Here is a 220973-nt window from a genome sequence, read left to right on the forward strand (position 1 = left end):
CACGGGCTTCGGCACTGCTGTGGAAGGTAAAGGCTGATGACGACCACGGTTCCTCCCGAAGAGACGACGAGCGCCCCGCGCCCGACGACCCTTCCCCCTCGGCAGGCTGCGCTGCTCACTTCCTCGCGCATCGAGCAGAAGGGCAACGTCTTCGTCAAGTGGATCACCTCCACTGACCACAAGACGATCGGGTACATGTACCTGATCGCGTCGGTGATCTTCTTCTGCCTCGGCGGCGTCATGGCGCTGATCATCCGCGCCGAGCTCTTCGAGCCCGGCATGCAGATCGTGCCCACGAAAGAGCAGTACAACCAGCTCTTCACGATGCACGGCACGATCATGCTGCTCATGTTCGCGACCCCGCTGTTCGCGGGCTTCGCGAACGCGATCCTGCCGCTGCAGATCGGTGCGCCCGACGTGGCGTTCCCGCGTCTGAACTCCTTCGCCTTCTGGCTCTTCCTCTTCGGCTCGACCATTGCGGTCGCCGGCTTCCTCACCCCGGCCGGTGCTGCCGGCTTCGGGTGGTTCGCCTATCAACCGCTCGCGAACGCCAGCTTCTCGCCGGGCGTCGGAGGAAACCTCTGGATGCTCGGCCTTGGCATGAGCGGTTTCGGAACCATCCTCGGTGCGGTGAACTTCATCACCACGATCCTGACGATGCGTGCCCCCGGCATGACGATGTGGCGCATGCCGATCTTCACGTGGAACACGCTGATCACCAGCATCCTCATCCTGCTCGCGTTCCCCGTGCTCGCCGCCGCGATCTTCGCCGCCGCCGCCGACCGCGTTCTGGGTGCGCACATCTACGATCCGCAGAACGGCGGCGTGCTGCTCTGGCAGCACCTCTTCTGGTTCTTCGGGCACCCCGAGGTCTACATCATCGCGCTGCCGTTCTTCGGCATCGTGTCGGAGATCTTCCCGGTCTTCAGCCGCAAGCCGATCTTCGGATACAAGACGCTCGTCTACGCGACGATCGCGATCGCCGCGCTGTCGGTGGCCGTCTGGGCTCACCACATGTACGTGACGGGTGCGGTGCTGCTGCCGTTCTTCGCCCTCATGACGATGCTCATCGCCGTACCCACGGGCGTGAAGATCTTCAACTGGATCGGCACCATGTGGCGAGGCTCGGTGACCTTCGAGACGCCGATGGTCTTCGCACTCGGCTTCCTCCTCACGTTCGTCTTCGGTGGTCTGACCGGCGTCATCCTCGCCTCGCCGCCGCTGGACTTCCACCTCTCCGACTCGTACTTCGTCGTCGCCCACTTCCACTACGTGGTGTTCGGCACGGTCGTGTTCGCGATGTTCGCCGGCTTCTACTTCTGGTGGCCGAAGTGGACCGGCCGGATGCTGAACGAGCGCCTCGGCTTCGTGCACTTCTGGATGCTGTTCATCGGTTTCCACATGACCTTCCTCATCCAGCACTGGCTGGGCGTCGACGGCATGGTGCGTCGCTATGCCGACTACTCGGCCGCCGACGGCTGGACCTGGCAGAACCAGGTCTCGACGGTGGGTGCGATGATCCTCGGAGCATCGATGATCCCGTTCTTCCTGAACGTCTGGATCACCTCCCGCAAGGCGCCTCGGATCACGGTCAACGACCCGTGGGGCTACGGCGCATCGCTCGAGTGGGCCACGTCGTGCCCGCCGCCGCGCCACAACTTCACGTCCATCCCGCGCATCCGCAGCGAGCGGCCCGCGTTCGACCTGAACCACCCCGAGGCCGGAATCCCGGTCGGCGTGGGTCCGGCGAAGGACGCACCCGAAGCGCCGGTCGTCGATGCGGACCAGGGAAAGGTCAAGTAAGTGCGTACCAACGTCGGTCTCTGGTGGATGCTGTCCGCCTTCTTCCTCCTCCTCGCGGTCGTCTACACCGTCTGGTCGCTGCTCTACTACCAGGGTGAGTTCGTCAACCGCATCGAGTGGGTCGGCTCGACGGCGCTGCTGTTCACCTCGATCATGTCCGCCCTCATCGCGTACTACGTCCAGCACGTGCACCGGGCGCAGGGCGGCGAGCTGCCGGAAGACGTGCTCACCGCCGACATCGACGACGGAGACCCCGAACTTGGCGAGTTCAGCCCGTGGTCGTGGTGGCCGCTCGTGCTGGCCGGGTCGGCTGCGGTCGCGATCCTCGGTCTGGCCGTCGGCACGTTCCTGATGCCCATCGGGCTTGCTCTGTTCGCTGTCGCCATCGTCGGCTGGGTGTTCGAGTACTACCGCGGGTACTTCGCGCGCTGACCTCGTGCCCATCCGGCTGAGAGCGGCCGCCGTCTCCGATGTCGGCGTTCACCGCGAGACGAATCAGGATGCGGCGTTCACCGCACCCTGGGGAGCAGCGGTCGCCGACGGCGTCGGAGGCGGACCGTCAGGCGATCTCGCCTCGGCCGCCCTCGTGCACCGTCTGGTCGCCGAAGGGGCGATGATCCCCGACCCTGAGACCCTCGTGGTGCGCATCCGAGAGGCGAACTGGGACATCCGTGCCCACGTCGAGCGTGATCCCGCCCTGCGGGGCATGGCGACCACTTTCACCGGCCTCTTCCTCGGAGCCGCCGGTGACCTGTTGCTGGCGCACACCGGCGACTCACGCGCGTACCTGCTCCGAGACGGCTGGTTCACCCGGGAGACACGTGACGACTCGTACGTGCAGGCTCTGGTGGATCACGGGCTCCTCGCCCCCGAAGCCGCAGCCTCGCACCCGCGACGCAACATCATCACGGCGTCGCTCGGGGGCGGTGAGGACGACACGATCTCGGTGCTCGAACGTCAGCCGGTCGTCGGTGACCGCTGGCTGCTGTGCAGCGACGGACTGACCGACTACGTGCCCGAGCTCGACATCGTGGAGCTGCTGCGTTCGGCCGATACGGCCGTCGACGCGGCCGCCGACATCGTCGCCCTCGCGCTCGAGGCGGGCACGCGTGACAACGTGACCGCCGTCGTCTGCGACGTCGTCGACACCGAGGCGGGGGCGGAGCATCCCGTGTTCTACGGCTCCGCCGGTCGCTACTTCGCCGAGGACGTCGAGACCGCCTGAGCGTGGCGTTCGGCTGCGCGTCTGAGGACGGTGACGAGCGGGTCGAAGGTGCGGGGGAGCGGTCCGTCGTCGTTCTCGGTGGGCTGTCCTTCGCGTGCCCAGTACTCGTACCCGCCGATCATCTCTTTCACGGTGAACCCGAGTCGAGCGAACGCCAGAGCCCCGCGCACGCCGCCGTTGCACCCCGGGCTCCAGCAGTACACCACCACGGGGATCGCGAGGTCGAACTCGTCGAGCGCCCGCGAGGAGATCTCACCGTGGGGGAGGTGCAGGGCGCCGCTGATGCGCCCCTGGCGCCAGGCCTCGTCGTTGCGCACGTCGACCAGCACGAACTCGCGCCCGGCGCGCTGCTCGGCGTACACGTCGGCGGGATCGGTCTCGTGTGCGAGGCGAGCGGCGAAGTAGTCGGGGTTCGTCATGGTTCGACGTTAGGTCGCGGGCGGCGGCGGCACGAGCGTTCGAGGTGCCAGTCGGCGGAGGAATACGGACACCGCGGACCGCGGAGCGTAAAACGACGGACGCCCCGGTCCGTACCTCGTAAGAGGCAGGCCGGGGCATCCGATCAGCAGGGCTACTTCTCGTCGTCCTTCTGAGGATCCTTCTTCTCGGACGAGTTGGTCTCGTCGAGGATCTTCGGGGCGCGCATCTCCACGTCGGCCCGCTCGTCGTGCGGGGCCATCACGGGGCGGCCGTCTTCCGCTGCACGCTCGCGGGCTCCTTCGATCTCGAGCGCCTCTTCTTCGTCGAGGTGCTCGATCTCGTGGTGCTGGTGCGCTGCCGCCGCGTCGAGCTCTGCCTGCGACAGCGGAGCGAGACGGTCTTCGAAGAACCAGCGCGAGATGCCGGCGCGAAGGTTCTCGTGCCACGGGATGTGGCCCTTCGCGTTCGGGCGCACGACGAGCGGTTCGTAGCCGTCGTTCGCGACGAGCTTCCAGCGATCGAACTCGTCGACCGGCTGGTGGACCTCGATGTATTCGCCACCGGGGAGGCGGACAATGCGGCCCGACTCGTATCCGTGGAGGACGATCTCGCGGTCCTTCTTCTGCAGCGCGATGCAGATGCGCTTGGTGACGAAGTAGGCGATGATCGGGCCGAGGATCAGCAGGGCTTGCAGGGTGTGGATGACGCCCTCCATCGTGACCCAGAAGTGCGTCGCGATGATGTCGGACGATGCCGCCGCCCACAGCACGGCGTAGAAGGTCACGCCGGCGGCGCCGATCGCGGTGCGCGTCGCGGCGTTGCGCGGACGCTGAGCGATGTGGTGCTCGCGCTTGTCGCCGGTGACCCACGCCTCGATGAAGGGGTAGATCATGACGAGCACGATGAACAGGCCCAGGATGGCGAGCGGGAGGATGATGTTCCACGAGAAGGTGTGGTCGAACAGCACCGTCTCCAGGTGCGGCGGCACGAGACGCAGGGCGCCGTCGGCGAAGCCGATGTACCAGTCGGGCTGCGTACCCGCCGACACCGGTGACGGGTCGTAGGGCCCGTAGTTCCAGATCGGGTTGATCGTGAACAGCGCGGCGATCGTGACGATCACACCGAAGACGATGAAGAAGAATCCACCCATCTTCGACGCGTACACCGGGAGGATCGGGTAGCCCACGACGTTGCTGTTCGTGCGGGCGGGCCCGGCGAACTGCGTGTGCTTGTTGACGATCATGAGCATGAGGTGCACGGCCAGCAGCGCCACGAGGATCGCGGGGAGCAAGAGGATGTGCAGCGTGTAGAGTCGTCCGACGATCGCCGTTCCCGGGAACTCTCCACCGAAGAGCAGGAACGAGATCCAGGTGCCCACCAGCGGGATGCCCTTGACCATGCCGTCGATGATGCGCAGACCGTTACCGGAGAGCAGATCGTCGGGGAGCGAGTAGCCGGTGAAGCCCTCTGCCATCGCGAGGATGAAGAGGATGAAGCCGATCACCCAGTTGAGCTCGCGGGGCTTGCGGAACGCGCCCGTGAAGAAGACGCGCAGCATGTGCACGCCGATACCGGCGATGAACGTCAGTGCAGCCCAGTGGTGGATCTGCCGGACGAGCAGACCGCCGCGCATGTCGAACGAGATGCGCAGCGTCGAGTCCATCGCGGCCGACATGGCGATTCCGCGCATCGGCTCGTAGGCGCCGTCGTAGTGCGTCTCGACCATCGAGGCCTGGAAGAAGAACGTCAGGAACGTTCCCGAGAGCAGCACGACGACGAAGCTCCACAGAGCGACCTCGCCGAGCATGAACGACCAGTGGTCGGGGAAGATCTTGCGTCCGAGCTCCTTGACGAGGCCGGAGATGCTCGTGCGCTCGTCGAGGTAGTTGGCTGCGGCGCCGACGAATCGGCCGCCCAGCGGCTTGCCGTCGCGCCCGGCCTCGGGCTTCGGCGTCTCGGTCACCGCCGGTTCGAGGGTGACGTTATCGGTGGGGTGAGATCCGGTACTCAATGACGCTCCCAGAAGCTCGGTCCGACGGGTTCGGTGAAGTCGCTACGAGCGACGAGGTAGCCCTCGTCGTCGACGGTGATGGGCAGCTGCGGCAGCGGACGCGCGGCGGGCCCGAAGATGACCTTCGCGCCGTCGGCCACGTCGAACTGCGACTGGTGGCAGGGGCAGAGAAGGTGGTGGGTCTGCTGCTCGTAGAGGGCCACGGGGCAGCCGACGTGCGTGCAGACCTTGGAGTACGCGACGATGCCGTCGTACGACCAGTCCTTCTTGTCGTCGGCCTCGGTGAGCTGCTCGGGGAGCATGCGCATGAGCAGCACGATCGCCTTGGCCTTCTCTTCGAGGTAGCCCTCGTCGTGACCGAGGTCGGCGAGCTCTTCGGGGATGACGTGGAAGGCGGAGCCGAGGGTGACGTCCGCGGCGCGGATGCGACGGCCCGACGGGTCGTGGGCGAGGTGCGAGCCCTCTTTCCACATGGTGTGGCTCAGGAGGGCCACCGGGTTGCCCGCGATGGGGTTCTCGGGGGAGTTCTCCGGTGCGAGGCCACGGAAGAGTGTGATGCCGGGGATCACCGAGGCGACCAGGGCGGCGAAGAGGGAGTTCCGGATGACCTCGCGGCGCCCGAAGCCCGACTCCTCGTTCGCGTCGACGAAGACGTTGATCGCGCCTTCACGCGTCGCATCGCGACCGCGCGTCGCGTGACGCGGCTCGATGTACTCCTTGTCGGACATGACGGCCTTCGACCAGTGGATCGCGCCGATGCCGATGGCCAGCAGGGCGAAGCCGATGCCGAGTCCGATGAAGAGGTTGTTGTTGCGGATGTCGATCATCTCGCCCGACTCGATCGGGAAGATCATGTAGGCGATGCTGGCCCAGAGGCTGGCGGCGACCGACAGGTAGAACAGCGTGTAGACCGTGCGGACCGCTCGGCGCATGGCCTTCGGGTCCTGGTCGGTGACGCGGTGACGGTGGGGCGGCAGCTCCGGACCCTGCACGGGGTCGGGCACCACGACAGCGAGCCCGGAGGCGGGCTTCCATGAAGCCCTCTCGTGCTCGAGCGCGTCTTCCTCGTGTGCCATGTTGCTCCTCGTGCGTGTGATGTGTCGTGCGGGCGTCGGTCGAAACTAGTTCGACTTCGCCGTGATCCAGACGGTGAGGGCGATCAGCGAACCGATGCCGAACACCCAGATGAACAGGCCCTCGGAGACGGGGCCGAGCGAACCCAGCGTGAAGCCGCCGACCGACGGGCTCTCCTGGTTGTACATCAGGTAGGAGATGATGTCGCGCTTGTCTTCGACGGTCAGGTTCAGGTTGTTGAAGACGGGCATGTTCTGCGGGCCGGTGACCATGGCGGCGTACATGTTGACCGGGGTCGTGGTGTGCAGGTTGGGGGCGTACTTGCCCTCGGTCAGCGCACCGCCGGCGCCGGCGACGTTGTGGCACATCGCGCAGTTGATGCGGAACAGCTCGGCACCGTTGGCGAGGTCGCCTTCGCCGTCGAGGGTCTCGTCGTCGGGGAACGTCGGGCCGGGCGACGTCGACTGGACGTACTTGCCGATCGCGTCGATCTGCTCCTCGGTGAACTGGACGGGCTTCTGGGGAGCCTGCGGAGCCTGCGCCTGCAGCGGCATGCGTCCGGTGGAGACCTGGAAGTGCACCGACAGCTCGCCGGCGCCGTAGAGCGACGGCCCGGCCTCGGACCCCTGCAGATCCATGCCGTGGCAGGTCGCGCAGTTCGCCTGGAAGAGCTTCTGGCCGTCTTCGACGGTCAGCGTGGACGTCGTCGTGGAGTTGTCGTCGGTCGCGGCCATCGCGGCGGATGCACCGGCGTAGATGCCGCCGGTGAGGAGCAGGCCGATGCCGATGAGTGCGGCCGCTGCCAGGGGGCTTCGGCGGCCGTTGGAGCGGCGCTTCTTCTCTCGTGCCATGTCGGGGTGCAGCTCCGCTCTATTTCAGGAAGTAGATGACAGCGAACAGGGCGATCCAGACCACGTCGACGAAGTGCCAGTAGTACGACACGACGATGGCGGTGGTCATCTCTTTGCGCCCGAAGTTCTTCACGGCGTACGCACGACCGATCACGAGGAGGAAGGCGATGAGGCCACCCGTGACGTGGAGGGCGTGGAAGCCGGTGGTCAGGTAGAAGGCCGACGCATATGCGTTGGCGGTGATGGGCATGCCCTCGGCGACGAGCTGGGCGTACTCCCACACCTGTCCGGAGACGAAGATCGCGCCGAGCGCGAAGGTGAGGAAGAACCACTCGACCATGCCCCAGCCGAGCATTCCGCGCTTCTTGGTGGAGTAGGGCTGGTACCGCTCGGCGGCGAACACGCCCATCTGGCAGGTCACCGACGACAGCACGAGGATGATCGTGTTGCCCAGCGCGTACGGAACGTTCAGCAGCGCGCTCTCCTGCTCCCACAGACCGGAGGAGGTGCTGCGCAGCGTGAAGTAGATGGCGAACAGGCCGGCGAAGAACATGACCTCGCTGCCGAGCCAGACGATGGTGCCCACGGCAACCGGGTCCGGCCGCTTCACGGAGCGCAGAGCCTGGGAGTATGTCGCTGGGGTCGTCACCTGACCATTATGGACGATTTCGGCGTCGTAGTTTCGCACCGGCGGCCCAACAAACTGCTTCGTCTAACTAAGCAATGCCTAAGAATCGTCCGCGAGTTCACTGGATGCCGGGCCCGACGCGGGTGCGAGAACCGCACGGTCATGCGGGCGGCCCTCACTAGGATCGAATCATGGCGGAGCGGTATTCCTGGCCCGAAATTCTCACGATGCTCCTCGACGGGCGCGACCTCAGCGTGTCGGAGTCGACATGGGCGATGCAGCAGGTGATGGCGGGCGACGCCACGGCCTCGCAGTTGGCGGGCTTCCTCGTGGCGCTGCGCGCGAAGGGCGAGACGGTCGATGAGATCGTCGGCTTCCGAGACGCGATCCTGGAGGCGGCGGTCGGGCTGCCGGTCAAGGCCGACGTGCTCGACATCGTGGGCACCGGAGGCGACCGCCACCGCACGGTCAACGTGTCGACGATGTCGGCGATCGTCGCCGCCGCGGCGGGTATCCCGGTCGTCAAGCACGGCAACCGCGCGGCCAGTTCGGCCTCCGGCTCGTCCGACGTGCTGAGCGAACTCGGCATCGACCTGACTCTCTCGCCGGAGGCGGTCGCCGAGACGCTCGAGCGCACCGGCCTCACGTTCGCGTTCGCGGCGGCGTTCCACCCCGGATTCCGCCACGCCGGTCCGACGCGTGCCGAACTCGGCATACCGACGGTCTTCAACTTCCTCGGCCCCCTCTGCAACCCGGCGCGAGCAGAGGCGAATGCGGTGGGCGTGGCGCACCTCGATCGCGTCCCGCTGATCACGGGTGTCTTCCGCACGCGCGGCGCGACCGCGCTCGTCTTCCGCGGCGACGACGGGCTCGACGAGCTGACGACCACCGGCCACAGCCGCCTGTGGGAGGTCAGCCGGGGTGACGTGCACGAGCATGATCTCGACCCTCGCGACCTGGGCATCCGCTTCGCCGACCTCGACGACCTGCGCGGGGGGTCGCCCGCCGACAACGCCGCGGTCGTCCGGCGCGTGCTCGCCGGCGACAGCGGTGCGGTGCGCGATATCGTCCTTCTCAATACGGCGGCGGGCATCGTCGCCTTCCGGCTCTTCGAGGACCCGACGCAGGCCCAGCGCCCGATCGTCGAGCGATTGGCGGAGGGGATGGCTGCTGCCGCTCAGGCCATCGACGACGGCAGGGCGGCGGCGAAGCTCGACGAGTGGGTCGAGACGACCCGGTCTCTCGCGACGGCGTCGTAGAGTCCGAACCGACGAGGGTGGGGAGATCGACGTGGATCCGCTCGACGCACTGAACGAGATCGCGTACCTGCTCGAACGGGAGCGCTCCTCGCGCTACAAGTCGAAGGCGTTCCGCACGGCGGCGGAGGCCATCGCCGATCTCGACGACGCGGCCCGGCGCGAGCCGGGTCTGCGCCGCCGCAAGGGCATCGGCGACTCCACCTTCGCCGTGATCACCCAGGCGCTCGACGGGCGCGTACCCGACTATCTGGCGGACCTGAGGGAGAAGACCGGCGTCGCGGCCGGCTCCGAACTGCGGGGGCTGCTCCGGGGCGACCTCCACAGCCACAGCGAGTGGTCGGACGGTCTGACGCCGATCGAGCTCATGGTCGACGCGGGACGCCGCCTCGGGCACGAGTACCTGGCCTTGACCGACCACTCCCCGCGCCTACGCGTCGCGAACGGTCTGTCGCCCGAGAGGCTCCGCGACCAGATGGGGATCGTCGAAGGATTCCGCGGCGACGGCTTCACTCTTCTCACCGGCATCGAGGTCGACATCCTCGACGACGGCGCGCTCGATCAGGAAGACGACCTGCTCGACGCCCTGGACGTGGTCGTCGCATCCGCCCATTCCCAACTGCGAATGGAGAGCGCGCCGATGACGCGTCGGTTGATCGGCGCTGTCTCGAACCCGAGGGTCGACGTGCTCGGTCACGTCACAGGTCGCCTCGTCGAGGGGGCGCGCGGAACGCGACCCCCCTCGACGTTCGACCCGCACGCCGTCTTCGCGGCGGCGGCGGAGCACGGTGTGGCGGTGGAGATCAACTCGCGTCCCGAGCGTCAGGATCCTCCCGACGAGCTGATCGCGATCGCCCTCGAGGCGGGCTGCCTGTTCTCGATCGACTCCGACGCGCACGCACCGGGCCAGCTCTCGCTCATCGACTACGGCGCCGCGCGTGCGGAGCGGGCGGGCGTGCCCGCCGATCGGGTCGTCACCACCTGGCCGCTCGACCGCCTGCGGGAGTGGCTCGACCGCCGGCGCTGATCGCCGACCTTTCAGCCGGGCTGGGCGTTGGTGCGCAGCACCTCGAGCCGCGCGCGATACTCGGTCTCGTCGATGTCGCCCTTCGCGAACCGCTCGGCGAGGGTGGCCTCCGCCTGTTGCGCCGGACTGCGCCGACCGCCGGGTCCATAGCCGTTGGCTGCGGCGGCGCGTCGCCAGCGACGGCCGAAGACGGCGAAGAGCACGCCGATCAGCACGATCCAGAACAGGGGGATCAGCAAGAACCACCAGCCGAAGCCGGGGCCGCCGCCCCACCCTCCGGGATGATGGGCGGACAGGTGAGTGGCCGCCGCGGCCACCAGGGGTACGGACATGGAGTTCCTCTCCGTCGGGCCGCGGATGATCGCGACCGGATGCGTCGAGTCCACTCCCATCGCCGTCGTCGCGAATCCGCACGGGGGAGGCACTTCGCGTGCATCCGGCGGAGTAGCGTCGGTCGGCCTCTACTGCCACCCGGGCGCGACGAGCCCGGACTCGTACGCCAGCACGACCAGCTGAGCACGGTCGCGTGAGTGCGACTTCTGCAGGATGCGCGAGACGTGCGTCTTCGCCGTCAACGGCGACAGGACGAGCCGTTCGGCGATCTCGTCGTTCGTGAGACCCTGGGCGACCAGCCGCAGCACCTCGCGCTCACGGTCGGTGAGCGCGGCCAGCAGCACGGGGTCGGGGCTCGCGCGCAGTCCGCCGGCGGCACGCTCGAGCAACCGCCGTGTCACGCCCGGCGAGAGCAGCGCGTCCCCGGCGACGGCGACCCGCACGGCGCGGATCAGGTCGGCGGGCTCGGTGTCTTTGACGAGGAAGCCGCTCGCGCCGGCCCGGATCGCCCGGCCCACGTACTCGTCGAGTTCGAAGGTCGTGACGATCACGACGCGCACGTGCTCGAGTGCGGGGTCGACCGCGATCTGCTCGGTCGTCCACAGCCCGTCCCCGTCCGGCATGCGGATGTCGATCAGCACGACGTCGACCGGCGTCGTGCGCAGCATCCGGAGGAGTTCTTCGCCGCCCGACGCCTCGACGACGACGTCGATGTCGGGCTCGGAGTCGAGCAGCGCTCGAAACCCCGCGCGGACGAGCTGGTGGTCGTCGGCGAGGGCGACGCGGATCATGGGGCGCCGCGCCAGGGGAGGCGGGCGGCGATCACGGTGCCGTGTCGCGAGTCGGAGGAGATCACGAGCGTGCCGCCGGCGAGCTCCGCCCGTTCGCGCATGCCGCGGATACCGCCTCCTGCGACGTGGTCGGGGACCATGCCGGTGCCGTCGTCGCCGACCGTGGCGACGAGATCGTCGGCGTCGCGAGCGAGCGTCACCGTCGCGGTGGTCGCTCCCGAGTGGCGCACGACGTTCGTGAGCGCTTCCTGAACGATGCGATAGGCCGTCGTCTGCACGACGCTCGGCGGGGTGTCTCCGCGCAGTTCGTCGTCGAGCCTGACCTCGAGTCCGAGCCCTGACCGGTCGCGGGCGAGCAGCGACAGATCGGCGAGCTGCGGCTGCGGCGTCAACGGCGCCGTCGTGGGATACCGCTCGTCGCCGCGGAGGAACGACAGCACGCCGCGCACCTCGTCGAGACCCGTGGCGCTGAGGGCGCGGATGCTCGTGAGCGCCTCGCGGGCGCGTTCGGGGTCGCGGTCGAAGAGGTGCAGCCCGACGCCGGACTGCACCGAGATCTGGCTCAGCGAGTGCGCAAGCACGTCGTGCAGTTCGCGGGCGATGCGCGTGCGTTCGTCCTGTTCGGCGGTGCGGCGGCGCTCGCTCAGCTGCGCGCGGCGCTCGTCGACGGCCGCACGGCGGGCGCGGATCCCCTCGCCGATGGCGAAGCACACGCCGAGCCCGACCGTCACGAGCGCGACGCGGAACGGGTGCCACGACGTGTCGGCGAGGAGGCTCGCGATCGCGATGGCGGCCACCCAGCCGACACCGACCGCGCCGAGGGCCCAGAAGCGGGCGCCGCGCACGACGGCGCCGATGATCGCGAAGGCGAGGGCGAACATCGGAGGCCCCGCATCGGGGCGGAGGAAGAGCCCGGCGACGGTCAGGGCGGTGACGGCGACGACCGTCGGTCCGGGGAACCGGCGGGCGCCCAGCAGGGCGAGGGCGGAAGCGGTCGCGAGTGCGATCGTCAACGCTGCTGTCGGGCCCCACGAGCGCGCGGCGACCGTGACCACGATCGTTCCGGGCACCTGCAGCACGAAAGCGATGACGACGGGGACGTACAGGGTGACCCCGGGCGGCGGGCGGAAGCGGGGTGCGCCGTCGTCCCAGGTGGTGCTCGGCATGCGCTCGATGCTACGCCGCGCCGGCAGGCCGGGCGTCGGCCTCACGGACCGGGGCGGTGTACTCCCGGGGGAGTAGTCGGATGCTGCGCGCAAGCTCGTCAGCGGGCGAGCGCGGCGATCGCCCGACCGATCGGGCCGGTGAGGTTCCACCGCTCGGCGAGTGCGTCCGCGGCATCCTGCTTTTCGGCATCGAGCGGCACGATGGCCGTCGGGACCTCGGTGAGCGGCAGGTCGCGCACGACCTCGACCACCGTCGGTGCGACGGCGATGTAGTCGAGCGCGGCCAGGATCTTCGCCTGCTGCCCGGCGGGCATGCCTCCGCCGGCACGTGCCGCCGCGACGATGCCGTCGAGGTCGCCGTGCGCGGCCAGGAGCGAGGCGGCCGACTTGTCGCCGATGCCCTTCACGCCGGGAAGCCCGTCGGAGGAGTCGCCCCTCATCGAGGCGAAGTCGGCGTACTGCCGGGCGTGCACCCCGTACTTGGCGAACACGACGTCGTCGGTGACGACCTCGAGGTTGCTCATGCCGCGAGCGGTGTAGACGACACGGACGTCGCGGTCGTCGTCGACGAGCTGGAACAGGTCTCGGTCTCCCGTGACGATGTCGACGGGGACGTCGGCGGTCGTAGCCAGCGTGCCGATGACGTCGTCGGCTTCGTGCTCGGCCGCACCCACGATCGCGATGCCGAGGGCATCGAGGGTCTCGCGGATGATCGGCACCTGCAGCTCGAGCGGGTCGGGCACGACCTCGACATCGGGCGCGTCCTCGACCGGCTCGGCGACACGGTGGGTCTTGTAGCTCGGGATCAGGTCGACCCGCCACTGCGGGCGCCAGTCGTCGTCCCAGCAGGCGACGATGCGGGTCGGTTCGTATGTCGTGACGAGCTTCGCGATGATGTCGAGGAACCCGCGCACCGCGTTGACCGAGGTGCCGTCGGGCGCCTTGACGGTGTCGGGCACGCCGTAGAACGCACGGAAGTACAGCGAAGCCGAGTCGAGCAGGAGCAACTTCTCTGGTCGGGAGGACATATCGTCAGCGTAGCCACGGGGGGTCGTGAGCGAGTGGCGCCGCTCGGCGTCGTACTTCGGCAGGGTCTGGGCGCAGGAGATGGCGCCGGCGTAGGACGATTCGCGGCGATTCGTCCTACGCCTGCGCCATGTCCTACGCCGGAGACGGACGCAGCGATCCGCTCCGACTTGCGGATGCGACGGCGGACCGGTCAGCAGCCGGGGCCGGACGGGTTCTCGAAGCAGGTCTTGTCGACCAGTGCGGTGCGCGCCTCGAAGATCTCGACGCTCTGCCCGCCGCCGGTCGCGGTGACGACCCCGATCACCGGTCGCCAGCCGGTGCCGAAGTCGACGGCGGCGACGTACTCGACGGATACGGACGCGGCGTAGACGCCGCGCGAACCGTAGGCGTGGCTGGTCGGAGTGGCCGTGAACTGCGGTTGCCTCAGGGCGGTCCATGCGGCGCCGCCCGACGTGAATCGTGCCGACGAGCCGTCGCCGTAGGAGAAGACGTAGGCGGCTGGGCTGAAGCGCACGGTGACGGGCCTGTCGAAGAGCGTGCCGGCGAGGGTCTGCGTCGACGCGGAGGCGACGAAGTTGGTCGGCATGCCGACGATGCCGACACCGCCCGGCTCAGCCTCGAACGTCGGCCTGGCCGGCGCGAACGAGGCCAGATCGGAAGCGGTCACGTCGGGCAGCGACACCACACCGAATCCGCCGCCCCGGCACAAGACGTCGGCCGGTCCGCAGTTCTCCGGTGCCGGCGCTTGCGAACCGGGATCGGGGGAGACGCCGGTGCTCGGAGGCGCAGTGCCGTCGGTGGAGGCGTTCGAGCCGCCGGAGCCGACCGTGCCCCCGACGGTGACCTGTGAGCCGTCGGTCGAGGCAGAGCATGATCCTTGCCATCCTGACCAGTCGCACCGTGAGCTCGTCGCGCTTGAAACTCCGGCTGGTCCGATCGAAAGACCGGCGATGAGCAGCGCCGCAGCGATGACAGATCCGGTCAGCTCGCGCATTCCGGTCCCGAGTCTCTACCCGCGAATTGCTCAATCAGCCATTTGTGCGAGTCGTCTGCGCGCGTCACCGTGACCGCCATCGTTTGCGTGTCTGGCCTATCGGGGCTTACAACCGATAGTCCGGTCGAGTCGGTTAGCGCGACCTCGGAGACATCCAGACATACCGCCAGGACCACATTCTCAGTGTCACTCGAAGAGGGAAGCGGCTCGGCCACCGTGATTTGGCTCGATCCCGTCACAACCCAACCGTTTGCATGTCGCTCTGAGAGGGTCTGGCGTGCGCTGGCGTTCGCCTCGCCGGTGGTGAGGGCGAAGACGGGCTCGAAGGTCTCGGGGTCGCTCAGATCCACCTGGTTGAGCGCGTCGACGTAGGCACGATAGGTCTGCTCCGCGGCGGCGAAGGCCTCTTCTTCGGTGGCGAACGCCGGCGCGGTCTCTTGCGGTTCGGGGGTGACGGAGCATCCGCCCATCAGAAGAACCATCATGACGAGGGCGGCGGAGGAGACGTGGCGAGCGTTCACCCGATCAGGGTACGAGGTGGGCGCAGACCTCGCCCGGGTTCTCCACAGCGACGCTGTAACAAGCGGTTCACACGGATGGGCGAGGATGTGGGCATGACACTTGCGACCGGCTTCTCCGTCTCCCTTCCCGAATGGCTGCGCGGCGAGCTCGACCAGCTCCCCGACGCGCTCGAGACGGCGGAGGAGCGGATGGACCTCGTGAACGCGCTCGCCGACCGCAACTGGCGCGAGGGCAACGGCGGACCGTTCGCGGCGATCGTCGTGGAGGCCGCCACCGGTCGACTCGTGTCGGCGGGCGTCAACGTCGTGCTCAGCTCGGGCCTCAGCTCGCAGCACGCGGAGGTCACCGCCCTCGGGCTCGCCCAGACCGCCCTCGGCCGGTGGGACCTGGGTGCCGACGGCGCCGACCTCGAGCTCGTCGTCAACTGGCGTCCGTGCGTCATGTGCTACGGCTCGACCATGTGGAGCGGCGTGCGTTCGCTCGTGATCGCGGGCGACGGTCCGGAGCTCGAGGAGCTGAGCGGGTTCGACGAGGGACCGATGGTCTCCGACTGGGCGGAGCAGTTCGAGGCGCGCGGGATCCGCGTGCGGGTCGGGGTGCGCAACGCCGAGGCGATCGAGGTCTTCCGGGCCTACGGCGCGTCGGACGCCACCGTCTACAACGCTCGCGGCGCCGTCGACTGACGAGCGGCGCCGACGGCCAGCGCGCCGCGCGTCAGAGCGTGGCCGCTCCCCAGAACACGGTCTGCCCAGAGTCGAGGTCGAGGACGTAGTAGCCGGAGGCGACGGCATCGGGTGCGAGGTCGAAGACCTCGTAGAACGTGACCGTCTCGCCCGGCTCGATCACCTCGACGTCCCATGCGCTGGGATAGGACTCGATGTCGGAGAGGAACGTCAGTTCCGCCTCGCCACCGTCGGCGGTGAGGAAGCGGGTGTACGGCAGGTAGGCGTAGTCGACGGTCAGGTCGATCGTCTCGTCCGTCACGTTCGTCAGTTGCACGGGAACGCCGACGTAAGCGCCGAACGCGGGCTCGATATCGCCGGTCGCCGCAGCGGCCGCCGTCAGATCCTCGAAGGGGAGGACGGTCAGCTGCCACACGTCCTCCGACACGTTGTCGTCGGTGATCGTGATGGTCGAGCCCGGCACGAGCGGGGCGGAGACGGTGTTGCCGTCGGCGCCGAAGTCGGGGGTGCCGAGCATCGGATAGGAGTAGTACTCGTCGTCAGGCGCGGGGGAGGATTCCGACCCCGAACTCGATCCCGGGGAGAGGGCCGAACCGAAGACGCCGAAGGCGAACAGGATCACGGCCCAGACGATCGACAGCAGGAAACCCGCACCCGTGATGATGAGCGCGGCGATCGACATCCCCTTGCCGGGGGTCTTCTTCACCAGGGCGATGATGGCGAGGACGATCGCCGTCGCGAAGAGAGCCCAGGCGAGCACCGACCCGAAGAACGGGATGAAGGAGATCAGCGCGCCGAGAATCGATGCGACGAGCGCGAGCACCGCGAGCACCGACGAGCCGCCCTGCGGTGGACCGGGATTCCACGGTGCGCCGGGGGCGGGTCCCCCCGTCGGCGGACCCCACGTGGGCGGGGCGCCCGGGTAGTCCTGGCGCGGTGCGCCGTAGGCTCCGGGAGCGCCGGATGCAGCCTGCGCAGCGTAGGGCGGGAGGGGAGCGGCGTACGGCGACGGAGCAGCCTGCGGCGGTGGGGGCGGCGGCGCGGACTGCGGTCCTGCGGCGTACGGCGGCACGGGAGGCGACGCGGCGGTTCGCTCGTTCTCGTTCGGGCGGGTGCCGTCGGTCATGGCTGCTCCTGTTCGGTGGTCCGCCCATGCTACGGAAGATCGTCGACACCTCGGACGCCCTTGCGGGCGCGGCGGTACAGTGACGAGCGTGTCTTTCGGAGCCGCGTCCTCGCGAGGGGGATTCCCCCGGTTCGCGGCGGGCGACCCGTGCCCGTGCGGAGCCGGGCGGTACGACGGATGCTGCGGACCGATCCTCGCCGGTGAACCCGCGCCCACCGCGGAGAGGCTTATGCGCTCGCGATACACGGCGTTCGTCGTCGGTGACGCGGAGCATCTGCGGCGCACGTGGCATCCGCGCACCCGCCCGGCCGACGTCGACCCGGACCCCGCCACGGTATGGATCGGCCTCGAGGTGCTCGTCACCGAGGACGGCGGACCGGCCGACCTCGAGGGGGCGGTGGAGTTCTGCGCCCACTGGAGCGAAGCGGGAGCTCGCGGCGGCCTGCACGAGCGCAGCCGCTTCGCGCGCCGAGGCGGGCGATGGGTGTACGTCGACGGCGAGATCCTCTGACCAGACCCGCGCCGCGCGGAATACCGGCGCACGACGCATGGTTCTGGAGGCCGTGAGCACCACCACGCGCCGGGTCGACGTCGTCGTCATCGGCGCGGGTCAGGCGGGGCTCTCCACGGCCTACCACCTGCGTCGCCGCGGCTTCATCCCCGATGACGAGGCGCACGCATCCGATCGATCGTTCGTGGTGCTCGATGCCAACTCCGCCCCCGGCGGCGCGTGGCAGCATCGGTGGGCCTCGTTGCGCATGGCGACGGTGAACGGCATCCACGAGCTGCCGGGCTTCGATGTGCCGGCCGCCGACCCGACGGCGCGGGCGCGCGACGTGCTGCCCGCGTACTTCGCGGACTACGAGCGCGAGTTCGACCTCCGGGTGCGTCGGCCGGTCGCCGTGAAGGCGGTGCGTCGCGAGGCCGATGGGCTGCGCGTCGAGACCGACGCCGGCGAATGGGACGCGCGGTTCGTGGTCTCGGCCACAGGGACATGGACGCGTCCGTTCTGGCCGCGTTACCCCGGTCAGGAGCGGTTCCGCGGACGCCAGCTTCACACGGCCGACTACGTCTCGGCCGAGGAGCTCGCGGGTCGCCGGGTGCTGGTGGTCGGGGCAGGGGTGTCGGGTGTGCAGCTGCTGGAGGAGATCTCGCACGTCGCCACCGTCTTCTGGATGACGCGCCGCGAGCCCGACTGGATCGAGTCCGACTTCGATGTGCCCGCCCGGCTCGCTGCCATCGCCGGTGTCGAAGACCGCGTGCGCCGTGGCTTGCCGCCCGGCAGCGTCATCTCCGTCACCGGTATGCACTGGACGCCGTGGGCGCGCGCGGCGCGCGAGCGGGGCGTGCTCGAGCGGCTGCCGATGATGACCGGTATCGAGGAGGACGGCGTGCGCATGCCCGACGGGTCGCTCCTCGCGGTCGACGTGATCCTGTGGGCGACGGGGTTCCGTCCTGCCCTGGAGCACCTGGCGCCGCTGAGGCTCCGCACCCCGGAGGGCGGCTTCCGGGTGGACGACTCCAGATCGCTCGACGAGCCGCGCCTGTTCTTCGTCGGATACGGCCCCTCGGCGTCGACGGTCGGTGCCAACCGGGCCGGGCGCTCGGTCGCCGCCCGGATCACGAACGAGCTCGCGGGCGACTCTCCGGCGTCAAGCCCCGCCGGGCAGGTCGGGATCGGCGCGTAGCGTGGGAACCCGACGGAAGGAGTGCGCATGATCCCCGACGACCTGCGCGATCTGCTCGACGAACCGAATTACGGCGCACTGGGCACGGTACGACCCGACGGCTCGGTCCAGGTGAACCCGATGTGGTTCGAATACGACGGTGAGCACCTGCTGTTCACCCACACGACCAAGCGACAGAAGTTCCGCAACCTCGAGGCGAACCCGTCGATGAGCCTGATGGTCTTCGACCCCGAGAATCCCTACCGCTACATCGAGGTGCGCGGGCGTCTCGTCGAGGCGACACCCGACCCCGAGGGCGCGTTCTACGTGCGGCTCGGTCAGCGCTACGGCAACGCCGACCAGCAGCCGCCGCCCGACAGTGCCGACCGGGTCGTCCTCAGCATGTCCATCGAACACATCGGAAGGCACTGATTCATGAAGGTTCTCGTTCTCGGCGGTCACGGCAAGGTCGCCCTCCTGCTCGCACCGCTTCTTGCCGCACGCGGCGATGACGTCACATCGGTCATCCGCAACCCCGAGCACACGGGCGACGTGACCGCCGCCGGTGCCACGCCGCTCGTTCTCGACGTGGAGTCTGCCGACGAGGCCGCCCTGAGAGACGCCGTCGCCGGATACGACGCCGTGGTCTGGTCGGCGGGCGCCGGAGGCGGGAGCGCCGAGCGCACCTACGCGGTCGACCGCGATGCCGCGATCCGCACGATGGATGCTGCCGCCGCAGCCGGTGTGCGCCGGTTCGTGATGGTGTCGTGGATCGGCTCGACACCCGACCACGGCATCTCGCCCGACGACTCGTTCTTCGCCTACGCCGACGCGAAGCTCGCCGCGGACGACCACCTGCGCGCGACAGCGCTGGATTGGACGATCCTCGGTCCCGGCACCCTGACGCTCGGCGAACCGACCGGCGAGATCACGCTCGACCCCGAGGGCAAGGGCGAGGTGTCGCGCGCCGACGTCGCGGCCGTGATCGCGGCGTCGCTCGAGGACGACCGCACCGTGGGCCGTTTTATCCGCTTCGGGGGCGGGGATACGCCGATCGCCGAGGCGCTCGCCGCCTGAGAGCCGGCTAGTGCAGACCCGGGGCGGTCGCAAGGCCGGGACTGCGTGGCCGGTCGGCCCGTAACGTGTGGAGCATGAGCACCCAGATCGAAAAAGCCCAGAGCTTCGCGCAGCTGCACACCGCCCCCGAGATCCTCCGCGTCGTCAACGTGTGGGACGTCGTCTCGACGAAGGCGATCGCCGCCCTCCCCGAGACCAAGGCCATCGCCACGGCAGGACACTCCATCGCCGCCACCTTCGGCTACGAGGACGGCGAGAACATCCCGCTCGACGTGATGCTCGACATGGTGCGCCGCATCGCCGAGGCGGTCGATCTGCCCGTCACCGCCGACCTCGACGCGGGCTACGGCGACGCGGGGGAGACCGTACGGAAGGCCATCGGCGCCGGAGCGGTCGGTGCGAACATCGAAGACCGTCTGAAGCCGCTCGCCGAGTCGGTGGCCGTGGTCGAGGCTGCTATTGCGGCCGGGGAGGCGGAGGGTGTGCCGTTCGTGCTCAACGCTCGCACCGACGCGTTCATGCGCGGCGGCGACCGCCCCGCCTCCGAATCCATCGCCGACGCCATCGAGCGCGGCCGGGCGTTCCTCGAGGCCGGTGCGACCTCGGTCTTCGTGCCCGGTCTCCTCGACGCCGACACCACCCGGCAGCTCGTCGAGGGCATCGGTGACCGTCGCGTGAGTGTCATCGGCATCCCCGGGGCCCTGACCGCCGCGGAGTACGAAGCGCTCGGTGTGGCGCGCATCTCCTACGGACCCACGACGCAGCGCGTCGCTCTCACCGCTTTCCAGGACGTCGCGAAAGACCTCTACGCGAACGGCGTCATCCCCTCCAGCATCCGCGCCCTGAACTGACCCCGTCTACTCGAAGGGCTCCTCGTCGACACCGCGCACGGCGAGGAGCTCTTCGGCGGCGAGGGTCAGGTCGATGACCTCGCGGAGGAGGCCGCCCATGCTCGTCGCACCGAGCAGCGCGAGCTGGTCGATCGGCCCGAGCGGCGCGATCGCGGCGATCTGCCACGCCCGTGCGAGGGGCTCCTCGGCGAGCTCGATGTTCGGTTCCCATCGGGTGTCGCCGTACTCGCCGGCGCGCGCGAGCACGCGCCGAACGATTCTCTCGGCCTCCGACGAGAGGGGTGTAAGAGCGTCGTTCCACTCCAGATCGGCCAGCATCCGCACCCGTGCGCGCGGGTAGGGCGCATCGTCGAGCCACTCCTCCACCTCGAAGCGCGCCCCTCCGCGCGCGAGCACCGAGATGACGCCCTCCTGGGGCAGCACCCGCTCGAGTCGAGCGACGGCGCCCCGTGCGAACCGCTTCTCTCCGCCCCCGACCTCGTGCCCTCGTTCGATCAGCACCACGCCGAACTCCGCGGGCTGTTCGTCCAGCAGCATCCCGAGCATCTTGAGGTATCGCTCCTCGAAGATGCGGGCGGCGAGCGGCGTGTGGGGGAAGAGCACCATGCCCAGGGGGAACATCGCGAGCGTGCGGTCGGTCATGTGTTCGCCGTCTCTCCGAGAGCTTCGTGGATGCGGTGCAGGTCGACCAGCAGCGAGCCGACGAGCACCCAGTGGCCCTCCGACGGTTTGCCGATGTCGAGCGGTCGCGTGAGCGCGGGAGGTTCGAGCGGCGCGGATGCTGCGCCGTCGCTCGCGCGCGACGCCGAGGCCGCGTCGGGGGCCCGGTGCCGCAGCACCGCGAGATGCACGTCGTGCGAGGCGCGGCGCAGCTGCTCGGCGATCGCCCGTACCGACGGCTCGTCGACGATCGACGGGTCGTAGCGGTCGTAGGCGGCCCTGGTCATGCCGATCACCTGGGTGAGGATCGGGGTGAAGACGTCGAGCAACCGCTCGAGACGGGCGAGATCGTCGCGGTGACGGCGGCCGCGCGGATTGAGGGCGAGCGAGTCCCGTGCGTCGGACAGGGCCGTTTCCGCCGCGTCGCGCATGGGGCGCATCAGGCGCGCCTCGAGCAGGAGCTCCTCGAGGGAGGCGGGCGTCTGGGGAGTCGCGAGCGCATCGGCGAGGCGATCCAGGGCGGCCGACAGCTCGTCGCCGAGCGCCTCGATCCGCTGCCGGGCCGGGGCGACGGCGACCGGCGGCACGAGTGCCACGTTCACGATGAGGCCGACGAGCGCGCCGATGAGCGTCTCGATCACGCGATCGACGGCGTAGAGCGGCGTCGCGGTGCCGAGCGCGAGCACGAGGATCGCGCTGATCGCGACCTGATTCGCGGCCCCCGGGGTCAGCTTCAGCGCCCAGGCGGCGAGGAGCGCCACCGCCGCCGCGATGAGGATCACCCAGGTCGACGAGCCGAGCGCGATCCCGAGCGCGGAGGCGACGATCACCCCGGCGATGACCCCCACGCTGCGTTCGACCGCGCGCGTCAGCGACTGGTTCAAGCTGGGCTGCACGACGAGCAGCGCAGCGATCGCCGCGAACACCGGGAGCGGCCCGGGCACGAGCCACCCGGCGAGCAGCCACGCGGCGATCGTCGCGATCGCCGACTTCGAGACCTGGAGGAACGGGGTCCGGCGCGCGGAGCGGAAGGAGGCGGTCACACGCATGCTTCGAGAGTAGGCCCGCAGCATCCGCCCGCGGCTGTCACGTGCCGCGGTCAGGCGTCCTTGAGTCGGCGCAGAGCCGAACCCTTGTGCGCCGCGCGGTTGCCGCTCTTCTCCGACTCGACGACGAAGGCGGGTTCGTCCGACGAGGCGGTGAAGTGCTGCCCGGCGAGGGTGAAGTCGCTCGTCTTCTTCTCGACGATGCTGCCGCGGGTTCGACCCTGCGGGGTGTTCCAACTGACCCGGTCACCGGTCGAGAAATCCGTTGCCATGATCGGCTCCCTTGTTCGTATGAACCGATCGTGCCCGGACGACGGGCGCTCTTTCGCGGGATTGACAGTCAGGAGCGGACGAGGTGGAAGACGGCGATGAGCCGGTCGGTGCGCTTCTCATAGTCGGCGAAGCCGGGAGACGCCGCGAGAAAGCGCTGCCAGCCGGCATCGCGCTCGGCGCCGCGCAGTTCGACGGCTTTCGCGGCCACGGTGCCCTCGCCGGTCTCGACCTCGATGGACGGGTTCGCGCGGAGGTTGTGGGCCCACGCGGGCTCTTCGGGCGCACCGCCTTTCGACGCGGCGACGAGCCACCCCTCGTCGGTGGGGATGCCCATGAGCGGGCTGATGCGCGGGGCGCCCGACTTCGCGCCGGTCGTGTGCAGCAGGACGAGACGATCACCGAACCCGGCGGTGGCGACATGGCCGCCGTTGGCGCGGAACTCTTCGATGATCCGGGTGTTGAAATCGGTCACGACCTCACCCTACCCACGTCTGTCCGGGCGTAGCCTGGAGCGCCCATGACCATTGATCACGCCGCCGTCCTCAGCACGCTCCTGCGTGAGGCCGAACAGCGTCTCGCCCACCTCGACGACGACGAGCGCAGTCTTCTCCGCGACCGGGCCGACGCGACGGCGGACGACGAGCACGACCCCGAGGGATCGACGCTGTCGGGGGAGTGGAGTCGCGTGGACGCGCTGCGGCGCGGCGCCGAGCAGGACCGGGCGGATGCGGCGACGGCTCTCGCCCGCGTCGCCGACGGCACGTACGGTACGTGCGTCGTGTGCGGCGGCCCGATCGCCCCGGGGCGGCTGGAGGCGCGTCCGACGGCAGCCACCTGCATCGGCTGCGCCCGCTGAGGCTCCGGTTGTGCAGCATCCGTCACGGGCGTAGGACACGGCGCGGGCGTAGGACGCATCCGCGCTCATCGTCCTACGTCGACGCCATCTCCGACGTCCACGACCCTCGCGGGAACGACGCTTAGGCTCGGGGCGTGGAAACTCTGCTCGTCGTCCTGCTGTTCGTCAACGCCGCCTTCAACGTGATCGTCTGGCCGCGGTTCTACATGCGCGTCGCCAAAGACACCCGTGCGCGCGATGCCGCGGGCAAGCCGACCACCTTCCTCATCGTGCACGCGGTGCTCATCGCGCTGGCTCTCGTCATCGCGCTCGCGTCGGTGATCGCCGGCATCGCCGCGCTCACCACCTGACCCCTCTCAGACCGACATCCGTTGCGTGCCGAGCACACGGAGCAGCGCGAGCTTCTCCGCGTCCTCCGTGCCGGGGCGGGCGGTGAACACCAGCAGACGTTGATTCGTGTCGGTGTCCAGCAGCGTCTGACACTCGAGCGTCACTTCGCCGACGCCGTCGTGGGCGAACCGCTTGGAACGCGGATGCTTGTCCGCGACGTCATGGGCGGCCCACACGGTCGCGAACTCCGGACTGACGCGCAGCAGGTCTGCAACGATCGCTCCGGCCGCGGAGTCGCGCCCGAGGCGGGCGTAGGCCGTGCGCAGCTCCGCGGTGAAGATGCGGCCCCGCATCTCGTGGTCGTCGGCGGGGTAGATCCGACGCGACTCCGGTTCCGTGAACCAGCGGTGCACGGTGGAGCGCGACATCCCTTCTCTGCCGGTCAGCTCGCCGAGGAGGGCTCGGGCCGGTTCGGTCTGGAGCAGCACCTCGCCGAGCTCGGTGATCACCTGCGCCGGGGTGTCGTGGAGGCGGTCGACGATGCGGAGGAGACCGGGGGAGATGTGGTCGCTCGCACCGACCCTGTCGGGCGCCGGGTGTCCGGCGAGGCGGAAGAGATGATCGCGCTCGTCGAGGTCGAGGTGCAGCGCGCGAGCGATGGCGGCCAGCATCTGCACGGACGGCTGCGGACCCCGTTGCTGCTCGAGGCGGTTCAGATAATCCGTCGACATGCCCGCGAGCTGCGCCACCTCCTCGCGGCGAAGGCCCGGGGTGCGCCGCCGGGGTCCTCGCGAGAGACCGACGTCCTCGGGTTGCAACGCCTCGCGCCGGGTGCGGAGGAACTCGGCGAGCTGCGGGCGGTCCATGGGTCCATTCTGCGGGCGCGCGCGGGTCGCAACCAGGGAGTGCCGATCCTCCGATGAGCGCGCCCTGGCTGCCGTGAACGGGGTCGCCGAGAGTGGATCCCATGACGAATCCACGCATCATCCTCATCACCGGCGGCTCTCGTGGTCTCGGCCGCGCGTCCGCTCTCGCGCTCGCCGACGGCGGCGACGATCTCGTCGTCACCTATCGGAGCGAGCCCGCCGCCGCCGCATCCGTCGTCGCCGAGATCGAGGCCCGCGGACGACGCGCTGTGTCGATGCGGCTGGACACGACCGCCCCGGAGACCTTCCCGGCCTTCGCGCGCGATCTGAGTGAGGCACTGCGCGCGACGTGGGGGCGCGAAGACCTCGACGCCCTGGTCAACAACGCGGGCTACGCCGGAGACACTCCCTTCGGGGCGATCGAACGCGCCGAGATCGACAGGCTCGTCGCCGTGCACTTCACCGGTGTGGTGCTCCTCACGCAGGAGATCGCCCCGATGATCGCGGACGGCGGGCGCATCCTGAACGTCTCGACGGGGCTCACCCGCTTCGCCGTCGCCTCGGGGCAATCGGTGTACGCCTCGATGAAGGCCGCGATCGAGACGTGGACGATGTACCTGGCGAAGGACCTCGGTGCGCGCCGGATCGCCGTGAACGTCCTCGCCCCCGGCGCGACGGCGACGGACTTCGCCGGCGGCGGCATCCGCGACAGTGCGGACTACCGGGCCATGATCCTCCCCACCGTCGCCATGGGAAGGATCGGCGAACCGGATGACGTCGGGGCGGCGGTGGCCGGCATCCTCGATCCGCGCCTGGGCTGGGTCACCGCGCAGCGGATCGAGGCCTCCGGGGGTCAGCGGCTCTGATCGGACGCGAAAGGACCGCCGTCCCGAGGGTCGGCGGTCCTTTCGCGAGCAGGGAGATCAGTCGTCTGAGACGGTGACCGTGACGTCGATGTTGCCGCGGGTCGCGTTCGAGTAGGGGCAGACCTGGTGGGCGGCGTCGGCGAGCGCCTGCGCCTCGTCGTGCGGGAGGTTCGGGATGACGACCTCGAGCTCGACCGACAGCTGGAAGCCGCCCTCGCCGTTCGGGCCGATGTGCACGCGCGAACCGACGCTGGTGTCTTCGAGCTTGACCTTCTGGCCAATGGCGACCGCCTGGAGCGCGCCGTGGAAGCAGGCCGCGTAGCCGGCGGCGAACAGGGCCTCGGGGTTGAGGCCGCCGCCGGGGCCACCCATCTCCTTGGGGATGCGCAAGTCGGTGTCGAGCAGCCCGTCCTTCGTGGCGACGTGGCCGCCGCGTCCTTCGCCGGTCGCGAGTGCTTCTGCGGTGTAGATGACGTCCATGAGGATGTCCTTTCGGTTCAGGAGGCGGATGCCTCGGAGGAGGCCTGCACGCTGCGCGTGAGGGTGTGCAGCGAGTCGAGCAGTTCGCGGGCGGCGTCGATCTCGATGCCCATGCAGGTCGCGATCTGCGCCGAGACCCCGTTCATGCGTTCGCGCAGATCGAGCCCGAGCTCGGTGAGGGAGACCTCGACGACGCGCTCGTCATCGGAGCGGCGCGTGCGGCTCACGATGCCGGAACGCTCGAGTCGTCGAAGGAGGGGCGACAGCGTGCCGGAGTCGAGGTCGAGCGTGTGGCCGAGCTCGCCGACCGTGCGCGGGCCGTCGGTCCACAGGGTCACCAGCACGAGGTACTGCGGGTAGGTGAGGCCCCACGGCTCGAGCACGCGGCGGTACGCCTGGGTGGTGGCGCGGCTCGCCGAGTACAGGGCGAAGCACACCATGTGGTCGACTGCGGGCATGAATGAAGCATTGCACGCAATTGAATTGTGCGCAACCGAACATTTCGCCTCACGCGAGGTCGCGCAGTCGCGCGGCGATCCCTTCCCCCTCGCCGTCGCGGCGTTCGTAGGTGACCGCGATGATCAACAGCACCGCACCGACGACCGACAGCGTGATCCACCACGGCATCGATTCGATGCCGCGCCCGATCTGCACCATGAACGCGAGCACGTTCTCGACAGGGAGCACCACGATGCCGATGACGAACGGTGCGGCCACGCGTGCGCCCGCACCGACCAGGATGGCCGCCAGCGCCACCACGATCACGAGGATCGCGCGCCACGTGAGCGGGTCGGTGTACGTCGCAGCGATGGAGGCGCTGAGCATGACGAGCAGCCCCGGTGCGAGGAGCGCCCACGACCCGCGCCAACCGCGCGGCCAGTCGGAGAGTCGGGGACGCGCGGCCGCATCGCCGCCCGCGGCGCTCCCGGCCAGGGCGGTTGCGCCCGCGACGAGGAGGAACGCCCCGAGAGGAAGCGAGAACCACTCCACCCGTAGATCGCGCGGACTCCAGGCGACCACTGCCGTGGCGAAGGCGATCACGAAGAGGAACCACACCGGCGGCAGGCCCGTAGCCCTCGAGCGGTCACGAACGGCGACGACGAGCATGATGGCCAGGGCCGCCACCATCAGCGCCCACATCGTCCAGATCGTGAACCAGTCGCGATGGATCGCGGGCCACGCCGCGGCGGCGATGTACAGCACCGCCGGGGCGAGCAGCCATCGCGATGACGCCAGCGGCGAGCCGGCCGCGCCGCCGCGACGCAGCGCACGACCGGCGAGAGCGGCCGGAATCGCTCCGGCCGCGCCGAGAGCAAGGAAGAGGAGGACGTCAGGCGTCGCCGAGAGAGGAGCCGTGTCCAGGGCGAAGCCCCATCGAACGGCCTGCACCGCCCCGGCGGCCCCGGCGGCGACGGCGACGGCGAAGGTCGGCACGCGCAGTCCCCGCAGCCGCTCGGCGATCCGCGAATCGCCGCGGCCCAGCAGCATCCCGATGCCCGCGAGCGCCCACGCCGCGACGACGAGTCCGTACGTCCGCCCGGCGACCGGACCGCCGGAACCGCTGATCGCCAGCAGGACGGCGACCGGGACGACGGCGAGAACGAGTCCGGCGCAGTAGATAGCGCGCCCCTTGCCGCCGCGCGCGGTGAGGACCAGTCCGATGATGGCTGCGCCGAGGGTCGGAGGGAGGACGTACGGTTCGAACGCGTCGACGCCGGACAGAGCCCACGCGCACCAGAGCGCGCCGGTGAGGGCGGCGCCCGCGAGCCACCAGCCGTATCGGCGACGGCCCCACAGGGCGGCGGCGCCCGCGCCGACGCCGAGGATCGTCAGCACGACCAGCGTCGTCCCGAGGCCCGCCGACTCGCGGGCGAGCGATAGTGCTACGGCGATGGCCGCCGTCAGCAGAGTGGATGCTTCGATTCCGCGCTCGGCGGCAGCGGCTCCGGTTTCGCCCACGCGACCGACGAGAGCATCGCGGATGGTGGGCAGCGAGGGCAGGACGAGGGCGACGAGCGCCGCGATCACCGGCAGGACGACGGGCGATCCGCTGACCTCGAGGAACTGGGCACCGAGGCACACCGCGACCACCGCGAGCGCGGGCACGAGGACGGCGCCCGCGAGGGTGCGCAGCGCCGCGCCCAGGCCCGGTCGCCGGGTGTGCACGAGGGTCAGGGCGAGGGCGAAGATCACGGCGGTCGACAGCGCGGTCCATCCGCTCCGTTCGAACACCACCTGGGCGACGCCGATCGCGAACGGCACCGCGGTGACGACGAGGACGGCCCACCAGGCGCGGGGGCGCACGGCGGGGACGAAGGTCGCCACGATCGCTGCGATGCCCCCGACCGCGGTGGTCAGGCACAGCAGGGCGATCGACCCGAGGCCGAGCTGATGCAGGGCGGTGCCGAAGACGACGAGGGCGTACGCGTAGCCGACCCCCACATGCCAGAAGCGCGCGGCGGCGGGCAGGGTGCGGGCGAGCAGAGCGACGGTCGCGACGATCGCCGTCCCGGCCCACACGACGACCGCGTCGTCGCGCCAGGACAGGAGCCCGGCGAGGATCAGAGCCGCGTGCGCTCCGGCGATGAGCGGCAGCCTCGTTGCGGCAGAGCTCGAGAGCAGGCGCGGGAGCATCACGGCCAGACTCAGGCCGACGGCGTAGCTGAGGCCGAGTGCGACCCGGACCCAGAGGGGGAGCGAGGTAGAGGTCAAGGTGACGAGCGCCGCGGCCATTCCCGACCAGGCGCCGAGCTGCGCGACCCACCGACGGTTCTCGCCGCGACGTATCGACAGCAGCCCGAACGCGATCAACCCGATCGCGACGGAGGCGAGGCCCGTCGCAGTCGCCCCCGTCACGGCAGGGTCGAAGAGGTCGTCCTCACTGTCGACTCCCCAGACGGTGGCTGACCCCAGGAGGCCCGCGAACGAGGCGGGCGCCATCGACGCGAGCGCGATGGCCGCCAAGGCGCCGGCGTGGAAGGGCTCGCGGAGAACGGGGTGCGGGGTCGGCACGAGGGCGCCGACGGCGACCAGGCCGACGGCTGCCGCGGCGGGAACAGCCGCGAGACCGACCCACTCCGACGACGCGGTGCTTGTGGAGGCGACGGCCAGGGGGACCATCGCGGCGGCTGCGACCCCCGCGGATCCCGCGACGAAGCTCCAGAAGGCGCCGGCCGGATGTCTGGCCGAGAGGAGGGCGAGAACCGCCGCGGCGACGAGTGCTCCGGTGGTGACCCAGAGCCCGCTGGCGTCGTCGGGCACCCAGACGGGAGGCACGGCGATAGCGACGAAGGCGATCTGCACGACGGTCAGCGCGATCCGTTCGGCACGGAGGCGCCCGTCGAACCGGGCGCGTAGGCGGTCGGTCGCGCTCATGAGGGCGAACGCGGCACCGGCCGTGGCGAGGGCTCCCGCCGGGAGGCCCACGCCCGGTCCTGCCGCGACGCCGAACATGACCGGCACCAGCGAGACGCCCACGACCGCGGCCCACAGCCATACCCGCAGCCGCACGACCGCACCGAGTGCGCCCATGGCGGCCCCCGCGATGAGCGTGCCTACGGCGGCGAGCACCCAGGGGCTCTGGCCGGCCGGGGTCAGTTCGGCGACCGAGCTCACATCGAGTCCGACGAACACGATCCCGAGGGCGCCGACCGCTTCGGCGGAGAAGCGCAGACCGCGGCGCATCAGCACGCGCGCCCCGAGGAGGAACACGACGGTGATCGCGGCGACGATCGCTCCGCGGACGGCCCGGTCGGTGAGGTCGGGGTTGAAGAAGGTGAAGACGATCGCGGCAACGGCGACGAGTCCCGCGCCGGCGAGGGCGAGCACGGACTGCACGGTCGCGCTCGAGCCCGGTCGGGACGTCGGTGGCGTTGCCGCAGCGCGCGGCGCCGGCGCCGGGGCGACGCGGGGGCGCAGAGGAACGCGGTCCAGTACGCCCTGGCGCGCCTCGAGGGCGTCGGCGGCCGACTGCGACACCTGCCAGAGCTCGTCGCCGATCTCGGTGAAGTCGGCACCGCAGGCGCGGCAGAACCTGTCGGCCACCGCGTTCACCTCGCAGACCGGACACGCCGGCGACTCCCGGAGGGCCCGCAGAGCGTCGACGCTCCACCTCGGCGCGCGTCGCACGCCCGTGGTCGCGCTCACCGCTCGTCCCCGCGATCTCCGGGCGCAGCATCCGGGTCGTCGGGAACCCAGACGAGGATGTCGCCGGGCTGACAGTCCAGCACGCGGCAGATCGCGTCGAGGGTGGAGAACCTCACGGCCTTCGCGCGGCCGTTCTTGAGCACAGACACGTTCGCCGGGGTGATGTCGATCGCGGCGGCGAAGTCCTGCACCGACATCTTCTTCTTCGCAAGCTCCACGTCGAGGTTGATGATGATCGGCATCAGACGACCTCGGACAGGTCGTGCTCGAGCTGCGAGGCTTTGCGCAGCAGGCTCCGCATGACCACGATGAGCAGGGTCAGGCCGAGGCCGACCACGATCCCCAGCAGGCACAGGAGGTTGATCGACGCCGTCGACATGCCGGTCAGCAGGAAGGTCACCAGCGCCACCAGCACGAGCAGGGTCGCGAATCCGACCGCGCCGAGGCTCACATCGACGTCGACGAACGCCCGTTCGCTGAAGATCCCCTCCTCGCGCACGAGCGACAGCAGCCGCCAGACGCAGATCAGCACGACCTGCACGCAGACGAGGAACGCGACCCCCACGATGATGCCCGGTATCTGCAGGTAGGCGACGTCACCGTATCGGACCGCCGACTGCGCGGCGACGGCGGGGACCACCGCGATCTGACAGAACAGGAGCAGCGCGAGAAGGAGGAAGATGAGGATCTTCAGGACGAGGATCGTGTTGCGTTGCATGGCGCACCTATCGATATTCGAGGCATGAATATCGATAAACAATACACACCGGATGCTGCGTCACCACCGCCGGTGGCTGATGTGCCGCGTTCTGGGCGGTCAGGCGGCGCTGCGACCCCCGATCGCGGCACCTCGGCGACGGGTGTCGCTCAGGGGGTCGACGCCCGTGCGCGCATGACGAGACCTGCACTGACGGTGGCGATGAGCACGAGGGCGCTGAAGACGAGCAGCACCGTGGTCTGGGGGATGAAGAGGAGGAAGAGTCCCACCGCGAGCACGGGGAGAGCGAGGCCGCAGTAGGCGACGAGGAACACCAGTGCGAGGGTCTCGCCGCGTCGACCCGGGGCGGCCAGTCCCGATGCCGTCGCGATGGACGCGCGGAACAGCAACCCGACGCCGACGCCCGCGACGACGCCGCCGACGAGGAACACCGCGAGCTGGGGGAGCACCGCCCCCAGCGCCACACCGACGAGGCCCACGGCGCAGCAGGTGACGGCCACCGTCAGCTGCACGCGCAACCTCACACGGGCGAACACGACCTGCCCGGCGGCCGCCGCGGCGAACACGGAGAACGCCGTGGCGCCGGCGGCCAGATGATCGGGCTGATCGAACGTCCCCACGAGGAACGTCGGCGCGAGGGATGTGAAGAGTCCGAAGAGCGAGAACCCCGCGAAAGCCGCGAAACCGGCGGCGACGAACGCGCTCCGAGACGAGGGAGGCGCCGCCAGCCGCTGAGGCCGGTAGGCGGGGCGCTCCGCGGGCACGTCGACGGTCTCGGGAACGGCTGTCAGCACGAGGGCGGCGGCCAGCAGCAGCACGAGGAAGACAACGTGCGGGAGCACGAGCGGAGCGGGGAGGAACTCGGCGAACAGTCCGCCGATCAACGGGCCGAGCGCGAGCCCGCCGAGGTTCGCCGCACCCGATACGGACGCGGCGACGACCGCATTCTCGTTCGGGCGGGCCCGCGACCGCAGTTCGCCGAGGTGGGCGGTGGCGGTCGCGGTGAGTGCGCCGATGCTCACCCCGTTGACCAGACGCGCCAAGATCAGCCCCGGTACGGAGCTCCACACGAGGAAGAGCACGGCGGATAACGCGGAGACGAGCACGGCGATCACCAGCATCCGTCGTCGCCCCACCCCGTCGCTGAGGTGGCCGACGAAGAAGAGGCTGAAGACGACCCCCACCGCGTACGCGGCGAACACGACGGTCACGACCGACACCGGGAAGCCGTCCTGCTGCTGGTACAGCGGATAGAGCGGCGTCGGCACCGTCGAGTACGCCATGACGAGGGTGAAGCACACCGCGACGACCCAGAAGCCCGCGTCGTGCGAGATGCGTGATCGTGTCTCGGCCATCGTCGTTCCCGTCTCGCGGAGTTCGCCTGCTGGCACCGACGTTAGGGCCTCGAGGCCGCTCGCGGGGAGGAGGGCAAACCGGAGCCGGGTGCGGCTCCGAAGAGCACGAGACAAGGGAGGATGGTCGGATGCGTCGAATACTCGCCGTCACACTGGCGGCCGTCGGTCTCACCCTCGTGGGCTGCGCCCCGCAGCAGGCGGCACCGCCGGACGACGACGGTCGTCCGCTCGTGGCCTTCTACGGCGACTCGTACACGCTCGGGACGGGTGCCAGCTCCCCGGACGTGCGATGGTCGACCCGTCTCGCCGAAGACCGCGGATGGCGGGAGTACAACCCCAGCGTGAACGGACTCGGGTTCGTGAACAACCGCGATGCGCGCGGCGCCGACCTCCCCGGCGACATCATCGACTCCCAGCCCGACATCGTCGTCATCACGATGGGGCTCAACGACGCGTTCAGTTTCGATGCGCGCGGAACCGAGATCCGCGACCGCATCGCCGACGACTTCGACCGCCTGACCGGCGCGCTCCCCGACGCGCGCTTCGTGGTCGTCGAGCCGTTCTGGTACACCGCCGAGCGCACCGACGGCCTCGAGACCATCATCGGCTGGGTGAAGGACGCCGCGGAGCGCATCGACGCCGACTACATCCCGGGGGCCTCGTCCTGGATCCAGGGGCGCGACGGCGAGATGGCGAAAGACGGTCTGCACCCGAACGACGCCGGCTACGACGAGATCTATCGCCACATGGACGCGGCATTCGCTGACATCGGCCTCTGAGGCCGCGCGGCGGGGTCTGCCCTCACGACGGCCTGCGCGATACGCTGGCGCCCATGGCCACCCTCGTCCTGACCGTCGTCGGTGCCGACCGAGCGGGTCTCGTCGCGGCCGTCGCCGACGAGGTCGACGCCCACGGCGGCAACTGGGAGAACAGTCAGCTCGCCGAGCTCGCCGGAGCCTTCGCCGGCATCATCGAGGTGTCGGTCGCCGAGGCCCGCGTCGCGCCGCTGCGCGCCGCGCTGGCCCACATCCGCGGGCTCGTGACGGTGACACTGCCGACGACGGGATCATCGCGCGACTCCGCCGATCGACGATTCGCGGTCTCGGTGCTCGGCAACGACCGGCCGGGCATCGTCCGGGAGGTGTCGACGACGCTCAGCCTGCGCGGCTTCGGCATCGAGCGGATGACGACGGAGGTGCGGGACGCGCCGATGTCGGGCGGGCGCGTGTTCGAAGCGACGATCGTGGCGATCTCCGCCGCATCCGCCGATCCCGACGATCTCGCCGCCGGACTCGAGCAGCTCGCGAACGAACTGCAGGTCGACATCGCGGCCATCGACTGACGTCGTGGGACGGGGTCAGCCCGAGGGGTTCTCGACCGGTGTGCCGTCGTCTTCGGTCGTGTCGACGTCTTCGACGGCGCCGCCCGACGCCGTCGCGTCGTCGATGTCGGTGCTGTCGTCCTTCGGGTTTCTCTCGCTCACGGTCGTGTTCCCTCTCAGCTGTTCACGGCTTTGCGCGCGGCCTTCTCGGCCTTGCGGGCGGTCTTCTCGGCCGACTTGCGCGCCTTCTTGAGCTGCTTCGCGGCGCGCCGACGGATCTTCTTGACCTCCGGGTCGTTCCACAGGGCGACCAGCGCGGCGGCCAGCGCCCCGTACTTCGCCACGACGAGGCGGACGCCGACGAAGACACCGGCGGCGGCGCCGAGGACGAGAAGGAGCTTGGCGAATCGGTTCATGACAGGGTCCTCCGGGTATTCGGGTTCGAGTGCTGTCCCATCACACCGCGCACCGGTCGAGAAGCGCCCTCCCTTGCGCGGGGGCGCGGGGTGTGTCACGAACGGGTGGGCCGTGCACGCGCGAGGAGGAAGCCCGCGAGCAGGGCTCCGACACCTCCGACGGCCATGTCGCCGATCGTGTCACCGTAGGTGACGAAGATCTCATCGGTGACGAACGTCTTCCCGAGCCACTCGATCATCTCCCAGACGGCGCTCAGGGCGAGGCCGAACGCGGTGGCGAGCACGACCGCCGCGCGGCCGGTGAAGCCCGGCGTGCCCGGCGCCGCGACGATGCCGGCGGAGGCGCAGAGCACGTACACGAGGGCGGCGAGCACGCCCGTGCAGACGAGGTGGATGACGATGTCCCACCACGCGATACGGGTGTAGAGGTCGAAGACGTTGCTCCACGCCGCGACCAGGATCGTCACCGACGTCAGCAGGTCGAAAGCCGGACGCAGGCCGAGGAACCGGGGCGCCACCAGCGCCGGCAGTGTCAGCGCGACGATGCCGGCGTCGGTGGCGGTGAACCAGATCGCTGCCACGATCACGCTCAGCGCGCCGATCACCCGCACGGCGTCGGCGGCATAATCGCCGATCGTGCGAGGCGGCCGGAGGAAGTTCTCGATCATCGGGCCGCGCCGCCTTCATCGACGCGGACGACGGCGTGCACGGGGAGGTGATCCGACGGCCAACGACCGTCGACGGGTTCGCCGTCGATCGCGGCGCGGAGCACGCGTACGCCCTTCGTGACGACGATCCAGTCGATGCGGGGAGCGTCGGCGCGCGGCCGACGATAGTTCACGAAGGTGCCCCAGCCGGGGGTGAGGTGCGTTCGGGCGTTCGCCCACGCGTCGCGCAGGACTCCGCCGGACAACAGCACGCGCAGCGCGGGCGAAGACGCCGCGGCGTTGAGGTCGCCCATGACGATCACGGGCTCCGAGGCCTCTGCCGCCGCCCCTCTCACGATCTCACTCGAGCGCACGCGTGCGGCCGCGGAGAACGGATCGAAGTGCGTGTTCATGACACGGAAGCGGGCATCGGTCGCGCGGTCACGGAAGATGGCCGACACGACGATCCGCGGCACGACCGATCCCCATGATCGCGACCCGGGCTCGTCGGGTTGCGCCGACAGAGCGGTCTGCTCGGCCTCGATCAGCTCGAGCCGATCCGCGTCGTAGAACAGCGGACAGGCCTCACCGCGTCCATCGCGATTGCGGCCACGGCCGATCGAGCGATAGCGCGGCCCGAGCGCGGCGGCGACGAAGGCCGCCTGATCGGGCATCGCCTCCTGTACGCCGAGGATCGTGGGGAGCTCCGCGGCGAGCAGGGCGCGCAGGGGCTCCTGCCGTCGTGACCACCGGTCGGCCGGACGCGGATCGATGCCCAGGCGTCGGCGGATGTTGTAGGTCATGACATGCAGCTCGGGCGCGTCGACCCGTCCGATCACGCCGGTCATCGTGCTGACGACGACAGGGCACGACCGCGCCGGGCGCTGCGTCGGTGAATCGCGACCCGACGCCACCGGTGGGGCGGAAAATCGTGGGGCCAGTGCACGGTCACCGTGCGGAATCCCCTGTCGATCCGCCGCTTGAACCCCGAGAGGCTGGCGAAGGGCCGCATCGACATCCCCATCGCCGCCGAGGGGAGCCGCCCGATGCGGTGGCGCTCGCCGAGGTGGAACGCGAGATCGACGTCGTCGTGCAGCATCGCGTCGTGCCGGTGCACGGCCGAGCGCACGTCGATCCACGCCTCCCGGCGCAGCGCCACGTTCGAGCCGAAGAGGGGGAGGTGCCCGAGTGCCGGCGCCGTGACGAGGGTGTAGGCGAGGAGGTATGCGAAGGCCAGCGGACGGCGCAGCATCCGCGGTCCGTCGACGAAGCGCGCACCGCCGGTGAACGCCGCGACGTGCGGACGGCGGGTGAAGGCGGCGACGACCATCTCGATCCACGTCGCGTCGGGGACGCAGTCCGCGTCGAGGCGGAGGATGACCGCTCCGGTTGCGGCGTCGTAGCCGAGTGCGCTGGCCGCGGGTATGCCCGGGCGTGCGCACTCCACGACGCGCGCACCGGCACGGCGGGCGACGTCGGCCGAGGCGTCGACCGAGCCGTTGTCGACCACGATCGTCTCGTCGGCCAGCCGTGTCTGGCCCGCCAGGGCGGCGAGGCATCGCGCGAGCGCGACGGCGTCGTCCTTCACGGGGATCACCACCGAGACGGTCACGTAGGCGGACGACGCTCGGGGGCTGCGTCGTTCGGGGATGTTCGTCACGGCGTCTCCTCGGCGGGCTGACCAGCCACGCTACTGGCGTCCGGCGCCGGCTCCGGGCCGTTGACAGGCCGCACGGCGCGGGTTAGCCCGCGGTGCGATGATGGGCCGACCATGGCCGAAGACGAGAACGACCGCTGGCTGGTCATCGACGGGCGTCGATGGCGCCGCACGGATCCCTGCCTCCCCGACGATCTCGCCGCGGCGCTGCGCTCGCACCTCGGGAAGGGACGCTCGGGTGTCGGGGCGGCGAAGCGCGCGGGCGATGACGAGGCGGTCGCGGCGGCCCGGCGCCGCGTCGGACTCGCCAAGCACGGACTCGGAGAGCGTGGTCCGTACTGGTGGGACGAACCCGAGGACGACCGCATCGCACGGGCGCACGACGCGCTCGCCGAGCTCGACGCGCTCGATCGCGCGTCGAGAGGGTGATCGCGTCGCACCGTTCCCGTTCGGTGTCAACGGCGTGCGCCGGGGCTCGGAGAGGCGTTGCATAGGGGACACACCTCGACCCACCCCTGGAAAGGCCGCGTCATGACCGCAACCCCCTCCGAACTCGAGAAGCTCGCGAGTCTGCTCAAGGATTTCCGTTTCGCGATGCTGACCAGCCGCGATGAGGACGGCAAGCTCACCGCCCACCCGCTGACCGTGCAGGAGAGCGAGTTCGACGGCGACCTGTGGTTCATCATCGGCCGTCACGCCTCGGCCGTGGAGCACGTCTCCCGTGACGCGAACGTGGGCGTCTCCTTCAGCTCGAACGACTCCTGGCTGTCGCTGGCGGGCACCGCCAGCATCGTCGACGACGGCGCGAAGCTGCGCGAGCTGTGGAACCCGGCCGTCGAGGCTTGGTTCCCCGAGGGACCCGAAGACCCGAACGTCACGCTCCTCAAGGTCGACACCGTCAGCGGCGAGTACTGGGACAGCCCCGGAGGCAAGGTCGCCACGATCGTCGCCCTGGTGAAGCACAAGGTCACCGGCGAGAAGTACGAGGGCGACAACGAGAAGTTCGACCTCTGACGAGACGGCACCCACGGATTGGAGGGGGGCGCCGAGCCTGCGTACGCTTGCCCGGTGCCCTCCGTCCTGAACGTTTCGGCGTATCTGTTCACGCCGATCGATGATCCCGTGGTTCTGCGCCACCTGTTGCGTGCGCGCGCCGTCGATGCGGGGCTGAAGGGCACCATCCTCCTCGCCGAGGAGGGCATCAACCTCTTCCTCGCCGGAGAAGAGCAGGCGCTGCGGGGCTTCCTCTCCCAGGTGACCGCTGACGAACGCTTCTCCGCACTCACGGCGAAGGAGAGCTGGTCGGTCGATCAGCCGTTCCGCAAGATGCTCGTCAAGGTCAAGCGCGAGATCATCCGCATGGATCGTCCCGCCGTCCGCCCGGCGACCGGCCGCGCTCCAGCAGTGGATCCCGAGACGCTGCGTCGGTGGCTCGACCTCGGCCACGACGATCGAGGACGCGAGGTTGTTCTGCTCGACACGCGCAATGCGTTCGAAGTCGACTACGGCACGTTCGACGGCGCGCTGAACTGGGGGATCGAACGGTTCACGCAGTTTCCGGACGCAGCGGCCGCCCATCGTGACGACCTCTCCGGCAAGACGGTCGTGAGTTTCTGCACCGGCGGCATCCGCTGCGAGAAGGCGGCCATCCACCTCCGCGAAGAGGGCGTGGACGCCTACCAGCTCGACGGGGGGATCCTCGGCTACTTCGAACACGTCGGGCGCGCCCACTGGAGCGGCGACTGCTTCGTCTTCGACGAGCGCGAGGCGTTGACGCCCGGGCTCGCTCCGCGCGAGGTCGACGCGTGACGGATCGTGCACCCTCCGGCCGGGGAGGACAACGGCGGGCAGGCGGGGCGCTCGCACTCGATGCGGTGCTGGTGGTCGCCTTCGCCGCGACGGGGCGTGCGACGCACGACGGCGACGTCTGGAGCGGGCTCGCCATGACGGCGTGGCCGTTCCTCGCCGCTCTCGTGGTCGGCTGGCTCATCACGCGCGCGTGGCGGGCGCCCTCCGCGCCCGTCCGCGTCGGTATCGGCGTCTGGCTGACGACCGTCGTAGGCGGGATGCTGCTGCGGGCGCTGTCGGGTCAGGGCACGGCGATCGCCTTCGTCATCGTGGCGACGGCGACCCTGTTCGTGGCCCTCGTGGGCTGGCGGTTCGTCGCCGCACTCGTTCGGCGTTCGCGCGCGCGCTGACGGGCCGACCGCGAAGCGGCCGGCCCGTCGATCCGCGTTCACAGAGCGGCGATCGGCTCCGCGTCTGCACCGGTCGTCGAGGGGACGGCGCCGTCGGCGTCGGCGATCCGCACCCGCCGCCGGAACAGCAGGGCGGCGATGACGCCGCCGACGGCGAAGAAGCCCGCGCCCCACCCGTAGGCCGCGGCGTAGCCTGCGACGGCTGCGGACGCGGCCGTCTCGGCATCGGCCGGCAGACGCGAGGCGATGTAGTCGGCGGTCGCGGTCGCGGCGATCGTGTTGAGCAGCGCGGTGCCGATCGAACCGCCGACCTGCTGGCTCGTGTTCACCATCGCGGACGCGACACCGGCGAAGTGGCGGTCGACGCCCAGGGTGGCGGTCTGCATCGATGCGGGCATGATCGAGCCCATCGCCAAGCCCAGCACCATGAGGGCGGGAAGCACATCAACCGCGTAGACACTGTCGAGCTGCAGCCGCGTGAGCAGCAGCATCCCGACGGTTCCGAGCGCCATGCCGATCGGCACCATGACCTTCGCGCCCAGACGGGGCAGCAGGAAGTTCGTGGAGAGCTGAGCGGCGAGCACCAGCATCAACACCATCGGGAGGAACGAGAAGCCGGTCTGCATGGGGCTGAAGCCGAGGGAGGCCTGAAGGAAGTACGTGACGAACAGGAAGATCCCGAACATCCCCGCCCCGGCGATGAGGATCGACAGGTACGACGCGGCGCGGTTGCGATCGAGGACGATCGCCAGGGGGAGGAGCGGATGAGCGGCGCGCCGCTGCCAGAGGACGAACGCGACGAGCAGCACGAGGGCCGCGGCGAGCACTCCCCATGCGAGGGGAGAGTCCCACCCGTCGGTCTCGGCGTTCGCGAAGCCGAATACGATCCCGAACAGACCACCCGAGACCAGCAGCGTTCCGGGGACGTCGAGCTTCGGTCGCGGCCCGTCGGAGTCGACGTTGCCCACGAAGAGGAAGACGCCGATGATCGCGATGACGGCGATGAAGACGTTGATGTAGAGGTTCCACCGCCAGTCCAGCTGCTCGGTGAGGAAGCCCCCGAGGAGCAGCCCCACCGCGCCGCCCGCGCCGGCGATCGCGCCGAACACGCCGAAGGCGCGGGCGCGCTCCTTCGGGATCGTGAACGTGGTGGTGAGCACCGCGAGCGCGGTCGGGGCGAGGAGGGCGCCGAACACGCCCTGGAGTGCGCGGGCGGCGACGAGCACGCCGAAGTCGGGGGCCGCACCGCCGAGGGCCGATGCTGCGGCGAAGCCGATGAGCCCGATGACGAAGGTGCGCTTGCGGCCGATCAGGTCGGACAGGCGGCCGCCGAGGAGCAGCAGCGCGCCGAAGGCGAGGGAGTAGGCCGTGACGACCCACTGGCGGTCGCCATCGGAGAAGCCGAGGTCGGCTTGAGCGGAGGGGAGCGCGATGTTCACGACGGTCGCGTCGAGGACCACCATGAGCTGCGCGAGACCGACGGTGATGAGCGTCAGCCAGCGGCGGGAGGGCGCCGCCGTGTTCGTGAGGGAAGACATGTCGGTCAGCATATACGGAACTGTCAAGTTCCGGATATGAAGAGTTCCTGAACGATCGATCACCGTTAGTATGGGAGCACCCCCGACGAAAGGACGAGACTGCGATGACGCCGCTCGATCTCATCGACGACGCCGAGGTCGTCCCCCCGAAACTCGGCCGAAAGCGCGATCACAGTCGCGACCCCGAGATCCTCGACGCGGCGCTCGAGGTGCTCGCCGAAGAGGGCTACGACGGAATGACCATCGATATGGTGGCCGCCCGCGCGCGTGCGGGAAAGGCGACGCTCTACCGGCGGTGGCCGTCCAAGGCGGAGCTCGTGCTCGACGCCGTGGCGTGCATGAAGAAGGCCGACCTCGAACTCGAGGCGCTCCCCGATACGGGGACGCTGCGCGGTGACCTGATCGCCATGATCAAGGCTCCATCGCTGCGCGACGCGGCCAAGAAGCTGCAGATCATGGCGGGTGTGGTGTCGATGTTGTCGCGGGCACCCGAACTCGCGGAGGCCGCACGCGAGGCGATCGTCGAGCCCCGGGTCGCGGCCAACCGGTTCTTGATGAACCGCGCCGTCGAGCGGGGCGAGATCTCACGCGAGCACGACATCGACACCGTCGCGCTCGTGAGCCCGTCGATGGTGGCTTACCGCGTGCTGATGACGGGTGAGCCGGTCACACGCGAGTTCTTGATCTCGCTGATCGACGGGGTCGTGCTTCCGGCCCTCGGAGTCTCCGCAACGACGGAGTAGGCGTGAGGGCCGAGACCGACCGGCCGGACAGCTTGCGCTGCCCGGCCGGAGAAGTCTCAGAGGGGGCGAATGTTCGCAGCCTGCATACCCTTGGGTCCGCGCTCAGCGTCGAACTCCACCTTCTGGTTCTCCTGGAGCTCCTTGAAGCCGCTGCCGGCGATCGCGCTGAAGTGCGCGAACAGGTCGGCGGAGCCGTCATCGGGAGCGATGAAGCCGAAGCCCTTTTCGGAGTTGAACCATTTCACGGTGCCAGTGGCCATCGTGTTCTTCCTTTTTCTTTTCGGGCCGCAATCAGCGACCGTGTGTGCCGCTCCGACGTGTGCGGAGCGGACGGATGAGGCGCAACGAACGCGACCGGCGCGGGCTGACCCGGCGGGTGGCGATCGTTTCGCGAGCTTCTTCGACCGTGGTCTGCGCCAGTGCGGCAGAGGCGTGTCGGCCGAGGTCTTCTCCGACGGAGCCGTGCGCGTCGTAACCGTCGATGACGGTGGCGACGAAACCGGCGTACTCACCGGCATCGGTGGCGACGAGGATGTCTGCCCCGGCCTGGCGCCAGTGAACGGATGAAGCGGAGGAGAGGGGTGTGAAGGGAGGTACGGTGACGAGCGTCAAAACAAGCTTTCAGCAGGGCGGAGGAGGCAACACGGTGGTGCTCTCACTACGCAAAATCTAGGGGTTATATGAGCCGTCTCAGACGGGGAAGAACGTCGGGGTTGCTGTTCTCTACATTGAGGCAGAGGGTTTCGACGCGGGGTCCCGGATCGGGACACGAACAACGCTACCACGCCCTTTGACCGCACGGCTAGGGTCGGTCTCCGATCGCTCCCTCGCGGTCGGTCGCGACGATGGTGCGAGCGACCCGCTCTCCGGAGGCGAGGGCGCCCTGGATCGATGCGGTATCGCGATGGTCTCCCGTCACGAAGATCGACTCCGCCACGCGCGCGCGTCTCGTCGCGCGCAACGGCGCGGACTGCGCGGGGAGTGCGTCGGGGATGTCGTCGCGTCGCAGCAGGTGCCACGACTCCGCGCCGGTCTGCCAGATCTCGCCGAGTTGGCGGCGCACATCGGATTCGGTCGCCGCGTCGACGCGTTCGGGGCGCAGCAGGCATGTCGCCTGCACGAGGTGGCGTCCGCGGGGTGCGTACGACGGAACGGAGTTCGACATCACCGCCGTGTTCACGATCGGGCCGCGTCCGCGGGCGTCGACGCTGATCATGGCGGATGCCGCGGGGGCGCTGTCGGTGGCGAACCACCACGTCTGGAGGCCTCGCGTCGCCGGGCGGGGAAGGTCGACGAGGTCGGCGACCACGTCGGGTCCGACCGCCACGACGACGGCCGCAGCAGAGAGTGCCTCACCGCCGTCGACGTCGACCTCGGCACCCCTGGATGTCGACCGGAGACGCGAGACCCGCCGGTCGAGTCTGATGCCCACTCCCTCGGCGGTCGCGGTGAGCGCGAGCTGGGCGGGGAGCGCGCCGATTCCCCGTTCCGGGAGCCCGGGGCGTCCCAGTGCGAACATGCGCATGAGCAGACGGACGAACGCGTCGGAGGTGCGCTGCGAATCGTCGGCCAGCACCCCGGCGAGGAAGGGCGCGAGCACCTCGGTACGGAGCGTGCCGAAGAGCCCTGCTCGATCCCACCCCGCGCGGAGCGTTCGATCGGGGGCGGCCATCATCGTGCGAGGGCCCACGAGGGCGGGGGCCATCCAGCGGGCGAGGGCGACAGCATCCGCCCCGCTGATCAGACCGCTTCGCAGAGTGTCCGCAATGCGCGAGGGATGCCGCAGCGGGTGGGCGATCTCGGCGACGGTGCGCTCGCGGCGCACGCGCACCCCGACGGGAAAGCGCTGCAGGCGGAGGGCGGCGATGTCGACCCCGCGCTGCATCGCCGGATAGGCGGGGTTCAGAACGTGGAACCCCCGGTCGAGAAGGAAGCCGTCCATCTCGTCGGTGCGCTGGCGCCCGCCCACCGCCTTGGCGGCCTCGAGCACGACCACGTCGCGCCCGGCTCGGGCGAGGTCGGTCGCGCAGCGCAGACCGGCGAGGCCCGCGCCGATGACGATCACGTCGTGCGTCTGCATGCCGCGAGCCTAAGCGGCCCCTTCCGTTCGCGCCGAGGGCTTGCCGGTCGGCCCGGAAGGCGTCACCAGCCGCCGCGCGTCGGGGTGTGGCCCTCTCTCGCGTCGTCGGGCATGGCCATCTCGGCGCGGACGCCGAGCAGACGCACCGGGCGATCGGGGTCGATCTTCGCCACGAGCGCCATCGCCTCGGCGATCACGGCTCCGCGGTCGATCGTCGTCGATACGCGGCGCGTGAAGGTCTTCGTCACGAAGGGCGCGTAACGCACCTTCAGGCCCAGACCGACGACCGGGCGTTTCTCGGCGGCGACGTCGTCGAGCACCTGGTCGAGCATGGTGCGCACCGCTTGCTCGATGTCGGCACGGTCGACGAGGTCGATCTGGAATGTCGTCTCGCGACTGTGGCCTCGGGCCACCCAGGGGGTGTCGTCGACCGTGGTCGCGCCCTCGCCGCGACCCAGCTGCCGGTACCAGAGCCCCATCTTCGGTCCGAACTCGGCGGTGAGCAGGTTCGTATCGGCATCGGCGAGCTGCGAGACGGTGAGGATGCCGTGGGCGGAGAGTCTGCGCGAGATCTTCGAGCCGACGCCCCACAGATCCTTCGTCGGAAGGTCGCCCATCACCGACGTCCAGTTCTCGGCCGTGAGCCGGAAGACGCCCCGCGGCTTTCCGAAGTCGGTCGCGATCTTCGCTCGGACGAGGGTGTCGCCGATCCCGACGCTGCAGTGCAGGAGGGTGCGTTCGAGGACGGCGGCCTGGATCGCTCGTGCGTAACCCTCCGGATCGGCGGTCTCGACCCCGATGAACGCTTCGTCCCACCCCAGCACCTGCACGGTGGCACCCGGTTGCGCGCGCAGGGTCGCCATGACCTCCTCCGACGCGGCGGTGTAGGCGGGCGCGTCGACGGGGAGGAGGACGGCCTCCGGCGCCTTGCGCGCGGCGATCCGCAGGGGCATCCCCGAACCGACGCCGAACGCACGTGCCTCGTACGACGCCGTCGAGACGACGGCGCGTTCGGTCGGATCTCCTCGACCACCCACGATCACGGGCCTACCGGCAAGCTCCGGCCGCCGCAGCACCTCGACGGCGGCGATGAACTGGTCGAGGTCGACGTGCAGCACCCACGGCAGGGCGTCTTCGCTCATGAGGCCAGTGTGCTCCGCTCCGCCCACATCCGCATGCCGGAGACGACGAGAGCCGCGACCCCGACAGGGATCGCGGCTCTCGACGGAGCTCGGGTTACGCCGAGGCCTCGGCGCGCTTGGGCAGCACCCAGCCGGGCCGCACGAAGTGGCACGTGTAGCCGTGCGGGATGCGGATGAGGTAGTCCTGGTGCTCGGGCTCGGCCTCCCAGAACGGTCCGGCGGGCTCGATCGTGGTGACGGCCCTGTTCGGCCAGAGTCCGGAGGCGTCGACGTCGGCGATGGTGTCGCGTGCGACCTGCTCCTGCTCGGGGGAGAGCGGGAAGATCGCCGAGCGGTAGCTCGTGCCGACGTCGTTGCCCTGGCGGTTCAGGGTCGACGGGTCGTGGATCTGGAAGAAGAACGCCAGGATGTCGCGGTACGTGGTCTTCGTGGGGTCGAAGACGATCTCGACCGCCTCGGCATGGCCGTCGTGGTGGCGATACGTGGCGTGGTCGTTCGAGCCGCCGGTGTATCCGACGCGCGTGTCGAGCACCCCGGGCTGGCGGCGGATCAGATCCTCCACGCCCCAGAAGCATCCGCCGGCGAGGACCGCCGTCTCGGTGCCGGGGGTGCGGGTGATGGCTCCGGTATCGGTGGGTCCGCTGGTCATGATGCGATCTCCTTGTCGGTGAACAGTGTCAGGTAGGCGCCGTAGCCCTGCGCCTCGAGTTCGGCGACGGGCACGAACCGCAGTGCGGCCGAGTTCATGCAGTAGCGCAATCCTCCCGCATCACGCGGCCCGTCGTCGAAGAGGTGTCCGAGGTGGCTGTCGGCACCGGCCGATCGCACCTCGGTGCGCTTCATCCAGAGCGTGCGGTCGATCTTCTCGGTCACGACGGAGGGGTCGATGGGCCGGGTGAAGCTCGGCCATCCCGATCCGCTCTCGAACTTGTCGGTCGACGAGAAGAGCGGTTGGCCGGAGACGACATCGACGTAGATGCCGGCCTCGTGGTTGTCCCAGTACCGGTTGCGGAACGCCGGCTCGGTGGCGTCCTCCTGCGTGACGCGGTACTCGTTCGGGGTGAGGCGGCTCAGCGCCTCGGGAGTCTTTCGGTAGTCGGTGCTCACGGTTTCCTCCTCGGATCGCGCCGCTGGCTGCGGCGTCACTGAAGAGAACGGAGGCGACCGCGTTTTTGGTCCCTCGAACCTGGGAGCGGCGTGTGAGTTCGCATGGCGCGGCGCAAGATGGAGGCATGGGCGACTCGGGAACGCGGCCGGCGGGCAGCATCCATCTGATCGGTGGCGGACGCGACGCGGTGCGTCTCGCGCCGCTGTATGCGGCGTTCGTCGAAGAAGCGGCGGAGAGGAAGACGGATGCCGGGGCACGGCCGCGCGTTCATCTGCTGCTGGTCCGCGAACCCGGCGACGAGGAGATCACCGACCGCTTCGCGTCGCCGCTGCGATCCGCCGGAGCCGACGTCGTCGTCCGGGTGGTGGACGAGGGCGAGGCCTTCGCCGCGGACGCCCTCGACGGCGCGGACGGGATCGCCGTCGGCGGGGGACTGACCCCGGCCTATCGCGACGCCTGCGCGGCGCTCGCCGCATCCGTCCGCTCCCTCGTCGAGAGCGGCGTGCCGTATCTCGGGTTCTCGGCGGGTTCGGCGATCGCCGCCGGCCGTGCGCTGCTGGGCGGTTACCGACTCGATGGCGTCGAGGTCGGCGACGAGGGCGCATCGGAGGAGCTCGACGAGCTCACCGTGGCAGAAGGGATCGGGCTCGTGCCGTTCGCGATCGACGTGCACGCCGCGCAGTGGGGCACGCTCTCGCGGCTCGTCGCCGCCGTCGATGCCGACCTCGTGCCGGAGGGGTACGCGATCGACGAGCACACCGCCCTCGTCGTGCGCGGTGAGCAGGTCGAGGTCGCCGGTTCGGGCGCCGCCTGGCACGTGACGCGGGGCGTCACCGTGCGCCGGGTGCGTCCTCGCTCAGCGCGATGACGAGCTTCTGCGTCGAGGTGCCCGTGCGGAGCAGGTCGACAGCCGCCTGCAGATCGTCGAGTGAGTGGCCGACGATCCGTGCCGGGGGGAAGGCGACGTGCCGCCGATCGGCGAGCGCCGCGGGCAGGTAGTCGGTCCACAGCATCCGGCCCACCTCGTTGTCCATCAGACTGCTTCCCCAGACGAATCGGGCGCGCACGCCGCGGAGAGCGCATGTCGTCTGAAGGACGGCGTTGCGGATGACGAGGCGCCCGAGCAGACGCGCCCGTGCGGGCGACAATCCGCCGCGGCGCGGTTGGTCGTAGAACGATACGGACGGGCTCGCCAGGGCCACCCTCTTCGCGCCGGTCGCGACGGCGATGGCGACGCACGGTTCGGCCGACCCCGTCGCGATCGCCAGCACGCCGGCGACCACGGTTCCCCGAGACGCCGAGACCACCTTGTCGACCACGTCGGGGTCGCGATAGTCGATGACGTGCGACGCGCCGAGCTCGCGCAGGCGCGCGTGATTGCGCGGCGACGCCGTGGCGACGACGACGTATCCAGCGGCTCGCGCGAGTTGGATCGCATTCGCCCCGACGCTGGTGGCCCCGCCCCAGATCACGACCGTCTCTCGACGGCGGGGAGGATCGAGCTCGGGGTGGGCGAGCGAGAGGTTGTCGGCCTGGAACAGAGCGGATGCTGCCGTCGACACCGCCAGGGGGAGTACGACCGCGTCGGTGTCGGACATGTGCCCGGGAATCGGCGCCGTCAGGCGTTCCTCGACGGCGACGTACTGCTGGAACCCGCCCTCCGCGGTGTGGTCTCGCCCTTTCTCCATTCCGACGGCGTACGCGACGACCCGGTCGCCCACCCGGAACCGGGTCACCTGGCCCCCGACGGAGACGACGACGCCGGCGACGTCTTCGCCGAGGATGGCGGGGTAGGGCAACCAGCGGTACATGAGGCGCCCGTTCGACTGGGTGATCGCATCGAGCGGATTCACCGCGGCGGCCCGGACGCGCACGATGATCTGCGTCGGGGATGCCACGGGGTAGGGGGAGTCCCAAACGGTGAAGTCGGCGTAGGGGGCGTCGATCCAGGCGGCGGTGTTGGTGGGCATCTGCGGTCCTCTGATCGGCGATGACATTTCGTGTCATAGCAATGATGACACGAAATGTCGTAACCTGGGTGCATGAGTCGATGGGCACCGGACGCGGCACTGCGTCTCGAGAGCGCCGCCGTCGAGCTGTTCGAGGAGCAGGGGTACGGGCCGACGACCGTTCCGCAGATCGCGGCGCGTGCCGGGCTCACGACCCGCACGTTCTTCCGGCACTTCGCCGACAAGCGCGACGTGCTGTTCCTCCGCGACCGGGAGTTCCCCGACGTGGTCGGCGCCGCGCTCGCGGGCCTCCCCGACGCCCTCGGGCCGGGGGAGCTGGTAGAGCGAGGGCTTGCCGTCGCGGTGGCTCCGCTCGATCACTGGCGAGACAGCATCGGACGGCGCAGAGCACTCATCCAGACCGACGACCGTCTGAAGGAACGGGAACTGCTGAAATCGGCACGCCTCTCGGAGGCTGTGGCGAGTGCGCTGGGAACGCGCGGGCTCACCCCTCTCGACGCGCGGCTGCTCGCAGCGACGGCGGTCGCCGTCTTCGATGCCGCCCTCGATGAGTGGCTCGATTCCGCCGACGGCACGGCTCTCGCCGACCACCTGACAGCCGTGTGGGAGCGGATGCGCGCCGTCCGCGGCTGATCCCGGTTCGGGGCGCGTTCCTCGCTTCGGGGCGCGGGATTCCACGCCCCGAGGGGTGAAACCCGCCCCGAATCGACCGAGCCTCAGGTGAAGAGGCCGGCTCCGACGTAAGAACCCCGTGAGGCCCCGGGAGGCACGGCCCACAGGCCAGAGCCGACATGACGGATGTACTCGCGCATGGCGTCGGTCGACAGCGCCCGCTGCAGGGTGACGAACTGCTCCGGGCTGCGCTGGAACGAGAGGAAGAACAACCCCGCGTCGAGCCTGCCGAGATCGGTGTTGCCGTCGACGAAGTTGTATCCGCGGCGGAGGATGCGGATGCCGCCGTTGTTGTCGGGGTGCGCCAGATGCACGTGGCTGGTGCGGTCGATGCGCGGCGCGCCCGCAGCATCCGTCGCCGAGAAGTCGGGCTCGGTGAATTCGTCGCCACCCGACAGGGGTGCGCCGCGTCCCTTGTCACGCCCGACGATGCGGTCCTGTTCGCTCAGGCGCACGCGGTCCCAGGTCTCGATGATCATCGCGATCTTGCGTGCCACGAGGTACGAGCCGCCCGCCATCCAGGCGGGTTCGTCGCCCGCTGCGACCCACACGTTCTCGTCGAGGGCGGCCGTGTCGTCGGCGAGGATGTTCGCCGTGCCGTCCTTGTACCCGAAGAGGTTGCGCGGGGTAGCGGCCCCCGTGGTCGTCCGCGAGGTGCGGCCGTACCCGAGCTGCGACCAACGGATCCGCGCGCGTCCGAACGCGATGCGGCTCAGGTTGCGGATGGCGTGCACGGCCACCTGCGGGTCGTCGGCGCACACCTGGACGCAGAGGTCGCCGTCGGATGCTGCGGGGTCGAGATCGTCGCCGAGGAACGCGGGGAGGCGCTCGAGCGCCGTGGGGCGCGCGCCGGCCAGCCCGTACCGGTCGTCGAACAGCGAGGGCCCGAAGCCGAACGTGATCGTGAGGCCGTTCGCGGCGAGCCCCTGCGCTTCGCCGGTGTCGTCCGGTGGCGCTTCGGGGGATCCCCCGACCGCTCCGGTCGCGCTGACCTCGAGCCCCTGCGACATCCGCGCCGAGGCGTAGGTCCAGTCCTGCAGGAGCGAGATGAGGTCGTCGCGGTCGGTACGAGCCATCATGTCGAACGCGGCGAAGTGCAGGTGCTCCTGCACGGGGGTCGTGATCCCCGCCTGATGCGTGCCATAGAAGTCGTACGCCGTCGCGGCCGGATCCACCGAGGTCGCCGCGGCCGCCGTGCGCTGTGCCACGACGCCGCCGCCGGCGCCCATCACGAGACCCGCGGCGCCCGCCCCGACCGCCCAGCCGAACAGCCCGCGCCGGGAGACGCCGGTCGCGTGGTCGGGGGTCGGGGCGTCGTCGTCGGGCGTCTCGTCCAACTCGGTGGTCACATCACTCCAGGACGGTCACGGTGAGCTGCGAGAGCGGCTCGGCCAGCGCGTTGATGAGGTCGGTGAACTCGCGCTTGTCGGCGTCGGTCAGCTGCCCGTAGCCGACGAAACCGTCGGTGAGCGAACCGTGCGCGGCGAGCGACGCCTCGAGATCGGCGTAGCCGGCCTCGATCTCTTCGACGAGGGCGCCACCCTCGTCGCCCTTCGATGCGGCGAAGTCGGACACGAGCGAGAACGCCATCTTCGAGCCCTCGACGTTCGCGGCGAAGTCGTAGAGGTCGGTCCCCGACCACCAGTCCTCCTCGCCGCTGATCTTGCCCGTGGCGACCTCGTCGAGGAGCGCGATCGCGCCGTTCGAGATGCCCGCGACGCCCTGCGCGTCGAGAGCCGTCTGGAAGTCGGCGGAGTGCACGTAGTCGTACAGCTCCTGCACGTCGGTGATCAGCTGGTCGCCGTAGGAAGCGCGTTCCTCGGCCGTCGACGGCGCCCAGTCCTGCCAGGCGGGCGTCTCGCCGTCGGCGTTCAGGGCGTCCTGAGCCGGCACCCAGAGGTCTTTCTCGATGCGGTGGAATCCGGTCCAGTCGAGCCCCTCGGCGACGGCGTCGACCTCGCGGTAATCGATGCGGGGGTCGAGGTCGCCCAGCGCTTCGGCGACGGGCTCGATGCGCTCGTAGAACGCGCGCACCTGCGGGAACTGCGCCTGCGCCGCCGCATCGTCGCCCGATTCGTAGGCGGCGACGAACGCGTCGACGGCGGGTACGAGCTGGCCGACCTGGTCCTTGACGAACGCAGCGTAGAGGTCGACGGCCTGCTGCTTCTGCTCGGCGTCGGGTCCGTCGATCGCGACGGCATCGCCGCTGACGGCGAAGCCGGCCCTGCCGACCCCGTCGCCGATCATGCCGGGCTTGCAGAGGGTGTAGTAGTCGCCGGGCTGCGCGACGACCGTGAGCGTGCGCGAAGCGCCCGGCGCGATGTTCTCGACCTCGCCCACGATGCGCAGGCCATCGTCGGCGAGCAGATAGAACTCCGTCACCTCGTCGCCGCTGTTGGTGACGTCGAACGCGAGGGTGCCGCTCGTGGCGCTCGACCCCGACACCTCGCAGCCGTCGGCGGTGGAGGTAACGGTGAGGGCATCGGATGCGGCGACGTCGGCCTTCGCGACGCAACCGGCCAGAACGATGGTCACGACCCCGAGGGCCGCTGCCGCTCCGACGAGACGAGAGGTGTTCATGCTGCTCCTTGCTGTGTGGTGGACGCGCCGGCGGCGGGGACGCCGGCGCCGTTCGCGGGAACCTCGTTGCCGAGCGCGGAGGTCGTCGACGCCGCGGGGGCCGACGTCGCTCGTGCAGGGCGCCCCATCGCGCCGCGGACGAAGAAGAGGCCGACGACGGCGATGTACACGACCCACGCGATGACCTGCAGCCAGGTCATCCGCGGCATGAAGCCGATCGTGGCCTGCAGGATGGCGGCGAGCGGGCTGCCCGGGGGAACGGCGACGGAGACGTCGAAGGCCCACCCGAACGGCAGCGCCGCCCACCCGGTCGCCACGGCGCCGGTGGCAGCGTCGAGCGGTGCGGCGGCGGTGAAGGGGCCCGGAAGCGCGCCGGCCTCCTGCAGGTCGTGGATCGCGTAGGCGAGCACTCCGGCCGCGACGATGACGAGGAACGCGCCCGTCCAGGTGAAGAAGACGCGGAGGTTGAGCCGCAGCATCCCCCTTGCCACCGCCCACCCGAGCACGACCGCGCACGCCAGACCGAGCAGGGCTCCGAGGAGCGCGTCGGGGGCGTTGCCGAACGACTGCACCATCGACCACAGCAGCAGAGTGGTCTCGATCCCCTCGCGGGCGACCGAGACGAAGCCGATCGCGATGAGGGCCCAGACGCTCCCGGCGACGAGAGCCCGCTGCACTCCGCTCTCGAGGTCGTTCTTCAGCGTGCGAGCGGTGCGCTGCATCCAGAAGATCATCCAGGTCACCATCGCGACCGCGACGAGCGAGAGGAGTCCGCCGATGAGTTCCTGGGCCTCGAACGTGAGCGAGTACGCGCCGAACGTGAGGATCGCACCGATGCCGAGCGAGAGGATCACCGCCAGAGCGACACCGGCCCAGAGGCGGGGGAGCGCGTCGCGACGGCCGGCTCGCGAGAGGTAGGCGACGAGGATGCCGACGACGAGGGCAGCTTCCAGGCCTTCGCGCAGGCCGATGAGGAAGGTCGCGAACACGGGCGGACGTCCTTGCGGTGGGGAACGGGAACGAGGGGAGCCCATCGGGTCGGCCTCATGAGGTAAGGCTTGCCTCACCGATCCGAAACAGTACGCCCATCGAGGCCGTTCCGTCCACACGACGCATCGACGTCGAACGACGTCGCTCGACGAAGCCCCGTCGTTCCGCCGGGATCACACCCCCTCAGGGGATGAGACGCTCCGCACGGTAGCGGTCGAAGAGCGCAGTGAAAGAGTCGACGGTGCGGTGGTGCAGGGTGAATCCGGCCAGGCGCGACTTGCTCATGTCGGTGACGACCTCGATCTCCCGGCCGAGGTCGGCGTCGGTGTGCCACCACGAAGCGATCCGGGCGACGTCGGGCTCGGCGAGTCCGTGTGCCGCGACCAGGCGATCCCAGACCTGCTGCGCATCGGCCATCCGCTCCGCCAGCGGCTGGGGGGTCTCGACGGGGCCGACCGGGTCGACGCCGAAGTACGCGGCCAGCCGCGGCCACATCCAGCGCCAGCGGAAGACGTCGCCGTTCACGACGTTGAACGCCTCGTCGCGGCCGGCGTCGGATGTGGCCGCCCACACCATCTGCTCGGCCAGCACGGTCGCGTCGGTCATGTCGGTCAGCCCGTTCCACTGCGTGAGCGACCCCGGGAAGACGAAAGGTGCGCCGAGTTCGCGGCAGATCGACGCGTAGACCGCCAGGGTCAGGCCCATGTTCATCGCGTTGCCGACCGCGTGGCCGATCACCGTGTGCGAGCGGTGCACCGACCACGTGAACCCTCCGCGCGCGGCCGCGGCGAACAGCTCGTCCTCCTGCGCGTAGTAGAAGTTGGGGGCGTCCAGACGCGGTTCGTCCTCATGGAACGGTGTGTCGGGCATCGCTCCCTGGCCGTACGCCTCGAAGGGCCCGAGGTAGTGCTTCAGGCCGGTGACGAGCGCCACGTGCGCGACCGGTGCGGAGGAGAGCGCCGCGAGGAGATCGCGGACCATCCCGCCGTTGACAGCGATGTTTTCCTCCTCTGTGGCCTGACGCGACCAGGCCGTGAAGAACACGTGCGTGGGGCGTTCGTCCGCCAGCACTCGGGCGAGGTCGGCCGCCGATCGCAGATCCGCCGACAGCGCCCGCACGCCCGCGCGCGGTGCACCGGGGCGTCGGGAGAGCGCCGTCACCTCCCATCCGCGCTCGGCGAGCAGGTCGACCAGGGCCGACCCGCCGATCCCGGTCGCGCCGACGACGAGTGCGCGGCGATCCGGATCGAAGGGGGAGGAGGGGGTGTTCGCGGAGGAAGTCATCCCCCGGCCCAACGCGGGCGGGCGGGAGGCATTCCCGGTAGGGAGGGCGCGGTCCGCGCAACCCCCGGCGAACGCGAAGCATCCGCGCTTACGCTGACGCCACCCGCAATCGAGGAGGACCCGTGCCGCGCACCATCGTCATCACCGGAGCCAGCGACGGCATCGGCGCCGCATCCGCCCGTCAGCTCACCGACGCCGGCGAGCAGGTCGTGGTCGTCGGGCGCAATCCCGAGAAGACCGCCAAGGTCGCCCGGCAGCTGGGAGTGCCCTCGCACGTCGCCGACTACAGCGATCTCTCCCAGGTGCGAGACCTCGCCGCCGTGCTCCTGGAGACCTACCCCCGCATCGACGTGCTCGCCAACAACGCCGGAGGCGTCTTCGGCGAGCGCACCGTGACGAAGGACGGTTACGAGCTGACCTTCCAGGTCAACCACCTCGGCGGCTTCCTCCTCACCAACCTGCTGATGGATCGGCTGATCGAGAGCAGTGCGTCGATCGTGCAGACCTCGAGCTTCGCCGCTCGCGGCTTCTCCCGCTTCGACATCGACGACCTCCAGGGCGAGAACCGCTTCTCGGCGACGACGGCCTACGGCAACGGCAAGCTCGCCAACGTGCTGTTCACGAAGGAACTCAACCGCCGCTTCGGAGACGACGGGCTCAGCGCCGTCGCGTTCCACCCCGGCGCGATCGCGAGCGGGTTCGCCGCGGCGTCGACGGGCCCGTGGCGCTTCATGTACACCAACCCGCTCGCCGCGCGCCTGCTCACCTCGACCGAGGTCGGCGGCGCCCGCTTGACGTGGCTCGCGCTCGGCAAGCCCGGGGTCGACTGGGAGCCGGGCGAGTTCTACTCGAACAACCGGCCGTCGAAGACGAGCCGCATCGCCGACGACCCGCTCGTCGCCAAGCGCCTCTGGGACGAGAGCGCCGAGATGGTCGGGCTGTAACCGTGATGGCCGCGACGCCGCGGCAGACGAAACCGTGCGCGCACTGCGGGCGCCCGTTCGCCGACCGCAAGAGGTGGGCGGGGCGCGAGCAGTGGGACGAGGTGAAGTACTGCTCGCGCGGATGCCGCGCCGCAGCCGCTCGTGAGAGGCGTCGGGCGTGAAGGCGGCTCTCATCCTCGGCACGCAGCTTCTGGCGCGGCACCCGGCCTTCGACGATCCCGACATCGACGCGTTCTTCTTCGTCGAGTCGGCCTCACGGTTCGAGCGGCTGCCCTACCACCAGCACAAGATCGTGCTGGTGCTCGCGGCGATGCGGCACGCCGCAGCGCGACTCGAGTCCGACGGGCGGGCCGTGCACCGCGTAGCGCTGTCGGACGGGCTGTCGTTCGCGGAGGGGGTCGAGCGTCTCGTACGCGAGACCGATGCCGACGGGCTGGCGTGGATGAGCGCGACCGATCGCGGCGTCGACGAGCGCCTCGACCGGCTGTGCGCCCGCCTCGGACTGCGTACCCGCGTGTACCCCGACGACCTCTTCCTGACGCCCGCCGATCTCGTCGATGGCTGGTTCGCCGAGCATCCCACCCCGGTCATGGAGGACTTCTACCGGTGGCAGCGTCGCCGTACCGACGTGCTGATGGACGGCGAGAAGCCCGTCGGGCGTCGCTGGAACTTCGACGCCGACAATCGTGAACCGCTCCCCAAGGGCGGTCTGCCGATCCCCGCGTTGCCGGCCGTCGAGCGCGACCCGATCCTCGAGCGCACGATCGCCGAGGTCGCCGACCGATTCGCAGGCCATCCGGGCGATGCGACGCAGTTCTGGCTGCCCGTGACGCCCGAGGGCGCGCGCGGCTGGCTCGACACGTTCGTCGCCGAGCGGCTGCACGACTTCGGCCGCTACGAAGACGCGATGGCTCACGACGAGGCGTTCCTGTTCCATTCGGTGGTCTCGCCGATGCTCAACATCGGGCTCGTCTCGGTGCAGGAGGTGGCGGATGCGGCGCTCGCCGCCGTCGACGACGTGCCGCTCGCCTCGATCGAGGGGTTCTTGCGACAGGTGATCGGGTGGCGGGAGTACATGCGCGGGATGTATCGCGCTCACCCGGCGCTGGAGCGGACGAACTTCCTCGGCCAGGAGCGACGGCTCGAAGGCTGGTGGTACACGAACGAGGACGTCCCCGACGACCTGCCCGAGCCCGTCCGCGCGGTGCTGGCGCGGGTCCACCGGTGGGGATACGCCCATCACATCGAGCGACTCATGGTGCTGGGCAACTGGTTCCTGCTGCAGGGGTACGAGCCGCGCGAGGTCACGCGCTGGTTCTCCGCGCTCTTCGTCGACGCGTACGAGTGGGTCATGGTGCCGAACGTGATGGGCATGAGCCAGTACGCCGACGGCGGGCTCGTGGCGACCAAGCCCTATATCTCCGGCGGCGCCTATCTTCAGCGCATGGGGTCGTGGTGGTCGTCGGGCCGGGAGGCGAAGGAGTCCGCCTTCACCGACGCCTACTGGCGCTTCCTCGACGAGCACGAAGACCAGCTGACCGGCAACCACCGTCTGGCCCGGCCTCTCGCCCAGATGCGTTCGCGCCGGGAGGCCGCGGAGTAGCTCAGGCCTCGAGGGCGCGCGCGACCGCGACGAGCACGTGGTCGAGCTGCGGCACGCCGCTCGCGCGGAGCACTTCGCCGCCGGCGCTCGAGCGGACGATCACCGTCGGGGTGGCGTCGATGCGGTCGGCCTCGGCGAGATCGGGCACGAACGCCACGTCGTGCTCGGTCACGACGACGCCCGGAACGAGCTGCTGAACACGCTCCAGCACCGATCGCGTCTGCCGGCATGCTCCGCAGAACGACGACGAGAACAGCGTGAGCTCGATCGGCGCGGTCTGCATGGTGGCTGCAACCGCGACCGCCCTCGACGTATTTCTTCGGGTGGGGTCACGCCACGCGGCGGTACAGCACCTCGGGGCGGCCGCGCGCGCCGAAACGGTGGGAGACGGCGGCCTGCCCGGTGTCTGCGAGGTAGCCGAGGTAGCGGCGCACCGTGGCGCGCGAGGCGCCCGACGCCTCGGCGATCGCCTGCACGGTCGCGGGCGTCGTCGGATGCAGCGCCGCGAGGATCGTCTGCAGCGTGGAATCGGCGAGGCCTTTGGGCAGCGCGGCCGGGGTCGGAGGTGCGGCAGTCGCGGTGCGCGGCTCGACCAACCGGTCGATCTCGCCCTGGGCGAGCCCGATCGGCGTCTCAGCGGGGCGCGCACCGCGCTCGTCGCGGTACTCGGTGAGCCGGGCGACGAACGCCTCCTTCGTGAACGGCTTCACCAGATATCCGACGACGTGGGCCGCCAGTGCCTGGCGCACGGTGAACCCGTCGCGTGCAGAACTGATCACCATGACGTCCACACCCCACTCGCGCACCAACCGGAGCCGGTGCAGCACCTCGATACCGCTGAAGTCGGGCAGGTTCATGTCGAGCAGCACGAGATCGATGCTCGTGTCCGCCGCGAGGCGCGCCCCCTCGGTGCCGGTGCGCACGGCCGCGACGAGGTCGAACCCCTCGACGTCGCGCAGATAGGCCGAGTGCAGGCGCAGCACGGCCGGGTCGTCGTCGACGAGCAGCGTGCGGATGCGGGTGCCGCTCACCGCACGAGCCCCCGGGCCGTGATCGGCATCTCGACGGTGAAGCGCGCGCCGCCCCACGTCGAGCGTCCGACCGTGATGGTGCCGCCTCGCCCGGCGACCGCACGACGCACGAGGTCGAGACCGACCCCGCGCGCCTCGGGTCCGCCCTTCGACGAGACCCCGCGCTCGAAGATGCGGTCGATCAGGTCGGGCGCGATGCCCGGGCCGTCGTCGCTCACGTCGACGTGCACCCCGGTCGGGTCGGCGACGACGAGCACGCGAACGCGCTGCCCGCCCGCCTCGATCGCGTTGCGACAGAGGTTGCCGATCACGAGCAGGTCGGCGTCGTCGAGCAGCCCCGGCTCGACCGTGGTCAGCGGGTCGACCTCCAGACGCCCGCCCCGTGCGGCGAATTCGGCGGCGAGGGCATCCAGCAGCGTGCGCAGGGCCGGGTCGCCGACGGCGGCCGCCGCCGCGGTGCCGGTCGTCAGCGGCACGAGACGGTCGACGTAGTCCAGCGCGGCATCCGACTCGCCCTCGGCGACGAGGCCGCGGATCACGTGCAGACGGGTGCGGAACTCGTGCGTCTGGTCGCGCAGCGCCTCGGCGATCCGCCGCTGCGTCTCCGCATCGCGGGCGCGGTCTTCGAGACGGCGGATGCTGCGGCGCAGCACTCCGGTCAGCAGCGCGCTGACGAAGCATCCGATCACCACGGATCCGAGCACCCAGGGGAGGAGCCCCCCGACCGCCGCGTTCAGGTCGCTCGCGATGCGGCTCTCGAGGATGCCGACCGACGCGGTGCCCACGATCTCGTCGCCGTCGTAGACCGGCACCTTCGCGCGCAGCGTCGAGCCGATCGTGCCCGTCTCGGTGCCCACGAAGGTCTCGCCGTCGAGCACGGCCGACGGATCGGTCGAGACCGGAAGCCCGCGTTGGTCGGGCGTCGGGTGGGTGAGGCGGATGCCGGCGGCATCCGTGATGACGACGTAGTCGACGCCGGAGGCCTCCTGCAGGATGTCGGCGAGCGGCTGCAGCTCGGCCATGGCCGAGGCGGTGTCGTCCTGCACGGCGGTGCGCACCTGGTCGAGGTCGGCGAGGCTCCGCGACACGTCGAGCACGCGCTCGGTCGTGGCGACGCGGATGCTGCGGTCCTGCACCGCGAGAGCGACCAGGGTGGTGACGGCCACACAGGCGAGGACGACGACGCACTGCATGACGAGGATCGCGAGCGTGCGGGTCTTCGTGCTCGCACCCTGCGTGTTCGAGGTCATCGTCGACTCCTCCGCGGCGTGAGCATCAATGAGCGCAAATCCAGCCGAACGCGACGCGACACCCACGCGATGCCAGTCTACTCGGGCGGTCTGCAGCAACGACGAAGCAGACCCGGGAGGTGGATATGCGTCGACGCATCATCGGAACGATCGTGGGTGTCCTCGCCGGAGCGCTCTTCCTCGGCGCCGCCGTGCACGCGAGCGTCACCGGAGGAGGCTCCGCCAGCCCGCGCACGAAGATCACCCTCGTCGCGCCCGCCGCGCCCGGCGGTGGATGGGACGCCTTCGCCCGCGAAGGACAGCAGGTCATGCGCACTGAGGGCATCGCCGGGGGAGTGCAGGTCGTGAACATCCCCGGTGCGTCCGGAACGATCGGCCTCGGCCAGGTCGCAGAGATGGGCGACCGGCACGACATCATGCTCGTCACCGGCGGCGTGATGGTCGGCGGAACGATCATCAACAACTCCCAGGTCACCCTCGAAGACGTCACCCCGATCGCCCGGCTCGCCGACGACTTCAACGTGCTCGTGGTGCCGGCCGACTCGCCGTTCCAGACCCTCGACGACTTCGCCGCGGCGCTCGCCGCCGACCCGGGCGGCACGGCCATCGCCGGCGGATCGCTCGGCGGCATCGACCACCTCCTCGCCGGGCTCCTCGCCCAGGCCGTCGGAGCGAACCCGGCCTCCGTGAACTACCTCGCCTACCCCGGCGGCGGCGAAGTCGTGACCTCGGTGCTCTCGCACACGGCCGCGGCCGGCCTCTCGGGGTACAACGAGTTCCGCGACCAGATCGAATCGGGCAGCATGCGGGCTCTCGGCACCTCCGCTCCCGAGCCCGTCGAGGGCATCGACCTGCCGACCTTCCGCGAGGGCGGCCTCGACGTGTCGATGTCGAACTGGCGCGGGTACATCGCCCCGCCCGGGATCGACGACGAGACCCGCGAGGAGCTGATCGCCATGGTCACCGAACTGCGCGACACGGAGGCATGGGCCGAGGTGCTCGACCGCAACGGCTGGGTCGACAGCTTCATGACCGGAGACGAGTTCGGCGCGTTCATCGCCGAAGAGACCCGCCGCACCGAGCAGATCGTCGAGGAGCTGGGACTATGACGACCAACGATTCACATCCGATGACCACGGGGACCATCCGCGTCCAGCGGATGCCCCGGTGGTTCACCGGCCGCAGCGAGCTCTTCGTCGTGGCCGGCGTCCTCATCCTCGCGACGTGGATGCTCATCGGCACCGTCACGATGGAGGTGCCAGACGGCGCCGCCTTCCCCGGGCCGCAGTTCTTCCCGACCCTCGTCTGCGTCTTCCTCTACGCCGTGGGCATCGCCCTGGCGATCGAGGTGCTGCGCACGCCGCAGCGTCAGCACGTGGGCGATGACCCGGTGGAGATCTCCGACGAGATGCTCCGCGACCTCGGCTCGATCGACGCGACGAGCGAGATCCGGGTCGTCTCGCCCGAGGACTACGCGGCGACGCCGACGGATGCTGCGGGGAGCGCTGCATCCGGATCCGACCACAGGACGGTGCTGATCACGATCGCCGGTTTCGCGGGCTTCATCGTGATCCTGCCGTTCGTCGGCTGGCTCATCTCGGCCGCGGCGCTGTTCTGGGTCATCGCCTGGGCGTTCGGCAGCAAGCGGCCGCTGATGGACATCGCGATCGCCGTCATCATCTCGTCGGTCGTGCAACTGGCGTTCGGGGCCGGCCTCGGTCTGTCGCTGCCCGCCGGCTTCCTGGGAGGGATTCTCTGATGGATCAGCTCGGACACCTCATGGAGGGGTTCGCGGTCGCCTTCACGCCGCAGAACCTGCTCTTCCTCGTCATCGGGGCCGTGCTCGGCACCGCCGTCGGCGTGCTGCCGGGTCTCGGCTCGGCCATGGCCGTCGCCCTGCTGCTGCCGGTCACGTTCAGCCTCGACCCCACCGGCGCGTTCATCATGTTCGCGAGCATCTACTTCGGGGGCCTGTTCGGCGACTCGACCTCGGGCATCCTGCTGAACACCCCGGGCAACTCCTCGGCGATAGCCACGACCTTCGAGGGCCATCGGATGGCCAAAGACGGTCGAGCGGCCAAGGCGCTCGGAACGTCGGCGATCGGTGCCTTCATCGGCGGCACCATCGCCTGCATCCTCGTCGTCTTCTTCGCCCCCGCGATCGTGCAGCTCGCGACGATCTTCGGTCCGGCCGAGTACTTCGCGCTCGCCGTGTTCGCCTTCGTCGCCATCTCGGCCGTCGTCGCCGACTCGATCGTGCGCGGGCTCGTCTCGCTCGGTCTCGGCTTCGCGCTCGCCCTCGTCGGGATCGACGGCATGACCGGCACCGAACGCTTCACCGCCGGCAGCCCGGTGCTCTTCGACGGCATCTCGATCATCGTCATCACCGTCGGCCTCCTCGCGCTCGGCGAGGTGCTGCACGTCGGCTCGTACATCCGTCGATCGGGAGGCCCCGGCGCGGTCGTCGCGCCGAAGGGCTCGCCGATGCTGAACGCCCGCGAGTGGCGTCAGGCGCTGCCGGCCTTCCTGCGCGGCACCGCGTTCGGCGTGCCGTTCGGCGCGATCCCGGTCGGCGGCTCCGAGGTACCGACCTTCCTGGCCTACGGCACGGAGAAGCGACTGGCCAAGCGGCGCAACGACCCCGATTTCGGTACGCGCGGTGCGATCCAGGGTGTGGCCGGACCGGAGGCCGCGGGAAACGCGACAGCGGGCTCCGCGATGGGTGCGCTGCTCGGCCTCGGCATCCCGACGTCGGCCACGGCCGCGATGATGATCGCTGCGTTCCAGCAGTACGGCATGCAGCCCGGCCCGCTGCTCTTCGAGCGCAGCGGCGACCTCGTGTGGCCGCTGCTGGCGAGCCTCTTCCTCGGGCTCATCATCCTGCTGATCATCAACCTCCCCTTCGCCGCGGTATGGGCGAAGCTGCTGCTGATCCCGCGTCACTACCTCTACGCGGGCATCTCGGTCGTCGCGATGCTCGGCATCTACGCGATCGCGTCGCGCACCGTCGACCTCTGGATGGCGCTGGGGATCGGCGTCGTGGGATTGATCATGCGACGCTTCGCGCTTCCGCTCGCACCGGTGCTGATCGCCGCGATCCTCGGCCCGCTCGCCGAGACCCAGCTGCGCCGCGCGCTGGCCGTGTCGGAGGGCGATCCGACGATCCTCGTCTCCTCTCCCATCACGGTGGTGCTCTACCTGCTCCTCGCGGTCGTGGTCGGCGTGAGCGTGCTGCAGCACACCCGCCACACCGTCAGGCGCCGCAAGACCGACAAGGCCGACGCGCTCGTCCGCTGACCGGAACAGAAATGGCAGTTCGTGCCGCATCCGGATGGACGCTGCGGCACGAACTGCCATCTGTACGTCGAGGTGTCAGGCGGTCCACTCCCAGGTGGAGAAGACCGACTGCGCGAGCGCGGTGCGGTCGGCCTCGGCCACGTCGTCGTTGAAGGTGAAGGTCACGACGAAGGTCTGGCCCGCGTTGGTGGGGTAGTACTGGTCGACGCGGAACTCGCTGCCGCTCGAGGCGAGGAGCGCCGTCAGGTGCGACGACTCGACCCCGGCGACCGTGACGCGGTCGAGCACCTGCACGTCGGTGGCCCCACCGGTTTCGAGCTCCTGCACGCCGATGGTCTCGACCTGCTCGTTGGTGACCTCGCCGGCCGGGCTGAGCACGACGTTGATGTTGTCGGCGAAACCGTCGGTGTCGGTCACGTCGGCGACGGCCGTGTCGACGCCGTCGGGTACGGCCTGGCCCTCGGGGATGCCCCAGCCCTCGGGGGCGGTGAAGCTGTAGCCGCTTCCGTTGATGCGGTCGCCCGTGGTGGCTTCGACGGACTCCGACGGTGCGGATGAGCTCGAGGCGGCGGGGGTGTCGGTGTCGATCGTGGCGGGCGAGCACCCGGCGAGGGCCAGGGCGAGCACGACGGAGGCGGAGGCGAGGGGAAGGATTCGGCGCATGCCTTTCACCGTACGCGTGGCAGAGGGCGGCATCGACCGCCGATACACTCCGCCCCCGCGTGGTGTGTCGCATTCCTCGGTAACGTAAGAGCGTGAGCGCACCTGTCGACCCCACGTCCACGTCCGCCTGGAGCCAGCTGACCGCGGCCCGCGACACCTTCGAGCCCGATCTGCGCGGCTGGTTCGCGAACGATGCGGGCCGGGTGGAGCGATTGACCCACACCGTCGGCGATCTTCACGTCGACCTCTCGAAGAACCTGGTGACCGACGAGATCCTCGCGGCCCTGGTCGAGCTCGCCGCAGAGACCGGCGTCGCCGAGAGATACGCGGCGATGCTCGCCGGCGACCATCTGAACACCAGCGAAGACCGCGCGGTGCTGCACACCGCCCTCCGCCGGCCGGGCGGGGCGAGCCCCGAGCTCGTGGTCGACGGTCAGCACGTCGACGCCGACGTGCACGAGGTGCTCGACAACCTCTCGGCCTTCGCGGAGCGCGTTCGGTCGGGCGAATGGCGCGGCATCACCGGCAAGAAGGTCACCCACGTCGTCAACATCGGCATCGGCGGCTCCGACCTCGGCCCGGTCATGGTCTACGAGGCTCTGAGGCCCTATGCCGACGCCGGCATCGACGCGCTCTTCGTGTCGAACATCGACCCGACCGACGTCGCGCAGAAGACCGCCGGCCTCGACCCCGAGACCACCCTGTTCATCGTCGCGTCGAAGACGTTCACGACGCTCGAGACCCTCACGAACGCGCGCCTGGGTCGCGAATGGCTGTGGGCGGGTCTGACGGAGTCCGGCGCGATCGATGGCTCCGAAGCATCCCGCACGGATGCTGTCGCCCACCACTTCGTCGCGGTCTCCACCGCGCTCGACAAGGTCGCCGCCTTCGGCATCGACACGGCCAATGCGTTCGGGTTCTGGGACTGGGTGGGCGGTCGGTATTCGGTCGACTCGGCCATCGGCCTGTCGCTGGCGATCACCCTCGGCCCCGACCGCTTCCGCGAGCTGCTCGCCGGGTTCCACACCGTCGACGAGCACGTCGCGCACACGCCGCTAGCTCAGAACGTGCCCGTCCTCATGGGCCTGCTCAACGTCTGGTACAACAACTTCCTCGGGGCGCAGTCGCACGCGGTGCTGCCCTACGCCCAGCAGCTGCACCGCTTCCCGGCCTACCTGCAGCAGCTCACGATGGAGTCCAACGGCAAGTCCGTGCGCTGGGACGGCACGCCCGTCGTCACCGACACCGGCGAGATCTTCTGGGGCGAGCCCGGCACGAACGGACAGCACGCGTTCTACCAGCTGATCCACCAGGGCACCCGCCTCATCCCGGCCGATTTCATCGCCTTCGCGAACCCGGCGTACCCGCTCGAGGACGGCGGTCGCGACGTGCACGGGCTGTTCCTGGCCAACTTCCTCGCGCAGACGAAGGCCCTCGCCTTCGGCAAGACGGCCGAGGAGGTCGAGGCCGAGGGCACCACCGGGGCACTCGTCGCCGCCCGCACGTTCCCGGGCAACCGACCGACGACGTCGATCTTCGCGCCGTCGCTGACCCCGTCGGTTCTCGGACAGCTCATCGCGCTCTACGAGCACATCACCTTCACCCAGGGCACCATCTGGGGTATCAACTCGTTCGACCAGTGGGGGGTCGAGCTCGGCAAGCAGCTCGCCCTGCAGATCGCCCCGGCGATCGAGGGAGACGAAGATGCGCTCGAGGCGCAGGATGCGTCGACGAAGGCACTTCTGGCGTACTACCGGGCCCAGCGCCCCTGACCGGCCGAATGAGCGATTCCGCCGAGCATCCGCAGATCGGGCATCTCGACGTTCCGCAGGAAGTGATCGACGAGGTCGGCGTTGCGCTGGGCCGCTTGGCGGCGGAGTTCGGAGCGACGGTAGACGAGCGGGGGATCGAGGGCATCCCCACCGACGGCTGGCGGGTGCTCCAGCGCTGGGACACCGGGGCCGCCGTGGTCGGTGCTCCCGTCGACGCTTCGGGTCGGTCGTGGCGGATTGCGCAGCTGGGAGACGGGCGCCCCGAGGCGCCGAGCCGATCTGCGCGGGTGCAGTCAGAGACGATGCCGTTGCGTCCCAGTCGCGCGGACCGGTCGCGCGGTCTCGAGATGCGGTGGCCGGAGGCGACCCGCACGTCGATCGACGCAGCCCTCGACGGTGTCGGGTTCGCCATCGACATCGTCAACACCGGTGAGAGCATGTGGCGCCCCGACGGTGATCCCTTCCACGTCGTCGGCGTCATCATCCCGGCGGAGCAGAAGGACGTGGGATTCGGCTGGATGAGCGGGGGAGGGAACAACCGGGCCGTGCCGCTCGCTCCGGGTGAGTACGCGCGGCTTCCGGTCGACGTCGGGGACGGACAGTGGCGCGATCTGCAACCCGGCAGCTATGAGCTGCGCGCATTCCTGCCGGGCCTGGCCGTTCCTTCGCCTCCGCCCCTGCCGCTGGAGCTGACGGCCGAGGTGATCGAACGTCAGCGTCGTCCGAGGTTTGCCCGGCGAGCACCTGCGGATAGACGCGACCAGCTCGAGATGCAGATCCTCCAGGCGCGCGCTCAAGGGGTGGGGCGAGCGCGGCTCGAGGACGTCGCGAAAGCCGCTGCGAGCGCCGCGACCCGCGAGGCCGCCCGCACCGAGGTGCAGCGCATTCTGGGCTGCGATGTCGTCGTTGCGGACGCGGTGCTGAGTACGCGTCTCGTCGATTTCACTGACGAAGGAGTCCAGGTCTCCTTGCGTCTCATCGAGCACCTCTCGGGGCGGCTCGACGAGCTCCGTGCTCGCTAGCTGCGTCGCTAAAAGCTTCTGATCCGGCCTTTACCAAAAGGGCTCCTCTCACGTTCCGTCCAGGAAGTGCCGAGGGTTCGTCCAGACGGAGTGGTGCAGACTCGGGCACTTGTGTCTCACCCGAGGACGCGAAGCGCCGTTCTGGCGCCCACCAACCGAAGGACCCGGTTCATGCTCCACACCCAGAAATCGGCGCGCCCGCGCCGCCGTCTCCTCATCGCCGGCGCGTGCGCCGGTGTCGCCGTCAGCGTTCTGGCCTCCGCCGCCGCTGCGACGGCGAGTCCGATCGCGACTCCGGCCGCAGCATCCGCCACCCTCGCCCTGCAGATCACCGAGGCGGCACCCTTCCTCGTCGATTCCCCGGTCGTCGACGCCTTCACCACCAGCACGGGCGAGGCCCAGGCAGCGCTCGACAGCGCGCGGTCGGCCCAGGCGGAGGCCGCCACGGTCATGGCGTCGGTCGCCGAGTCGGGCCTGTCGTCGCGGATCGCCGAGCCGACGATCGACACGACCGACCTGCGCGCGTCGATCTCGAGCCTCGCGAAGGCGAGCATCGTGCCGGTGCTGCTCTACCCCGCCTTGGCCGACGACGCCGAGGCGCAGGCCGCCTCGGTGAGCGATGAGGTCGCCACGCTCCGCGCCGAGCTCGACGCCGCGCGTGAGCAGAAAGCGGCGGAGGACGCCGCCCAGGCCCAGCGCGAGGCCGAGGAAGCCGCCCAGGCCGCTGCCGCGGCTGCCGCTCAGGCCGCCGCCGATGCGCTCGCGGCGGCGAACACGCCCGATGGCGCGAAAGCGGTCGCCAGCTCGATGGCGGCAGAGCGGTACGGCTGGGGGAGCGATCAGTTCTCGTGCCTGTCGTCGCTCTGGCAGAAGGAGTCGAGCTGGAACTACCAGGCGTACAACGCCTCGAGCGGTGCCACCGGTATCCCGCAGGCTCTGCCCGGCAGCAAGATGGCCAGCGCGGGCTCCGATTGGCAGACCAACGCGGCGACGCAGATCGCCTGGGGGCTGCAGTACATCTCCGCCGCCTACGGAACCCCGTGCAGCGCATGGGGCCATTCGCAGGCCACGAACTGGTACTGAGCGCTTCTGCCGCGCCCGGTGGGGTCAGCCGGCCTCACCGGGTCGCGGCAGCCTGACGACCCAGCCGTAACGGGTCAAGGCGGCGTCGAGGCGCTGGGCCTGAACGGCGGCCGCCTCGAGCGACGCGTCGGAGCACACGTCGATGGCGAGCGGCGGCGGGTCGGCGAACCTCGGGATCTGCACCTCGGCCCACACGTTCGGAGCCAGCCCCACCCGCGGCCATGCCGTGCCCGCGTGCTCGACGACCGAGTCGGCGGCGAACGCGATCACGTCGAGGGCATCGAGCTTGGTGATCGGCAGGTCGACGACCAGCGTCACGACGAACGGACCGCTCGCGGTGTCTCGCATGTGCCCTCCGGTGCTCACTGCTCAGGCGGTGCTGTCTCGCCGGCGCTCGGGCGGTTCAGGCTGGCAGGAGGTGATGAGACCCAGATCGCCTCGGCACGCTCCGGGCCGATGTTCGTGATGGTGTGCGGCACGGACGAGCGGAAGTCGAGACTGTCGCCTTCTCTCAACTCGTAGTCCGAGCCGTCGAGACGGAAGCGGAACAGGCCCCGCACGACGATGAAGATCTCGCGCACATCGCCGTGGGTGTAGTCATCGCCGCCCACGACCGCCCCGGGCGGGTACTCCGTCGACGTGACCTCGACGTCGAGGAGCGGTGGCGGCGTGATGGCGGTCGTGAGCACGTCGCCGCCGTGAGAGAGCGAGGGGCGCTCCTCCCGTCGAAGCACGCGTCCCGACGTTCGGGGCCTCTCGAAGAGGTCGATGATCTGAAGCGACAGGACGTCGGCGAGGCGTCTCAGAACATTGAACCCGGCGTTGGCCGTTCCGTTCTCGATCTGGTGGATGTAGCTCGGGCTCACGCCGGCCGCGACGGCGAGGTCGCGCATCGACATGCGGCGGCTCTTGCGGAACATGCGCAGACGCGCACCGAAGACCTGCTGATCGGTCAGCTCCTCGGCCAGGCCGTCGTCGGTGGAGGTAGGCGCCATGTCTGCGGTTGCGGGGTCGGTGTGGTGCGCGTGCGTTTCGATCCTATTGTCGCGGGGCGGGCGGCGGGGGAAGGCCGCGGTGGTCATCCGACGAGCTGCCTCGATGCACTTCGCGGGCTTCCCATGGCGAGCCACTCGTCGCCGTCGACCTCGGGGTGTTCGAGCCAGTAGTCGCTGTAGTACTCCATGAGAGGGCCGTACACATCGAAGATGCGGCGGAGCTCGCGTATCGAGTCGGCTCCTTCCGGCGCGATGTCCACACGGATGTCGATACGCGGACGACGCTCTCCGCGCACGGTGGTGATGAGCGACGACGAGACGTGCGTGCGACCCTCTCCGCCCGCTGCGAGCCCGGCCTCGAGAGAACGCATCAGGCGCTCTTCGAAGGCGACGTCGACGAGCGACTCGAACGTCTCCGCGAGGGCGTCCAGCACGTCGGGGCCGACGATGCCGTTACCCAGCGCCGCGTACCCGGTGCCCACCCGGTGCCCGGCATACCGCTGTCCACCCTCGAAGTCGCCGGTGTGCGCCGCGACTCGGCCGTCGTCGAGCACGATCCCGAGCTGGCGGTAGGAGAACAGCGGGTCGGTCTCCGACAGCGCCGCGAGGATGAGGCGGGGGTCCATGCCGGAGCGCCCGAGTTCGAGCGCGCGCATGCCGAGCCGCCAATCGCTGTGCCACTGGCTCGTGACGGCCACGCCCCCCGAGAGCTGCGGACACCGTGAGGCGAGGGCGATCGAGCCCGTTCCCTGACAGACGCCCACGGCGCCGGTGAGCGGATCGGTGGCGATGATGCTGAAGGTCATGATTCTCCTGAGCGGTGCTGCGGATCGTGCGGTGAGAGTGGGTGCGGGCCTCTGTCGGCCCGCACCCACCCGGGGTCATTCGGTGATCGAGAGGTGCGCGTAGTCGATGGTGTTGTCGGTGCGCCACGCCCAACCGCTCACGCGGTCGGAGATGGCGACGCCCGGCTGCACCTGCGCGATCTGGATGAACGGCGCCTCTTCGAGCAGACGCTTCTCGGCGGCGTTCCACGACGCCCCCGCCTCAGCCGAGCCCTGGTCGATGACCGCTGCGCTCGCCGTGAGCGCGTCGTAGAACGTCTGGTCCTCCCAGTCCGACATGTTGTTCTGGGAGTCGACGCCGGTCTGCAGGTTGAGCGTGTAGATCGGGGTGATCGCCCACGGGGCCTGGACGGAGATCAAGGACTGCCAGATCTTCGCGTAGCGGCCGGTGTGGAAGTCGGCTCCGGGTACCGACTCGATCTGCACGTCGAAGCCCGCCGGACGCGCGGCCGTCTGGATCTGCACCGCGGTGGCTTGGGAGTCGGCGTCCGCCGCGCTGACGGTCAGGGTGAACGACAGCCCGTCGGGGTATCCCGCCTGCGCCAGGAGGGCCTTCGCGGCTTCGGGGTCGTACTCGTACTCGGGCAGCCCGCTGCCGTCGTATCCGGGGGTGTTGGTGAACACGATGCCCGATCCGTGACGCACCGCCCGCCCTTGGAAGACGTTGTCGATGATGTCGTCGAACGGGACGGCATGGGTCACCGCCTCCCGCACGACCGGATTGTCGAAGGGCGCCTTGTTGGTGACCAGGGAGAGGACCTGCGAGGTGTTGGGAGAGGCGACCGTGGGAACGACCAGACCGTCGGACGACGACAGGTCGGCTGCATCGGTCGGAGACAGGCCCTCGGCGATGTCGGCGTCGCCGCCTCGGATCGTGGTCGCACGCGTTCCCGCGTCGGGAACGACCTGCACGTTGACGACGTCGACGTCGGGCACGCCGAGCACCCAGTCCTCGCGTGCCTCGAAACGGGCGTGCGAGCCGACCTCCCAGTCCACGATCTCGTAGGGGCCGAAGCCGTAGTTCGGGTTCTCCTGCGCCCAGCCGATGGCGTACGGGTCGTCGGGAGTGGCGGCCTCCTGCATCACGGTGCTGTCGTAGACGAACGCCAGAGCGTCCGACAGCATCGACAGGAGCGTGGTGCCGAGGCCAGGGCTGGTGAGGGTGATCGATACGGTCTTGTCGTCGATCTTCTCGAACTGCGACGCCGGGTCGGTGATGACGGGGTTCATCGCGCCGCGGGCGGTCGACGTCTCGGCGCCGAACTTGAGCTCGAACGACCAGATGACGTCGTCGGCGGTGATCTCGTTGCCGGCAGCACTGATCGCGTCGGAGAGGTGGAACGTGTACACGAGGCCGTCGTCGGAGACCTCGTAACTGTCGGCGAGATACCCGTCGTACGTGTACGGGTCCTGCTCGAACACGCCCGCCACGTCGGTCTCCGTGTAGGGCTTGCGCAGGAGCGTTCCTTGCGTCGCGCCGAGGAACTCGGTGTTGTTCGGGCCGGCCTCTTTGATGAGGCCCATGCCGATGTCGGCTTGCAGGATCGTGACGCTCGTCTCCTCGACCGGTGTCGAGGAGTTCGCAGACGGCGAGCAGGCGGTCAAGAGGAGGGCGGATGCGGCGGCCAGCGCGAGCGGGACGAGCCGCCGGCGTCGCGAGGGGGAGCGGAAGGGCATGGAAGACCTTTCGAGAGGGTGCTGCGCGGGTGAGGGGTGGAGCGTCGGGGAGGCGGTGTTCAGTTCCTGGCGGAGAGGTAGCGGTGCGAAAGATTGCTCATGATCACGACCGTGACCGCGAGCGCGAGGCACGGGAAGAACGACGACCACCAGCGCCCGGCCGCCGCCGCGGTCGCGCCGTCGGCGATCATCGATCCCCATTCAGGTGTGGGCGGCGGCAGGCCGACGCCGAGGAACCCGAGGCCCGCGGCGACAGTGACGGCGATGCCGAAGATGTACGACGCGTTCTCGAGCGCCGGCCACACCGAATTGGGGAGCACGTGGCGCCAGAGCACGCCGAACGTCGATTCGCCCGCCAGACGTGCGGACTCCAGATACGCCTCGGTGCGGACGCGCAGGACCTCGGTGCGCACGACGCGTGCCTGAGTGGGGATCATCAGCAGCCCGCAGACGACCGCGAGGGTGAGCAGGTCGCGTCCGAAGAACGCGAGCAGCACCAGGCCGACGACGATCTGCGGCAGGGCATCGAAAAGATCGAGGCCGCGCGTCACTCCGCGTGCCAGACCGCCCGCGAATCCGCGTCTCGATTCGTTCGTTCCGGTGAACAGCCCGACGGCGATGCCGAGCGCGGTCGCGAGGAGGGCCGCGACGAGACCGACCGTGAGGTCGTTTCGCGTCGCGGCGATGACGCGCGAGAACACGTCGAGACCGTAGACGTCGGTGCCGAACCAGTGCTCGGTCGAGGGGGGCTGGTCGGGTCGGGCGACGACATCGATGGGGCTGTAGGGAACGAGCAGCGGGCCCACGATGGCGACGGCGACGAGTACCGCGGGCGGCGCGAGCAGGGAGAGCAGGGCCAGGCGCCGCCGCGGGAAGCTGCGGGTGCGTCCTCGCAGGTCGTTGTTCGTCGGTCTTCCGAGGAGGGAAACCATCTCATGCTCCCTTCGCGAGCACGCCGGGTCGACGGCGGGGATCGAGCACCATGTTCGTCAGGTCGACGAGGAGGAAGACGACGAGCACCGCGGCGGCGACGGTCAGGAGGAACGCCTGCAGGGCCAGGAAGTCGGTGCGGCCCACCGCCTGGATGGCGTATTGGCCCATGCCGGGGATCGAGAACAACTGCTCGATGATCACCGCGCCACCGAGGAGGAACCCGAACAGCTGCCCGCACATGGTGACCATCGCCGGCATCGATCGGCGCATGATGGAGGCGATCACGGCGCGCCGGGGAGCGCCCGATGCGATGCGGAACTGCGTCGCCTCGTCGGCGACGGCCCGTTCGATGGCCCGCTGCAGCACCTTCATGATCGTGGGCGCGCTGCCGACTACGAGCACGAGGACGGGCAGCCACAGATGGGCGGCCATCGACGCGAGCAGGATGCCGTCTGACGAGAGCGCCGCATCGAGCAGCGGGAACCCTGTCGCGCGCGGCGCGGGTCGCAAGCCGGCGTCGTAACGCCCGATCGGGGCCGGCGCCCACTGCAGCACGGTGTAGAAGATCAGGATGCCGGCGACGCCGAGGACGAAGTCGGGGATCGCCCCCGCAGACCGCGCGTAGAAGGTGACCCATCGCGCGAGCCAGTTCCTCGGCTTCATCATGGCGAAGATCGTGAGTGCGAACGTGGAGAGCACCGACAGCACCATGGCGATCACCGCGATCTCGACCGTTGCCGGGAGCCGCCAGGCGATCTGCTCCTGGACGTCGAGGCCGTCGATCGGCGATCGGCCGAGGTTCAGTGTGACGAGGCGCCCGAGGAAGGTCAGCAGCTGCTCCCACAGGGTTCCTCCGAGACCCAGGGTGTCCTGGATCTGCGCGTACTGCTCGGCCGAGATGTCGTCTCCGCCGGCGACGATCATCACGGGGTCGCCGGGGATGAGCCGCACGAGGAAGAACACCGCGATCGCGAACAGGAAGAGGTGCACGGGCAGCAGCGCGACGCGCTGGACCCACCAGACGTTGCGAAGCCAGAGACCGCGCATCAGGCGGCCTTCGATGCGTCGGCGGAGAGTGCGCGGTAGGCCTCGATGAGCCGGGCCGTGTACGGATGCTGGGGCGTCCACACGACGCGTGCGGTAGGGCCCAGCTCCACCATGTCGCCGCGGTTCATGACGGCCAGTTCGTCGCTGACGAAGGCGGTCGCGGGAACCCCGTGCGAGACGAAGACCAGGCCGGCTCCGGCCCGCTCGGTGTATCCCTTGATCTCGTTCAGCACCGCGCCCTGCACCGACACGTCGAGTGCCGACACCGACTCGTCGCACACGAGGATCTTGGGTTTCACGATGAGGGCGCGGGCGATGGCGAACCTCTGGCGCTGCCCTCCGGAGACCTGACCAGGCCGCCGCTCGGCCAGTGATCGATCGACGGCGAGTGATTCGAGGACGGCGTCGACCGCCGCATCCGCGTCGGCCTTCGACATCCCGAGCAGCTCGGTGGCGGGACGACGCACCGCGTCACGGAGCGTCCGCAGGGGGTCGAACGACGACGACGTGTCCTGGCTGACGAGCTGAACCTCGCGTCGGAAGGTGACGAGTTCGCTGCCGCGCAGCGTGGACACCTCCCTGCCCCGGAACCGCACGCTCCCCGTGGACGGCGCCTCGAGACCGAGGAGGAGCCTCACGAGCGTCGACTTGCCCGATCCCGACTCGCCGATGATCCCGATGCGCCGGTCGGTGTCGACCGTCAGGCTCACGCCGTTGAGCGCGGAGATGAGGGAACGATCGCGCCCGCGATAGCTCTTCGTCACGTCGGTCACTTCCAGCAGGGCGCTCATGCGCGGCCCACCATCGTGGGGAGGCGGTCCCAGTCCATGTGCGACAGCGAGGGCTGGCAGTCGAGCAGCGCCCGGGTGTACGGATCGGTCGGGTTCGAGGTGACGGCGTCGGTGGCACCCTGCTCGACGATCCGCCCGCGGTTCATGACCACGGTCCAGTCGGTGTAGGCGCGGCACAGGCCGATGTCGTGGCTGATCATGAGCAGCGTCGTGTCCAACTCGTCCGTCAGGGCGACGATGAGGTCGAGCAGGTCGCGCGAGAGCGTCATGTCGAGCGCGCTCGTCGGCTCGTCGGCGATGAGAAGACGCGGGGCGGAGCACAGTGCGATCGCGATCATCACGCGCTGGCGCATGCCCCCCGACAGCTCGTAGGGCCGCGCCTTCAGCACCCGCGGGATGTCGTGCAGGCCGACACGGGCGAGCCAGTCGGCCGCGGTGGCCTTCGCCGACGAGGCGGATGCTGCGGTGGTCCCTCGAATGACGGTGATCAGCTGGCTCTCGATGGTCCACACGGGGTCGAGCGCGTTCATGGCGTTCTGGAACACCACGCTCACCCCGGGGACCCGGTGCGGGATCGCCGTTCGCTTGCGTGCCGAGACGTCGGTACCGGCCACGTGCGCACGCGCCGCGTCGACACGGGCATCGGGCGGCAGGAGACCGGCCAGTGCCATGCATGCCGTGGTCTTCCCCGAGCCGGACTCTCCCACCACGGCGATCCGTTGCCCTGCCTCCGCGCGCAGAGAGAACTCCTCGACGGCCGTGAACCACGTGTCGCCGGTGCGGTAGTGCACTTCGAGCGCCTCGACGTCGAGCGTCGGCGCCGTCTCCGCGGGAGCGGGATCGTTCACGGTCACGGGTCCGGTCAGCAGTCGGCCGATCACGAGAGATCGTCTCGGAGGTTGTCGCGGAACCGTTCGTGCCGGTACGCCGTTCGTACAGCGCCGCGGCGTTGCAGAGCGGGGATCAGGCCGTCGACGACTTCGCTGACGTACCGGCGGGTCGGCATGCGGGTGGAGAGCAGGAACCCATCGGTGCCGATCAGCTCTGCCGCGTCCTGCATGCGCGCGGCGACGGTCTCGGGTCGTCCCACGAAACCGTTGTCCTCGTCCGCGAACGAATCACGGACGAGTTCGCGCAGCGATTTGCCGGATGCCACCATCCCGGCCAGCTGGCTCTGGTGCCCGTTCGTCGTGAGGTCCTTCGGCAGGGGCAGGTCGGGGTCGAACGCCGACAGGTCGGTCGTCGTGGTGCTCGACCAGTTGCTGAGGACGTACTCGAGGTCGTTCGCGTTGTCGTCGCGGATGCGCTTCGCCTTCTCGCGTGCCTCGGCGTCGGTTTCGCCGAGCACGGGGTCGATCAGGAAGAAGACCTTCACGGTGTCGGGGTCGCGTCCGGCCTCGACCGCCTTCGCGCGGACGTTGTCGCGGAGCCGCTTCATCGAAACCGGGTCGCTTCCACCGGCCAGCACGATCTCCGCGTGGTCCGCGGCGAACTGCTGTCCGCGGGGGGAGTTGCCCGCCTGCGACAGCACCGGCTCGCGTTGGGGACTGGGGAGGGTATTGAGCGGTCCGCGCGTGGCGAAGTGCGAGCCGCGGTAATCGATGGTGCGCACCTTCGACGCATCGATGTAGACGCCGGTCTCCTCATCGAGCACCACCGCGTCCTCGTCCCACGAGCCCCAGAGCGCCTTCACCGCTGCGACGAAGTCGTCGGCCATGTCGTAGCGGTCGTCGTGCTGTGGTTGGCCGTCCTTCCCGAAGTTCTGGGCGGCGCGATCATTGCTGGCCGTGACGATGTTCCATCCGATGCGGCCGTTCGAGAAATGGTCGAGCGTGCTCATCGTGCGTGCGAGGTGGAACGGCGTCGACTCCGTGGTCGCGACAGTGGGCACGATGCCGATGCGCGACGTCGACTTGCTCAGGATCGCGGCGAGAGCGAGCGGATCGTGCTTCGGGCCGCGGTGACCGTGCTTCAACGATGCCTCGTGGGAAGCGCCGTAGTCATCGGGGATGTAGTTCGAGTCCTCGATGAGCATGAAGTCGAAGCACCCGCGCTCGAGGTCTTTGGCGAGGTCGACGAACCATTCGCCGCTGGCCCAGTCGCGGGTGGAACGGCCGGACCACTCGCGGCCCCATGCCGGCGCGCGGAAACCCGCCTGGAACCAGCCGAGATGAAATGTCGCTCCGCTCATCGCCGCCCTTTCTGCGTCGTTCGACCGTTTCGCGCGGGTGCGCTCACGGCCTCATCGGTCAGTGAACGTTTGTCCACTGCTAGAGAACAAGTTATGAGTGAACTGTTTCTCGGGCGTGGCGCGGCGTTTCCCGCGCGTAACGAAACAGCGCTCGACGTTGCGATCTCGAGTCGGGGTGCTGTGTGGCGAACCACCACGGGTGCGCGACAATCGGTGGGTGCCTTCCGCCCCTCGCGCCCTCACCGAGATGCCCGACCCGCAGTTCGTGATGACCGGCGACGGCCTGCGCCTCGCGACGTACCTCTGGGGCGGGGTCGACGCCGACGAGCCCACGGTGCTCGCCGTGCACGGCTTCGGTTCGAGCGCACGCGACAACTGGGTGAACACCGGCTGGATCCGCGACCTGCAGGCGGCGGGGTTCCGTGTGCTCGCCGTCGACCAGCGCGGGCACGGGGCGAGCGAGAAGCCGCACGATGCCGCCGGGTACCTGATGACGACCCTGGTGGCAGACCTGCTCACCGTGCTCGACACCTACCTGCTCGACTCCGTGCGCTACGTCGGCTATTCGCTGGGCGCCCGCGTCGGGTGGGAGCTCGCCGTCACCTACCCCCATCACGTCGACCGCGCGGTGCTGGGCGGCATCCCCGACGGGCGCCCCCTGCGCCGCCTCGACGTCGCCCAGGCGCGCGCGTTCATCGAGGAAGGGACCCCGGTCGAGGACGCGACGACGCAGCGGTACGTCGGACTCGCGCAGCGCGTTGCCGGCAATGATCTGCGCGCGCTCGTGGCGATCGCCGAGGGTATGACGGTCGACGGCGGCGACCCGGATCCCGCCACACCACCGCTTCAGCCCGTGCTGTTCGCCACCGGCAGCGAGGACCCGATCCTGGAGCAGTCGCGGCAGCTCGCCGGATATGCACCGCGCGGAGAGTTCTTCGAGATCGAGGGTCGCAATCACGTGAACGGACCCGGGGCCCGGTCGTTCCGTGAGGCCGGTGTGAGCTTCCTCCAGCGCGAGGACTGACCCGGCGAAACGGCGAGATCGGATGCTGCGTGCCCGGTCGGCCCGGGAGGAGCGCAGCATCCGACCTCTCGATGCGATCAGCTCGCGGCGTAGTCGATCAGTTCAGGGTGCTCGGCGTACACGGCCTCGAGGAGGCTCATGTCGAACAGCTGGTCGGCGGTGACGGTGATGCCCGCCGTCGCAAGGGTCGTGACGGTCTCGGCCTGGAGGGTCTCGGAGGTGGTGAAGAGCCCGTTCTCGGCCGTCTCGTCGGTGACGACGAGCTGCGTGTTCGCGGCCTCGGCGCACAGCAGCTCGTTGGCGGGGTCGAGCCCGAGGTCGGTTCCGCTCTGCGACATCATCAGGTCGATGCCCTTCTGCGGGTTGCGCAACGCCTCTGCGTACCCGCGGATCTCTCCCTCGAGGAACGCCTTCAGCTTCTCGGGTTCGTTCGCGATCATCTCGTCGGTCGCGATGATCGCGTCCGCGACGAAGGGGAGCCCGTTGTCGGCGAAGGGCATGTCGACGGCGTCGTGTCCTTCGGCGCGCACGAGGATCGACTCGTTCGTGAGGAATGACATGTACCCGTCGATCTCTCCGAAGATGAGCGGGGAGGGGTCGTAGCTGACGGGGACGATCTCGACCTGGGTCTTGTCGATGCCGTTGGCCGCCAGCAGCGCGTCGAAGAGGATGACGTTGACGTCCTGCACGCCGATCTTCTTGCCGATCAGGTCCTGCGGTTCCTCGATCGGGTCGCCGTCGGCGAGCGACAGGATGCTGTAGGGGTTCTTCTGGTAGCCGCTGGCGATGATCTTGATCGGAGCGTTCTCGTTCGCGACGGTCGCGCCCAGCGTCATCGCGTCGACCATGCCGACATCCACGGTGCCGCTGAGCACCTCGCTGACGGACGACGACGGTCCGGGCACCAGGTTCACTCCCTCGAGCCCGGCGTCGGTGAAGTAGCCCTCGTCGATCGCGAGGTACTCGCCGATGAACTGCGAGTTGAGAATCCACGGCAGCTGCATGGTGATCGACCCCAGCGACTCATCCGCCGACGGGGACGATCCGGTGTCGCCGGCGGGCGTGGAGCAGCCCGCCAGGGCGGTGGTGGCGATCAGGGTGAGGGCGCCGAGGAGTCCGGCGGCGGTGCGGCGAGCGGTCATGGGTGTTCGTCCTTTCGAACGGCGGGTCCGGGTGCGGGTCGGCGGATGCCGGTGTCGGGTGGAGCGGGAGGAGGCGCGGGTGGGGCGGGTTCAGAAGTCCTCGGTGACGGCGGGGAGGCGGCCGAGGGATTGCACGAGGTCGGCGCTCTCGCCCAGGGCGCTCCGCCATTCGTCGCCTTCGGTCATGAGGGCTGCGACCGACACGATCTGCGCGCCGTGACGCGTGAGCAGGTCGAGGGCGGCGGCCGCGGAGCGTCCGGTCGAGATCACATCGTCGATGAACGCGACGCGCGCGCCGTCGATCGACGCGAGTCGGCGGGCATCGAGGGTGAGCCGTTGCGCGTCGATCGTGGTGACCGAGGTGACCTCCACCGACGGGCTGTCGCGGAGGTGCCACTTCCTGCTCTTCTGCAGGACGACGTACTCGTCGAGGCCGAGGTGGGGCGCGACCGCGATCGCGACCGGGATGCCGAGCGTCGCCGCGGTGACGATGATGTCGGGCTTGCGTTCCCGGACGAGGTCGGCGAGCTCGCGTCCGGCCTGCGCCAGCACCGACACGGGCAGGTCGATCGTCATGAGCAGGGCGGCCTGCTTCCCCGGGCCCAGGTCGACGATGGGCAACTCGATCTCCTGCGAGCCCATCCGGGCGAGGTAGGTGCGGTCCACGTCACACCGCCGATCCGGTGGGGATCGCGACCGACGCATCGAGCCATCCGCCGACACCGGCGAGCGGGACGACGTCGACCCGGAGTTCAGCGGCGATCTCGGGCGGCAGCCCGCTCGCCGTCCCCTCTACGAACGAGACCGGAGGGGGAGAGGGGTTCCACTTGGTCCATGCCAGCTCGGCGATCGTGCCGCAGCTGAGACCGATGGTGACCATGGCGTCCGACATCTCGCCGATCTGGTGGTGCTGCTCGTACCAGGTGAGCTCATCGCGGAGTTCGTGGCAGCGCACGCGCTGCAGCTCGATGGAGGGCATGGCGGCGGGCTCGCTGATCCCCGATGCGGGGGTCAGGCCGATCAGTCGGGTGCCGCCCGCGGCGAGGTAGCCGTCCATGGCCGAGACGGCCACGCCGCGATCGGGGACGACGATCATCGCCCACCCCCGGCGGGCGATCATGTCTCCCACCTGTTCGGCGGCGTCGATCAGGCGTGCGGGAGCGATGCCGGCCGCGGCGGCGACGCGCGCGATGTTCGAGGGGCCGAGCACGGCGACGATCGCAACGTCGGCGGCGGATGATGAGACGGGCTGCATGGTGCAAGGTTGCACCATGCGCGTTTCACCGGTGCTGGTGTTTCGTTACATCTAGATTTCGGCGGTGATCACTGCACGCCCTCGCCGCGCGCACCGTGACGCATAAGATCACCGGGTGGCCTCCTCTGCAGCGAAAGACAGCGCATCGCGCGATCGGGCGACGCTGCGCGACATCGCGCTCGACACCGGGCTGTCGATGAGCACCGTCTCGCAGGCGCTCCGCGGAGCCGGCCGCATCAGCGAGGCGACGCGGGCTCGCGTCGCCGAAGCATCCGCCCGGCTCGCCTACCGGGCGAACGTCAGTGCGCTGCACATGCGGGGCGCTCGCACCGGACTCGTGGGGCTCGTCGCCACCGTGCCCGACTCGACGTCGTGGAGCGTGGGCGATCTCGACTTCCTCGTGCGATGCGAGCGAGCGTTCTGCGATGTCGCACTCGGGAGCGATCGGTACCCGGTCATGCTGTCGGGTTCGTCGGTGTCGGGCGCGATCGGCGTGCTGCCGGTCGACGGTGTCGCGGTGATCGACCCGGGGCCGAACGACCCGCTGCTGCGCCTGCTCGAAGAACGGGGGGTGGCCTACGTGACCCTTGGTCGAGATGTGCTCAGCGACGCCTCCGACGAGTGGGTCGTCGACAACGACAAGCTGGGGATCACGCGGGTCGCGCTCGACGGTCTGTACCAGAGGGGCATGCGGCGATCGCTGCTGCTGACGGCCGACACCGGGCAGAACTATATGACGGATGTGGCGCAGGCCTACGACGCGTGGGGCGAAGCGCACCCCGACGTGACCACGACGACCGCCGTGCTGCCGCTGCCTTTCGACGCGGCGCAGGCCGCACGGGTGGTGTCGGACGCATGCCGCGACGGCGTGGACACGATCTACCTCGCCGTCGAGCCTGCCCTCACCGCGGTGCTCGATGCGGTGGCCGCCGAAGGGCTCAGCATTCCCGACGACGTGCAGCTGCTCGCCACGACCGACAGCACGCGGGCGCAGTCGCTCGTTCCCGCGATCTCGGCGGTCGATCTGCAGCCCGCGGCGCTGGGGGAGAGGCTCTTCGCACTGCTCGAGCAGCGCGTGAGCGGTGCGGTTCCCGATGCGGTCGAACGCCTCGTGGCCGCCGACGTGCGCTGGCGCGACAGCACGCGGGCGCTCGTCTGACCCGCTGGCACACACGACGTCCGCTGTCGACCCTCCTGCGTCCGGCCGTGCGCTCGTCATGCTGGATGCAGTCGAAAGGATCCCCGATGAGCGACAGCAGCAGCATCCGCCCTTCGTCCGACGGTGACGTCACGCAGGCCGACCTCGAGCACCTGGCCGGGGGTGAGCTCGAGAACCTGCCGCCCGCGCCCGACGGCACCCCCGACGAAGGGGGACAGCCGGATCCCGACGAGGTCTTCACCGCCCCCGAGGGATCAGGCCCCTACGCCGACCGCGATGCGGTCACCGACGAGCGGACGGGCTCGGCCGAGGTCTGAGCGCTACTCCCCGGAGTAGTCGCGGGCCCAGCTGACCTCGGGCTCGATGTAGAAGGCGGTCAATCCCGAGCGGATGTCGTACGGGGCGCCGGTGTACTTCTCCGATATCCGGTCGACGATCGGCAGTGCCTCGTCGCCGGTCACGCGTTCGACGACGCGCCCGCGGACGAACGCCGAATCGAGCGGGTTCGTCGGGTTGGTGACCGACACGGCGAGGCGCGGGTCGGTCTGCAGGTCGCGATCCTTGCGGGAGTCGGCCATCGTGAACATGGTGAGCCGGTCTCCCTCGACGCCGATCCACACCGGCACCGAGTGCGGCGCACCGTCGGGGAGCAGCGTTGCCACGTGCACGACCGTGTCGCGCTCGAAGTAGGGGCGGACGTCGTTCCAGCGCTTGGTCATTCGCTTCTCCTTCATCGGGGTCGTCTCTTCGACAACCGTGCCCCCTGGCGGGGTGTTCCCCTGGCCCGCGGCGGGCGCTGCGTCGAGCGTGCCCGTTTCCGCCAAGAGTGCTCGCTTTTCCGGGCACATCCGACGGAAACGGACACCCTGGGCGACGCCCCCGCTACGGTGGCGGCATGAACGCAACGGCGCATCAGACGGGGCGGCGGTGGCTGCTCCTGCACGGGACTCCGCTCGGTCCGGAGGTGTGGGCCGAGACCGCGCATGCCCTGGGGCACGATGCCGTGCTCACGCCCGACTGCCGGGCGGTGCCCGAGGGGGACGACCCGCAGCGCCGCCTCGCGCACGACCTGGCCGCGCGTTTCGACGGCGACCTCGACGTCGTCGGCCACTCGTTCGGCGGACAGGTCGCGCTGGAGTTCGCCCTGGCCGTGCCCGAGCGGGTGCGCTCGCTCACGATCCTGTGCAGCCGCGATACGCCGTTCCCCGCGTTCGGGGCGGTGGCGGATGCCGTCGCCTCGGGCACGGGCGTCCCCACGGTCGAGGCGAGTCTGGCGCGCTGGTTCTCCGCGGACGAGCTCGCCGGAGACGCGCACATCGTCGAGCTCGCGCGGAGCGAGCTGCGCGCAGCATCCCTCATCGACTGGTCTCGCGCGCTCGCGGCAATCGCGGTGTACGACAGCTCTGCCGAGACGCCGTCGTTGCGGATGCCGGTGAGCATCGTCGCCGCCGGACACGACGCCGTCTCGACGCCCGACGCGATGCGTGAGATGGCCGGGCGCATCCCTGGTGCGCAGTTCTCGGTGCACGACGACTGGTTCCACATGTCGCCGTTCGTCGATGCGCGGGCGCTCGCGCGGCTGCTGCAGGGCGGCCGCGACCGCAGCTGAGCTATGCGGCCGGATCAGCCCTCGCCGGCTTCGCGGGCCGCGATCTTCCGCTCGCGCATCGCCAGGAAGAGGGGGAAGGTGAAGGCGAACGCCGTCACCGCCGAGAGCACCACGTACAGCCACGCGCGTTTCATGCGGAGCCGACGGGCCTCGGCGAAGATCAGCACCACCCCGGCGATCGCGACCACGAGCAGGTCCACGCCGATCGACGACACGGCCGGACCGCCGCCGAACAGGTCGGCGAAGTAGTTCCGCCCCTCCACGACCGTCCAGGCGTTCAGCGTGAAGGTCCACACCAGGCCGACGATCGACAGTGCGAGGTAGATGAACGCGCGCGGCGTCCAGTGCTGCGTGATCGCTCGTTGGCTCATGCTCGCACCGTACTCCCGCAGGCGTGAGTTGCCGCAATGCGGGGTCTCGCGGTGCTCGGTGACCCCGAGTCGCGGCACCTCACGTGTGAAGCGTCGGGGGAGGGGTCCAAACGAAAAGATGAAAGCGCTCTCATGAAACCCGTCGACCCGCGCGCATACGCTGCCGCAACACCGCCGCGGGTGTACTCGTCCCGTCGGCCCACCCGAGGTCGGCGGAAAGGGCCGCTTCGATGACCGCTGCCACCACCCGCAGCATCCGCCTCCTCGCCGCCGCGCTCGCGGTCGGCGTGGTCGCTCTGCTCACACTCGCCCCGAGATCGCTCGTGTCGCCCGCCCGCGGGCTCTTCATGCGACTGATGGATGCTGCGCTCGCCCCGCTGTTCGATGCCATCCCTTACGGCGACGCCGAGCGCGTGCTCAACGCGCTCATGTTCGTGCCCCTCGGCGCGACCATCGCCCTCCTCCTGCACCGCCGCGCGTGGCCGCTCGCAATCGTGGCGGGCTTCGGCCTCTCGGCGGCGGTGGAGTATGCGCAGGCCTCGATCCCCGGGAGGGTCCCCGACCTGGATGACGTGGTCTGGAACACTCTCGGCGCTGTCGTCGGCGTGGCCGTCGTCACGGTGCCGCGCATCGCGGGAGCAGCCGTCGTCCGTCACCGGGCTCCTACCGACCGCCCGGCGCGGCGGTGATCGCATACATCATCGAGACCCGCCACCCCTGCGACCCGCCCAGGTCGGCGCGGTAGAACGGAGGAACCAGCCGCCACCGTCCCACCGAAAGGGCTCCGATGACGACCACCCCGTTCCGCGTACCCGTCCTCCGTCACGAGGTCGCGCGATGAGACTCACCGACACCAGCGATCTGTGGTGGAAGACCGCGGTCTTCTAAAACCTCGACGTCAAGACCTACCTCGACACCGACGACGATGGAGTCGGCGACCTGCGCGGCCTCGCGCAGCGGCTCGACCATCTCGCCGAGCTCGGGGTCACGTGTCTGTGGCTCGCGCCGTTCTACCCGTCGCCGCAGCGCGACAACGGCTACGACATCGAGGACTACTACGGGGTCGATCCTCGATACGGAACCCTCGGCGACATGGTGGAGGTGCTCCGTACCGCCCACGACCGCGGGATGCGGGTGATCGTCGACCTCGTCGTGAACCATACGTCCGACCAGCATCCGTGGTTCCAAGAGGCGCGCACGAGCCCTGACAGCCGCTACCGCCACTTCTACCAGTGGCGCGACGACGTGCCCGACGATGCACCCGCGAGCATGTTCCCCGACGTCGAGGACGGCGTGTGGCGCTTCGACGAGACGGCCGGGCAGTACTACAAGCACTCGTTCTACCGGCACCAGCCCGACCTCGCCACCGATCACCCCGAAGTGCGCGAAGAGATCGCGAAAGTGCTCGGCTTCTGGCTCGAGCTGGGCATCGACGGGTTCCGCGTCGACGCCGTGCCGTTCCTCATCGACGGTGACGGCGGGCCCGAGCACGAATTCCTCCGCACCCTTCGCGGCTACGTCTCCCGGCGGCGCGGAACGGCGATGCTGCTCGGCGAGGTCAATCTGCCCTACGACGAGCAGCTCGCCTTCTTCGGCGACTCAGACGGCGACGAGCTCACGATGCAGTTCGACTTCGTCGCGAACCAGCGGCTCTACCTGGCCCTGGCCAGACAGGATGCGGCGCCCCTACGCGATGCGTTGCTGTCCCGCCCCGCGATCGCGCTCGGCAACCAGTGGGGCAACTTCGTCCGCAATCACGACGAGCTCACCCTCGATCAGCTGAGTGAAGACGAGCGCGACGAGGTGTTCGAGGCGTTCGCCCCCGAGAAGGGGCAGCGCATCCATGACCGCGGCATCACCCGCCGCCTGCCGTCGATGCTCGAGGGCGATCCCCGGCGCATCCGCATGGTCTACAGCCTGATCTTCTCGCTGCCCGGAGCCCCCGTGCTCTACTACGGCGAAGAGATCGGCATGGGAGAGGACCCCCGCATCACGGGCAGCCGCGCGGCGGTGAGAACGCCGATGCAGTGGACGGACGCTGATGGAGCGGGCTTCTCGCACGCCGACGCCGACGACCTGGTCGCTCAGGTCGTCGCGGGCGGCTTCGCTCCGCAGCACATCAACGTCTCGCAGCAGCGGCACGACCCGGGGTCGTTCCTGCGGTTCGTGCAGGAGCTGATCCGCACGTATCGCGCGGCCCCCGAGATCGGCTGGGGCGAGCTGTCGATCCTCGACCAGCCGCACTCGTGCGTGCTCGCGCACTCCGTCACGAGCGAACTCGGAATGCTCGTCGCGGCGCACAACTTCGCGCCCGACGGACGCACGTTCCGCATCGACGTCGAGGGCGCCGACGAAGGCTGGCGCGTCGTCAGCCTGCTCGGCGACGACCCGGCGCCGGTCGCTCTGAACGGGGGCGGCTTTGACGTCGAGCTCGGCGGGTACGGTCACCAGTGGTGGCGCGTCATCCGGCCCGAGGAGCGGCGGATCGCGTGAACGTGTGCGCGGCGTCCCTCCGGACTGAAAGGATCAGCAGATGAACTGGCGCGCCCTCCTCTCCCGGATCCCGGCTCTGGTCAAGACGCTGTCACCTGTCGTCCTGGTCGTCGACATCGTGATCCGCGTCGTCGCCGTGATCGCCGTGCCGCGCAATCGGCGTCCCACGTCGGCCATGGCTTGGCTGATGGCGATCTTCATCGCCCCGATCCCGGGCAGCCTCCTGTTCGGCCTCTTCGGCAGCTCGAAGCTCCCGCGCGACCGGCGCAAACGCCAGCGCGAGATCAACGACCTGATCCTCGAGCACACGCAGGGGATCGACGAGGAGATCGCCGACGACCCGCGCCCGCCGTGGTTCGCATCCGTCGCGCAGTTGAACCGCACGCTGGGTGCGATGCCCCTCCTTGAGGGCAACGCCGCCCGACTGTTCCCGCACTACGAGGGCTCGATCGCGGCGATGACGGATGCTGTCGACGCGGCGCGCCGGTACGTGCACGTGGAGTTCTACATCCTTGCGCGCGACAAGACGACGATCGGCTTCTTCGACGCCCTGAAGCGCGCGAGGGAGCGGGGCGTGCAGGTGCGCGTCCTCTTCGACCACTGGGCGACGATCACGAACCCCGAGGGGCGTAACACCCGCCGCTGGCTGAAGGACAACAGCATCCGGTTCGAGGAGATGCTGCCCTTCCATCCGACGAAGGGCATGTGGCGCCGCCCCGATCTGCGCAACCACCGCAAGATCGTCGTGGTGGACGGCAAGATCGCCTTCACCGGTTCGCAGAACATGATCGACAGCAGCTACAACAAGAAGGGCAACATCCGCCGCGGTCTGCAGTGGGTCGACCTCATGGTGCGTCTGGAAGGGCCGGCGGCCATCGGCCTCGACGCCCTGTTCATCACCGACTGGTACAGCGAGACCGACGAGCTGCCCGACGTCACCGACGTCGACGAACTGACCGTGGACCACACCGACCCCGGCACGTTCGAGTGTCAGGTCGTGCCGAGCGGGCCGGGGTTCGACGGCGAGAACAACCTGAAGCTCTTCAACGCTCTGGTCTACTCGGCGCAGAAGAGGCTCATCATCGCAAGCCCGTACTTCGTCCCCGACGACTCGATGCTCTACGCCATCACGACCGCGGCCGAGCGTGGTGTTGACGTGCAGCTGTTCGCGTGCGAGGTGGCCGACCAGTTCCTCGTCTATCACGCGCAGCGGTCGTACTACGAGGCGCTGCTGCGAGCCGGCGTGCGGATCTTCCTCTACGAGAAGCCGATCGTGCTGCACTCCAAGCACTTCACCATCGACGACCAGGTCGCCGTCATCGGGTCGAGCAACATGGACATGCGCTCGTTCAGCCTGAACTTCGAGGTGTCGCTGCTCGTGCACGGCCGAGAGTTCGTCGACGACCTCCGCCAGATCGAGAACGACTACCGGTCGCGCTCGAAGGAGGTGCTGCTCGAGGACTGGTTGCAGCGCCGCGTGCCCGTGCAGGTGCTCGACAACGTCGCCCGCCTGACCGCCACCGTCCAGTAGGTCAGGCGCGGTCGTAGGTCACGACGCGCACGCCGCCCGCGAGCTCCTTCTCGCCGACCGCACGGAACGTGGTCGGCGAGAACGCGCCGGCGAAGAGCGGAATCCCCGCGCCGATGACCCACGGGTTCACCTTCAGCACCAGGCGGTCGATCTCGGGCAGCAGCGAGTGCGCCAGTGTGCCCCCGCCCACCAACCACAGGTCCAGGCCGTCTTGCGCCTTGAGCGCGCGCACCCGATCCAACGCGTTCTCGCGCACCACTTCGACGGCGGGACCGGGCGAATCGGACATGGAGGTCGAGAACACCAGATGCCGGAGGTGCGGGTAGGCGTCGGTGAGTCCGGCCGCCAGACCGATCTCGTACGACGCCCGTCCCTCCAGGACGGTGTCGAAGGCCCGACCGGGCCCGTCGATGCCCATCGCCGCTCGGGCGGGAGCCGGGAGCGTCTCGGGGTAGTTCTCGACGATGAACGCCACGAGGTCGGGCGTGACCGCGAAGTACGGCTCGCCCGAGGGGTCGCCGCCCCCGGGCGGGGCGATGAAACCGTCGATCGTCGTCGCGACGTAGTAGACGAGCTTGCGCATGGGAGGCCTCCGTCGGTTCTCACACTCTCAGCCGCGCCGGTCGGGAATCAAGCGGTGATGGCTGCGAGGGGTCAGCGGGGGAGCACGACGTGCACGAGCAGACCGCCTTCAGGTCGCGCCGTCACCTCGAGCGCCCCGTCGTGGGCGCGCACGATCGACGCCACGATCGCGAGACCGAGCCCCGCGCCCTGGTGCCCCGACTCGGTGCGCGTGCGTCCGGCGCCGCGCACGAACGGCTCGGTGAGCGTCGCGGCGACGGCGGGGTCGAGCACGGGGCCGCTGTTTTCGACGGTCAGCGCCGCCCATCGATCGCCCGGGGTCACGGTCAGTCGCACCCACCCGCCGGGCTCGTTGTGCACGATCGCGTTATGCAGCAGGTTGGCCGCGAGCTGCCCGATGAGGGCCCGGTTCGCCGTGACCTCCACGGACGGCAGCGACACCTGACCCCGGATGCTGCGCGCCTCCGCCTCCGCCTGCACATCCTCCAGCGCGACCGAGGCGAGCGCTGCGAGGTCGATCGCCTCGATCGAGAGTCCGCCCCGGCCCACACGGGCGAGGGTGAGGAGCGCTTCGGTCGTCGCGATCGCGCGGTCGTTGGTGGATCCGATGCGCTGCAGCAGCACGTCGACGTCGCGACCCGTCGGGTCGGCCTGACCGACCTCGACCATCGTGCGGATGATCGCGTGGGGCGTCCGCAGCTCGTGCGACGCGTTCGCGGCGAAGCGTCGTTCCTCGGCGATCGTGTGCTCGACGCGGTCGAGCATCGTGTCGAGGGCGTCGGCCAGGTCGGTGAGCTCGTCGCGCCGCCCGGGGAGGGCGACGCGCTGGTCGAATCGTCCGTCGCGCACGCGGCGCGCAGCATCCGCGATCCTCCCGAGCGGTCGCAGAACCAGCCCCGCGAGCACCCAGCCGCCGATCAGTCCGATGACGATGAGCCCGGCCATCGCCCACCACGCGTACTTCACGAAGACATCGATCAGGTCACCGCGGTTGGGCACGTACTCACCCGTCGGGCGGTAGAGGTTGCCGTCGGGTACATACCGCAGCAGCAGGAACCCGACGACGAACAGGGCAATGCCGGCGACGATGAGGAACCCCGCATAGCTGAGGGCGAGCTTCGCCTGCAGCGAGAGTCCCCTCTCGCGAGAGGGGGCCGCTCCGGTCACCGGCATGCGATCAGCCTAGGTCGACGACCGTATCGCCGACGTATGGCGATCAGATCCACCCGCGTTCCTGCGCCATCACGGTCGCCTGCTGACGCGTGGCCACCGACAGCTTGCCGAGCGCCGACGAGACGTGGTTGCGCACCGTTCCGGGGGAGAGGTGCAGGGTCGCGGCGATCTGCGCGATCGTCTCGCCGCGCCTGCCGGCTCGCAGCACGTCGAGTTCGCGGTCGGTGAGGGGGCTGCGCTCGTCGGCGAGGGCATCGGCCGCGATCTCGGGGTCGACGTAGCGGCGTCCGGACGCGACGCGCCGGATGATCTCGGCGACCTCCTCCGCGCGCCGCGATTTCGGCACGAACCCCTCGACCCCGGCCTGCAGTGCGCGCCGCAGCACACCGGGCCGGGCGTGCCGCGTCACCACGATGCACCGCGCGGAGCTCTTGCCGCGCAGTCGCTCCGCGACCTCCACGCCGTCGAGCCCGGGCATCTCGAGGTCGAGCAGGCACACGTCCGGTTCGACGCGCAGCGCCTCGGCGACCGCATCGGTTCCGTTGCGGCACTCGGCCACGATCTCGAGGTCGTCTTCGAGTCGCAGGAGAGACGCGAGCGCCGTGCGGATCATGTCCTCATCGTCGGCGATCAGTACCCGGATCATGCGAGCTCCTCCTGGTCGAGGGATGCGGCGCCGGCGGGCAGCGACACCGTGAGCGCGAACGTCGTGCCCTCTCGCGAAACGAGCACCTCGCCGCCGACCGCCTCGGCACGACTCGTCATCCCGTCGAGCCCCGACCCCCATCCGGTGTCGTCGTCGCCCGGGTCGTCGTTGGTGATCCGGTACACCCACCGATCGGCGTTCCGTGCGAGCGACAGCGACGCGTGGTGACCACCGCCGTGCTTGAGCACGTTCGTCACGCTCTCGCGCACGATCGGTCCGAGCGCGTCGATGCGTCCGACGTGCGTGTCGACGTCGGTCGTCACCTCGAGTCCTGCAGACCGCAGTAGGTCAGCGGCGTTCTCGAGCTCGTCGGGCAGCGGCACGCCGCGGAACTGCGATGCGAGGTCGCGCGTGCCCTGGCGTGCGTCGTCGACCGCGGCGCGTGCGCGCGCGATCTCGCGGGCCGCGCCTCCGGGGTCGTCGCGCTGCAACAGACGCTCGGCGAGTTCGAGTTGCAGGGCGATCACCTGCAGGTGGTGGCCCTGCAGATCGTGCACGTCGTTCGCGAGGCGCAGGCGCTCGCGCGTCGCGGCCAGTGCACTCTCGGCCTCCCGTGCCCGGTCGAGTTCGAGCACGATCTCCCACCACCACATCGACGAGGCGAATGTCACCGGCAGCAGGGTCGTGAACAGCGCGGGAACGTAGATGTCGAGCCGAGACCACAGCGTGGGCACCTCGACGATCCACAGGGCGATGAGCACGATGGTGACCCCGACCACGACGCGCCACCGGATGCCGCGGGGCCAGGAACGCGCGCTGAGAGCGGCGGCGACGACGCCCGCCCCGGCGAGCCACGAACCCGTGGCGGCACCCAGCACCGCTCCGGCGACGAGCATGGCCCCGAGGCCCACCACTTCGCCGGGGCGCGGGGTGCGACGTTCTTCGTCTCGCCGCGCGATCACACTCGGCCGGTACTCGCTCAGCAGCACGACGAGGCCGGCGACGCCGAGGAGCGTCGCGGCCAGACCGAGCCATACCCGCCCGACCGCGTCGTCGTAATGCACCGGGATCCACCCGACCCACGACAGGGGAGTGACGGCCCCGAAGAAGACGACCGCCGTCGCGGTGTACCACCAGGTCGCGGTGACACCCCGGCCGAGCGCCCGGTCGCCGATGCGCGGACCGCGGTAGGGAGCACTCGTCGGCGTCGTCATGCTTCCACGGTAACCAGCCGTGCACGCGCACGCGCCGCCCGGCCGGAGGGTCGTGACATTCGTCATGGGTCGGCCGCCGCATCCTCCCGGCCGGAGGTGACACGGCGACACTGCCGGCGACGGGGCATCGCGGATGGGATGGAATCACCGCCGCTTGCACATGGCATCCCCACCGAAAGGCTTCTCATGAACCCCGTCGCAGATCTCATCCTCGGATTCCAGAACCTCATCGCGCAGCTCCCGGAATGGGCGCAACCGCTCATCGTGTTCGTCGCCGGCGCGGTGCCCTTCATCGAGGGCGAGGGCGCAGCATCCATCGGCATCATCGGTGGCATCAACCCGGTCATCGCCGCCATCGCGGGTGCCCTCGGCAACTTCGTCGCCGTCGCCATCGTCGTGCTGCTGGGCGCCCAGATCCGGGCCGCGCTGACGAGATCGAAGCCTCGCAAACCCGCCTCGGCGCGCAAAGAGAAGTTTCAGAAGGCCTTCCACCGCTACGGCGTGGTCGGCGTGAGCCTGCTCGGACCCCTGCTGCTGCCGACCCACTTCACCGCCGCGGCGCTCGTCGGTACCGGCGTGCCGAAGGCGCGGGTGCTGCTCTGGCAGGGCGTCGCGATCGTCCTCTGGACGACGCTGCTCACCCTGATCATCACGGGTGTCATCGCCGTCGCGGTCTGACCCCTCCGACTCGGCGCCACCGCTCCTCTGTGGGGGTGGGCGGTGGCGTCGTCATGTCGTCATGCGGTAGCCGACACCGGGCACCGTCTCGATCACCCATGGCTCGCCGAGGCGCTTGCGCAGGGTCGAGATCGTGATGCGGACGGCGTTGGTGAACGGGTCGGCGTTCTCGTCCCACGCCCTTTCGAGAAGGTCCTCGGCGCTCACGACGCCGCCCCCCGCCGTCATGAGCACGTCGAGCACGGCGAACTGCTTGCGCGTGAGGTTGACGTAGTGGCCGTCTCGGAACACTTCGCGCCGGAAGCGGTCGAGCCGCACTCCCGAGATCTCGCTCACCGGGGGCGTGGATGCGGCGGGCCGCCGCCCGAGCGCACGGAGCCGGAGCACGAGCTCACGCAGGGCGAAGGGCTTGGTGAGATAGTCGTCGGCGCCGCTCTCGAACCCCGTCGCCTTGTCGTCGAGCCGGTCGGCCGCCGTCAGCATGAGCACACGGGGCGAGGCGGGTTCGGCGGCCAAGCGGCGTGCGATCTCGTCGCCGTTCGGCCCGGGGATGTCGCGGTCGAGCACGACCACGTCGTACGCGTTGACCGCCAGCTGTTCGAGTGCGGTGTCGCCGTCGCCGGCGATGTCGGCCGCTATGGCCTCGAGTCGCAGCCCGTCGCGGATCGCTTCGGCGAGGTAGAGCTCGTCCTCGACGATCAGCACGCGCATGGCTTCAGCGTAGAGCGGCGCGCGTATTGCGGGCGTATGCGCGAGATTGGCGGCTTTGCGGCGGTGTTCGGCGCGAATCGGCGGCCTCAGCGAGATCGGGCGTGAGCGGATCGTGGCATCGTTCTGCCAGGAGGATGAAGATGCGCGTAGTGGTGGTGCCGGGTATCGGCGGATCCGACGAGGACCACTGGCAGAGCCGGTGGGAGGCGGACTCGGTCGACATGGTGCGACTGGAACCTGTGTCATGGGATGCACCGGAGTTCGGCGACTGGAGCGCGGCGCTCGACCGGGCCACGGGAGGCGAGCGTGTCGTGATCGTCGCCCACAGCCTGGGCTGCCTGCTCGCCGTGCGGTGGGCTCGGGAGCACGAGGTCGCGGGGCTGTTCCTCGTCGCCGTCCCCGACCCCGGCGGTGCCGCCTTTCCCCGGGTGGCCGCGGATTTCGGAGACGACCTCGTCGACCCGCCCGGTGCGCCGACGCTGCTCATCGCGAGCGACGACGATCCGTACTGCTCGCCGGAGCGGTCTGCCGCGTTCGCCCGCGCATGGCAGGCGGACCTCGTCTCGGTCGGATCCCACGGACACCTCAATTCCGCGAGCAACCTCGGCCCATGGCACGAGGGGCGCGACCTCTTCGCGGGATTCATCGCTGCGGTCTCCGATCCGCAGCATCCGTCGACATAGCCGACGCATATCGCCGCCATATCCGTTCGCGCGTACGGCGCGACAACATCGGCTCGCGTGGGATGGGCATCATGCTCACGCTCGATGCTCCCGCCGCCCCTGCTCCCGTCCGACGCGCGTCTGCGCGGAGGCGGCGCGTCGTCTTCGTCGTCGCCGGGGTGATCGCGGCGACCCTCACCGCTGCCGTCATCGGTGTGGCGGTCACGGGTACGTTCTCGGAGGCCGTCGCGCCCTTCACGAAGCTCGTACCGTTCTCACCGACGGCAGAGGACGGACTCATCGCCGAGGGCGAGACCGTGACGGTCGACGACGAGGTGCCCGCGATCGCCCGCCTCAACCCCGACCTGCGCGATGCGATGCGCGCCGCCGAAGCCGAAGCGGCGTCGGACGGCCTCTCCTTCCGGGTGATGAGCGGATGGCGCAGCGTCGAGTACCAGGAATGGCTGCTCGAGGATGCGATCGAGCTCTACGCGAGCGAGGAGGTCGCTCGTCAATACGTCGCGAGCCCGGACCGCTCCACGCACGTCACCGGAGACGGCATCGACATCGGCCCCACCGACGCGCAGTTCTGGCTCATGACGAACGGCTCCCGCTACGGCATCTGCCAGACCTACGCGAACGAGCGATGGCACTACGAGCTCGCCACCGACCCGGGTGGGGTGTGTCCCGAGATGAAGTCGGATGCGGCGTCCTGAACGGGTGCGTTCCGCCACACCACCGAATAGCGCCACATCGGATGCCGCCGCCAGATCATTCCCGGAAGAACCTCGGCGGCGCAGACACGAACCTCCCGGTACGTGTGCGGAGGCGGCCAGATGGTCGGGGCGGAGTGCTCCCACAGGGTTCTCCGGCGCACGTACCACCGGTGCTGAAGCGCGCCGATGACCCCGAGCAGGTGGTCGCCGAGTGAGGACGGCCGGGCCAGCCCGATGACCACGAGCGCACCGCCCGGCGCCGTGAGGTCCCTCAGCCGCGACAGCCCCGCGGTCAGATCGGGAAGGTGGTGGATGGTCGCGACGGAGGCTACGACGTCGAAGGATCGTCCGAGATCGAGCCGCATGATGTCGCCCGGCACCCACGCGATGTCGGGGCGATCCATGGCCGCACGGGCGAGCACCTCGCCGTCGACGTCGACGGCGGTGACGTCGGGGACGGCGTTACGGAGCTCGCGCGCCAACAGACCGTCACCGGTGCCCACGTCGAGCGCTGACGTCGCGCCGTGGGGAACGGCGGCGGTCACGACTCCGTGCAGGTGGATGTTGTGGTTCCACGGCGCCCGCTGGTGAACGCGGCGAGATCGACGAGGGTTCACAGCGCGGCCAGGTAGCGACGCGTCATCCGCGACTGCACGAGGCGGGCGAGCGGGCCGCCCAGGCGGGTGAACCACCGGCCGGGTGCCGAGAACGCGGTGATCGTGAAGGTGACCTCACCGGAGGGTGCGAGGCGCACCTCGAAGCGTTCCTCTCCGCGCTCGGGGTGCCCGGGAAGGGTGCCGTACGCGAAGCCGGCCGCGGTCGCGGTCCGTTCTGCCCAGACGACGAGGCACGGTATGCGGAACGCGAGCGGACCGATGCTCACGAGCATGCGCACGCGCGTGCCCTCGCGGAGCGGCACGTCCGACAGCCGAATGCGTGCGCCCGCTCGTCGCTGCACGAGACCGGCGAACAGGTCGTCGGACGCCCGCTCGAAGCGCTCCCTGCCGTGGCCGATGACGCGCGTCGAGCGGACGTGGTGGTACCCCGCCGGCAGCTCGCCCGCGGTGGCGCCGACCTCGGCGTAGGTGACGGTGGCCATCCCGCCAGCCTATGCACCCACCCGCGTCGAGTGACGTCGGTGAAATCGGGCCGAACCGGTGCGCGTCATCGCACACACGCACCGAACTCGCCCGATTCCACCGATTCGGCGCCGCCGGGTCTCACGCTGCGCGGCCCGTCGATGCGCGGACGAGCAGCGAGGTGGGCAGCCGCTGGTGGCGGATCTCGGCGGGCTTGTCGGTCGCGATTGCCTCGACGAGGTACTCCGCCGCGAGGCGGCCCTTCGTCGCGATGGGTTGCCGCACCGTCGTGAGACTCGGCGCCGTCCAGCTCGCCTCGGCGAGGTCGTCGAATCCGGTCACCGAGAGCGCGCCGGGCACGTCGACACCCGCCGCGCGAGCGGCGTCGAGCACGCCGAAGGCGATGATGTCGCTGAACGCGACGATCGCGGTCGGCGGCTCGGGCTCGGCCCACAGGCGTCGGAACGCCTCCGTGCCACCGGCGCGGGTGCACGCCACCTCGAGCACCGTCATGCCCGGGTCATCGGTCGAGAGGCCCACCTCGCCGAGGCTTCGGCGCACGCCGTCCATCCGCCGGCGCACGGGCCCGCGCCACGCGCCGAACCCGCCCTCGACGCCGGTCTCGAATGCCACGAAGGCGATCCGGCGGTGGCCGAGGCCGAGCAGGTAGTCGACGACTTCGACGGTCCCCTGCCCGTCGTCGATCTCCACGCTCGGAACGTCGTCGTGCCACTCGCTGTCGACGAGCACGAACGGGATGCGGCGTTGCCTCAGCGCCGTCACCTCGCCCCGGTCGTACTCCAGCCCCGAGACGACGAAGCCGTCGACGGCGGCGTACGGGATGGCGCGCAGCATCGAGCCGCGCAGCGGGGGAGCGAGCAGAAGGGTGAAGCCCTCACGGTGACACGTCTGACCGATGCCCTGCAGGAACTGCGTGTAGTACGGGTTCTCCAGCACGTTGTCCAACTGCTGCGGCAGCAGGAGCGCGAGGCTGTCGGTGCGCCGCGTGCGCAGCATCCGTGCCGCCGGGTCCTGCGCGTATCCGAGTTCGCTCGACGCCGCGCGGATGTTCTGCAGCGTGGTGTCGGAGAGCTTGCGCGGATCGTTGAAGGCCAGCGAGACCGCCGACTTCGACACCCCGGCGAGGTCGGCGACCTCCTGCATGGTCACCCGTCGGCGTGTCACGCAGAGCTCCCGGGTGATGCCGCGGTCCCGAGCGAAGCCGTGCCGAGCGGCCCGAGCACGACGGTGTCCGCGTCGAGAGGAGCGAGCTCGGGAATGGAGGCGGTGTCGACGGTCGTCCCCTCGCCGCGGTGCACGATCACCGCCGCCCGCTCGTCCCCACCCGAGCGCACGATCGCGATCGTGTCGGCATCGAGGGCGACGGCGGTCTGTCGTCCCCGTCGCATCGCCGGTTGGTGCGCGCGGAATGCGGCGAAGGTGCGGATGCCGTCGAGCAGTCGGGTGTTCCATGACTCCTCGTTCCAGGGCATCGCGCCGCGACAACCGGGGTCGTTGTCGCCGGTGAGTCCGACCTCGTCGCCGTAGTAGACCATCGGTGCTCCCTCGAGTGAGAACAGCAGGGCATACGAGAGCAGGGCAGCCTCGACGTCGCCCGCGTGGCGGGTGAGTACGCGTTCGGTGTCATGGCTTCCGAGCAGGTTGAGCATGCCGCGGTGGAACCCGGCGGGGATCTCGGCGTGGAGCGCATTCAGGCCCGCGGCGAGCGCGAAGGCGTCGATGCCGCCGTCGGCGGTGAAGCCGAGGATGAGGTCGCGGGCGGTGTAGTTCATGGTGCCGTCGGCGGTGTCGCCCTGCAGCCATTCGACGGGTGAGCGCCATTCTTCGGCGACGATGTAGAGATCCTCGCTCTTGCCTTTCACCGTGGTACGGAACTCGCGCCAGAACGTGTGGTTGATGAAGTACGGCACATCGAGCCGCCACCCGTCGATGCCCTGTTCGATCCAGTACCGCGCGACGTCGAGATGGTGGTGCCGCACCTCGGGGTTGTACGCGTTCCACTTCGGCAGGTAGTAGCAGCCCGAACACGTGCGGTAGTTCGGCGTCGGGTGGGCGGTGACGGGGAATCCCTCGACCGAGAACCAGTTCACGTAGGCAGAGTCGGCCTCGTTCTCAACGACGTCTGAAAACGCCCAGTGGCCGTCGCCGCAGTGGTTGAGCACGGCGTCGAGCACGATGCGGATGCCTCGCGCACGGCACTCGGCCATCAGCGCGTGGAAGGTCTCGAGCGTGCCGAGACGGTGATCGATCGAGAAGTAGTCCTTGGCGTCGTAGCGGTGGTTCGTATCGGCCTCGAAGATCGGCGTCAGGTAGAGCGCGTTGGCCCCCAGCGCCACGATGTGGTCGAGGTGGTCGATGATGCCCTGCAGGTCACCGCCGAAGAAGTTGTCGGGTGTCGGCGTCGAGCCCCACGGCACGACGTTCTGGGGGTCGAGAGAGGGGTCCGCGTTCGCGAACCGCTCGGGGAAGATCTGGTAGAAGACGGCGTCGGCGAGCCAGTCGGGAGCGGTCACGGAATATCAGTCCTTCAGTCCGGAGGTGGTGATGCCGCGCACGAGGGCGCGTTGGAAGAAGAGGAAAACGAGGATGCTGGGAATCGTCGCCGTCAAAGTGCCTGCCATGAGGTAGTTCCAGCTCGTGCCGTACCGGCCCACGAACGACGACAACCCGATCTGGATCGTGCGCACCTCGTCGGTGTTCGTCACCAGCAGCGGCCAGAGGAAGTCGTTCCAGGCGAACAGGAAGCTGAAGATCGCGAGGGTCGCGAAGGCGGGGCGGGAGAGGGGCACGATGATGCGCAGGAAGGTCCCGATGCGGCTGCACCCGTCGATCCGCGCCGCGTCTTCGAGTTCCTGCGGGATCGACACGAAGAACTGCCGCAACAGGATGATGCCGAACACGTCGGCCATGCGCGGGACGATCAGCGCCGCATAGGTGTCGATCCAGCCGAGGTCGGCGACGATCGTATACGCCGGGATGATCGTGACGAAGGTCGGCACCATCAACGCGGCGAGCAGCACGACGAAGATCGTGTTGCGGAACGGGAACGTCAGTCGCGCGAACGCGTAGGCGGCCATCGCGTCGAAGACGAGGTGGCTCGAGACGATCCCGACCGCCATGACGACGCTGTTGAGGTAGTACTGGCCGAAGGGTGCGGCCTCCCACGCTGTCAGGTAGTTCTGCCAGTTCCACGACGTCGGGATGACCGACGTGTTCGTGTACGTCTCCGCGCGGCTCTGGAGCGAGGTCGTGAACATCCACAGGAACGGCACGATCACGACCGCCGCACCGGTGATCAGAAGGGCGTGGCGCCCGAGGCGCAGGGCGAGGGGCTGTCTCATCGGTCGCTCCGTCCTGACCCGCTGGCCCGCCATTGCACGAGGGTGACGCCGAGCACGAGAAGGAGCGTGACGAACGCGATCGCGGTTCCGTACCCGAAGTCGCCGAGGCGGAAAGCCGTGCGGTACATGAACATGCCGAGCACGTCGGTTCCGCCCCGCGGACCGCCCTCGGTCAGGACATAGACCAGATCGAACGCCTGGAAGCTCGTGATGAGCGCCTGCACGACGACGAAGAACGTCATCGGGGCGAGGAGGGGGATCGTCATGTGCCGCAGGCGTCGCCACGCGTTCGCGCCGTCGAGCTGCGCCGCCTCGTAGACGGCCGGAGGCAGCGCCTGGAGTGCCGTGAGATACAGCACGGCATTGAAGCCGACGTTCTTCCACACGGTCAATGCGGTCAGCGCACCGAGTGCGAGCCACCGTTCCTGCAGCCAGTCCGGGCCGATGATGCCGACCTGGGCGAGGAGGGCGTTCACGAACCCCGCCGGGTCGAGCATGTACTTCCACACGATGGCGGCTGCGACCGACGAGGTGACCGCCGGGAGGAAGTAGATGCTGCGGTAGAAGCCGCGCCCCCGCATGGGAGCGTCGAGCAGCAGCGCGACGGCGAGCCCCGTGGCGACCGACAGCACGCACACCCCGGTCGCGTAGACGACGGTGACGAGCAGACTGTTCCAGAACGCCGGGTCTTGCGCGAGCCGGACGTAGTTGTCGAGTCCGACGAACTCCTTGACGGGGTCGAAGCCGTTCCATGAGGTGAGGCTCGTGTAGCCGGCGTTGATGATCGGGTAGACGACGAAGACGCCGAGGATCGCGAGCGCCGGAACCAGGAACATCAGCGCCGTGATGACCTGATCGCGATCCCCTCTGCGGCGCCGCCGGGTGGGGGCGGACCCGCCCGACGCGGACTGCGCCGGGCGGATCCGGGTGGGTACCGATGTCACGATCGTCCGCTCAACCGTTCTTCAGCACGTCGTTGACCGCCCGCTCGGCGGCATCGAGCGCGTCGTCGACGGATGCTTCGCCGGCGAGCGCCTTCTCGATCTCCTGCGCGAAGGCCAGGGACACCGTCGGGTACAGGGGCGTGTTCGGGCGGGCGTGAGCGTCCGCCATCTGCTCGACATAGGGGAGAAGGCGGGGTTCGGTCGAATCCACCCACTCGAGGTACGCCGAGCCCGTCGCGACGGAGTCGAGCACCGGCAGCATCCCGGTCTCCTTGCTCCACTCGGTCACCTGGTCGGCCTCGAGGAACCACGACAGGAAGTCGGCCGCGGCGTCGGCCTCGGCATCGGAGTTCTCGAACACCATGGCCTGCTCGCCGCCGAGGTTCGTGGCCGGTTCGCCGTCGCTCGGGTAGGGCACCTGCGCGGTGCCGAACTCGAACGGCGGGTCGGCCGCCCAGATGCCGACCATCCACGAGCCTTCCTGAGCGGAACCGCCCTGCCCCTTCTCGAACTCGCCCCACTTCGCGTACGGGCTCACACCCGAGTCGATGAGGTCGACCCAGTACTGCAGGGCTTCCGCGCCCTCGGGGGTGTTGAAGGCCGCGGCGGAGTTGTCGGCGGTGAGGAAGTCGCCGCCCGCCTGCCAGAGGTTGACCTGGAAGTTCCAGGTCAGGCCCTCGCCGCTGTCACCGGCCTGCGTGTACAGGTCGTAGCCGGGCTTGCCGGTCTCGTCGAGGATCGTCTGACCGGCCGCCTTCAGCTCATCCCACGTGGTCGGGGGATTCTCGGGGTCGAGCCCTGCCTCGGCGAAGAGGGTCTTGTTGTACATGTAGCCCAGGTTGTTCGCGGAGACCGGTACCGAGACCTGCTTGCCGTCGATGGTGCCGAACGAGGTGAGCGCGTCGTTGACGTCGGTCAGGGTGTCATCGGGGATGCGGCCGTTCAAGTCGGCCAGCGTGCCGATCTCGGCGATCTGCGGCACCCACACGAGATCGCCGATGGCGATGTCGGGCAGAGTGTCGGACGTCGCCGAGGCTCGCAGCTTCGTGAGGAAGTCGGAGTTCGGCACGTTCGACGCGCTGATCCTCACGTCGGACTGCGACGCGTTATAGGTGTCGACCATCGCGTCGAACGCGTCGGCGTTCGTGCCGTCCCAGTAGTGCCAGACGGACACCTCGACGGGCCCGTCCCCGGTAGCGCCGTTCGCGGCGCATCCCGAGAGGACGAGCGCGCCGACGGCTCCGATGACGACGGCGGCGGTGGACGTGCGTTTCATGGTTTTCTCCTTGCTGTTCGGGTTCGAAGATATGAACGGGAATGTATACATGCTCAGGCTGCGACACCGCGCTGCAGCCTCGACCACACGGTCGTCTCCGGCGGCACGGTCGCGGATTCCGTCAGCGGCTGGGAGGCCAGGAGCGGCGAGAGTGCGCCCCAGGCGGACGGCGGCGTGAAGGGTGCGGAGCCGAAGTTCGTGACGACCACGACGTCCCCGCGTCGGAAGGCGAGCACCTCGGCATCTGCGGGGGACAGCCAGACGATCGGCTCCGTTCCGCTGAGGTGGGTGCGGCGCGTGGCGAGGAGATCGCGATGCAGCGAGAGCATCGAGTCGGGATCGGCCGCCTGCGTCGCCCGGGCGAACGCGCCGAACCACGCGGGCTGCGGGAGCCAGGTCGTGGCGGCTGCCGCCTCGCTGAATCCGAAGGTGCTGCCCTCCCGCGTCCAGGGGAGAGGGATGCGGCACCCGTCCCGGCCGAGCTCGGTGCCGTTCGAGCGGGTCCAGATCGGGTCTTGGCGCGCAGCATCCGGGAGATCCAGAACCTCGGGCAACCCGAGTTCTTCGCCCTGATAGAGGTACATCGACCCCGGGAGCGCGAGGGCGAGGGCGGCTGCCGCGCGCGCACGGCGAAGACCGCGATCGAGGTCGGCCGGGCCCCTGCGTCGCGCCGCGGCGATCATGTCGGTCGGCAGGGCTTCATACGACGGCTGCTCCTGGCCGTAGCGGGTGACCGCACGATGCACGTCATGGTTGGCCAGTGTCCAGGCCGGCCACCCGCGTCCGACGGCGAGTCCGGTCTCGATCGCCTTCCGGAACCGGTCGGCGTTCCACGGCTGCACGAGCAGATCGAACGAGAAGGCGTTGTGCAGCTCGTCGGGTCGCAGGTAGTCGGCCAGCCGGTCGGGGGAGGGGACCCAGATCTCGCCCACGAAGTACTTCTCGGGCTCGTAGGCATCGCCGAGCGCTCGCCACGAGCGGTAGAGGTCGTGCACCTCGGGCTGGTCCCACATGCCGTGGTTGTGGCCGGCGTCGGGCCCCCGGCCACCCGGGTGGTCGGGCAGGGCGGCGTCCTTGAAGTGGCCGTGCGCGACGTCGATGCGGAAGCCGTCGACTCCCCGCTCGAACCAGAACCGCAGCACGTTCTCGAAGTGCTCGGCCACCGCGGGGTGCCGCCAATCGAAGTCGGGCTGGCTCGTATCGAAGGAGTGGAGGTACCACTGCCCGGGGCGTCCGTCGCGCTCGGTGACGCGGGTCCAGGCGAACCCTCCGAACACGCTGTCCCAGTTGTTCGGCGGCAGTTCGCCATCGGGGCCGAGTCCGTCGCGAAAGATGAAGCGCGCCCGCTCGTCGCTGCCGGGCTCGGCGGCCAACGCCGCCTGGAACCAGGCGTGGTCGGACGAGCAGTGGTTCGCGACCATGTCCATCAGTACGCGCAGCCCGAGCTCGTGCGCTCGGCGAACCACCTCGTCGAACTCCTCGAGGGTGCCGTACGCCGGATCGATCGTCAGGTAGTCGGCGATGTCGTACCCGTGGTCGCGCTGGGGCGAGGCGTAGCAGGGGTTCAGCCAGATGGCGTCGCAGCCGAGTGCGGCGATCGCGTCGAGACCCTGGCTCAGGCCGCCGAGGTCGCCGATGCCGTCGCCGTTCGCGTCGCGGAACGACCGCAGGTAGACCTGGTAGACGACCGCGTCGCGCCAGGAGAAGGCGCGCCCCGCCGTGTCGAGGCGAGAGGGCCGTTCGATGGTGTGGCTCACAAGCATCCTTTCGGTGGAGTCCCGGGCGGCGTCCGCCATGTCGGCGCCGCCCGGGAGGGATGGGTTCAGAAGGTGGGATAGATGTCGATCACGTCGCCGCCCGTCCCGGTGAAGTTGCCGCCGGTCGACCAGGTGACGTCGTCGATCAGAGGCTTGAACTGGAAGGTCTCACCGTCGGGGATGCGCTCGACCTCGAACTCCCAGACGTCGGACGCGACGTTGCGCGCGCCTCGGCCGGAGGTCCAGGTGAACGGGTACTCGTCGCCGCGGATCGCGATGCTGTGCCCGAGGCCCACGTTGTAGTGCACGCGGATCTTCGTGGTGTTGCGCGCTTCGGGGCTGTATGCCGATACCGGGGTGCCGGGCGCATAGACCTTGCTCTCGTGCTCGCCGAGGGAGACGGTGATCTGCTTCCCCGTGACACCGCCGGCGGTCACGGTCACCGTGTCGCCCGTGTTCATGAGGTTCGTCAGCGTCGTACCGACCGTGATCGAGCTCTCGGCGCGCAGCGGCACCGTGCGCGTCTGCGTCGTCCACGAGTTCGACGAGAAGGTCATCGCCTCGGCACCCGTGCTGTCGACGCGTCGCGAGAACCCGTAGACGGAGGTGTCGGACCACATCTCGCGCTGTGTGCCGACCTGCAGAGCCGGGTAGGCGGCCTTGATCGCGGTCAACCGCTGGATGTGCTTGTAGAGGTTCGAGTTCTGATCGAAGCTCTCCATGTCCTTGCGGTTGTCCTTGTTCGCGATCGGTACCTCGTAGGGGTTGCCGTTGCCGTCGTCGGCCTGCTCGGTGCCGTAGTAGATCACGGGCACGCCCCGGGAGGTCAGGAGGAACGTCAGTCCTGAGCGCAGCCGCTGATAGTTGTCATCGGCCCAGGTAAGGAACCGCGCCCGATCGTGGTTGTCGAGGAACGTCTCGAGCCGGTTCGGGTTCGCGTACTTGCTGTCCTGGTCGAAGAGGTCGCCGAGCTTGTTCATGTCGGTATCGGCCGAGAACGCCTCGCGCACCGTGAAGAAGTAAGGGAAGTCGAGCACGCCCCACTCGTAGTCCTGGTACTCCGAGACGTAGTCGACATCGCCGACGAACACCTCGCCGAAGGTCGGCACACCCATCTCGGCTTCGAAGTCGGCGAGCCACGGCTTCGGCACCGAGCGCGCCGCATCGACCCGGATGCCGTCGAAACCCATGTCGACCCAGTCCTTGTACGTGTTCATCAGGTGCGACGAGACGACCGGGTTCGACTGATCGAGGTCGTCGAGCCCGCCGAGGTCGCAGTTCTCGATCTGGGTCTGCGTCTCGAGCCCGTTGAACAGGCAGTCGCCGGCGTGATGGAAGTACGACGCGTCATCGAGCGGACTCGCCGGCTTGTAGGTGCTCGGCGAGTAGGTCGTCGATGTGCCCGCGAGGTAGTCGGCCGTGTGGTTCGGCACGACGTCGAGGATCATCTTGAGTCCGAGATCGTGCGCCGTGTCGATCAGCTCCTGCAGCTCGGCTCGGTCGCCGAAATGCTCGTTCGGCGTCGCGAAGTCCCGAGTGAAGTAGCCGTGGTAGCTGGCCTCTAGCCCGTCGCGCGAGAGCGGCTGCTGCTCGGAGACGGGCGAGAGCCAGATCGCTGTCACACCCAGATCGGCGATGTAGTCGAGCCGGTCCGTCAGGCCCGCCCAGTCGCCGCCGTGGTAGAAACCGAGGTCGGACGGATCGTACTCTCCGTCGCCCTGGTCGTTGTTGGTGGGGTCGCCGTCTTCGAACCGGTCGACGAGCACCTGATAGATCACGTCGCCCTCGGCCAGCGGGCCGGGCGACGTGGTGGGGTCGGCGCTCGCGGGTGCGGGGCCGGTGCCCCAGGTGAGCGCGCCGGCCGCCAGCGCGACGGCTGCTCCCATCGCGAGGCCCGTACGCGCGGAGACGCGAGCGGTACGAACTGTCGTTCTCATGACTCTCTCCTGACTTCCTTGTCGGATGCGCATCGGTCCGCGAGCTGCACGGTTTACTGGATCGATGCAACATGTATAAATGCTTTTTGTCAAGTACTGACACCGGCCGTGCCCGTGAAAGTGATTCGACTCCCGTACTGCATGCGCATCAAGACCTCTCGCGGCAGGATGCTTCACTGCACGACGTGATCGCGGACCGTCAGGCCAGTGAAGACGCGTTCGAGCGATGTATACCTGCTCGAGGCGCGGAGAGAATTGGACGGCGAAGTTCGTCCAAATGCATGAGGTCCTGCCGAGATTCAGACGGTCGATGTTCGCGTGATTCCCGCCAAGAGGCGTGGCACGCGTGCCGAGCGACATCGGTGCATTCGGGGTGATCCGGTGCATCTCACCCCGAGAACGCACCGAAATCGACCGAATCCACCGACGTCGCGACGCGGCGAGTTCGTCGGGTGAGGCTGTCAAGCGGGCGGGATCGAACGATCGGAATTGTTAGCGTCCGAGGGTGAGTTCCTCCCGTACTTCCGCCGCATCCATCGACCGCATCGCTCGCGAGGTCTTCGGCTGGGAGACGCTCCTCCCGGGGCAGCGTGAAGCGATCGAAGCGTCGGTCGCCGGGCGAGACACCCTCGTCGTCCTCGCCACCGGCGGCGGCAAATCCGCGGTCTACCAGATCGCCGGCGCGAAGCGCGGCGGGGTCGTCGTCGTCGTGTCCCCGCTCGTCGCCCTGCAGGCCGATCAGCTCGCGTCGATCGAAGCCGCACCGGCGGCCCCCGCCGCGGTCGCGATCAATTCCTCCCAGGGTGCGGCTGCTGAGGCGCACGCGTGGGGTCGCGTCGATGAGGGCGGCCCGTTGTACGTGCTGCTCGCCCCCGAGCAACTGGCGAAAAGCGAGAACGTGGCCCGGCTCGCCGCCTCTGGCGTCTCGCTCCTCGTCGTCGACGAGGCGCACTGCGTCTCGTCGTGGGGTCACGATTTCCGGCCGGACTATCTGCGCCTGGCCGACGTGCGTCGCGAGCTCGGCGATCCGCCGGTGCTCGCGATGACGGCGACCGCTTCCGGGCCCGTGCGTGAGGAGATCGTCGAACGCCTCGGGATGGTCGATCCCGAGGTGCAGGTGCACGGCGTCGACCGCCCCGAGATCCGGCTCGTCGTGCACCGCCATGAGAGCGAGAGTGAGAAGCGCGCCGCCGTGGTGGAGGAAGCCCGCAGCTGGACGGCGCCCGGTCTCGTCTACGTCGCCACCCGCGCGGAGACCGAGCTGTACGCCACCGAGATCGCCGCGGAAGGGCGGCGGGTCGCCGCGTATCACGCGGGTCTGCGCGCTCCCGAGCGCCGCGCGGTGCAGGACCGTTGGCGAGAGGGGGAGCTCGACGTCGTGGTCGCGACCTCGGCGTTCGGGATGGGGATCGATCGTGCAGACGTGCGCTTCGTGCTGCACGCGACCACGACCGAATCGCTCGACGCCTACTACCAAGAGGTCGGGCGAGCGGGACGCGACGGCGAGCCTGCCACGGGCGCGCTGCACTATCGTGCGGACGACCTCGGACTGCGTCGGTTCTTCGCCAAGCGCTCTTTCGACAAGCCCTCGCTGCGCGCCATCTGGGCGGCGATCACGGCGACGCCGGGGAGCAGGATCGCTGAGCTCTCGAAGACGGTGGATCTGCCGTCACGCACCGTGTCGCGTCTCGTCAATGATCTCGTCGACGCCGGCCTGGTCGACACGGCGTCGGGGGTTCGGGCCACGACCGACCGCCGGGTCGATGCCGTCGTGCGCGCGGTGAAGGCGACGCTCGCGTCGCGAGAGCGCGTCGCTGAATCACGGCTGTCGATGATGCGCGCCTACGCCGAGACGTCGCACTGCCGCCGGCGGGTCCTGCTGGACTACTTCGGTGTCGAGGGCCCGCACTGGTGCGGAAACTGCGACGGGTGCGAGCGGCACGAGGCCCAGCGGATCGAGGCGGCCGACGAGGCGGTCGAGTCCCCGCTCGCCGTCGACGATGTGGTGCGCCACCGCGAGTGGGGCGAGGGCACGGTCATGAGCGTCGAGGCTGACCGGGCGACCGTGTTCTTCGAGTCGGAAGGCTACAAGGTGGTGTCTTACACGGCTCTCGAATCCGGTGTCCTCGAGCAACGCGAGTCCGCGTCGGTCTGATCGCGGGGACTCACCCGCTCGGGTGAGCGTCAGCCGTCGCTGTATCGCGAGTCACCGAGCGCGTCGAGTTCCCACGCGGTGACCTCGACGGTCGAGCCGGAGATGATGTCGAGCGACACCGCCGATCCGTTCCTCTGGTCGCCGGCGACCTGGGCGACGAGAACGGAGGAGGCGACGAGCGCGCCCGCCGTGGGGCTGGCGTCCCACCCGATGAAGGCGATGGCATAGCCGCCCGCCGGCACCTCGATCGGCTGGGCGCCGGCATCCGTCGCCATGAACGAGCTGCCGCGCTCGACTCTGACGTCGAGCGCGTGACCGTTCTGATCCGCGAAGGCGACGTCGGGATAGCCCTCGACGATGCAGGGCGTGTCGGAGAAATTCGTGAGTCGGATGCTGAGACCCCGGTGCCCGGTTGCGGCATCGTCGCCCCCGACGAACGCCGTCGCCTGTTCGGGGGTGCACCACGACGGATCACGAGGCGCCGAGGTCGGCGCGACGAGCTGCGGGGGAGTTCCGACGGCTCCCGGGTCGGGGACCGCTCCGAAGCCCGTGTACGGCTCGGCCGCGGCTTGTGTCTCGGCGTCGGCGCGGGCCTGCGCTTCGGCCACCGCGGTGCGGTCGGCGGTGCGACCCGCCGTCCCCGCGACGGCGAACGCGACCAGCACGACGACGGCGACGGCCCACGTCCACCGCGCATGCGTGCGCCGCGGCCCGTCGACGGATTCGCGCCCTCCGCGCGAGGCGACGAGCGCGGGGATCCGTCCCTGCACGAGGCCCCAATACGCGCCCACGACGGCGTACTCGACGCTCGCGAACGACAGTCCGCGCGCTCCGAAGCTCTGGATGGTGTCGAGAACTCCGATGCCGTCGATGAAGAGACCGACCACGGCTCCCGCGGCGACCGACGCGAGCCAGGCAGCCGCGAAGCCCGGCGATCCACGTCGGGCCACCCAGCCCATGACGACGAACACTACGGCGGCGACGCTCGCGCCGCCCAGCACGAGCGCGAGGAACGACCACGGGGCTGGCCATGCCCAGAACAGAAGGTTCATCGGCGACGGCACGAGCAGCCGCAGAGCCTGAGCGGCGTACGGGCTCGATGCGACGACGGCGTGGATCAGCCCGCTCGCCAGCCACAATGCTCCCGCCACGACGGCAGCGACCAGCATCCTCCTCGTGTGCGACTCCATGGCGACGTCCCTATGAGACGGTGCGCTCCGGAATCCGACGCGCCGCCGTCTCCGTCGTGGTGCACCTCACGGCCAGAACGGTACGGACCGTTCGGCGAGTTCGCCGAACGACGAGACGTCGAGGTACGTGCGGGTCTCGGGGACACCCAGCGCCGGCCATTGCAGGACGAGCTCGAGCGACCCCGGGGGAGGGAGGGGCCAGAGCCACAGCGCGTCGTTCGACGAGTACGAGTGCCCGTCGCCGCCCCCGCCTCCGCCGCTTCGCACGAGCGATGAACCCTTCGGCGGCGACATCGGGTCGCCCGCAAAGCCGAAGGCGCGATCGGAGATCACCTGTTCGCCGGTGCTCAGCACGACCCCGTATCGCAGCCGCCCCGCTGACGACTGACCGTGTCCGGCCCAGTGCTCCATGAACACGTTGTTCATGCGCTGCCACTCGTCGAGCGGCGCGTCGTTGCGCCGAAGCCTTCGCTCGATGCGGATCTCGGCACCGTCTGCGTAGACATCGACGCCGGCGAGTGCGATCGCCAGGTGCCCGGTGGTCACGAGGATCTCGCTCGCCGGATAGAGAACCGGGAGACGGTCGGTCGGGGCGGTCCACCACGGAGATCGCACCGCCGGGGCGTCGTCGAACGGGGGACTCTCGGGGTCGGGCGGGAAGAAGGACATGCCACCACCCGAGCACACCGCACGGGTCGACGCAACGATTCGGGACTCGGCTGCGCCGGATTTCCGTCGCGCGGGGGAGGTGCACGCCGCCGATCCCGTCAAGGCTCGAAGGGTGAAGATCTCGCCCCAGACCCTCCGCCCGCTCCGATCCCTGTCCGTCGCCCTCCTCGCCGCCGCCGCGCTCGTGATGACTGCGTGTGCCTCGCCCGCCGAATCCGCGTCGGAAGAGCCGTCCGAGCGGGTGGCCATTCCCTCGAACCCCGTCGGCACGCAGGCCTCGTGGGTGCTGACCGAGATCAACGGTGCGCCGAGCGAGCAGGCCGACTTCGAGGACCGGTTCGATCCGATCATGTTCGAGCAGATGGCCGTCTCCGATCTGCAGCAGGTCTTCGAGCAGCTGCGTGCGGCGGCGCCCTGGACGCCGATCGCCTACGAGGGCACCGAGACCCAGGCGCGCGTGACGATCGAGTCGCCGCAGGTCACCTACGACATGTCGGTGTCGGTCGGCGACGACGGCAGCATGAACGGCCTGTTCTTCGGCGAACCGCAGGGTCCGCGCACCCCGGCCGCCAGCTGGGACGAACTGGAGTCGCAGATCGCGGATGCGCCCTACGAGGTGTCGCTGCAGGTGACCGAGGCCGGCGCCGGTGAACCGGTGAGGCTGATGGGGGAGTCGTCCTCCTCGCCGATCGGCTCGGTGTTCAAGCTCTGGGTTCTCGGCGCGGTCGTCGACGCGATCGATGCCGGCACCCTCGCCTGGGACGACGCGCTGACCATCGACGCCGAGGTGCGGAGCCTTCCGAGCGGAGAGCTGCAGAACCTCCCCGACGGCTCGACCGTGACCGTGCTCGAAGCTGCGCAGAAGATGATCGCGATCAGCGACAACACCGGCACCGACGCTCTCATCCGAGCGGTGGGGCGCGACGCCGTCGAGGCGGCGCTCGTCGACATGGGCCACGAGTCGCCCGCGGTGAACACGCCGTTCCTGACGACCCGTGAGATGTTCTGGATGCTGTTCGACGATGCCGCTCTCCGAGAGCGCTGGGCGACCGGCGACCAGGCTGCGCGTGAGGCGGTGTTGGCTGAGATCCCGGCGGGTGTGCCGTCTCTTGCGAACGCCGCCGAGGTTCAGCCCGGCTGGCCCGAAGGCGTCGATTGGTTCGCGACGCATGACGACATCGCCCGTGCGCACGTCGCCCTCCAGGAGAAGGTGCAGTCCCCGGCGGGCGAGCCGCTGCGCGACCTGCTCTCCGCCAACCCCGGGCTGTCGTTCGGCGACGAGTGGACGTACGTCGCGTTCAAGGGCGGCAGCTCCGTGGGCGTGCTCGCCGGATCCTGGTACCTCGAGCGCGACGGGGGCGAGCCGATCGTGCTGACGGTGCTCGCCCGTGCCGACGACGCGCAGACGCTGACGACCAACCAGACCGCGGTGTTCGGATTCATCGAGGATGCTGCGGCACTGATCGTGGGGGAGTGACCGCGCGCCCGGCCGACGCGACGGAGGTCGCGGAGCGCGAGAGGTCGCGGCATCCGAGTCGCGGGGTGACGTCGACAGCGTCACCCCGCGCGGGCGTCGCGGTTTATCGCGCGCTGTACTCGGAGGCTGCCGCGACGACGTCGGTCGCGAACGAACCGGCGTAGATCGAGGTCGCGCCGCCGTCGACGGGGAGCACGATGCCGGTGACGAACGACGAGGCATCGCTGCCGAGCCAGAGGGCGGCCTCGGCGATTTCTTCGGGGAGGCCGAGCCTTCCGATCGGCTGACCCGCTCCGAGCTTGGTCTCGAGGAAGGCGCTGAACTCCTCGGCCTCGTCGAGCGGGATGCCGAACGATCGCGCCATGATCGGCGTCCGGATGATTCCCGGGGCGATCGCGTTGGAGCGGATGCCGTGGGCGCCGAACTCCGAAGCCGCCTGCCGCACGACGCCGACGATCGCGTGCTTCGCGATCGTGTAGCTCGGTGCGCTCCAGTTGCCCTGGAGGCCCGCTGCGCTCGCGGTGTTCACGATCGAGCCCGGTGTGCCCTGTGCGATGAACTGCCGAGCCGCGAATTTCGTGCCGAGCACGACGGAGCGTGTCAGCAGCGCCAGGGTCTTGTCGAAGCCGTCGGCAGTCAGTTCTGCGATCGGAGCGGGGTCTCCCTGGGCTCCCGCATTGTTGAACATGATGTCGAGCTTGCCGAACTCGCTGACGGCGCGCTCGACGACGGCTTCGATGTCGCTCTCGCTCGTCACGTCGGTGTGGACATAGACGAGGTTTCCTTCGTGGGCCCGCTGAAGCGCCGCGCCCTGTTCGTCGGAGATGTCGGCGGCGACGACCTTCGCGCCCTCGGCGACGAACAGCTCGGCGGTGGCCCTGCCGATGCCGCTCGCTGCGCCGGTGACGATGGCGACCTTGCCGTCAAGACGACCACTCATGGTGTGTCCTTTCCCTGGCCGCCGGGTTGATCCGTGGTCCCGCGGGCGGCCGCGCGGGAAGTGGAGAGGGCGGGGATGGCGAACGCGCGCAGAGCGCGTGCATGCACGGGGCGCGGGTCTGCGCCGGTGGCGATCATGTCTTCGAGGGCGATGCGCAGCGAGGCCGTCACGGCGGCAGCCGTGGCGCGCACCTGCGGATCCCCGACCGACAGATCGAGCCGTTCAGCGAGGGGGTCGACGATCCGGTGCTCGCCGTCGTGGATCGCGAAGAAGAACACCGACTGGGCGCTCGGATCGGCGAAGACGAGGGGGAACAGCCCGCGCGTGCGCGCTTCGCGCTCGCCCCACAGAACGTGGTCGAACGCTCGCTCGACGGTCTCGTGAAGCGGCCCGGGCGATGTGCGCAGCATCCGGGCGTATTCGTCCGTTCCCCAGTCGAAGACCGGGCGCAGCACCTGCTCTTTCGTCGCGAACCAGCGATAGAAGGTGCGGTGGGCGAGGCCCGAAGTGTCGGCGAGTTCGGCGACGCTGACACGCAGTGTTCCCCGTCGCAGGAAGAGGGCTATGGCCGCCTCGGATGCGGCGAGCACCGCTTCCTCGTCGCGCTCGCGTGGCATGCTCCCACCCTACGCCCGTTGTGGCAGTAACTGCCGGAATAGGCCCGAGTCGCATTTCAGAGGCGAGGGCGACGATTCGTTAGGGTGCCCTTAGTAAGTCTAGGCTTACTGGGTCTGCCCGGCTTCAGAAAGGCTGCTTCACCATGTCTTCTCGTCTCCACCGTCGACTGATCGCACTCGCGGCGACGACCGCCTCTGCCGCTCTTCTGCTCGCGGGGTGCGCGGCTCCGGCGCCCTCGACGGAGGCCGCGAACGCCGACACGGCGGCCACGCGCGAGGTGCAGCACGCGCGCGGCACCACGGAGGTGCCGGTCGAGCCGCAGCGCGTGGTGACCCTCGAGCCGCTCGAGCTCGACACCGCCGCCGCTGTCGGCGTCGTGCCCGTCGGCGCGGCTGTCGCGAGCAACGTCGTGGGCGTGCCGGCCTACCTGGGTCTCGACGGAGTGGAGGCCGTGGGCAGCGTGCCCGAGCCCGACCTGCAGGCCATCGCCGCCCTCAAGCCCGACCTCATCCTCGGCACCGAGGCCCGCCACTCGGCTCTGTACGCGCAGCTGTCGTCCATCGCGCCGACCGTCTTCATCGCGACGCAGGCCGATCCGTGGCGCGACAACGCCGCGCTCATCGGCGAGGCGCTCGGGCGCGAAGACGAGACGGCGGCGCTCCTCGAGAAGGTCGATGCCCGCTGCGGCGAGCTCGCCGACACCTACGGCGTCGACGGTGAGACCGTGCAGCTCATCCGTCCTCGCGACGAGACGACGCTGAGCCTGTACGGCCCGGTGTCGTTCGCCGGCAGTCTCCTGGAGTGCGTCGGATTCACCATCCCCGACCAGGACTGGGCAGACGGTCTGCAGGCCGACATCTCTCCCGAGAACATCCTCTCGGCCCAGGCCGACCACGTGTTCGTGACGACGGCCGACCCGTCGGACGACTCCACCATCCCGGCGGCGATTGTCCAGAACGCGGATGCTTTCCCCTCGGTCACGCTCGTCGACACCAGCTACTGGGTGTCGGGCGTCGGACCTCTCGGCGCACAGAAGGTGCTCGACGACATCGAGCAGTACCTCGAAGAGCGCTCTTGACGGCTCTCACCGGGGTCGAGTCGCCACCGGCTCGGCCCCCGGTGCGCCGCTCGCGGCGGGTCGCCGCCCTCTCGGTCGTCGTGGCGGCGCTCATCGTCGCCGTCGCGTTGTCGCTGATGATCGGGGCCAACCCGCTGTCGCCGCAGGTGGTCTGGGCGACGCTCCGCGGTGAGGGCAGTACCGAGACGACGTACATCGTGATCGGCCTGCGCATCCCGCGTACCGTCGCCGGCCTCGTCGCCGGTGCCGCGCTCGGCGTCGCCGGTGCCCTCACGCAGGCGTTCACCCGCAACCCGCTGGCAGACCCCGGCATCCTCGGGGTGAACGCCGGCGCCGCCCTCGCGGTCGCGCTCGGGGTCGCCCTGCTCGGACTCCGCGACATCTCCGCCCTGGTCTGGCTCGCCCTCGCCGGGGCGTTCGTCGTCACGATCGCGGTGTACCTCATCGGCTCGTCGGGCCGGGGCGCGGCCGATCCGCTGCGGCTTACCCTCGCCGGCGTCGCGTTGGGTGCGGTGTTCTCGGGCATCACGACCGGCATGACCCTGAGCAACCCCGACGCGTTCGACTCGATGCGCAGCTGGAACGCCGGGTCGCTGCTCGGTCGCGGCTTCGACGTGATCATGCCCGTGCTGCCGTTCATCGCGATCGGCCTCGCCCTCGCGTTACTCGTCGGTCCGGCGATGAATGCGCTCGCCCTCGGCGACGACGTCGCGCGGGCGCAGGGTGCAGACGTCCGCCGCATCCGTGTCGCGGTCATCGTGTCGACCACTCTGCTCGCGGGCGCAGCGACCGCCCTCGTCGGCCCGATCGCCTTCGTCGGGCTCATGATCCCCCACGTCGTGCGGTGGACCTTCGGTGTCGACCAGCGCACCATCATCGCCCTTTCGGCGCTGCTGGCCCCCGTTCTCGTGCTGCTCTCCGACGTGCTCGGCCGCGTGATCATCGCCCCCGCCGAGGTGCCGGTCGGCATCGTCACCGCCTTCGTCGGCGCGCCCGTGCTGATCGTGCTCGCGCGGCGCAAGAGGGCGAGCGCGCTGTGACCCTCACCGCGACCCCTGCGACGCGGCGCGTGCTCGTTCGTCTCGGGCCGCTCGCGGTTCCGCTGCGCGTGCGCAGCATCCTGGTCGCCTCCGTCGTCGTGGCGGTCATTCTCGTTCTGGGCATCGTCTCGCTCGGCGTCGGAACTTACGTCGTCGCACCCGACGCGGTCGTTCGCACCCTCCTCGGCGCCGGAGAGACGATGGACCGCGTCGTCATCGTCGAGTGGCGCCTGCCGCGCACCCTTGCGGCGATCACCCTCGGTGCGCTGCTCGCCGTCGCCGGCGCGCTGTTCCAGACCGTGACGCGCAATCCGCTGGCGAGCCCCGACATCCTCGGGCTGTCCAACGGCGCGTTCACCGGCATGCTCATCGCCCTCGTGCTGGTCTCGTCGAGCTGGCAGTCGCTGACGGTCGGGGCCCTCATCGGCGGTGTCGCCACGGCGGTCGTCATCTGGGTGCTGTCGTATCGCGGCGGCATCCAGGGCTTCCGACTGATCGTGATCGGCATCGGTGTGGCCGCGATGCTGGCGTCGTTCAACACGTGGATGCTGCTGCAGATCGAGCTCGAGACCGCCATGTTCGCCTCGGCGTGGGGCACGGGAACGCTCAACGCCGTCACCGCGGGGTCGCTGGGCGGAGCGCTCCTCTGCGCTGCGCCGTTCGTCCTGGTCGCGACGGTGCTCGGGCCGAGCCTGCGTCAGCTCGATCTGGGTGACGACGTGGCCGCAGCATCCGGTGCGCGTCCGAACCTCGTGCGCGGCATCGCCCTCGTCGTGGGGGTGGCGCTGGTCGCGGCCGCCACGAGCGTCGCGGGCCCGATCGCCTTCGTCTCGCTCGCAGCTCCTCAGGTCGCGCGGTTCGTCGCTCGCACGCCCCACCTCTCGCTGGGACTGTCCGCCGTGTTCGGGGCGGTGATCCTGCTCGCGTCCGACATGGTCGCGCAGCACCTGTTGCCCGTCGCTCTTCCCGTGGGTGTCGTGACCGTGTCGGTCGGCGGCGCCTATCTCGTCCTGATGATCGTCCTGGAGATCCGTCGCCGTGCCTGAAGACACTTCCGCCCGCCTCCTCGCCCAGGGGGTCACGCTCTCATACGACCGTGTCGAGGTCGTGAGCGATCTCACCGTGTCGATCCCGCCGGGGTCGTTCACCGTGATCGTCGGTCCGAACGCGTGCGGCAAGTCGACGCTCCTCAGAGGGCTCTCGCGGCTGCTCGCACCGACGAGCGGACGGATCGTGCTCGACGGCGCGGCCATCTCGTCGTATCCGGCGAAGGAGGTCGCGCGCCGGCTCGGACTCCTGCCGCAGAGCGCGATCGCCCCCGACGGCATCACCGTGGCCGATCTCGTGGGCAGAGGTCGTTACCCGCACCAGAACCTTCTGCGCCAGTGGTCGGATGCTGACGCGAAAGCCGTCGACGAGGCGATGGCCGCCACGGGCACCACCGATCTGAGGGATCGTCCCGTCGACGCGCTCTCCGGAGGCCAGCGTCAGCGTGTCTGGGTGGCGATGGCGCTCGCGCAGGAGACCGAGCTGCTGCTGCTCGACGAGCCCACGACGTACCTCGACATCGCGCACCAGGTCGAGCTGATGGAGCTGTTCGCCGAGCTCAACGCGCGCGGGCGCACGATCGTCGCCGTGCTGCACGACCTCAACCACGCAGCACGGTACGCCAGTCACATCGTCGCGATGCGCGACGGACGCATCGTCGCCGAGGGGGCGCCGGGCGACGTCATCACCAGTGAGCGGGTAGAAGAGGTGTTCGGGCTCGCGAACGTGGTGATCGAAGATCCGGTGACCGGGGGGCCGCTCGTCGTGCCGTTGCGGGGCTCCTCGAGCGCGGCGGCCAGCGCATGAACCGGCCCTGGGCATACAGCGCGTTCCGGGTGCAGGTGCGCTCGCGCGTGCTGCTGAGTCCGCGCTTCCTCCGTCTCACGCTGGCCGGCGACGAACTGCGCAACTTCGCGCCGTGGGGCGTCGACCAGCGCATCAAGGTCGTGCTGCCCTTCGCCGACGGCACGATCGCGGAATTCGGACTGCTCGACGACCCCACGCCGCATCCGTCGGACTGGTACAGCCGGTGGCGCGCGCTGCCCGAGGCCGAGCGCAACGTGCTGCGCACCTACACGCCCGCCGCGATCCGCCCCGAGGTCGGCGAGATCGACGTCGACTTCTTCCTGCACGAGCCGGCCGGGCCTGCGTCGGCGTGGGCGGCGGCAGCGCAGCCCGGCGACCGCCTGGTCGTGAACGGTCCTGATATCCGCATGGGGCGCACCGGGTACGGCATCCACTGGAACCCCGGCGATGCGCGACGCTTCCTGCTCGTGGCCGACGAGACCGCCTACCCGGCGGTGCGCAACATCGTCGGCACGCTCGGGCCCGATGCCGACGTCGAGGTGATCCTCGAAGCATCCGACCTCGCCGATGAGATCCTCAGCCGTGAGCTGCCCGTTCACGTTCGCGTTCGTGTGGTGCTGCGAGACGTCGGCGTGGAAGCGGCGGTGCGCGAGTGGGGTTCCGCGTTCGCTGGCGGTCCTGACTTCTACGCCTGGCTGGCGGGGGAGTCGGGCTCGACGACGAGTGTGCGGCGCTACCTCGCCGACGAACTCGCCATTCCGAAGGATCAGGTGTCGTTCCTCGGCTACTGGAAGCTGGGCGGCCCGCTCGTCGGGTGAGGCCGTCGCTGGGGTCAGTCGACCGTCGACTCGTTCGAGATCTCCGTCGCGGCCCGGCTGCCCACCCGGGCGCCGTACAGGACGAGCACCAGCATCGCCGCGGAACCGACGATGACGGCAGCACCGAGCACCGGCGCAGGCACAGGGAGGAGCGCGAAGAGTCCCGTCGCGACGGATGCGTATCCGGCGAACATCGTGACTCGCTTGGCGCGAACGTGCGCGGCCTGCCACGCTTCGTCGCTCGCCATCGTGCTCGGGATGCGGATGCCGGCGATCGAATTGCGCTTCAGTCGGCCCGAGGCGGTTGCGCGTGCCATCCAGATGAGCAGCACGCCCGAGCCCACCATGACGACGAGCAGGACGATTCTCACGGGCAGGTCGTTATCCACCATCACGACGTTAGCCGAGTGGGTCCTCGTGTCCCGGGTGCGCCGACGCTGCGGTGTTCTCTACGCGTCGCGCCGCACCCGCACCACCGCGTCCGTGAGCGTCACTGTTCCCTGATCGCGCCATTCGACCTCGCGGTCGACGGACTCGTTCGTTTCGACGACCCAGCCCTCGGGAAGGTCGAGAGAGGCGAGCACCTCGTCGGACGTCGGCAGGGGAGGAGCTTCGCGATCATGGTCGTGACTCGACCCCGGCGGGAACGCGCCGTGCCCGACGATGAGCAACCGCCCGCCGGGAGCGACCGCCGAGACGGCCCGCCGCAAGATCTCCTCCCGCGGCAGCTCCACGGGCGAATGGAGGAACGCCGCCGTCACGAGGTCGTACTCCGCCGACGGACGCCACGTGGCGAGATCGGTCTGCATCCACTCGACGCGGTCGGCGAGGCCGAGTTCGGCAGCCTTCGCCGCACCGACTGCGAGAGCGTTGGCCGAGATGTCGAGGGCGGTCACCGACCAGCCCTCTCCGGCGAGCCAGAGCGCGTCACCGCCCTCGCCGCTGCCGAGCTCGAGAGCGGTGCCGGGGGTCAGCCCCGAGACCTCTCGCTCGACGGCGGCGTTGACCCTGCCGCTCCACACCACACCGTTCTCACCTCGATGCGAGAGGTAGCGCGCCTCCCAGAACTCCGCCGGGTCGGTGAGCGCCTCGTCTGACGAATGTGCCATGGCCTCAGTGTCCTACCCCGGCAGCGACGCCCCGCCGCGCCGCCGCACGAGCGGATGCCGCGGCAACCTCCTCGGCGACCAACTCCCCGTTGATCGTCAGCGCCGCCATCGCGCCCGATCCCATCGCGATCGGCACGAGCGCGTTCGGAATCCCCGAGTTCCCCACGGCGAACACCCCGTCGACGCTGGTTCGGCCGAATCCGTCGACGGCGGTCCACGCGCCGATCGGCGTCTCGGTCTGCGTGACCCCGAGCTGCCGCAGCGGCTCGTCGAGCGCGGTCGGCGTCGGCTGTGCGAACACCACGTCCACAGGAGCGATCGTTCCATCGGCGAGCCCCAGCCCGGTGAGCGTGTCGCCGTCCGTGACCACGTGGGTGACGGCGCGGTCTTCGATGCGCATGCCGCGTTCCTCCAGCAGCATCCGCTCTTCGTCGGGAATCTGGCCCGCGAGCGACGTGAACAAGGTGATGTCGTCGGAGTACGCCCGCAGCATGTGGGCGACGTGCAGGCCCATCACCGAGCCTGCGAGAACGCCGATCGCGGTGCCGGATGCTTCGTAGCCATCGCAGTACGGGCACGCCACGACCCCGCGTCCCCACTGCTCGGCGAGTCCCGGAACATCGGGCAGTTGGTCGCGCGTGCCGGTTGCGACGATCAGCCGGCGCCCGGCGGCGCGGGCGCCGGAGTCGGTGACGACCTCGAATCCGTCCGCCGTCGCGCGCGTCTCCACGACCCGGGCGTTCTCGATGACGCCGTCGACGGCCCGAACCTCGCGGTATCCGTCGGAGACGAGGGCGAGCGGCGAGTACCCGTCGCGGCTCAGAACACCGTGCATGTGCGGCGCGAACCTGTTGCGCGGCTGGTGCGCGTCGAGCACGAGCACACGACGCCGGGCGCGGGCGAGGATCAGCGCCGCGCTGAGACCGGCAGCGCCGCCGCCGATGATGATGACGTCCCAGAGCTCGCCCGAGATGTCGGGGTTCTGGTCTGCGGACTGAGGGGCGGATGCTGCGGAGATCTGTTCGTCGTGCGTCATATCCCTCACGATGCTCGACTGATAGCGTGTCAGCAAATATCGATGCCGAATTGGCAAGAACGGAGCGGGATGCTCGACGACTCCCTCGCGCTCATCGGTGCGCGGCTGAAGAACTGGCGCGAGAAGCGCAGCATGACCCTCGCTGAGCTGTCGGAGACGACGGGCATCTCCTCGAGCACCCTCTCGCGACTCGAGTCGGGCAAGCGCGCGCCGAACCTCGAGCTGGTCGTGCCGATCGCGCGTGCACTGCGGCTCGAGTTGGACGACATCGTGCCGCGAGCGGCTCCCGATCCGCGCGTCAAGCGCACGACGAAGAGCATCGGCGGCACGCAGTACGAGACGCTCTCGCCCGAGTCGAGCCCGGTGCAGACGTACAAGGTGACCTTCCCGGCGCATCCGCCGGGCGTCGTCGCGGTTCCCGAGCCGAAGGTGCACGACGGGCAGGAGTGGCTCTACGTGCTGTCGGGTCGGCTGCGTCTGGTGATCGGCGAGCAAGACGTGACGCTGGGCCCGGGGGAGGCGGCGGAGTTCGACACGCGCATCCCGCACTGGCTCGCGGCGACCGGGGCGGGGCCGGCGGAGGTGCTGTCGATCTTCAGCAAAGAGGGGAAGCGGATTCACCTGCGGGCGCGGGGCGGGTGAAACCTGCCTGCGGGCGATGCGGCGGATCAGACGATCGGTACGGCCGTCCCGGTGACCGTGATGCCTCCGTGGGACGGCACGTCGACGAGCAGAAGGCTCGGTCTTCCCACGTGTCGCCCCTGGTGCACGATCACCCGCGCCGGGGGAGCGAGCAGTTGCAGTTCGCGAAGATACGCGCCGAGCGAGGCCGCTGCTGAGCCCGTGGCGGGGTCTTCGGTGATATCGCCGACGGGGAACAGATTGCGGGCCTCGACGACCGTGGGTCCTGAGCCGTGTGAGATCTGACGGCAGACGACGGTGACCGTGCCCGCCCACCCTTGCCGATCCATCAGCGTTCTCATCCCGGCCGGGTCGAAGCGGAATGCGTCGAAGACGGCCTGCTCGCGAACCGCGACGACGGGATGCCAGTTTCCGGCGTATGCCTCTCGCAGCGGCCAGCTGTCGTCGAGGTCAGATCGGCGGAGGCCGAGGAGCGACAGCAGCTGATCGGCGACATCGGAATCGAGATCACGGAGTGCGGGTTCGACGCTGGTGAACGACGCGGTCACGGGGCCGTCGGGCGCGCTCGCGGTGTCGCGAGACGTCTCGATCGACACGCGGCCGACGGGAGTGTCGATCACGAACGGACCGACCCCGCGACGCTCTGCCAGCGCGACCGCTGTCACGACGGTCGCATGCCCGCAGAAGGGCACCTCGGCGTCGGGCGAGAAATAGCGCAGGCGCACGGTGCGGTCGTTCGCGTCGTCGCCGGGATCGACGACGAACGCCGTCTCGGCGTAGCCCACTTCGGTCGCGATGCGCTGCATGTCAGCATCGGTCAGGTGCCCGGCATTCAACAAGACACCCGCGGGGTTACCGCCGCCGGGCTCATCGGCGAAGGCCGCGAGACGCAGAACCTGCTCGGGGCCCTTGGGCTCGGAATGGGGTGAGGATGCGGGACGCTCGGCCACCACACCACCCTGCCCCATTACACGACGGAACGGCCGTTCATTGCCGATCGAGCAGTGCGGTGCCGGTGGGTTGAGGTCGATCCGTGAATCTCGAGCCTTTCGCGCTGTTGGTGTTCTTGTCCGTGGAGATCGGTCTGCTCGCGGTCGTGCTGGCCCTGCTGGTGGCCTTCTACGTCATCCGCCCTCGTTTCGCGAAGAACCGCGGCGCGAAAGCGGCATCGATGCCCGCGGCACTCGCCGACACGCCCAGCGAAACCTGAGCGTCCACTCCCCGATCACCCACCGGCAGGGAGATCTGCAGAAGTACGGTCTCTCGCAGCGTCGCACTACTGCGCAGTGACCTTCGATGCGCTGTTGCGGAAGTCGGTGGGGGAGACGCCGGTCTCGCGTTTGAAGGCGGTGCTGAAGGCGTAGGCATTCGTGTACCCGACGGTCCGGCCGACGGCGGCGATCGTCTGGTTCGGGTCGTGCAGCAGATCGCGGGCGAGGGTGAGGCGCCAGTTCGTGAGGTAGGCCATCGGCGACTGCCCGACACCGGCGCGGAATCGTGAGGCGAGAGTCGCGCGCGAGACGGTGGCGTGGCGGGCGAGGGCTTCGATCGTCCAAGGTTCCTCCGGCCGGTCGTGCAGGCAGGCCAGCGCCGCGGTGACGATCGGGTCGTCGCAGGTGAGCCAGGAGTGGGCTCGGTCGTCTGAGCTTTCGGTCCATCGACGGATGGTGTTGACGGTGAGCACGTCGAGCAGGCGGTCGATCACGATCTGCCCTGCAGCGTCTTCGCGGGCGATCTCGTGCGCGAGCATGCTCACGGTGGGGTCCGTCCTTACGGTGCCGCGGACCACCAGGAGCCGGGGAAGTGCGTTCTCGACGAGCCCGGCGATATCGCGGGGGCGGTTGTAGGTGCCGATGAGCAGGGTGGTCTCGCCGTGGGCGGTGTTTCCCCACCGGCGGACGCCGGTTCTCATTTCGCTGCGCAGATCTCGGCCGTCCAGACTTCGGCACAGTTGGTCGCGACCGATCTCGATCGACGCTGCGCTGCCATCCACGTCGGTGACGAGGTAGGGGTTCGGGCCGCGAACCACGGCGATATCGCCGTCGTCGATGAGCGTTCCATCGATCCGGGCCGCGCCCCGCAGCACCGCGATGACGGTCAACGCTGCTTCGTCTTGCACGTCAATTCCCCAACTCCCCGCCATGTCGATGACGAGCGCGAATGCCCGCGACGCGCGGGGGCCGCCGAGGAAGTATCCGAGGGGATCCATGGCGTCAGGCTAGACGATCGCGAAGGAAATCTGGCGTTCAAACTATTCACAGTCTGCTTGAGACCGGATGGGATGGGTGCATGACAGCGATTCTTCTCGGCGGCGCTGGCCGCACCGGCTCCCGGATCCATGACCGTCTCCGTCGGGCGGGGCGACCGGTCTCGTATGCGTCGCGCCGCACCGGGTTCGATTGGGATGACCCGTCGACGTGGACGCCCGCCATCACGTCCGCCACGGCTCTCTACGTCTGTTATTCGCCCGACCTCGCTTGCCCCGGCGTCGCCGAGAAGATGGCCGCGCTGGGGCGGGCGGCGTTGTCGGCGGGTGTGGAGCGTCTGGTTCTGCTCTCGGGAAGAGGCGAGCAGGGCGCTCGTGCCAGCGAAGACGCACTGAGGGATGCCGGCGTGCCCACCGCCGTGCTGCGGTGCTCCTGGTTCCAGCAGAATTTCTCAGAGCACTTCCTCGCCGGGCCGGTTCGCCGCGGCCGGCTCCGGCTGCCCGCGCCCGACGTTCGCGAAGCGTTCGTCGACCTCGACGACGTCGCCGACGCCGCGGTCGTCGCCCTCACTGGTGAACGTCCCGATGACGCCACGTACGAACTCTCCGGCCCAGAACTCCTGACCTTCGCAGACGCGGCGGCAGTGCTGGCGTCAGCGATGGGTCGCCCCGTGACCTTCGAGCCCGCGACGGTGACGGACTTCGTCGCCGACCTGGCGCTCGACGGCATCCCCTCGGACGAAGCCGAACCTCTCGCGCACCTCTTCACCGAGATCCTCGACGGACGCAACGCGTCGATCACCGAGGGAGTCGAACGGATGCTGCAGCGGCCTCCCTCCACGTTCGCGGCGTACGCGCAGCGGGCGGCGGCGGCAGGCGCATGGGCGTGATCGTGGCGCTGGCGGCGATCGGTTCGTCGCTCCTCGCCGGTGTCTACGCATCGTTCGCAATGATCGTGATGCCCGCGTTACGACGGCGGGGCCCGGCGGAGGCGAGCGCAACCATGGTCGAGATCAACGCCCGGGCAGAGCGCGGACCGTTCATCGTGCTCTTCCTCGCTGTCACAGCGGTCGCCGCTGTCCTTGCTGTGAGTGCACTGGCGCGGCAGTCGGCAGGGGGCGCCATCGTCGCGGGCGCCGCCCTGGGCAGCAGCGCGATCACCGTCGCCGCGAACGTGCCTGCGAACCGTCGGCTCGCTCGCGAGGGGGAGGCCTTCTGGCCCACCTACCAAGCGCGCTGGAACAGGTGGAACGCCGTGCGCGCCGTCGTGGCCGCCGTGGCTCCGGTCGCCGCGGTCGTCGGCATCCGCGCCCTGTAGCCGATCAGTCGGGAACGATCACCACGCGTTCGATGAGGTCGCCGCGCAGGGTGAAGCGGAAAGGGCTCGTGCCGTTGAATCCGTTTCCTGTGACCTTCAGGTGCACCAGGTAGGTCTCGGGCTCGGTCTCGTCCACGATGTCGGTGAGCACGAAGTGCGATTGCTTGCCGATGTTGTCGGTGCGATCCCACTGCCGGATGCCCTCGCGGCCGTGGGCCACGCGGCCCCAGTCGTCGAGAGAGCCGTCCTCGGTGAACGCTGCGACGAAGGCTTCGGAGTCGCCCGCGTTCGTGGCCTCGATGAAGGTGGCGATGGGAGCGGGCGTATCGATCATGGTCTGATCCTGCGCGCTCGCCGACTCGCAGTCCAGGTCGGGTCGTCCCACCGACGGGCGCGACGGCTCAGGACCGTTCCACGGGCAGCCACAGCTCGCACGTGGCTGTGCTGAAGTCGTCGGCCCGGTCGAGCACGGCGACGATGGACGGCCCAGGGCGCAGCCGCCACGGGTGGGACGGAAACCAGTCCGTCGCCGTGGCCGCCCACGCCGACTGAAGGGCGTCGGGATGCTTCCCCTCCGTGCGGAAAACCGCCCACGTTCCCGCGGGCACCTCGATCGCGTCCAGGTCATCCGGCACAGGAGTCGCGTCATCGACGGCGACGCCGTGCAGATAGGTGAGTTCGCTTCCCTCTGTGTAATCGGGATCGACGTCGGCGGTCACCTGAAGGAGCCCCGCGGGTTCCGCGCCGCTGAGTTCTTTCAGTCGGGAGTGCTGTGCCGCGGGGAGCGAGGAGATGTGCTGCTGGATGTGCGGGTTGACGCCGTGATGGATGAGCGGCACGCGGGCGGCATGGCCGACGAGGCGGAAGGCCGACCGGTCTGCAAGGCGAGTGTCCATGGTGATGTTCCCTTCTACGGTCAGGCGGAACCTGAGCTGCGGTTGTGTGCGAAGGGGGCCGCCGTTGCGCCGAACGTCGCCGGGGCCGACGCCGTGCACCGACCGGAACGCCCGGGCGAAGGCCTCTGTCGACCCGTAGCCGTAGCGCGCCGCGATGGACAGCTGACCTTCGTCGTCGAGAACGTCTGCTGCGGCGACCGTCATTCGGCGGCGGCGAACGTACTCCGACAACGGCATACCGGCGAGCGACGAGAACATCCGTCGTAGGTGGTACTCCGTCGTGCCGAGCCCACGCGCCAGTTCCGCCACGTCGAGGTCGTCGGTCAGATGATCCTCGATCAGCTCTACCAGTCTGTTCAGCTCAGCGATCACGGCTCTCCCTTCGGCCTCCACACTTCCGGGCCGTCACGATCCGGACCCTACTATCGCGGTTCGATCGGGTCGCCTCCAGGATGCTGCGAGCAGCCGCCCTAGGCTGATCCGGTGCCCGCTCCCACCTCGCTCGCGTCGTGGCGCTTCACCGGCACACTGCGCCACTATCAAGCCGACGTCCTCGACCGCATCGACGTCGTCGCCCCGGGTCCGCTTCACATCGTCGCGCCGCCGGGCTCGGGCAAGACCCTGCTCGGACTGCTCCTCGCGCAACGCCGCGGCGCCCGCACTGTCGTGCTCGCCCCGACGACGACGATCCGCTCGCAGTGGGCGCGGCACGCGGCATCCCTCTCTCGTGACGCGGGCGCGCTGTCCGAAGATGCCGGGAACCCCGGCGACCTCACTGTGCTGACGTACCAGGCGCTCAGCGTGCTCGACTCGGCCAATCCGTTCGCCGACCTCGCGCGCCGACGCTGGCTCGGCGACCTCGAGCAGGACGGCAGAACTGCGGAAGCCGCCGAGCAGTGGCTCTCCGACCTCGAAGCCGGCAACCCGCAGCCCTATAAGCGCGGCATCGCGAGCCGCTCGCGCACCATCCGCCGGCAGCTCGCGAAGGAGAACCCCGAGACGCTCGTTCAGGCGCTGCATCCGAACGCGCTCGCGCTCATCGACCGGCTCGTCGCCCACGGGGTCGAGACGATCGTGCTCGACGAATGCCACCACCTGCTCGACCACTGGGCGCTCGTCGTCGCGACTCTCGCGGCGCGCATACGCGCCACTGGCGTAGAGCCGCTGCTCATCGGACTGACGGCCACCCTGCCGAGCCCCGACGACGCGAACGAGTACGACAACTACACGTCGCTGCTCGGCGACGTGGATTACGAGGTTCCGGTGCCGGCGGTCGTGCGGGAGGGCAACCTCGCGCCCTACCGCGACCTCGTGCGCTTCGCCGAGCCCACCCGCGACGAGCTCGCGTTCCTCGCCGCGCACGCCGACGGGCTCGCTGTGCTGCTGCGCACCACGTTCGCGCATCAGACCGGGCTCGCGTTCCTGATCCATAAGCTTCAACCTGAGCCTGAGACCCGCGACGAACTCGAGCCGCCAGCGCCGGGCGTCGACGAAGACCGACGCCTCGCGCGGGCGTTCGCCGACGACTTCGGTGGATCCGAAGCGGCAGCGGCGATGCTCGCGACGGCGTCGCCGCAGCATCCGCTCGTCTCGCTGCTTCCCGATGTCGCGCGTCGGCCGCCGACCACCGACGAGTCGCTGCGCCTGCTCGCGCGCTTCGCGCTCGACCGGCTGCTGCCGAACCCTGATGAAGAGGCGCGGTGGCGGCGTATCCGCCGCACGCTCGCCGACTTCGGATACTCCCTCACCGACCGGGGCGTGCGCCGCACGCGCGACCCCGTCGACACGATGCTCGCCTCGTCGCTCGCGAAAGACTTCGCGGCGTGCGACATCCTGCGGATCGAACGCGAGGCGCTCGGCGACGAACGACTGCGCGCGCTCGTCGTCACCGACTTCGCCGAGCACGGTAACGCCCACGGTGGGCTCGTCGGCACCGCCGGAGCGCTCCGCACTCTCGGCGTGGTCGTCGCCGACACCGCGACGCACACGCTACGGCCGATGCTCGTCACCGGCGGGCATACCCGCATCGCCGCGCGCGACGCCGACGTGCTCGTGCCGGCATTGGGCGAGCTGCTGGGCATACCGGTCGCGGCAGTTCCTCTGCTCGAAGACACCCAGGTGGCCGAGGTGCACGCGCCGGGTGTCGGTGCCGAGCGACTCGTGCGCGCAGCATCCGTTCTGCTCACCCGCGGCACGGTGCAGGTCGTCGTCGGCACGCGCGGACTCTTCGGCGAGGGCTGAGATTGCCCCGCCGTGAACACGCTGATCGACCTCACGACGGTCGCGACGGCCTCGGCCACCCAGCAGCTGCGCGGACGCACCCTGCGCCTCGACCCCGTGTGGCCCGAGAAGGTCGCCCACAACTGGACCGTCACCGCCCTGCTGCCGCCGAGCTTTCCCCTCGAGGCGCAGCCCGACGGGTCACGCCTGCGGCGCAAGCACGCTCGGCTGTGGGGGCTCGACTCCGACGGCCCCTCGCGTGTCGTGCGGGGGCTGTCGATCGCGCTTCCGTCAGCGGCGCAGGCGGGTGTGCGGGCGGTGACGGCGAAGGATGCCGACGCCTCGATCGATGCGTTGAACGAGATGCTCGTGCTGCCGCCACGAGAGAAGACCCGCGTCGACTGGCGCATCGGCGAGCCCTACGTCGACCGCGAGGGCGTCAGCGCGCTCGTGGCGCGGCGGGCGACGGCGCCGGTGTTCCGCACGAGCGTGCGGGGCTCCCGCGCGCTCGGTGGGGCGCTCGGCGGTGCGACGTCGCTGGCGGTCGGCGGCAGCATCCTGTCGCTCGCGACCCTCGAAGACGCGGGAGTCATCGTCAGCTTCGCGCTGATCGCCGCCGCTGTCTGGCTGGGCATCCCGCTGGCGAAGGCGTGGAGTCGAGAGCGGGCGCAGGTCTCGCGGACGGCCGCGACCTATCGCCGCATCGCCGACGTCGTCTGGCGGTCGCTGCGCAGCGCGGGCCGGGTCGCCGCCGTCTCGGCGCACCCCGTGGTGGTCGAGAGCGAGCGAGACGGTCTGACGACGGTGAGCGTCGAGACCCCGGATGCTGCGCCCGCCGATCAGCGCACCTTCGCCGACGCCCTGGCCGAGCTGTTCGGGCCGGTGCGCACCCCGCGCTTCCTGCTGCAGACGGGACAGGGCGGGCGCGCGTGGATCGTTCGGAAGGTGCTCGGGCGTTCGGGGGAGCCGCAGTACCTGCCGGTGCCGGCGGCGATCGGCCGACGCCGCGAAGACGCCGAGGCATTCGCCGCCCTGTGGGAGCGCGAGGTCGGCCCATGCGCTCTGCACGCCATGGACAGTCCCGAGCAGCTCGCGCTGATGGCCACCGCGCGACGCGGCGGGGGAGACGCTCCGTCTGCGCTCACCCGCGAGGAGTGGCGGTAGGCGGGCGCGCTCCGCCTTGCCGCTTCGATTCACGGCGCAATGGGCGCGGGAGTGAGGAGGCGCGCGCGCTCAGCGGCCGAGCAGCGCCCAGGCGAGTACGACCCCGAGGGTGATGACCGATCCCGCGCCGAGGGCAACGATCCACGGTGCGGGCGGGCCGGTGGGGCGAGGCGCACGCTCGATCATCGGCTCGCCGAGACGGCTGCGAATCACGTCGGCCTCCTGCCGCAGCCTGTCGAGTCTCACCGAGAGGTGCGGGTCCACTCGTCGGCCCAACGCGCGGCTCAGCACGGCCGTGAACTCCTCCTCGATTCGAGCGAGTTCTGCGCGCAACCTCTCCTCGTCGAGCGGGTCGGGCGCGTCGGCGGTGGTCACCGTGCCACTGTCGCGGCTCCGGGGCACGCGCACAAATCGCGAGAAGTCACCGACCCGCCCGCGTTCACGATCGTCGGGACGAGGATCGCGCGCGCTCCGCGAGACCGGCGCACATTCGAGAGGATGGGCGCATGAGGCGAACCGGGATGCTGCTCGCCATGACGGCCTGCGTCGCCGTCGTGAGCGGGTGCGGGGCCATGCCGAAGGCGTGCACCGAGATCGGATACGTCAACACCCTCACGCTCGAGGTCGCCGGGGCCGGAGCAGCGGCGGTCGACGATCTGGAGTGGTGCGTGACGGGGGAGTGCGCCGCTGACGCGCTGACCGAAGCCCGCGGTCTCGGCGGAGGGCGATGGGAGGTGCAGACGTTCGCGCAGACACCCCACGCACTGACCGTCGTCGCGGTGGACGCGAGTGGTGCCGAGATCGCGCGTGTCGACGTCGCCGTGTCGTGGACGGGTACGGACGCGCCGAACGGTCCGGGGTGCGACAACGCATCCGAGGCGCCGACGGTGACCGTTCCGCTGCCGTGATCGCGGATCCGAGCGTCAGGCGCGACGTCTGAGGCGCAGCATCCCGATGCCCATCGCCGTCATGACGGCGGCGATGAGAGTCAACCCGACGGGGAGGGTGCTCCCCGACTCGGCGAGGGTGGTCCGGGAACCCGAGGGCACCGCGACCGCGACCGGCTGCTGCACCGGGGCGAGCGGCGTGGTCACGACAGGCTCGACCGGCGCGGTCACGACAGGCTCGGTCGGAACGGGGTCGGGGGAGGCACCGGGCGACCCCGCACCAGGACCACCGGTGCCCGGAGCGGGCGCGACGCACGCGACCTCCGACGTGGCGAGTCTCACGGTGGCGATCCGCTGATCGACGGGTCCGTAGTCGGGGAGGCTCCCGCGCAGGTCGACGGTCAGCAGCACCCACGCCGATGCGGAGTCGATGCCCGGCGAGGTGACGCTCTCGAGACGGATGTGAAGGATCGCATCGGGGGTGGCGACCGAACCGGCAGGTCCGAGATCGAGGTACGGCGCCTTCTTGTCGAGCTCCCAGACACGCTGCGATGGACCGACGTAAGCGTTCAGCCCCGCGACGATGCCCGTGGCCTGGGCGGTGGGGGCTGCACCCTCGCGCGTCGGGCAGACCGCCGTCGACTCCGCCCAGCCGTCGTAGACCAGATTGCCGAGCATGCTCACCAGGACGCCCTCGGCGCGAATGAACGCCGTGCTCTGGTTGGTGAAGGGGAGCACCGTCCAGGTCGTGCCATCCGCGGTCAAGCGCAGCAGGGAGGTGTCGACGACCGCCTCTGCCCCACCACCCTGGATGAGGTTGATGTCGGTGAATGGAAAGGTGAGGAGGTGCGCAGGGCTCGAGACGGTGGTTTTCAGCACCTCGATATCGCCCGCCCTCAGGTCGACGTCGCCCTGCAGAGAGGTGACCTGCGACCACGGCGCCACGGGTCCGTCGGCCGCGAGAGCGGGCGACGCCGTTAACGCGACGATCGCCGCAGACACCGCCATCGCCGTGACCGCGACGCGACGGCGACGTACCGCCCGGCCCACCCCGGAAGCACTCATGCTCGCGAGTATGGCGGGTCGCCGCCCAACCTGTGCGAAATACCGGGAAAGCAGGGGGTTCCAGAATCCAGTACGGGGAAATCGAGTTCGCCATTCCCCGGGAGTCGCGGCGGGCGTAGCCTGCGGTCAACCGACGAAGGAGTCACACATGTTCGAAGCACTCAAAGCCCTGAAGTACCTCAAGAACTTGCGCGCCGTCCTTCTCGGCTGGCTCGGCTAGAACGCCGCCAGGCCGCGAAGTCGAGATGACCGGTCGGACCGCCGCCCCTTTACGGCGGTCCGACCTTCTCGGCTCTACGCTCGAGGGGTGAACCCGCGCACCCTCGACGACTCCGCCATCCTCCGCACCGCGCAGCCAGGCGATGAAGCCGGAATCCTGGCCTGCATCCAGGCGCTCGCCGACTACGAGCGCGAACCGGATGCTGTGGAGAACACCGTCGACGCGCTGACCGCGACCCTCTTCGGCGAAGACCCCAAGGCCTTCGGCCATGTCGTCGAGCGCGACGGCCGCATCGTCGGTATCGCGCTGTGGTTCCTGACCTACTCGACGTGGACCGGACGCCACGGCATCTGGCTCGAAGACCTCTACGTCGACGACGCGCAGCGGGGGCGCGGCTACGGGAAGGCGCTCATCTCCTCGCTCGCCGAGGTCTGCGTCGCCCGCGGGTACTCCCGTCTGGAATGGACCGTGCTCGACTGGAATGCCCCGGCCATCGCCTTCTACCGTTCGATCTCGGCTGCTCCGATGGACGAGTGGACCACCCAGCGCCTGACCGGCGACGCGCTGACGGCGCTCGCCGCAGCATCCTGACCTATCCCGCGACGAGTGCAGCCGCAACGTCGCGGGCGACCCGGCTCGTGTGCGCGGGGGAGCGCAGTCGCATGGCGAGGTCGCCGGTGACGACGAGCACCAGCTGATCGGCCAATACCTCTGCGCGTGCGGGGTCGACGGCGGCCGCGAAGCCGGTCAGGCGGGCGCGCATCGAATCGGTGTCGCGGTGGATCGCGGCGTCGACCTCCGGTGGTGCGTCGGCATACTCCGCCGCGCTGCCGAGGAACGCGCACCAGCGCGAGCCCGCTGGCTGCGATCGGAAGGCGTCGAGTGCGTCGAAGATCGCCAGCAGCCGGCCCTCGTCGTTCGTCTGTGCGGCGACGGCGGCATCCCACGTCTCGATCCATGCGGCGTGCCGTCGCTCCAGGGTCGCGGCGACGAGGGCGTCTTTGCTCGGATATCCGCGATACAGCGTCGCGGCCGACACTCCCGCGCGCTCGAGCACGGCGTCTATCGGGGTGGCGGCGATGCCTCGCGTGAAGAACAGCTCGTCGGCCGCGTCGAGCAGCTTCGTCTCGGTGCGGGTTCGCAAAGCCATGACAGCACCCTAGACTCGCAAAAGTGAAACGACCGTTTTTGTTACGAGCGACATCGCCCGTGCCGCTCGTCGCGGCCGGAGCAGCGCTGATCGCCGCGACCTACGGCCTGGTCCGCATGGCGTACGGGCTCTTCCTGCCCGACGTGCAGGCCGACCTCGGGCTCGACGTCGCCGCGGCGGGCATCGTCTCGGCGGGGGCGTCGGTCGTCTACTGCGTCGGTGCCGTGATCGGCTTCCTCACGGCAGCACGACATGCGCGCGCGCTCGTGGTCGCGGCCGCTGTCGCCGCATCCGTCGGCGCCCTCGGTATGGCGGTCGCGCCGGTCTCGCTCGTCTTCGCTGTGTTCGCCATCGCGAGCTCGGCCGGCGCGGGTCTCGCGTCGCCGGCTCTGGTGGCGGTGCTCCAACGCGACCCCGGCACCGCGCGATCGCCGCGAGTCCAGGCCATCGTCAACGCGGGAACCGGTCCGGGCGTCGTCATCGCCGGCACGCTCGCGCTGCTGCTCGCGCCCGACTGGCGCCTCGCGTGGGTGATCGCCGCCGTGGTCACCGTGCTTGCGGCCGCGGGTGTGCTCGTGGCGGGGCGAGGAGGGGCGGCTGCTGCGGCGCCGCGCGCGCTTCCGCCCCCGTCGTGGTTCGTCGCACATCGCCGCGTGCTGCTCGCGGCGCTGCTTTTCGGTGCGGGGTCTGCCGCCGTCTGGACCTACGGACGCACGATGCTCGTCGAGTCGGGAACCGGGTCGGGCGCATCGATGGCCGCGTGGATCGCGCTCGGTGTCGGCGGCACGCTCGTGATCGTCACCGCGCGGTGCATGGAGAGGCTGGAGCCGCCCGGCGCGTGGATCGTGACGGCGACGGTCGTCGCGATCGCGACCGCCGGAGTGCTGGCCGGGGGAGCGTGGGCACTCGTCACCTTCGCCGCGTTCGGCTGGGGGTACACGGCCGGGAGCGGCGTGCTGATCGCGTGGACCGCGCGGATCGACGCCCGGCGGGCAGCTGCCGGCACTGCGTTGCTGTTCGTCACGCTGATCCTGGGTCAGGCGCTCGGGGCGGCGGTCGTGGGTGGCGTGACATCCGCGGCGGGCTACCCCGCGGCCTTCGGGCTGGCGGCTGCGGTGTCGGCGGCGGCGATCGTGCCGGCGGCGGGACCGCGAACCCGGATGACGCGTGCGGAGCGGTAGCGACCCGCTGCTCGATACGGTGGCGGGATGAGAGCGTCGACCGTGCTGAATGTGTACATTGCCATGCTGCTCGATTAGGTCGCTCCTCGCCCTTGGGCGACTTGTCCACAGGGTGGGTCTGTCTTGGGAAAGTGTCGTAGCTATGTTCTAGAATGTAGGCATGCTCGAGAACGATGACACCGCGTTCGGCGGTGAGGCGCGGCGCGGTTCCGATGCTGGTGCGGCGGACGAGTCGGGCGAGTCGTGGATCGATGAGCGGGTGTGGTTCGACGCCGACGCCGATCCTGTGGCGGCGGGGCGTGACGGGTTGGATGCGGTGGCGGATGTGTCGACGTTGATGTCGGTGTTCGCGGCGCAACGGTTCGAGCGGGTCGAGGGCGTCCGGCGGGATGCGGTGGCCGAGGCGGCGGTGTTCCGGGGGAGGACGACGGAGATCCTGATGCGGTCCCTGCGGCTCGAGCTCGCGACGGTGTTGCAGGTCACCGAGCACACCGCGGAGCGGATGCTGGTGACCGCCGACGGCCTCGTGAACCGGTACCCGGCCATGCTCGACGCGCTCTCCCATGCCCGGACGACGGAGCGGCACGCGGACGTGTTCGTCGAACTCGTCGATCAGGTGGAACCGGAGCTGCGTGACCAGGTCGTGCCGCTCGCCGTCGACCTCGCCACCACACACGCGCTCGGGTCATTCCGCCGGTTGCTGCGCAAGCTCGTGGACACGGTGCGGGCGGCGACGCTGAGTGAGCGGCACGCGGAGGCGATCCGGGAGCGGCGGGTGGTGGTGCAACCCGGGGAGGACGGGATGAGCTGGGTGATGCTCTACACCTCCGCGGTGAAAGCGCACGCGGTTCACAACCGCGCGACCGCGATCGCAAAGACCCTCGGCGAACGGGAGGGCGAGGAACGCTCCCTCGACGAGTTGCGCGCCGATGTGGTGGTCGACCTCCTCGTCGACGGCGACGTCCCGGCCCACCCCGACGCGGCCCGCGGAATCCGCGCGACGGTCGCGGTCACCGTCCCCGCACTGTCGCTGCTCAATGACGAGCACGCGAACACGGCCCCGGCGGTGGTGGAGGGGGTCGGTCCGATCCCCATCGACCAAGCGAGGGAAATCTGCGGCGGCGCGGACGGGTGGATGCGGGTGCTCACCCACCCCGAGACCGGGATGGTGCTCTCCGTCGGACGCGAGCAGTACCGCACCCCGTTGCCGCTGCGCCGGCTGGTGGAGTGGCGGGCGGAGACCTGTATGGCTCCCGGATGTGGAATACCGGCTCGCCGGTGCCAGATCGACCATCAACTCGCCTGGGAACACGGCGGCACCACGGAACTCGCCAACCTCGCGCCCCTGTGCGTCGGGCATCACACCATCAAGCATCACGGTGGGTGGCGGGTCACGCAGATCCCCGTCAGTGGCGGATCCCTCGAATGGACATCCCCCGGCGGAAGACGCTTCGTGGTGCAACCGGAACGGAAGGTCCCGGTCTTCCGACCCGCACCCGACGACGATCACCCGCCCGAATCCACCGCACCCTTCTGACCCGCGCCCTTCCGACGCGCACACGCGGCGCTTCGCGTCGTGCGCGCATCCGCTCGCCATGATGGGGAGATGGATGCTTCCGACCCCCGCGACGGCGAACGTGTCGGCACCGTCGCGAGACGCCTCGGCGTCTCGGTGCGCACTCTCCATCACTGGGATGCGCTCGGGGTGGCCGGCCCGTCGGGCCGGAGCGCGAACGGGTACCGCAGCTACCTCCCGGCCGATGTGGCGCGCTTGCGTCGCGTGCTTCTCTTCCGCGAACTGGGCGTGGCGCTGCAGGACGTCCCCGCATTGCTCATCGCCGACGCGGCGACACGCCGGGCGGAACTCGACGGCCGCCGTGCCGCGATCGTCGAGAAGATCGCCGAGATGCAGTCCCTGGTGGACGATGTCGATCGGCTGATCGCGGCCGACCGCGAGGGGGTGCTCCTCGACGAGGCGGAGCAGACCGAGGTCTTCGGCACGGCATGGAACCCCGAATGGAGCGCCGCCGCACGCGAGAGGTGGGGAAACACCGCTCAGTGGGCGGAGTACTCCGAGAGGTCGGCCGGCCGCTCGACCGACGACTGGCGCGACGTCACCGGGGCGATGAACCAGGTCATCACCGCCCTCGCAGAGGCGAAACGTCACGGCACCGTGCCGGGCAGCGACGCGGCGAACGTTCTCGCCGAACGCCATCGCGCCGCCCTCGGCGAGTACTTCCACTGCACCCTGTCGATGCAGGTGCTGGTCGCGAGACGCTACGTCACCGAGCCCGGATTCGCCGCGACCTTCGACGAAGAGGAGCCGGGGCTCGCCGCGTGGATGGAGGAGGTCATCGAGGCCAACGCACGCGCCCATGGCGTCGACCCTGCGACGGCGACCTGGGAGTGATTCGCCGCGCGTCGTCGATTCAACGCAGAACGCGCAGCGCGACGTCGATCACCTCGGCGCTCGATACATGCAGCGCCTCGGCTGCCGTCGTACCCGTCTCGGCGAGATAGGCGTCGACGAGACGATTGCCGACGGCGTACCCGGCGGCGGTCGGCAGGCCGACGGGCGTGCCGCCGAACAGCAGGGCGGCCTCGTCGCCGTGCACCCAGGCGGCAAAGTTCTGCATCCCGCCCACGTCGAGTCCGGTGACGACCTTGTCGAACACCGCGTCGTCCTCGAGGTGGGGGACGCCGAACGGGGTGTATCCGAGCTCGCCGTACATCTGCCGGGCGAACGCGTCGGCGAGTCCTTCCGACACGATCTGCTCGCCGACGACGACCGAGGCCGGATTCCATACGACGCCACCGGGCGCGTATCGCAGATTGTGCTGCAGCTCATGGACGGCGGCGGCTTCGAGGCGGTCGAGGTTCTCGTCGGTGGGCCAGAGCGTGATCGAGATGTACCCCGTCGCACTGCCGTTGCCGCTGAACCCGCGAGACGGTCCCATGAAGTACTCGGCACCGGGGTCGCCGAGCATGAGCAGGAACGTGATGTCGGGAACCGTGATGCCGGGCGTGGCGGCCGTCTGCACCTCGAGCGCCTCGCGGAGAGCGCGCTCCGTGCGCCCCCAGGCATCCGCCTCGACGAGGCGCGAGAGGGCGTCGCGCACCTCCGCCGTGCGCCCATCGAGGGGGAAGCCCGAGCCCATCACGTGCATCGCGACGAGGTCGATCTCCCCGGGGAAGTACCGGAACATGCCCTCCACCGGAGCGAGCACCTCGCGAAGCACCCCCGCGCGCTGGGAGGGGCCGGCATCCAGCACCGCTGCAATACCCCGGGCCGTATCGAGAACCGTGATCGTCATGCCGCTCACGGTAGAGCCTCACGTCGCGTCAGGGTCAAGCCGCCCCCGCGGCCGCAGGGTGGCCGAGACGAAAGGACACCGATGTCCCCTTCCGAAGACTTCCCCTACCCGACCCGCCCGCCCCGCAGCACTCCGGAATCGAGGCGGGGCGCGCCGCCGAACCCGCGTCAGGAGACGGCGCCCGGCATGCTCATCGACCGCGACCAGGAGATCGAGACGCGAGCCGGTCGCACCGTGCAGGCCGACGTCTACCGGCCCGAGTCGGGCGAACCCGCCGGGGTGCTCATCGCCTGGTCGCCCTACGGCAAGCACAATCCCGCGCCCATCGGGCAGATCTACCCGACCAGCGGAGCGAAGCCCGAGTGGATGAGCGACCTCACCACGTTCGAGGGGCCCGACCCTGTGTTCTGGGTGCCGCGCGGCTACGCGCTCGTCATCGCCGACATCCCGGGCACCTGGTACGCGAAGGGCCCGGCCTCCTACGCCTCACCGGAGGAGGCCGACGATTTCGCCGACCTCATCGAGTGGGCGGGCACGCAGCCCTGGTCGAACGGCCGAGTCGGCCTCACCGGCGTCTCCTACCTCACGGTCGCGCAGTGGCGCGTGGCCGGCCTCACGCCACCGCATCTGGCTGCCATCAACCCCTGGGAGGGCTGGTCCGACACCTACCGCGAGGTGGCGCGCCACGGCGGCATCCCCGAGACATCGTTCTGGCCGTACATCTGGGAACGATGGGGCGCCTCGACCGGCGAGATCGAAGACCTCGAACGCGAAGACCGCGAGCACCCGTTCTTCGACGACTTCTGGGCATCGAAGGCGGCCGACCTCGAGGCCATCACCGTGCCGGCGTTCGTCGTCGCCTCGTGGACCGACCAGGGACTCCATACCCGCGGCACGCTCGAGGGGTTCCGCCGGATCTCCTCACCGCACAAATGGCTGTACGTCCACGGCGCGAAGAAATGGGCCGAGTACTACCGACCCGAGATGGTCGAGATGCAAGCGCAGTTCTTCGACCGTTTCCTTCTCGATAGGCCCTCCGAAATCGAGTCGTGGCCCCGCGTTCGCGTCGAGTTGCGCGAGCGCTACGGCGTCGGGTCGTTCGTCGACAGCACCGACTGGCCGCTGCCCGAGGTCGAGTACCGCGCTCTGCACCTCGATGCCTCGACGGGCGCGGTGAGTCACGACCCCGTGTCCGCGGGGGCCCGTGCGTCGTACCACGGGCTCGGCGATCCGTTCCTGCCCGAACGGGTCGTGTTCGAGCACCGCTTCGCCGAGGCGGTCGACGTCGTGGGCCACGCCCGCGCCATCCTGCACGTCGAGGCTCCCGAAGCCTCAGACATGGACATCTTCGTCGGGCTCTTCAAGCGCGACGTCCATGGCGAGATCGTGCCCTTCGCGTACTACGCCCCAGTTCGAGGACGGGCCGGTCGCGCTCGGCTGGCTGCGCGCCTCTCACCGCGAGCTCGACCCCGAACGCTCGACCGTTCATCTGCCCGTCCTCGCGCACCGTCGCGCTGTGCCTCTCGAGGAGGGGCGACCCACCCGGGTGGAGATCGAGATCCTCCCGTCGGGCACCCGCTTCGCTGCGGGCGAGAGCCTCGTGCTCGTGGTGCAGGGGCACGACATCAAGCACTACCCGAAGCCGCTCGTCTACGCCCGGCACGAGACCGACATCAACCGCGGTCCCCAGATCCTCCATACCGGCGGGGGCTACGACGCACAGCTCGTCATCCCGATCAGAGGAGCCTGACTCAGCGCCCGTCGATGATCGACATGAATCCCGCGAACGCGAAGATCCCCGGCACGACGTAGAGCGAGGTGCGCACGACGTACCACGCGATCGCGGCGACGACCGGCCGCATGCCGGTCTGCCGGTTGCGCACCACGAGACGTCGCCCGTCCCCGCCGATCACGGGATCGGGCGGCCTCCACGGCACGCCCGGGCGATCGAGCGCTGCCTTCACCGCAGCGAGGGCGAACGGCACGTCCTGCCCGGGCACGCGCTCGTCGAGGTACTGCCGGGCCTTCGACGTCACCCGCGGCACGACCTCCTCCAGCACGGCGCCCACCCGCTCCCAGTGCTCGACGGCGAAGAAGTCGACGCCGGGCGAGGTGAAGAAGACGAGGGTGTCGTCGACGATCTCGACGTTGTACGCGCTCGCGTGATCGATCAGGGCCGCCATGAGGTCGGGCGTGAGCACGTAGAGCGCGTCCTGCCCGTACCGGGCGGGGGAGTAGACGCGGAACCACCGGTCGAAGTCGCCCTCGAGAGAGAGGCGCTGCCCGCGATCGACACCCGCGGGCAGGTCGGTGCCGACGCCGTCGTTCGAGGTCGCATCGAGGATGAGGTGCGGCAACGGGGCGGAGAGCTTCACGGCGATGTACTGCCACTCGGTGGCCCGTGGCCCGCGCGCCTTGAGCGCGCCGAACTCGGTGCCGCGCGCCGCGAAGCGCGGATAGGCGCGCACTCCGACGCTCGAACTGGTGATCAGCGCCGAGAACGTCGCCCTCTCGCTCGGGCGCGGTTCGTACCCGTTGGCGAGGGCCGTCAGGGTGCGCCGCCACTCCCGCAGGCGTGCCCGTGCCGAGGGTGGACGCTTCGTTGCCCGGTAGAGCAGCACGGTGCCGACCAGCCACACCGCGAGAATCGGCATCGTCACGCTCAGCACGGCGACGTCGCGCGAGGCGAGCCGACCGTCCTGCAGTGCGTCGACCTGCACGCCGACCGACATGAAGACCACGAACATGTACCAGAGCAGCAGGCAGTTGTTCACGTGCAGCAGCACCTGACGCTTCGTCGGAGACCAGCTCGGCCGGGATTCGCGCCGTACGGTCGCCATCGCTTCGGCGACCTCCTCGGGCGGCGCGGTCATCCAGCGCAGGTCCATGCGGCCAGTCAACCAGCATCCGGATGCTGCGCCCGCCCGCCCGCCACGGTTACGCTTCCTGCGTGCACCGGATCTTCACGACGAGCTTCGCCTCGGTCTACCCGCTCTATGTGGCGAAGGCCGAGCGCAAAGGACGTACGAAGGACGAGGTCGACGAGCTCGTCCTGTGGCTCACCGGCTTCGAGCGGAGCGACCTCGAGCGGCACCTCGCGGACGCCACGACATTCGAGCAGTTCTTCGCCGAAGCCCCGCTCAACCCGAACGCGTCCCTCATCACCGGCGTCGTCTGCGGGGTGAAGGTGCAGGAGGTCGAAGACCCGCTGATGCAGAAGATCCGCTACCTCGACAAGATCATCGACGAACTGGCCAAGGGCAAGGCGATGGAGAAGATCCAGCGCACCCCGTGAGCGCGACGGACGCGCGCGATAGGTTCGGGGAATGACGCACCGTAGCCCTTCCGAGGAGCCCGGCGGAGCCGACGAGGTCGAGGCCGCCCACGACGCACGCGTCGGCTCCGAGCCCGTCTTCGCCGAGCCCGACCGACCGCGAACCTGGTTCATCACGGGCGCGAGCCGCGGACTGGGACGTGCCCTGGCCTTCGCTGCGGCAGACGCGGGCGACACCGTGATCGCGACGGTGCGCGACCTCGCCGATGCACCGGTCGGAGAGGGCATCCGGGCCGTCGTGCTCGATGTGCGAGACCGGGACGCCGCACATGCGGCGGTCGCCGAAGCGGTGCGCGAGACCGGGCGCCTCGACGTGCTGGTGAACAACGCCGGCTACGGGCTCGTCGGCATGGTCGAAGAGGTGGAGCACGACGATGCTCTCGCCATCGTCGAGACCGACATGCTCGGCCCGCTCTGGTTGTCGCAGGCTGCGCTGCCGGTCATGCGCGAGCAGGGCCACGGCCATATTCTGCAGATCTCCACCTCGGGTGCCGTCGGCGCGATCGCCGGGCTCGGCCTCTACAACGCCGCGAAGTGGGGCCTCGAAGGATTCAGCTCGGCGCTCGCTCTGGAGGCCGGAGCGTTCGGGGTGCGGGTCACCATCGTGCAGTGCGGAGCGCTCGATACGGGGTGGGCGACCAGCGGAATGCGCTTCGCGCGCACGTCGGCGGCGTACGACGACCTCCGTCTCGCGACCTTCGGCACGGCCGAGACGCCGTGGGCCGCGGAGGGCACGGGCGGGGGACTGGCTCCGAGCGCGGCTGCGACAGCGATCCTCCGATACGTCGACGAGCCCGACGGGCGCCTGCGGCTGCTCGTCGGCGACGATGTTCCCGAGCACGTCGCGCACGCGCTGCACCAGCGGCTCGCCGACTACCGTCGCGACCCGCGCTTCCCGCAGCTGGACTGACCGCGCTCGTCAGAGCCTGTCGGCCTTCGCCTCGAGCACCGATCGCTGGGCGGCGTTGCGCACCAGAGACGCAGCGGTGCGCAGCTCGGAGCGCGCCTCGTCGATGCGCCCCAGTCGGGACAGCAGCTCGCCGCGCACGCTCGGCAGCAGGTACGACCCGCGGAACGCCGCGTCGTCGATCGCATCGACGAGCGCAAGAGCTTCGGCCGGCCCTGTCGCCATCGACACGGCCACGGCGCGGTTGAGATCGACCACCGGATTCGGGGCGATGCGGCCGAGCGTCTCGTAGAGCAGCACGATCCTCGCCCAGTCCGTCGCCTCCACGCTCGGCGCGATCGCATGGCACTCGGCGATCGCCGCCTGCAGCGCATACGGTCCGCGACCCGTGCGACGGCCGGCCGCCGCCGCATCCGCCCTCCGCAGCACGCTGACCGCGCGGGCGATCTGCCCGTGGTCCCACCGTCTGCGATCCTGGTCGGCGAGCAGCACCGGCGTGCCGTCGGGCGTCTCCCGCGCGGCGAACCGCGATCGCTGGAACTCCATCAGCGCGACCAACGCCAGCGGTTCGGGCTCGCGAGGCAGAAGCCCCGCCACGACGCGGCCGAGCCGGACGGCCTCGTCGGCGAGGTCGGGGCGCACCCACCGGTCTCCGCCGGTCGCCGCGTACCCCTCGGTGAACACGAGGTAGACCACCCCGAGCACCGTCGTGAGGCGTGCCGCCCACTCGCCGGGCTCGGGCGTCTCGAAGGGCACACGGGCCGCGGCGAGCGTCTTCTTCGCCCGCGTGATCCGTGCCTGCACCGTCGGCACGGTGGTCAGCAGCATCCGCGCGATCTCCTCGGTCGACAGCCCGGCGACGACCCGCAGGGTCAGGGCGACCTGCGACTCGCGGGAGAGCGCGGGGTGGCAGGCCGTGAAGACGAGGCGCACGATGTCGTCGTCGATCGGCTGCCACTCGTCGTCGATCGCCTCGTCGAGCGTCCGGGCGATCGACGCATAGCGATCGTCGCGTCGCTCGCTGCGACGCCAGGCATCGATCGCCCGGCGCTTCGCGACCGCCGTGAGCCACGCGCCGGGGTTCGTGGGGATCTCGCGGCCCCACGACCCCAGCGCCTCGACGACCGCTTCGTGCGCGACGTCCTCGGCGAGGCCGAGGTCACCGGTCGCCTTCGCGACCGACGCCACGATCCGCGCGCCTTCGATGCGCCAGACGGCCTCGATCGTGCGTCGCACATCGGTCATGGATCACGCCGTACCGAGGTCGGGACGCCACTCCTTCTCCTTCTGGACGTACTCGTTGTCGGCGTAGTCCGCGAAGTCGCTCTCATCGGTGACGCGCCGCACTTCGAGCTTGTTCCCGGCGGTGAGCGGGGCGCGCTTGGCCCACTCGAGCGCCTCCTCGGCCGTGGCGGTCTGGATGATCCAGAACCCGTTGAACAGCTCGTGGATCTCTCCGTAGGGGCCGTCGCTGACGACGGGGGACTCGCCGGCGAAGTCGACCACGTAGCCCGGCTCGGGAGCGAGGCCGTCGCCCGACACCATGACCCCCGCCGTGATCATGGCTTCGTTGTAGGCGCCCATCGCATTGATGACGGCCTCGAAGTCCATCTCGGCGTAGGCGTCGGCCCCCTGCTGGGTGGCCCGCATGATCAGCATGTGCTTCATCGTTCTCTCCTCGTTCGGTGGGGGATCCAGCATCCCTCTCACTATCGCGTCGAACGGGGGCCGGAGGAATCGACATCGCCGCGGAAACTTTTTCCGCGGGGCCCGATTCCCACCCTGAGCAACGTCTGAGGATCCGGTCCAGAGGATGCTGAGCGATATATCGTTGAGTATCGCTGAGCCCTATCCGGGCCCGGCCACACAGGAGGTTCATCATGAGCAATCCCTTCACCAGCGACGCCTTCGGCGGAGCCGGCCGCGGTCGCGGCGCCGGCCAGGGTTGGCCGTTGAACGGCATCTGGGAAGCGATGGAGCAGTTCGGCAAGCAGTTCGAGCAGAAGGTCGGCGGTGGCAGCACCCGCGTGAGTCGCGGCGACGTCCGCGCCGCCGTTCTCGCGCTCCTCGCCGAGAAGCCCATGCACGGCTACCAGATCATCCGCGAGATCGAAGACCGCAGCGGCGGCAGCTGGAAGCCGAGCCCCGGCTCGGTGTACCCCACCCTCCAGCTCCTCGCCGACGAGGGCCTCATCCTCGCCACCGAGTCCGAGGGCCGCAAGACCTATTCGCTCACCGAAGAGGGCCGCGACGTGGCTGGCGCCGACAGCGACCGCACGGCTCCCTGGGAAGCATCCGGATCCCGCGAGAACCTTCGCACCGGCGCCCTCCCCAAGGCCGGCGTCGACCTCGCCCAGGCAGTCGCTCAGGTCGGACGCTCCGGCAACCCCGAGCAGGTGAAGCAGGCGGTCGACGTGCTCGACGAGGCACGCCGTAAGATCTTCTCCATCCTCGCCCAGGGCTGACGCTGCACCGATCGACCGGGTGCCCAGGGCACGCCGGCGTCAAGGAGATCTCATGGCTGACGCCGGCGACCTGAGCGCCCGCTATCGACGGATCACGCGGTTCGCCGCGCGCTACCTCGTGCAGGCGTGGTGGTTCGAGCTGTTCCTCCCGAGACTCGGGCTCTCCCGTATCTCGGCACGGAACCGCACGAAGCGCCTGCAGAACATCGCGCGCCGTTTTCACGGCCTCGCGATCGATCTCGGCGGCCTCATGATCAAGGTCGGGCAGTTCATGTCGTCGCGCCTCGACGTGCTGCCGCCCGAGATCACGAAAGAGCTCGAGGGTCTGCAGGACGAGGTGCCCGCGGTCCCGTTCGCCGCGATCCGCGCCCTCGCCGAAGCGGAGCTCGGTGTGTCGCTCGACCGCGCCTTCGCGTCGGTCGACCCGACGCCGTTGGCGGCGGCATCCCTCGGCCAGGCCCACCGGGCGACCCTGTCGGACGCAGACGCCGAGGTCACCGGACTCAGCTCCGTCGTCATCAAGATCCAGCGCCCCGGGATCGACCAGGTCGTCGACGTCGACCTCCGCGCACTGCGCCAGGTCGCGCGATGGCTGAGCCGCGTGCGCCTGGTCTCCGACCGGGTCGACATGCACGCCCTCGTCGAGGAGTTCGCCCACACGAGCCTCGAGGAGATCGACTACCTGCACGAGGCCGCGAACTCCGAACGGTTCGCGAACGACTTCGCCGGCGACGGGCGCGTCACCGTGCCCGAGATCGTCTGGGAGCGCACCACCCGACGTGTGCTCACTCTCGAAGACGTCACCGCGATCAAGATCACCGACGTCGACGGGCTGCGCGCGGCCGGCATCGACCCCGCCGAGGTCGCGATCGAGTTCGCCTCGGTCATGTTCGACCAGCTCTTCGCCGACGGGTTCTTCCACGCCGATCCGCATCCCGGCAACATCTTCGTCACCCCGAACGAGCCCGACCCGGCGACGGGTCGCGCCTGGCACCTCACCTTCATCGACTTCGGCATGATGGGCGAGGTCCCGGAGGGACTCCGCCGCGGACTCCGGCGCCTGCTCATCGCCGCGGCCTCCCGCGACGGGAAGGGCCTCGTCGACGGCATCCGCGACGTCGGCGTGCTGCTGCCGTCGGCCGACACCGCCGAGCTCGAGCGCGCGATGACCCAGCTCTTCGCCCGGTTCGGGGGCATGGGCTTCGCCGAGCTGCAGGAGGTCGACCCGCGGGAGTTCCGTGCGTTCGCGGTGGAGTTCGGCGACGTGGTGAGGTCGCTGCCGTTCCAGCTGCCGGAGAACTTCCTCCTCATCATCCGGGCGATGTCGCTCGTCTCGGGCAACTGCAGCGCGCTCGACCCCGCATTCAACATCTGGGACGCCGTCGAGCCCTACGCGAATCGCCTGATCCGCGAAGAGGGCGGGAATGTCGTGCAGGGCTTCGCGAAGCAGGCCGTGTCTCTCGCCGGACTCGCCGCCCGTCTTCCGCGGCGGTTCGACGACCTCGCCACCCGCATCGAGGACGGCCGCATCGCCGTGCAGACCCCGAAGCTCGATCGCCGCATCGGCTCGCTCGAACGGATGGGGCGGCGTGTCGTCTCGGCCGTGCTCTTCGCGGCCCTGCTCATCGCGGGCGCCGTGCTGCGGGTCGACGACGCGGTGTTCGGCACGGTGCTGATGTCGATCTCGGTCGTCCCGCTCCTGCACGCCCTCTTCGCCGGGTTCACCGCCGGGCGTCGCTGAACGCGAAAGGGGCGCCGACGTGATGTCGGCGCCCCTTCGGCGTTCAGCTGTTCTGAGAAGTCAGTACCAGCCCACGGACTGCGACTGGCCCCACGCGCCGCACGGCGTGCCGTAGCGACCGGAGATGTAGCCGAGACCCCACGAGATCTGGGTGGCGGCGTTCGTCTGCCAGTCGGCGCCGGCGCTCGACATCTTGCTGCCGGGAAGCGCCTGGGGGATGCCGTATGCACCGCTGGAGCGGTTCATGGCCTGGTAGTTCCAGCCCGATTCCTTGTTCCAGAGCGAGACGAGGCACGAGTACTGGTCGTCGCCCCATCCTCGCGCCTGGAGCATGGCGTAGGCGGTCGCCTTCGCACCCTCGGGGCTGTTGTCTCCGCCGGTGCCGCCCGACGGGATCGGGGCGGAGGGCGCCGACGCCGACGACGAGCCGGTCGAAGCCGACGACGTCGACGAGGTCGAGACGGGGGCGGATGCTGCGGCCTCGGCCGCCTCCGCGGCGGCGGCCTCGGCCTCGATGCGCGCCTGCTCGGCGGCGGCCTCTTCTTCGGCCTTCTTCGCCGCAGCGCCGTCGAGGCTTCCGCGGAGCTGGTTCACGCGGGAGTCGACCGAGGCGATGAGTTCGGTGACCTCCTCGGTGATGGAGGGGACGAGGGGCGCGGGGAGCGCGTCGGCGGCGTCGAGACGCGCGGCGGCCTCTTCGAGCGCGGCGGTGTCGACCGACGTGTCGGGCTCGCCGATGTCGAGACCCGATGCGGCGATGTCGGCCTGCACGCTCGCGGCCGCGGAGGTGACCGATGCGGCCGCCTCGACGGCTTCATCCGCGGCCACGGTCTCTTCGGGGACGGCAGGGGTGACGGTCGCCTTGAGCGGCGCGGAGTAGGTGGAGGAGGAGACGAGGGAGAAGGTCGGCGTCGACGCGCCGGCCTCCGCCTGAGCCTCAGCCGACGGTGCGGTCGAGGCGAACGCTGCGGCTGCGACGATGCCGAACGCGAGTCCCGAGGCGACGACCGCGCGGCGGTTGTGCGAGCGGCGATCGGCGGCACGGCGGGTGCGGCGGGTGGCGGTGGACGGCGTGTTCGAGTGCATAAAACCAGTTCCGTATGGGGGGCTCCGCGCTCGTCGCGCGGCGTGCGGCATCCGTTCTCGCGGACACAAATCCGAGAGTCTGGCACGGCCTTCCTGGGCGGTTCCTGGACGCAGCGCGCAAGAAAGGCCAGATCAGGGGCTGCGCAACACCCCGGCGGGCCATCGGGCGTACCCTGTGATCGTGCCCGAATCGCCCCCGCCGCAGACCGCGCGGGCACAGCTCGCCGCCCTCGCCGCGCGGGCCGACCGGCCCTTCGTCGAGGGTCTTCCGAAGGTCGTCGATCCGCGCCCCGCAGCGGTGCTCATCCTCTTCGGAGTGCTCGACGCCCTGCCCAGCGATCACGAGGCGCAGGCCCGCGCCGTCTCACGCGATCTCGACGTGCTGCTCCTCTCACGGGCAGCCACGCTGCGCGCGCACCCCGGTCAGGTTGCCTTCCCGGGTGGCCGGGTCGACCCCGGTGACCAGAGCGTCGTCGCCGCAGCGCTGCGCGAGGCCGAGGAGGAGACGGGCCTGGATCCAGCCGGGGTCGAGGTGCTCGGCACCCTCGGTCGCGTCCCGCTGGAGTTCTCGCGACACCTCGTTACTCCCGTGCTCGCGTGGTGGCAGCATCCGTCGCCCGTCCGGGTGGTGGACGTGGCCGAATCCGCCGACGTCTTCCGTGCGCCGGTCGCCGATCTCCTCGATCCGGCCCGTCGAGGATCCACCGTGATCCGCCGCGACGGTCACGAGTGGAGGGGACCCGCCTTCCTCGTGCCGCACGACACCGGCGAGCACCTCGTGTGGGGTTTCACCGCGATGCTGCTCGACGGCCTGTTCGACAGGCTCGGCTGGACCGAACCGTGGGATGCGGCGAAGGAACTGCCGCTCGAGCTCCCGTCCTAGGGAACATCGCGGTCGACCGGGGCGTTCTGGTACCGTAGAACGTCACTCTCGTGACTCGTTTGGCATGTCTGCGCTCGGGTCCTGGTGACAGAACGACAATCCGCTTTGCTTCGGCGCGCACCTGCGCGCGTCGGAGCCCGACACCCCAACCTCTAGGACAACCCACTACATGACTACCGCAACGACCGCCCCGGCCACCAAGCAGGTCGCGATCAACGACATCGGATCTGCTGAAGACTTCCTGGCCGCGGTCGAACTGACCCTGAAGTTCTTCAACGACGGCGACCTCATCGAAGGAACCGTCGTGAAGATCGACCGCGACGAGGTTCTCCTCGACGTCGGCTACAAGACCGAGGGCGTCATCCCCTCGCGCGAACTTTCCATCAAGCACGACGTCGACCCGAACGAGGTCGTCAACGTCGGCGACCACGTCGAGGCCCTCGTTCTCCAGAAGGAGGACAAGGAAGGCCGTCTGATCCTGTCGAAGAAGCGCGCTCAGTACGAGCGTGCCTGGGGCGACGTGGAGAAGATCAAGGAGACCGACGGTGTCGTCACCGGTTCGGTCATCGAGGTCGTCAAGGGTGGCCTCATCGTCGACATCGGCCTCCGCGGCTTCCTCCCGGCGTCGCTCATCGAGCTGCGTCGCGTCCGCGACCTGACGCCGTACCTCGGCCAGGAGATCGAGGCGAAGATCCTCGAGCTCGACAAGAACCGCAACAACGTCGTGCTCTCGCGCCGCGCCCTGCTCGAGCAGACGCAGTCCGAGTCGCGCACCACGTTCCTCAACAACCTCCACAAGGGCCAGGTCCGCAAGGGCACGGTCTCGTCGATCGTCAACTTCGGTGCGTTCGTCGACCTGGGCGGCGTCGACGGTCTGGTTCACGTCTCCGAGCTCTCGTGGAAGCACATCGAGCACGCGTCCGAGGTCGTCGAGGTGGGCCAGGAGGTCACCGTCGAGATCCTCGAGGTCGACCTCGACCGCGAGCGCGTGTCGCTCTCGCTCAAGGCGACGCAGGAAGACCCGTGGCAGGTGTTCGCCCGTACCCACGCGATCGGTCAGATCGCGCCGGGCAAGGTCACCAAGCTCGTTCCGTTCGGTGCGTTCGTCCGCGTCGCGGACGGCATCGAGGGCCTCGTTCACATCTCGGAGCTCTCCGGCAAGCACGTCGAGCTCGCGGAGCAGGTCGTGTCGGTCGGCGAAGAGGTCTTCGTCAAGGTCATCGACATCGACCTCGAGCGTCGCCGCATCTCGCTGTCGCTGAAGCAGGCCAACGAGTCGGTCGACCCCAACGGCACCGAGTTCGACCCGGCCCTCTACGGCATGGTCACCGAGTACGACGAGCTCGGCGAGTACAAGTACCCCGAGGGCTTCGACCCGACGTCGGGTGTCTGGCTCGAGGGCTTCGACGAGCAGCGCGAGAAGTGGGAGCAGGACTACGCGGCTGCCCAGGCTCGCTGGGAGTCGCACAAGGCTGCGGTCGCCAAGGCGATCGAGGCCGAGGCGAACGCCCCCGCGTCGACCGGCACCGACTTCGGCGCCGGCACCGGTTCGTCGTTCACCTCGGAGTCGTCCTCGGCCGGCACCCTGGCCGACGACGAGGCACTCGCCGCACTGCGCGAGCGTCTCTCCAGCCGTTGAGCTGAATCATCACGCTGAGCGGGTCGGAACCTCCGGGTTCCGGCCCGCTTTCGCGTATCCGGACCTCGCCGAGCGGATGCTGCGCACGTGTCGGAGGCCGGGCCTAGCGTGACCCCATGCCCGAAGGTGACAGCGTGTTCCGTCTCGCGGTGCGCCTGCGCGAGGCGTCCGAGGGGCACGTCGTCGCCGACGGCGAGCTCCGATCCGGAGCCTCGGCGGGCCAGTCGCTCACGGCGGGGCGCATCGACTCGTACGACACGCACGGCAAGAACCTGCTGACCCGGTTCGACACGGGCCTCACCCTGCACACGCACCTGCGGATGCAGGGGAGTTGGACCGTGACAGCCCGCGGGCGTCGTGTGCCGCCGCGTATCGCGCACCAGGTCCGGGTGCGGCTCCGGCTCGACGACGGGCGCACCCTCTGGGGGATCGACGTCCCCGTCGTGCGGCTGCTGCCGACCGCGCGGGAGGGAGAGGTGGTCGGCAGGCTCGGACCCGACCCGCTCCGAGGCGACTGGGACCACGCCGAGGCGGTGAGGCGGATCGAGGGTCGTCCGGATCGGCCTCTCGTCGCCGCCCTCCTCGACCAGGGGAACGTCGCGGGCTTCGGCAACCTCTGGGTGAACGAACTGGCGTTCCTGCGCGGCGTGCACCCGTTCCGCCCCGTCGCAGAGGTCGACGTCCCCGCTCTCCTCACGGTCGGCGCGCGGGCGCTGCGGCTCTCGGCCGCCGTGCCGGGCATGTACCAAGTGACGACGGGGCGCGCGGTCAAGGGAGAGTCTCACTGGGTGGTGGGCCGCGCCGGCCGACCCTGTCTGCGCTGCGGAACCCGCGTGCGGGTGGTCGCCGAATGCGCCGGCGACCCGGAAAGGCGCCGCACGTGGTGGTGCCCTCGGTGTCAACCCGGCGAGTTCGGCTAGCGTGGGAGCATGAACGCCCGCATCCCCCTCGTGGTCACGACCGTCGCCTGCGCCATCCTGTTCCTGTCGATCGCGGCCGTCTTCGCGCTCGTGATCGCGAGCCTGGTCACGGGTGGCCCGATCGACTTCCTCGGCGGCCCCGAGATCGCCGACGCCTCGGGCGCTGCGCCGCTGGTCCTCGCCGCCTGACGTCTGCGTGACCGGCTTCACCGGGCACGTCCCCGGAAGCCGGGAGTACCGCCGACTTCTCGCCGGGCTGTTCTTCGCCGGCATCGCGACGTTCGCCCAGCTCTACTCCCCGCAGGCGGTGCTGCCCCTCCTGGCGGCGGAGTTCGACGTCCCGCCGGCCACCGCCGCGCTGGCGGTGTCGGCGGCCACGCTCGGACTCGCGGTCGCGGTGATCCCGTGGTCGATCGTGGCCGATCGCATCGGACGCGTGCAGGCCATGACGATCGGCATCGTCGCGGCGACCGCTCTCGGGCTGGCAGCGCCCCTGAGCGCCGACGTCGCCACGCTCCTGGTCCTCCGCCTGGCGGAGGGGGCGGCCCTCGGCGCCGTGCCTGCTCTCGCCCTGGCCTATCTCAGCGAGGAGGTCGATCCGCGCCACGCGGCCGCCGCCGCCGGCAGCTACATCGCCGGAACCACTCTCGGAGGACTCTCCGGCCGTCTCGTCTCCGGGCCGATCGCCGACCTCGCCGAGTGGCGCACCGGCCTCTGGGCGACGGCCGTCCTGTGCGCGGCGGCGGCGGTGGCCTTCCTGCTCCTCGTGCCCCGCGCGCGCGGCTTCACGCCCCTCGTCCGCGGCGGGGCGAGGATCGCGACGCGTCTGGCGGTGAACCTCCGCTCGCCGGCGCAACTGGCGCTGTACGCCCAGGGGTTCCTGCTCATGGGCGCGTTCGTCGCCATGTACAACTACCTCGGATTCCATCTGACGCATCCGCCGTTCTCGCTTCCCGGTTGGATCGTCACATCGCTGTTCGTCGCCTATCTCGCGGGCACCGTCTCGTCACCCTGGGCGGGCACCCTCGCATCGCGCCACGGGCGGCTGCCCGTCCTCCTCGTATCCACCGCCGCGATGGCGGTCGGCACCGCCCTCATGCTCGTCCCGATCGTGCTGGTCATCCTCGGGGGACTCGTCGTGATGACGGCCGGGTTCTTCGGCGCCCACGCGGTCGCCTCCGGGTGGGCGCCCGCATCCGCGCGACCCGACACCCGCGCGCAAGCGTCCTCGCTCTACTACCTGGGCTACTACGGTGGCTCGAGCCTGTTCGGCTGGAGTCTCGGCTACGTCTTCGACGCCGCGGGCTGGGGCGTGTTCCTCGGCGTGGTGGTCGCGATGTGCGGTGGTGCGGCGGTGCTGGCGATCGGTGCGCTGCGGAAGCACTAAGGGTTCGTGTCGGGGGTCGCGGCTACGATCGCGCCGTGCCCGAATGCCTCGTCGACGGATGCTGCGCTCCCGGCGCGCACGATGCCCCGGTCGTTCTCTGCGACCGGCACCTCGCGGCCGCGGCCGACTGGTCGGAGCGCGAGCAGGGCGTGACCGACCTGCTCCCCGTACCGTGCCGCATCTGCGGATCGCGACTCGGGGTGCGCTGGCCGAGCGGCTGGCTCTGCGCTGTGTGCGAGTGGCGACACGGGGAGATCGTCGACGGCGAACTCCCGCCTCCGCGTATCGACGTCGTCTACTACCTGCGCTACGACGATCGGGTGAAGATCGGCACGACAGCGAACCCCCGACAGCGGCTCGCGGCGATCCGGCACGACGAAGTCCTGGCGTTCGAGCGAGGCGACCGCGCCCTCGAGCAGCGCCGCCACACGCAGTTCGCGGCGGACAGGTGGCCGCGGACGGAGTGGTTCCGGCTGTCGCGCGACCTGCAGGCGCACGTCGACTCCATCGCCGCGGGTGTCGGCGATCCCTGGGCCCTGCACGCCCGGTGGACGAGCGAGGCGCTCGCCCTCCGCGGCTGACGCCGCCGCGTGCGGTGCCCTCGCTAGAGTGAGCGCGTGAGCGACACCCGCGCGGCCGCAGCGACCCGCCCCGACGCCCCGGCACGTTCCGGGCTGGTGCTCTCGGCACTGATCCTCGGCGCGCTGGTGTGCAACATCAACCTCGCGGCGGCGAACATCGCGCTTCCCGACATCGGCCGCACCTTCGGCGCCGGCCAGGTATCGCTCAACATCGTGGGCCTGGGCTGCTCGCTGGGGTTGGCGATGTCGGTGCTGTACTTCGGTGCCCTCGCCGACCGTTACGGACGCAAGCAACTGCTCATGCTCGGTCTCGCACTCACCGTCGTCGCCAGCCTGTGCTCCGCCTTCTCGCCCTCCGTCGAGCTCCTCATCGCCTCCCGCGTCTTCACCGGCATCGCGGCGGGCCTGGCCTTCCCGACCACGCTGTCGCTGATCACCGCGCTCTGGTCCAACGGGCCGCGACGCACGCGCGCGATCGCTCTGTGGTCGGGTGTCAGCGCCATGGCATCGATCGTCGGCTCGGTGCTGGCCGGCCTGCTGCTGTCCGTCTTCTGGTGGGGGTCGGCGTTCCTGATCGCCGTGCCGATCGCGGCCGCCGCGCTCGTTCTGGTCGCCCTGTTCGTCCCCGGCCACGTCGCCGAGTCCCGCGACCCCGTCGATCATCTCGGCGGGATCCTCGCGACCCTCGCGATCGCGGGCATCGTGCTCGGAATCGGCACCGTCTTCGCGCCCGGTCAGCACGTCATCGGCGGGGTGATGCTCGCGGTGGGGGCGGTGCTGCTGGTCGTCTTCCTCGTGCGCCAGGCGAGGGAGGAGCACCCGCTGTACGACCTCCGCGTCGCCCGGCGTCGGATGTTCTGGGTCCCCGCGACCGCCGGGACGATCGTCTTCGGCTCCCTCATGGGAGCGATGTTCGTCGGCCAGCAGTACCTCCAGAACATCCTCGGCTACTCGACCCTGCAGGCGGGCCTGGCCGTCGTCCCCGCCGCGGTCGGGCTCCTCCTGTTCGCGCCGATGTCGGCCCGCCTGCTCACCCGCCGCGGATCCCGGACCACCATGCTGCTCGGCTACGCCCTCGTGTTCGTCGGCTTCCTCACAACCCTCCTGTGGAACCCGTCGACCCCGTACTGGCTGATCGGTCTCGGGTTCTTCGCCATCGGCAGCGGCGCCGCCTTCGCGATGACGCCGGCGTCGCGCGCGCTCACCGAGAGCACCCCCGTGCGCCGGGTCGGGATGGCGTCCGCCACGTCCGACCTGCAGCGAGACCTGGGCGGCTCGATCATGCAGGCGCTGCTTGGTGCGATCCTCGCGGCCGGGTTCGCCGCGTCGTTCGGACGACAGATATCCGCGTCGGCCGAAGCCTCCACGATCTCCGACACCGTCACACAGGCGCTGCAGGCGTCGTACGGTTCCGCGCTCCGGGTGGCCGACCAGTTCCCGCAGTACCGCGACGAGATCCTCGCCGGCGCCACCCAGAGCCTCGTCACCGGCGCCTGGGGTGCGTACCTGATCGGGGCGGTGGCCGTGGTCGTCGGGGGAGTGATCGTGTGGTTCCGCCTCCCGTCGTTCGCGCGCGAGCAGGAGTTGATCGCGCAGTACGCGAAAGAGGATGCGCCGTGACCCGCCGAACGCATGCCGGACGGATACGCGAGTCCGCGCACCGCTCGCGATAATGTCAGCGCATGGCCTGGTTGTCGGAGAGCGAGCGGCGTGCGCGCACGCGCGACGACACCCGTGACCGCTCGATCCTGCTGAACCAGACCCTCCTCGCCGGAGTCGGTCTCGTCGCCATGGGCGTCGTGATCCTCATCGGGCAGGTCGTGGACACCACCACGTTCGTTCTCGGCTCCTCGCTCCTGTTCGGTGCGACGGCGGCCGCGATCCTCATCCCCTGGCACCGGCTGCCGGTGTGGACGGTCGCCGTCCTTCCGTTCGCCGACATCCTGGCGCTGGCGCTCCTGAGGGCGAGCGCCCCGAACGGGGGACTCGGGTTGCTCTGGGCCTTCCCCGCGATGTGGATCGGGGCGATGTTCGGCGTCGCCGGTGTCGTCGTCGGCACGGTGCTCGTCGCAGCGCTCTTCTGGTTCATGACCGCGGTCGATCCGACGCAGAACTTCAGCGCGTCCACGGTCCTCCTGCCTCTCGTGGTGGGAGCACTGGCGACCATCTCGTTCCTGGGCGCTCGTCGCGCCGACGCGCAGCGGCAGCTGCTCGAGAAGCAGTCGCGGCATCTCGGGCGCTCGGTCGATCGGGCGCGCCGGCAGGAGGACCTCGTCACCGAGGTGCTCGACGCCGTCGACTTCGGCGTGATCCGCATCACCGCCGAGGGGGAGCTCGTCGTCACCAATGAGGCCCACGCGCAGCTGCAGGGGGGTGCGGCCGAGGACGCCGCCGGCGCCGTGGCGTACGCGGCGGACGGGGTGACCCCGCTCGACCCCGCGGACGTCCCGATCGCACGCGCCCGCGAGGGCGACACGTTCGAGAATCGAGTGGTCTGGTACGGCGAACCGGGTTCGGGGCGGCGCGCGCTCACGGTCACCGCCCGCCGACTGACCGAGATCGACGGGTCGAACGCGGGGGTGATCGTTGTCTCGCGCGACGTCACCGCCGAGGAGCAGGCACTGCGCGCCCGTGAGGATCTCGTCGCGTCGGTGTCGCACGAGCTGCGTACCCCGCTCACGTCGATCATCGGATACCTCGAGCTGGCCCTTGACCGCGACGACCTCCCCGGCGACTCGCGGCGCGATCTCGAGGTCGCCGAACGCAACGCCGCGCGCCTGCTCGAGCTCGTAGCCGACATCCTCTCGGTGTCGTCCCTCGCGCGTCCGGGGGGCGGTGTCACACTCGACCCCGCCCCGGCCGATCTCGCCGTGATCGTTCACGCGGCCGTCGAGGCGGAGCTCCCCAAAGCCGCCGACCGACGCATCTCGATCGACACGACCTTCGTCGCCTCGACCCTCGCCGTCGTCGACGCGCAGCGCATCCGGCAGGTCATCGACAATCTGATCGACAATGCGGTGAAGTACAACTCCGACGGCGGAAAGGTCTTCGTCGAGCTCGATCGTGACGACGACCGGATCCGCATCGCGGTCCGCGACGACGGCCCCGGCATCTCCGAGGGCGAGCGTTCCCACCTGTTCGAACGGTTCTTCCGCTCCGACGCCGTCCGCAACTCCACCACCCATGGCAGCGGATTGGGTCTGGCGATCAGCGAAGACATCGTGCACCGCCACGGCGGGGAGATCTCCGTCGACACGCGCCTGGGGGAGGGAGCGACCTTCACGGTCTGGCTCCCCGCGACGGGGGAGTCGGCTTCATGACCCTGGACAACTTCACCGTCTCGCTCGCCGCGGCTGTCGTCATCGTCGTCTCGGGAGTCATGTACCTCTTCGAGACGCTCATGCGCAAGGACGGTCTCCCCGGTCGGCTGTGGGCCGTGGCGTTCCTGGCCGGCATCCTCACCGTGCTCAGCTACCTCGTGTGGGCGGCGGCACCCGACGCCTACCTGGCGGTGGCGGTGGGCAATGCCGGGTTCGTCGCCAGTGCGGGCTTCATCTGGCTCGGATGCCGCGCCTACAACGATCGTCCGCTGCGGTGGTCGGGCTCGGTCGTGGCGGCGTTCGTGCTGATCGCCGGTGCCGCGGTGCTCGTGGCGGGCCCCGACGGCGGGGACTGGGCGGGCGCGGTGCCGCTGTTCATCGGCACCGGTCTCATGGCCCTGTTCGGCGCGATCGAGTCGAGGCAGGGGGCGATCGGGCGTCGGTGGAGCTCGCTGGGCCTGACGATCGTTCTCGGGATCGAGGCGGTGTGGTTCACCGCGCGCACGCTCGTCTTCGTCGCGTACGGGCCCGACAGCGAGGTGTTCGCGACCTGGTTCAACACGATCGTGTCGTCGTTCCTCACCATCACGCTGACGATCGTCGCGGTGGTCGTGACGTCGGTCCTCCGGGCGAGCGAGTCGAATCTCCGCGGGCAGCCCGACGTCTACACGTTGAGCGTCGGCGTCGACGGCGTGCTCCTCCCCGCATCCTTCCGCTCGGCGACCGCGACCCTGATCGAGCGTGCCGCACGCCAGGGCGAGACGATCTGCGTCGTGTCGGTGCGCATCGATGACCTGGGGCGCATCGCGACGGCCTTCGGCCCCGCGGAGGCCGAGCAGGTGGCCGCCGCGTGGCGGGCGGGGGTGCGGGAGTACGTTCCCACCGCTGCGCTGGTCGGCGACGGCGAGAGCGGGAGTCTTCTGGTCGCGTTCCTGACGACGTCGTTCTCCGACGTGCGCAGGATGGCGAGCATCATGCACCGCCGCCTGCTCGACGACTTCGGTGCGCTGGGCGTCTCGGTGGTGCCCGTCGTGGGCGTCGGGATCGCGCTCACCGACAGACTCGGCTACGACTTCTCGACGCTGGTCGACGGGGCCGATCAGGCTGCCGCGCGCTCGGTCACCAGCCCCGACGCCTCGGTGATCATCGCCGAGGGGTGAGGTCAGTCGTCATGGCGGTCGGCGAGCAGGGCGTCGACGCGGGCCCGCAGGTCGCGCGGCCGGAACGGTTTGGTGAGGTAGTCGTCGGCGCCGGCTTCGCGGCCGAGCCGTGCGTGCTCCTCGTCGGCCCGTGCCGTCACCATGACGATGCGGGTGTCGCTGAAGGCCCGGATGCGGCGCGCGGTCTCGAATCCGTCGATGCCGGGCATGCTGACGTCGAGGGTGGTGAGGACCGGATGCTCCGCCCGCACCTTCTCGACGCCCTCGATCCCGCCGGTAGCGGTGTGGACGTCGAAGCCGGATCCCTGAAGGACGGCCGAGATGAGCGAGCGGATGTCGGCATCGTCTTCGATGATGACCGCGACGCGGGGGCTGGGCATCGGGTACCTCGGGTCTCCGCCCCGTCTGGGTGACGCGCGGTTCTGACCGAAGCGTAACCTACATCCGTCTTCTCGAACGCGGCGGGTGTCATGGCATCCTCGGAGGATGCCATTGATCGCGCTCACCGGCGGCATCGCGTCGGGGAAATCGACCGTCGCCTCACGACTCGCCTCCCACGGCGCCGTGGTGGTCGACGCGGACGCCGTCGTCCGCGACGTGCAGTCGCCCGGATCCCCGGTGCTGGGAGAGATCGAGAAGGAGTTCGGGCATCGCATGCTGCGCCCCGACGGTTCGCTCGACCGCGCGGCGCTCGGAGCGGTCGTCTTCGGCGACCCCGATCGACTCGCTCGGCTCAACGCGATCGTGCACCCCGCGGTGCGCGACGAGTCGCAGCGCCGGTTCCGCGAGGCGGCCTCCGCCGACCCGCGAGCCGTCGTCGTGTACGACGTGCCGCTCCTGGCCGAGACGCGCGCCTCGGATCCGTGGGATCTCGTCGTGGTCGCCCACGCGCCGGTGGAGGTGCGTGTGGCACGCCTGCGGGACCACCGCGGGATGAGCGAGGCCGACGCGCGCGCCCGCATCGCGGTCCAGGCGTCCGACGAGGAACGCCTGCGGCTCGCCGACGTGGTCATCGACACCGACGGTCCGCTCTCGCAGACCGAGGCGCAGACCGACGAACTCTGGGCGCGACTGACGGCCGAGGCGTAAGTCCGCCCCCGGTGTCGGTGGCCCGGCCTACGCTGGAATCATGCAGGCCACCCGTTCCGTCCGCCCTTTCGAGGTCGTCAGCGAATACGTTCCCTCCGGCGACCAGCCGCAGGCCATCGCCCAGCTCGCCGCGCGCATCAACGCGGGCGAGACCGACGTCGTGCTCCTCGGCGCCACCGGTACCGGTAAGTCCGCGACGACGGCCTGGCTCGTCGAAGCCGTCCAGAGGCCCACGCTCGTGCTCGCGCACAACAAGACCCTCGCCGCGCAGCTGGCCAACGAGTTCCGCGAGCTGATGCCGAACAACGCGGTCGAGTACTTCGTCTCGTACTACGACTACTACCAGCCCGAGGCCTACGTCCCGCAGACCGATACGTTCATCGAGAAAGACTCCTCGGTCAACGCCGAGGTCGAGCGCCTCCGTCACTCGACGACGAACTCGCTGCTCTCACGGCGCGACGTGATCGTGGTCTCGACGGTGTCGTGCATCTACGGCCTCGGCGCGCCCGAGGAATACCTCCGCGCGATGGTCGCCCTGCAGGTGGGGGAGCGCTACGACCGCGACGCCCTCATCCGCAAGTTCATCTCGATGCAGTACAACCGCAACGACGTCGACTTCTCCCGTGGCAACTTCCGGGTGCGCGGCGACACGATCGAGATCATCCCCGTGTACGAGGAGTACGCGATCCGCATCGAGATGTTCGGTGACGAGATCGAAGCGCTCTACATGCTGCACCCGCTCACCGGCGACATCGCGCAGAAGATGGACTCCGTGCCGATCTTCCCGGCGTCGCACTACGTCGCCGGCACCGACAAGGTGCAGCGTGCGATCGGCACGATCGAAGACGAGCTCGCCGACCGGTTGAAGGAGTTCGAGCGACAGGGCAAGCTGCTCGAGGCGCAGCGTCTGCGCATGCGCACGACGTTCGACCTCGAGATGCTGCAGCAGCTCGGTTTCTGCTCGGGCATCGAGAACTACTCGCGCCACCTCGACGCCCGTCCGCCGGGTGCTCCGCCCCACACGCTGCTCGACTTCTTCCCCGACGACTTCCTTCTCGTGATCGACGAGTCGCACGTGACCGTGCCGCAGATCGGGGCCATGTACGAGGGCGACGCCTCGCGCAAGCGCACGCTGGTCGAGCACGGCTTCCGTCTTCCCAGCGCCATGGACAACCGCCCGCTCCGGTGGGACGAGTTCAAAGAGCGCATCGGGCAGGCCGTCTACCTGTCGGCGACCCCGGGTCGCTACGAGATGGGGATCGCCGACGGCGTGGTCGAGCAGATCATCCGACCGACGGGACTCGTCGATCCGCAGATCGTCCTGAAGCCGTCGAAGGGGCAGATCGACGATCTGCTCGAGCAGATACGCATCCGCGTCGAGCGCGACGAGCGCGTGCTGGTGACGACCCTGACGAAGAAGATGTCCGAAGAGCTCACCGACTTCCTCGGCGAGCACGGGGTGCGCGTGCGGTACCTCCACTCCGACGTCGACACGCTGCGTCGTGTCGAGCTGCTCACCGAGCTGCGCGCCGGCGTCTACGACGTGCTCGTCGGCATCAACCTGCTGCGCGAAGGCCTCGACCTCCCCGAGGTCTCGCTCGTGGCGATCCTCGACGCCGACAAGGAGGGGTTCCTCCGCAGCGGCACGTCGCTCATCCAGACGATCGGCCGTGCGGCGCGCAACGTCTCGGGCGAGGTGCACATGTACGCCGACCGCATGACCGACTCCATGACGAAGGCGATCGAGGAGACCGAGCGTCGTCGCGACATCCAGATCGCGTACAACCTCGAGCGCGGCATCGATCCGCAGCCGCTGCGCAAGAAGATCGCCGACATCACCGACGTCCTGGCGCGCGAGGCCTCCGACACCCAGGAGCTCCTCTCCGGGCGCGCGTCCGCGCGCAACAAATCGGGCAAGGGCAAGTCTCCGACACCGCAGCTGCGGCGCACGGGAATCGCGGCGGAGGGTGCCAACCAGCTCGAGGCGACGATCGAAGATCTGTCGAATCAGATGCTGGCCGCGGCCGCCGAGCTCAAGTTCGAGCTGGCCGGCCGACTCCGCGACGAGGTGCAAGACCTCAAGAAGGAGCTCCGTGCGATGGAGCGGGCCGGTCACGCCTGACGATCACGGGCAGTGCATCAGCGGCTTCGGTCCGGAGCGGTCGAAGGTGTGCTCGGTCATGGCGTGGCCGCACAGCGGGCACGGGCGGCCGGTCCGTACGGGTTCCGGCGTCGTCTCGTAGGGACCGACCGATGCGGGGCCGGCGACGCGGATGAGCTTCGCGTTGAGGTAGTTGTACCAGCCGCCCGCCGCGCGGACTCGGTCCTTCCGTGACGGACCCTCCGGATCACTGTGTGCCATGATTGTTAGTGTACTAACTAATCGGAGGAGCGAGGCGATGGATGCGGACGAGATGCTCAGGCTCGACAACCAGCTGTGCTTCGCCATCGTCACGGCCGCCCGCAACGTCGTGTCGATCTACCGTCCCGTGCTCGAGCCGCTCGGTCTGACGCATCCGCAGTACCTCGTGATGCTCGCGCTCTGGGAGGAGTCGCCCCGCTCACTGGGAGACCTCGCCGCGGAGCTCGCGATGGAGCCCGCGACGCTCTCACCGCTCGTGAAACGCCTCGAGGCCCAGGGCCGCATCTCGCGCACGCGTCGCGGTGATGACGAGCGCGTGCTCGACATCTCCCTCACGGCCGAGGGCCGGGCACTGCGTGAGCAGGCGCTCGAGGTTCCCGGCCGCATCATGCGGAGCGTCGGTATGGATGCCGCCCAGCTCACCGCCGTGCGAGACGGGCTCGCACCCTTCGCCGGCCGCCGCTGACCCTGGCGGTGCGATCGGGCGGAGCCGGTGTCGGAGGCCACGCCTAAGCTTGTCGGGTGCCCATCGTCCCCGTCGCCCTGCCCGGAAACAACAGCGGAAAGCTCAGCGTCCGCGGTGCCCGCGTCCATAACCTCAAGAACGTCGATCTCGACATCCCGCGTGATGCGCTGGTCGTCTTCACCGGCCTGTCCGGCTCGGGAAAGTCCAGTCTCGCGTTCGACACGATCTTCGCGGAGGGTCAGCGTCGCTACGTCGAATCGCTGAGCTCCTACGCGCGCCAGTTCCTCGGTCAGGTCGACCGTCCCGACGTCGACTTCATCGAGGGCCTCAGCCCCGCGGTGTCGATCGACCAGAAGTCGACCAACCGCAACCCCCGCTCGACCGTCGGCACGATCACCGAGATCCACGACTACATGCGTCTGCTGTGGGCCCGCATCGGCATCGCGCACTGCCCCGAGTGCGGGGCCGAGATCCAGCGGCAGACCGTGCAGCAGATCGCCGACCAGCTGATGGAGCTGCCCGAGCGCACGCGCTACCAGATCGTCGCTCCGGTCGTCTCGCAGAAGAAGGGCGAGTTCGTCGACCTCTTCCAGGAGCTCAGCGCGAAGGGCTACGCCCGCGCCGTCGTCGACGGCGAGCTCATCCAGCTCGCCGAGCCGCCGAAGCTCAAGAAGAGCTATAAGCACGACATCGCCGTGGTGGTCGACCGGCTGGTCGCCAGCCCCGACATCCTCGGTCGCGTCACCGACTCGGTCGAGACCGCTTTGGGACTGGCCGGCGGCATCATGCAGGTCAACTTCGTCGACGGCGAGGGCGACGACGCATGGCAGTCGTTCTCAGAGAAGCTCGCGTGCCCGAACGGTCACCCGGTGCAGCTCACCGAGATCGAGCCGCGCACCTTCTCGTTCAACGCGCCGTTCGGCGCGTGCCCGGCATGCTCGGGTCTGGGCACCCGCATGTCGGTCGACGTCGACCTCATGCTCGGCGACGAAGACCTCTCGATCAGCGAGGGCGTCATCATCCCGTGGACGACGCAGGGCAAGGGTCTCTTCCAGTACTACGAGCGCCTGCTCGAGGGTCTCGCCCGCGATCTGGCGTTCTCGCTCGACACCCCGTGGCGACAGCTCCCCGTCGACATCCGCGAGGCGGTGCTGCGCGGCGAGGACTACAAGGTCACCGTCAAGTGGAAGAACCGCTACGGGCGCGAGGTGCGGTACGCCTCGGGGTTCGAGGGGGTCGTGCCCTACATCGAGCGTCAATACCTGCAGGCCGAGTCCGACACGCAGCGTCAGCGCTGGTCGGAGTACCTCCGCGAAGTGCCGTGCCCCGTCTGCGAGGGCGCACGCCTCAAGCCCGAGGTGCTCGCCGTCACGGTGCACGGCAAGTCGATCGCGGATGCGTCGTGGTTGAGCCTCGCCGACGCGCAGCGATTCTTCGCCGAGCTCGAACTGACTCCGCGCGAGGCGCAGATCGCCGCCCAGGTGCTCCGCGAGATCCGCGCGCGACTCGACTTCCTCCTGCAGGTCGGTCTGACCTACCTGAGCCTCAGCCGATCGGCGGGTTCGCTGTCTGGCGGTGAGGCGCAGCGCATCCGGCTCGCGACCCAGATCGGTTCCGGACTGACGGGGGTGCTCTACGTTCTCGACGAGCCGTCGATCGGCCTGCACCAGCGCGACAACCGGCGCCTCATCGAGACGCTGATCACGCTGCGCGACCTCGGCAACACCCTGATCGTCGTCGAGCACGACGAGGAGACCGTCCATGCGGCCGACTGGATCGTCGACATCGGCCCGCGGGCGGGCGTCGACGGCGGCAACGTCGTGCACTCCGGCCCGCTCGCGCAGCTGCTGGAGGAGAAGGAGTCGCTGACGGGCGACTACCTCTCCGGCCGCCGCGAGATCGCCGTGCCGAAGAAACGGCGCAAGATCGACAAGCAGCGCCAGGTCACCGTGGTCGGCGCGCGGGCGAACAACCTGCAGAACGTCACCGCGAGCTTCCCGCTGGGCGTGCTCACCGCCGTCACCGGGGTGAGCGGATCGGGCAAGTCGACCCTCGTCAACGGCATCCTCTACGAGGTCCTCGCCACCAAGCTCAACGGCGCACGACGCGTGGCCGGCAAGCACACGCGGGTGACCGGACTCGACAACCTCGACAAGGTCGTGCACGTCGACCAGGCGCCCATCGGCCGCACGCCGCGCTCGAACCCCGCGACCTACACGGGGGTGTTCGACCGCATCCGCAACCTCTTCGCCGAGACCCCCGAGGCCAAGGCGCGCGGTTACCTGACGGGTCGCTTCTCGTTCAACGTCAAGGGCGGCCGCTGCGAGGCCTGCTCCGGCGACGGCACGATCAAGATCGAGATGAACTTCCTGCCCGACGTCTACGTCGACTGCGAGGTGTGCCACGGCAAGAGGTACAACCGCGACACGCTCGCCGTGCACTACAAGGGCAAGAACATCGCCGAGGTGCTCGAGATGCCGATCGCCGAGGCGGCGGAGTTCTTCGAGCCGATCCAGGCGATCCACCGCTACCTGAAAACTCTGGTCGACGTCGGCCTCGGCTACGTGCGTCTCGGACAGTCGGCGACCACGCTCTCGGGCGGTGAGGCGCAGCGCGTGAAGCTCGCGACCGAGCTCCAGCGCCGCACCAACGGGCGGTCGATCTACGTGCTCGACGAGCCGACGACCGGTCTGCACTTCGAAGACGTGCGCAAGCTCCTCGAGGTGCTCAACAGCCTCGTCGACAAGGGCAACACCGTCATCGTCATCGAGCACAACCTCGACGTGATCAAGTCGTCCGACTGGATCATCGACCTCGGTCCCGAAGGCGGCTCCGGCGGCGGCACGATCGTCGCCACAGGAACCCCCGAGCAGGTCGCGAAGGTGGAGGCCAGCCACACCGGCCAGTTCCTCGCGGAGGTGCTCGGCATCTCCGCGGTCGAGGCGCGTAAGGCGGGCTGATGGCGGCATCGCGAGAGCGGATGTCGCAGCTGCCCTACCGGCCGAACCCCGGCGAGATCCCCACCAACCCCGGCGTCTACCGCTTCCGCGACGCCGCCGGTCGGGTGCTCTACGTGGGCAAGGCCAAGAACCTGCGCGCCCGGCTGTCGAACTACTTCGCCCCGCTGCGCTCGCTGCACGAGCGCACGCGACGCATGGTCACGACCGCAGCATCCGTCGAATGGACGGTCGTCGCCAGCGACGTCGACTCGCTGCAGCTCGAGTACATGTGGATCAAGGAGTTCGATCCGCCGTTCAACGTGCGCTACCGCGACGACAAGTCGTATCCGTTCATGGCCATCACGCTCGCCGACGAGGCGCCCCGCGTCATCGTCACCCGCAACCGCCGCATCCCCGGCGCGAAGTACTTCGGCCCGTACCCGAAGGTCTGGGCGGTGCACGAGACCATCGACCTGATGATCAAGGTCTTCCCGATCCGCACGTGCAGCGACTCGTCGTACAAGAAGGCGATGCAGAGCGGCCGTCCCTGCTTCCCCGGTCAGATCGGCCGTTGCGGCGGTCCGTGCTCGCACAAGGTGACCATCGAGGAGCACCGGGCGATCGTCGACGACTTCGTCGCCTTCATGGCCGGGGGAGACGAGCGGTTCGCCCGAGACCTGAACGCCCGGATGCGCGAGGCTGCCGCCGCGATGGACTACGAGTCGGCGGCGGTCTACCGCGACCGGCTGCAGGCGATCGAGGCGGTGCTGAAGAAGAGCGAGCTCGTCCTCACCGACGACGTCGACGTCGACCTGTTCGGCATCGCCGAAGACGAGCTCGCGGCCACCGTGCAGCACTTCGTGATCCGCGGCGGCCGCATCCGAGGGGTGCGCGCCTCGACGATCGAGAAGGAGATCGACATCTCGGGCGCCGACCTCGTCGACCAGGTGCTCCAGCGCACGTACGGCGACGCGGCGCCGGTCGACATCCCGCGCACGGTGCTCGTGCCGTCGCTGCCCGAAGACGCCGCCGACATCGAGGCGTGGCTGCGGGAGCGACGCGGAAAGCAGGTGAGCATCCAGGTCGCTCAGCGGGGCCAGAAGGCCGACCTCATGCGCACCGCGACGCTGAACGCGCAGCAGGCGCTGATGATCTTCAAGACCCGCCGCACGAGCGATTACGTCGCGCGCACCCAGGCGCTCACCGATCTGCAGCAGGCGCTCGATCTCACCGAGGCGCCGCTGCGCATCGAGTGCTACGACGTGTCGCACCTGTCGGGCACCAACGTCGTCGCGTCGATGGTCGTGTTCGAGGACGGACTCCCGCGCAAAGACCAGTACCGCACGTTCGGCGTGCCCGAGACGACCGACGACACCGACTCCCTCTACCAGGTGCTCACGCGCCGGCTGGCCTACCTCGACAGGCCGGAGGAGATCGAGCCTCCCGCGCCCGAGCCGACAGCCGACGGCGAGGTCGTCACCGAACCGCCGAAGCGCAAGCGGTTCGCCTATCCGCCGCAGCTGCTCGTGGTCGACGGCGGCCAGCCGCAGGTCGCCGCCGCCGCGCGTGCGCTCAAGGACGCCGGCCACTCCGAGATCGCCCTGTGCGGCATCGCGAAGCGCCTCGAGGAGGTCTGGCTGCCGGGGGAGGACTACCCGGTGATCCTGCCGCGCACCAGCGAAGCCCTGTACCTGCTGCAGCGTCTGCGCGATGAGGCGCACCGCTTCGCCATCACGCACCAGCGCAAGCGGCGCAAGCGCGACATCTCGAGCGTGCTCTCGGAGATCCCCGGCCTCGGCGATGCCCGCATCAAGGCTCTGCTGCGGCATTTCGGGTCGGTGACGGCGCTGCGCGCCGCCACGCCCGAAGAGATCGCCGGGCTGCCGGGGATCGGTCCGAAGCTCGCCGACTCCATCCACAGCCATTTGGCTCGATAGGCTGGCTGTCTACGAGGAGTTGACATGACCGACCAGACGCGCCGCGACACCGGCGAGGTGCTGATCGTCACGGGCATGTCGGGGGCCGGCCGTTCGACGGTGGCCAACGCGCTCGAAGACCTCGACTGGTACGTCGTCGACAACCTGCCGCCCATGATGCTGCGTCCGCTCCTGGAGCTCACCGAGCTCGCCGCGGGGGCCGTCCCGCGCGTGGCGGTCGTGGTCGACGTGCGCGGGCGGGAGCTCTTCGGCGACCTCCCCGAGGTCATGCGCAGCCTCCGGGCCGGGCGCCAGGTGCGCGTGGTGTTCCTGGATGCCGCCGACGACGTGCTCGTGCGGAGGTTCGAGTCGGTCAGGCGCCCCCACCCGCTCCAGCGCGACGGCACGATCCTCGACGGGATCCGGCGCGAACGGGAGCGACTGGCGCCCGTGCGAGAGGCCGCCGACGTCCTCATCGACACCTCGTCGAACAACATCCACCAGCTCACGACCCGGGTGGTGGAGCTCTTCGGAGAGCAGGCCGCGGCCCGTCACACGGTGAATCTCATGAGCTTCGGGTTCAAGTACGGGCTGCCGACCGACGTCGACATGGTCGCCGACATGCGGTTCCTGCCCAATCCCTACTGGAACGACGAGTTGCGCGGCCTGACGGGGGAGGACGAGCGGGTGCGCGACTACGTGCTCGGCCAGCCCGGTGCTCCCGAGTTCCTCGACGCGTACGCGGCCGCTCTCGCCCCCGTGCTCGAGGGCTACCAGCACGAGAACAAGCGTCAGTCGGTCGTCGCGATCGGGTGCACGGGCGGCAAGCATCGCTCGGTCGCCATGGCGCGGGAACTCGCCGAACGCCTCCGCACCGTGCCGGGTGTGGCCGTCCGCGTCACGCATCGCGACCTCGGCCGCGAGTAGGCTGTTCCCTCGTTCCCCCGCCCTTTCCCCCGAGGAGTACCGTGCCGCTGACCGCCGACGTGAAGGCCGAACTCATCGCCGTCCGCGACCCCCGGCCTACGGCGCGCGTCGCCGAGCTGACGGCGTTGTTGCGATTCTCGGGAGGCCTGCACTCGATCGCGAACCGCGTCGCGGTGGAGGCTCAGCTCGACTCCGACGTCCTCGCCCGGCGCGCGGCCCGCGACCTCGTGGAGATCTACGGCGTGCGTCCCGAACTCGTCCACGTGCAGGGCTCGGGCGGGCGCACGGGCGGGCACTATGCCGTGCGCGTCATCGAGTCGGGGGAGACCCTCGCACGTCAGACGGGACTGCTCGACCAGCGTCGCCGCCCCGTGCGCGGACTCCCGAACAAGCTCACCACCGGCTCGCGTGGCGATCTCGCCGCGATCTGGCGGGGGGCGTTCCTCGCCGCCGGCTCACTGAGCGAACCCGGCCGGTCCGCATCGCTCGAGATCGCCTGCCCGTCTCCGGAGGCCGCCATGGCGCTCGTCGGCGCCGGTCACCGGATCGGCATCCCCGCGAAGGCCCGCGAGGTGCGGGGAGTGCCGCGCGTCGTCGTCCGTGACGGTGACGCGATCCGCACCGCTCTCGCCGAGATGGGCGCCCAGAAGACGGCAGCCGAGTGGGATCAGCTGCGTCAGCGCCGTGAGGTGCGCGCCGGTGTCAACCGCCTCGTCAACTTCGACGATGCGAACCTCCGCCGCTCGGCGCAGGCCGCGGTCGCGGCGTGCGCACGGGTCGAGCGCGCACTCGAGATCCTCGGCGACACGGTGCCCGACCACCTGCGCGAAGCGGGGGACCTCCGTCTCGCTCACCGCGACGCCAGCCTCGACGAGCTCGGCCACCACGCCGACCCGCCCCTGACCAAGGACGCGGTGGCGGGACGCATCCGTCGCCTGCTCGCGATGGCCGACAAGAAGGCCGAGGTCGACGGGATCCCCGGGACCGAGTCGGCCGTCCCCGCCGGCGCCGAGTGATGTGACGCCGAGGGAAGCAACCCCGAGTCACGGGCGTTGCCCCTCGATAGGATGAATCGATCATCCTTCGCTGCGCCGAGGAGTGTCGGTGCAGCGCCGATAGGAAGCAGAGAACATGGCGAAGTACACGTTGCCCGAACTCCCCTACGACTACGCAGCACTGGAGCCGCACATCAGTGCGTCGATCATGCAGCTGCACCACGACAAGCACCACCAGACGTACGTGACCGGCGCCAACACCGCCCTCGAGCAGCTCGCCGAGGCCCGTGAGACCGGCAACCTCGCGAACGTCAACAAGCTTCAGAAGGACCTCGCCTTCAACCTGGGCGGTCACACGAACCACTCGATCTTCTGGGAGAACCTCTCGCCGGACGGTGGCGACAAGCCCACCGGCGACCTCGAGTCGGCCATCGACGACCACTTCGGTTCGTTCGACAAGTTCCAGGCCCACTTCACCGCCGCCGCGCTCGGCGTGCAGGGCTCCGGCTGGGCGGGCCTGTTCTGGGACTCGATCGGCGAGAACCTGATCATCGACCAGTTCTTCGACCAGCAGGGCCAGATCGTCGCCGGCACCGTGCCGCTCCTGCTCCTCGACGTCTGGGAGCACGCGTACTACCTCGACTACAAGAACGTCCGCGCGGACTACGTGAAGGCGTTCTGGAACATCGCGAACTGGGCCGACGTCCAGAAGCGCTTCTCCGCTGCTCGCGAGAAGACCGCGGGCCTGCTGGTACTGTCGTAAACGGAGCGGGCGTCCCGGTGGACACCCGCCGGGACGCCGCTGTCCGTTCTCGCATTCGCAACACACTCGCGCATCGCGCACTACCCAAATCAGGAGTCAATCCGTGGCTGTCAAGATCGGGATCAACGGCTTCGGCCGGATCGGACGCAACTACCTTCGCGCGGCTCTCGCGCAGGGTGCAGACCTCGACATCGTCGCGGTCAACGACCTCACCGACAACAAGACCCTCGCTCACCTTCTCAAGTACGACTCGGTGAACGGACCGCTCGACCAGGACGTCACCTACGACGACGAGTCGATCACCGTCGGCGGCAACACCATCAAGGTGTTCGCCGAGCGCGACCCCGCCAACCTCCCCTGGGGCGAGCTGGGCGTCGACATCGTCATCGAGTCGACCGGCCGCTTCACGAAGGCCGAAGACGCCAAGAAGCACATCGCCGGCGGCGCCAAGAAGGTTCTCATCTCGGCCCCCGCGACCGGTGACGACGTCACCATCGTCATGGGTGTCAACGAGGGCGAGTACGACCCCGCCAACCACGTCATCATCTCGAACGCGTCGTGCACCACGAACTGCCTCGCGCCGCTCGCGAAGGTGTTCAACGACAACTTCGGCATCGAGCGCGGCTTCATGATGACCGCTCACGCCTACACGGCCGACCAGAACCTCCAGGACGGCCCGCACAGCGACCTGCGTCGCGCCCGTGCCGCCGCGATCAACATCGTGCCCGCCTCGACCGGCGCCGCCAAGGCGATCGGCCACGTGCTCCCCGAACTCCAGGGCAAGCTCAGCGGCTCGTCGTACCGCGTTCCGGTTCCCACCGGCTCGATCGTCGACCTCACGATCGTCACCCCGACCGAGGGCCTCAGCGTCGACCAGGTCAACGCCGCTTACAAGGCCGCGGCCGCCGAAGGACGTCTCGCCGGTTACCTCGAGTACACCGAGGACCCGATCGTCTCCAGCGACATCCAGGGCAACCCGCACTCGTCGATCTTCGACGCCGAGCTGACCAACGTCAGCGGCAACCTGGTCAAGGTGTCGGCCTGGTACGACAACGAGTGGGGCTACTCGAACCGTCTGGTCGACCTGACCGAGTACGTCGCAGAGCGCATCTAAGGCTCCGCCATGGCACTGCGCACCCTCGATTCGCTGGGTTCGCTCGCTGGCAAGCGCGTCATCGTCCGTTGTGATCTGAACGTCCCCCTGAAGGACGGCATCATCACGGACGATGGCCGCGTGCGCGCGTCGATCCCCACGCTGAACGCCCTCATCCACGCCGGCGCACGCCTCGTCGTCGCCTCGCACCTCGGTCGTCCCGACGGTGCACCCGACGCGAAGTACAGCCTGGAGCCGGTCGCACAGCGGCTCTCCGAGCTGCTCGGCGCTCCCGTGGCGTTCGCGCGCGACACCGTCGACGAATCGGCGCAGGAAGCCGTGGCCGCCCTCGAGGACGGCCAGATGGCCGTCCTCGAGAACCTCCGGTTCAACCCGGGCGAAACGGCGAAGGATGCGGGGGAGCGCCGTGCGTTCGCCGAGCGTCTCGCCCAGCTCGGCGACGCCCTCGTGTCGGACGGCTTCGGAGTCGTCCACCGCAAGCAGGCGAGCGTCTACGAGCTCGCCGAACTCCTCCCGTCGGCCGCCGGCCTGCTGGTGGAGAAGGAGCTCGAGGTCCTCGACCGTCTGACCGAGAACCCCGAGCGCCCCTACACGGTCGTCCTCGGCGGCTCGAAGGTCAGCGACAAGCTCGGCGTCATCGAGCACCTCCTGCCGCGTGTCGACCGCCTCCTCGTCGGCGGCGGCATGATGTTCACCTTCCTCGTCGCGCAGGGCCACAAGGTCGGCGCGAGCCTCCTGGAGGAAGACCAGATCGACCGGGTGAAGGGCTATCTCGCCACGGCGAAGGAGAGCGGCGTGGAGATCATCCTCCCCGTCGACGCGGTGGTCGCAGCATCCTTCTCGGCCGACGCGGATCACGTGATCGCCGACGCCGATGCGCTCGAGGAGACGCCGTTCGGCGCCTCCGGTCTCGGACTCGACATCGGTCCGCGCACGTCGGAGGCCTTCGATGCGGCCATCCGCGGCAGCCGCACGGTCTTCTGGAACGGCCCGATGGGCGTCTTCGAGATGGCGGCGTTCGAGTCGGGCACCCGCGCGATCGCGCAGGCCCTCACCGAGGTCGACGGCCTCAGCGTCGTGGGCGGCGGAGACTCGGCGGCCGCGGTTCGTCAGCTCGGCTTCGCCGACGACGATTTCGGACACATCTCGACGGGCGGAGGCGCCAGCCTCGAGTTCCTCGAGGGCAAGAAACTCCCCGGACTGGAGGTCCTCGGATGGGCGTAACCACCCGCACCCCGTTCATCGCCGGCAACTGGAAGATGAACCTCGATCACCTGCAGGCGGTCGCGTTCGTCCAGAAGCTGCACTGGACCCTCAAGGAAGCCGGACACGAGCCGGAGAGCGTCGAGGTCGGCGTCTTCCCGCCGTTCACCGACATCCGCACGGTGCAGACCCTCATCGACGCCGACAAGATCCCCTTCGCTCTCGGAGCTCAGGACCTGTCGACGAAGGACTCGGGCGCGTACACCGGCGAGATCTCGGGGCAGTTCCTCTCGAAGCTCTCCTGCGGTTACGTGATCATCGGCCACTCCGAGCGTCGTCAGTACCACGCCGAGACCGACGAGGTCGTCGCCGCGAAGGTGCAGGCCGCGCTGCGTCACGGCATCGCCCCGGTGATCTGCGTGGGCGAGACGGCCGAAGACCTGGAGAAGTTCGGCGCCAGCGCCGTTCCCGTCGGTCAGCTGGAGGTCGCGCTCGAGGGCGTGTCCGCCGACGCTGACATCGTCGTGGCCTACGAACCGGTCTGGGCCATCGGCTCGGGCCAGGCGGCGACGCCCGACCAGGCGCAGGAGGTCTGCGCGAAGCTCCGCGCCGTCGTCGCGTCGAAGCTGGGCGAAGACGCAGCAGCACGCACGCGAGTGCTGTACGGCGGTTCGGTGAAGTCGGGCAACATCGCGAGCTTCATGCGCGAGCCCGACGTCGACGGTGCGCTGGTCGGCGGAGCGAGCCTCGTGGTCGACGAGTTCGCCGCGATCATCCGGTTCCAGAAGCACGTCGGCGTCTGACCGTATACTTGACGCGGTGCGGTCTGCTTCGCACCGCTGCGAAAGGCTTTCAACAGTGCAGATCCTCGAGTTCGTCCTGCAGATCCTGCTGGGTATCACCAGTCTTCTGCTGACCCTTCTCATCCTGCTCCACAAGGGGCGCGGCGGCGGCCTGTCCGACATGTTCGGCGGCGGCATGACCTCCGCCCTCGGCTCTTCGGGTCTGGCTGAACGAAACCTCAACCGGTTCACGATCATCCTCGCGCTGGTCTGGTTCGTGGCGATCGTCGGCCTCGGCCTCATCACGAAGTTCCTCCCCGTCTGATGGCTACCGGGGGCAACGCCATTCGAGGCACGCGCGTCGGTGCGGGTCCGATGGGCGAACAGGATCACGGTTACCACGCGGACCGCGTGTCGATCTCGTACTGGGACGCCCTCGGCAACGAGACCGTCCGTCATTTCGCAGCGGGTATCCCCGAAGACGAGATCCCCGAGACGATCGATTCACCGCACTCCGGTCTGCCCGCGGGGCGTGACCAGAAGAACCCGCCGGCGATCGCCAAGAACGAGCCCTACAAGACGCACCTCGCCTATGTGAAGGAGCGCCGCACCGAAGAAGAGGCAGAGACCCTCCTCGACGACGCGCTCCAGCAGCTGCGCGACCGGCGCGGTCAGTAATCACGGCGACGAAGAAGGGCGGATGCTGCGAAGCATCCGCCCTTCTTCGTTCGCGCGAGCGCGGTGCGCCTGATCAGTACTCCTGGTCGATGAGCTGCGGCGGCACCTGGTCGGCCGCGGCCTCGTCGACGAACAGCACCGTGCGACGGCGGCCCTTCGCGCCGGCCGCCGGCACGCTCGCGTAGCTCGCTCCCGCGAGCGCGAGGCCGAGCGCAGACGCCTTGTCGGCACCTGCGAGCACCATCCACACGCGGGTCGAGCTGTTGATGACCGGGCGTGTCAGCGACACGCGCTCCGGCGGGGGCTTCGGCGAATCCCGCACCGGCACGGTCGCGCGGTCCGTGATCTGGATCTCGGGGCGATCGGGGAACAGCGACGCGATGTGGGCATCGGGCCCGACACCGAGGAAGCAGATGTCGAACGCGGGCCAGGCGCCGCCGTCGGTGCGATCGGCGGGCGCGAACTGCGCGAGCTCGTCCGCGTACGCCGTGGCGGCGCCGTCGAGGTCGAGGCTGCCGTCGCTCGCCGCGACCGCGTGGATGTTCTCGGCGGGGATGTCGAGCGCGTCGAGCATCGCGACGCGCGCCTGCTTCTCGTTGCGGTCGTCGGAGTCGCGCGGGACGAACCTCTCGTCGCCCCACCAGAAGTGCACACCCGACCAGTCGATGGCAGGGGTGCGCGGATCGCGCGCAGCGGCCTCCAGCACAGCTCCACCCATTGATCCACCGGTCAGGCAGATGTGGACGGTGAGTCCGTCGGCGACCTGCTTCTCGACGCGCGAGACGAAGCGCGCGGCCACCGACTCGGCGAGGTGCTGCTTGTCGGGGCTGATGACGACCCGCTTCTCGGTGATCGAATCAGCCATGGGTCTCCCTCGTCTCTGCGGAACCGAGGAGTTCGAGTCCCTCGGAGATCACGCGCCCGTAGAGCACGTCGGGGTCGAGGCGGCGGAGCTCCTCGGCCAGGCACTCCCGCAGCGTGCGGCGCGGGAATGCCAGTTCGTGCGCGGGCTGATCGGGCTGGGTGAGCACGGCCACACCCGGCTCCGGCCGCTCGAGCAGCGTGTCTCCGCCGGGGCGGGTGAGGCGGACCGACTTGATGCCGCTCGCCCATTCGTCGGCGGGGAGGTAGGCGTAGTCGACCGGGACGTCGAGCTTCAGGCGCAGCCAGGCGGCGAGGAGCACCGTCGACGGCGAGTCCGCCCCGCCGCGCACCGTGACCGACGTCACCGGCTCGTAAGGCGGCTGGTCGAGCACCGCGGCCAGCTGCTCGCGCCAGCGGGTGAGGCGGGTCCACGCGAAGTCGGTGTCGCCGGGGGAGTAGTGCGAGCCGAGGCTGTCGACCCAGGCCGTCGGATCGGGCTGGTTTGAGGCATCCGTGATGCGGCGCTGCGCGATCTTGCCGATCTCCGAGCGCGAGGGCGTCTTCGGCGTCTCGGAGGGCCACCACGCGACGACGGGTGCGTCGGGCAGCAGCAGGCCGGTCACCAGGCTCTCGGCGTTCGAGCCGGCCGCGCCGTGTGCGCGGAGCACGACGACCTCGCTGGCACCGGCGTCGCCGCCGACGCGGATCTGCGCGTCGAGGCGGGGGTCGGCGTCACCCCCGCCGACCATGACGACGAGGACGCGCATCGGATGCTCGCGCGACGCGTCGTTCGCGGCCTCGATCACTTCCTCCTCGGCACCGTGACGGGTCACGATGATGAGGGTGAGGACACGCCCGAGGGCGACGGCGCCGCCCTCCTCGCGCACATTGACGAGCGCCTTCGAGATCTTGCTGACGGTCGTGTCGGGCAGTTCGACGATCACGGGCGCCTCCAGGTGCGGCCGTCGCGAGACAGCAGTTCGTCTGCGGATGCCGGGCCCCACGACCCGGGGGAGTACTGCTCGAGGGGGCCGTCCTGCGACTCCCAGAACTTCTCGATCGGGTCGAGGATCTTCCAGCTGAGCTCGACCTCTTCGTGCCGCGGGAAGAGAGGCGGGTCGCCGAGCAGCACGTCGAGGATGAGACGTTCGTAGGCCTCGGGGCTCGCCTCGGTGAACGCGTGGCCGTAGCCGAAGTCCATGGTCACGTCGCGCACCTGGGTGCCGTCGCCCGGAACCTTGGAGCCGAATCGGATCGTGACGCCCTCGTCGGGCTGCACCCGGATCACGAGCGCGTTCTGACCGAGCTCCTCGGTCTGGCTCCGCGAGAACAACTGCTGCGGGGCACGCTTGAAGACGACGGCGACCTCGGTCACGCGTCGTCCGAGCCGCTTGCCGGTGCGCAGGTAGAACGGCACGCCCGACCAGCGGCGGGTGTTCACCTCGAGCTTGATCGCGGCGTACGTCTCGGTCGTGGAGTCGGGGTTCATCCCGTCCTCCTCGAGGAAGCCGAGCACCTCCTCGCCGCCCTGCCATCCGCCGGCGTACTGCCCGCGAGCGGTGGCGTGTGCGAGGTCCTCGGGGAGACGGACGGCGGCGAGCACCTTCTCCTTCTCGTCGCGGAGGTTCTTCGCGTCGAAGCTGATGGGCTCCTCCATGGCGGTCAGGGCCATGAGCTGCAGGAGGTGGTTCTGGATGACGTCGCGCGCGGCGCCGATCCCGTCGTAGTAGCCGGCACGTCCGCCCACACCGATGTCCTCGGCCATGGTGATCTGCACGTGGTCGACGTAGTTGCGGTTCCAGATCGGCTCGTACAGCTCGTTCGCGAAGCGCAGCGCGAGGATGTTCTGCACCGTCTCCTTGCCGAGGTAGTGGTCGATGCGGAAGATCGAGTCGGCGGGGAAAGCGCTCTCGAGCTCGTCGTTCAACTCGCGGGCCGAGACCAGGTCGTGCCCGAACGGCTTCTCGACGACGACGCGTCGCCAGCCGTTCCCATCGGCCGCGGTCTCGCCGACCAGCCCGGAGTCCTTCAGCTGCTGGGTGACCAGCGGGAAGGCCTTTGGCGGGATCGAGAGGTAGTAGGCGTGGTTGCCCATCGTTCCGCGTTCGACGTCGAGCTTGTCGACGGTCTCGCGCAGGCGCGCGAAGGCCTCCGGGTCGTCGAACTCGCCGGAGACGAACCGGATGCCCTGCAGCAGCTGCTGCCAGGTCTCCTCGCGGAACTCGGTGCGCGCGTACTGCTTGACCGCGTCGTAGACGACCTGCGCGAAGTCCTGATCCTCCCAGTCTCGGCGTGCGAAGCCGACGAGCGCGAAGCCCGGGGGGAGGAGTCCGCGATTGGCGAGGTCGTAGACGGCCGGCATGAGCTTCTTGCGCGACAGGTCTCCGGTCACGCCGAAGATGACGAGCGCGCTCGGGCCGGCGATGCGGCTCAGGCGACGATCGTCGGGATCGCGAAGCGGGTTGTGCCCCCGCGAGATTTCGACACTCATGCGTACACGCTCACTGGGCTGCTTCGAACAGCTCGACGACGTCGAGCTGCGGATCGGTCAGGGTCAGGGTCACGACCGGACGGCCGTGCTCGGCGAGCACGGAGGCGTCGCCGGCGGCCTGCGCCTCGATGAGCTGGCCGAAGGTGAACGGACGACCGGGGATCTCGAGATCGGTGTCGGTGCGCTCCGTGATCTGCAGGAACACGCCGGTCGCGGGTCCGCCCTTGTGGAACTGCCCGGTCGAGTGCAGGAAACGAGGACCCCAGCCGAACGTGGCGGGGCGACCCGCATCCGCGGCGACGAGCTCTCGCAGACCCTGCAGCTGCGGGATCGCGATGCGGTTCACGTAAGCCTGGATGGCGACGTAGCCGTTCGGTGGCAGCTGCGCCCACAGCGCATCGAGCACTCCGGCGAGCGTGCCGGACGCCGCGAGAGCGGGATCCGAGACGCGGACCTCGACGCCGTCGAGTGTGAACGCGGGCTGCGTCGGCTCGGGGCGTGCGTCGAGCAGACCACGGGTCGCGACCTTCGCCGACTCGACGTCGGGCTGATCGAAGGGGTCGATCCCCAGCATCCGTCCGGCGATGGCCGTCGCGTACTCCCACACCACGAACTGCGCCCCGAGCGAGCCGCTGACGAGGATCTCGCCCTCGTGCCGCTCGAACAGGTGGAACTGCGCAGCGTTGTCGACCAGGCGTAGGATCTGCAGGTCGTCGGGCAACGCATCGAGCTCGGGCGAGACCGGCAGCAGCACGACGGGGAGGATCCCCGTGCCGTTCTTGCCGGTGGATTCTGCGATCAACTGCTCGATCCAGTCCGGAAGGCCCACGATGTGCGTGCCGTCGGTCACGAGCCCGAGCTTGTCGCGTCGGGGCTCCCCGCCGGCGATCGCTGCGGCGAGCACCAGCGCGGGGTTGTCCGGGCTGTCGATGGCGACCTCGAGCAGCGTGGCCTCGGCCTCGTCGAGCAGCTCGTTGAGGTCGACGCCCGCGAGCCCGGACGGAACCAGGCCGAACGCGGTGAGAGCGGAGTAGCGGCCGCCCACAGTCGGATCGGCGTTGAACACGCGATAGCCCTGCGCGCGCGACGCCTCGTCGAGCGGAGAGCCGGGGTCGGTGACCACGACGATGCGCTCGACCGGGTCGATCCCGAGATCGCGTAACGCCGCCTCGAAGGTGCGCTTAGCGGAGTCGGTCTCGACGGTGGAGCCCGACTTCGACGAGACGACCAGGACGGTCTTGTCGAGGCCGCCCGACTCGGCGTCGCCGTCGATGGCGGCGAGCACCTGCCCGGGCGAGGTCGAGTCGAGGATGACGAGCGGAACGCCCGATGTCTGGGCGATGACCTCGGGAGCGAGCGACGAGCCGCCCATCCCCGCCAGGACGACGCGCGTCACCCCCTTCGCGACCAGCTCGGCGCGCAGCGCCTCGATCTCGGGCACGAGGGGCCGAGAGACCGAGACCGCCTGCACCCAGCCGAGCCGGCGGGATGCTTCGGCCTCGGCCGACGCACCCCACAGGCTGCTGTCGCCCGCCGTGATCGACGAGGCGACGAGCGACGCCACGAGTCCCGGGAGCGTCGTCTCGACGAGCTCGCGCGGGTGACCCGTGACGTGGATGTCGAACGTCACTGAGCGGCCTCCGCGGTGCCGGCCTCGAGCGCCTTCGCGACGGTTCCCTGCAGTTCGTGCCACGAGGCGACGAACTTCTCGACGCCCTCGTCCTCGAGCACCTGGGTGACGTCGGCGAAGTCGACGCCGACGGCCGCGAGGCGGTCGAACAAGTCGTGCGCGTCGGCGTAGTTGCCCGTGATGGTGTCGCCGGTGATCTCGCCGTGGTCGAAGGTGGCCTCGAGCGTCTTCTCGGGCATCGTGTTGACCGTGCCCGCGGCGACCAGCTCGGTCACGTAGAGCGTGTCGGGGAGCGCCGGGTCCTTGACGCCGGTCGAGGCCCACAGGGGGCGCTGGACCGTGGCGCCGGCGTCGAGCAGGGCCTTCGCACGGTCGGTGGCGAACTCGCGCTCGAACAGCTCGTAGGCCAGGCGTGCGTTCGCGATGCCCGCCTTGCTCTTGAGGGCGGTGGCCTCGTCGGTGCCGATGGCGCTCAGGCGCTTGTCGACCTCCGTGTCGACGCGCGACACGAAGAACGACGCGACCGAGTGGAGGGTGTCGATCTTGTGACCGGCCGCCTTCGCCTTCTCGACGCCCGAGAGGTAGGCGTCGATGACCTCGGCGTAGCGCTCGAGGCTGAAGATGAGGGTCACGTTCACCGAGATGCCCGCGCCGATGACCTCGGTGATGGCGGGCAGGCCGGCCTTGGTCGCGGGGATCTTGATGAGCACGTTCGGGCGGTCCACGCGGGCGGCGAGGTCTTTCGCCTGGGCGATGGTGGCCTCGGTGTCGTGGGCGAGGTCGGGCGAGACCTCGATCGACACGCGACCGTCGACGCCGCCGGTCTCCTCGAAGACCGGGAGGAAGACGTCGGAGGCGGCGCGCACGTCGTCGGTGGTGATCTCGAAGATCGCCTCGTCGGTGGTCGCGCCCTTCGCGGCGAGTCCGGAGACCTGGGCCTCGTACGCTTCGCCCTTCGACAGGGCACCGGCGAAGATCGTCGGGTTCGTGGTCACGCCGGTGACGTTGCGGGTCGCGATCAGATCGGCGAGGTTGCCGGTCATGATGCGCTGGCGCGAGAGGTCGTCGAGCCAGATGCTCACGCCTGCGGCGGACAGCTGTGCGGTGGGGGTGCTCATGCGTTGTTCTCCTTGATCGTCTCGCGTGCCGCGGCGACGACGGCCTCGGCGGTCATACCGAACTCCTTGTACAGAGTCTTGTAGTCGGCGGAGGCGCCGAAGTGCTCGATCGACACCGAGCGGCCCTTGTCTCCGACGATGCCGCGCCAGGTGAGGGCGATGCCTGCCTCGACCGAGACACGGGCGGTGATGGCCTTCGGCAGCACCGACTCGCGGTACGCCTCGTCCTGCTCGGCGAACCATTCCAGCGACGGGGCCGACACCACGCGGGCGTTGATGCCGTCCGCGGCGAGCGACTCGCGCGCGGCGACGGCGATCTGCACCTCGGAGCCGGTCGCGATGAGGATCACGTCGGGCGTGCCGTTCGGGGCCTCCGCGAGGACGTAGGCGCCCTTGGCGACGCCCTGAGCCGACGCGAAGACGTCGCCGGACGCCTCGCCGTCGCCGCGCTCGAACACCGGCAGGTTCTGCCGCGAGAGGGCGATACCGGCGGGGCCGGCGTGGCGGCGGATCAGCTCGAGCCAGGCGACCGCGGTCTCGTTGGCGTCGGCGGGGCGCACGACCGCGAAGTTCGGGATCGCGCGGAGCGTCGCGAGCTGCTCGATCGGCTGGTGCGTCGGGCCGTCCTCGCCGAGGGCGACCGAGTCGTGGGTCCAGACGAACAGCGACGGGATGTTCATCAGCGCGGCCAGACGCAGCGGGGGCCGCATGTAGTCGCTGAAGATGAGGAACGTGCCGCCGAAGGCCCGGGTCGGGCCGTGGAGCACGATGCCGTTGAGGATCGACCCCATCGCGTGCTCGCGGATGCCGAAGTGCAGCACCCGTCCGTAGGGCGAACCGTCCCACTCGTGAGTCGACCACTCGGTGGGGATGAACGACTTGGCGTTCTTGATCGTGGTGAGGTTCGACTCGGCGAGGTCGGCAGAGCCGCCCCACAGCTCGGGGAGCTCGGCGGCGAGGGCGTTGATGACGGTGCCGGATGCGGCGCGCGTCGACACCTCTTTACCGGCTTCGAACACCGGCAGGGCGTCGGCGATGTCGGCGGGGAGCTCGCGGGCGTTCACGCGGTCCCACAGCGCCTTGCGCTCGGGGTTGGCCGCGGCCCACGCGTCGAACTTCTCCTGCCATGCGGCCTTCTCGGCCTCGCCGCGGGCGACCAGTCCACGCGTGTGCTCGAGCACCGCAGCATCCACCTCGAACGTCTGCTCGGGGTCGAAGCCGAGCACCTCCTTGGTGGCGCGCAGCTCGTCGGCGCCAAGGGCCGAACCGTGGATCTTGCCGGAGTTCTGCTTGCCGGGCGACGGCCAGCCGATGATCGTCTTGAGGATGATGATCGACGGCTTCGCGGTCTCGCCCTTGGCGGCCTCGATGGCGTCGTACAGGTCTGCCGCGTCTTCGACGTACTGGCCGGTCTTCTTCCAGTCGACCGTCTGCACGTGCCACCCGTAGGACTCGTAGCGCTTCGCCACGTCCTCGGTGAACGCCACGTTCGTGTCGTCCTCGATCGAGATCTGGTTGGCGTCGTAGATGACGACGAGGTTGCCGAGCTCCTGGTGGCCGGCGAGCGAAGACGCCTCGCTGGTCACGCCCTCCTCGAGGTCGCCGTCGGACGCGATGACGTAGATGTGGTGGTCGAACGGGCTCTCGCCCGCCGCGGCCTCGGGGTCGAACAGCCCGCGCTCGTAACGCTGGGCGTAAGCGAAGCCGACGGACGAGGCGAGACCCTGGCCGAGGGGGCCGGTGGTGATCTCGACGCCGTCGGTGTGGCGGTACTCGGGGTGGCCGGGCGTCAGCGAACCCCAGGTGCGGAGAGCCTTGAGGTCGTCGAGCTCGAGCCCGAAGCCGCCCAGGTAGAGCTGGATGTACTGCGTCAGCGAGGAGTGCCCCGCCGAGAGGATGAACCGGTCGCGTCCGGGCCAGTGCGTGTCGGCCGGATCGTGCCGCATCACCTTCTGATAGAGGAGGTAGGCGGCCGGGGCGAGGCTCATCGCCGTACCCGGGTGGCCGTTGCCCACCTTCTCCACGGCGTCTGCCGCGAGTACGCGCACGGTGTCCACCGCGCGCCGATCGATCTCATCCCAGCTCAAGTCCGACACTCGGTCGCCTTTCCTCGATCTCGGCGCCCTCTGGTCGTGCCGCAGCTCCGTCGTCCATCAATGGAGAGGAGGGGGAGCCGGCACCAGGCGCGCGTTCGTTTTCAGCATAGCGAAGCGCGACGTCTCGACGGGTGACATGACGGGGCCCGCGCGCACCGGGGCCCCGCGACCGATGACGTAGACTCGGGGGGACCTGATGAGCACGGCAAACGGGGGACGATGGACATCTCGACGACGTCGATTACGCCGGTCGCGACCCCCCAGAAGTCGTTCGGACGCACGTTCCGCGCCTATCTCGCGCTGACGAAGCCCCGGGTCCTCGAGCTGCTGCTGGTCACGACCGTGCCGGTCATGATCCTCGCGCAGAACGGTATGCCGAACCTGTGGCTGGTGCTCGCCACGGTGATCGGCGGCTCGCTCAGCGCGGGCTCCGCCGCCGCGTTCAACATGTACCTCGACCGCGACATCGACGCGCACATGCAGCGCACCGAGAAGCGTCCTCTCGTCACCGGCGAGGTGACGCCGCGCAACGCGCTGATCTTCGCGTGGACGCTCGCGGCGGCATCCACCGTCTGGCTCTTCTTCACCACCAACTGGCTCGCCGCCGCTCTTTCCGCCGGCGCCATCTTCTTCTACGTCGTCATCTACACGATGATCCTCAAGCGCCGCACCGAGCAGAACATCGTGTGGGGCGGCATCGCGGGGTGCTTCCCCGTGCTCATCGGCTGGTCCGCGGTCACCGGGTCGCTGAGCTGGACCCCGTTCATCCTCTTCGCGCTCGTGTTCCTGTGGACGCCGCCGCACTACTGGCCGCTGTCGATGAAGTACAAGGACCAGTACGAAGAGGTCGACGTGCCCATGCTCGGCGCCACTCGCAGCGGTTCTCAGGTCGGACTCCAGGTCATCCTGTACGGCTGGGCGACCGTGGCGTGCTCGCTCCTGCTCATCCCCGTCGCGTCGATGGGTCTCGTCTACACGGTGTCGGCCCTCGTCTTCGGCGGGTGGTTCCTCTACGAGTCGCACCGCCTCTACTCGCGCGCCGTGCGCGGCACCGAGCCGCGCCCGATGCGCGTCTTCCACGCCTCGATCACGTACCTCACGCTGCTGTTCGTCGCGATCGCGGTCGACCCGCTCCTGCCCTTCTGACGCACAGCGCACGAAGAAGGCCGGATCCCGTGGGGGACCCGGCCTTCTTCGTCGTTCGGACGATGCTGCGTCAGACGCGCTTGTCGTCGCCCTCGGTCGCCGCCGCCGGCGCCGGGGTCGTGCTCGGCACCTCGACGTCGGGGTCCTCGGCGATGACGGGCGCTGCCGTCGTGGCGGCGGGGACGGCGGGCTCGGCCGCGAACGGGGTCGGCTCGAGCTCGGATTCTTCGGCGGTCCAGTCGATCGTCTCGACGACGGCCACATCGCCCTGGGGGATGAGCGCCTTCGCGGCGGCCAGGGCCAGCGCGAGCAAGAGTCCGACGACGCCGGCGCCGAGGAGCACCGCTCCGACGACCGACCACGACTGTCCGCCGTAGACCTGGGCGGTGGTGGCGGTGCCGTCGACGAGTCCGCGCTCGAGGGTGCCGAGGCGGTCGACGACGATCCACAGGCCCACGGCTCCGGCCACGACGGACCCGGCGACGAGGATCCAGAACGGGATGCTGGTGATCAGGCGGGCACGAGAGGTCATTTCGGGTCAACTCCTAGTTTCTCCGGGCACGATTCGGCCGCGGCATCGACCAGTCTGCACCGTAGGCCGCCGTGATGCTTCTGCGTCTCCGATGAAACCCCTATGAAGGGACGCCTCCGCCTGCGCGCATGACGGCCTCTGCTGAGTCGTCGATCGCCGCGCACACGACCTCGACATCGTGGGCGCGGATGGCCTCGGCGTCTTCGCTCGACAGGTCGTCGTCGGTCACGACCGTGTCGAGTTCGTCGAGACGCATGATGCGGTATTTCGCGAAGCTGCCGTACTTGCCGGAGTCGGCGAGCAGCACGCTCGACGTCGCGGAGTGGAGGGCGGCACGCTTGGGGTCGACCTTCGCCTCGGTGGGCGTCGTCACGCCGTGGCGTGCGTCCCACGAGCTGCAGGAGAGGAAGGCGACGTCGACCGAGAGCTCGGCCAAGGTCAGCGATGCCAACCGTCCGATCGTCGACTGGTTGTCGCGGTCGACCCGGCCGCCGATGCAGATGAGATCGACGCTCGGGTGATCGAGGAAGGCCTGGACGGTGGTCAGATCGTTCGTGACGACCGTGAGGTCGGAGCGGTCTTCGAGGAACGGGCGCATGGCCTGGACGGTCGTGCCGGCGTCGAGGTAGATCGTCATCGAGTCGGCCACGAGCGCCGCGGCGGCTCGGGAGATCGCCGTCTTCTGCGGCAGGTCGGTCTGCGCCTTCTGGGCGCGGAGGGGCTCGCTCAGCCGCCGTGCGACGATGGCCGCCCCGCCCGCGGTGGCCGTGACGCGACCCTGTTCGGCGAGGAGCGCGACGTCGCGCCGCGCGGTCATCTGGCTCACGCCGAGCAGATCGGTGATCTGCCGGTAGCTCAGAACCTCTTCCCGCCGGAGGTGCCGAAGGATCTCCTGCCGACGCTGCTCGGGAATGAGGGAAGTGCTGCTCGCCATCGGTGGGGGCCTCCTCGGCGTCAGTGTATCGACAGACCCGGTTGCCACGGGCTGTCCCAGCGGGCGGCGAGTTCCGCGACCCCTTCGGGGTCGATCTCGCGTCGCGGCGTCTGGGCGGTGAGGAGTGAGATACGGCACGCCTCCTCCAGTTCGACGCCCCGATCGACGGCGTCGGCCATGTCGGTACCGGCCACGATCGAGCCGTGGTTCGCCAGGAGCGCGGCACGCAGCATCCACGGGGCGTGCTCGAGATCGCGCCCGAGCTCAGGGTCGCCGGGGTGGCGGTAGGGGAGGAGCGGCGTCTGCCCGACGCGCATGACGAAGTACGGAGTCAGCGGCGGCACGGCACTGTGCGGTGCCCACGGCTCGAGGCACGACGCGGCCACGGCGTACGGCGAATGCAGGTGCACGACCGCGCGGTAGGCGTCGTCGCGGCGGTAGAAACCGACGTGCAGCGGAGATTCCTTCGACGATCGCGCACCGGAGATGCGGGTGCCGTCGAGGTCGAGGACCGCGATGTCGGCCTCGGCGAGCCGGCCCAGCGAGCTGCCGGTGCCCGTGATGAGGATGCGGTCGTCGTCACGGATGCTGAGATTGCCGCTGCTGCCGGGGCTGAGGCCGGCCTCGACCAGGCGGGCCCCGGCGGCGATCAGTTCGTCTACGGCGCTCATGCGAGCTTCTCCCAGGCGCTCAGGAACAGGTCGTCGGCACCGAAGTTGCCGCTCTTGAGGGCGAGTGCGACCGTTCCGTCCGCGATGTCGGTGGTCGCCCAGCACACACCGGGGGCAAGCTCCGGGCCGATGCGGAGCGTCTCGACGCCCAGCCCGCGGACGACGGCGCCGCTGCTCTCGCCGCCGGCGACGATCACCGCGGTCACGTCACCGGAGGTCACGAGCGCCCGAGCGACGGCCGTGAGCACGGATTCGACCAGGGGAGCGGTGTCGACACCGTCCACCGATGTGCGGATGTCGTCGGAGGTGCGAGCCGCGCACACGATCGGCGCGACGGCCGGGTCTTGCGCGCGCACCCACGAGACGATCGCGGTGATCTCGGTCTCGGCATCGAGCGCGGCGCGGTCGAGGTCGATCGAGCGCACCGGCGAGATGTCGGTGGCGGCGTCGATCTGTCGACGCGTCGCCTCGGAGACGCTGCCGCACAGAACGAGTCGCCCGCCGGGCTCCGGTGCGTGCCAGCCGGTGTCGGCCAGGCCCGGGCCGGGGATGCCGAGGGCCAGCCCCGAGCCGCCGGAGACGAGCACGTCAGTGCGTGTGGCGGCACCGATCGTGGCGAGGTCGTCGTCGGTGGTCGCATCGACGACGACGAGCGGATCGTCGAGACCCGCGAGAGCGGCGGCCAGGCCCTCGACACCGGATCGGACGGCGGCCAGATGCACCTCGGTCACGCCGTGCGAGGTCTGAGGGCGCAGAAGATCGGCCACTCTCGACCGGGTCATCGGTGTGAGGGGATGATGGCGCATGGGGGAGTTCTCGAGCAGTTCGCCACCGACGAAGAGGCGGCCCTCCGCGACGGTCCGCCCATTGGCGGGGAGCGACGGCACGACGACCGTACGGCGCGCGCCGAGCGAGCCGGAGAGCGCGTCGAGCACGGGGCCGATATTGCCGTCGTCGGTCGAGTCGAACGTCGAACAGTATTTGAAGTAGAACCGATCAGCGCCCCAGGAGCGCAGGCGCTCGAGGGCCAGGAGCGACGAATCGACGGCCTCCGCCGCGGGGGAGGTGCGCGTCTTCAGTGCGACGACCACCGCGTCGATGTCGTCGAATGCCGCCGCACCGGGGTCGGCGTCCTCGATGACGACGGCGACGCGGTGACCCGAGCGACGCAGCATCGTCGCGAGGTCGGTCGCGCCGGTGAAGTCGTCGGCGATGGCTCCCAGCACGGTGGCTCCTCAGATCTGCGGTGGTCGGCACACGGGGCGCGTGTCGGAACATTGTCATCCTATGTGACGATTTGGTGCGAATTTGTACGATTCTGGATTCTGTGAAACAGTGACCCCCGGCCGCTCGAAGTCCGAGCGGGCACGACGATCGGAACGATGGTGCTCCTTCCTCATCCCGCTCGAGAGCGCACACCCATCCGCATCGCGCTGACCGGCGCGAACGGTGGCTACGGCCGTACGCTCCTCGCCCAGCTGCGTTCCACCCGGAGATCCTCCCCGCCGTCCTGATCGACCCCGACCTCGACGGTGTCGGCCGCATGCTCGACGACCTGGGGATCGATCGATCCCTCGTCTCCGTGGTCCCCGACGCCGCGCACCTCGAGTGGAACGGCCTGGACGTCCTGGTCGAGGCCAGCGGACGCGTCTCGGCCGGCTACGACTATGCGTCGACGGCGCTCTCGCACGGCACCCACGTGGTGATGGTGAGCAAAGAGGTCGACTCGGTCGTCGGCCCCGCTCTCGCCGCCGCCGCACGCGACGCCGGCCTCAGCTACCTCGCGGGCGACGGCGATCAGCCCGCCAACCTGCTGCGGCTGGTCGACTGGGTCAGCGCGGTCGGCCTCGACATCGTCGCGATCGGGAAGTCGGGGGAGTACGACCTCGAGTTCGACCCCGCTACCGGCCGCGTCGTGCAGTCGGGCGTCGAGATCGACGCCCCCGGGCTCGCCGACCTCCTCGAGCTCGGAGACGATGTCGCCGCGACGCTCGCCGCACGTGCGGCCCTCGTTTCGACCCTCAAGCGCGCCGCCGCCGCCGACTCGTGCGAGATGGCGGTCGTCGCGACCCGCACCGGGCTCACCGCCGACGTCGAGGCGATGCACTATCCCGTTGCGCGGATCGACGAGCTCGCCGACATCTACGCCCTGGCGGCGGACGGCGGCATCGTCTCGCGCGACGGCGTCGTCGACGTCTTCTCCGGCCTCCGGCTGCCCGGCGAGGCGAGCTTCGCCGGCGGAGTGTTCGCGATCGTCCGCACCGGTGATCCGGTGACCTGGGAGATCCTGCGCGGGAAGGGGCACGTCCTGAGCCGCGACGGCAAGTACGCCTGCCTCTACTGGCCCTACCACTACATGGGCGTCGAGACGCCGCTGACGATCCACGCGGCCGTCGACCGCGCCCTCGCGGCAGCCCCGGTGTGGAACAGCATCCTCGCCGCTCGCACGAGTGTCGATCTCGCCGCCGGCACCGCTTTCTCGGTCGCCGGTCACCACCACGAGATCGCCGGTGTGTCGCCCGTCATGATCGACCCCGCGGCATCCGTCGCCCCGTACTACCTCCTCGACGGCGCCCGTCTCACCCGGGCGATCCCGGCGGGCGAGGTCGTACGACTCGAAGACCTGGAGGGAGTCGCCGACGCCCCCCTCGCCGCCTACCTGGCCGGCACGACCCTGATGGACTCGAACGGAGCTCACCGATGACGTTGACGACCGACGGCGCACGCCGCCGCCCCCGCGCAGGGGAGACCCGCGCATGAACGCCGAGATCATCGCGCTGATCGGGCTCGCGCTCGTCTTCGCCATCGCGTCGCTGCGTAACATCCACATGGGTGCGCTCGCGCTGGTCGCGGCCTTCATCATCGGCATCGGCGTCGTGGGCGAGAGCCTCGACGACGTGCTGGGCGGCTTCCCCGTCGACGCACTCATCATCCTGCTCGGCATCACGTACCTGTTCGGGATCGCACGCGAGACCGGAACGATCGACTGGCTGGTCGATCGCTCGATCGGGCTCATCGGTCACCGCGTCGCCCTGCTTCCCTGGGGCCTCTGGCTGATCGCCACCGGCGTCGCCTGCCTCGGTACCTCGCACGCGGCATTCGCGGTCGTCCCGATCGCGATGAGTCTCGCGCACACACACCGCATCAACTCGACCCTCATGGGCATCGCGATGAGTTCGGCGATCGTCGGTGGCGCGCTCGCGCCGACGAGCATCAACGGGATCACGGTGATGACCGTCGCGCAGACCGCCGGCATCCCCTACAACCCGGCTCTCATGTTCGCCCTCTCGGTGGGCATCAACGCGCTGGTCGTTCTCGTGGCGTTCTTCCTGTTCGGCGGCCGCGAGCTCATCCGTCGTTCGCGGGGCGTCAAGGGCGGGGCGGATGCTTCGCCCACCGGCGGCCTCGGACCCACCGGCAGCGTCGGAACGGGCGCCGGCGCCACCGCCACCCTGCTCCGCACCGACGTCGACACGGCCGTCGAGCTGAAGAAGCTCACCGGCATGCAGATCATGGTGATGGCCGCCATCGTGCTGCTCGTCGGAGGGTTCTTCACGCTGACGCAGCTCGACGTCGATGTGAACCTCGGCGTGGTCGCGCTGACCATCGCCGTCGTCATCGCGCTCGTCGACCCGGGTGTCGGACGCCGCGCTCTCAACCGCGTCGACTGGAACACGATCCTCCTGCTGGGTGGCATCATTACGTACGTCGGCGTGCTCACCCGTCTCGGCGCGATCGACCAGCTCGGCGAGGCCGCCCGCTCGGTCAACGAGCCGCTCATCGCGGCCCTCGTCATCTGCGTCATCGCAGGCCTCGTCTCGGCGTTCGCGTCGACGATCGGCATTCTGGGCGCCCTGATCCCGCTGGCCGTCCCGCTGCTGCTGGTCGGCGGCGGACTCGAGATGACCGGCTTCATCTACGCGCTGGCGATCTCCGCCTCGCTCGTGGACTGCGCGCCGTTCGGTACCACCGGCGCCACGATCGTGGCGAGCACGGTGGAACAGGATCGGCCGCGCGTGTACCGCAACCTGACGATCTGGGGTCTGTCGATGGTGATCGTCGGGCCGGTCGTCACGATCGCAACGATGGTCGTGCCGTTCATGCTGCTCGGCTGACCCACGTCGAAACGCGGAAGGGGGCGGGAGCTTCGGCTCCCGCCCTCTTTCGCCTTCCCGGCGTCTTCAGCGTGAGACGGCGGGGGTCTTCAGGTTCAGCACCACGACGACCATGGCCGCGGCGGTCAGTGCGGCCAGCACCATGTGGGTGCCGACGGCCCACTCCGGGAGACCGTTCCGAGCCTGGTAGAGCCCCACCGAGATCTGCACGAGCTCGATGGCGAGCAGCGCGGTGATCCACCGGCGCACCGGGAGACGGCGCGCCCACGCGACGATCGCGAGCACGAGGGTCAGAGCGAACAGCGCGTAGCCGGGCCACGCGTGTACATGCTCGAGCACCTGCGCGTCGAAACCGCTGCGCACCGCCGCGTCGTCGCCGGAGTGGGGGCCGGCGCCCGTGGTCAGCACGCCGAACACGATGGTGAGGGCGAGCACGAGCGTCGTCACGTGCGTCGTGATCAGGTACCAGCGGGGGACGGCGAGCGAGCGGGGGCCGGGGGCGGCGTTCATCCGCACGAGGAACGCGGCGCACACGCCGACCAGGACGACCGAGGCGACGTAGTGGAAGCCGACGATGAAGGGGTTGAGGCCGGTGAGGACGGTCACTCCTCCCACGAGGGCCTGGGCGACGACGCCGCCGAGAACGATCGCGGCGAGCACGAAGAGGTCGCGGCGTTCGCGACGCATCCGCCACACGAGCACGACGACGGCCAGCGCCAGGATCCCGACGACGCCGGTGAGAGTGCGGTTGCCGAACTCGATGATGCCGTGGATGCCCATCTCCTGCGTGGCGACCAGCGAGTCGGGCGTGCAGGTCGGCCACGTGGGGCAGCCGAGCCCCGAGCCGGTGAGGCGCACGGCCCCGCCGGTGCCGATGATGAGCACCTCGGCGACGAAAGAGAGCCAGGCGAAGACCCGGATGCGGCGATCCACCCGGTCGGGCAGCCACGCGACGAATCGCGACAGCGGCGTGGGGTCGGTGCTGCGGTGGGTGTCGGCGGTGGACTGCGCTGACATGGGGTCGCCTCCAGGCGGGTCCCGCGAGCGCCGGGGGGTGGGCGCTGGGCACCCCGTACGCGGCCGGGAACCTGTAGAATCAAGGGGTTCGGGATACTCCGCTCACGCGGATGTCATCCCCGACAGTCTAGGCGCGGTAACTGCGCCTCATAGCGGGCCCACCGAGCCTCCTCCCTCCGCCGCACTCCACGCGGAACGGGAATGCTCGGGCGGATGACACCGTTCGGCCCGAAGAGGAGAGGATCGTCATGACTGATGTACTGATCGACCGGCCCGAGCTCGAGGGGCTGGGGGTGTACGAGTTCGGCTGGCACGACGCCGACGCCGCGGGTGCCGTTGCACAGCGCGGTATCAACGAGAGCGTCGTGCGAGGCATCTCCGCCCTCAAGGACGAACCCGAGTGGATGCTGAAGACCCGTCTGAAGGGCTATCAGCTCTTCGGCCGCAAGCCGATGCCGACGTGGGGCGCCGACCTCAGCGAGATCGACTTCGACAACATCAAGTACTTCGTCCGCTCGACGGAGAAGCAGGCCGGTACCTGGGAGGAACTCCCGGAAGACATCCGGAACACGTACGAACGGCTCGGCATCCCCGAGGCCGAGCGCCAGCGACTCGTCTCCGGCGTCGCCGCGCAGTACGAGTCTGAGGTGGTCTACCACCAGATCAACGAGCAGCTCGAAGCCCAGGGCGTCATCTTCATGGACACCGACACGGCGCTGCGCGAGCACCCCGAGTTCTTCGAGGAGTACTTCGGCACCGTGATCCCGGCCGGCGACAACAAGTTCGCCGCGCTGAACACGGCCGTCTGGTCGGGCGGATCGTTCGTCTACGTGCCCCCGGGCGTCCACGTCGAGATCCCGCTCCAGGCCTACTTCCGCATCAACACCGAGAACATGGGCCAGTTCGAGCGCACGCTGATCATCGCCGACGAAGGCTCGTACGTCCACTACATCGAGGGCTGCACCGCCCCCATCTACAAGAGCGACTCGCTGCACTCGGCCGTGGTCGAGATCATCGTGAAGAAGAACGCCCGCGTTCGCTACACGACGATCCAGAACTGGTCGAACAACGTCTACAACCTCGTCACCAAGCGGGCCGTGGCCCACGAGGGCGCGACGATGGAGTGGATCGACGGCAACATCGGCTCGAAGGTCACGATGAAGTACCCGTCGATCTTCCTCATGGGCGAGCACGCGAAGGGCGAGACCCTCTCCGTCGCCTTCGCCGGCCCCGGCCAGCACCAGGACGCCGGCGCGAAGATGATCCACATGGCGCCGTACACGCAGTCGTCGATCGTGTCGAAATCGATCGCCCGGGGCGGTGGACGCGCCGGCTACCGCGGCGAGGTGCGCGTCGACGCGAATGCGCACCACTCCGCGAACACCGTGAGGTGCGACGCGCTGCTGGTGGATTCGATCTCCCGGTCCGACACCTATCCTGCGATCGACATCCGTGTCGACGACGTGCAGCTCGGCCACGAGGCGACCGTGTCGAAGGTCAGCGAAGAGCAGCTGTTCTACCTGCAGTCGCGCGGTCTCCCGGAAGACGAGGCCATGGCGATGATCGTGCGCGGGTTCATCGAGCCGATCGCCCGCGAGCTTCCCATGGAATACGCGCTCGAGCTGAACAAGCTCATCGAGATGGGCATGGAGGGCAGCGTCGGATGATCGCCGCCTCGCCCACGAAAGGATCGGTCGGCTAGATGACGACGACCACCACCGTCCCCCTCCCCGGAAGCACCGCACACACCGACGGAGGATGGGACGACAAGACCGCGCCCGTCGTCCCGGTGCAGACGCGTTCCGAGCGGCCGACCTCGTTCGACGTGGCCGATTTCGGCACGCCGACCGGCCGCGAGGTCAACTGGAAGCACACGCCCGTCGACCGTCTGCGAGCCCTGTTCGCCGATGACGTCGCCGACGAGGATGCCGCGCTCCGCCGCGACCTCGGATCGGCGTCGTCGCACGTCGTCGCGTCTTCGGGGCTCGACGCCCCGGTGCGCGGTGAGCACTTCCGCCCGGAAGACGTCGTCGCCGCCACGGCCTGGCAGCGCTCGACCGACGCCCTCCACGTGCGTCTCGCCGCCGACGAGGAGCTCACAGAGCCCCTCCGCATCGACGTGACGGGGCTCGGAGCGGGTCTCGTCGCAACGGATCACATCGTGATCGAGGCGATGCCGCACGCGCGGGGCACCGTCGTGCTGTACCACTCGGGCTCGGCCGCCTATGCGCAGAACGTCGAGATCCTCGTGCGCGACGGTGCCGACCTCACGGTCATCACCGTGCAGCGATGGAACGACGACGCCGTGCACGCGGCCTCCCACCAGGCGCGGGTCGACCGCGACGCGAAGCTCACCCACATCGTGGCGAGCCTCGGCGGCGGAGTCGTGCGCGTGAACCCCTCGGTCGAACTGTCGGGTTCGGGGTCGGAGGGCCGCCTGTTCGGTCTGTCGTTCTCCGACGCCGGCCAGCACCTCGAATCGCAGGTCTACCTCCACCACAAGGGCGACCACACGAAGGGCGACGTCCTGTACAAGGGCGCGCTGCAGGGCGAGAGCGCGCGCAGCGTCTGGATCGGCGACGTGCTGATCGGTCCCGACGCCGTCGCGACCGACTCGTACGAGGCGAACCGCAACCTGCTCCTCACCGACGGCGCGCGCGCCGACTCGATCCCGAACCTCGAGATCCAGACGGGCGACATCCTCGGTGCCGGCCACGCCAGTGCGACGGGCCGGTTCGACGACGAGCAGCTGTTCTACCTCCAGGCCCGCGGCATCGACGAGGACGAGGCACGCCGCCTGGTCGTCGTCGGATTCCTCAGCGAGATCGTGCAGCGCATCGGCGTCGCCGACCTCCAGGTCGAGCTCACCGAAGCCATCGAACGAGAACTGCAAGAGGGAGTCACCGCGTGAGCGCGACCCGTATCTGCGCGCTGAGCGAGCTGGAGCAGGACACCGCTCTCCGTGTCGAGGTCGAGGGCGTGCCGATGGCCGTCGTCCTCGACGGCAACGGAGAGGTGCACGCCATCGGCGACACCTGCACGCACGGCGAGGTGTCGCTCGCCGAGGGTTTCGTCGACGGCGACACCCTCGAATGCTGGGCGCACGGATCGGCGTTCTCGCTGACCACCGGGCACCCGCTGAATCTTCCGGCCTACGAGCCGGTCCCCGTCTACGTGGTGACGATCGAGGGCGACGACGTGCTCGTCGATCCCGCCGTCACGCGTCCCACGAACTGAGTAAGGAAACCGACATGACTGTTCTCGAGATCCGAGACCTCCACGTCACCGTGGAGACGGATGCGGGCACCACCCCGATCCTCAACGGCGTCACCCTGACCATCCGCACGGGCGAGACCCACGCGATCATGGGCCCGAACGGCTCGGGCAAGTCCACGCTCGCCTACACGATCGCCGGGCACCCGAAGTACACCGTCACGAGCGGTTCCATCACGCTCGACGGCGAAGACGTCCTGGCGATGACCGTCGACGAGCGCGCCCGAGCGGGCCTGTTCCTCGCGATGCAGTACCCCGTCGAGATCCCCGGGGTCACCGTGACGAACTTCCTCCGCACCGCGAAGACCGCGATCGACGGCGAGGCGCCCAGCATCCGCTCGTGGACCAAGGACGTCAAGGCCTCGATGAAGGACCTCCGCATGGACGACAAGTTCGCCCAGCGCAACGTCAACGAAGGGTTCTCCGGTGGCGAGAAGAAGCGCCACGAGATCCTCCAGCTCGAACTGCTCCAGCCGAAGATCGCCGTCCTCGACGAGACCGACTCGGGACTCGACGTCGACGCGCTCAAGATCGTCTCGGAGGGTGTCAACCGCGCCAAGGGCAAGAGCGACCTCGGTGTGCTCCTGATCACCCACTACACGCGCATCCTCCGCTACATCCACCCCGACTTCGTGCACGTGATCGTCGCGGGTCGGATCGTCGAGGAGGGCGGCCCCGAGCTCGCCGACCGCCTCGAGAACGAGGGTTACGACCGGTTCATCCCGGCCGACAGCCCCGTGGAAGCGTAGAATCGTTACATGACCGCAACGATCACGGCCGACAAGTACGACGAGGTCACCGAGGCGCTGAAGGACGTGATGGATCCCGAGCTCGGGATCAACGTCGTCGACCTCGGTCTCATCTACGATCTCGCGTGGGACGACGAGAACGATGCGTTGATCATCCACATGACGCTGACCTCCGCCGGATGCCCGCTCACCGATGTTCTCGAAGAGCAGACGGCACAGGCTCTCGACAACGTGGTGGACCGATTCCGGATCAACTGGGTCTGGATGCCGCCGTGGGGTCCCGAGCGCATCACCGACGACGGGCGCGACATGATGCGCGCGCTCGGTTTCGCCATCTGACGCTCGACTCCATCCGCTCCGGAGGGCGCGGGTAGGCTCGCGGGATGAGCGTCACGCCCCTTCGCGCCCTTCCCCTCGACGAGCTCCGGCAGCGTTCCAGCTCCAAGTGGCGGACCTACCCCGCCGACATCCTTCCGCTCTTCGTGGCGGAGACCGACTTCCCGCTCGCGCCGGCGATCTCCGCTGCGCTCGAGCGGGCGGTCCGTCTCGGAGACACCGGCTACACCCCGCCGGATCCCGGCATCGCGCGGGCCTTCGCGGGCTTCGCGGAACGTCGGTTCGGGTGGACCGTCGACCCGACACGGGTGCGTACCACCGGCGACGTGATGATCGGGGTCGTCGAACTCCTGCGGGCGGTGACCTCGCCGGGCGACCGGGTCGTCATCACTCCGCCGGTGTACCCGCCCTTCTTCGACACAGTGATCGAGGCGGGCGCCGAGGTCGAGCGAGTGCCTCTGGTGCCGCCGTCGCCCGATGACGCGGGCGGTCGCTGGCGTCTCGACCTGCCCGGGATCGAGGCGGCTCTCGCCGCCGGCGCCCGGGCGGTGCTGCTGTGCAACCCGCACAACCCGACCGGGACGGTCCACACCCGCGACGATCTCGCCGAGCTCGCGCGCATCGCCGCACGCCACGGCGCGGCGGTCGTCAGCGACGAGATCCACTCGCCGCTCGTCCACCCCGGCGTGCGGTTCACCCCGTTCCTCGACGCCTCCGAGGAAGCGGCGCGCATCGGCTACGCCGTCACCAGCGCCAGCAAGGCGTTCAACCTCGCCGGATTGAAGTGCGCGCTGATGGTGACCGCCGATGAGCGCACCGCGGCGGTCGTGAAGGCTCTGCCGTGGGAGGTGGAGTGGCGCACGGGCCTGTTCGGCGCCCTCGCCGGGATCGCGGCCTTCTCGCCGGAGAGCGACGAGTGGCTCGACGGCCTGCACGCCGCCCTCGACGACAACCGGCGACTGCTCGCCGACCTCCTCGCCGAGCACGTGCCCGCCGCTCGATACCGCATCCCCGACGCGGGCTTCCTGGCCTGGGTCGATCTGACGGAGCTCGGGTGGGGCGACAACCCCGCGGCGAAGATCCGTCGGGAGGCGAAGGTGGCGTTCCATATCGGGCCCTACTTCGGAACCGAGGGAGCGGGCCACGTGCGCATCAACTTCGGGTGCTCGCCCGAAGTGCTGCGTGAGGCCGTCGAGCGCGTCGGCGCCCTCGTGCGCAGGTGAGCGGCCGTCCCCCCGGGCCCGGCATCTGGCAGTCCCCGTTCGGCTGGGTGAGCCTCGGCTCGGTCGCCCTGGTGTTCCTCGCCGCGCTCGAGAGCCTCGCCGTCACGACGGTCATGCCCGTGATCGCCGCCGATCTCGACGGACAGGCGCTGTACGCGCTCGCCTTCGCCGGCACGCTGGCGACGTCGGTCATCGGAATGGTGTGCGCCGGAGCATGGGCCGACCGCACCGGGCCCGCCGTGCCGCTCTCCGCCGCGGTCGCCCTCTTCGTCGCGGGTCTCCTGGTGTCCGGCCTCGCGCCCGACATGGTGACCCTGATCGTCGGTCGCCTGCTGCAGGGGCTGGGCGCCGGGGGCATGACCGTCTCGCTCTACGTCGTGATCGCCCGGGTGTACCCGCCGGCGCTCCACGGTCGCATCCTCGCCGCGTTCGCGGCGGCCTGGGTGCTGCCCGCGCTCGTCGGACCGTTCCTCGCGGGAGCGGTGACCGAGCTCCTTCACTGGCGGTGGGTGTTCCTCGGCGTCGTGGTGCTCGCCGCCGCGGCGTACTCCCTGCTTCTTCCTCGGCTCTCGCGTCCCGAGCTGCGCTCGGCGAACGACGCCGAGCGCGTGCCGTTCCTCGGTCGCCTGCTGTGGGCCGTCGCCGTGGCGGCGGGCGTGCTCGTCCTCAGCGTCGCCGCCGAGTCGGGGTCGGGGGCCTCCCTCCTCGTCGTCGTGGGCGCCGTCATCGTGGTGGTCGCGATCCGGCCGCTCCTCCCGGCGCGCACCCTCCGGAGCGGTCGCGGACTCCCGAGCGTCATCCTGCTGCGCGGCGCCGTCGCCGGCGCATTCTTCAGTGCGGAGATCTACGTGCCGTACGTCTTCATCGACCTCTACGGCTTCTCGCCGATCTGGGCCGGACTCGCTCTGACAGGCGCCGCGGTGATGTGGGCGGCCGGTTCCGAGGCCCAGGGGCGCAGGGGAGAGCGGTGGAGCGATCGTCGGGTCCTCGGCGGGGGACTGGCGATCACCGTCCTGTGCCTGGCGGTCGTGGCGGTCGGCGTGGCGGCGCACCTGCCGCCGGTCGTGCTCATCGTGGCGTGGACCCTCGGGGGCGGCGGCATGGGCCTGCTGTATCCGAGGATCACGATGCTGATGCTGGCCGCATCGACGGAGGCCGACCAGGGCCGCAATTCGGCGGCGCTGTCGATCGCCGAGGCGACCGGGGCGGCGACCGCGATCGCTGCGGCCGGGATCATCGTGGTGGCGCTCGGCGGGGGAGTCCTGGGCTTCGTCGGCGCCTTCGCGCTGGCGACCGTGATCGCGCTGGTCGGCGGCATCCCGGCGACGCGCACGACAGCGCCGCACGAGAGTCGATTGGAACATCCGAGCAGGTAAGGCTACCCTTACGAGGTGTCTTCCGTCGTCGTCTCGAGCCGTCCGTCCTACCGGCCCTACTGTGCCGAGGTGCGTGCGGTACGCCGGCTGTCGCCCTCGTTCGTGCGGGTGACGTTCGGATGCGACGACTTCGCCGACTTCGGAACGGCGGGCCTCGACCAGCGCGTCAAGCTCCTGCTGCCGCTGGCCGACGGATCGATCAGCGACGTGGGGCAGCGCGACGAGGAAGCGATCGCGACGGGCGCCTGGTACGAGCGCTGGCGGAACGTGCCGACCGAGGAGCGCAGCCCGCTGCGCACCTACACCGTCCGCCGGGTCGCCCCCGAGGCCCGCGAGATCGACGTCGACTTCGTCGTGCACCACGACGCGGGACCGGCGGGGGAATGGGCTGCGAACGCGCACGTCGGTCAGGAGCTCGTCGTCGTCGGGCCCGACGAACGCAGCGAGCACTCCCGCCTCGGTCTGGATTTCCACCCCGGAACCGCACGACGGCTGCTGCTGGCCGGCGACGAGACCGCCGTCCCCGCGATCAGCGCGATCCTGGAGTCGCTGCCCGCGGGCATCGAGGTCGACGCGTTCCTCGAGGTGCCGACGACCGGTGACGCGCTCACCCTCGACGCTCCCGCCACGCATCGCGTCACCTGGATCCCGCGCGAAGACGCGGCGCACGGCGCGCGGCTCATCGCGGCGCTCGAGGGGTGGTGCGCCGCATCCGGTGACGTCCTCGCCCGCGCCGCCGCGCCCCGACCGCAGGTCGTCGACGACGTCGACGTGGACCGCGACCTGATCTGGGACAGCCCCGAAGACGCCGAGGGCGACTTCTACGCCTGGTTCGCCGGGGAGGCGGCCACGATCAAGACGCTCCGCCGGATGCTGGTGAGCACCGGGGGAGTCGACCGCAAGCGAGTCGCGTTCATGGGGTACTGGCGCCTCGGGCAGGCGGAACGGCAGGCATGACCTCCACACTGCGGGCGAGACGTCTGCGTCTCGTCACGCTCGGTGCCGTCGTGCTGTTGGCGATCACCGTCGCCGGCAGTCTGCTGATCGGCGCACGATCGGTGTCGCCGGCGGTCGTCTGGCAGGCCCTCACGGCCTTCGATCCGACGGTGGCCGACCATGTCGTCGTCGTGGGGCAGCGCATCCCGCGTACCGCGGTCGGGCTCATCGCCGGTGCAGCGCTCGCCCTCGCGGGAACCCTGATGCAGGGGCTCACCCGCAACCCGCTCGCCGACCCGGGTCTCCTCGGGATCAACGCCGGCGCATCGGTCGCCGTGCTCGTGGCCATCACCTTCTTCGGTATCTCGCAGCCCAGCGGATTCGTCTGGTTCGCCTTCGTCGGTGCGGGGGTCGCGGCGGTCGTCGTCGCGGTCATCGGCACCCGCGGACCGGACGGCGACAATCCGGCCAAGCTCGCCCTCACGGGTGCCGCGGTCACGGCGGGCCTCATCGCGGTCACCACCTTCATGCTCACGACGTCGGCGGCGACCCTCGACGTGTACCGCTACTGGCAGGTGGGGGGTCTGACCACCCGTGGACTCGACACCGTGGCCATCGCCGCCCTGCCCGTAGCCGTCGGCGCCGTCATCGCCCTCTCCAGTGCGCGCGGCCTCGACCTGCTCTCGCTCGGAAGCGACACGGCCGCCGGCCTCGGGCAGAACGTGCCCCGCACCCGGGCGCTCGGCATCGTGGCGTCGGTGCTCCTCTGCGGGGGAGCGACCGCCCTGGCCGGTCCTATCGTCTTCGTCGGCCTGCTCGTCCCGCACGTCCTGCGCGCCCTCGTCGGCGTGGGTCACGGTCCCCTCCTCGCCCTGAGCATCCCGGTCGGTGCGTCTCTGCTCCTCGCCGCGGACGTGATCGGGCGTGTCATCGCGCTGCCGGGCGAGGTGCAAGCCGGCATCGTGGTCGCCTTCGTCGGGGCTCCCGCGCTGATCGCCCTGGTGCTGCGGGGACGGAGGGTCGCGCTGTGACCGCCGTCCAGACCCCGTCGCCCCTCACCCTCGTGCGCGGGCGGGTGCGCCGCCGCCGCGTGATCGCGGTGGCGGGGGTGACGGCCGCCCTCGTGCTGGTGGTCGTGCTCGGACTCTCCCTCGGCGACTATCCGCTCTCTCCCGTCCAGCTCTGGCGCACTCTCTGGGGCGGCGGCGAACGCGTCGAGGCGTACGTGCTCTTCCAGGTACGCGCGCCGCGGGTAGTCATGGGCGTCCTCGTCGGCGCGTGCCTCGGCACCGCGGGCGCGCTCCTCCAGACGCTCCTGCGCAACCCTCTCGCGAGCCCCGACCTCCTCGGGATCAGCGGCGGCGCGAGCGTCGGGGCGCTGTTCGTGCTGCTGGTGCTCGGGCTGACCGGGCCGCTCCTGGCTGGAGCGGCCTTCGTCGGGGGGCTCCTCGTGGCGGTTCTGCTCCTGGTGGCCGGACGACGGCTCGCCGACGGCGGGTTCCGGCTCATCCTCGCCGGTATCGGCGTGGCCTTCCTCTGCGTGGCCGTGACGAACTTCCTCATGGTGCGGGCGCAGCTCGAGCTCGCACAGGCCGCGCTGGTGTGGATCACCGGATCGCTGTCGTCGAGCGCCTGGTGGCAGGTGCTCGTCGTCCTCGTCGTCGCCGTGGCGTGCGCGCCGTTCGTCGCCCTGGCTTCCCGTTGGCTCCCCATCACGCAGCTCGGTGCGGCGACCTCGTCGGGTCTGGGCGTGAACGCGACGACCGTCCGCTGGGTCGCCGTCGTCTGCGCCGTGCTGCTGACCGCGGTCACCTGCGCGTTCGCAGGGCCGATCGCGTTCGTCGCCCTGTGCGCACCTCCGATCGCCCGCTCCCTCCTCGGCCACGGGGCGCTCGGGATCGGCACCAGCGCGCTCACGGGAGCGGCCCTCCTCGTCGCCGCCGACCTCGTCGCGCAGTTCGCGCTCCCCGGTTTCTCGCTCCCGGTGGGCGTGGTCACCGGGGCGCTCGGGGCCGTCTTCCTGCTGTGGCTTCTGGCCTCGACGAAAGGGCGCCAGGTATGAGCGCTTTCCCCACCCCGCCGCGCCTGAGCGCGCGGTCGTTGGACGCGGGCTACCCGGGTCGCCGGGTCATCGAGAATCTCGACCTCGAGGTCGAACCCGGCCGCATCACGATGATCATCGGCGCGAACGCGTGCGGGAAGTCCACGCTCCTCGGGGTCCTCGCGCGCCTCCACGCCCCCCTCGGCGGTGAGGTGCTCCTCGACGACGTCGATGTGGCGAGCATTCCCCGCCGGCGGTTCGCCCAGCGCGTGGGGCTGCTGCCGCAGCATCCGGTCGCCCCCGACGGCCTGACCGTCGGGGAGCTGGTCGCGCGGGGTCGGCACCCTCATCGCGGGGTGTTCGAGCGGTGGAGCGCCGCCGACACCGCACAGGTCGACGACGCGCTGCGCCTGACCGGGGTCGAGGCTCTCGCCGACCGGCCCGTCGGTGATCTGTCGGGCGGGCAGCGCCAGCGCGTCTGGATCGCGATGGCACTCGCGCAGAACCCCGAGATCCTCCTCCTGGACGAGCCCACGACCTTCCTCGACCTGAGCCACCAGCTCGAGGTGCTCGACCTCCTCGTCGAGCTCAATCGGGTCCAGGGCACGACGATCGTCGTGGTGCTGCACGAGCTCAACCTGGCGGCGCGGTACGCCGACGACCTCGTGGTGATGCGCGAGGGGCGCATCGTCGCGCAGGGCTCCCCTCGCGACGTGCTGACGGCCGAGGTCGTGTCCGATGCCTTCGCGCTCGACGCGCTCGTCATGCCCGACCCGTTGACCGGAACACCGCTCGTCGTCCCACGGCCCGGCGGAGCGCACCTGACGCCCGACCCCACCTGATCCCCGAAACCCCCACCCGGCGGAAACCGATTCCGCGTTCGAAAGGAAAACCCCATGTCCCGCACCCCCCGTGCGATCGCCTTCGCCGCGGCTCTTGCCGCCGGCGCCCTCGCCCTGTCGGCCTGCTCGACCCCCGCCGCCGAGACCGGCTCCGGCACGTCCGGCTCCGACACCGCGGCCTCCGAGGCCTTCCCGGTGACGATGACGAACATGTACGGCGAGACGGTCATTGAGTCCGCCCCCGAGCGCATCGCGACGTGGGGCTGGGGCGCCACCGACGCCGTGCTCGCCCTCGGCATCGTCCCGGTCGCCATCGCCTCGATGGACTACGGCGGGGGAGATGACCGCATCACCCCGTGGGTGAAAGACGCCCTCGACGAACTGGGCGGCGAGACGCCCGTGGTCCTCGATGCCTCGGGCGAGGTGCCGGTTGAAGAGCTGCTCGCGACCGACCCCGATGTGCTCATCGCGCCCTACTCGGGCCTGACCCAGGAAGAGTACGACGCCATCACCGGCGCCGGCGTGCCGGTCGTCGCACCCACCGACGGCATCTGGACCACCCCCTGGCGCGACGTCATCACCGAGACGGGCACCGCGCTCGGTCGCGAGGAGGATGCTGCGCAGATCATCACCGACATGGACGACCAGGTCGCCGAGGCGGCAGCGGAGCACCCGGAGTTCGCCGGCACCACCATCGCGTACGCATCCGACAGCGTCGACACGTTCTACCTGTACCTCCCCGCCGATCCGCGCGTGGAGATCCTCGAGGACCTCGGCTTCGTCACCGCCGACTCCGTCACCGCGCTCGATGATGGCTCCGGCAGTTTCTACGCGACCGTCAGCGGCGAGAGCCTCGACTCGATCGACGCCGATGTGATCTTCACCCAGGTGGACGACGAGGCCGCTCTCGAGACGTTCCTGACATCGGACCGGACGCGTCTCATCCCCGCGGTCGCCAAGGGAGCCGTCGCCGCGATCGTCGGCGAGGAGAACGTCGCCGCCGTCTCGCCGACCGCGCTGACGTTCCCCTTCATCCTCCCCACGATCGTCGACCAGCTGGCTGAGGCGACCGCCGTCGCCAAGGGCTGACCCGAGACGACGAAAGGCGCCCATCCGGTCTCCCGGGTGGGCGCCTTTCGTCTGCTCTGCGTCAGCGTCGCCGGTCGGCGGCGCGGACGAGGGCCCACGCGGCGGGAACGATCGCGGCCGCGAGGGCGGCCTTGACGACACCGCCCACGATGAAGGGCAGGACGCCGACGGCGAGGACGTCGCCGAGCCCGTAGCCCAGGCCCAGCACGTTGTTCAGGATGAACGCCATGTAGGGCACGCCGACGAGGAACGGGACGACGCTCGCCGCCGCGAAGCCGGCGAACGCCAGCGCGGGGCGCCGGTCCCACGACCGCTCGGCGAACCAGCCGGCGACGAACGCGGCGAAGACGAAGCCGATGATGAAACCGAAGCTGGGCTTGGCGACGGAGGCCAGGCCACCGGACAACCCGGCGAAGACCGGGAGTCCTGCGAGACCGAGACCGAGGTAGCTCAGCAGCGAGAGCGCACCACGGCGGGCACCGAGCGCGGCACCGACGATGATGACACCGAGCGTCTGGCCGGTGATGGGGACGGGCCAGAGCGGCACTTCCACCTGAGCGAGGACGGCGACGGTCAGCGCGCCCGTCAGGACGAGGGTCGCGTCCAGCGCGAGAGCGCGGGCGCGGGTCGACGGGCGGCCGACGAGGTCGGCCAGCACGCGGCGGCCGAGCGGGGAGGCGACGGACATGAGGCTCCTTCGTTAGCTGCACGCGGAAGGTTCGGCGGGCATCGCGACTTATACTAGGGGGCTGGCCGTCGGCCGCCTGTGTACCTATTCCCACCAGAAGATCGGACGTTCGCTGTGCTCGCCGTGCATGACCTCGAGATCCGCGTCGGAGCGCGCGTACTGATGTCGGGCGTCTCGTTCCGCGTGAGCGACGGCGACAAGATCGGTCTGGTCGGCCGCAACGGCGCCGGCAAGACGACTCTGACGAAGGTGCTCGCGGGCGATCTGATCTCGGCGGCCGGAAGCGTCGACAGTTCGGGCGAGCTCGGTTACCTCCCTCAGGATCCGCGCAGCGGCGACCCCGAGATGCTGGCACGCACGCGCATCCTCGACGCGCGCGGCCTCGGCTCGCTCGCGATCGGCATGCAGGAGGCGTCGCTGCTCATGGGCGACCCCGACGAAGCCGTCGCGGCGAAGGCGATGAAGCGCTACAGCTCGCTGACGGAGCGGTTCGAAGGCCTGGGAGGCTACGCGGCCGAGGCCGAGGCAGCATCCATCGCCAACAACCTGTCGCTCCCCGACCGCATCCTCGATCAGCCGCTCAAGACCCTCTCGGGCGGTCAGCGCCGCCGCATCGAGCTGGCGCGCATCCTCTTCTCGGACGCGCAGACGATGATCCTCGACGAGCCGACCAACCACCTCGACGCCGACAGCGTCGTCTGGCTGCGCGAGTTCCTCAAGGGCTACAAGGGCGGGCTGATCGTCATCAGCCACGACGTCGAGCTCGTGGGTGAGACGGTGAACCGCGTGTTCTACCTCGACGCGAACCGCCAGGTCATCGACGTCTACAACATGAACTGGAAGAACTACCTGCGTCAGCGGGTCGCCGACGAGGAGCGCCGCAAGAAGGAGCGCACCAACGTCGAGAAGAAGGCGACGGTGCTCCAGCAGCAGGCCGCTCGATTCGGCGCGAAGGCCTCCAAAGCCGCCGCCGCGCACCAGATGGTCGCCCGGGCGGAGAAGATGCTCGCGGGTCTGGACGAAGTGCGTCAGGAGGAGCGCGTGGCGAAGCTGCGCTTCCCCAAGCCCGCTCCGTGCGGCAAGACCCCGCTCATGGCGTCGGGCCTGTCGAAGTCGTACGGCTCGCTCGAGATCTTCACCGATGTCGACCTGGCGATCGACCGGGGCTCCAAGGTCGTGATCCTCGGGCTGAACGGCGCGGGTAAGACGACGCTCCTGCGCATCCTCGCCGGCGTGGACAAGGCCGACACGGGGGTCATCGAGCCGGGGCACGGCCTCAAGGTCGGCTACTACGCCCAGGAGCACGAGAACCTCGACGTGAAGCGCTCGGTGCTCGAGAACATGATGTCGGCCGCTCCTCACATCACCGCGACCGATGCCCGCAAGGTGCTCGGGTCGTTCCTGTTCGTCGGCGATGACGTGCTGAAACCCGCGGGAGTGCTGTCCGGTGGCGAGAAGACCCGTCTGTCGCTCGCGACTCTCGTCGTCTCCAGCGCGAACATGCTGCTCCTGGACGAGCCGACCAACAACCTCGATCCCGCATCGCGCGAAGAGATCCTCGGCGCGCTCGCGCATTACGAGGGCGCCGTCGTCCTGGTCTCGCACGACGAGGGCGCTGTCGAGGCGCTCAACCCCGAGCGCGTGCTCATCCTCCCCGACGGGGTGGAAGACATCTGGGGCCGCGACTACGCGGACCTGATCACGCTCGCCTGACCCGACCGGTCAGCGCGAGTCGACGAGGGCGTCCTCGACGTCGGCGTCGTTGTCGCGGCGCTTCTCCCGGCGCGGCTTGGGAGTCTTGCCGGCGGCTTCGTCGGCCTCCTCGCGACGGATGCGCCGTTCGCTCACGATGATGTAGCCGATGAACGCGAAGCCCATGATCGCGAACAGGATCCACTGGATCGCGTACGACAGGTGAGGCCCGGGATCCTCGGTCGGCGACGGCAACGCGCCGGGCGCCACCGCGGGAGCCGGATCCTCGGAGACGAGCTGACCGTACGCGGATGTCACGACCGCGTCACCGGAGGAGACGAGGTCGGCGATCGTCGGGAGGTTGATGGTGGCCACCTGGCCTTCGTCGGCCGATCGCCCGGATGCGGGGACCATCTCTCCCGGCTTCAGGCGCACGACGACGGTCGTCTGCCCGGTCGGAGGACCGGGGACCGCATCGGGCTCGGGGTCGGGATCGCCCGGTGGCACCCAGCCGCGGTCGACGATGATGACCCGGCCGTCGTCGAGGCGGAAGGGAACGAGCACCTCGAACGCCGCGGTTCCGCCGTGAGGGCGATTGCGGACGAGGAGCTCGTCGTCGGGCAGGTAGGTGCCGGTGAGGACGACCGGAGTCCACTCGTCGGCGGGGTCGAGATCGGTACCGGCGGGGATCACGTCGCTGAGGGGCACGGGCTCGGCGTCGTAGTTCGCGTCGACGAGCGCGAGCTGGCGGGCGCGCTCTTCATTGCGGCTGAACTGCCAGTGAGACAGGAAGCCGCAGGCGATCGCGAAGACGATCGCGACGGCGACGTAGCCCGTCCACCGCAGCGCGGCGGGGCGTGCGCGATCACTCATCGGGTCGTGCCCCCCTCCGAGGCCGGGGCGAGCGCCGAGACCTCGACGGGGAAGTCGCGCGCGGCGAGATAGTCGCGGAGGAAATCGACGTGCGCGTCGCACGCCGACCACAGCTTCTTGCGATCGGCGGTGTGGATGCGCGGGTTGCGCCACGCCACGACCCAGGCGGATGCGTCGCGGCAGCCGGCCCGCGAGCACTCCGCCGTCACGGCTTCGGTTCCGATCCCGGCGTCAGACGAGGCGTCTCCGAGATGCGGAACACCGTGGGGGCGGCCGGTGCCGGCACCACAGGTGCGGCGGTCGGCGGCGACTCCAGCATCCGTTCGGGACTCTCGACGTTCGTGCGCCGCACGTCGGAGCCCACATTGGCGATCACGACGGCGATGTACGGCAGCACGACCGCCCCCAGCGCGAACACCCACGTGTACCAGCCGAACGGCTGGACGAGGACCATCGCCACGATGCAGGCGAGGCGAATGCCCATCATCACCATGTACTTGGTGAGACGGGAGCCGGCGTCGTCTTTGGGGGCGACCGGGAGCGATGTCGCGGAGGGAGTGGTCGTTTTCACGATCCCTCAAGATTACGCCTGCGAATCGTGCGCGGCGCCGGAACAACGTCAGATAGTTCAGGAGTAGTCGTAATACGACGAGCCGCTCGAGGCGACCCCGACGATGAACATGACCCAGATCACGATCAGGATGATGCCGATCACGGCGAAACCGATGCCGACCCATCCGAGGATGGTGCCGGTGAGGGCCATTCCGCGACCCGCTTCGCCGTTGGTCTTCAGCTGCTTGAGCGACATGTGCCCGGTGATCACGGCCACGATCGACGCGATCAGCGGCAGGATCACGAAGGCGGCGATGCCCGAGACGAGAGAGACGATCGCGAGCGAGTTGGTCTTCGGCGCGTACCCGTAGGGCGCAGCGTAACCGTACGGCTGCTGTTGGGGCGGCTGGGGGTAGGCGGGCGCTCCGTAGGGCGCCTGCGGGGCAGCGGCCCCGGGGTAACCGGGAGGCGGGGGGCTCGCGGGTGCACCTGCGGGGGAGCCGTTCGGGTTCTCGTCGCTCACGTCAAGCCTCTCTATCGCTGAGACCAGAGTTCCAGCGGGCGGATGCGGTGTCAAACCCGCTCGGGCACGTGTGCCCCGGTCGCCTAGGCTGAGGCAGTTCCGTCCACCGGCCAGGGAGTGTGCCATGTCCACCGAACGCGTCGTCCTCGTCACCGGAGGCAACCGCGGCATCGGCCGCGCCATCGCCGAGAGGTTCGTGGCCGAGGGCTACCGGGTGGCCGTCACCGCCCGCTCGGGCGAAGGGCCCGAAGGAACCCTGACGGTGCGCGCGGACGTGACCGACGCCGCGGCCGTCGACGCGGCTTTCACCGAGGTCGAGGCGGCCCTCGGCCCGATCGAGATCGTCGTCGCCAACGCCGGCGTCACCAAGGACACCCTCCTCATGCGCATGACGGAGGACGACTTCGACTCGGTCGTGTCGACGAACCTCGGCGGCGCCTTCCGGGTGGTCAAGCGCGCGTCCAAGGGGATGCTGCGGGCCAGGTGGGGGCGCGTGATCCTCATCTCGAGCGTCGTCGGGCTCTACGGATCCGCCGGTCAAGTGAACTACGCGGCCTCCAAGAGCGGGCTGGTGGGCTTCGCCCGATCTCTCACGCGTGAACTCGGCGCCCGCGGCATCACGACCAACGTCGTGGCCCCCGGGTTCATCGAGACCGACATGACCGCCGCTCTCCCCGAGGACACGCAGGCCGAGTACAAGCGCAGCATCCCGGCAGGACGCTTCGCGACCCCCGACGAGGTCGCCGGTGTCGTCACCTGGGTGGCCTCGGATGCTGCCGCCTACATCTCCGGCGCCGTGATCCCCGTCGACGGCGGCCTCGGTATGGGGCACTGACCCCCGAGACCGGGAACGGTCAAGCGGTGAGCGCCGAGGCGATGGTCTCGCCGAGAGCGCGCGGCATCGAGAACTGAGGCCAGTGGCCCGACGCGATCTCGACGATGTCGAGGTGTTCGAGCGCCGCCAGATCGGCGGCCCACGGGGGAGCGGCGGCGATCACCTCGCGGACGGCGACGTCGGGGAACGTGCCGGTGATCATCGTCGTGCGCAGCGACAGCCGGCGCGGATCGCTCAGTGCGATCGGATCGGTCGGCACCCGTGCCGGGACGGCAGCGGCGCGCGCCGCCCACTTCTGCCTGGTCTCCGCATCGAGGTCGGCGACGTCGGCGGACTCGAAGGAGTCCCACCCCGGGAACGGGACCACACCGTCGACGATGGGGAACTCGCTGATGATCCCGCCGCCGGCGGGCGGGAAGGTGTCGACGAAGACGACGCGGTCGATGCGGTCGACGCGGGCGTCGGCGGCTCCCCACGCGACGTTGCCGCCCCCGCTGTGACCGACGAGCGCGATCGGCCCGGGGACGGTGTCGACGACGGCGACGACGGCGGCGACCCACTCGGCGATCCCCACCCCGCCGGCTCCATCCGCATCGGCCCCGACGCCGGGCATGGTCAGCGCGTGCACGGTGTGACCGGCGGCTTCGATCGGCGGGACCACGTCGTCCCACGTCGACGCATCGAGCCAGAGGCCGGGAACAAGGATGACGTCCATGGGGGCGACGCTACTCGCGGGCTCCGACACCGACCAGTGGGGGTGATCGGGTGCCGACCCGCTACGGCAGCAGCGGCAGGACCTCGCGAAGGTCGACGGGACCGATCACCAGATCGGCGTTCGCGCGCACCGTGGGTTTGGCGTTGAAGGCGAGGCCGAGCCCCGCCGCAGCGAGCATGGGCAGGTCGTTCGCGCCGTCGCCGATCGCGATGGTCGCGGTGCGGGGCACCGCGGAAGCCGCCGCCCATTCGCGCAGAGCTACGACCTTGGCCGCGCCGTCGACGATCTCCCCGTCTACCTTCCCGGTGAGCGTCCCGTCCGCCGTCTCCAGTCGGTTGGCGCGCCAGACGTCCACGCCGAGTGCGGGTGCGATCGCATCGAGGATCTCGTGGAACCCGCCCGAGACCACCCCGACACGTCCGCCGCGCTCGTGAACGCCGGCGATCAGCTCGCGGACGCCGGGTGTCGGCTCGATCCGCGCGATGACACGTTCGAACGACGCCGTCGGCACGCCGGCCAATGCCGCGACCCGGGTGCGCAGGCTCGTGGCGAAGTCGACCTCGCCGCGCATCGCGGCCTCCGTCGCCGCGGCGACCTCGGCCCCGCGGCCGGCCTCGTCGGCGAGGAGTTCGATGACCTCGTTGCGGATGAGCGTGGAATCGGCGTCGAGAACGACGAGGAACCGGGCGGCAGACACGCGCTCGACCCTAGCGTGACCTGCCGTGACGTGCGCCGCGACGAGGTTCCCATCCGCCCGCCAGAATGGGAGTGCACTCCGAGGAAGGAACCCCCATGGCAGACGTCGAGAGCTTCACCCTGGACCACACCGCCGTCAAGGCGCCGTACGTCAGACTGATCGGCACCGAGGTCGGGCCGCGCGGCGACGTCATCGCCAATTTCGACGTGCGATTCGTGCAGCCGAACGAGGGCGAGATCCCCACCGCGGGCATCCACACGATCGAGCACATGCTCGCCAGCCTCCTGCGCGACCGCCTCGACGGCGTCATCGACATCTCGCCCTTCGGCTGCCGCACCGGGTTCCACCTCATCACGTGGGGGGAGCCGCCCGTCGCCGATGTCGTCGCCGCGATCGGTGAGGGCCTGCGTTTCATCGCCGAGGAGGCCGAGTGGTCGGACGTCCCCGGTGTGGACGCATTCAGCTGCGGCAACTACCGCGACCACAGCCTGCACTCCGCTCGGGAGTGGTCGGCCGAGATCCTGCGTCAGGGCATCAGCCGGGACGCCTTCGAGCGCGTCGGCGTCTGATGGCCGCGTCGGCCCCGCTCAGGGGTCGACGCGGACGTTCTTCCCGACGATCGTGATGCCGGTGTCGGTGACCGTGAAGCCGCGGGCGAGGTCGCGTTCGCGATCCACCCCGACGGTGGCGCCGTCGGCGAGCGTGACGTTCTTGTCGAGGATCGCGCGATGGATGCGCGCTCCGGCGCCCACTCGCACGTAGTCGAACAGCACCGAATCGGTGATGGTCGACCCGCCCCCGGCCAGTGTCCAGGGTCCGACGACACTCCGCTCGAGGTGCGTGCCCGAGAGCACCGAGCCGAGCGAGACGATCGAGTCGATCGCGTTGCCGATGCGCCCGACGGAATCGCGGACGAATTTCGCCGGTGGGGCGTTCACCGTCTGCGAGAAGATCGGCCAATCGGTGTTGTACAGGTTGAACACCGGCAGCGTCGAGATCAGATCCATGTGGGCGTCGTAGAACGACTCGATCGTGCCCACATCGCGCCAGTAGTCGCGGTCGCGGTCGGTGGAGCCCGGCACGTCGTTGCGCTTGAAGTCGTAGACGGCAGCCTCGCCCCGGTCGACGAAGTAGGGAACGATGTCGCCGCCCATGTCGTGGTTCGAGGTGGGCAGCTCGCCGTCGAACTCGACGGCCTCGATGAGTGCGTCGGCGTCGAAGATGTAGTTGCCCATGGACGCGAGCACTTCGTGCGGGGCGTCGGCGAGGCCGGTCGGCGACTGAGGTTTCTCGAGGAACTGATTGATGCGCGTCGGGTCGGTCGGATCGACGTCGATCACGCCGAACTGGTTGGCCAGCTCGATGGGCTGGCGGATGCCGGCGACGGTGGCGCGCGCGTCGGAGTTGATGTGCGCGTCCAGCATCTGCCCGAAGTCCATGCGGTAGACGTGGTCGGCGCCGATCACCGCGACGATGTCTGGCTTCTCATCGAGGATCAGATTCATGCTCTGCAGGATCGCGTCGGCCGACCCCGAGAACCAGCGTTTGCCGAGGCGCTGCTGGGCGGGCACCGACGTCACGTAGGAGCCCAGCATCGGCGACATGCGCCATGTCTGCGAGATGTGGCGATCGAGGCTGTGCGACTTGTACTGCGTCAGCACGACCAGCTGTCGCAGGCCCGAGTTCACGAGGTTCGAGATCGCGAAGTCGATCAGGCGGTACTGACCCCCGAACGGCACGGCGGGCTTGGCGCGATCGGCGGTGAGGGGCATGAGCCGCTTGCCCTCACCACCAGCGAGGATGATTCCGAAGACCTTCGGCGCTGCAGGCATGGCACCACACTAGGCCCGTCGGCGATGAGGAGACCACAGCTTCTCGGCCCTTGACAGCTGTACTAGCGTTCGAGCATGCGCGTGGACATCGTCACCAAGGAATACCCGCCCGAGATCTATGGGGGCGCGGGGGTGCACGTCACCGAGCTGGTGCGCGCGCTGCGGCGTTCGATCGACGTCGAGGTGCGGGCGTTCGGTGCTCCTCGCGACGAGCCGCAGACCACGTCGTACGCGGTGCCGGCGGAGCTCGCGACGGCGAACGGGGCGATCCAGACCCTCGGCACCGACCTCGAGATCGTCGGCGACGTCGCCGGGGCCGACCTCGTGCACAGCCACACCTGGTACGCGAACTTCGCCGGGCACCTCGCGTCGCTGCTGCACGGCATCCCGCACGTCGTCAGCGCCCACAGCCTGGAGCCCCTGCGTCCGTGGAAGGCCGAGCAGCTCGGGGGCGGCTACGCCGTCTCGAGCTACATCGAGAAGACCGCGTACGAGGGGGCGGCCGCGATCATCGCGGTCAGCGACGGCATGCGTCGCGACATCCTCCGCAGCTATCCCGAGCTCGACCCCGCGAAGGTGCGGGTGATCTACAACGGCATCGACGTCGACGCGTGGCGCCCCGTCGTGGACATCGACTTCCTGGCCGCGAACGGCATCGATTCCACACGTCCGTCGGTCGTGTTCGTCGGACGGATCACCCGCCAGAAGGGTCTGCCCTACCTGCTGCGCGCCGCCGAGCAGCTTCCCCCCGAGGTGCAGCTGATCCTGTGCGCCGGCGCGCCCGACACGCCGGAGATCATGGCGGAGGTGGAAGAGCTCGTCCGTGGCCTCCAGGCCACGCGCGAGGGGGTGGTCTGGATCGACCGCCACCTGTCGCGCCACGACCTGTGCGCCGTCCTCACGTCAGCGACGGCCTTCGTCTGCCCGTCGGTCTACGAGCCCCTGGGCATCGTCAACCTCGAAGCCATGGCGTGCGGCGCCGCGGTCGTCGGCACGGCGACCGGAGGCATTCCCGAGGTCGTCGCCGACGGGGTGACGGGCCGGCTGGTCCCGATCGAGCAGGCGCAGGACGGCACGGGAACCCCCGTCGATCCCGAGCGCTTCGTGAACGACCTCGCGCGGGTGCTCATCGAGGTCGTCGGCGACCGCGAGAAGGCCGCGGAGTACGGCCGGGCCGGACGGACGCGCGCGGCGGAGGAGTTCAGCTGGCAGAAGATCGCCGACACGACCGAGGAGCTCTACCGCGAGCTGACCGGCCGATAGGCTGGAGTAATGCCGCAAGTCTTGGAGTTCTCCGACGTCGTCGTCCGCCGGAACGCCCGAGAGATCGTGTCGCACCTCGACTGGTCGGTCGACGACGATCAACGCTGGGTGGTCCTCGGACCCAACGGGGCAGGGAAGACCACCCTGCTCCAGCTCGCCGACACCCTGCTGCACCCGAGCTCCGGCACGGTCACGATTCTCGGCGAGCAGCTCGGGCGCACCGACGTCTTCGAACTGCGCCCGCGCATCGGTTTCGCCTCGTCGGCGATGGCTCGCCGCATCCCGCCCGAGGAGTCGGTGCTCGACGTCGTGCTCACCGCGGCGTTCTCCGTGCTCGGTCGCTGGCGCGAGGACTACGAAGACATCGACGAGCGTCGCGCGCTGCGCGTGCTGGCCGAGTGGAAGCTCGACCATCTCGCCGACCGCACGTTCGGCACCCTGTCGGACGGTGAGCAGAAGCGCGTGCAGATCGCTCGGGCGGTCATGACCGACCCCGAGCTGCTCCTGCTGGATGAGCCGACCGCGAGCCTCGACCTCGGCGCGCGGGAGGAGCTGCTCACGCTGCTGTCGGGCTATGCGCTGGCGCCCACCACGCCCGCCATGGTCATGGTCACCCACCATGTCGAGGAGATCCCGGTCGGGTTCACCCACGTGATGCTGCTGCGCGACGGTGCCGTGACCGCGGCGGGACCGATCCCCGAGACACTGACGTCGGCCAACCTCGAGGCCACCTTCGGCGTACCGATCGTCCTCACCGAGGACGCCGGCCGCTACGCGGCTCGCGCCGCATCCTGAGCGCGTTTCGTCGCCGGCCGTCGGGCTGGTAGACTCTGTCGCTGGTGCATTCGCGCCGCCGACTTTGACGGTCCTGGCCAAATCCAGGGCACCTCATCTCAAAGGACCCCCATGAAGACTGACATCCACCCGGACTACCGCGCCGTCGTGTTCCGCGACCTCGGCTCCGGCGAGACCTTCCTCACCCGTTCGACGGTGACCAGCGACAAGACGATCGAGCTCGACGGTGTCGAGTACCCCGTCATCGACGTCGAGATCTCGTCCGCATCGCACCCGTTCTACACGGGCAAGCAGCGCATCATGGACTCGGCCGGTCGCGTCGAGAAGTTCAACCAGCGCTTCAAGGGCTTCGGCGGCAGCTGAACCCGACCTTCGTGCAACGGCCTCGCTTCGGCGGGGCCGTTTCTCGTTTCACCGGATGGGCCACGATCCGTCGAGGGGCTCGTCGGGGTCGAGGCGCCCGATGCTGACGAAGTACTCGGTCAGGCTCGCCGCCTGAGCCCGCGCCCACGCGATCTGGCGCGTGTGCAGCTCATCGACCGTGGGCGGCAGCCAGGCGGCGTACCGCTCCGCGAGGGCTTGTGCGACACGCCCGGCCGCAACGGCGTCGGCGGATGCTTCGTGGGCGGCATCGAGACGCACGCGGTAGTGCTCGGCCACCACCGAGAGGGTGCGCTTCCCGCGACGCCAGCGGTCGTAGGCCTTGTCGACGACGAGCGGATCGATGACAGGGGACGGCCTCTCGATCGGCGGCACGCCGTGGCGGACGGCTTCGTTCTTCAGCAGCGAGAAGTCGAACGGTGCGTGGTAGGCGACCACGGGGATGCCCGCATCGAAGAGCGCCCGCAGCGACTCGACGACTTCGCCCACGACCTCGCGCACCGGACGCCCGTCGGCGCGGGCGCGATCCGTGGAGATGCCGTGGATGGCGGCGGCGCCCTCGGGGATCTCGACGCCCGGGTCGGCCAGCCAGTCGCGCGCGGTGAGCACTCCGCCGTCCTGATCGAGGAGGCCGACGTGGGCCGTGACGATGCGATCGGACGTGACGTCGACACCCGTCGTCTCGAGATCGAAGACACCGACGACCTGCGCCCATTCCGGACTCCGGAAGAGGGGGAGGGGCTCCGATTGCATGCCTCACACGGTATGCGGCGGCGCGGACATCGCCGGGGAGGCACTCCGGGCGGGGGCTGCTCGTAGACTCGACGGGTGCCGAACCCGTATGCCGCCCTCCTCGATCGAGTACCCGCGCGGCGGCACGAGGTCGAGGTGCTCGGCGCGACGACGGCCTACTGGGAGTACGGCGCTCCCGGCGCGGCGACGACGATCGTGGCCGTCCACGGCTTCCGCGGCGAGCATCACGGCCTCGAGCCGGTCGTCGCCCACCTCGAGGGCTTCCGCGTGATCTCGCCCGACCTGCCGGGGTTCGGCGAGACGCCGCCGATTCCGGATCGCCGCCACGACCTCGCCCTGTACGTGGACTGGCTGTCGGCTTTCGTCGGCCGCGCAGCACCCGGCGCGGTGATCCTCGGGCACTCGTTCGGCTCGATCGTCTCGGCCGCCGCCGTCGCCGACGGCCTCGCGACGCCGTCGCTCGTGCTGGTCAACCCGATCGGTGCTCCGGCTCTCGAGGGGCCTCGCGGCATCCTCACGCGTCTGGCGGTCTTCTATTACTGGGCGGGCGCGCGTCTGCCGGCTCCCCTCGGCGATGCCCTGCTGCGCAACCGCCTCGTCGTCCGGGGGATGAGCGTCGCGATGGTCAAGACGCGCGACAGAGGGCTGCGCCGGTTCGTCCATGAGCAGCATGACGCCTACTTCTCGCGGTTCGCCGACCGCGACGTGCTGCACGACGCGTTCCTGACCTCGGTCTCGAACGACGTGCGGACCTTCGCGCCCCGCATCGCGGCCCGGACGCTGCTGGTGGCCGCGCAGAAGGACGACATCACGCCGATCGAAGCCGAGCGGACGCTGGCGACCCTGTTCGCAGACGCCCAGCTCGTCGAGATCGAGGACGTCGGTCACCTGATCCACTACGAGACGCCGGCGGTCGCCGCCGGCGCGATCAGGCGCTTTCTCTCGCCTTCCGACGCCGGTACGCGTTGACGTTCATGCGATTGCCGCAGTTGCCGGTGTCGCAGTAGCGCTTGGACTTGTTCCGCGAGTAGTCGATGAACACCGAGGCGCAGTCGTCGGCGTCGCAGACCTGCACCCGGTCGTACTCGTCGGCACGGATGACATCGACGAACGCCATGGCGGTCTCGACCAGCACGCGGGTCATGAGCGGCTCCTGGTCGTCGGTGGCGTGGATGTGCCACTGCTCGAAGCCCTTGTGCGAGACGAGCTGTGGCAGTGCTCCGCCGTCGCTCAGCATCGCGTTCACGAGCGGCACGGCACCGTCGCGACCGACGGTCCAGAGGGCGTGCAGACGGGGGCGGATGCTGCGCATGGCCGCGAGCTCCTCCGCATCGCGCTGCAGGCGCCCCGAGTAGGGGCGCTCATCGAGGAAGCGGTCGAGATCCTCGAGATCGACCAGCCCGTCCACCCCTTCCGACGACCTCTCCGGCGCGGTGTTGACGAGGTCGACGGCGGCCTCGAGGGCGAGTTGGGTGTCATGGATGAAAACCATGTTGACTCCTGACATCGGCGGACGCTAGTGTCACCATCGTAACCACTCCACACTCCTGACAGTCGGAACCCATGACCGCTTCGCTCACCGCCCCCGTTCCGACCGTCCGCGCCACGGGCGCCGGAGGGCTCCTCCTCGGCCTCATCTCCGCCGTCGCCTTCGCGTCCAGTGGGTCTGTCATGAAGCCGCTGCTGGAAGCGGGCTGGTCGCTGGGGGCCGCACTGCTCCTTCGCATGTCGGGTGCCGCGCTCGTCCTCGCCTACCCGTTCTTCCGAGCGGTTCTCCGCGAACGCGGCTTCCTCCGTCGCCACTGGCCGCTCATCGTCGGCTTCGGACTCACCGGCGTGACGGGGTGCCAGTTGTTCTACTTCGCGGCCATGCAGCGCATCCCGGTCGGCGTGGCGCTGCTGATCCAGTACTTCGCGCCGGTGCTCCTCGTCGGACTCGCGTGGGTGCGGACCCGGCGCGCTCCGTCGCGCGTGGTCGTCGTCGGGTCGGTCGCCTCGATCGTGGGACTCGTGCTCATGGTCGACCTGACCGGGGGCTCCTTCGATCTGATCGGCACGCTGTGCGCGCTCGGAGCGGCGATCTGTCTCGGGGCCTACTTCCTCATCGCCGAGCGCACGGGCGACTCCATCCCGCCCCTGGCGCTGGCCGGCGGCGGGCTCCTGACCGGGGCTCTCCTCCTCGGCGTCCTCGTCGTCACGGGTGTCCTGCCGTTCGTCGCGCCACCCGTCGACGTCGTGCTGGGCGGCGTGACCGTGCCCTGGATCGTACCCGTCGTGTGGGTCGTCCTCATCGCGACGGTGTGCGGCTACGCCTTCGGCGTGATCGCCGTGTCGAAGATCGGATCGCGCCTCGCGTCGTTCGTCGGCCTCACCGAGGCTCTCTTCGCCGGCGCGATCGCGTGGCTCCTCATCGGCGAGACGCCGACGGCCGTGCAAGCCATCGGCGGCGCGTTGATCCTCGCCGGTGTGGTGTGCGTGAGGCTCGACGCACGCGGAGCGGGCACGCCGAAGGGCGAGGCGGCTATCGTGCCGGTCGTGCCAGCCCCATGAGCGGGGCGACGCGATAGGCGATGACCTCGCCCATCGCGAGCGACGTCTCGGTGCGCTCGACGCCGTCGATCGCGAGGATGCGCGCATCGGTGTCGAAGAGGTGCTGCGCGTCGCGGCACGCCACGCGGACGAGCAGGTCGACCTGACCGCTCAGCCCATGCGCCTGCAGGACCTCGGGAACGCGGGCGAGCTCGGCCTTGATGCGGGGGAGCTCGGCCTGACGCACCGTCACGTTGATGAACGCGTCGATGGGGAAACCGAGCGCCTCGGTCGAGAACGTGCGCTCGAACGAGTGGAAGACGCCGGAGCGCTCGAGCCGGGCCATGCGGGTCTGCACGGTGTTGCGCGAAAGTCCGAGCCGATCGGCCAGGGCGACGACCGTCGCGCGGGGGTCGTCGACGAGGGCGCGGAGGAGCTCGAGATCGACGGAGTCGAGAGCGGTCATGAGCGAAAACGGTAGCAGGGAACGCGGACACCGCGATCCGCGGTGCGGGTCAGACCGTTGCGGCGACGTAGGACAGCAGCTGCACCCTGTCGCGTTCCATAAGGAACGTGTGCGCCGATCCGTTAGGCAGCCTCTCCCCGGGGACCGGCAGCTCGCCGCCGGTCGCGTGACGGATCACCTCGCGGATCAGCGCGCCGTGGGCGACCACGACGAGGGCGGGGGCGGCGGGGGACGTCGTGCGGCGCGCATCCTGGACCACGCGGCGCAGCGTCTCGAGGGCGCGCCCGCGCAGGTCGTCCCAGGTCTCCGCTCCGGGGACCTCCGCGGTGTACCAGTCGCCCCATCGGGTGCGGAAGTCCACGGCCGTCATGCCCTCGGCATCGCCGTAGGCCCGCTCGCGCAGGCCGCGGTAGCGCCGGGGCTCGTCAGCGCCGAGCTCGGCGGCGATGAGGTCGGCGGTCTCGGCCGCGCGGAGCAGATCGCTGGAGGCGACCACGGTCGCCGCATCCGCGTCGATGACCTCCCGGAGCGCCCGACCTGCGTCGCGCGCCTGCTGTCGTCCGGTGTCGTTGAGGGGGATGTCCGTCGATCCCTGGATGCGCCCGTCGCGGTTCCAGTCGGTCTCGCCGTGGCGCACAAGGGTCAGGATCGTCACCGTTCGAGCCTACCGAGCCGACGGGCGGAGCATCTCCGCGAGCGTCGTGAGCACCTCGCTCGCGCCGGCATCGATCTTCACGGTCGCGCGGGCGTCGACCTTGGTCGCTCCGCGGTTGACGATGACGACGGGCAGCCGGCGGCGTCGTGCGCGCTCGACCAGACGGATGCCGGAGTTCACCACGAGCGACGACCCGGCCACGACGAGCGCGTCGCTCTGGGCGAGGAGTTGCTCGGCCTCACGGAACTTCGCCGGGGGGATGTACTCCCCGAAGAAGACGACGTCCGGCTTCAGGACTCCGCCGCAGACACTGCAGGCCGGCACGCGGAAACCCTCGATGCTCTCGGGGCGCACGTCGCCGTCGGGGCCGAGGAGCACGTCCTCGTCGACGGTGAGCCAGGGGTTCTCCGCTTCGACGCGTTCGGCCAGGTCGCGACGGTCGAAGACCTGCCCGCACTGCAGGCAGAACACGCGCCGCATCGTCCCGTGCAGCTCGACGACGCGCCTGCTGCCGGCGCGCAGGTGCAGACCGTCGACGTTCTGGGTGATGATCCCCGCTGCGACGCCGTCGTCCTCGAGCTTCGCGAGGGCGCGATGACCGTCGTTCGGCATGGCCGCCGCGAACGTCCGCCACCCGAGATGGCTGCCCACCCAGTAGCGGCGACGTGCGTCCTCGCTCGAGAGGAAGTGGGTGACCGTCATGGGCGTGCGCACGGGCGCACCTTTGCCGCGGTAGTCGGGGATGCCGGAATCGGTCGAGACGCCGGCGCCGGTGAGCACCGCGATCGTGCGGCCGGACAGGGCCTTCACGGCCGCCTCGATCGCCGCGGTCGTCGCCGCATCCGCCTGCGTCTCCGCCGTCATGCGCCCACCTCCGTCACCGATTCGAGTGTAGGCCGCGCGGGGCGGGTGCCCGGTCGGTGGCAGAGTGGGGAGGAATCATGCCCATCATCCCCGTCGACGACCCGCGCGATCCGCGCCTGTCGGACTACCGAGACCTGACCGACGTCGCCCTGCGGCGCGTGATCGAGCCGGAGGGCGGGTTGTACATCGCCGAGTCGGCGAAGGTGCTGGCCCGCGCGCTGCGCGCCGGACACCGACCCCGCTCCGTGCTGGTGCAGGAGAAGTGGGTCGCCGAGACCGTCGAGATCGTCGACACCGACGCGGTCGACGTCTTCGTGGTGCCGGCCGCCCTCGCCGAGGACGTCACGGGGTACGCCGTGCATCGCGGCGTGCTCGCGGCCATGCATCGCCCGCCCGAACGCCCCGTCGCCGAGGTCGTGAAGGACGCCCGGCTCGTCGTCGTGCTCGAGGACATCGTCGATCACACGAATGTCGGAGCGGTCTTCCGCAGCGTCGCCGCGCTCGGCGCCGATGCGGTCCTGGTGTCGGCGCGGTGCGCCGATCCGCTCTACCGTCGCAGCGTGCGGGTGAGTATGGGCACCGTCTTTCAGGTGCCGTGGACGCGGCTGCCGGAAGGGCCGGCGGCAACCGCCGCCCTCCACGACGCCGGGCTGCACATCGCCGCGCTCGCGCTGTCCGACGGCGCGGTCGCCCTCGACGCGTTCGCCGCGGATCCTCCCGAGCGCATCGCGCTGATGCTCGGCGCCGAGGGCGACGGACTGAGCCGTCGCGCGCTGGCCGGCGCCGACACGGTCGTCACCATCCCGATGGGCGGGGGAGTGGACTCCCTTAACGTCGCCGCCGCATCGGCCGTCGCGATCTGGGCGCTCCGGCGCTAGCGCGGATCGTCCTTCGCGCCGCTGTCCGCGGCATCCGTCTCCGCGGTGCGTGCGAAGACCGGGGTCGGCTCCGGGCGCTTGGCGTGGATCAGATCGCCCGAAGACTGGTGGCGGAGCCGTCGGAGCACCCACGGCACGAGGTGCGTGCGGGCCCAGACGAAGTCCTTCTCGCGCGCTTGCCGCCAGGTCGTGACCCCCAGCGGGTCGGGCTGCATCGGCTGCAGGTCGTTCGGGACGTTCAACGCGCGCAGCACCATGCGAGCCACCTCGTGGTGACCTAGGGGGTTCATGTGCAGGCGGTCGTCGTCGAAGAACCGCATGTCCTGGATCTCTTTGAGACCCCACTGATCGGCGACGACGCAGTCGTACCGGTCGGCGATGGCGCGGATGTTCTCGTTGTAGATCGCGACCTTGCCGCGGATGTTGCGGAACACGGGGGTGAAGTGCGTGTCGATCCCGGTGAAGACCACGATCGTCGCCCCGCTCGCCGAGAGCCGCACGATGGCGTCTTCGAACTGCTGCGCGACCTGGTCGGGATCGGTGCCGGGACGGATCACGTCGTTGCCGCCGGCCGAGATCGTGATGAGGTCGGGCTTGAGCGCGAGGGCCGGTTCGATCTGGTCGGCGACGATCTGTGCGATGAGCTTGCCGCGCACCGCGAGGTTCGCGTAGGCGAAGTCGTCGACCTGGGCGGCGAGCACCTCCGCGACCCGGTCGGCCCAGCCGCGATGACCGCCCGGCACGGGATCTCCGATGCCCTCGGTGAAGGAGTCGCCGAGGGCGACGTACCGCCGCCACGGGTGAGGGCCGGGGTTGTCTTGGTGCAGTTTCTCGGACTCGATCATCAGCAGGACCTCCGTTTCCAGGCTAGCGGGGAGCCCGGACTCCCTCGCTCGTCGCCGGCGGAGTCCGATGTCGGCGCGACGACCTATCGTTGATGCTTGCGCTCGACGCATCGGAAAGGAGGAATGTGGAAGACGGAACGCTCACGAACCCTCCCGGAACCGACGAGAACGACCCGCATTTCGGCAGCTTCGCCGCCGAGCATCTCTCTCCCACCTACCCGCAACGCGCCCCCTGGGGCACCGCGCAGCGCCTCCGCGCCTGGCAGGCCGAGGCCCTCGACATCTACTTCGGCGCCGACGGTCCCGACGGGGTCGGAAAAGGCCCGCGCGACTTCCTCGCGGCGGCCACCCCCGGCGCCGGCAAGACGACCTTCGCGCTGAGGCTGGCCAGCGAGCTGCTTCGTCGCAACGTCGTCGACCGCATCGTGGTCGTCGCGCCGACAGAGCATCTGAAGACGCAGTGGGCGGATGCCGCGGCCCGCGTCTCGATCCGCCTCGACCCGTTCTTCAGCAACCGTCACTCGGTTCCGTCGCGGCAGTACCACGGCGTCGCCGTGACCTACGCGCAGGTCGCGACGAAAGCATCCGTCCATCACGACCTCATCATGAACGCCCGCACGCTCGTCATCCTCGACGAGGTGCACCACGGTGGCGACGCCCTCAGCTGGGGCGACGCGCTCCGCGAGGCCTACGGGCGCGCGACGCGCCGACTGCTCCTGTCGGGGACACCGTTCCGCAGCGACACCGCTCCGATCCCCTTCGTCGAGTACCACCCCGACGCCAACAACATCCGCATCTCGCGTACCGACTACAACTACGGCTACAAGCGCGCGCTCGAGGACGGCGTCGTCCGGCCGGTGCTCTTCCTCGTCTATGCCGGCTCGATGCGCTGGCGCACCAAGGCGGGCGAAGAGATGGAGGCCCAGCTCGGGCAGGACAACACCAAAGACATCACGTCGCAGGCGTGGCGCACCGCGCTCGACCCGAACGGCGAGTGGATCCCGGCGGTGCTGCGCTCGGCCGACCGCCGGCTCACCGAGGTGCGCGAGCAGGTGCCCGACGCGGGCGGGCTCGTCATCGCCACCGACCAGACGGCCGCGCGCGCCTACGCGGCCATCCTCGAGGGGCTGACGGGCGAGGCGCCGACCGTCGTGCTCTCCGACGAGGCGGAGGCGTCGTCGCGCATCGAGAGGTTCTCGAACGACGACAGCCGATGGATGGTCGCGGTCCGCATGGTGTCGGAGGGCGTCGACGTTCCCCGGCTCGCCGTCGGCGTCTACGCGACCTCGGCGTCGACGCCGCTCTTCTTCGCCCAGGCGATCGGCCGCTTCGTGCGCGCCCGACGGCGCGGCGAGACGGCGAGCGTGTTCCTGCCGCACGTGCCGAATCTGCTCGCCTTGGCCGGCGAGATGGAGCGCCAGCGCGACCATGCCCTCGACCGCGACAGCGACGGCGACGACTGGAACGCCGAAGAAGACATGATGAACGCCGCCGAGCGCGAGGACAAGGCCTCCGACGCGCTCGAGCAGGAGTTCGAGTTCCAGGCGATGGGCTCGCTCGCGCACTTCGACCGGGTGCTGTTCGACGGCAAGGAGTTCGGCCAGCTGGCGGTTCCCGGAACGCTGGAGGAGGAAGAGTTCCTCGGCATCCCGGGGCTGCTCGAACCCGAGCACGTGCACGAGGTGCTGATGGCGAGGCAGGCCAAGCAGGGGCGCCACCGCTCCGCTCGCGAGGCGAAGGAGCGCGACGCCCCCACGGGCGACGCGGTGCCCGACGACGCACCTCCCGCGGCACTGCACCGCACGTTGAAGGAACAGCGCCAACTGCTCAACAGCCTGGTCGGGCTCTACGCGCGTCAGAGCGGCGAGGCCCACGGGCTCGTCCACGCGGAACTCCGACGCATCTGCGGCGGCCCCGCGGTCTCGCACGCGACCGTGGCGCAGTTGCAGGCGCGCATCGAGGTGCTGCGCAAGCGCGTGCACTCCTGAGCCGAACCGGTTCGGATCCCCGAAATGCTGGCAATCCCGGGCTTTCGGGGCGACGTCGTCGTCGGCGCCGTTAGCGTGGGGTGACTTTCCGGATCGCGAAGAGGATCGAACGACTGTGACGGCTGCGCCCACCCCCCGAGACCGACGGCGGTGGGCGAGATACCTCGTCGAAGAGCGCGCCGAGGCGAGGATCTACCGACGGCTCGCCGCCCGTCGGTCGGGAGAGGAGCGGGCGATCCTCCTCTCGCTCGCCGAGGCGGAGGGTCGGCACGAGGCCCACTGGCTCGAGCTCCTCGGGGGCGAGCCCGCGCGGCTGCCGCGACCGGGTATGGGCGGTCGGATGCTGGGGTGGATGGCGCAGCGCTTCGGCTCGATCTTCGTGCTCGCCCTCGCGCAGAACGCCGAGGCACGGTCGCCCTACGACGACGAGCCGTACGCGACCGCGGCGATGGCCGCCGACGAGAAGGTGCACCACGAGGTCGTGCGAGGGCTGGCCGCGCGCGGCCGACGACGTCTGTCGGGCACCTTCCGGGCCGCCGTGTTCGGCGCGAACGACGGACTCGTCTCCAACCTCGCGCTCGTGATGGGGATCGGCGCGACGGGGGTCGCGCCGGGGTTCGTGCTCTTCAGCGGCATCGCCGGGCTTCTCGCCGGGGCGCTGTCGATGGGTGCGGGCGAGTTCGTCTCCGTCCGCTCGCAGCGCGAGCTGCTCGCCTCGACCGAGCCGAGCGACTTCGCCGACGCGGCGATCCCGCACCTCGACATCGACGCGAACGAGTTGGCGCTGGTGTACCGCGCACGGGGGATGGACCCCGAGGAGGCCCTCGAGAACGCCCGTCGCGCGGTCGAGGAGTCGCGCCGGCCCGGGCTTCCGAACCCGCGTGCCCACGAAGCATCCGGTGATCACGAGATCGTGGGCGGCGCATGGGGCGCGTCGATCTCGAGCTTCCTGTTCTTCGCCTCGGGCGCGATCATCCCGGTGCTGCCGTGGATCTTCGGGCTCTCCGGTCTCGCGGCGGTCGTGCTCGCGCTCGCCCTCGTCGGCATCGCCCTGTTCGCCACGGGTGCGATGGTCGGGCTCCTCTCGGGCGGACCGCCCCTGCGCCGAGCCCTCCGGCAGCTGCTCATCGGCTACGGCGCCGCCGCAGTCACCTACGTGCTCGGACTGCTCTTCGGCGTCTCCGCCGGCTGACACACCGCGATCGGCCGAGACGCGCCGCCTGGCGTGGTTTCTCGGCCCATGCGGGTGTCCGAGCGCGAAACGAAGAACGGCCCCCCTGTCGGGGAGCCGTTCTTCGTTCTGTGCGCGAGGGGGGACTTGAACCCCCACGCCCTAATACGGGCACTAGCACCTCAAGCTAGCGCGTCTACCTATTCCGCCACCCGCGCATTGGGTGTTTTTCGGTTTCGCAACCGAGGAACGACATTACCATGCACCGGAACGCACGGCGAACCACCCCGGGGTTCGACGGGCGGATCAACACATCGGTGCGCGAATCCACGCCGTGAATCAGCCGGTCGATGTGGGCTCGAACGGGCATGTGTGGATTCGTGACGCGTATGCGCTCCGCCGAAACAAGACCGACGCGACAGCGCGATAACCTAGCCCTCATGCCCACGCCTGACGACGGCCTTCCCGAGGTCGCCCGGATCGCCGCGGACCTCATCCGGTTCGACACCTCGAACTTCGGCGGAGGGACGGCGAACGGGGAGCGCGAAGCCGCCGAGTACGTCGGCGCCTACCTCGAGGGGCTCGGGCTGACCCCCGAGTACTACGAGCCCATCCCGCGGCGCACCAATGTCGTCGCGCGGGTGGCGGGGCGGAATCGAGACAAGCCCGCCCTGATCCTGCACGGCCACCTCGACGTCGTCCCCGCGATCGCCGAGGACTGGAGCGTCGATCCGTTCGCCGGCGAGATCCGCGACGGGATGCTGTGGGGCCGCGGCGCCGTCGACATGAAGAACATGAACGCCATGATCCTCACCGCCGTCGCCGACCTGCTGCGCGCGGGCGAGCAGCCCGAGCGCGACCTCGTGCTGGCGTTCTTCGCCGACGAGGAGAACGGGGGAGTGGAGGGTTCGGCGCTCGTCGTCCGCGACCGTCCCGAATGGTTCGCGGGCGCCACCGAGGCCATCAGCGAGGTGGGCGGTTACTCGATCACGTTCGGCGACCGCCGTGCGTACCTGCTGCAGGTGGGCGAGAAGGCCCTCATCTGGGTCAAGCTCGTCGCGCGGGGCCGTGCCGGCCACGGCAGCCGGCTGCACCCTGACAACGCCATCACGAAGCTCGCCGAGGCCGTCGCCCGCCTCGGCCGGACGACCTGGCCGGTGCGTCTCACCGACACGACCACCGAGTTCCTGGAGGCGGTCACCCGCCTCACCGGCGACTCGGCCGGGGGCGACCCGGATGCACTCGCCGAGCGGGCGGGCGCAGCATCCGCGTTCCTCCGGTCGACCCTCCGCACGACGACCAACCCGACCGGCCTGACCGCGGGATACAAGCACAACGTGATCCCCGACCGTGCCGAGGCGCTCATCGACGTGCGCGTGCTCCCGGGCACCGAGGCCGAGTCGCTCGAGGAGATCCGCCGCATCGTCGGCGACGAGGTCGACATCGAGATCGTTCACCAGGACATCGGCCTCGAGGTGCCGTTCCGCGGCGAACTGGTGGAGGCGATGGTGTCATCGCTCGGCCGCCACGACCCCGGCGTCCCCGTGATCCCCTACCTGCTGGGTGCCGGCACCGACAACAAGGCGCTGGCGGCCCTCGGGATCGCCGGCTACGGGTTCGCTCCGCTGCGGCTGCCCGCCGACCTCGACTTCACCGGCATGTTCCACGGCGTCGACGAGCGCGTGCCCGTCGACGCGCTCGTGTTCGGCCAGCAGGTGCTGACCGACCTCATCCGGACCTACTAGGAGCGCACATGCAGTTCATCGAGGCCATCGTCCTCGGTCTGGTCCAGGGCCTGACCGAGTTCCTGCCGATCTCGTCCAGCGCGCACCTGCGCATCGTGGGGGAGTTCCTGCCGTCGGCCACCGACCCCGGGGCGACCTTCACCGCGATCACCCAGATCGGCACGGAGCTCGCCGTGCTGCTCTACTTCTGGAAGAAGATCGTGCGCATCATCGGGCGGTGGGCGCAGTCGCTGACGGGCAAGGTGCCCCGCAACGACCCCGATGCGCGTCTGGGTTGGCTCATCATCGTGGGGACGCTCCCGATCGGTGTGCTGGGCTTCGCGTTCCAGAGCGTCATCCGCGACACCTTCCGCAACCTCTGGTTGGTCGCGATCGTGCTGATCGTGTTCGGTCTCCTCCTCGGAGCCGCCGACCGCTGGGGCTCTCGGCGCCGCGAGATGGAGCAGATGACGTTCCCGCATGGCCTCGGGCTCGGCTTCGCCCAAGCCCTCGCGCTCGTCCCGGGCGTGTCACGGTCGGGAGCCACGACCACGCTCGGTCTGGCGTTCGGGTACACCCGCCCCGCCGCAGCGGAGTATGCGTTCCTCCTCGCCGTGCCCGCCGTGTTCGGCAGCGGCTTCTACGAGCTCTACAAGAGCTTCGAGGAACCCGGCGGGCCGTACGGTGCCGGGGAGACCGCCGTGGCGACGGTCGTGGCCTTCGTCGTCGGGCTCGGCGTCATCGCGTTCCTCATGCAGTACATCAAGAAGCGCAGCTTCCTTCCCTTCGTGATCTACCGCGTGGTGCTCGGCGTCGCGCTGCTCGTGCTGCTGTCGACCGGGGTGCTCCAGGCCTACTGAGTCGCGCGAAGCCCAAGCGCATTCTCCGCCCCGCGTCAAGAGCGGATCGGGCCGGTGTCCCTCCGGATAGTTTCAGCCGTGGCGCGCGCCACCCGTCGCGGCGCCATGGAGGGCCCTCGATGACACCCGACGACGACGCCCCGACCGAGGCCCTGCTGGATGGTCGCTACCAGCTGCAGGAGTGCATCGGCGAGGGCGGTATGGCGCGCGTGCACCGCGGTTTCGACCACGCGCTCGGACGCTCCGTCGCGATCAAGGTCATGCGCGACGGCACCGAGAACGCGACAGCGTTGGAGCGTGCCCGCGGCGAGATGGGGGTGCTCGCATCGCTCAGCCACCCCTCGCTGGTGACGCTGTTCGACGCGCGGATCGCGCCGGGTCGGGTGAGCTACCTCGTCATGGAACTCGTCGACGGCCCAACCCTCAGCGCCGTGCTGCACGACGGCCCGCTCGCCGCTCGCGACGCGGCCCGTCTGGCCGCCGAGCTCGCCGACGCCCTCCACGTCGTGCATGCGGCCGGGATCGTGCACCGAGATATCAAGCCCTCGAACGTGCTGCTGTCACCGCCCAGCCTGCCGGGCCGACCGCATCGGGCGCGCCTGGCCGACTTCGGCATCGCCTACCTCGTCGACAGTACGCGAGTGACGACGCCGGGCCTCGTGGTGGGGACCATGGCCTACCTCGCTCCCGAGCAAGTGAAAGGGGAGCCGCCGGCCCCACCCGCCGACATCTACGCTCTCGGGCTGCTCGTGCTGGAGGCGCTCACCGGCGACCGCGCTTTCGGGGGGATCGGCGGCGTCGAGTCGCTCGTCACCCGCGTGACGTCATCGCCCGACGTGCCCGATGCGCTCGGCGACGAGTGGGCCGGGCTGCTGCGACGGATGACCGCGCTCGATCCCGCGCAGAGGCCGACCGCGTCGGAGGTCGCGGCGTCCGCCGCGGCGCTCGAGCACACCGCGAACCCGCTCGAGACGGCCGCGACCGCGGTGGCCCCGGTCGCGTCACGACCCGTGCCGGCGCCCCCCATGTCCGAGTTCACGGCGCCCAGCGTCTCTCGCGCTGCGCGCCGCCGGCCTCGTCGCCCGCTCCGGTGCGGGCTCGCCATCGTCGGGGGAACGACCGCGGCCGCCGCGGTGATCGTCCTCGGTGCCTGGCTCTTCGGCGGTCCGGGGGCCGCCGTGCCCTCGCCGGCTGAGACCGTCGCTGTCGACACCGTCCCGTCCGACGCGCCGACGACGGAACCCGAGGTCGACGTCGCGACGGTCGACTCCGACACGGGCGACTCGTCGCCGGTGGCGCCGACGGACGGCGTCGTGGTCGACCCGGGCCGGAACGAGCCGGACGCGGGAACCGGCGGGAACGGCGAGGCGCCGCCGGCCGGCCCGGACGACACCTCCCCGGCGCAGTCGCCCGTCATCGCGCCCGGCGTCTCGAACGGCGGCGACCGCGCCGCGGAGGTCGCAGCCGACAACGCACGCAAGGCCGACGAGCGCGAGGCGGCGAAAGCCGCCGCCGAGGCCCAGCGGGCCGCCGAGAAGGCGGCGAAGGAGGAGAGCAGGCCCGGCGCGAAGCCGTGAGCGCCGCCGTCAGCGTCGGGGCGGGTCGTCCCTGCCGGGCTTCGTCGGTCCGTCGCCGCCCCGGCGCAGGTAGCGCTCGAACTCCTGCGCGATGGCATCGCCGGATGCTTCGGGGGAGTCCCACGTGTCGCGGGTCTGCTCGAGCTGGCGGATGTAGTCGGTCATCTCCTCGTCGTCGGCCGCCGCTGCGTCGATGGACGCCTCCCAGGCGGCGGCATCCACCGCGAGGGTCGCGCGCGGCACCTCGGCGCCGGTGACGTCTTCGAGTCGGTCGAGGAGCGCGAGGGTCGCTTTCGGCGAGGGGGTGTGCCCCGCGACGTAGTGGGGGATGCTCGCCCACAGGCTCGCCGACGGGATGCCCGCAGCATCCGCCGCATTGCCGAGCACCGACAGGATGCCGACCGGACCCTCGTAGGTGCTCCGCTCGAGACCGAGCTGGTCGCGGACGCTCTCGTTCTCGCTGCCCGCGAAGATCGAGATGGGCCGCGTGTGCGGAACGTCCGACATCATCGAGCCCAGCGCGACGAAGCCCGTGATGTCCTCGCGGAGGGCGACGTCGATGAACTCGCTGGCGAAGGCCTGCCACGCGCGGGCGGGCTCGACGCCCGTGAGCACCCAGAGCTGTGTGACACCGCGCTGCGTGCGGATGGGGCGGTAGAGCGTGGCCTCGGGCCAGCGCAGGCTCCGTCCACCGTCGCCGTCGGCGACCATGTGGGGGCGCGTGTACTGGTAATCGAAGTACAGCTCGGGATCGGCGGAGAAGACGGGCTCGTACTCGCCCTGTTCGCGCAGGAGCGTCACGGCGGCGGATGCCGCTTCGCCCGCGTCGTTCCATCCGTCGAACGCGCAGACGATGATTCGGCGACCCAGTGCTTCCACGCAACCTCCTCTGCCGCGACGGGATGCATCAAGGATAGGTGCATCTCCTCGCCGAGCGGCCCTCGGCCGCGGGCGCGAGGGTCGTCCCGGTTACGATGGACGGATGACCAGAACCATGCCCGCGGCCGTCCTGTGGGACATGGACGGCACGCTCGTCGATACCGAGCCGTACTGGATGGCGGCCGAGACGCCCCTCGTGGAGAGCTTCGGCGGAACGTGGTCGCACGAGCAGGCGCTGGGTCTCGTCGGCCTGGGCCTCGAGGACTCCGCGCGCATCTTCCAGGCCGCCGGCGTGCGACTGAGTGTCACCGAGATCATCGACCACTTGACCGACTCGGTCATGGCGCGCCTGGCCGAGACCGGTGTGCCCTTCCGCCCCGGCGCGCGCGAGCTGCTCGCCGATCTCAAGGCGCAGGGAGTGAAGACCGCTCTCGTGACGATGTCGATGCGGCGGATGGCCGACACTGTCGTCGACCTGATCGACTTCGACGCCTTCGACGTCGTCGTCGCGGGCGATGACGCTCGCCGCCCGAAGCCGTTCCCCGACCCGTACCTCCAGGCCTGCGAGGCGCTCGGAGTCGACATCGCCGACGCTGTCGCGATCGAGGACTCCC

Annotated in this window: 238 protein-coding genes, 1 tRNA gene and 1 pseudogene (2 of these 240 running past the window's edge); 120 read left to right on the plus strand and 120 right to left on the minus strand. The window is 69.8% G+C overall.

The window, feature by feature from the left end:
• The 4 genes in view from ctaC to FVP77_RS04550 are tightly spaced (at most 4 nt apart) and all read left to right on the plus strand, a layout consistent with a single transcriptional unit that may run on beyond the window.
• Positions 1-37 carry the end of an aa3-type cytochrome oxidase subunit II gene (gene ctaC, locus FVP77_RS04535; RefSeq protein ID WP_246133971.1) on the plus strand. Its footprint begins 872 nt before the window's first position, so the window shows 37 of its 909 coding nt (coding positions 873-909); its start codon lies beyond the left edge, outside the window; its stop codon occupies positions 35-37.
• Positions 37-1803: an aa3-type cytochrome oxidase subunit I gene (ctaD, locus tag FVP77_RS04540; RefSeq protein ID WP_147893440.1), complete on the plus strand. Its 1767-nt coding sequence runs from the start codon at positions 37-39 to the stop codon at positions 1801-1803. Before ctaC ends, ctaD begins: the two co-directional genes overlap by 1 nt.
• Positions 1804-2235, plus strand: a complete 432-nt coding sequence (locus FVP77_RS04545; RefSeq protein WP_147893441.1) for a cytochrome c oxidase subunit 4 — start codon at positions 1804-1806, stop codon at positions 2233-2235.
• A gap of 4 nt (positions 2236-2239) precedes the next feature.
• Positions 2240-3028 carry a PP2C family protein-serine/threonine phosphatase gene (locus tag FVP77_RS04550; RefSeq protein WP_147893442.1) on the plus strand — a complete coding sequence of 263 codons (789 nt, stop codon included), beginning with the start codon at positions 2240-2242 and terminating at the stop codon, positions 3026-3028.
• Here the strand turns inward: FVP77_RS04550 and FVP77_RS04555 are convergent.
• From FVP77_RS04555 to ctaE, 5 genes are all read right to left on the minus strand, one after another.
• Positions 2998-3447, minus strand: coding sequence for a rhodanese-like domain-containing protein (locus tag FVP77_RS04555; RefSeq protein ID WP_147893443.1), 450 nt, complete (start codon positions 3445-3447; stop codon positions 2998-3000). The two genes, FVP77_RS04550 and FVP77_RS04555, sit on opposite strands and share 31 nt — an antisense overlap.
• 152 nt (positions 3448-3599) lie before the next feature.
• Positions 3600-5411 carry a cytochrome bc1 complex cytochrome b subunit gene (gene qcrB / locus FVP77_RS04560; RefSeq protein WP_147894434.1) on the minus strand — a complete coding sequence of 604 codons (1812 nt, stop codon included), beginning with the start codon at positions 5409-5411 and terminating at the stop codon, positions 3600-3602.
• A gap of 44 nt (positions 5412-5455) precedes the next feature.
• Positions 5456-6535 carry a cytochrome bc1 complex Rieske iron-sulfur subunit gene (gene qcrA, locus FVP77_RS04565; RefSeq protein ID WP_147893444.1) on the minus strand — a complete coding sequence of 360 codons (1080 nt, stop codon included), beginning with the start codon at positions 6533-6535 and terminating at the stop codon, positions 5456-5458.
• Between the two features lie 45 nt (positions 6536-6580).
• Positions 6581-7384, minus strand: coding sequence for a cytochrome bc1 complex diheme cytochrome c subunit (gene qcrC, locus FVP77_RS04570; protein ID WP_147893445.1), 804 nt, complete (start codon positions 7382-7384; stop codon positions 6581-6583).
• A gap of 19 nt (positions 7385-7403) precedes the next feature.
• Positions 7404-8033, minus strand: a complete 630-nt coding sequence (gene ctaE, locus FVP77_RS04575; RefSeq protein ID WP_121151835.1) for an aa3-type cytochrome oxidase subunit III — start codon at positions 8031-8033, stop codon at positions 7404-7406.
• A 170-nt stretch (positions 8034-8203) separates the two neighbouring features.
• On the opposite strand from ctaE, the gene trpD reads away from it, so the two are divergent.
• Positions 8204-9271, plus strand: coding sequence for an anthranilate phosphoribosyltransferase (gene trpD, locus FVP77_RS04580; protein ID WP_147893446.1), 1068 nt, complete (start codon positions 8204-8206; stop codon positions 9269-9271).
• A 31-nt stretch (positions 9272-9302) separates the two neighbouring features.
• Entirely contained in the window at positions 9303-10295 is a 993-nt protein-coding gene (locus FVP77_RS04585; RefSeq protein WP_187266816.1) for a PHP domain-containing protein, read from the plus strand.
• Between the two features lie 11 nt (positions 10296-10306).
• On the opposite strand, the gene FVP77_RS04590 is transcribed toward FVP77_RS04585, so the two are convergent.
• The 6 genes from FVP77_RS04590 to FVP77_RS04615 form a co-directional block, all read right to left on the minus strand.
• A complete protein-coding gene (locus tag FVP77_RS04590; RefSeq protein WP_147893447.1) occupies positions 10307-10627 on the minus strand; it encodes an SHOCT domain-containing protein in 321 nt (106 codons plus the stop codon).
• 129 nt (positions 10628-10756) lie between these two features.
• Complete coding sequence (locus tag FVP77_RS04595) at positions 10757-11419, minus strand: response regulator (RefSeq protein ID WP_147893448.1); 663 nt, start codon at positions 11417-11419, stop codon at positions 10757-10759.
• Positions 11416-12585: a sensor histidine kinase gene (locus FVP77_RS04600; protein ID WP_147893449.1), complete on the minus strand. Its 1170-nt coding sequence runs from the start codon at positions 12583-12585 to the stop codon at positions 11416-11418. Before FVP77_RS04600 ends, FVP77_RS04595 begins: the two co-directional genes overlap by 4 nt.
• A gap of 98 nt (positions 12586-12683) precedes the next feature.
• On the minus strand, positions 12684-13613 hold the full coding sequence (locus tag FVP77_RS04605) for a 5'-3' exonuclease (protein WP_147893450.1): 930 nt from the start codon (positions 13611-13613) through the stop codon (positions 12684-12686).
• A 191-nt stretch (positions 13614-13804) separates the two neighbouring features.
• On the minus strand, positions 13805-14281 hold the full coding sequence (locus FVP77_RS04610) for a hypothetical protein (RefSeq protein ID WP_147893451.1): 477 nt from the start codon (positions 14279-14281) through the stop codon (positions 13805-13807).
• 314 nt (positions 14282-14595) lie between these two features.
• Positions 14596-15129: a hypothetical protein gene (locus FVP77_RS04615; protein WP_147893452.1), complete on the minus strand. Its 534-nt coding sequence runs from the start codon at positions 15127-15129 to the stop codon at positions 14596-14598.
• A 93-nt stretch (positions 15130-15222) separates the two neighbouring features.
• On the opposite strand from FVP77_RS04615, the gene FVP77_RS04620 reads away from it, so the two are divergent.
• Positions 15223-15813, plus strand: coding sequence for a nucleoside deaminase (locus FVP77_RS04620; protein WP_147893453.1), 591 nt, complete (start codon positions 15223-15225; stop codon positions 15811-15813).
• Positions 15814-15844: 31 nt separating this feature from the next.
• On the opposite strand, the gene FVP77_RS04625 is transcribed toward FVP77_RS04620, so the two are convergent.
• Entirely contained in the window at positions 15845-16939 is a 1095-nt protein-coding gene (locus FVP77_RS04625; RefSeq protein ID WP_147893454.1) for a DUF4190 domain-containing protein, read from the minus strand.
• Between the two features lie 229 nt (positions 16940-17168).
• Between FVP77_RS04625 and FVP77_RS17230 the strand changes: the two genes are divergently transcribed.
• From FVP77_RS17230 to FVP77_RS04650, 5 genes are all read left to right on the plus strand, one after another.
• Positions 17169-17450, plus strand: a complete 282-nt coding sequence (locus FVP77_RS17230; RefSeq protein ID WP_425463121.1) for a YchJ family protein — start codon at positions 17169-17171, stop codon at positions 17448-17450.
• Between the two features lie 37 nt (positions 17451-17487).
• Positions 17488-18627, plus strand: coding sequence for an NAD(P)-binding domain-containing protein (locus FVP77_RS04635; protein WP_147893456.1), 1140 nt, complete (start codon positions 17488-17490; stop codon positions 18625-18627).
• 27 nt (positions 18628-18654) lie between these two features.
• A complete protein-coding gene (locus FVP77_RS04640) occupies positions 18655-19038 on the plus strand; it encodes a PPOX class F420-dependent oxidoreductase (RefSeq protein ID WP_147893457.1) in 384 nt (127 codons plus the stop codon).
• Positions 19039-19041: 3 nt separating this feature from the next.
• A complete protein-coding gene (locus tag FVP77_RS04645; RefSeq protein WP_147893458.1) occupies positions 19042-19683 on the plus strand; it encodes an SDR family oxidoreductase in 642 nt (213 codons plus the stop codon).
• 74 nt (positions 19684-19757) lie between these two features.
• A complete protein-coding gene (locus FVP77_RS04650) occupies positions 19758-20534 on the plus strand; it encodes an isocitrate lyase/PEP mutase family protein (RefSeq protein WP_147893459.1) in 777 nt (258 codons plus the stop codon).
• Between the two features lie 6 nt (positions 20535-20540).
• Here the strand turns inward: FVP77_RS04650 and FVP77_RS04655 are convergent, their stop codons facing one another.
• From FVP77_RS04655 to FVP77_RS04670, 4 genes are all read right to left on the minus strand, one after another.
• On the minus strand, positions 20541-21176 hold the full coding sequence (locus FVP77_RS04655; protein ID WP_147893460.1) for an LON peptidase substrate-binding domain-containing protein: 636 nt from the start codon (positions 21174-21176) through the stop codon (positions 20541-20543).
• Positions 21173-22243 carry an FUSC family protein gene (locus FVP77_RS04660; protein ID WP_147893461.1) on the minus strand — a complete coding sequence of 357 codons (1071 nt, stop codon included), beginning with the start codon at positions 22241-22243 and terminating at the stop codon, positions 21173-21175. Before FVP77_RS04660 ends, FVP77_RS04655 begins: the two co-directional genes overlap by 4 nt.
• A gap of 50 nt (positions 22244-22293) precedes the next feature.
• Positions 22294-22512: a hypervirulence associated TUDOR domain-containing protein gene (locus tag FVP77_RS04665; protein ID WP_147893462.1), complete on the minus strand. Its 219-nt coding sequence runs from the start codon at positions 22510-22512 to the stop codon at positions 22294-22296.
• A gap of 68 nt (positions 22513-22580) precedes the next feature.
• Complete coding sequence (locus FVP77_RS04670) at positions 22581-22985, minus strand: nitroreductase/quinone reductase family protein (RefSeq protein ID WP_147893463.1); 405 nt, start codon at positions 22983-22985, stop codon at positions 22581-22583.
• A gap of 45 nt (positions 22986-23030) precedes the next feature.
• On the opposite strand from FVP77_RS04670, the gene FVP77_RS04675 reads away from it, so the two are divergent.
• On the plus strand, positions 23031-23369 hold the full coding sequence (locus FVP77_RS04675; protein ID WP_147893464.1) for a TraR/DksA family transcriptional regulator: 339 nt from the start codon (positions 23031-23033) through the stop codon (positions 23367-23369).
• A gap of 134 nt (positions 23370-23503) precedes the next feature.
• The gene (locus FVP77_RS04680; protein WP_147893465.1) at positions 23504-23719 is read left to right on the plus strand and encodes an SCO4848 family membrane protein; all 216 of its coding nucleotides are present in this window, start codon (positions 23504-23506) and stop codon (positions 23717-23719) included.
• A 6-nt stretch (positions 23720-23725) separates the two neighbouring features.
• Here FVP77_RS04680 and FVP77_RS04685 read toward each other — a convergent pair whose 3' ends face one another.
• Positions 23726-24565 (minus strand): helix-turn-helix transcriptional regulator, encoded by an 840-nt coding sequence (locus tag FVP77_RS04685; RefSeq protein ID WP_147893466.1) that lies wholly within the window; start codon positions 24563-24565, stop codon positions 23726-23728.
• Between the two features lie 101 nt (positions 24566-24666).
• On the opposite strand from FVP77_RS04685, the gene FVP77_RS04690 reads away from it, so the two are divergent.
• A complete protein-coding gene (locus FVP77_RS04690) occupies positions 24667-25431 on the plus strand; it encodes an SDR family NAD(P)-dependent oxidoreductase (RefSeq protein ID WP_147893467.1) in 765 nt (254 codons plus the stop codon).
• Between the two features lie 57 nt (positions 25432-25488).
• On the opposite strand, the gene FVP77_RS04695 is transcribed toward FVP77_RS04690, so the two are convergent.
• The 6 genes from FVP77_RS04695 to FVP77_RS04720 form a co-directional block, all read right to left on the minus strand.
• Positions 25489-25911: an organic hydroperoxide resistance protein gene (locus FVP77_RS04695; protein WP_147893468.1), complete on the minus strand. Its 423-nt coding sequence runs from the start codon at positions 25909-25911 to the stop codon at positions 25489-25491.
• Positions 25912-25928: 17 nt separating this feature from the next.
• Positions 25929-26369: a MarR family winged helix-turn-helix transcriptional regulator gene (locus FVP77_RS04700; RefSeq protein ID WP_246133972.1), complete on the minus strand. Its 441-nt coding sequence runs from the start codon at positions 26367-26369 to the stop codon at positions 25929-25931.
• Between the two features lie 49 nt (positions 26370-26418).
• Complete coding sequence (locus FVP77_RS04705; protein ID WP_147893469.1) at positions 26419-30057, minus strand: SCO7613 C-terminal domain-containing membrane protein; 3639 nt, start codon at positions 30055-30057, stop codon at positions 26419-26421.
• Positions 30054-30299 carry a helix-turn-helix domain-containing protein gene (locus FVP77_RS04710; RefSeq protein ID WP_147893470.1) on the minus strand — a complete coding sequence of 82 codons (246 nt, stop codon included), beginning with the start codon at positions 30297-30299 and terminating at the stop codon, positions 30054-30056. The genes FVP77_RS04705 and FVP77_RS04710 overlap by 4 nt, the downstream gene beginning before the upstream one ends.
• The gene (locus FVP77_RS04715) at positions 30299-30775 is read right to left on the minus strand and encodes a DUF2975 domain-containing protein (RefSeq protein ID WP_147893471.1); all 477 of its coding nucleotides are present in this window, start codon (positions 30773-30775) and stop codon (positions 30299-30301) included. Before FVP77_RS04715 ends, FVP77_RS04710 begins: the two co-directional genes overlap by 1 nt.
• A gap of 149 nt (positions 30776-30924) precedes the next feature.
• Complete coding sequence (locus FVP77_RS04720) at positions 30925-32130, minus strand: MFS transporter (protein ID WP_147893472.1); 1206 nt, start codon at positions 32128-32130, stop codon at positions 30925-30927.
• Positions 32131-32258: 128 nt separating this feature from the next.
• Here FVP77_RS04720 and FVP77_RS04725 point away from each other — a divergent pair, with 128 nt between their 5' ends.
• Both FVP77_RS04725 and FVP77_RS04730 read left to right on the plus strand, forming a co-directional pair.
• Positions 32259-32909 carry an SGNH/GDSL hydrolase family protein gene (locus FVP77_RS04725; protein ID WP_147893473.1) on the plus strand — a complete coding sequence of 217 codons (651 nt, stop codon included), beginning with the start codon at positions 32259-32261 and terminating at the stop codon, positions 32907-32909.
• A gap of 53 nt (positions 32910-32962) precedes the next feature.
• The gene (locus FVP77_RS04730; protein ID WP_147893474.1) at positions 32963-33472 is read left to right on the plus strand and encodes a glycine cleavage system transcriptional repressor; all 510 of its coding nucleotides are present in this window, start codon (positions 32963-32965) and stop codon (positions 33470-33472) included.
• Positions 33473-33487: 15 nt separating this feature from the next.
• On the opposite strand, the gene FVP77_RS17140 is transcribed toward FVP77_RS04730, so the two are convergent.
• From FVP77_RS17140 to FVP77_RS04750, 5 genes are all read right to left on the minus strand, one after another.
• The gene (locus FVP77_RS17140; RefSeq protein ID WP_281290306.1) at positions 33488-33613 is read right to left on the minus strand and encodes a hypothetical protein; all 126 of its coding nucleotides are present in this window, start codon (positions 33611-33613) and stop codon (positions 33488-33490) included.
• A gap of 14 nt (positions 33614-33627) precedes the next feature.
• Complete coding sequence (locus FVP77_RS16745; RefSeq protein WP_187266818.1) at positions 33628-33867, minus strand: hypothetical protein; 240 nt, start codon at positions 33865-33867, stop codon at positions 33628-33630.
• Positions 33868-33962: 95 nt separating this feature from the next.
• Positions 33963-34535: a DUF2238 domain-containing protein gene (locus FVP77_RS04740; RefSeq protein ID WP_147893476.1), complete on the minus strand. Its 573-nt coding sequence runs from the start codon at positions 34533-34535 to the stop codon at positions 33963-33965.
• A complete protein-coding gene (locus FVP77_RS04745) occupies positions 34532-35362 on the minus strand; it encodes an endonuclease/exonuclease/phosphatase family protein (RefSeq protein WP_147893477.1) in 831 nt (276 codons plus the stop codon). The genes FVP77_RS04740 and FVP77_RS04745 overlap by 4 nt, the downstream gene beginning before the upstream one ends.
• Positions 35359-36174, minus strand: coding sequence for a glycosyltransferase family 2 protein (locus FVP77_RS04750; protein WP_246133974.1), 816 nt, complete (start codon positions 36172-36174; stop codon positions 35359-35361). Before FVP77_RS04750 ends, FVP77_RS04745 begins: the two co-directional genes overlap by 4 nt.
• A 111-nt stretch (positions 36175-36285) precedes the next feature.
• On the opposite strand from FVP77_RS04750, the gene FVP77_RS04755 reads away from it, so the two are divergent.
• From FVP77_RS04755 to FVP77_RS04770, 4 genes are all read left to right on the plus strand, one after another.
• On the plus strand, positions 36286-36600 hold the full coding sequence (locus FVP77_RS04755; protein WP_147893478.1) for a biopolymer transporter Tol: 315 nt from the start codon (positions 36286-36288) through the stop codon (positions 36598-36600).
• Positions 36601-36702: 102 nt separating this feature from the next.
• On the plus strand, positions 36703-37185 hold the full coding sequence (locus FVP77_RS04760) for a pyridoxamine 5'-phosphate oxidase family protein (protein ID WP_147893479.1): 483 nt from the start codon (positions 36703-36705) through the stop codon (positions 37183-37185).
• A gap of 54 nt (positions 37186-37239) precedes the next feature.
• On the plus strand, positions 37240-37980 hold the full coding sequence (locus FVP77_RS04765; protein ID WP_147893480.1) for a sulfurtransferase: 741 nt from the start codon (positions 37240-37242) through the stop codon (positions 37978-37980).
• A complete protein-coding gene (locus FVP77_RS04770; RefSeq protein ID WP_147893481.1) occupies positions 37977-38369 on the plus strand; it encodes a DUF3054 domain-containing protein in 393 nt (130 codons plus the stop codon). Before FVP77_RS04765 ends, FVP77_RS04770 begins: the two co-directional genes overlap by 4 nt.
• A 38-nt stretch (positions 38370-38407) precedes the next feature.
• Here FVP77_RS04770 and FVP77_RS04775 read toward each other — a convergent pair whose 3' ends face one another.
• Positions 38408-39907 (minus strand): MFS transporter, encoded by a 1500-nt coding sequence (locus FVP77_RS04775; RefSeq protein WP_246133975.1) that lies wholly within the window; start codon positions 39905-39907, stop codon positions 38408-38410.
• Positions 39908-40011: 104 nt separating this feature from the next.
• On the opposite strand from FVP77_RS04775, the gene FVP77_RS04780 reads away from it, so the two are divergent.
• Positions 40012-40650 (plus strand): TetR/AcrR family transcriptional regulator, encoded by a 639-nt coding sequence (locus FVP77_RS04780; protein ID WP_147893483.1) that lies wholly within the window; start codon positions 40012-40014, stop codon positions 40648-40650.
• A gap of 56 nt (positions 40651-40706) precedes the next feature.
• Here the strand turns inward: FVP77_RS04780 and FVP77_RS04785 are convergent, their stop codons facing one another.
• Entirely contained in the window at positions 40707-40910 is a 204-nt protein-coding gene (locus FVP77_RS04785) for a cold-shock protein (RefSeq protein WP_116648472.1), read from the minus strand.
• On the opposite strand from FVP77_RS04785, the gene FVP77_RS04790 reads away from it, so the two are divergent.
• Positions 40897-41217 (plus strand): hypothetical protein, encoded by a 321-nt coding sequence (locus tag FVP77_RS04790; RefSeq protein ID WP_147893484.1) that lies wholly within the window; start codon positions 40897-40899, stop codon positions 41215-41217. The genes FVP77_RS04785 and FVP77_RS04790 overlap by 14 nt on opposite strands.
• Before the next feature lie 235 nt (positions 41218-41452).
• Here the strand turns inward: FVP77_RS04790 and FVP77_RS04795 are convergent, their stop codons facing one another.
• From FVP77_RS04795 to msrB, 4 genes are all read right to left on the minus strand, one after another.
• The gene (locus FVP77_RS04795) at positions 41453-42730 is read right to left on the minus strand and encodes an FAD-dependent oxidoreductase (RefSeq protein ID WP_147893485.1); all 1278 of its coding nucleotides are present in this window, start codon (positions 42728-42730) and stop codon (positions 41453-41455) included.
• 62 nt (positions 42731-42792) lie between these two features.
• The gene (locus FVP77_RS04800) at positions 42793-43872 is read right to left on the minus strand and encodes a DNA polymerase IV (protein WP_187266819.1); all 1080 of its coding nucleotides are present in this window, start codon (positions 43870-43872) and stop codon (positions 42793-42795) included.
• A gap of 94 nt (positions 43873-43966) precedes the next feature.
• Positions 43967-44521 (minus strand): peptide-methionine (S)-S-oxide reductase MsrA, encoded by a 555-nt coding sequence (gene msrA, locus FVP77_RS04805; RefSeq protein ID WP_147893486.1) that lies wholly within the window; start codon positions 44519-44521, stop codon positions 43967-43969.
• Entirely contained in the window at positions 44518-44979 is a 462-nt protein-coding gene (gene msrB, locus FVP77_RS04810) for a peptide-methionine (R)-S-oxide reductase MsrB (protein ID WP_147893487.1), read from the minus strand. Before msrB ends, msrA begins: the two co-directional genes overlap by 4 nt.
• A gap of 125 nt (positions 44980-45104) precedes the next feature.
• Here msrB and FVP77_RS04815 point away from each other — a divergent pair, with 125 nt between their 5' ends.
• Positions 45105-45848 (plus strand): Type 1 glutamine amidotransferase-like domain-containing protein, encoded by a 744-nt coding sequence (locus FVP77_RS04815; RefSeq protein ID WP_147893488.1) that lies wholly within the window; start codon positions 45105-45107, stop codon positions 45846-45848.
• On the opposite strand, the gene FVP77_RS04820 is transcribed toward FVP77_RS04815, so the two are convergent.
• Positions 45811-46950 carry a zinc-binding alcohol dehydrogenase family protein gene (locus FVP77_RS04820; RefSeq protein WP_147893489.1) on the minus strand — a complete coding sequence of 380 codons (1140 nt, stop codon included), beginning with the start codon at positions 46948-46950 and terminating at the stop codon, positions 45811-45813. The two genes, FVP77_RS04815 and FVP77_RS04820, sit on opposite strands and share 38 nt — an antisense overlap.
• A gap of 72 nt (positions 46951-47022) precedes the next feature.
• Here FVP77_RS04820 and FVP77_RS04825 point away from each other — a divergent pair, with 72 nt between their 5' ends.
• The gene (locus tag FVP77_RS04825) at positions 47023-47583 is read left to right on the plus strand and encodes a TetR/AcrR family transcriptional regulator (RefSeq protein ID WP_147893490.1); all 561 of its coding nucleotides are present in this window, start codon (positions 47023-47025) and stop codon (positions 47581-47583) included.
• A gap of 83 nt (positions 47584-47666) precedes the next feature.
• Here FVP77_RS04825 and efeB read toward each other — a convergent pair whose 3' ends face one another.
• The 4 genes from efeB to FVP77_RS04845 form a co-directional block, all read right to left on the minus strand.
• On the minus strand, positions 47667-48971 hold the full coding sequence (gene efeB, locus FVP77_RS04830) for an iron uptake transporter deferrochelatase/peroxidase subunit (RefSeq protein WP_246133976.1): 1305 nt from the start codon (positions 48969-48971) through the stop codon (positions 47667-47669).
• A gap of 1 nt (position 48972) precedes the next feature.
• Positions 48973-50202, minus strand: a complete 1230-nt coding sequence (gene efeO, locus FVP77_RS04835) for an iron uptake system protein EfeO (RefSeq protein WP_147893491.1) — start codon at positions 50200-50202, stop codon at positions 48973-48975.
• On the minus strand, positions 50199-51191 hold the full coding sequence (gene efeU / locus FVP77_RS04840; protein WP_147893492.1) for an iron uptake transporter permease EfeU: 993 nt from the start codon (positions 51189-51191) through the stop codon (positions 50199-50201). The genes efeO and efeU overlap by 4 nt, the downstream gene beginning before the upstream one ends.
• A gap of 184 nt (positions 51192-51375) precedes the next feature.
• Positions 51376-52476 (minus strand): SDR family oxidoreductase, encoded by a 1101-nt coding sequence (locus FVP77_RS04845; RefSeq protein WP_147893493.1) that lies wholly within the window; start codon positions 52474-52476, stop codon positions 51376-51378.
• A gap of 122 nt (positions 52477-52598) precedes the next feature.
• Here FVP77_RS04845 and FVP77_RS04850 point away from each other — a divergent pair, with 122 nt between their 5' ends.
• The 3 genes from FVP77_RS04850 to FVP77_RS04860 are packed head-to-tail and all read left to right on the plus strand — an operon-like array spanning position 52599 to position 55023.
• Positions 52599-53420: an SDR family NAD(P)-dependent oxidoreductase gene (locus FVP77_RS04850; protein WP_147893494.1), complete on the plus strand. Its 822-nt coding sequence runs from the start codon at positions 52599-52601 to the stop codon at positions 53418-53420.
• 5 nt (positions 53421-53425) lie between these two features.
• Entirely contained in the window at positions 53426-53581 is a 156-nt protein-coding gene (locus FVP77_RS17200; RefSeq protein WP_121151915.1) for a DUF2256 domain-containing protein, read from the plus strand.
• Positions 53578-55023, plus strand: coding sequence for a cryptochrome/photolyase family protein (locus FVP77_RS04860; RefSeq protein WP_147893495.1), 1446 nt, complete (start codon positions 53578-53580; stop codon positions 55021-55023). Before FVP77_RS17200 ends, FVP77_RS04860 begins: the two co-directional genes overlap by 4 nt.
• Before the next feature lies 1 nt (position 55024).
• On the opposite strand, the gene FVP77_RS04865 is transcribed toward FVP77_RS04860, so the two are convergent.
• The 3 genes from FVP77_RS04865 to FVP77_RS04875 are packed head-to-tail and all read right to left on the minus strand — an operon-like array spanning position 55025 to position 57304.
• The gene (locus tag FVP77_RS04865) at positions 55025-55306 is read right to left on the minus strand and encodes a thioredoxin family protein (protein WP_147893496.1); all 282 of its coding nucleotides are present in this window, start codon (positions 55304-55306) and stop codon (positions 55025-55027) included.
• A 46-nt stretch (positions 55307-55352) separates the two neighbouring features.
• Positions 55353-56054, minus strand: coding sequence for a response regulator (locus FVP77_RS04870; RefSeq protein ID WP_147893497.1), 702 nt, complete (start codon positions 56052-56054; stop codon positions 55353-55355).
• Positions 56051-57304, minus strand: coding sequence for a sensor histidine kinase (locus tag FVP77_RS04875; RefSeq protein WP_147893498.1), 1254 nt, complete (start codon positions 57302-57304; stop codon positions 56051-56053). The genes FVP77_RS04870 and FVP77_RS04875 overlap by 4 nt, the downstream gene beginning before the upstream one ends.
• Before the next feature lie 125 nt (positions 57305-57429).
• Between FVP77_RS04875 and FVP77_RS04880 the strand changes: the two genes are divergently transcribed.
• Genes FVP77_RS04880 through FVP77_RS04890 form a run of 3 tightly spaced genes read left to right on the plus strand, consistent with a single transcriptional unit; the run spans position 57430 to position 60601 of the window.
• Positions 57430-58413, plus strand: coding sequence for a Bug family tripartite tricarboxylate transporter substrate binding protein (locus tag FVP77_RS04880; RefSeq protein WP_147893499.1), 984 nt, complete (start codon positions 57430-57432; stop codon positions 58411-58413).
• Between the two features lie 20 nt (positions 58414-58433).
• The gene (locus FVP77_RS04885; protein WP_222707692.1) at positions 58434-59063 is read left to right on the plus strand and encodes a tripartite tricarboxylate transporter TctB family protein; all 630 of its coding nucleotides are present in this window, start codon (positions 58434-58436) and stop codon (positions 59061-59063) included.
• Positions 59063-60601: a tripartite tricarboxylate transporter permease gene (locus FVP77_RS04890; RefSeq protein WP_147893501.1), complete on the plus strand. Its 1539-nt coding sequence runs from the start codon at positions 59063-59065 to the stop codon at positions 60599-60601. The genes FVP77_RS04885 and FVP77_RS04890 overlap by 1 nt, the downstream gene beginning before the upstream one ends.
• 75 nt (positions 60602-60676) lie before the next feature.
• On the opposite strand, the gene FVP77_RS04895 is transcribed toward FVP77_RS04890, so the two are convergent.
• Positions 60677-61264, minus strand: a complete 588-nt coding sequence (locus FVP77_RS04895) for a hypothetical protein (RefSeq protein WP_147893502.1) — start codon at positions 61262-61264, stop codon at positions 60677-60679.
• Between the two features lie 92 nt (positions 61265-61356).
• Between FVP77_RS04895 and pgi the strand changes: the two genes are divergently transcribed.
• The 3 genes from pgi (at position 61357) to FVP77_RS04910 (ending at position 65141) form a co-directional block, all read left to right on the plus strand.
• Positions 61357-63036: a glucose-6-phosphate isomerase gene (gene pgi / locus FVP77_RS04900; protein ID WP_147893503.1), complete on the plus strand. Its 1680-nt coding sequence runs from the start codon at positions 61357-61359 to the stop codon at positions 63034-63036.
• An 8-nt stretch (positions 63037-63044) separates the two neighbouring features.
• Entirely contained in the window at positions 63045-64058 is a 1014-nt protein-coding gene (locus FVP77_RS04905) for a hypothetical protein (RefSeq protein ID WP_147893504.1), read from the plus strand.
• A 171-nt stretch (positions 64059-64229) separates the two neighbouring features.
• A complete protein-coding gene (locus tag FVP77_RS04910) occupies positions 64230-65141 on the plus strand; it encodes an aggregation-promoting factor C-terminal-like domain-containing protein (protein ID WP_147893505.1) in 912 nt (303 codons plus the stop codon).
• 24 nt (positions 65142-65165) lie between these two features.
• Here FVP77_RS04910 and FVP77_RS04915 read toward each other — a convergent pair whose 3' ends face one another.
• From FVP77_RS04915 to FVP77_RS04955, 9 genes are all read right to left on the minus strand, one after another.
• The gene (locus FVP77_RS04915; RefSeq protein WP_147893506.1) at positions 65166-65489 is read right to left on the minus strand and encodes a hypothetical protein; all 324 of its coding nucleotides are present in this window, start codon (positions 65487-65489) and stop codon (positions 65166-65168) included.
• 14 nt (positions 65490-65503) lie between these two features.
• Positions 65504-66136: a helix-turn-helix domain-containing protein gene (locus tag FVP77_RS04920; RefSeq protein WP_187266820.1), complete on the minus strand. Its 633-nt coding sequence runs from the start codon at positions 66134-66136 to the stop codon at positions 65504-65506.
• An 83-nt stretch (positions 66137-66219) separates the two neighbouring features.
• Complete coding sequence (locus FVP77_RS04925; protein WP_147893508.1) at positions 66220-66942, minus strand: DUF1028 domain-containing protein; 723 nt, start codon at positions 66940-66942, stop codon at positions 66220-66222.
• A gap of 75 nt (positions 66943-67017) precedes the next feature.
• Positions 67018-68658, minus strand: coding sequence for an ABC transporter substrate-binding protein (locus tag FVP77_RS04930; RefSeq protein ID WP_147893509.1), 1641 nt, complete (start codon positions 68656-68658; stop codon positions 67018-67020).
• 59 nt (positions 68659-68717) lie between these two features.
• The gene (locus tag FVP77_RS04935) at positions 68718-69590 is read right to left on the minus strand and encodes an ABC transporter permease (protein WP_147893510.1); all 873 of its coding nucleotides are present in this window, start codon (positions 69588-69590) and stop codon (positions 68718-68720) included.
• 1 nt (position 69591) lies between these two features.
• On the minus strand, positions 69592-70638 hold the full coding sequence (locus FVP77_RS04940; RefSeq protein WP_147893511.1) for an ABC transporter permease: 1047 nt from the start codon (positions 70636-70638) through the stop codon (positions 69592-69594).
• Entirely contained in the window at positions 70638-71429 is a 792-nt protein-coding gene (locus tag FVP77_RS04945) for an ABC transporter ATP-binding protein (RefSeq protein ID WP_147893512.1), read from the minus strand. Before FVP77_RS04945 ends, FVP77_RS04940 begins: the two co-directional genes overlap by 1 nt.
• Positions 71426-72310: an ATP-binding cassette domain-containing protein gene (locus FVP77_RS04950; protein WP_147893513.1), complete on the minus strand. Its 885-nt coding sequence runs from the start codon at positions 72308-72310 to the stop codon at positions 71426-71428. Before FVP77_RS04950 ends, FVP77_RS04945 begins: the two co-directional genes overlap by 4 nt.
• Positions 72307-73620 (minus strand): NtaA/DmoA family FMN-dependent monooxygenase, encoded by a 1314-nt coding sequence (locus FVP77_RS04955; RefSeq protein ID WP_147893514.1) that lies wholly within the window; start codon positions 73618-73620, stop codon positions 72307-72309. Before FVP77_RS04955 ends, FVP77_RS04950 begins: the two co-directional genes overlap by 4 nt.
• Before the next feature lie 247 nt (positions 73621-73867).
• On the opposite strand from FVP77_RS04955, the gene FVP77_RS04960 reads away from it, so the two are divergent.
• Positions 73868-74644 (plus strand): alpha/beta fold hydrolase, encoded by a 777-nt coding sequence (locus FVP77_RS04960; RefSeq protein WP_147894440.1) that lies wholly within the window; start codon positions 73868-73870, stop codon positions 74642-74644.
• Between the two features lie 77 nt (positions 74645-74721).
• On the opposite strand, the gene FVP77_RS04965 is transcribed toward FVP77_RS04960, so the two are convergent.
• The 3 genes from FVP77_RS04965 to FVP77_RS04975 form a co-directional block, all read right to left on the minus strand.
• On the minus strand, positions 74722-75786 hold the full coding sequence (locus tag FVP77_RS04965) for an ABC transporter substrate-binding protein (protein WP_147893515.1): 1065 nt from the start codon (positions 75784-75786) through the stop codon (positions 74722-74724).
• Between the two features lie 90 nt (positions 75787-75876).
• On the minus strand, positions 75877-76452 hold the full coding sequence (locus tag FVP77_RS04970; RefSeq protein WP_222707693.1) for a phosphoribosyltransferase family protein: 576 nt from the start codon (positions 76450-76452) through the stop codon (positions 75877-75879).
• A 1-nt stretch (position 76453) separates the two neighbouring features.
• On the minus strand, positions 76454-77041 hold the full coding sequence (locus FVP77_RS04975; RefSeq protein WP_147893517.1) for an SLOG cluster 4 domain-containing protein: 588 nt from the start codon (positions 77039-77041) through the stop codon (positions 76454-76456).
• Positions 77042-77156: 115 nt separating this feature from the next.
• Between FVP77_RS04975 and FVP77_RS04980 the strand changes: the two genes are divergently transcribed.
• Positions 77157-78200 (plus strand): LacI family DNA-binding transcriptional regulator, encoded by a 1044-nt coding sequence (locus FVP77_RS04980; protein WP_147893518.1) that lies wholly within the window; start codon positions 77157-77159, stop codon positions 78198-78200.
• Positions 78201-78286: 86 nt separating this feature from the next.
• A complete protein-coding gene (locus FVP77_RS04985; RefSeq protein ID WP_147893519.1) occupies positions 78287-78517 on the plus strand; it encodes a hypothetical protein in 231 nt (76 codons plus the stop codon).
• Between the two features lie 3 nt (positions 78518-78520).
• On the opposite strand, the gene FVP77_RS04990 is transcribed toward FVP77_RS04985, so the two are convergent.
• Positions 78521-78919, minus strand: a complete 399-nt coding sequence (locus tag FVP77_RS04990) for a pyridoxamine 5'-phosphate oxidase family protein (protein ID WP_147893520.1) — start codon at positions 78917-78919, stop codon at positions 78521-78523.
• Between the two features lie 176 nt (positions 78920-79095).
• Between FVP77_RS04990 and FVP77_RS04995 the strand changes: the two genes are divergently transcribed.
• On the plus strand, positions 79096-79809 hold the full coding sequence (locus tag FVP77_RS04995) for an alpha/beta fold hydrolase (RefSeq protein WP_147893521.1): 714 nt from the start codon (positions 79096-79098) through the stop codon (positions 79807-79809).
• A 14-nt stretch (positions 79810-79823) separates the two neighbouring features.
• Here FVP77_RS04995 and FVP77_RS05000 read toward each other — a convergent pair whose 3' ends face one another.
• Positions 79824-80180: a DUF2834 domain-containing protein gene (locus FVP77_RS05000; protein ID WP_187266821.1), complete on the minus strand. Its 357-nt coding sequence runs from the start codon at positions 80178-80180 to the stop codon at positions 79824-79826.
• A gap of 230 nt (positions 80181-80410) precedes the next feature.
• Between FVP77_RS05000 and FVP77_RS05005 the strand changes: the two genes are divergently transcribed.
• On the plus strand, positions 80411-80869 hold the full coding sequence (locus FVP77_RS05005; protein ID WP_147893522.1) for a VanZ family protein: 459 nt from the start codon (positions 80411-80413) through the stop codon (positions 80867-80869).
• Positions 80870-81002: 133 nt separating this feature from the next.
• On the opposite strand, the gene FVP77_RS17205 is transcribed toward FVP77_RS05005, so the two are convergent.
• Entirely contained in the window at positions 81003-81149 is a 147-nt protein-coding gene (locus FVP77_RS17205; RefSeq protein ID WP_342779732.1) for a hypothetical protein, read from the minus strand.
• Here FVP77_RS17205 and FVP77_RS05010 point away from each other — a divergent pair.
• Both FVP77_RS05010 and cls read left to right on the plus strand, forming a co-directional pair.
• Positions 81120-82673: an alpha-amylase family protein gene (locus tag FVP77_RS05010; protein WP_344040489.1), complete on the plus strand. Its 1554-nt coding sequence runs from the start codon at positions 81120-81122 to the stop codon at positions 82671-82673. The genes FVP77_RS17205 and FVP77_RS05010 overlap by 30 nt on opposite strands.
• A gap of 40 nt (positions 82674-82713) precedes the next feature.
• Positions 82714-84204: a cardiolipin synthase gene (gene cls / locus FVP77_RS05015; RefSeq protein WP_147893523.1), complete on the plus strand. Its 1491-nt coding sequence runs from the start codon at positions 82714-82716 to the stop codon at positions 84202-84204.
• Between the two features lies 1 nt (position 84205).
• Here the strand turns inward: cls and FVP77_RS05020 are convergent, their stop codons facing one another.
• The 4 genes from FVP77_RS05020 to FVP77_RS05035 all read right to left on the minus strand — a co-directional run bounded on the left by FVP77_RS05020 (position 84206) and on the right by FVP77_RS05035 (position 87819).
• Positions 84206-84787, minus strand: coding sequence for a dihydrofolate reductase family protein (locus FVP77_RS05020; RefSeq protein WP_147893524.1), 582 nt, complete (start codon positions 84785-84787; stop codon positions 84206-84208).
• Between the two features lie 71 nt (positions 84788-84858).
• Positions 84859-85959 carry a sensor histidine kinase gene (locus tag FVP77_RS05025; RefSeq protein ID WP_147893525.1) on the minus strand — a complete coding sequence of 367 codons (1101 nt, stop codon included), beginning with the start codon at positions 85957-85959 and terminating at the stop codon, positions 84859-84861.
• Between the two features lie 43 nt (positions 85960-86002).
• Positions 86003-86605: a response regulator transcription factor gene (locus tag FVP77_RS05030; RefSeq protein ID WP_147893526.1), complete on the minus strand. Its 603-nt coding sequence runs from the start codon at positions 86603-86605 to the stop codon at positions 86003-86005.
• Positions 86602-87819, minus strand: a complete 1218-nt coding sequence (locus tag FVP77_RS05035) for a sensor histidine kinase (RefSeq protein WP_187266822.1) — start codon at positions 87817-87819, stop codon at positions 86602-86604. The genes FVP77_RS05030 and FVP77_RS05035 overlap by 4 nt, the downstream gene beginning before the upstream one ends.
• A 186-nt stretch (positions 87820-88005) precedes the next feature.
• Here FVP77_RS05035 and FVP77_RS05040 point away from each other — a divergent pair, with 186 nt between their 5' ends.
• Positions 88006-88497 carry a small multidrug efflux protein gene (locus tag FVP77_RS05040; protein ID WP_187266823.1) on the plus strand — a complete coding sequence of 164 codons (492 nt, stop codon included), beginning with the start codon at positions 88006-88008 and terminating at the stop codon, positions 88495-88497.
• A 51-nt stretch (positions 88498-88548) separates the two neighbouring features.
• Here FVP77_RS05040 and FVP77_RS05045 read toward each other — a convergent pair whose 3' ends face one another.
• Positions 88549-89208 carry a response regulator transcription factor gene (locus FVP77_RS05045; protein ID WP_147893529.1) on the minus strand — a complete coding sequence of 220 codons (660 nt, stop codon included), beginning with the start codon at positions 89206-89208 and terminating at the stop codon, positions 88549-88551.
• Positions 89209-89342: 134 nt separating this feature from the next.
• Here FVP77_RS05045 and FVP77_RS05050 point away from each other — a divergent pair, with 134 nt between their 5' ends.
• Both FVP77_RS05050 and FVP77_RS05055 read left to right on the plus strand, forming a co-directional pair.
• Entirely contained in the window at positions 89343-89891 is a 549-nt protein-coding gene (locus FVP77_RS05050; RefSeq protein ID WP_246133977.1) for an RBBP9/YdeN family alpha/beta hydrolase, read from the plus strand.
• Positions 89892-89962: 71 nt separating this feature from the next.
• Positions 89963-90586, plus strand: a complete 624-nt coding sequence (locus FVP77_RS05055) for a M15 family metallopeptidase (RefSeq protein ID WP_147893530.1) — start codon at positions 89963-89965, stop codon at positions 90584-90586.
• Here FVP77_RS05055 and FVP77_RS05060 read toward each other — a convergent pair.
• From FVP77_RS05060 to FVP77_RS05100, 9 genes are all read right to left on the minus strand, one after another.
• Entirely contained in the window at positions 90523-91131 is a 609-nt protein-coding gene (locus FVP77_RS05060) for a class I SAM-dependent methyltransferase (protein ID WP_246133978.1), read from the minus strand. The genes FVP77_RS05055 and FVP77_RS05060 overlap by 64 nt on opposite strands.
• Before the next feature lie 68 nt (positions 91132-91199).
• A complete protein-coding gene (locus FVP77_RS05065) occupies positions 91200-91685 on the minus strand; it encodes a DUF1990 domain-containing protein (protein WP_147893532.1) in 486 nt (161 codons plus the stop codon).
• Between the two features lie 121 nt (positions 91686-91806).
• Positions 91807-92850, minus strand: coding sequence for a LacI family DNA-binding transcriptional regulator (locus FVP77_RS05070; RefSeq protein ID WP_246133979.1), 1044 nt, complete (start codon positions 92848-92850; stop codon positions 91807-91809).
• Positions 92847-94199 carry a glycoside hydrolase family 13 protein gene (locus tag FVP77_RS05075; protein ID WP_147893533.1) on the minus strand — a complete coding sequence of 451 codons (1353 nt, stop codon included), beginning with the start codon at positions 94197-94199 and terminating at the stop codon, positions 92847-92849. Before FVP77_RS05075 ends, FVP77_RS05070 begins: the two co-directional genes overlap by 4 nt.
• 6 nt (positions 94200-94205) lie before the next feature.
• Positions 94206-95027 carry a carbohydrate ABC transporter permease gene (locus tag FVP77_RS05080; protein ID WP_147893534.1) on the minus strand — a complete coding sequence of 274 codons (822 nt, stop codon included), beginning with the start codon at positions 95025-95027 and terminating at the stop codon, positions 94206-94208.
• A complete protein-coding gene (locus FVP77_RS05085; RefSeq protein ID WP_147893535.1) occupies positions 95024-95971 on the minus strand; it encodes a carbohydrate ABC transporter permease in 948 nt (315 codons plus the stop codon). The genes FVP77_RS05080 and FVP77_RS05085 overlap by 4 nt, the downstream gene beginning before the upstream one ends.
• A 10-nt stretch (positions 95972-95981) precedes the next feature.
• Positions 95982-97247: an ABC transporter substrate-binding protein gene (locus FVP77_RS05090; RefSeq protein WP_147893536.1), complete on the minus strand. Its 1266-nt coding sequence runs from the start codon at positions 97245-97247 to the stop codon at positions 95982-95984.
• Between the two features lie 53 nt (positions 97248-97300).
• Entirely contained in the window at positions 97301-99010 is a 1710-nt protein-coding gene (locus FVP77_RS05095; RefSeq protein WP_147893537.1) for a glycoside hydrolase family 13 protein, read from the minus strand.
• Between the two features lie 59 nt (positions 99011-99069).
• Complete coding sequence (locus tag FVP77_RS05100; RefSeq protein WP_147893538.1) at positions 99070-100941, minus strand: alpha-amylase family glycosyl hydrolase; 1872 nt, start codon at positions 100939-100941, stop codon at positions 99070-99072.
• A 505-nt stretch (positions 100942-101446) separates the two neighbouring features.
• Between FVP77_RS05100 and FVP77_RS05105 the strand changes: the two genes are divergently transcribed.
• Positions 101447-103096 carry a RecQ family ATP-dependent DNA helicase gene (locus tag FVP77_RS05105; RefSeq protein ID WP_246133981.1) on the plus strand — a complete coding sequence of 550 codons (1650 nt, stop codon included), beginning with the start codon at positions 101447-101449 and terminating at the stop codon, positions 103094-103096.
• A gap of 29 nt (positions 103097-103125) precedes the next feature.
• On the opposite strand, the gene FVP77_RS05110 is transcribed toward FVP77_RS05105, so the two are convergent.
• Together FVP77_RS05110 and FVP77_RS05115 are read right to left on the minus strand one after the other, a co-directional pair.
• Positions 103126-104265, minus strand: coding sequence for a DUF4232 domain-containing protein (locus FVP77_RS05110; RefSeq protein WP_147893539.1), 1140 nt, complete (start codon positions 104263-104265; stop codon positions 103126-103128).
• An 87-nt stretch (positions 104266-104352) separates the two neighbouring features.
• A complete protein-coding gene (locus FVP77_RS05115; RefSeq protein ID WP_147893540.1) occupies positions 104353-104955 on the minus strand; it encodes a hypothetical protein in 603 nt (200 codons plus the stop codon).
• 112 nt (positions 104956-105067) lie between these two features.
• Here FVP77_RS05115 and FVP77_RS05120 point away from each other — a divergent pair, with 112 nt between their 5' ends.
• The gene (locus tag FVP77_RS05120; RefSeq protein WP_246133982.1) at positions 105068-106432 is read left to right on the plus strand and encodes a serine hydrolase; all 1365 of its coding nucleotides are present in this window, start codon (positions 105068-105070) and stop codon (positions 106430-106432) included.
• Positions 106433-106535: 103 nt separating this feature from the next.
• Here FVP77_RS05120 and FVP77_RS05125 read toward each other — a convergent pair whose 3' ends face one another.
• Together FVP77_RS05125 and FVP77_RS05130 are read right to left on the minus strand one after the other, a co-directional pair.
• Complete coding sequence (locus FVP77_RS05125) at positions 106536-107372, minus strand: SDR family NAD(P)-dependent oxidoreductase (protein ID WP_147893541.1); 837 nt, start codon at positions 107370-107372, stop codon at positions 106536-106538.
• The gene (locus FVP77_RS05130; RefSeq protein WP_147893542.1) at positions 107369-107989 is read right to left on the minus strand and encodes a TetR/AcrR family transcriptional regulator; all 621 of its coding nucleotides are present in this window, start codon (positions 107987-107989) and stop codon (positions 107369-107371) included. The genes FVP77_RS05125 and FVP77_RS05130 overlap by 4 nt, the downstream gene beginning before the upstream one ends.
• A gap of 143 nt (positions 107990-108132) precedes the next feature.
• Here FVP77_RS05130 and FVP77_RS05135 point away from each other — a divergent pair, with 143 nt between their 5' ends.
• The 5 genes from FVP77_RS05135 to FVP77_RS05155 are packed head-to-tail and all read left to right on the plus strand — an operon-like array spanning position 108133 to position 112780.
• Complete coding sequence (locus tag FVP77_RS05135) at positions 108133-109068, plus strand: ABC transporter substrate-binding protein (RefSeq protein ID WP_147893543.1); 936 nt, start codon at positions 108133-108135, stop codon at positions 109066-109068.
• Entirely contained in the window at positions 109065-110108 is a 1044-nt protein-coding gene (locus FVP77_RS05140; protein ID WP_246133983.1) for a FecCD family ABC transporter permease, read from the plus strand. The genes FVP77_RS05135 and FVP77_RS05140 overlap by 4 nt, the downstream gene beginning before the upstream one ends.
• On the plus strand, positions 110105-111154 hold the full coding sequence (locus FVP77_RS05145) for a FecCD family ABC transporter permease (RefSeq protein WP_147893544.1): 1050 nt from the start codon (positions 110105-110107) through the stop codon (positions 111152-111154). The genes FVP77_RS05140 and FVP77_RS05145 overlap by 4 nt, the downstream gene beginning before the upstream one ends.
• Positions 111147-111962, plus strand: a complete 816-nt coding sequence (locus FVP77_RS05150) for an ABC transporter ATP-binding protein (protein WP_147893545.1) — start codon at positions 111147-111149, stop codon at positions 111960-111962. The genes FVP77_RS05145 and FVP77_RS05150 overlap by 8 nt, the downstream gene beginning before the upstream one ends.
• Complete coding sequence (locus FVP77_RS05155) at positions 111959-112780, plus strand: siderophore-interacting protein (protein ID WP_147893546.1); 822 nt, start codon at positions 111959-111961, stop codon at positions 112778-112780. The genes FVP77_RS05150 and FVP77_RS05155 overlap by 4 nt, the downstream gene beginning before the upstream one ends.
• Before the next feature lie 14 nt (positions 112781-112794).
• Here the strand turns inward: FVP77_RS05155 and FVP77_RS05160 are convergent, their stop codons facing one another.
• The 3 genes from FVP77_RS05160 to FVP77_RS05170 are packed head-to-tail and all read right to left on the minus strand — an operon-like array spanning position 112795 to position 114925.
• The gene (locus FVP77_RS05160; RefSeq protein ID WP_246134056.1) at positions 112795-113172 is read right to left on the minus strand and encodes an SdpI family protein; all 378 of its coding nucleotides are present in this window, start codon (positions 113170-113172) and stop codon (positions 112795-112797) included.
• A gap of 57 nt (positions 113173-113229) precedes the next feature.
• A complete protein-coding gene (locus tag FVP77_RS05165; RefSeq protein ID WP_147893548.1) occupies positions 113230-113889 on the minus strand; it encodes an SAM-dependent methyltransferase in 660 nt (219 codons plus the stop codon).
• Positions 113890-113893: 4 nt separating this feature from the next.
• A complete protein-coding gene (locus FVP77_RS05170; RefSeq protein ID WP_147893549.1) occupies positions 113894-114925 on the minus strand; it encodes an NAD(P)/FAD-dependent oxidoreductase in 1032 nt (343 codons plus the stop codon).
• 42 nt (positions 114926-114967) lie between these two features.
• On the opposite strand from FVP77_RS05170, the gene FVP77_RS05175 reads away from it, so the two are divergent.
• A complete protein-coding gene (locus tag FVP77_RS05175; protein WP_147893550.1) occupies positions 114968-115567 on the plus strand; it encodes a helix-turn-helix domain-containing protein in 600 nt (199 codons plus the stop codon).
• A gap of 26 nt (positions 115568-115593) precedes the next feature.
• Here FVP77_RS05175 and FVP77_RS05180 read toward each other — a convergent pair whose 3' ends face one another.
• On the minus strand, positions 115594-116517 hold the full coding sequence (locus FVP77_RS05180) for a PhzF family phenazine biosynthesis protein (RefSeq protein ID WP_246133984.1): 924 nt from the start codon (positions 116515-116517) through the stop codon (positions 115594-115596).
• A gap of 83 nt (positions 116518-116600) precedes the next feature.
• On the opposite strand from FVP77_RS05180, the gene FVP77_RS16750 reads away from it, so the two are divergent.
• Positions 116601-116777, plus strand: a complete 177-nt coding sequence (locus FVP77_RS16750; RefSeq protein WP_187266824.1) for a hypothetical protein — start codon at positions 116601-116603, stop codon at positions 116775-116777.
• A 66-nt stretch (positions 116778-116843) separates the two neighbouring features.
• Here the strand turns inward: FVP77_RS16750 and FVP77_RS05185 are convergent, their stop codons facing one another.
• Positions 116844-117776: an AraC family transcriptional regulator gene (locus FVP77_RS05185; RefSeq protein ID WP_147893552.1), complete on the minus strand. Its 933-nt coding sequence runs from the start codon at positions 117774-117776 to the stop codon at positions 116844-116846.
• Positions 117777-117856: 80 nt separating this feature from the next.
• On the opposite strand from FVP77_RS05185, the gene FVP77_RS05190 reads away from it, so the two are divergent.
• Both FVP77_RS05190 and FVP77_RS05195 read left to right on the plus strand, forming a co-directional pair.
• On the plus strand, positions 117857-118663 hold the full coding sequence (locus FVP77_RS05190) for an SDR family oxidoreductase (protein ID WP_147893553.1): 807 nt from the start codon (positions 117857-117859) through the stop codon (positions 118661-118663).
• Positions 118654-119091 (plus strand): anthrone oxygenase family protein, encoded by a 438-nt coding sequence (locus FVP77_RS05195; RefSeq protein WP_147893554.1) that lies wholly within the window; start codon positions 118654-118656, stop codon positions 119089-119091. The genes FVP77_RS05190 and FVP77_RS05195 overlap by 10 nt, the downstream gene beginning before the upstream one ends.
• Before the next feature lie 4 nt (positions 119092-119095).
• Here FVP77_RS05195 and FVP77_RS05200 read toward each other — a convergent pair whose 3' ends face one another.
• Positions 119096-119425 (minus strand): nuclear transport factor 2 family protein, encoded by a 330-nt coding sequence (locus FVP77_RS05200; protein ID WP_147893555.1) that lies wholly within the window; start codon positions 119423-119425, stop codon positions 119096-119098.
• 67 nt (positions 119426-119492) lie between these two features.
• Positions 119493-120359, minus strand: a complete 867-nt coding sequence (locus tag FVP77_RS05205) for an AraC family transcriptional regulator (protein ID WP_147893556.1) — start codon at positions 120357-120359, stop codon at positions 119493-119495.
• A 111-nt stretch (positions 120360-120470) separates the two neighbouring features.
• On the opposite strand from FVP77_RS05205, the gene FVP77_RS05210 reads away from it, so the two are divergent.
• Positions 120471-122228, plus strand: a complete 1758-nt coding sequence (locus FVP77_RS05210; protein WP_147893557.1) for a DEAD/DEAH box helicase — start codon at positions 120471-120473, stop codon at positions 122226-122228.
• Between the two features lie 12 nt (positions 122229-122240).
• On the plus strand, positions 122241-123371 hold the full coding sequence (locus FVP77_RS05215; RefSeq protein WP_147893558.1) for a hypothetical protein: 1131 nt from the start codon (positions 122241-122243) through the stop codon (positions 123369-123371).
• Between the two features lie 69 nt (positions 123372-123440).
• Here FVP77_RS05215 and FVP77_RS05220 read toward each other — a convergent pair whose 3' ends face one another.
• Positions 123441-123746: a hypothetical protein gene (locus FVP77_RS05220; RefSeq protein WP_147893559.1), complete on the minus strand. Its 306-nt coding sequence runs from the start codon at positions 123744-123746 to the stop codon at positions 123441-123443.
• Positions 123747-123877: 131 nt separating this feature from the next.
• On the opposite strand from FVP77_RS05220, the gene FVP77_RS05225 reads away from it, so the two are divergent.
• Entirely contained in the window at positions 123878-124279 is a 402-nt protein-coding gene (locus FVP77_RS05225; RefSeq protein ID WP_147893560.1) for a hypothetical protein, read from the plus strand.
• Positions 124280-124294: 15 nt separating this feature from the next.
• Here FVP77_RS05225 and FVP77_RS05230 read toward each other — a convergent pair whose 3' ends face one another.
• Positions 124295-125323, minus strand: coding sequence for a hypothetical protein (locus FVP77_RS05230; RefSeq protein ID WP_147893561.1), 1029 nt, complete (start codon positions 125321-125323; stop codon positions 124295-124297).
• 307 nt (positions 125324-125630) lie between these two features.
• On the opposite strand from FVP77_RS05230, the gene FVP77_RS05235 reads away from it, so the two are divergent.
• Positions 125631-126134: a GNAT family N-acetyltransferase gene (locus FVP77_RS05235; RefSeq protein ID WP_246133985.1), complete on the plus strand. Its 504-nt coding sequence runs from the start codon at positions 125631-125633 to the stop codon at positions 126132-126134.
• Position 126135: 1 nt separating this feature from the next.
• Here FVP77_RS05235 and FVP77_RS05240 read toward each other — a convergent pair whose 3' ends face one another.
• Positions 126136-126693, minus strand: a complete 558-nt coding sequence (locus tag FVP77_RS05240) for a TetR/AcrR family transcriptional regulator (RefSeq protein ID WP_147893562.1) — start codon at positions 126691-126693, stop codon at positions 126136-126138.
• 23 nt (positions 126694-126716) lie between these two features.
• Between FVP77_RS05240 and FVP77_RS05245 the strand changes: the two genes are divergently transcribed.
• From FVP77_RS05245 to FVP77_RS05255, 3 genes are all read left to right on the plus strand, one after another.
• Positions 126717-127874, plus strand: a complete 1158-nt coding sequence (locus FVP77_RS05245) for an MFS transporter (RefSeq protein ID WP_147893563.1) — start codon at positions 126717-126719, stop codon at positions 127872-127874.
• Between the two features lie 160 nt (positions 127875-128034).
• Positions 128035-129411, plus strand: a complete 1377-nt coding sequence (locus tag FVP77_RS05250) for an HNH endonuclease signature motif containing protein (protein ID WP_147893564.1) — start codon at positions 128035-128037, stop codon at positions 129409-129411.
• A 69-nt stretch (positions 129412-129480) separates the two neighbouring features.
• Positions 129481-130284 carry a MerR family transcriptional regulator gene (locus FVP77_RS05255; protein WP_147893565.1) on the plus strand — a complete coding sequence of 268 codons (804 nt, stop codon included), beginning with the start codon at positions 129481-129483 and terminating at the stop codon, positions 130282-130284.
• A 19-nt stretch (positions 130285-130303) separates the two neighbouring features.
• Here the strand turns inward: FVP77_RS05255 and FVP77_RS05260 are convergent, their stop codons facing one another.
• Positions 130304-131188: a DUF2268 domain-containing putative Zn-dependent protease gene (locus FVP77_RS05260; RefSeq protein WP_147893566.1), complete on the minus strand. Its 885-nt coding sequence runs from the start codon at positions 131186-131188 to the stop codon at positions 130304-130306.
• Between the two features lie 186 nt (positions 131189-131374).
• Between FVP77_RS05260 and FVP77_RS05265 the strand changes: the two are divergent.
• Both FVP77_RS05265 and FVP77_RS17145 read left to right on the plus strand, forming a co-directional pair.
• A pseudogene (locus FVP77_RS05265) lies at positions 131375-132580 on the plus strand (CocE/NonD family hydrolase); the annotation flags it as partial.
• The gene (locus tag FVP77_RS17145) at positions 132564-132938 is read left to right on the plus strand and encodes a CocE/NonD family hydrolase C-terminal non-catalytic domain-containing protein (protein ID WP_281290321.1); all 375 of its coding nucleotides are present in this window, start codon (positions 132564-132566) and stop codon (positions 132936-132938) included. The pseudogene FVP77_RS05265 and the gene FVP77_RS17145, both read left to right, overlap by 17 nt.
• 1 nt (position 132939) lies before the next feature.
• Here the strand turns inward: FVP77_RS17145 and FVP77_RS05270 are convergent, their stop codons facing one another.
• Positions 132940-134076, minus strand: coding sequence for a hypothetical protein (locus FVP77_RS05270; RefSeq protein ID WP_147893568.1), 1137 nt, complete (start codon positions 134074-134076; stop codon positions 132940-132942).
• A gap of 62 nt (positions 134077-134138) precedes the next feature.
• Between FVP77_RS05270 and FVP77_RS05275 the strand changes: the two genes are divergently transcribed.
• Positions 134139-134483: a DUF2200 domain-containing protein gene (locus tag FVP77_RS05275; protein ID WP_147893569.1), complete on the plus strand. Its 345-nt coding sequence runs from the start codon at positions 134139-134141 to the stop codon at positions 134481-134483.
• A gap of 31 nt (positions 134484-134514) precedes the next feature.
• Positions 134515-135432 carry an SDR family NAD(P)-dependent oxidoreductase gene (locus FVP77_RS05280; RefSeq protein ID WP_147893570.1) on the plus strand — a complete coding sequence of 306 codons (918 nt, stop codon included), beginning with the start codon at positions 134515-134517 and terminating at the stop codon, positions 135430-135432.
• A 9-nt stretch (positions 135433-135441) separates the two neighbouring features.
• Here the strand turns inward: FVP77_RS05280 and FVP77_RS05285 are convergent, their stop codons facing one another.
• Positions 135442-136674: an RNA polymerase sigma factor gene (locus FVP77_RS05285; protein ID WP_147893571.1), complete on the minus strand. Its 1233-nt coding sequence runs from the start codon at positions 136672-136674 to the stop codon at positions 135442-135444.
• Between the two features lie 3 nt (positions 136675-136677).
• Positions 136678-137097, minus strand: coding sequence for a YciI family protein (locus FVP77_RS05290; RefSeq protein WP_147893572.1), 420 nt, complete (start codon positions 137095-137097; stop codon positions 136678-136680).
• Between the two features lie 212 nt (positions 137098-137309).
• Here FVP77_RS05290 and FVP77_RS05295 point away from each other — a divergent pair, with 212 nt between their 5' ends.
• A complete protein-coding gene (locus tag FVP77_RS05295) occupies positions 137310-137894 on the plus strand; it encodes a PadR family transcriptional regulator (RefSeq protein ID WP_147893573.1) in 585 nt (194 codons plus the stop codon).
• 52 nt (positions 137895-137946) lie between these two features.
• Positions 137947-139635: an ABC1 kinase family protein gene (locus FVP77_RS05300; RefSeq protein WP_147893574.1), complete on the plus strand. Its 1689-nt coding sequence runs from the start codon at positions 137947-137949 to the stop codon at positions 139633-139635.
• A gap of 60 nt (positions 139636-139695) precedes the next feature.
• Here FVP77_RS05300 and FVP77_RS05305 read toward each other — a convergent pair whose 3' ends face one another.
• Positions 139696-140721 carry an aggregation-promoting factor C-terminal-like domain-containing protein gene (locus tag FVP77_RS05305; RefSeq protein WP_187266826.1) on the minus strand — a complete coding sequence of 342 codons (1026 nt, stop codon included), beginning with the start codon at positions 140719-140721 and terminating at the stop codon, positions 139696-139698.
• Between the two features lie 181 nt (positions 140722-140902).
• On the opposite strand from FVP77_RS05305, the gene FVP77_RS05310 reads away from it, so the two are divergent.
• The 9 genes from FVP77_RS05310 (at position 140903) to FVP77_RS05350 (ending at position 150611) form a co-directional block, all read left to right on the plus strand.
• Positions 140903-141604, plus strand: coding sequence for an NUDIX hydrolase (locus FVP77_RS05310; protein WP_147893575.1), 702 nt, complete (start codon positions 140903-140905; stop codon positions 141602-141604).
• A gap of 169 nt (positions 141605-141773) precedes the next feature.
• Complete coding sequence (gene rpsA / locus FVP77_RS05315; protein WP_116646739.1) at positions 141774-143243, plus strand: 30S ribosomal protein S1; 1470 nt, start codon at positions 141774-141776, stop codon at positions 143241-143243.
• 116 nt (positions 143244-143359) lie between these two features.
• Positions 143360-144163, plus strand: a complete 804-nt coding sequence (locus FVP77_RS05320; protein WP_147893576.1) for a DNA-formamidopyrimidine glycosylase family protein — start codon at positions 143360-143362, stop codon at positions 144161-144163.
• Between the two features lie 9 nt (positions 144164-144172).
• Entirely contained in the window at positions 144173-144352 is a 180-nt protein-coding gene (locus FVP77_RS05325) for a hypothetical protein (protein WP_147893577.1), read from the plus strand.
• A gap of 7 nt (positions 144353-144359) precedes the next feature.
• On the plus strand, positions 144360-145550 hold the full coding sequence (locus FVP77_RS05330) for an MFS transporter (protein ID WP_246133986.1): 1191 nt from the start codon (positions 144360-144362) through the stop codon (positions 145548-145550).
• A 35-nt stretch (positions 145551-145585) separates the two neighbouring features.
• Positions 145586-146131 carry a GIY-YIG nuclease family protein gene (locus FVP77_RS05335; RefSeq protein ID WP_147893578.1) on the plus strand — a complete coding sequence of 182 codons (546 nt, stop codon included), beginning with the start codon at positions 145586-145588 and terminating at the stop codon, positions 146129-146131.
• 36 nt (positions 146132-146167) lie between these two features.
• Complete coding sequence (locus tag FVP77_RS05340; RefSeq protein ID WP_147893579.1) at positions 146168-147751, plus strand: MFS transporter; 1584 nt, start codon at positions 146168-146170, stop codon at positions 147749-147751.
• A gap of 62 nt (positions 147752-147813) precedes the next feature.
• A complete protein-coding gene (locus tag FVP77_RS05345) occupies positions 147814-149451 on the plus strand; it encodes a sensor histidine kinase (RefSeq protein ID WP_147893580.1) in 1638 nt (545 codons plus the stop codon).
• A complete protein-coding gene (locus tag FVP77_RS05350; protein WP_147893581.1) occupies positions 149448-150611 on the plus strand; it encodes a hypothetical protein in 1164 nt (387 codons plus the stop codon). The genes FVP77_RS05345 and FVP77_RS05350 overlap by 4 nt, the downstream gene beginning before the upstream one ends.
• 2 nt (positions 150612-150613) lie before the next feature.
• Here FVP77_RS05350 and FVP77_RS05355 read toward each other — a convergent pair whose 3' ends face one another.
• The gene (locus tag FVP77_RS05355; RefSeq protein ID WP_147893582.1) at positions 150614-150991 is read right to left on the minus strand and encodes a response regulator transcription factor; all 378 of its coding nucleotides are present in this window, start codon (positions 150989-150991) and stop codon (positions 150614-150616) included.
• A 106-nt stretch (positions 150992-151097) separates the two neighbouring features.
• Between FVP77_RS05355 and coaE the strand changes: the two genes are divergently transcribed.
• Positions 151098-151700 carry a dephospho-CoA kinase gene (gene coaE / locus FVP77_RS05360; RefSeq protein ID WP_147893583.1) on the plus strand — a complete coding sequence of 201 codons (603 nt, stop codon included), beginning with the start codon at positions 151098-151100 and terminating at the stop codon, positions 151698-151700.
• 40 nt (positions 151701-151740) lie between these two features.
• The gene (gene uvrB / locus FVP77_RS05365; RefSeq protein ID WP_147893584.1) at positions 151741-153822 is read left to right on the plus strand and encodes an excinuclease ABC subunit UvrB; all 2082 of its coding nucleotides are present in this window, start codon (positions 151741-151743) and stop codon (positions 153820-153822) included.
• 3 nt (positions 153823-153825) lie between these two features.
• Here uvrB and FVP77_RS05370 read toward each other — a convergent pair whose 3' ends face one another.
• Positions 153826-154062 carry a hypothetical protein gene (locus FVP77_RS05370; RefSeq protein ID WP_116646733.1) on the minus strand — a complete coding sequence of 79 codons (237 nt, stop codon included), beginning with the start codon at positions 154060-154062 and terminating at the stop codon, positions 153826-153828.
• A 37-nt stretch (positions 154063-154099) separates the two neighbouring features.
• On the opposite strand from FVP77_RS05370, the gene FVP77_RS05375 reads away from it, so the two are divergent.
• The 11 genes from FVP77_RS05375 to FVP77_RS05425 all read left to right on the plus strand — a co-directional run bounded on the left by FVP77_RS05375 (position 154100) and on the right by FVP77_RS05425 (position 165845).
• Positions 154100-154528, plus strand: a complete 429-nt coding sequence (locus FVP77_RS05375; RefSeq protein WP_147893585.1) for a MarR family winged helix-turn-helix transcriptional regulator — start codon at positions 154100-154102, stop codon at positions 154526-154528.
• 56 nt (positions 154529-154584) lie between these two features.
• Positions 154585-157488: an excinuclease ABC subunit UvrA gene (gene uvrA, locus FVP77_RS05380; RefSeq protein WP_147893586.1), complete on the plus strand. Its 2904-nt coding sequence runs from the start codon at positions 154585-154587 to the stop codon at positions 157486-157488.
• On the plus strand, positions 157488-159404 hold the full coding sequence (gene uvrC, locus FVP77_RS05385) for an excinuclease ABC subunit UvrC (protein ID WP_246133987.1): 1917 nt from the start codon (positions 157488-157490) through the stop codon (positions 159402-159404). Before uvrA ends, uvrC begins: the two co-directional genes overlap by 1 nt.
• A gap of 24 nt (positions 159405-159428) precedes the next feature.
• Positions 159429-160310, plus strand: coding sequence for an RNase adapter RapZ (gene rapZ / locus FVP77_RS05390; protein WP_147893587.1), 882 nt, complete (start codon positions 159429-159431; stop codon positions 160308-160310).
• A 41-nt stretch (positions 160311-160351) separates the two neighbouring features.
• Positions 160352-161326: a DNA-binding protein WhiA gene (gene whiA / locus FVP77_RS05395; protein WP_121149604.1), complete on the plus strand. Its 975-nt coding sequence runs from the start codon at positions 160352-160354 to the stop codon at positions 161324-161326.
• Positions 161327-161441: 115 nt separating this feature from the next.
• Positions 161442-162068 carry a superoxide dismutase gene (locus tag FVP77_RS05400; RefSeq protein ID WP_116646728.1) on the plus strand — a complete coding sequence of 209 codons (627 nt, stop codon included), beginning with the start codon at positions 161442-161444 and terminating at the stop codon, positions 162066-162068.
• 103 nt (positions 162069-162171) lie between these two features.
• The gene (gene gap / locus FVP77_RS05405; protein ID WP_121149603.1) at positions 162172-163182 is read left to right on the plus strand and encodes a type I glyceraldehyde-3-phosphate dehydrogenase; all 1011 of its coding nucleotides are present in this window, start codon (positions 162172-162174) and stop codon (positions 163180-163182) included.
• Between the two features lie 9 nt (positions 163183-163191).
• Positions 163192-164406 carry a phosphoglycerate kinase gene (locus FVP77_RS05410; RefSeq protein WP_147893588.1) on the plus strand — a complete coding sequence of 405 codons (1215 nt, stop codon included), beginning with the start codon at positions 163192-163194 and terminating at the stop codon, positions 164404-164406.
• Complete coding sequence (gene tpiA, locus FVP77_RS05415) at positions 164397-165188, plus strand: triose-phosphate isomerase (RefSeq protein ID WP_147893589.1); 792 nt, start codon at positions 164397-164399, stop codon at positions 165186-165188. The genes FVP77_RS05410 and tpiA overlap by 10 nt, the downstream gene beginning before the upstream one ends.
• Positions 165189-165243: 55 nt before the next feature.
• A complete protein-coding gene (secG, locus tag FVP77_RS05420) occupies positions 165244-165492 on the plus strand; it encodes a preprotein translocase subunit SecG (RefSeq protein ID WP_121149600.1) in 249 nt (82 codons plus the stop codon).
• Positions 165492-165845, plus strand: coding sequence for an RNA polymerase-binding protein RbpA (locus FVP77_RS05425; RefSeq protein ID WP_116646723.1), 354 nt, complete (start codon positions 165492-165494; stop codon positions 165843-165845). Before secG ends, FVP77_RS05425 begins: the two co-directional genes overlap by 1 nt.
• 73 nt (positions 165846-165918) lie before the next feature.
• On the opposite strand, the gene pgl is transcribed toward FVP77_RS05425, so the two are convergent.
• From pgl to tkt, 6 genes are read right to left on the minus strand one after another with little or no spacing between them, the layout of a single operon-like run.
• Entirely contained in the window at positions 165919-166710 is a 792-nt protein-coding gene (gene pgl / locus FVP77_RS05430; RefSeq protein WP_147893590.1) for a 6-phosphogluconolactonase, read from the minus strand.
• Positions 166703-167653, minus strand: coding sequence for a glucose-6-phosphate dehydrogenase assembly protein OpcA (locus tag FVP77_RS05435; protein ID WP_147893591.1), 951 nt, complete (start codon positions 167651-167653; stop codon positions 166703-166705). Before FVP77_RS05435 ends, pgl begins: the two co-directional genes overlap by 8 nt.
• Positions 167650-169200, minus strand: coding sequence for a glucose-6-phosphate dehydrogenase (gene zwf, locus FVP77_RS05440; protein ID WP_147893592.1), 1551 nt, complete (start codon positions 169198-169200; stop codon positions 167650-167652). The genes FVP77_RS05435 and zwf overlap by 4 nt, the downstream gene beginning before the upstream one ends.
• 10 nt (positions 169201-169210) lie before the next feature.
• Positions 169211-170830: a glucose-6-phosphate isomerase gene (locus FVP77_RS05445; RefSeq protein WP_147893593.1), complete on the minus strand. Its 1620-nt coding sequence runs from the start codon at positions 170828-170830 to the stop codon at positions 169211-169213.
• Entirely contained in the window at positions 170827-171948 is a 1122-nt protein-coding gene (gene tal / locus FVP77_RS05450) for a transaldolase (protein ID WP_147893594.1), read from the minus strand. Before tal ends, FVP77_RS05445 begins: the two co-directional genes overlap by 4 nt.
• Complete coding sequence (tkt, locus tag FVP77_RS05455) at positions 171945-174044, minus strand: transketolase (protein ID WP_147893595.1); 2100 nt, start codon at positions 174042-174044, stop codon at positions 171945-171947. The genes tal and tkt overlap by 4 nt, the downstream gene beginning before the upstream one ends.
• Positions 174045-174263: 219 nt before the next feature.
• Here tkt and FVP77_RS05460 point away from each other — a divergent pair, with 219 nt between their 5' ends.
• Positions 174264-175190: a heme o synthase gene (locus tag FVP77_RS05460; RefSeq protein ID WP_147893596.1), complete on the plus strand. Its 927-nt coding sequence runs from the start codon at positions 174264-174266 to the stop codon at positions 175188-175190.
• 70 nt (positions 175191-175260) lie between these two features.
• Here the strand turns inward: FVP77_RS05460 and FVP77_RS05465 are convergent, their stop codons facing one another.
• From FVP77_RS05465 to otnK, 4 genes are all read right to left on the minus strand, one after another.
• Positions 175261-175722: a hypothetical protein gene (locus tag FVP77_RS05465; protein ID WP_147893597.1), complete on the minus strand. Its 462-nt coding sequence runs from the start codon at positions 175720-175722 to the stop codon at positions 175261-175263.
• 100 nt (positions 175723-175822) lie between these two features.
• Positions 175823-176656, minus strand: coding sequence for a DeoR/GlpR family DNA-binding transcription regulator (locus tag FVP77_RS05470; RefSeq protein WP_147893598.1), 834 nt, complete (start codon positions 176654-176656; stop codon positions 175823-175825).
• A gap of 20 nt (positions 176657-176676) precedes the next feature.
• On the minus strand, positions 176677-177327 hold the full coding sequence (locus tag FVP77_RS05475; protein WP_147893599.1) for a class II aldolase/adducin family protein: 651 nt from the start codon (positions 177325-177327) through the stop codon (positions 176677-176679).
• On the minus strand, positions 177324-178553 hold the full coding sequence (otnK, locus tag FVP77_RS05480; protein WP_147893600.1) for a 3-oxo-tetronate kinase: 1230 nt from the start codon (positions 178551-178553) through the stop codon (positions 177324-177326). The genes FVP77_RS05475 and otnK overlap by 4 nt, the downstream gene beginning before the upstream one ends.
• 317 nt (positions 178554-178870) lie before the next feature.
• On the opposite strand from otnK, the gene FVP77_RS05485 reads away from it, so the two are divergent.
• Together FVP77_RS05485 and FVP77_RS05490 are read left to right on the plus strand one after the other, a co-directional pair.
• Entirely contained in the window at positions 178871-180031 is a 1161-nt protein-coding gene (locus FVP77_RS05485; RefSeq protein ID WP_222707694.1) for a homoserine dehydrogenase, read from the plus strand.
• 52 nt (positions 180032-180083) lie between these two features.
• Complete coding sequence (locus FVP77_RS05490; protein ID WP_147893601.1) at positions 180084-181442, plus strand: SLC13 family permease; 1359 nt, start codon at positions 180084-180086, stop codon at positions 181440-181442.
• A gap of 66 nt (positions 181443-181508) precedes the next feature.
• Here the strand turns inward: FVP77_RS05490 and FVP77_RS05495 are convergent, their stop codons facing one another.
• Positions 181509-182459: a COX15/CtaA family protein gene (locus FVP77_RS05495; protein WP_147893602.1), complete on the minus strand. Its 951-nt coding sequence runs from the start codon at positions 182457-182459 to the stop codon at positions 181509-181511.
• A gap of 248 nt (positions 182460-182707) precedes the next feature.
• Here FVP77_RS05495 and sufB point away from each other — a divergent pair, with 248 nt between their 5' ends.
• Genes sufB through FVP77_RS05555 form a run of 12 tightly spaced genes read left to right on the plus strand, consistent with a single transcriptional unit; the run spans position 182708 to position 194324 of the window.
• Positions 182708-184126 (plus strand): Fe-S cluster assembly protein SufB, encoded by a 1419-nt coding sequence (gene sufB, locus FVP77_RS05500; protein WP_116646713.1) that lies wholly within the window; start codon positions 182708-182710, stop codon positions 184124-184126.
• Positions 184127-184161: 35 nt separating this feature from the next.
• Positions 184162-185370: a Fe-S cluster assembly protein SufD gene (sufD, locus tag FVP77_RS05505; protein ID WP_147893603.1), complete on the plus strand. Its 1209-nt coding sequence runs from the start codon at positions 184162-184164 to the stop codon at positions 185368-185370.
• A complete protein-coding gene (locus FVP77_RS05510) occupies positions 185367-185696 on the plus strand; it encodes a non-heme iron oxygenase ferredoxin subunit (protein ID WP_147893604.1) in 330 nt (109 codons plus the stop codon). The genes sufD and FVP77_RS05510 overlap by 4 nt, the downstream gene beginning before the upstream one ends.
• 14 nt (positions 185697-185710) lie before the next feature.
• Positions 185711-186481 (plus strand): Fe-S cluster assembly ATPase SufC, encoded by a 771-nt coding sequence (gene sufC / locus FVP77_RS05515; RefSeq protein ID WP_147893605.1) that lies wholly within the window; start codon positions 185711-185713, stop codon positions 186479-186481.
• A 9-nt stretch (positions 186482-186490) separates the two neighbouring features.
• Positions 186491-186820 carry a metal-sulfur cluster assembly factor gene (locus FVP77_RS05520; RefSeq protein ID WP_116646709.1) on the plus strand — a complete coding sequence of 110 codons (330 nt, stop codon included), beginning with the start codon at positions 186491-186493 and terminating at the stop codon, positions 186818-186820.
• A gap of 44 nt (positions 186821-186864) precedes the next feature.
• Positions 186865-188040 carry a MalY/PatB family protein gene (locus FVP77_RS05525; protein WP_147893606.1) on the plus strand — a complete coding sequence of 392 codons (1176 nt, stop codon included), beginning with the start codon at positions 186865-186867 and terminating at the stop codon, positions 188038-188040.
• Positions 188037-189416 (plus strand): MFS transporter, encoded by a 1380-nt coding sequence (locus FVP77_RS05530; RefSeq protein WP_147893607.1) that lies wholly within the window; start codon positions 188037-188039, stop codon positions 189414-189416. Before FVP77_RS05525 ends, FVP77_RS05530 begins: the two co-directional genes overlap by 4 nt.
• A 15-nt stretch (positions 189417-189431) precedes the next feature.
• Positions 189432-190373 carry a siderophore-interacting protein gene (locus tag FVP77_RS05535; protein ID WP_147893608.1) on the plus strand — a complete coding sequence of 314 codons (942 nt, stop codon included), beginning with the start codon at positions 189432-189434 and terminating at the stop codon, positions 190371-190373.
• Complete coding sequence (locus tag FVP77_RS05540) at positions 190370-191383, plus strand: FecCD family ABC transporter permease (RefSeq protein ID WP_147893609.1); 1014 nt, start codon at positions 190370-190372, stop codon at positions 191381-191383. The genes FVP77_RS05535 and FVP77_RS05540 overlap by 4 nt, the downstream gene beginning before the upstream one ends.
• Complete coding sequence (locus tag FVP77_RS05545; RefSeq protein WP_246133988.1) at positions 191380-192414, plus strand: FecCD family ABC transporter permease; 1035 nt, start codon at positions 191380-191382, stop codon at positions 192412-192414. Before FVP77_RS05540 ends, FVP77_RS05545 begins: the two co-directional genes overlap by 4 nt.
• Complete coding sequence (locus tag FVP77_RS05550; protein WP_147893610.1) at positions 192411-193235, plus strand: ABC transporter ATP-binding protein; 825 nt, start codon at positions 192411-192413, stop codon at positions 193233-193235. Before FVP77_RS05545 ends, FVP77_RS05550 begins: the two co-directional genes overlap by 4 nt.
• A gap of 54 nt (positions 193236-193289) precedes the next feature.
• Entirely contained in the window at positions 193290-194324 is a 1035-nt protein-coding gene (locus tag FVP77_RS05555) for an iron-siderophore ABC transporter substrate-binding protein (RefSeq protein ID WP_147893611.1), read from the plus strand.
• Between the two features lie 61 nt (positions 194325-194385).
• Here the strand turns inward: FVP77_RS05555 and FVP77_RS05560 are convergent, their stop codons facing one another.
• Positions 194386-195012 carry a biotin transporter BioY gene (locus tag FVP77_RS05560; protein ID WP_147893612.1) on the minus strand — a complete coding sequence of 209 codons (627 nt, stop codon included), beginning with the start codon at positions 195010-195012 and terminating at the stop codon, positions 194386-194388.
• Positions 195013-195126: 114 nt separating this feature from the next.
• Between FVP77_RS05560 and FVP77_RS05565 the strand changes: the two genes are divergently transcribed.
• Positions 195127-196725: an ABC-F family ATP-binding cassette domain-containing protein gene (locus tag FVP77_RS05565; protein ID WP_116646700.1), complete on the plus strand. Its 1599-nt coding sequence runs from the start codon at positions 195127-195129 to the stop codon at positions 196723-196725.
• A 9-nt stretch (positions 196726-196734) separates the two neighbouring features.
• On the opposite strand, the gene FVP77_RS05570 is transcribed toward FVP77_RS05565, so the two are convergent.
• The 4 genes from FVP77_RS05570 to FVP77_RS05585 are packed head-to-tail and all read right to left on the minus strand — an operon-like array spanning position 196735 to position 198652.
• Entirely contained in the window at positions 196735-197577 is an 843-nt protein-coding gene (locus FVP77_RS05570; protein ID WP_147893613.1) for an SURF1 family cytochrome oxidase biogenesis protein, read from the minus strand.
• The gene (locus FVP77_RS05575) at positions 197574-197786 is read right to left on the minus strand and encodes a hypothetical protein (protein ID WP_246133989.1); all 213 of its coding nucleotides are present in this window, start codon (positions 197784-197786) and stop codon (positions 197574-197576) included. Before FVP77_RS05575 ends, FVP77_RS05570 begins: the two co-directional genes overlap by 4 nt.
• The gene (locus tag FVP77_RS05580) at positions 197783-198148 is read right to left on the minus strand and encodes a DUF3099 domain-containing protein (protein WP_147893614.1); all 366 of its coding nucleotides are present in this window, start codon (positions 198146-198148) and stop codon (positions 197783-197785) included. The genes FVP77_RS05575 and FVP77_RS05580 overlap by 4 nt, the downstream gene beginning before the upstream one ends.
• Positions 198149-198205: 57 nt before the next feature.
• Positions 198206-198652: a DUF4190 domain-containing protein gene (locus tag FVP77_RS05585; protein ID WP_246133990.1), complete on the minus strand. Its 447-nt coding sequence runs from the start codon at positions 198650-198652 to the stop codon at positions 198206-198208.
• 124 nt (positions 198653-198776) lie between these two features.
• Here FVP77_RS05585 and fabG point away from each other — a divergent pair, with 124 nt between their 5' ends.
• Positions 198777-199487, plus strand: coding sequence for a 3-oxoacyl-ACP reductase FabG (fabG, locus tag FVP77_RS05590; protein ID WP_147893616.1), 711 nt, complete (start codon positions 198777-198779; stop codon positions 199485-199487).
• Positions 199488-199506: 19 nt separating this feature from the next.
• Here the strand turns inward: fabG and FVP77_RS05595 are convergent, their stop codons facing one another.
• Both FVP77_RS05595 and serB read right to left on the minus strand, forming a co-directional pair.
• On the minus strand, positions 199507-200202 hold the full coding sequence (locus FVP77_RS05595; protein WP_147893617.1) for an alpha/beta fold hydrolase: 696 nt from the start codon (positions 200200-200202) through the stop codon (positions 199507-199509).
• Between the two features lie 61 nt (positions 200203-200263).
• Positions 200264-200899: a phosphoserine phosphatase SerB gene (gene serB / locus FVP77_RS05600; protein ID WP_147893618.1), complete on the minus strand. Its 636-nt coding sequence runs from the start codon at positions 200897-200899 to the stop codon at positions 200264-200266.
• A gap of 95 nt (positions 200900-200994) precedes the next feature.
• On the opposite strand from serB, the gene FVP77_RS05605 reads away from it, so the two are divergent.
• Positions 200995-201468 carry an S-ribosylhomocysteine lyase gene (locus FVP77_RS05605; RefSeq protein WP_147893619.1) on the plus strand — a complete coding sequence of 158 codons (474 nt, stop codon included), beginning with the start codon at positions 200995-200997 and terminating at the stop codon, positions 201466-201468.
• Positions 201469-201486: 18 nt separating this feature from the next.
• On the opposite strand, the gene glgC is transcribed toward FVP77_RS05605, so the two are convergent.
• On the minus strand, positions 201487-202731 hold the full coding sequence (gene glgC / locus FVP77_RS05610) for a glucose-1-phosphate adenylyltransferase (protein ID WP_147893620.1): 1245 nt from the start codon (positions 202729-202731) through the stop codon (positions 201487-201489).
• Positions 202732-202806: 75 nt separating this feature from the next.
• Here glgC and glgA point away from each other — a divergent pair, with 75 nt between their 5' ends.
• The 3 genes from glgA (at position 202807) to FVP77_RS05625 (ending at position 205152) form a co-directional block, all read left to right on the plus strand.
• Positions 202807-203994, plus strand: a complete 1188-nt coding sequence (gene glgA, locus FVP77_RS05615) for a glycogen synthase (protein ID WP_147893621.1) — start codon at positions 202807-202809, stop codon at positions 203992-203994.
• 9 nt (positions 203995-204003) lie between these two features.
• Entirely contained in the window at positions 204004-204789 is a 786-nt protein-coding gene (locus FVP77_RS05620; RefSeq protein ID WP_147893622.1) for an ABC transporter ATP-binding protein, read from the plus strand.
• 111 nt (positions 204790-204900) lie between these two features.
• Entirely contained in the window at positions 204901-205152 is a 252-nt protein-coding gene (locus FVP77_RS05625; protein ID WP_116646690.1) for a type B 50S ribosomal protein L31, read from the plus strand.
• A gap of 48 nt (positions 205153-205200) precedes the next feature.
• Here the strand turns inward: FVP77_RS05625 and FVP77_RS05630 are convergent, their stop codons facing one another.
• Complete coding sequence (locus tag FVP77_RS05630) at positions 205201-205923, minus strand: exonuclease domain-containing protein (RefSeq protein WP_147893623.1); 723 nt, start codon at positions 205921-205923, stop codon at positions 205201-205203.
• 75 nt (positions 205924-205998) lie between these two features.
• Here FVP77_RS05630 and FVP77_RS05635 point away from each other — a divergent pair, with 75 nt between their 5' ends.
• A complete protein-coding gene (locus tag FVP77_RS05635; RefSeq protein ID WP_147893624.1) occupies positions 205999-206892 on the plus strand; it encodes an alpha/beta fold hydrolase in 894 nt (297 codons plus the stop codon).
• On the opposite strand, the gene FVP77_RS05640 is transcribed toward FVP77_RS05635, so the two are convergent.
• Positions 206852-207415 carry a CGNR zinc finger domain-containing protein gene (locus FVP77_RS05640; RefSeq protein WP_147894453.1) on the minus strand — a complete coding sequence of 188 codons (564 nt, stop codon included), beginning with the start codon at positions 207413-207415 and terminating at the stop codon, positions 206852-206854. The two genes, FVP77_RS05635 and FVP77_RS05640, sit on opposite strands and share 41 nt — an antisense overlap.
• 71 nt (positions 207416-207486) lie before the next feature.
• On the opposite strand from FVP77_RS05640, the gene FVP77_RS05645 reads away from it, so the two are divergent.
• A complete protein-coding gene (locus FVP77_RS05645) occupies positions 207487-208473 on the plus strand; it encodes an EamA family transporter (protein ID WP_147893625.1) in 987 nt (328 codons plus the stop codon).
• Here FVP77_RS05645 and FVP77_RS05650 read toward each other — a convergent pair.
• Genes FVP77_RS05650 through FVP77_RS05660 form a run of 3 tightly spaced genes read right to left on the minus strand, consistent with a single transcriptional unit; the run spans position 208445 to position 210437 of the window.
• Positions 208445-208918 carry an Lrp/AsnC family transcriptional regulator gene (locus FVP77_RS05650; RefSeq protein WP_147893626.1) on the minus strand — a complete coding sequence of 158 codons (474 nt, stop codon included), beginning with the start codon at positions 208916-208918 and terminating at the stop codon, positions 208445-208447. The genes FVP77_RS05645 and FVP77_RS05650 overlap by 29 nt on opposite strands.
• Positions 208919-208967: 49 nt before the next feature.
• Positions 208968-209573, minus strand: a complete 606-nt coding sequence (locus tag FVP77_RS05655; RefSeq protein ID WP_147893627.1) for a histidine phosphatase family protein — start codon at positions 209571-209573, stop codon at positions 208968-208970.
• A 9-nt stretch (positions 209574-209582) separates the two neighbouring features.
• Entirely contained in the window at positions 209583-210437 is an 855-nt protein-coding gene (locus FVP77_RS05660; protein WP_147893628.1) for a Sir2 family NAD-dependent protein deacetylase, read from the minus strand.
• A gap of 77 nt (positions 210438-210514) precedes the next feature.
• On the opposite strand from FVP77_RS05660, the gene FVP77_RS05665 reads away from it, so the two are divergent.
• Positions 210515-211315: a TrmH family RNA methyltransferase gene (locus tag FVP77_RS05665; RefSeq protein WP_147893629.1), complete on the plus strand. Its 801-nt coding sequence runs from the start codon at positions 210515-210517 to the stop codon at positions 211313-211315.
• Here the strand turns inward: FVP77_RS05665 and FVP77_RS05670 are convergent.
• The gene (locus FVP77_RS05670) at positions 211312-212160 is read right to left on the minus strand and encodes an SGNH/GDSL hydrolase family protein (protein WP_147893630.1); all 849 of its coding nucleotides are present in this window, start codon (positions 212158-212160) and stop codon (positions 211312-211314) included. The two genes, FVP77_RS05665 and FVP77_RS05670, sit on opposite strands and share 4 nt — an antisense overlap.
• Before the next feature lie 125 nt (positions 212161-212285).
• Between FVP77_RS05670 and FVP77_RS05675 the strand changes: the two genes are divergently transcribed.
• On the plus strand, positions 212286-214148 hold the full coding sequence (locus tag FVP77_RS05675; protein ID WP_246133991.1) for a DEAD/DEAH box helicase: 1863 nt from the start codon (positions 212286-212288) through the stop codon (positions 214146-214148).
• A gap of 115 nt (positions 214149-214263) precedes the next feature.
• Positions 214264-215340 carry a VIT1/CCC1 transporter family protein gene (locus FVP77_RS05680; protein WP_147893632.1) on the plus strand — a complete coding sequence of 359 codons (1077 nt, stop codon included), beginning with the start codon at positions 214264-214266 and terminating at the stop codon, positions 215338-215340.
• A 111-nt stretch (positions 215341-215451) separates the two neighbouring features.
• On the opposite strand, the gene FVP77_RS05685 is transcribed toward FVP77_RS05680, so the two are convergent.
• Positions 215452-215537: transfer RNA gene (locus FVP77_RS05685), tRNA-Leu, on the minus strand.
• Positions 215538-215759: 222 nt separating this feature from the next.
• Here FVP77_RS05685 and FVP77_RS05690 point away from each other — a divergent pair.
• The 3 genes from FVP77_RS05690 (at position 215760) to FVP77_RS05700 (ending at position 219480) form a co-directional block, all read left to right on the plus strand.
• A complete protein-coding gene (locus FVP77_RS05690) occupies positions 215760-217064 on the plus strand; it encodes a M20/M25/M40 family metallo-hydrolase (RefSeq protein ID WP_147893633.1) in 1305 nt (434 codons plus the stop codon).
• An 8-nt stretch (positions 217065-217072) separates the two neighbouring features.
• Positions 217073-217903 carry an undecaprenyl-diphosphate phosphatase gene (locus FVP77_RS05695; protein WP_147893634.1) on the plus strand — a complete coding sequence of 277 codons (831 nt, stop codon included), beginning with the start codon at positions 217073-217075 and terminating at the stop codon, positions 217901-217903.
• A gap of 119 nt (positions 217904-218022) precedes the next feature.
• The gene (locus FVP77_RS05700) at positions 218023-219480 is read left to right on the plus strand and encodes a serine/threonine-protein kinase (protein ID WP_147893635.1); all 1458 of its coding nucleotides are present in this window, start codon (positions 218023-218025) and stop codon (positions 219478-219480) included.
• Positions 219481-219489: 9 nt separating this feature from the next.
• Here FVP77_RS05700 and FVP77_RS05705 read toward each other — a convergent pair whose 3' ends face one another.
• Positions 219490-220359 carry a PAC2 family protein gene (locus tag FVP77_RS05705; protein WP_147893636.1) on the minus strand — a complete coding sequence of 290 codons (870 nt, stop codon included), beginning with the start codon at positions 220357-220359 and terminating at the stop codon, positions 219490-219492.
• A gap of 103 nt (positions 220360-220462) precedes the next feature.
• On the opposite strand from FVP77_RS05705, the gene FVP77_RS05710 reads away from it, so the two are divergent.
• A protein-coding gene (locus FVP77_RS05710) for an HAD family hydrolase (RefSeq protein WP_147893637.1) crosses the window boundary here: on the plus strand, positions 220463-220973 show its 5' portion. The gene runs 173 nt beyond the window's last position; the window shows 511 of its 684 coding nt (coding positions 1-511); it begins with the start codon at positions 220463-220465; the stop codon falls past the right edge of the window.

The organism is Microbacterium hatanonis (genome assembly GCF_008017415.1).
Lineage (GTDB): Bacteria > Actinomycetota > Actinomycetes > Actinomycetales > Microbacteriaceae > Microbacterium > Microbacterium hatanonis.

Excerpts from the sequence above, each read along its gene's own strand:
- FVP77_RS04910 (WP_147893505.1), top strand. The coding sequence starts at position 64,230 with ATGCTCCACACCCAGAAATCGGCGCGCCCGCGCCGCCGTCTCCTCATC.
- FVP77_RS05170 (WP_147893549.1), bottom strand. The coding sequence starts at position 114,925 with ATGACGCACGACGAACAGATCTCCGCAGCATCCGCCCCTCAGTCCGCA.
- rpsA (WP_116646739.1), top strand. The coding sequence starts at position 141,774 with ATGACTACCGCAACGACCGCCCCGGCCACCAAGCAGGTCGCGATCAAC.
- FVP77_RS04660 (WP_147893461.1), bottom strand. The coding sequence starts at position 22,243 with ATGCGTGTGACCGCCTCCTTCCGCTCCGCGCGCCGGACCCCGTTCCTC.
- FVP77_RS04590 (WP_147893447.1), bottom strand. The coding sequence starts at position 10,627 with ATGTCCGTACCCCTGGTGGCCGCGGCGGCCACTCACCTGTCCGCCCAT.
- FVP77_RS04760 (WP_147893479.1), top strand. The coding sequence starts at position 36,703 with ATGACCGCAACCCCCTCCGAACTCGAGAAGCTCGCGAGTCTGCTCAAG.
- uvrC (WP_246133987.1), top strand. The coding sequence starts at position 157,488 with ATGGCGGCATCGCGAGAGCGGATGTCGCAGCTGCCCTACCGGCCGAAC.
- FVP77_RS05115 (WP_147893540.1), bottom strand. The coding sequence starts at position 104,955 with ATGTCCTTCTTCCCGCCCGACCCCGAGAGTCCCCCGTTCGACGACGCC.
- FVP77_RS05670 (WP_147893630.1), bottom strand. The coding sequence starts at position 212,160 with ATGATCGAGTCCGAGAAACTGCACCAAGACAACCCCGGCCCTCACCCG.
- FVP77_RS05065 (WP_147893532.1), bottom strand. The coding sequence starts at position 91,685 with ATGGCCACCGTCACCTACGCCGAGGTCGGCGCCACCGCGGGCGAGCTG.
- coaE (WP_147893583.1), top strand. The coding sequence starts at position 151,098 with ATGCCATTGATCGCGCTCACCGGCGGCATCGCGTCGGGGAAATCGACC.
- FVP77_RS04800 (WP_187266819.1), bottom strand. The coding sequence starts at position 43,872 with ATGAGCGAAGACGCCCTGCCGTGGGTGCTGCACGTCGACCTCGACCAG.
- FVP77_RS05540 (WP_147893609.1), top strand. The coding sequence starts at position 190,370 with ATGACCTCCACACTGCGGGCGAGACGTCTGCGTCTCGTCACGCTCGGT.
- FVP77_RS04955 (WP_147893514.1), bottom strand. The coding sequence starts at position 73,620 with ATGAGCGGAGCGACATTTCATCTCGGCTGGTTCCAGGCGGGTTTCCGC.
- FVP77_RS05560 (WP_147893612.1), bottom strand. The coding sequence starts at position 195,012 with ATGTCCGTCGCCTCCCCGCTCGGCCGCCGCGTGCTGGCCGACCTCGTC.
- FVP77_RS04695 (WP_147893468.1), bottom strand. The coding sequence starts at position 25,911 with ATGGACGTCATCTACACCGCAGAAGCACTCGCGACCGGCGAAGGACGC.
- FVP77_RS05200 (WP_147893555.1), bottom strand. The coding sequence starts at position 119,425 with ATGATCGATACGCCCGCTCCCATCGCCACCTTCATCGAGGCCACGAAC.
- FVP77_RS05050 (WP_246133977.1), top strand. The coding sequence starts at position 89,343 with ATGAAGATGCGCGTAGTGGTGGTGCCGGGTATCGGCGGATCCGACGAG.
- FVP77_RS05230 (WP_147893561.1), bottom strand. The coding sequence starts at position 125,323 with ATGAGTGCTTCCGGGGTGGGCCGGGCGGTACGTCGCCGTCGCGTCGCG.
- FVP77_RS04725 (WP_147893473.1), top strand. The coding sequence starts at position 32,259 with ATGCGTCGAATACTCGCCGTCACACTGGCGGCCGTCGGTCTCACCCTC.
- FVP77_RS05045 (WP_147893529.1), bottom strand. The coding sequence starts at position 89,208 with ATGCGCGTGCTGATCGTCGAGGACGAGCTCTACCTCGCCGAAGCGATC.
- FVP77_RS05110 (WP_147893539.1), bottom strand. The coding sequence starts at position 104,265 with ATGCTGGTCGCTGCCGTCGTGGCGGGAGCATTGTGGCTGGCGAGCGGG.
- FVP77_RS05645 (WP_147893625.1), top strand. The coding sequence starts at position 207,487 with ATGACCGCTTCGCTCACCGCCCCCGTTCCGACCGTCCGCGCCACGGGC.
- FVP77_RS05125 (WP_147893541.1), bottom strand. The coding sequence starts at position 107,372 with ATGAGTGGTCGTCTTGACGGCAAGGTCGCCATCGTCACCGGCGCAGCG.
- FVP77_RS05295 (WP_147893573.1), top strand. The coding sequence starts at position 137,310 with ATGAGCAATCCCTTCACCAGCGACGCCTTCGGCGGAGCCGGCCGCGGT.
- FVP77_RS04815 (WP_147893488.1), top strand. The coding sequence starts at position 45,105 with ATGGGCGACTCGGGAACGCGGCCGGCGGGCAGCATCCATCTGATCGGT.
- FVP77_RS17200 (WP_121151915.1), top strand. The coding sequence starts at position 53,426 with ATGGCCGCGACGCCGCGGCAGACGAAACCGTGCGCGCACTGCGGGCGC.
- FVP77_RS05485 (WP_222707694.1), top strand. The coding sequence starts at position 178,871 with ATGCTCGACGACCTGGGGATCGATCGATCCCTCGTCTCCGTGGTCCCC.
- FVP77_RS05320 (WP_147893576.1), top strand. The coding sequence starts at position 143,360 with ATGCCCGAAGGTGACAGCGTGTTCCGTCTCGCGGTGCGCCTGCGCGAG.
- fabG (WP_147893616.1), top strand. The coding sequence starts at position 198,777 with ATGTCCACCGAACGCGTCGTCCTCGTCACCGGAGGCAACCGCGGCATC.
- FVP77_RS05090 (WP_147893536.1), bottom strand. The coding sequence starts at position 97,247 with ATGAAACGCACGTCCACCGCCGCCGTCGTCATCGGAGCCGTCGGCGCG.
- FVP77_RS05305 (WP_187266826.1), bottom strand. The coding sequence starts at position 140,721 with ATGCACTCGAACACGCCGTCCACCGCCACCCGCCGCACCCGCCGTGCC.
- FVP77_RS05255 (WP_147893565.1), top strand. The coding sequence starts at position 129,481 with ATGGATGCTTCCGACCCCCGCGACGGCGAACGTGTCGGCACCGTCGCG.
- FVP77_RS05100 (WP_147893538.1), bottom strand. The coding sequence starts at position 100,941 with ATGAGAACGACAGTTCGTACCGCTCGCGTCTCCGCGCGTACGGGCCTC.
- FVP77_RS04710 (WP_147893470.1), bottom strand. The coding sequence starts at position 30,299 with ATGCCGATCATCATCAACCTCGACGTGGAGCTTGCGAAGAAGAAGATG.
- efeO (WP_147893491.1), bottom strand. The coding sequence starts at position 50,202 with ATGAACACCTCTCGTCTCGTCGGAGCGGCAGCGGCCCTCGGGGTCGTG.
- FVP77_RS04990 (WP_147893520.1), bottom strand. The coding sequence starts at position 78,919 with ATGACCAAGCGCTGGAACGACGTCCGCCCCTACTTCGAGCGCGACACG.
- FVP77_RS04905 (WP_147893504.1), top strand. The coding sequence starts at position 63,045 with ATGAGCGATTCCGCCGAGCATCCGCAGATCGGGCATCTCGACGTTCCG.
- FVP77_RS04920 (WP_187266820.1), bottom strand. The coding sequence starts at position 66,136 with ATGGCGCCTACCTCCACCGACGACGGCCTGGCCGAGGAGCTGACCGAT.
- FVP77_RS05005 (WP_147893522.1), top strand. The coding sequence starts at position 80,411 with ATGACCGCTGCCACCACCCGCAGCATCCGCCTCCTCGCCGCCGCGCTC.
- FVP77_RS04785 (WP_116648472.1), bottom strand. The coding sequence starts at position 40,910 with ATGGCCACTGGCACCGTGAAATGGTTCAACTCCGAAAAGGGCTTCGGC.
- qcrA (WP_147893444.1), bottom strand. The coding sequence starts at position 6,535 with ATGGCACACGAGGAAGACGCGCTCGAGCACGAGAGGGCTTCATGGAAG.
- FVP77_RS05630 (WP_147893623.1), bottom strand. The coding sequence starts at position 205,923 with ATGCAATCGGAGCCCCTCCCCCTCTTCCGGAGTCCGGAATGGGCGCAG.
- FVP77_RS04635 (WP_147893456.1), top strand. The coding sequence starts at position 17,488 with ATGGTTCTGGAGGCCGTGAGCACCACCACGCGCCGGGTCGACGTCGTC.
- msrA (WP_147893486.1), bottom strand. The coding sequence starts at position 44,521 with ATGACCAGCGGACCCACCGATACCGGAGCCATCACCCGCACCCCCGGC.
- FVP77_RS04650 (WP_147893459.1), top strand. The coding sequence starts at position 19,758 with ATGAGCACCCAGATCGAAAAAGCCCAGAGCTTCGCGCAGCTGCACACC.
- FVP77_RS05495 (WP_147893602.1), bottom strand. The coding sequence starts at position 182,459 with ATGTCAGCGCAGTCCACCGCCGACACCCACCGCAGCACCGACCCCACG.
- FVP77_RS05260 (WP_147893566.1), bottom strand. The coding sequence starts at position 131,188 with ATGACGATCACGGTTCTCGATACGGCCCGGGGTATTGCAGCGGTGCTG.
- FVP77_RS05300 (WP_147893574.1), top strand. The coding sequence starts at position 137,947 with ATGGCTGACGCCGGCGACCTGAGCGCCCGCTATCGACGGATCACGCGG.
- pgl (WP_147893590.1), bottom strand. The coding sequence starts at position 166,710 with ATGGCTGATTCGATCACCGAGAAGCGGGTCGTCATCAGCCCCGACAAG.
- FVP77_RS05290 (WP_147893572.1), bottom strand. The coding sequence starts at position 137,097 with ATGAAGCACATGCTGATCATGCGGGCCACCCAGCAGGGGGCCGACGCC.
- FVP77_RS05640 (WP_147894453.1), bottom strand. The coding sequence starts at position 207,415 with ATGGTTTTCATCCATGACACCCAACTCGCCCTCGAGGCCGCCGTCGAC.
- FVP77_RS05185 (WP_147893552.1), bottom strand. The coding sequence starts at position 117,776 with ATGGATCCCCTCGGATACTTCCTCGGCGGCCCCCGCGCGTCGCGGGCA.
- FVP77_RS04595 (WP_147893448.1), bottom strand. The coding sequence starts at position 11,419 with ATGATCCGCGTCGCCCTCGCCGACGACCACCAGCTCGTCCGCGCGGGG.
- FVP77_RS05035 (WP_187266822.1), bottom strand. The coding sequence starts at position 87,819 with ATGACGACGCCGACGAGTGCTCCCTACCGCGGTCCGCGCATCGGCGAC.
- FVP77_RS05425 (WP_116646723.1), top strand. The coding sequence starts at position 165,492 with ATGGCTACCGGGGGCAACGCCATTCGAGGCACGCGCGTCGGTGCGGGT.
- FVP77_RS05195 (WP_147893554.1), top strand. The coding sequence starts at position 118,654 with ATGGGCGTGATCGTGGCGCTGGCGGCGATCGGTTCGTCGCTCCTCGCC.
- FVP77_RS05490 (WP_147893601.1), top strand. The coding sequence starts at position 180,084 with ATGAACGCCGAGATCATCGCGCTGATCGGGCTCGCGCTCGTCTTCGCC.
- FVP77_RS05620 (WP_147893622.1), top strand. The coding sequence starts at position 204,004 with ATGCCGCAAGTCTTGGAGTTCTCCGACGTCGTCGTCCGCCGGAACGCC.
- FVP77_RS05055 (WP_147893530.1), top strand. The coding sequence starts at position 89,963 with ATGCTCACGCTCGATGCTCCCGCCGCCCCTGCTCCCGTCCGACGCGCG.
- FVP77_RS05350 (WP_147893581.1), top strand. The coding sequence starts at position 149,448 with ATGACCCTGGACAACTTCACCGTCTCGCTCGCCGCGGCTGTCGTCATC.
- FVP77_RS04730 (WP_147893474.1), top strand. The coding sequence starts at position 32,963 with ATGGCCACCCTCGTCCTGACCGTCGTCGGTGCCGACCGAGCGGGTCTC.
- FVP77_RS16745 (WP_187266818.1), bottom strand. The coding sequence starts at position 33,867 with ATGAACCGATTCGCCAAGCTCCTTCTCGTCCTCGGCGCCGCCGCCGGT.
- qcrC (WP_147893445.1), bottom strand. The coding sequence starts at position 7,384 with ATGGCACGAGAGAAGAAGCGCCGCTCCAACGGCCGCCGAAGCCCCCTG.
- FVP77_RS04845 (WP_147893493.1), bottom strand. The coding sequence starts at position 52,476 with ATGACTTCCTCCGCGAACACCCCCTCCTCCCCCTTCGATCCGGATCGC.
- FVP77_RS05190 (WP_147893553.1), top strand. The coding sequence starts at position 117,857 with ATGACAGCGATTCTTCTCGGCGGCGCTGGCCGCACCGGCTCCCGGATC.
- FVP77_RS05130 (WP_147893542.1), bottom strand. The coding sequence starts at position 107,989 with ATGCCACGCGAGCGCGACGAGGAAGCGGTGCTCGCCGCATCCGAGGCG.
- FVP77_RS05475 (WP_147893599.1), bottom strand. The coding sequence starts at position 177,327 with ATGAGCGCCGTAGACGAACTGATCGCCGCCGGGGCCCGCCTGGTCGAG.
- FVP77_RS04780 (WP_147893483.1), top strand. The coding sequence starts at position 40,012 with ATGACGCCGCTCGATCTCATCGACGACGCCGAGGTCGTCCCCCCGAAA.
- FVP77_RS04820 (WP_147893489.1), bottom strand. The coding sequence starts at position 46,950 with ATGCCCACCAACACCGCCGCCTGGATCGACGCCCCCTACGCCGACTTC.
- FVP77_RS04995 (WP_147893521.1), top strand. The coding sequence starts at position 79,096 with ATGAACGCAACGGCGCATCAGACGGGGCGGCGGTGGCTGCTCCTGCAC.
- FVP77_RS04940 (WP_147893511.1), bottom strand. The coding sequence starts at position 70,638 with ATGCGCGGTCTCTGGCTTCGCAACGTCTGGTGGGTCCAGCGCGTCGCG.
- FVP77_RS05525 (WP_147893606.1), top strand. The coding sequence starts at position 186,865 with ATGAGCGTCACGCCCCTTCGCGCCCTTCCCCTCGACGAGCTCCGGCAG.
- FVP77_RS04960 (WP_147894440.1), top strand. The coding sequence starts at position 73,868 with ATGCCCGACCCGCAGTTCGTGATGACCGGCGACGGCCTGCGCCTCGCG.
- glgC (WP_147893620.1), bottom strand. The coding sequence starts at position 202,731 with ATGCCTGCAGCGCCGAAGGTCTTCGGAATCATCCTCGCTGGTGGTGAG.
- FVP77_RS04700 (WP_246133972.1), bottom strand. The coding sequence starts at position 26,369 with ATGCCCGCAGTCGACCACATGGTGTGCTTCGCCCTGTACTCGGCGAGC.
- FVP77_RS05400 (WP_116646728.1), top strand. The coding sequence starts at position 161,442 with ATGGCGAAGTACACGTTGCCCGAACTCCCCTACGACTACGCAGCACTG.
- FVP77_RS04715 (WP_147893471.1), bottom strand. The coding sequence starts at position 30,775 with ATGCAACGCAACACGATCCTCGTCCTGAAGATCCTCATCTTCCTCCTT.
- FVP77_RS04620 (WP_147893453.1), top strand. The coding sequence starts at position 15,223 with ATGACACTTGCGACCGGCTTCTCCGTCTCCCTTCCCGAATGGCTGCGC.
- FVP77_RS04985 (WP_147893519.1), top strand. The coding sequence starts at position 78,287 with ATGAGCGACAGCAGCAGCATCCGCCCTTCGTCCGACGGTGACGTCACG.
- FVP77_RS05345 (WP_147893580.1), top strand. The coding sequence starts at position 147,814 with ATGGCCTGGTTGTCGGAGAGCGAGCGGCGTGCGCGCACGCGCGACGAC.
- FVP77_RS04825 (WP_147893490.1), top strand. The coding sequence starts at position 47,023 with ATGAGTCGATGGGCACCGGACGCGGCACTGCGTCTCGAGAGCGCCGCC.
- FVP77_RS05460 (WP_147893596.1), top strand. The coding sequence starts at position 174,264 with ATGGACATCTCGACGACGTCGATTACGCCGGTCGCGACCCCCCAGAAG.
- FVP77_RS05700 (WP_147893635.1), top strand. The coding sequence starts at position 218,023 with ATGACACCCGACGACGACGCCCCGACCGAGGCCCTGCTGGATGGTCGC.
- FVP77_RS05370 (WP_116646733.1), bottom strand. The coding sequence starts at position 154,062 with ATGGCACACAGTGATCCGGAGGGTCCGTCACGGAAGGACCGAGTCCGC.
- FVP77_RS17145 (WP_281290321.1), top strand. The coding sequence starts at position 132,564 with ATGGCGAGATCGTGCCCTTCGCGTACTACGCCCCAGTTCGAGGACGGG.
- FVP77_RS04890 (WP_147893501.1), top strand. The coding sequence starts at position 59,063 with ATGGATCAGCTCGGACACCTCATGGAGGGGTTCGCGGTCGCCTTCACG.
- FVP77_RS04600 (WP_147893449.1), bottom strand. The coding sequence starts at position 12,585 with ATGCCGAGCACCACCTGGGACGACGGCGCACCCCGCTTCCGCCCGCCG.
- FVP77_RS05470 (WP_147893598.1), bottom strand. The coding sequence starts at position 176,656 with ATGGCGAGCAGCACTTCCCTCATTCCCGAGCAGCGTCGGCAGGAGATC.
- FVP77_RS05080 (WP_147893534.1), bottom strand. The coding sequence starts at position 95,027 with ATGAGACAGCCCCTCGCCCTGCGCCTCGGGCGCCACGCCCTTCTGATC.
- FVP77_RS05225 (WP_147893560.1), top strand. The coding sequence starts at position 123,878 with ATGAGGCGAACCGGGATGCTGCTCGCCATGACGGCCTGCGTCGCCGTC.
- FVP77_RS04740 (WP_147893476.1), bottom strand. The coding sequence starts at position 34,535 with ATGATCGAGAACTTCCTCCGGCCGCCTCGCACGATCGGCGATTATGCC.
- FVP77_RS05555 (WP_147893611.1), top strand. The coding sequence starts at position 193,290 with ATGTCCCGCACCCCCCGTGCGATCGCCTTCGCCGCGGCTCTTGCCGCC.
- FVP77_RS05625 (WP_116646690.1), top strand. The coding sequence starts at position 204,901 with ATGAAGACTGACATCCACCCGGACTACCGCGCCGTCGTGTTCCGCGAC.
- FVP77_RS04865 (WP_147893496.1), bottom strand. The coding sequence starts at position 55,306 with ATGCAGACCGCGCCGATCGAGCTCACGCTGTTCTCGTCGTCGTTCTGC.
- FVP77_RS04965 (WP_147893515.1), bottom strand. The coding sequence starts at position 75,786 with ATGACCGCTCGCCGCACCGCCGCCGGACTCCTCGGCGCCCTCACCCTG.
- FVP77_RS04720 (WP_147893472.1), bottom strand. The coding sequence starts at position 32,130 with ATGGCCGAGACACGATCACGCATCTCGCACGACGCGGGCTTCTGGGTC.
- FVP77_RS04885 (WP_222707692.1), top strand. The coding sequence starts at position 58,434 with ATGACCACGGGGACCATCCGCGTCCAGCGGATGCCCCGGTGGTTCACC.
- FVP77_RS05155 (WP_147893546.1), top strand. The coding sequence starts at position 111,959 with ATGAACCGGCCCTGGGCATACAGCGCGTTCCGGGTGCAGGTGCGCTCG.
- sufB (WP_116646713.1), top strand. The coding sequence starts at position 182,708 with ATGACTGATGTACTGATCGACCGGCCCGAGCTCGAGGGGCTGGGGGTG.
- uvrB (WP_147893584.1), top strand. The coding sequence starts at position 151,741 with ATGCAGGCCACCCGTTCCGTCCGCCCTTTCGAGGTCGTCAGCGAATAC.
- FVP77_RS05465 (WP_147893597.1), bottom strand. The coding sequence starts at position 175,722 with ATGACCTCTCGTGCCCGCCTGATCACCAGCATCCCGTTCTGGATCCTC.
- FVP77_RS17205 (WP_342779732.1), bottom strand. The coding sequence starts at position 81,149 with ATGGTCGAGCCGCTGCGCGAGGCCGCGCAGGTCGCCGACTCCATCGTC.
- FVP77_RS05650 (WP_147893626.1), bottom strand. The coding sequence starts at position 208,918 with ATGACCGCTCTCGACTCCGTCGATCTCGAGCTCCTCCGCGCCCTCGTC.
- FVP77_RS04675 (WP_147893464.1), top strand. The coding sequence starts at position 23,031 with ATGACCATTGATCACGCCGCCGTCCTCAGCACGCTCCTGCGTGAGGCC.
- tpiA (WP_147893589.1), top strand. The coding sequence starts at position 164,397 with ATGGGCGTAACCACCCGCACCCCGTTCATCGCCGGCAACTGGAAGATG.
- FVP77_RS05135 (WP_147893543.1), top strand. The coding sequence starts at position 108,133 with ATGTCTTCTCGTCTCCACCGTCGACTGATCGCACTCGCGGCGACGACC.
- FVP77_RS04745 (WP_147893477.1), bottom strand. The coding sequence starts at position 35,362 with ATGACCGGCGTGATCGGACGGGTCGACGCGCCCGAGCTGCATGTCATG.
- FVP77_RS04775 (WP_246133975.1), bottom strand. The coding sequence starts at position 39,907 with ATGTCTTCCCTCACGAACACGGCGGCGCCCTCCCGCCGCTGGCTGACG.
- rapZ (WP_147893587.1), top strand. The coding sequence starts at position 159,429 with ATGACCGACCAGACGCGCCGCGACACCGGCGAGGTGCTGATCGTCACG.
- FVP77_RS05250 (WP_147893564.1), top strand. The coding sequence starts at position 128,035 with ATGCTCGAGAACGATGACACCGCGTTCGGCGGTGAGGCGCGGCGCGGT.
- FVP77_RS05270 (WP_147893568.1), bottom strand. The coding sequence starts at position 134,076 with ATGGACCTGCGCTGGATGACCGCGCCGCCCGAGGAGGTCGCCGAAGCG.
- FVP77_RS05665 (WP_147893629.1), top strand. The coding sequence starts at position 210,515 with ATGCCCATCATCCCCGTCGACGACCCGCGCGATCCGCGCCTGTCGGAC.
- FVP77_RS04645 (WP_147893458.1), top strand. The coding sequence starts at position 19,042 with ATGAAGGTTCTCGTTCTCGGCGGTCACGGCAAGGTCGCCCTCCTGCTC.
- FVP77_RS05410 (WP_147893588.1), top strand. The coding sequence starts at position 163,192 with ATGGCACTGCGCACCCTCGATTCGCTGGGTTCGCTCGCTGGCAAGCGC.
- FVP77_RS04895 (WP_147893502.1), bottom strand. The coding sequence starts at position 61,264 with ATGCGCCGAATCCTTCCCCTCGCCTCCGCCTCCGTCGTGCTCGCCCTG.
- FVP77_RS04605 (WP_147893450.1), bottom strand. The coding sequence starts at position 13,613 with ATGTCCTCCCGACCAGAGAAGTTGCTCCTGCTCGACTCGGCTTCGCTG.
- FVP77_RS05240 (WP_147893562.1), bottom strand. The coding sequence starts at position 126,693 with ATGGCTTTGCGAACCCGCACCGAGACGAAGCTGCTCGACGCGGCCGAC.
- FVP77_RS05570 (WP_147893613.1), bottom strand. The coding sequence starts at position 197,577 with ATGAGTGATCGCGCACGCCCCGCCGCGCTGCGGTGGACGGGCTACGTC.
- zwf (WP_147893592.1), bottom strand. The coding sequence starts at position 169,200 with ATGAGTGTCGAAATCTCGCGGGGGCACAACCCGCTTCGCGATCCCGAC.
- FVP77_RS05595 (WP_147893617.1), bottom strand. The coding sequence starts at position 200,202 with ATGGACGTCATCCTTGTTCCCGGCCTCTGGCTCGATGCGTCGACGTGG.
- FVP77_RS04655 (WP_147893460.1), bottom strand. The coding sequence starts at position 21,176 with ATGACCGACCGCACGCTCGCGATGTTCCCCCTGGGCATGGTGCTCTTC.
- FVP77_RS05605 (WP_147893619.1), top strand. The coding sequence starts at position 200,995 with ATGGCAGACGTCGAGAGCTTCACCCTGGACCACACCGCCGTCAAGGCG.
- FVP77_RS05690 (WP_147893633.1), top strand. The coding sequence starts at position 215,760 with ATGCCCACGCCTGACGACGGCCTTCCCGAGGTCGCCCGGATCGCCGCG.
- FVP77_RS05030 (WP_147893526.1), bottom strand. The coding sequence starts at position 86,605 with ATGATCCGGGTACTGATCGCCGACGATGAGGACATGATCCGCACGGCG.
- FVP77_RS04935 (WP_147893510.1), bottom strand. The coding sequence starts at position 69,590 with ATGGTTTCCCTCCTCGGAAGACCGACGAACAACGACCTGCGAGGACGC.
- FVP77_RS05175 (WP_147893550.1), top strand. The coding sequence starts at position 114,968 with ATGCCGAATTGGCAAGAACGGAGCGGGATGCTCGACGACTCCCTCGCG.
- FVP77_RS04690 (WP_147893467.1), top strand. The coding sequence starts at position 24,667 with ATGACGAATCCACGCATCATCCTCATCACCGGCGGCTCTCGTGGTCTC.
- FVP77_RS05660 (WP_147893628.1), bottom strand. The coding sequence starts at position 210,437 with ATGACGGCGGAGACGCAGGCGGATGCGGCGACGACCGCGGCGATCGAG.
- sufD (WP_147893603.1), top strand. The coding sequence starts at position 184,162 with ATGACGACGACCACCACCGTCCCCCTCCCCGGAAGCACCGCACACACC.
- trpD (WP_147893446.1), top strand. The coding sequence starts at position 8,204 with ATGGCGGAGCGGTATTCCTGGCCCGAAATTCTCACGATGCTCCTCGAC.
- FVP77_RS04930 (WP_147893509.1), bottom strand. The coding sequence starts at position 68,658 with ATGCCCTTCCGCTCCCCCTCGCGACGCCGGCGGCTCGTCCCGCTCGCG.
- ctaD (WP_147893440.1), top strand. The coding sequence starts at position 37 with ATGACGACCACGGTTCCTCCCGAAGAGACGACGAGCGCCCCGCGCCCG.
- FVP77_RS04875 (WP_147893498.1), bottom strand. The coding sequence starts at position 57,304 with ATGACCTCGAACACGCAGGGTGCGAGCACGAAGACCCGCACGCTCGCG.
- glgA (WP_147893621.1), top strand. The coding sequence starts at position 202,807 with ATGCGCGTGGACATCGTCACCAAGGAATACCCGCCCGAGATCTATGGG.
- sufC (WP_147893605.1), top strand. The coding sequence starts at position 185,711 with ATGACTGTTCTCGAGATCCGAGACCTCCACGTCACCGTGGAGACGGAT.
- FVP77_RS04915 (WP_147893506.1), bottom strand. The coding sequence starts at position 65,489 with ATGCGAGACACCGCGAGCGGTCCGTTCGTCGTGACGCTGGTCGTCGAC.
- FVP77_RS05325 (WP_147893577.1), top strand. The coding sequence starts at position 144,173 with ATGAACGCCCGCATCCCCCTCGTGGTCACGACCGTCGCCTGCGCCATC.
- FVP77_RS04640 (WP_147893457.1), top strand. The coding sequence starts at position 18,655 with ATGATCCCCGACGACCTGCGCGATCTGCTCGACGAACCGAATTACGGC.
- FVP77_RS04755 (WP_147893478.1), top strand. The coding sequence starts at position 36,286 with ATGGCCGAAGACGAGAACGACCGCTGGCTGGTCATCGACGGGCGTCGA.
- FVP77_RS04795 (WP_147893485.1), bottom strand. The coding sequence starts at position 42,730 with ATGCAGACGCACGACGTGATCGTCATCGGCGCGGGCCTCGCCGGTCTG.
- FVP77_RS05000 (WP_187266821.1), bottom strand. The coding sequence starts at position 80,180 with ATGAGCCAACGAGCGATCACGCAGCACTGGACGCCGCGCGCGTTCATC.
- FVP77_RS04945 (WP_147893512.1), bottom strand. The coding sequence starts at position 71,429 with ATGAGCGCCCTGCTGGAAGTGACCGACGTGACGAAGAGCTATCGCGGG.
- FVP77_RS17230 (WP_425463121.1), top strand. The coding sequence starts at position 17,169 with ATGCGCTCGCGATACACGGCGTTCGTCGTCGGTGACGCGGAGCATCTG.
- FVP77_RS05020 (WP_147893524.1), bottom strand. The coding sequence starts at position 84,787 with ATGCGCAAGCTCGTCTACTACGTCGCGACGACGATCGACGGTTTCATC.
- FVP77_RS05095 (WP_147893537.1), bottom strand. The coding sequence starts at position 99,010 with ATGCTTGTGAGCCACACCATCGAACGGCCCTCTCGCCTCGACACGGCG.
- FVP77_RS05520 (WP_116646709.1), top strand. The coding sequence starts at position 186,491 with ATGACCGCAACGATCACGGCCGACAAGTACGACGAGGTCACCGAGGCG.
- FVP77_RS05040 (WP_187266823.1), top strand. The coding sequence starts at position 88,006 with ATGAACCCCGTCGCAGATCTCATCCTCGGATTCCAGAACCTCATCGCG.
- FVP77_RS05375 (WP_147893585.1), top strand. The coding sequence starts at position 154,100 with ATGGATGCGGACGAGATGCTCAGGCTCGACAACCAGCTGTGCTTCGCC.
- FVP77_RS04925 (WP_147893508.1), bottom strand. The coding sequence starts at position 66,942 with ATGACCTTCAGCATCATCGCCACCGATCCGCTCACCGGCGCCGTGGGC.
- FVP77_RS04555 (WP_147893443.1), bottom strand. The coding sequence starts at position 3,447 with ATGACGAACCCCGACTACTTCGCCGCTCGCCTCGCACACGAGACCGAT.
- FVP77_RS04665 (WP_147893462.1), bottom strand. The coding sequence starts at position 22,512 with ATGGCAACGGATTTCTCGACCGGTGACCGGGTCAGTTGGAACACCCCG.
- FVP77_RS04880 (WP_147893499.1), top strand. The coding sequence starts at position 57,430 with ATGCGTCGACGCATCATCGGAACGATCGTGGGTGTCCTCGCCGGAGCG.
- FVP77_RS05695 (WP_147893634.1), top strand. The coding sequence starts at position 217,073 with ATGCAGTTCATCGAGGCCATCGTCCTCGGTCTGGTCCAGGGCCTGACC.
- FVP77_RS05025 (WP_147893525.1), bottom strand. The coding sequence starts at position 85,959 with ATGCCGGTGACCGGAGCGGCCCCCTCTCGCGAGAGGGGACTCTCGCTG.
- FVP77_RS05160 (WP_246134056.1), bottom strand. The coding sequence starts at position 113,172 with ATGGTGGATAACGACCTGCCCGTGAGAATCGTCCTGCTCGTCGTCATG.
- cls (WP_147893523.1), top strand. The coding sequence starts at position 82,714 with ATGAACTGGCGCGCCCTCCTCTCCCGGATCCCGGCTCTGGTCAAGACG.
- FVP77_RS05280 (WP_147893570.1), top strand. The coding sequence starts at position 134,515 with ATGACGCACCGTAGCCCTTCCGAGGAGCCCGGCGGAGCCGACGAGGTC.
- FVP77_RS05550 (WP_147893610.1), top strand. The coding sequence starts at position 192,411 with ATGAGCGCTTTCCCCACCCCGCCGCGCCTGAGCGCGCGGTCGTTGGAC.
- FVP77_RS05355 (WP_147893582.1), bottom strand. The coding sequence starts at position 150,991 with ATGCCCAGCCCCCGCGTCGCGGTCATCATCGAAGACGATGCCGACATC.
- tal (WP_147893594.1), bottom strand. The coding sequence starts at position 171,948 with ATGAGCACCCCCACCGCACAGCTGTCCGCCGCAGGCGTGAGCATCTGG.
- FVP77_RS05165 (WP_147893548.1), bottom strand. The coding sequence starts at position 113,889 with ATGGCACATTCGTCAGACGAGGCGCTCACCGACCCGGCGGAGTTCTGG.
- FVP77_RS04625 (WP_147893454.1), bottom strand. The coding sequence starts at position 16,939 with ATGACCGACGGCACCCGCCCGAACGAGAACGAGCGAACCGCCGCGTCG.
- FVP77_RS04975 (WP_147893517.1), bottom strand. The coding sequence starts at position 77,041 with ATGCAGCCCGTCTCATCATCCGCCGCCGACGTTGCGATCGTCGCCGTG.
- FVP77_RS05285 (WP_147893571.1), bottom strand. The coding sequence starts at position 136,674 with ATGACCGATGTGCGACGCACGATCGAGGCCGTCTGGCGCATCGAAGGC.
- FVP77_RS04685 (WP_147893466.1), bottom strand. The coding sequence starts at position 24,565 with ATGGACCGCCCGCAGCTCGCCGAGTTCCTCCGCACCCGGCGCGAGGCG.